The 227,493-nt window shown below is 59.6% G+C and carries 212 protein-coding genes and 10 pseudogenes (1 of these 222 running past the window's edge); 92 read left to right on the top strand and 130 right to left on the bottom strand.

The annotated features are described in order from the left end of the window. The 10 genes and pseudogenes from ISN39_RS26005 to ISN39_RS25960 form a co-directional block, all read right to left on the bottom strand. Window positions 1–710 carry the 5' portion of an NAD(P)/FAD-dependent oxidoreductase gene (locus ISN39_RS26005; RefSeq protein ID WP_083635983.1) on the bottom strand. 556 nt of this gene lie to the left of the window's left edge, so 710 of the gene's 1,266 nt are visible here — the first part of the coding sequence; the start codon lies at window positions 708–710; its stop codon lies off the left edge, out of view. Next, complete coding sequence (locus ISN39_RS26000) at window positions 707–1,078, bottom strand: c-type cytochrome (protein ID WP_194731034.1); 372 nt, start codon at window positions 1,076–1,078, stop codon at window positions 707–709. The genes ISN39_RS26005 and ISN39_RS26000 overlap by 4 nt, the downstream gene beginning before the upstream one ends. Window position 1,079: 1 nt before the next feature. Then, window positions 1,080–1,382, bottom strand: a complete 303-nt coding sequence (soxZ, locus tag ISN39_RS25995) for a thiosulfate oxidation carrier complex protein SoxZ (protein ID WP_074072079.1) — start codon at window positions 1,380–1,382, stop codon at window positions 1,080–1,082. 45 nt (window positions 1,383–1,427) lie between these two features. Further along, entirely contained in the window at window positions 1,428–1,877 is a 450-nt protein-coding gene (locus tag ISN39_RS25990; protein WP_194731033.1) for a thiosulfate oxidation carrier protein SoxY, read from the bottom strand. A 247-nt stretch (window positions 1,878–2,124) separates the two neighbouring features. Next, window positions 2,125–2,415, bottom strand: a pseudogene (locus tag ISN39_RS25985) (cytochrome c-type biogenesis protein); the annotation flags it as partial. Window positions 2,416–2,424: 9 nt separating this feature from the next. Then, entirely contained in the window at window positions 2,425–4,413 is a 1,989-nt protein-coding gene (locus ISN39_RS25980) for a heme lyase CcmF/NrfE family subunit (RefSeq protein ID WP_194731032.1), read from the bottom strand. After that, window positions 4,410–4,547 (bottom strand): annotated as a pseudogene (locus ISN39_RS25975) (cytochrome c maturation protein CcmE); the annotation flags it as partial. The pseudogene ISN39_RS25975 and the gene ISN39_RS25980, both read right to left, overlap by 4 nt. A gap of 2 nt (window positions 4,548–4,549) precedes the next feature. Next, window positions 4,550–5,332, bottom strand: coding sequence for an ATP-binding cassette domain-containing protein (locus tag ISN39_RS25970; RefSeq protein ID WP_074072082.1), 783 nt, complete (start codon window positions 5,330–5,332; stop codon window positions 4,550–4,552). After that, window positions 5,325–7,580, bottom strand: coding sequence for an ABC transporter permease (locus tag ISN39_RS25965; RefSeq protein WP_194731031.1), 2,256 nt, complete (start codon window positions 7,578–7,580; stop codon window positions 5,325–5,327). Before ISN39_RS25965 ends, ISN39_RS25970 begins: the two co-directional genes overlap by 8 nt. Before the next feature lie 79 nt (window positions 7,581–7,659). Further along, entirely contained in the window at window positions 7,660–8,742 is a 1,083-nt protein-coding gene (locus tag ISN39_RS25960; protein WP_194731030.1) for a substrate-binding domain-containing protein, read from the bottom strand. Window positions 8,743–9,100: 358 nt separating this feature from the next. Between ISN39_RS25960 and ISN39_RS25955 the strand changes: the two genes are divergently transcribed. Continuing rightward, entirely contained in the window at window positions 9,101–9,742 is a 642-nt protein-coding gene (locus ISN39_RS25955; RefSeq protein WP_194731029.1) for an alpha/beta family hydrolase, read from the top strand. 299 nt (window positions 9,743–10,041) lie between these two features. Here the strand turns inward: ISN39_RS25955 and ISN39_RS36780 are convergent, their stop codons facing one another. The 3 genes from ISN39_RS36780 to ISN39_RS25945 form a co-directional block, all read right to left on the bottom strand. Beyond that, the gene (locus ISN39_RS36780; RefSeq protein ID WP_246763431.1) at window positions 10,042–10,623 is read right to left on the bottom strand and encodes a helix-turn-helix transcriptional regulator; all 582 of its coding nucleotides are present in this window, start codon (window positions 10,621–10,623) and stop codon (window positions 10,042–10,044) included. Window positions 10,624–10,685: 62 nt separating this feature from the next. Then, entirely contained in the window at window positions 10,686–11,024 is a 339-nt protein-coding gene (locus ISN39_RS36775) for a hypothetical protein (protein ID WP_246763430.1), read from the bottom strand. A gap of 392 nt (window positions 11,025–11,416) precedes the next feature. Then, window positions 11,417–13,378 (bottom strand): methyl-accepting chemotaxis protein, encoded by a 1,962-nt coding sequence (locus ISN39_RS25945; RefSeq protein WP_194731028.1) that lies wholly within the window; start codon window positions 13,376–13,378, stop codon window positions 11,417–11,419. A gap of 307 nt (window positions 13,379–13,685) precedes the next feature. On the opposite strand from ISN39_RS25945, the gene ISN39_RS25940 reads away from it, so the two are divergent. Beyond that, window positions 13,686–14,426 (top strand): SDR family oxidoreductase, encoded by a 741-nt coding sequence (locus tag ISN39_RS25940; protein WP_194731027.1) that lies wholly within the window; start codon window positions 13,686–13,688, stop codon window positions 14,424–14,426. Here the strand turns inward: ISN39_RS25940 and ISN39_RS25935 are convergent. Both ISN39_RS25935 and ISN39_RS25930 read right to left on the bottom strand, forming a co-directional pair. Then, window positions 14,377–15,315 (bottom strand): LysR family transcriptional regulator, encoded by a 939-nt coding sequence (locus ISN39_RS25935; protein WP_194731026.1) that lies wholly within the window; start codon window positions 15,313–15,315, stop codon window positions 14,377–14,379. The two genes, ISN39_RS25940 and ISN39_RS25935, sit on opposite strands and share 50 nt — an antisense overlap. A 133-nt stretch (window positions 15,316–15,448) precedes the next feature. Continuing rightward, the gene (locus tag ISN39_RS25930) at window positions 15,449–16,264 is read right to left on the bottom strand and encodes a class I SAM-dependent methyltransferase (RefSeq protein ID WP_194731025.1); all 816 of its coding nucleotides are present in this window, start codon (window positions 16,262–16,264) and stop codon (window positions 15,449–15,451) included. Window positions 16,265–16,365: 101 nt separating this feature from the next. Between ISN39_RS25930 and ISN39_RS25925 the strand changes: the two genes are divergently transcribed. The 5 genes from ISN39_RS25925 (at window position 16,366) to ISN39_RS38005 (ending at window position 20,897) form a co-directional block, all read left to right on the top strand. Then, entirely contained in the window at window positions 16,366–17,496 is a 1,131-nt protein-coding gene (locus ISN39_RS25925) for an ABC transporter substrate-binding protein (protein WP_194731024.1), read from the top strand. Window positions 17,497–17,588: 92 nt separating this feature from the next. Further along, window positions 17,589–18,725, top strand: a complete 1,137-nt coding sequence (locus tag ISN39_RS25920) for an ABC transporter substrate-binding protein (protein WP_194731023.1) — start codon at window positions 17,589–17,591, stop codon at window positions 18,723–18,725. Continuing rightward, window positions 18,725–19,792 carry an iron ABC transporter permease gene (locus ISN39_RS25915; protein WP_074072092.1) on the top strand — a complete coding sequence of 356 codons (1,068 nt, stop codon included), beginning with the start codon at window positions 18,725–18,727 and terminating at the stop codon, window positions 19,790–19,792. Before ISN39_RS25920 ends, ISN39_RS25915 begins: the two co-directional genes overlap by 1 nt. Further along, the gene (locus ISN39_RS25910; RefSeq protein ID WP_194731022.1) at window positions 19,786–20,538 is read left to right on the top strand and encodes an ABC transporter ATP-binding protein; all 753 of its coding nucleotides are present in this window, start codon (window positions 19,786–19,788) and stop codon (window positions 20,536–20,538) included. Before ISN39_RS25915 ends, ISN39_RS25910 begins: the two co-directional genes overlap by 7 nt. 191 nt (window positions 20,539–20,729) lie before the next feature. After that, window positions 20,730–20,897, top strand: coding sequence for a Thivi_2564 family membrane protein (locus ISN39_RS38005; protein ID WP_022716243.1), 168 nt, complete (start codon window positions 20,730–20,732; stop codon window positions 20,895–20,897). 105 nt (window positions 20,898–21,002) lie between these two features. On the opposite strand, the gene ISN39_RS25905 is transcribed toward ISN39_RS38005, so the two are convergent. The 3 genes from ISN39_RS25905 to ISN39_RS25895 form a co-directional block, all read right to left on the bottom strand. Then, entirely contained in the window at window positions 21,003–21,173 is a 171-nt protein-coding gene (locus ISN39_RS25905) for a hypothetical protein (RefSeq protein ID WP_167378018.1), read from the bottom strand. Between the two features lie 111 nt (window positions 21,174–21,284). After that, on the bottom strand, window positions 21,285–21,494 hold the full coding sequence (locus ISN39_RS25900; protein ID WP_194731021.1) for a cold-shock protein: 210 nt from the start codon (window positions 21,492–21,494) through the stop codon (window positions 21,285–21,287). A 354-nt stretch (window positions 21,495–21,848) separates the two neighbouring features. Continuing rightward, a complete protein-coding gene (locus tag ISN39_RS25895) occupies window positions 21,849–22,154 on the bottom strand; it encodes a DUF982 domain-containing protein (protein WP_194731020.1) in 306 nt (101 codons plus the stop codon). A 237-nt stretch (window positions 22,155–22,391) separates the two neighbouring features. Between ISN39_RS25895 and ISN39_RS38000 the strand changes: the two are divergent. Then, window positions 22,392–22,598, top strand: a pseudogene (locus ISN39_RS38000) (helix-turn-helix transcriptional regulator); the annotation flags it as partial. 142 nt (window positions 22,599–22,740) lie between these two features. Continuing rightward, a complete protein-coding gene (locus ISN39_RS25885) occupies window positions 22,741–22,965 on the top strand; it encodes a hypothetical protein (RefSeq protein WP_194731019.1) in 225 nt (74 codons plus the stop codon). A 41-nt stretch (window positions 22,966–23,006) separates the two neighbouring features. On the opposite strand, the gene solA is transcribed toward ISN39_RS25885, so the two are convergent. The 6 genes from solA to ISN39_RS25855 form a co-directional block, all read right to left on the bottom strand. Beyond that, a complete protein-coding gene (solA, locus tag ISN39_RS25880) occupies window positions 23,007–24,173 on the bottom strand; it encodes an N-methyl-L-tryptophan oxidase (RefSeq protein WP_194731018.1) in 1,167 nt (388 codons plus the stop codon). A 10-nt stretch (window positions 24,174–24,183) separates the two neighbouring features. Next, complete coding sequence (gene hutH / locus ISN39_RS25875) at window positions 24,184–25,677, bottom strand: histidine ammonia-lyase (protein WP_194731017.1); 1,494 nt, start codon at window positions 25,675–25,677, stop codon at window positions 24,184–24,186. Continuing rightward, window positions 25,674–26,450, bottom strand: coding sequence for an ATP-binding cassette domain-containing protein (locus tag ISN39_RS25870; RefSeq protein ID WP_194731016.1), 777 nt, complete (start codon window positions 26,448–26,450; stop codon window positions 25,674–25,676). Before ISN39_RS25870 ends, hutH begins: the two co-directional genes overlap by 4 nt. Window positions 26,451–26,478: 28 nt before the next feature. Beyond that, window positions 26,479–27,183 (bottom strand): ABC transporter permease subunit, encoded by a 705-nt coding sequence (locus ISN39_RS25865; RefSeq protein WP_194731015.1) that lies wholly within the window; start codon window positions 27,181–27,183, stop codon window positions 26,479–26,481. 9 nt (window positions 27,184–27,192) lie between these two features. Further along, complete coding sequence (locus tag ISN39_RS25860; RefSeq protein WP_194731014.1) at window positions 27,193–27,918, bottom strand: ABC transporter permease subunit; 726 nt, start codon at window positions 27,916–27,918, stop codon at window positions 27,193–27,195. A 95-nt stretch (window positions 27,919–28,013) separates the two neighbouring features. Next, on the bottom strand, window positions 28,014–28,856 hold the full coding sequence (locus tag ISN39_RS25855) for a transporter substrate-binding domain-containing protein (protein ID WP_194731013.1): 843 nt from the start codon (window positions 28,854–28,856) through the stop codon (window positions 28,014–28,016). 197 nt (window positions 28,857–29,053) lie between these two features. Here ISN39_RS25855 and hutC point away from each other — a divergent pair, with 197 nt between their 5' ends. Then, complete coding sequence (hutC, locus tag ISN39_RS25850; protein WP_194731012.1) at window positions 29,054–29,818, top strand: histidine utilization repressor; 765 nt, start codon at window positions 29,054–29,056, stop codon at window positions 29,816–29,818. Between the two features lie 355 nt (window positions 29,819–30,173). Here hutC and ISN39_RS36765 read toward each other — a convergent pair. Beyond that, window positions 30,174–30,326: pseudogene (locus ISN39_RS36765) on the bottom strand (four-helix bundle copper-binding protein); the annotation flags it as partial. Window positions 30,327–30,550: 224 nt separating this feature from the next. Here ISN39_RS36765 and ISN39_RS25845 point away from each other — a divergent pair. The 7 genes from ISN39_RS25845 (at window position 30,551) to ISN39_RS25820 (ending at window position 35,442) form a co-directional block, all read left to right on the top strand. Then, complete coding sequence (locus ISN39_RS25845; protein ID WP_194731011.1) at window positions 30,551–30,958, top strand: hypothetical protein; 408 nt, start codon at window positions 30,551–30,553, stop codon at window positions 30,956–30,958. A gap of 92 nt (window positions 30,959–31,050) precedes the next feature. Then, window positions 31,051–31,278 carry a hypothetical protein gene (locus tag ISN39_RS36760; protein ID WP_074072099.1) on the top strand — a complete coding sequence of 76 codons (228 nt, stop codon included), beginning with the start codon at window positions 31,051–31,053 and terminating at the stop codon, window positions 31,276–31,278. Continuing rightward, window positions 31,275–32,741: a TolC family protein gene (locus tag ISN39_RS25840; protein WP_194731010.1), complete on the top strand. Its 1,467-nt coding sequence runs from the start codon at window positions 31,275–31,277 to the stop codon at window positions 32,739–32,741. The genes ISN39_RS36760 and ISN39_RS25840 overlap by 4 nt, the downstream gene beginning before the upstream one ends. A gap of 14 nt (window positions 32,742–32,755) precedes the next feature. Beyond that, the gene (locus tag ISN39_RS25835; protein ID WP_194731009.1) at window positions 32,756–34,102 is read left to right on the top strand and encodes a copper oxidase; all 1,347 of its coding nucleotides are present in this window, start codon (window positions 32,756–32,758) and stop codon (window positions 34,100–34,102) included. A gap of 33 nt (window positions 34,103–34,135) precedes the next feature. After that, on the top strand, window positions 34,136–34,615 hold the full coding sequence (locus ISN39_RS25830) for a plastocyanin/azurin family copper-binding protein (RefSeq protein WP_194731008.1): 480 nt from the start codon (window positions 34,136–34,138) through the stop codon (window positions 34,613–34,615). Between the two features lie 22 nt (window positions 34,616–34,637). Continuing rightward, complete coding sequence (locus ISN39_RS25825) at window positions 34,638–34,925, top strand: copper-binding protein (RefSeq protein ID WP_194731007.1); 288 nt, start codon at window positions 34,638–34,640, stop codon at window positions 34,923–34,925. A gap of 55 nt (window positions 34,926–34,980) precedes the next feature. Beyond that, window positions 34,981–35,442 carry a DUF411 domain-containing protein gene (locus tag ISN39_RS25820; RefSeq protein ID WP_194731006.1) on the top strand — a complete coding sequence of 154 codons (462 nt, stop codon included), beginning with the start codon at window positions 34,981–34,983 and terminating at the stop codon, window positions 35,440–35,442. Window positions 35,443–35,786: 344 nt separating this feature from the next. Here ISN39_RS25820 and ISN39_RS25815 read toward each other — a convergent pair whose 3' ends face one another. From ISN39_RS25815 to ISN39_RS25765, 11 genes are all read right to left on the bottom strand, one after another. After that, window positions 35,787–36,446 carry a peroxiredoxin gene (locus ISN39_RS25815; protein WP_194731005.1) on the bottom strand — a complete coding sequence of 220 codons (660 nt, stop codon included), beginning with the start codon at window positions 36,444–36,446 and terminating at the stop codon, window positions 35,787–35,789. A 98-nt stretch (window positions 36,447–36,544) separates the two neighbouring features. Further along, window positions 36,545–37,126: an alpha/beta fold hydrolase gene (locus tag ISN39_RS25810; protein ID WP_194731004.1), complete on the bottom strand. Its 582-nt coding sequence runs from the start codon at window positions 37,124–37,126 to the stop codon at window positions 36,545–36,547. A 118-nt stretch (window positions 37,127–37,244) separates the two neighbouring features. Then, complete coding sequence (gene msuE, locus ISN39_RS25805) at window positions 37,245–37,805, bottom strand: FMN reductase (RefSeq protein WP_194731003.1); 561 nt, start codon at window positions 37,803–37,805, stop codon at window positions 37,245–37,247. A gap of 294 nt (window positions 37,806–38,099) precedes the next feature. After that, entirely contained in the window at window positions 38,100–39,431 is a 1,332-nt protein-coding gene (locus ISN39_RS25800) for a hemolysin family protein (protein WP_194731002.1), read from the bottom strand. Window positions 39,432–39,598: 167 nt separating this feature from the next. Next, window positions 39,599–40,363 carry a FadR/GntR family transcriptional regulator gene (locus tag ISN39_RS25795; RefSeq protein ID WP_194731001.1) on the bottom strand — a complete coding sequence of 255 codons (765 nt, stop codon included), beginning with the start codon at window positions 40,361–40,363 and terminating at the stop codon, window positions 39,599–39,601. Between the two features lie 24 nt (window positions 40,364–40,387). Then, window positions 40,388–41,449, bottom strand: a complete 1,062-nt coding sequence (locus ISN39_RS25790; RefSeq protein ID WP_194731000.1) for a four-carbon acid sugar kinase family protein — start codon at window positions 41,447–41,449, stop codon at window positions 40,388–40,390. Further along, window positions 41,446–42,438: an oligopeptide/dipeptide ABC transporter ATP-binding protein gene (locus ISN39_RS25785; RefSeq protein ID WP_194730999.1), complete on the bottom strand. Its 993-nt coding sequence runs from the start codon at window positions 42,436–42,438 to the stop codon at window positions 41,446–41,448. The genes ISN39_RS25790 and ISN39_RS25785 overlap by 4 nt, the downstream gene beginning before the upstream one ends. After that, on the bottom strand, window positions 42,438–43,442 hold the full coding sequence (locus tag ISN39_RS25780) for an ABC transporter ATP-binding protein (RefSeq protein ID WP_194730998.1): 1,005 nt from the start codon (window positions 43,440–43,442) through the stop codon (window positions 42,438–42,440). The genes ISN39_RS25785 and ISN39_RS25780 overlap by 1 nt, the downstream gene beginning before the upstream one ends. After that, window positions 43,442–44,401 carry an ABC transporter permease gene (locus ISN39_RS25775; protein ID WP_074072113.1) on the bottom strand — a complete coding sequence of 320 codons (960 nt, stop codon included), beginning with the start codon at window positions 44,399–44,401 and terminating at the stop codon, window positions 43,442–43,444. The genes ISN39_RS25780 and ISN39_RS25775 overlap by 1 nt, the downstream gene beginning before the upstream one ends. Window positions 44,402–44,403: 2 nt before the next feature. Beyond that, complete coding sequence (locus tag ISN39_RS25770) at window positions 44,404–45,360, bottom strand: ABC transporter permease (protein ID WP_194730997.1); 957 nt, start codon at window positions 45,358–45,360, stop codon at window positions 44,404–44,406. Between the two features lie 133 nt (window positions 45,361–45,493). Further along, window positions 45,494–47,140, bottom strand: coding sequence for an ABC transporter substrate-binding protein (locus ISN39_RS25765; RefSeq protein ID WP_194730996.1), 1,647 nt, complete (start codon window positions 47,138–47,140; stop codon window positions 45,494–45,496). 282 nt (window positions 47,141–47,422) lie between these two features. On the opposite strand from ISN39_RS25765, the gene ISN39_RS25760 reads away from it, so the two are divergent. The 4 genes from ISN39_RS25760 to pdxA all read left to right on the top strand — a co-directional run bounded on the left by ISN39_RS25760 (window position 47,423) and on the right by pdxA (window position 51,953). Then, on the top strand, window positions 47,423–48,328 hold the full coding sequence (locus ISN39_RS25760) for a dihydrodipicolinate synthase family protein (RefSeq protein WP_194730995.1): 906 nt from the start codon (window positions 47,423–47,425) through the stop codon (window positions 48,326–48,328). A 10-nt stretch (window positions 48,329–48,338) separates the two neighbouring features. Then, window positions 48,339–49,526, top strand: coding sequence for an exo-alpha-sialidase (locus ISN39_RS25755; protein WP_194730994.1), 1,188 nt, complete (start codon window positions 48,339–48,341; stop codon window positions 49,524–49,526). Between the two features lie 278 nt (window positions 49,527–49,804). Next, window positions 49,805–50,938 carry an iron-containing alcohol dehydrogenase gene (locus tag ISN39_RS25750; RefSeq protein WP_194730993.1) on the top strand — a complete coding sequence of 378 codons (1,134 nt, stop codon included), beginning with the start codon at window positions 49,805–49,807 and terminating at the stop codon, window positions 50,936–50,938. A 28-nt stretch (window positions 50,939–50,966) separates the two neighbouring features. Further along, complete coding sequence (gene pdxA, locus ISN39_RS25745) at window positions 50,967–51,953, top strand: 4-hydroxythreonine-4-phosphate dehydrogenase PdxA (protein ID WP_074072118.1); 987 nt, start codon at window positions 50,967–50,969, stop codon at window positions 51,951–51,953. A gap of 8 nt (window positions 51,954–51,961) precedes the next feature. Here the strand turns inward: pdxA and ISN39_RS25740 are convergent. Beyond that, window positions 51,962–52,714 (bottom strand): annotated as a pseudogene (locus tag ISN39_RS25740) (Gfo/Idh/MocA family oxidoreductase); the annotation flags it as partial. Between the two features lie 130 nt (window positions 52,715–52,844). Between ISN39_RS25740 and ISN39_RS25735 the strand changes: the two are divergent. After that, complete coding sequence (locus ISN39_RS25735; protein ID WP_040115676.1) at window positions 52,845–53,432, top strand: ANTAR domain-containing response regulator; 588 nt, start codon at window positions 52,845–52,847, stop codon at window positions 53,430–53,432. Window positions 53,433–53,481: 49 nt separating this feature from the next. Continuing rightward, entirely contained in the window at window positions 53,482–54,756 is a 1,275-nt protein-coding gene (locus ISN39_RS25730) for a CmpA/NrtA family ABC transporter substrate-binding protein (protein ID WP_194730992.1), read from the top strand. Here the strand turns inward: ISN39_RS25730 and ISN39_RS25725 are convergent. Next, the gene (locus ISN39_RS25725) at window positions 54,713–55,117 is read right to left on the bottom strand and encodes a hypothetical protein (protein WP_194730991.1); all 405 of its coding nucleotides are present in this window, start codon (window positions 55,115–55,117) and stop codon (window positions 54,713–54,715) included. The genes ISN39_RS25730 and ISN39_RS25725 overlap by 44 nt on opposite strands. Here ISN39_RS25725 and ISN39_RS25720 point away from each other — a divergent pair. The 10 genes from ISN39_RS25720 to cysG all read left to right on the top strand — a co-directional run bounded on the left by ISN39_RS25720 (window position 55,116) and on the right by cysG (window position 68,690). Further along, window positions 55,116–56,414 carry a CmpA/NrtA family ABC transporter substrate-binding protein gene (locus tag ISN39_RS25720; protein WP_074073095.1) on the top strand — a complete coding sequence of 433 codons (1,299 nt, stop codon included), beginning with the start codon at window positions 55,116–55,118 and terminating at the stop codon, window positions 56,412–56,414. The genes ISN39_RS25725 and ISN39_RS25720 overlap by 2 nt on opposite strands. A 59-nt stretch (window positions 56,415–56,473) precedes the next feature. Further along, window positions 56,474–57,364, top strand: coding sequence for a nitrate ABC transporter permease (gene ntrB, locus ISN39_RS25715; RefSeq protein ID WP_074072121.1), 891 nt, complete (start codon window positions 56,474–56,476; stop codon window positions 57,362–57,364). An 11-nt stretch (window positions 57,365–57,375) separates the two neighbouring features. Continuing rightward, entirely contained in the window at window positions 57,376–58,173 is a 798-nt protein-coding gene (locus tag ISN39_RS25710; protein ID WP_074072122.1) for an ABC transporter ATP-binding protein, read from the top strand. 208 nt (window positions 58,174–58,381) lie between these two features. Next, window positions 58,382–58,984, top strand: coding sequence for an ANTAR domain-containing response regulator (locus ISN39_RS25705; RefSeq protein ID WP_022716198.1), 603 nt, complete (start codon window positions 58,382–58,384; stop codon window positions 58,982–58,984). Next, window positions 58,981–60,195 (top strand): CmpA/NrtA family ABC transporter substrate-binding protein, encoded by a 1,215-nt coding sequence (locus ISN39_RS25700; protein ID WP_194730990.1) that lies wholly within the window; start codon window positions 58,981–58,983, stop codon window positions 60,193–60,195. Before ISN39_RS25705 ends, ISN39_RS25700 begins: the two co-directional genes overlap by 4 nt. Before the next feature lie 316 nt (window positions 60,196–60,511). Continuing rightward, complete coding sequence (locus ISN39_RS25695) at window positions 60,512–61,783, top strand: nitrate/nitrite transporter (RefSeq protein ID WP_194730989.1); 1,272 nt, start codon at window positions 60,512–60,514, stop codon at window positions 61,781–61,783. 17 nt (window positions 61,784–61,800) lie between these two features. Then, window positions 61,801–64,251 carry a nitrite reductase large subunit NirB gene (gene nirB, locus ISN39_RS25690; RefSeq protein WP_194730988.1) on the top strand — a complete coding sequence of 817 codons (2,451 nt, stop codon included), beginning with the start codon at window positions 61,801–61,803 and terminating at the stop codon, window positions 64,249–64,251. A gap of 10 nt (window positions 64,252–64,261) precedes the next feature. Beyond that, the gene (nirD, locus tag ISN39_RS25685; protein ID WP_074072126.1) at window positions 64,262–64,591 is read left to right on the top strand and encodes a nitrite reductase small subunit NirD; all 330 of its coding nucleotides are present in this window, start codon (window positions 64,262–64,264) and stop codon (window positions 64,589–64,591) included. Next, window positions 64,592–67,249 carry a nitrate reductase gene (locus ISN39_RS25680; RefSeq protein WP_194730987.1) on the top strand — a complete coding sequence of 886 codons (2,658 nt, stop codon included), beginning with the start codon at window positions 64,592–64,594 and terminating at the stop codon, window positions 67,247–67,249. Further along, on the top strand, window positions 67,221–68,690 hold the full coding sequence (cysG, locus tag ISN39_RS25675) for a siroheme synthase CysG (RefSeq protein WP_194730986.1): 1,470 nt from the start codon (window positions 67,221–67,223) through the stop codon (window positions 68,688–68,690). Before ISN39_RS25680 ends, cysG begins: the two co-directional genes overlap by 29 nt. A gap of 217 nt (window positions 68,691–68,907) precedes the next feature. On the opposite strand, the gene ISN39_RS25670 is transcribed toward cysG, so the two are convergent. After that, window positions 68,908–69,951 (bottom strand): LacI family DNA-binding transcriptional regulator, encoded by a 1,044-nt coding sequence (locus ISN39_RS25670; RefSeq protein ID WP_194730985.1) that lies wholly within the window; start codon window positions 69,949–69,951, stop codon window positions 68,908–68,910. Between the two features lie 140 nt (window positions 69,952–70,091). On the opposite strand from ISN39_RS25670, the gene ISN39_RS25665 reads away from it, so the two are divergent. The 5 genes from ISN39_RS25665 (at window position 70,092) to ISN39_RS25645 (ending at window position 76,493) form a co-directional block, all read left to right on the top strand. Beyond that, window positions 70,092–72,413, top strand: coding sequence for an alpha-L-rhamnosidase (locus ISN39_RS25665; RefSeq protein WP_194730984.1), 2,322 nt, complete (start codon window positions 70,092–70,094; stop codon window positions 72,411–72,413). Between the two features lie 43 nt (window positions 72,414–72,456). Beyond that, window positions 72,457–73,737, top strand: a complete 1,281-nt coding sequence (locus ISN39_RS25660) for an extracellular solute-binding protein (protein WP_194730983.1) — start codon at window positions 72,457–72,459, stop codon at window positions 73,735–73,737. A 64-nt stretch (window positions 73,738–73,801) separates the two neighbouring features. Then, window positions 73,802–74,680, top strand: coding sequence for a sugar ABC transporter permease (locus tag ISN39_RS25655; protein WP_194730982.1), 879 nt, complete (start codon window positions 73,802–73,804; stop codon window positions 74,678–74,680). Continuing rightward, a complete protein-coding gene (locus tag ISN39_RS25650; protein ID WP_194730981.1) occupies window positions 74,677–75,504 on the top strand; it encodes a carbohydrate ABC transporter permease in 828 nt (275 codons plus the stop codon). The genes ISN39_RS25655 and ISN39_RS25650 overlap by 4 nt, the downstream gene beginning before the upstream one ends. Window positions 75,505–75,509: 5 nt before the next feature. Then, the gene (locus tag ISN39_RS25645) at window positions 75,510–76,493 is read left to right on the top strand and encodes an ABC transporter ATP-binding protein (RefSeq protein ID WP_194730980.1); all 984 of its coding nucleotides are present in this window, start codon (window positions 75,510–75,512) and stop codon (window positions 76,491–76,493) included. A 19-nt stretch (window positions 76,494–76,512) separates the two neighbouring features. On the opposite strand, the gene ISN39_RS25640 is transcribed toward ISN39_RS25645, so the two are convergent. Genes ISN39_RS25640 through ISN39_RS25620 form a run of 5 tightly spaced genes read right to left on the bottom strand, consistent with a single transcriptional unit; the run spans window position 76,513 to window position 81,621 of the window. After that, window positions 76,513–77,250 (bottom strand): ABC transporter ATP-binding protein, encoded by a 738-nt coding sequence (locus tag ISN39_RS25640; protein ID WP_194730979.1) that lies wholly within the window; start codon window positions 77,248–77,250, stop codon window positions 76,513–76,515. Further along, a complete protein-coding gene (locus ISN39_RS25635) occupies window positions 77,247–78,092 on the bottom strand; it encodes an ABC transporter ATP-binding protein (protein ID WP_194730978.1) in 846 nt (281 codons plus the stop codon). The genes ISN39_RS25640 and ISN39_RS25635 overlap by 4 nt, the downstream gene beginning before the upstream one ends. Next, window positions 78,079–78,981 carry an ABC transporter permease gene (locus ISN39_RS25630; RefSeq protein ID WP_194730977.1) on the bottom strand — a complete coding sequence of 301 codons (903 nt, stop codon included), beginning with the start codon at window positions 78,979–78,981 and terminating at the stop codon, window positions 78,079–78,081. The genes ISN39_RS25635 and ISN39_RS25630 overlap by 14 nt, the downstream gene beginning before the upstream one ends. Next, complete coding sequence (locus ISN39_RS25625) at window positions 78,978–80,006, bottom strand: ABC transporter permease (RefSeq protein ID WP_194730976.1); 1,029 nt, start codon at window positions 80,004–80,006, stop codon at window positions 78,978–78,980. Before ISN39_RS25625 ends, ISN39_RS25630 begins: the two co-directional genes overlap by 4 nt. A gap of 19 nt (window positions 80,007–80,025) precedes the next feature. Next, the gene (locus tag ISN39_RS25620; RefSeq protein ID WP_194730975.1) at window positions 80,026–81,621 is read right to left on the bottom strand and encodes an ABC transporter substrate-binding protein; all 1,596 of its coding nucleotides are present in this window, start codon (window positions 81,619–81,621) and stop codon (window positions 80,026–80,028) included. Window positions 81,622–81,761: 140 nt separating this feature from the next. On the opposite strand from ISN39_RS25620, the gene ISN39_RS25615 reads away from it, so the two are divergent. The 3 genes from ISN39_RS25615 to kdgD all read left to right on the top strand — a co-directional run bounded on the left by ISN39_RS25615 (window position 81,762) and on the right by kdgD (window position 84,484). Continuing rightward, window positions 81,762–82,463 (top strand): FadR/GntR family transcriptional regulator, encoded by a 702-nt coding sequence (locus tag ISN39_RS25615; protein ID WP_194730974.1) that lies wholly within the window; start codon window positions 81,762–81,764, stop codon window positions 82,461–82,463. Between the two features lie 69 nt (window positions 82,464–82,532). After that, window positions 82,533–83,513: a mannonate dehydratase gene (locus ISN39_RS25610; protein WP_194730973.1), complete on the top strand. Its 981-nt coding sequence runs from the start codon at window positions 82,533–82,535 to the stop codon at window positions 83,511–83,513. 47 nt (window positions 83,514–83,560) lie between these two features. Then, window positions 83,561–84,484: a 5-dehydro-4-deoxyglucarate dehydratase gene (gene kdgD / locus ISN39_RS25605; protein WP_194730972.1), complete on the top strand. Its 924-nt coding sequence runs from the start codon at window positions 83,561–83,563 to the stop codon at window positions 84,482–84,484. A 311-nt stretch (window positions 84,485–84,795) separates the two neighbouring features. Here the strand turns inward: kdgD and ISN39_RS25600 are convergent, their stop codons facing one another. After that, a complete protein-coding gene (locus ISN39_RS25600; protein ID WP_194730971.1) occupies window positions 84,796–86,130 on the bottom strand; it encodes a dicarboxylate/amino acid:cation symporter in 1,335 nt (444 codons plus the stop codon). Between the two features lie 247 nt (window positions 86,131–86,377). Here ISN39_RS25600 and ISN39_RS25595 point away from each other — a divergent pair, with 247 nt between their 5' ends. From ISN39_RS25595 to ISN39_RS25570, 6 genes are all read left to right on the top strand, one after another. Further along, the gene (locus ISN39_RS25595) at window positions 86,378–88,240 is read left to right on the top strand and encodes a sensor histidine kinase (RefSeq protein WP_194730970.1); all 1,863 of its coding nucleotides are present in this window, start codon (window positions 86,378–86,380) and stop codon (window positions 88,238–88,240) included. Continuing rightward, window positions 88,237–89,604 carry a sigma-54 dependent transcriptional regulator gene (locus tag ISN39_RS25590; protein WP_194730969.1) on the top strand — a complete coding sequence of 456 codons (1,368 nt, stop codon included), beginning with the start codon at window positions 88,237–88,239 and terminating at the stop codon, window positions 89,602–89,604. The genes ISN39_RS25595 and ISN39_RS25590 overlap by 4 nt, the downstream gene beginning before the upstream one ends. Before the next feature lie 611 nt (window positions 89,605–90,215). Further along, window positions 90,216–91,340 carry a sugar ABC transporter substrate-binding protein gene (locus ISN39_RS25585; RefSeq protein ID WP_194730968.1) on the top strand — a complete coding sequence of 375 codons (1,125 nt, stop codon included), beginning with the start codon at window positions 90,216–90,218 and terminating at the stop codon, window positions 91,338–91,340. Between the two features lie 79 nt (window positions 91,341–91,419). Then, window positions 91,420–92,973, top strand: coding sequence for a sugar ABC transporter ATP-binding protein (locus tag ISN39_RS25580; RefSeq protein ID WP_194730967.1), 1,554 nt, complete (start codon window positions 91,420–91,422; stop codon window positions 92,971–92,973). Further along, on the top strand, window positions 92,970–93,950 hold the full coding sequence (locus ISN39_RS25575; RefSeq protein ID WP_074072158.1) for an ABC transporter permease: 981 nt from the start codon (window positions 92,970–92,972) through the stop codon (window positions 93,948–93,950). The genes ISN39_RS25580 and ISN39_RS25575 overlap by 4 nt, the downstream gene beginning before the upstream one ends. Continuing rightward, window positions 93,947–94,933: an ABC transporter permease gene (locus ISN39_RS25570; protein ID WP_194730966.1), complete on the top strand. Its 987-nt coding sequence runs from the start codon at window positions 93,947–93,949 to the stop codon at window positions 94,931–94,933. Before ISN39_RS25575 ends, ISN39_RS25570 begins: the two co-directional genes overlap by 4 nt. Before the next feature lie 37 nt (window positions 94,934–94,970). Here ISN39_RS25570 and ISN39_RS25565 read toward each other — a convergent pair whose 3' ends face one another. The 7 genes from ISN39_RS25565 to ISN39_RS25535 all read right to left on the bottom strand — a co-directional run bounded on the left by ISN39_RS25565 (window position 94,971) and on the right by ISN39_RS25535 (window position 102,603). Continuing rightward, on the bottom strand, window positions 94,971–95,960 hold the full coding sequence (locus ISN39_RS25565; RefSeq protein ID WP_194730965.1) for a beta-ketoacyl-ACP synthase III: 990 nt from the start codon (window positions 95,958–95,960) through the stop codon (window positions 94,971–94,973). Continuing rightward, window positions 95,957–97,222 (bottom strand): adenosylmethionine--8-amino-7-oxononanoate transaminase, encoded by a 1,266-nt coding sequence (locus ISN39_RS25560; RefSeq protein ID WP_194730964.1) that lies wholly within the window; start codon window positions 97,220–97,222, stop codon window positions 95,957–95,959. Before ISN39_RS25560 ends, ISN39_RS25565 begins: the two co-directional genes overlap by 4 nt. Next, on the bottom strand, window positions 97,219–97,857 hold the full coding sequence (bioD, locus tag ISN39_RS25555) for a dethiobiotin synthase (protein ID WP_194730963.1): 639 nt from the start codon (window positions 97,855–97,857) through the stop codon (window positions 97,219–97,221). Before bioD ends, ISN39_RS25560 begins: the two co-directional genes overlap by 4 nt. Beyond that, window positions 97,854–99,002 (bottom strand): 8-amino-7-oxononanoate synthase, encoded by a 1,149-nt coding sequence (locus ISN39_RS25550; RefSeq protein WP_194730962.1) that lies wholly within the window; start codon window positions 99,000–99,002, stop codon window positions 97,854–97,856. The genes bioD and ISN39_RS25550 overlap by 4 nt, the downstream gene beginning before the upstream one ends. After that, window positions 98,999–99,991 carry a biotin synthase BioB gene (gene bioB / locus ISN39_RS25545; RefSeq protein ID WP_239603570.1) on the bottom strand — a complete coding sequence of 331 codons (993 nt, stop codon included), beginning with the start codon at window positions 99,989–99,991 and terminating at the stop codon, window positions 98,999–99,001. The genes ISN39_RS25550 and bioB overlap by 4 nt, the downstream gene beginning before the upstream one ends. A gap of 161 nt (window positions 99,992–100,152) precedes the next feature. Beyond that, window positions 100,153–100,821 (bottom strand): GntR family transcriptional regulator, encoded by a 669-nt coding sequence (locus ISN39_RS25540; RefSeq protein ID WP_194730960.1) that lies wholly within the window; start codon window positions 100,819–100,821, stop codon window positions 100,153–100,155. Between the two features lie 60 nt (window positions 100,822–100,881). Next, the gene (locus tag ISN39_RS25535; protein WP_194730959.1) at window positions 100,882–102,603 is read right to left on the bottom strand and encodes an ABC transporter ATP-binding protein; all 1,722 of its coding nucleotides are present in this window, start codon (window positions 102,601–102,603) and stop codon (window positions 100,882–100,884) included. Window positions 102,604–102,789: 186 nt separating this feature from the next. Between ISN39_RS25535 and ISN39_RS25530 the strand changes: the two genes are divergently transcribed. The 4 genes from ISN39_RS25530 to fhuB all read left to right on the top strand — a co-directional run bounded on the left by ISN39_RS25530 (window position 102,790) and on the right by fhuB (window position 108,680). Continuing rightward, on the top strand, window positions 102,790–103,554 hold the full coding sequence (locus ISN39_RS25530; protein WP_194731921.1) for an ATP-binding cassette domain-containing protein: 765 nt from the start codon (window positions 102,790–102,792) through the stop codon (window positions 103,552–103,554). Between the two features lie 151 nt (window positions 103,555–103,705). Beyond that, entirely contained in the window at window positions 103,706–105,826 is a 2,121-nt protein-coding gene (locus ISN39_RS25525) for a TonB-dependent siderophore receptor (RefSeq protein ID WP_194730958.1), read from the top strand. After that, on the top strand, window positions 105,826–106,683 hold the full coding sequence (locus ISN39_RS25520; RefSeq protein ID WP_194731920.1) for an ABC transporter substrate-binding protein: 858 nt from the start codon (window positions 105,826–105,828) through the stop codon (window positions 106,681–106,683). Before ISN39_RS25525 ends, ISN39_RS25520 begins: the two co-directional genes overlap by 1 nt. Next, entirely contained in the window at window positions 106,680–108,680 is a 2,001-nt protein-coding gene (gene fhuB, locus ISN39_RS25515) for a Fe(3+)-hydroxamate ABC transporter permease FhuB (protein WP_194730957.1), read from the top strand. The genes ISN39_RS25520 and fhuB overlap by 4 nt, the downstream gene beginning before the upstream one ends. Window positions 108,681–108,711: 31 nt before the next feature. On the opposite strand, the gene ISN39_RS25510 is transcribed toward fhuB, so the two are convergent. The 6 genes from ISN39_RS25510 to ISN39_RS25485 all read right to left on the bottom strand — a co-directional run bounded on the left by ISN39_RS25510 (window position 108,712) and on the right by ISN39_RS25485 (window position 115,431). Further along, entirely contained in the window at window positions 108,712–110,346 is a 1,635-nt protein-coding gene (locus tag ISN39_RS25510; protein ID WP_194730956.1) for an FGGY-family carbohydrate kinase, read from the bottom strand. Window positions 110,347–110,348: 2 nt separating this feature from the next. After that, on the bottom strand, window positions 110,349–111,077 hold the full coding sequence (locus ISN39_RS25505) for an SDR family oxidoreductase (protein ID WP_194730955.1): 729 nt from the start codon (window positions 111,075–111,077) through the stop codon (window positions 110,349–110,351). A gap of 25 nt (window positions 111,078–111,102) precedes the next feature. Beyond that, the gene (locus tag ISN39_RS25500; RefSeq protein WP_194730954.1) at window positions 111,103–112,353 is read right to left on the bottom strand and encodes a sugar ABC transporter permease; all 1,251 of its coding nucleotides are present in this window, start codon (window positions 112,351–112,353) and stop codon (window positions 111,103–111,105) included. Then, complete coding sequence (locus ISN39_RS25495) at window positions 112,350–113,171, bottom strand: ATP-binding cassette domain-containing protein (RefSeq protein WP_194730953.1); 822 nt, start codon at window positions 113,169–113,171, stop codon at window positions 112,350–112,352. Before ISN39_RS25495 ends, ISN39_RS25500 begins: the two co-directional genes overlap by 4 nt. A gap of 80 nt (window positions 113,172–113,251) precedes the next feature. Continuing rightward, window positions 113,252–114,337, bottom strand: coding sequence for a sugar ABC transporter substrate-binding protein (locus ISN39_RS25490; protein WP_194730952.1), 1,086 nt, complete (start codon window positions 114,335–114,337; stop codon window positions 113,252–113,254). A 209-nt stretch (window positions 114,338–114,546) separates the two neighbouring features. Then, complete coding sequence (locus ISN39_RS25485; RefSeq protein ID WP_194730951.1) at window positions 114,547–115,431, bottom strand: AraC family transcriptional regulator; 885 nt, start codon at window positions 115,429–115,431, stop codon at window positions 114,547–114,549. 477 nt (window positions 115,432–115,908) lie between these two features. Here ISN39_RS25485 and ISN39_RS25480 point away from each other — a divergent pair, with 477 nt between their 5' ends. The 5 genes from ISN39_RS25480 to ISN39_RS25460 all read left to right on the top strand — a co-directional run bounded on the left by ISN39_RS25480 (window position 115,909) and on the right by ISN39_RS25460 (window position 121,448). Further along, window positions 115,909–116,988 carry a hypothetical protein gene (locus ISN39_RS25480; RefSeq protein WP_194730950.1) on the top strand — a complete coding sequence of 360 codons (1,080 nt, stop codon included), beginning with the start codon at window positions 115,909–115,911 and terminating at the stop codon, window positions 116,986–116,988. A 268-nt stretch (window positions 116,989–117,256) separates the two neighbouring features. Next, window positions 117,257–117,844, top strand: a complete 588-nt coding sequence (locus ISN39_RS25475; RefSeq protein ID WP_194730949.1) for a PE-PGRS family protein — start codon at window positions 117,257–117,259, stop codon at window positions 117,842–117,844. Window positions 117,845–117,942: 98 nt separating this feature from the next. After that, window positions 117,943–119,658, top strand: a complete 1,716-nt coding sequence (locus ISN39_RS25470) for a type I secretion system permease/ATPase (protein WP_194730948.1) — start codon at window positions 117,943–117,945, stop codon at window positions 119,656–119,658. Window positions 119,659–119,674: 16 nt separating this feature from the next. Continuing rightward, window positions 119,675–121,111: an HlyD family type I secretion periplasmic adaptor subunit gene (locus tag ISN39_RS25465; protein ID WP_194730947.1), complete on the top strand. Its 1,437-nt coding sequence runs from the start codon at window positions 119,675–119,677 to the stop codon at window positions 121,109–121,111. 67 nt (window positions 121,112–121,178) lie between these two features. Continuing rightward, entirely contained in the window at window positions 121,179–121,448 is a 270-nt protein-coding gene (locus ISN39_RS25460) for a transposase (RefSeq protein WP_074073102.1), read from the top strand. On the opposite strand, the gene ISN39_RS25455 is transcribed toward ISN39_RS25460, so the two are convergent. From ISN39_RS25455 to otnK, 7 genes are all read right to left on the bottom strand, one after another. Continuing rightward, entirely contained in the window at window positions 121,417–122,190 is a 774-nt protein-coding gene (locus ISN39_RS25455) for a response regulator transcription factor (protein ID WP_194730946.1), read from the bottom strand. The two genes, ISN39_RS25460 and ISN39_RS25455, sit on opposite strands and share 32 nt — an antisense overlap. 861 nt (window positions 122,191–123,051) lie before the next feature. Next, the gene (locus ISN39_RS25450; RefSeq protein ID WP_194730945.1) at window positions 123,052–123,756 is read right to left on the bottom strand and encodes a DUF899 family protein; all 705 of its coding nucleotides are present in this window, start codon (window positions 123,754–123,756) and stop codon (window positions 123,052–123,054) included. A gap of 247 nt (window positions 123,757–124,003) precedes the next feature. Next, window positions 124,004–124,834 (bottom strand): 3-methyl-2-oxobutanoate hydroxymethyltransferase, encoded by an 831-nt coding sequence (gene panB, locus ISN39_RS25445; RefSeq protein WP_194730944.1) that lies wholly within the window; start codon window positions 124,832–124,834, stop codon window positions 124,004–124,006. Further along, window positions 124,834–125,709 (bottom strand): pantoate--beta-alanine ligase, encoded by an 876-nt coding sequence (panC, locus tag ISN39_RS25440; protein WP_194730943.1) that lies wholly within the window; start codon window positions 125,707–125,709, stop codon window positions 124,834–124,836. The genes panB and panC overlap by 1 nt, the downstream gene beginning before the upstream one ends. A gap of 131 nt (window positions 125,710–125,840) precedes the next feature. Continuing rightward, window positions 125,841–126,734 (bottom strand): NAD(P)-dependent oxidoreductase, encoded by an 894-nt coding sequence (locus tag ISN39_RS25435; protein WP_194730942.1) that lies wholly within the window; start codon window positions 126,732–126,734, stop codon window positions 125,841–125,843. Between the two features lie 46 nt (window positions 126,735–126,780). Beyond that, entirely contained in the window at window positions 126,781–127,422 is a 642-nt protein-coding gene (otnC, locus tag ISN39_RS25430; protein ID WP_194730941.1) for a 3-oxo-tetronate 4-phosphate decarboxylase, read from the bottom strand. Next, entirely contained in the window at window positions 127,409–128,698 is a 1,290-nt protein-coding gene (gene otnK / locus ISN39_RS25425; protein ID WP_246763429.1) for a 3-oxo-tetronate kinase, read from the bottom strand. The genes otnC and otnK overlap by 14 nt, the downstream gene beginning before the upstream one ends. A 189-nt stretch (window positions 128,699–128,887) precedes the next feature. Between otnK and ltnD the strand changes: the two genes are divergently transcribed. The 3 genes from ltnD (at window position 128,888) to ISN39_RS25410 (ending at window position 131,722) form a co-directional block, all read left to right on the top strand. Then, on the top strand, window positions 128,888–129,808 hold the full coding sequence (ltnD, locus tag ISN39_RS25420) for an L-threonate dehydrogenase (RefSeq protein WP_194730939.1): 921 nt from the start codon (window positions 128,888–128,890) through the stop codon (window positions 129,806–129,808). Beyond that, complete coding sequence (gene otnI, locus ISN39_RS25415; protein WP_194730938.1) at window positions 129,808–130,584, top strand: 2-oxo-tetronate isomerase; 777 nt, start codon at window positions 129,808–129,810, stop codon at window positions 130,582–130,584. The genes ltnD and otnI overlap by 1 nt, the downstream gene beginning before the upstream one ends. Before the next feature lie 112 nt (window positions 130,585–130,696). Beyond that, window positions 130,697–131,722 (top strand): LacI family DNA-binding transcriptional regulator, encoded by a 1,026-nt coding sequence (locus ISN39_RS25410; protein ID WP_194730937.1) that lies wholly within the window; start codon window positions 130,697–130,699, stop codon window positions 131,720–131,722. 23 nt (window positions 131,723–131,745) lie between these two features. Here ISN39_RS25410 and ISN39_RS25405 read toward each other — a convergent pair whose 3' ends face one another. The 9 genes from ISN39_RS25405 to ISN39_RS25365 all read right to left on the bottom strand — a co-directional run bounded on the left by ISN39_RS25405 (window position 131,746) and on the right by ISN39_RS25365 (window position 140,228). Beyond that, window positions 131,746–132,492, bottom strand: a complete 747-nt coding sequence (locus tag ISN39_RS25405) for an SDR family NAD(P)-dependent oxidoreductase (RefSeq protein WP_194730936.1) — start codon at window positions 132,490–132,492, stop codon at window positions 131,746–131,748. A gap of 39 nt (window positions 132,493–132,531) precedes the next feature. Continuing rightward, window positions 132,532–133,425: a carbohydrate ABC transporter permease gene (locus tag ISN39_RS25400; RefSeq protein ID WP_027510397.1), complete on the bottom strand. Its 894-nt coding sequence runs from the start codon at window positions 133,423–133,425 to the stop codon at window positions 132,532–132,534. A 16-nt stretch (window positions 133,426–133,441) separates the two neighbouring features. Continuing rightward, window positions 133,442–134,377, bottom strand: coding sequence for a sugar ABC transporter permease (locus ISN39_RS25395; protein ID WP_022716144.1), 936 nt, complete (start codon window positions 134,375–134,377; stop codon window positions 133,442–133,444). A gap of 66 nt (window positions 134,378–134,443) precedes the next feature. Beyond that, window positions 134,444–135,757, bottom strand: a complete 1,314-nt coding sequence (locus ISN39_RS25390) for an ABC transporter substrate-binding protein (RefSeq protein WP_194730935.1) — start codon at window positions 135,755–135,757, stop codon at window positions 134,444–134,446. A 128-nt stretch (window positions 135,758–135,885) separates the two neighbouring features. After that, complete coding sequence (ugpC, locus tag ISN39_RS25385) at window positions 135,886–136,953, bottom strand: sn-glycerol-3-phosphate ABC transporter ATP-binding protein UgpC (RefSeq protein ID WP_074072185.1); 1,068 nt, start codon at window positions 136,951–136,953, stop codon at window positions 135,886–135,888. Window positions 136,954–137,059: 106 nt separating this feature from the next. Further along, a complete protein-coding gene (locus ISN39_RS25380; RefSeq protein ID WP_194730934.1) occupies window positions 137,060–137,836 on the bottom strand; it encodes an SDR family oxidoreductase in 777 nt (258 codons plus the stop codon). 1 nt (window position 137,837) lies between these two features. Further along, a complete protein-coding gene (gene denD / locus ISN39_RS25375; RefSeq protein WP_194730933.1) occupies window positions 137,838–138,821 on the bottom strand; it encodes a D-erythronate dehydrogenase in 984 nt (327 codons plus the stop codon). A 29-nt stretch (window positions 138,822–138,850) separates the two neighbouring features. Then, a complete protein-coding gene (locus tag ISN39_RS25370) occupies window positions 138,851–139,594 on the bottom strand; it encodes a FadR/GntR family transcriptional regulator (RefSeq protein WP_194730932.1) in 744 nt (247 codons plus the stop codon). 190 nt (window positions 139,595–139,784) lie between these two features. Beyond that, window positions 139,785–140,228: a CBS domain-containing protein gene (locus ISN39_RS25365; RefSeq protein ID WP_194730931.1), complete on the bottom strand. Its 444-nt coding sequence runs from the start codon at window positions 140,226–140,228 to the stop codon at window positions 139,785–139,787. A 248-nt stretch (window positions 140,229–140,476) separates the two neighbouring features. Here ISN39_RS25365 and ISN39_RS25360 point away from each other — a divergent pair, with 248 nt between their 5' ends. Then, window positions 140,477–140,917, top strand: coding sequence for a DUF2267 domain-containing protein (locus tag ISN39_RS25360; RefSeq protein ID WP_194730930.1), 441 nt, complete (start codon window positions 140,477–140,479; stop codon window positions 140,915–140,917). A 100-nt stretch (window positions 140,918–141,017) separates the two neighbouring features. Here the strand turns inward: ISN39_RS25360 and ISN39_RS25355 are convergent, their stop codons facing one another. The 4 genes and pseudogenes from ISN39_RS25355 to ISN39_RS25340 all read right to left on the bottom strand — a co-directional run bounded on the left by ISN39_RS25355 (window position 141,018) and on the right by ISN39_RS25340 (window position 143,520). Next, on the bottom strand, window positions 141,018–141,479 hold the full coding sequence (locus tag ISN39_RS25355; RefSeq protein WP_194730929.1) for a YbhB/YbcL family Raf kinase inhibitor-like protein: 462 nt from the start codon (window positions 141,477–141,479) through the stop codon (window positions 141,018–141,020). A 115-nt stretch (window positions 141,480–141,594) separates the two neighbouring features. Further along, window positions 141,595–141,774 (bottom strand): annotated as a pseudogene (locus ISN39_RS25350) (hypothetical protein); the annotation flags it as partial. A gap of 253 nt (window positions 141,775–142,027) precedes the next feature. Continuing rightward, window positions 142,028–142,672 carry a TenA family protein gene (locus ISN39_RS25345; protein ID WP_194730928.1) on the bottom strand — a complete coding sequence of 215 codons (645 nt, stop codon included), beginning with the start codon at window positions 142,670–142,672 and terminating at the stop codon, window positions 142,028–142,030. Window positions 142,673–142,677: 5 nt separating this feature from the next. Then, on the bottom strand, window positions 142,678–143,520 hold the full coding sequence (locus ISN39_RS25340; protein WP_074072192.1) for a BtpA/SgcQ family protein: 843 nt from the start codon (window positions 143,518–143,520) through the stop codon (window positions 142,678–142,680). Between the two features lie 24 nt (window positions 143,521–143,544). On the opposite strand from ISN39_RS25340, the gene ISN39_RS25335 reads away from it, so the two are divergent. Beyond that, window positions 143,545–144,441: a ribokinase gene (locus tag ISN39_RS25335; protein ID WP_194730927.1), complete on the top strand. Its 897-nt coding sequence runs from the start codon at window positions 143,545–143,547 to the stop codon at window positions 144,439–144,441. A 3-nt stretch (window positions 144,442–144,444) separates the two neighbouring features. Here ISN39_RS25335 and ISN39_RS25330 read toward each other — a convergent pair whose 3' ends face one another. From ISN39_RS25330 to ISN39_RS25300, 7 genes are all read right to left on the bottom strand, one after another. After that, window positions 144,445–145,215 carry a glutamine amidotransferase gene (locus ISN39_RS25330; RefSeq protein WP_194730926.1) on the bottom strand — a complete coding sequence of 257 codons (771 nt, stop codon included), beginning with the start codon at window positions 145,213–145,215 and terminating at the stop codon, window positions 144,445–144,447. Window positions 145,216–145,248: 33 nt separating this feature from the next. Beyond that, window positions 145,249–146,316, bottom strand: a complete 1,068-nt coding sequence (locus tag ISN39_RS25325; RefSeq protein ID WP_194731919.1) for a phosphotriesterase — start codon at window positions 146,314–146,316, stop codon at window positions 145,249–145,251. Between the two features lie 3 nt (window positions 146,317–146,319). Beyond that, window positions 146,320–147,324 (bottom strand): ABC transporter permease, encoded by a 1,005-nt coding sequence (locus tag ISN39_RS25320; RefSeq protein WP_194730925.1) that lies wholly within the window; start codon window positions 147,322–147,324, stop codon window positions 146,320–146,322. Beyond that, the gene (locus ISN39_RS25315; protein WP_074072197.1) at window positions 147,321–148,133 is read right to left on the bottom strand and encodes an ATP-binding cassette domain-containing protein; all 813 of its coding nucleotides are present in this window, start codon (window positions 148,131–148,133) and stop codon (window positions 147,321–147,323) included. The genes ISN39_RS25320 and ISN39_RS25315 overlap by 4 nt, the downstream gene beginning before the upstream one ends. Beyond that, a complete protein-coding gene (locus ISN39_RS25310; RefSeq protein ID WP_194730924.1) occupies window positions 148,130–149,086 on the bottom strand; it encodes a substrate-binding domain-containing protein in 957 nt (318 codons plus the stop codon). The genes ISN39_RS25315 and ISN39_RS25310 overlap by 4 nt, the downstream gene beginning before the upstream one ends. A gap of 4 nt (window positions 149,087–149,090) precedes the next feature. Then, window positions 149,091–150,149, bottom strand: coding sequence for a LacI family DNA-binding transcriptional regulator (locus tag ISN39_RS25305; RefSeq protein WP_074072199.1), 1,059 nt, complete (start codon window positions 150,147–150,149; stop codon window positions 149,091–149,093). Between the two features lie 112 nt (window positions 150,150–150,261). Then, a complete protein-coding gene (locus ISN39_RS25300; protein ID WP_194730923.1) occupies window positions 150,262–151,167 on the bottom strand; it encodes a S1C family serine protease in 906 nt (301 codons plus the stop codon). Window positions 151,168–151,494: 327 nt separating this feature from the next. Between ISN39_RS25300 and ISN39_RS25295 the strand changes: the two genes are divergently transcribed. The 3 genes from ISN39_RS25295 (at window position 151,495) to ISN39_RS25285 (ending at window position 153,369) form a co-directional block, all read left to right on the top strand. Continuing rightward, a complete protein-coding gene (locus tag ISN39_RS25295; protein WP_348651989.1) occupies window positions 151,495–152,238 on the top strand; it encodes a metallophosphoesterase in 744 nt (247 codons plus the stop codon). 560 nt (window positions 152,239–152,798) lie between these two features. Beyond that, the gene (locus tag ISN39_RS25290) at window positions 152,799–153,065 is read left to right on the top strand and encodes a type II toxin-antitoxin system prevent-host-death family antitoxin (RefSeq protein WP_074072202.1); all 267 of its coding nucleotides are present in this window, start codon (window positions 152,799–152,801) and stop codon (window positions 153,063–153,065) included. Further along, window positions 153,058–153,369, top strand: a complete 312-nt coding sequence (locus ISN39_RS25285) for a hypothetical protein (RefSeq protein ID WP_194730921.1) — start codon at window positions 153,058–153,060, stop codon at window positions 153,367–153,369. Before ISN39_RS25290 ends, ISN39_RS25285 begins: the two co-directional genes overlap by 8 nt. 421 nt (window positions 153,370–153,790) lie before the next feature. Here the strand turns inward: ISN39_RS25285 and ISN39_RS36755 are convergent, their stop codons facing one another. From ISN39_RS36755 to ISN39_RS25275, 3 genes are all read right to left on the bottom strand, one after another. After that, a complete protein-coding gene (locus tag ISN39_RS36755; RefSeq protein ID WP_246763428.1) occupies window positions 153,791–153,994 on the bottom strand; it encodes a hypothetical protein in 204 nt (67 codons plus the stop codon). Window positions 153,995–154,408: 414 nt separating this feature from the next. Beyond that, window positions 154,409–155,407: an ABC transporter permease gene (locus ISN39_RS25280; RefSeq protein ID WP_074073105.1), complete on the bottom strand. Its 999-nt coding sequence runs from the start codon at window positions 155,405–155,407 to the stop codon at window positions 154,409–154,411. 38 nt (window positions 155,408–155,445) lie between these two features. Next, window positions 155,446–156,186, bottom strand: a complete 741-nt coding sequence (locus ISN39_RS25275) for an ATP-binding cassette domain-containing protein (RefSeq protein WP_239600427.1) — start codon at window positions 156,184–156,186, stop codon at window positions 155,446–155,448. Between the two features lie 254 nt (window positions 156,187–156,440). Here ISN39_RS25275 and ISN39_RS25270 point away from each other — a divergent pair, with 254 nt between their 5' ends. From ISN39_RS25270 to ISN39_RS25260, 3 genes are all read left to right on the top strand, one after another. Beyond that, window positions 156,441–157,421 carry an NAD(P)-dependent oxidoreductase gene (locus ISN39_RS25270; RefSeq protein WP_194730919.1) on the top strand — a complete coding sequence of 327 codons (981 nt, stop codon included), beginning with the start codon at window positions 156,441–156,443 and terminating at the stop codon, window positions 157,419–157,421. A gap of 48 nt (window positions 157,422–157,469) precedes the next feature. Continuing rightward, complete coding sequence (locus tag ISN39_RS25265; protein ID WP_040115745.1) at window positions 157,470–158,456, top strand: sugar-binding protein; 987 nt, start codon at window positions 157,470–157,472, stop codon at window positions 158,454–158,456. Between the two features lie 150 nt (window positions 158,457–158,606). Next, window positions 158,607–159,344 carry a FadR/GntR family transcriptional regulator gene (locus tag ISN39_RS25260; RefSeq protein WP_194730918.1) on the top strand — a complete coding sequence of 246 codons (738 nt, stop codon included), beginning with the start codon at window positions 158,607–158,609 and terminating at the stop codon, window positions 159,342–159,344. A gap of 161 nt (window positions 159,345–159,505) precedes the next feature. Here the strand turns inward: ISN39_RS25260 and ISN39_RS25255 are convergent, their stop codons facing one another. From ISN39_RS25255 to ISN39_RS25240, 4 genes are all read right to left on the bottom strand, one after another. Next, on the bottom strand, window positions 159,506–160,981 hold the full coding sequence (locus ISN39_RS25255; RefSeq protein ID WP_194730917.1) for a sodium:solute symporter family protein: 1,476 nt from the start codon (window positions 160,979–160,981) through the stop codon (window positions 159,506–159,508). After that, window positions 160,971–161,168: a DUF3311 domain-containing protein gene (locus ISN39_RS25250; protein ID WP_074072210.1), complete on the bottom strand. Its 198-nt coding sequence runs from the start codon at window positions 161,166–161,168 to the stop codon at window positions 160,971–160,973. The genes ISN39_RS25255 and ISN39_RS25250 overlap by 11 nt, the downstream gene beginning before the upstream one ends. A 688-nt stretch (window positions 161,169–161,856) precedes the next feature. After that, on the bottom strand, window positions 161,857–162,501 hold the full coding sequence (locus tag ISN39_RS25245; RefSeq protein ID WP_074072211.1) for a response regulator transcription factor: 645 nt from the start codon (window positions 162,499–162,501) through the stop codon (window positions 161,857–161,859). Continuing rightward, window positions 162,498–163,889, bottom strand: coding sequence for a cache domain-containing protein (locus ISN39_RS25240; RefSeq protein ID WP_194730916.1), 1,392 nt, complete (start codon window positions 163,887–163,889; stop codon window positions 162,498–162,500). The genes ISN39_RS25245 and ISN39_RS25240 overlap by 4 nt, the downstream gene beginning before the upstream one ends. Window positions 163,890–164,453: 564 nt before the next feature. Between ISN39_RS25240 and ISN39_RS25235 the strand changes: the two genes are divergently transcribed. Continuing rightward, window positions 164,454–165,518: a glycosyltransferase gene (locus ISN39_RS25235; RefSeq protein WP_194730915.1), complete on the top strand. Its 1,065-nt coding sequence runs from the start codon at window positions 164,454–164,456 to the stop codon at window positions 165,516–165,518. A 39-nt stretch (window positions 165,519–165,557) separates the two neighbouring features. Here the strand turns inward: ISN39_RS25235 and pqqE are convergent, their stop codons facing one another. From pqqE to ISN39_RS25200, 7 genes are all read right to left on the bottom strand, one after another. Then, window positions 165,558–166,664: a pyrroloquinoline quinone biosynthesis protein PqqE gene (gene pqqE / locus ISN39_RS25230; protein ID WP_194730914.1), complete on the bottom strand. Its 1,107-nt coding sequence runs from the start codon at window positions 166,662–166,664 to the stop codon at window positions 165,558–165,560. Continuing rightward, a complete protein-coding gene (gene pqqD / locus ISN39_RS25225) occupies window positions 166,661–166,957 on the bottom strand; it encodes a pyrroloquinoline quinone biosynthesis peptide chaperone PqqD (RefSeq protein WP_194730913.1) in 297 nt (98 codons plus the stop codon). Before pqqD ends, pqqE begins: the two co-directional genes overlap by 4 nt. Then, entirely contained in the window at window positions 166,957–167,712 is a 756-nt protein-coding gene (gene pqqC, locus ISN39_RS25220) for a pyrroloquinoline-quinone synthase PqqC (protein WP_194730912.1), read from the bottom strand. The genes pqqD and pqqC overlap by 1 nt, the downstream gene beginning before the upstream one ends. Next, window positions 167,709–168,647, bottom strand: coding sequence for a pyrroloquinoline quinone biosynthesis protein PqqB (gene pqqB, locus ISN39_RS25215; protein ID WP_194730911.1), 939 nt, complete (start codon window positions 168,645–168,647; stop codon window positions 167,709–167,711). The genes pqqC and pqqB overlap by 4 nt, the downstream gene beginning before the upstream one ends. 294 nt (window positions 168,648–168,941) lie before the next feature. Continuing rightward, window positions 168,942–169,799, bottom strand: a complete 858-nt coding sequence (locus tag ISN39_RS25210; RefSeq protein ID WP_194730910.1) for a substrate-binding domain-containing protein — start codon at window positions 169,797–169,799, stop codon at window positions 168,942–168,944. A 4-nt stretch (window positions 169,800–169,803) separates the two neighbouring features. Then, window positions 169,804–170,289 (bottom strand): c-type cytochrome, methanol metabolism-related, encoded by a 486-nt coding sequence (locus ISN39_RS25205; RefSeq protein WP_074073107.1) that lies wholly within the window; start codon window positions 170,287–170,289, stop codon window positions 169,804–169,806. 214 nt (window positions 170,290–170,503) lie between these two features. Beyond that, window positions 170,504–172,405, bottom strand: a complete 1,902-nt coding sequence (locus tag ISN39_RS25200) for a methanol/ethanol family PQQ-dependent dehydrogenase (RefSeq protein ID WP_074072217.1) — start codon at window positions 172,403–172,405, stop codon at window positions 170,504–170,506. 419 nt (window positions 172,406–172,824) lie between these two features. Here ISN39_RS25200 and ISN39_RS25195 point away from each other — a divergent pair, with 419 nt between their 5' ends. The 5 genes and pseudogenes from ISN39_RS25195 to ISN39_RS25175 all read left to right on the top strand — a co-directional run bounded on the left by ISN39_RS25195 (window position 172,825) and on the right by ISN39_RS25175 (window position 177,209). After that, a complete protein-coding gene (locus ISN39_RS25195; RefSeq protein ID WP_246763427.1) occupies window positions 172,825–173,175 on the top strand; it encodes a hypothetical protein in 351 nt (116 codons plus the stop codon). Between the two features lie 503 nt (window positions 173,176–173,678). Beyond that, complete coding sequence (locus ISN39_RS25190) at window positions 173,679–173,927, top strand: hypothetical protein (protein ID WP_074072219.1); 249 nt, start codon at window positions 173,679–173,681, stop codon at window positions 173,925–173,927. A gap of 133 nt (window positions 173,928–174,060) precedes the next feature. Continuing rightward, window positions 174,061–174,380, top strand: a pseudogene (locus ISN39_RS25185) (VOC family protein); the annotation flags it as partial. Between the two features lie 176 nt (window positions 174,381–174,556). Beyond that, a pseudogene (locus ISN39_RS25180) lies at window positions 174,557–175,336 on the top strand (IS5 family transposase). 1,480 nt (window positions 175,337–176,816) lie between these two features. Beyond that, on the top strand, window positions 176,817–177,209 hold the full coding sequence (locus tag ISN39_RS25175) for a cytochrome c family protein (protein WP_074072222.1): 393 nt from the start codon (window positions 176,817–176,819) through the stop codon (window positions 177,207–177,209). Window positions 177,210–177,265: 56 nt separating this feature from the next. On the opposite strand, the gene rpe is transcribed toward ISN39_RS25175, so the two are convergent. The 8 genes from rpe to ISN39_RS25135 are packed head-to-tail and all read right to left on the bottom strand — an operon-like array spanning window position 177,266 to window position 185,895. Continuing rightward, window positions 177,266–177,955: a ribulose-phosphate 3-epimerase gene (gene rpe / locus ISN39_RS25170; protein ID WP_194730908.1), complete on the bottom strand. Its 690-nt coding sequence runs from the start codon at window positions 177,953–177,955 to the stop codon at window positions 177,266–177,268. Next, window positions 177,952–178,890, bottom strand: coding sequence for a CbbX protein (gene cbbX, locus ISN39_RS25165; RefSeq protein WP_246763426.1), 939 nt, complete (start codon window positions 178,888–178,890; stop codon window positions 177,952–177,954). Before cbbX ends, rpe begins: the two co-directional genes overlap by 4 nt. Further along, window positions 178,883–179,302, bottom strand: a complete 420-nt coding sequence (locus ISN39_RS25160; RefSeq protein WP_194730907.1) for a ribulose bisphosphate carboxylase small subunit — start codon at window positions 179,300–179,302, stop codon at window positions 178,883–178,885. The genes cbbX and ISN39_RS25160 overlap by 8 nt, the downstream gene beginning before the upstream one ends. 10 nt (window positions 179,303–179,312) lie before the next feature. Beyond that, window positions 179,313–180,773, bottom strand: coding sequence for a form I ribulose bisphosphate carboxylase large subunit (locus ISN39_RS25155; RefSeq protein ID WP_022716099.1), 1,461 nt, complete (start codon window positions 180,771–180,773; stop codon window positions 179,313–179,315). Between the two features lie 34 nt (window positions 180,774–180,807). Next, window positions 180,808–181,887 (bottom strand): class II fructose-bisphosphate aldolase, encoded by a 1,080-nt coding sequence (gene fba, locus ISN39_RS25150; RefSeq protein ID WP_194730906.1) that lies wholly within the window; start codon window positions 181,885–181,887, stop codon window positions 180,808–180,810. A 47-nt stretch (window positions 181,888–181,934) separates the two neighbouring features. Further along, complete coding sequence (gene tkt / locus ISN39_RS25145; protein WP_194730905.1) at window positions 181,935–183,947, bottom strand: transketolase; 2,013 nt, start codon at window positions 183,945–183,947, stop codon at window positions 181,935–181,937. A gap of 11 nt (window positions 183,948–183,958) precedes the next feature. After that, a complete protein-coding gene (locus ISN39_RS25140; RefSeq protein ID WP_194730904.1) occupies window positions 183,959–184,831 on the bottom strand; it encodes a phosphoribulokinase in 873 nt (290 codons plus the stop codon). A 14-nt stretch (window positions 184,832–184,845) separates the two neighbouring features. Further along, entirely contained in the window at window positions 184,846–185,895 is a 1,050-nt protein-coding gene (locus ISN39_RS25135; RefSeq protein WP_194730903.1) for a class 1 fructose-bisphosphatase, read from the bottom strand. 117 nt (window positions 185,896–186,012) lie between these two features. Here ISN39_RS25135 and ISN39_RS25130 point away from each other — a divergent pair, with 117 nt between their 5' ends. Next, window positions 186,013–186,957, top strand: coding sequence for a LysR family transcriptional regulator (locus tag ISN39_RS25130; protein WP_194730902.1), 945 nt, complete (start codon window positions 186,013–186,015; stop codon window positions 186,955–186,957). 36 nt (window positions 186,958–186,993) lie between these two features. On the opposite strand, the gene ISN39_RS25125 is transcribed toward ISN39_RS25130, so the two are convergent. The 5 genes from ISN39_RS25125 to ISN39_RS25105 all read right to left on the bottom strand — a co-directional run bounded on the left by ISN39_RS25125 (window position 186,994) and on the right by ISN39_RS25105 (window position 191,886). Next, on the bottom strand, window positions 186,994–187,806 hold the full coding sequence (locus ISN39_RS25125; protein WP_194730901.1) for a formylmethanofuran dehydrogenase subunit C: 813 nt from the start codon (window positions 187,804–187,806) through the stop codon (window positions 186,994–186,996). Continuing rightward, window positions 187,803–188,711 (bottom strand): formylmethanofuran--tetrahydromethanopterin N-formyltransferase, encoded by a 909-nt coding sequence (gene fhcD, locus ISN39_RS25120; RefSeq protein ID WP_194730900.1) that lies wholly within the window; start codon window positions 188,709–188,711, stop codon window positions 187,803–187,805. The genes ISN39_RS25125 and fhcD overlap by 4 nt, the downstream gene beginning before the upstream one ends. Then, window positions 188,699–190,330, bottom strand: a complete 1,632-nt coding sequence (locus ISN39_RS25115; protein ID WP_194730899.1) for a formylmethanofuran dehydrogenase subunit A — start codon at window positions 190,328–190,330, stop codon at window positions 188,699–188,701. The genes fhcD and ISN39_RS25115 overlap by 13 nt, the downstream gene beginning before the upstream one ends. After that, window positions 190,327–191,412, bottom strand: coding sequence for a tungsten formylmethanofuran dehydrogenase (locus ISN39_RS25110; protein WP_194730898.1), 1,086 nt, complete (start codon window positions 191,410–191,412; stop codon window positions 190,327–190,329). The genes ISN39_RS25115 and ISN39_RS25110 overlap by 4 nt, the downstream gene beginning before the upstream one ends. 81 nt (window positions 191,413–191,493) lie before the next feature. After that, entirely contained in the window at window positions 191,494–191,886 is a 393-nt protein-coding gene (locus tag ISN39_RS25105) for a 4a-hydroxytetrahydrobiopterin dehydratase (RefSeq protein WP_194730897.1), read from the bottom strand. 114 nt (window positions 191,887–192,000) lie between these two features. On the opposite strand from ISN39_RS25105, the gene ISN39_RS25100 reads away from it, so the two are divergent. The 7 genes from ISN39_RS25100 (at window position 192,001) to fae (ending at window position 198,406) form a co-directional block, all read left to right on the top strand. Then, entirely contained in the window at window positions 192,001–192,984 is a 984-nt protein-coding gene (locus ISN39_RS25100) for a beta-ribofuranosylaminobenzene 5'-phosphate synthase family protein (RefSeq protein WP_074072235.1), read from the top strand. A 12-nt stretch (window positions 192,985–192,996) separates the two neighbouring features. Beyond that, entirely contained in the window at window positions 192,997–193,893 is an 897-nt protein-coding gene (locus ISN39_RS25095; RefSeq protein WP_194730896.1) for an NAD(P)-dependent methylenetetrahydromethanopterin dehydrogenase, read from the top strand. Then, entirely contained in the window at window positions 193,871–194,998 is a 1,128-nt protein-coding gene (locus tag ISN39_RS25090; protein WP_246763425.1) for an ATP-grasp domain-containing protein, read from the top strand. Before ISN39_RS25095 ends, ISN39_RS25090 begins: the two co-directional genes overlap by 23 nt. After that, a complete protein-coding gene (mch, locus tag ISN39_RS25085; protein WP_194730895.1) occupies window positions 194,995–195,954 on the top strand; it encodes a methenyltetrahydromethanopterin cyclohydrolase in 960 nt (319 codons plus the stop codon). The genes ISN39_RS25090 and mch overlap by 4 nt, the downstream gene beginning before the upstream one ends. Next, a complete protein-coding gene (locus ISN39_RS25080) occupies window positions 195,947–196,879 on the top strand; it encodes a RimK family alpha-L-glutamate ligase (RefSeq protein ID WP_246763424.1) in 933 nt (310 codons plus the stop codon). The genes mch and ISN39_RS25080 overlap by 8 nt, the downstream gene beginning before the upstream one ends. After that, window positions 196,876–197,739: a triphosphoribosyl-dephospho-CoA synthase gene (locus tag ISN39_RS25075; protein ID WP_194730894.1), complete on the top strand. Its 864-nt coding sequence runs from the start codon at window positions 196,876–196,878 to the stop codon at window positions 197,737–197,739. The genes ISN39_RS25080 and ISN39_RS25075 overlap by 4 nt, the downstream gene beginning before the upstream one ends. A 160-nt stretch (window positions 197,740–197,899) precedes the next feature. Then, window positions 197,900–198,406: a formaldehyde-activating enzyme gene (gene fae / locus ISN39_RS25070; RefSeq protein WP_074072240.1), complete on the top strand. Its 507-nt coding sequence runs from the start codon at window positions 197,900–197,902 to the stop codon at window positions 198,404–198,406. Between the two features lie 178 nt (window positions 198,407–198,584). Here the strand turns inward: fae and ISN39_RS25065 are convergent, their stop codons facing one another. After that, window positions 198,585–199,286 (bottom strand): HisA/HisF-related TIM barrel protein, encoded by a 702-nt coding sequence (locus ISN39_RS25065; protein WP_074072241.1) that lies wholly within the window; start codon window positions 199,284–199,286, stop codon window positions 198,585–198,587. Window positions 199,287–199,329: 43 nt separating this feature from the next. On the opposite strand from ISN39_RS25065, the gene ISN39_RS25060 reads away from it, so the two are divergent. Further along, window positions 199,330–200,376 (top strand): hydantoinase/oxoprolinase family protein, encoded by a 1,047-nt coding sequence (locus ISN39_RS25060; RefSeq protein ID WP_194730893.1) that lies wholly within the window; start codon window positions 199,330–199,332, stop codon window positions 200,374–200,376. Between the two features lie 33 nt (window positions 200,377–200,409). Here ISN39_RS25060 and ISN39_RS25055 read toward each other — a convergent pair whose 3' ends face one another. From ISN39_RS25055 to ISN39_RS25035, 5 genes are read right to left on the bottom strand one after another with little or no spacing between them, the layout of a single operon-like run. After that, entirely contained in the window at window positions 200,410–200,973 is a 564-nt protein-coding gene (locus tag ISN39_RS25055) for a DUF447 domain-containing protein (RefSeq protein ID WP_194730892.1), read from the bottom strand. After that, window positions 200,970–202,367, bottom strand: coding sequence for a DUF6513 domain-containing protein (locus ISN39_RS25050; protein WP_194730891.1), 1,398 nt, complete (start codon window positions 202,365–202,367; stop codon window positions 200,970–200,972). Before ISN39_RS25050 ends, ISN39_RS25055 begins: the two co-directional genes overlap by 4 nt. Continuing rightward, entirely contained in the window at window positions 202,360–202,911 is a 552-nt protein-coding gene (locus ISN39_RS25045) for a flavoprotein (RefSeq protein ID WP_040115778.1), read from the bottom strand. The genes ISN39_RS25050 and ISN39_RS25045 overlap by 8 nt, the downstream gene beginning before the upstream one ends. Further along, entirely contained in the window at window positions 202,908–203,546 is a 639-nt protein-coding gene (locus ISN39_RS25040; protein ID WP_194730890.1) for a dihydroneopterin aldolase, read from the bottom strand. Before ISN39_RS25040 ends, ISN39_RS25045 begins: the two co-directional genes overlap by 4 nt. Then, the gene (locus ISN39_RS25035) at window positions 203,543–204,715 is read right to left on the bottom strand and encodes a (5-formylfuran-3-yl)methyl phosphate synthase (protein WP_194730889.1); all 1,173 of its coding nucleotides are present in this window, start codon (window positions 204,713–204,715) and stop codon (window positions 203,543–203,545) included. Before ISN39_RS25035 ends, ISN39_RS25040 begins: the two co-directional genes overlap by 4 nt. A 232-nt stretch (window positions 204,716–204,947) precedes the next feature. Between ISN39_RS25035 and ISN39_RS25030 the strand changes: the two genes are divergently transcribed. From ISN39_RS25030 to ISN39_RS25005, 6 genes are read left to right on the top strand one after another with little or no spacing between them, the layout of a single operon-like run. Continuing rightward, window positions 204,948–206,096 (top strand): ABC transporter substrate-binding protein, encoded by a 1,149-nt coding sequence (locus ISN39_RS25030; RefSeq protein WP_194731915.1) that lies wholly within the window; start codon window positions 204,948–204,950, stop codon window positions 206,094–206,096. A 20-nt stretch (window positions 206,097–206,116) separates the two neighbouring features. After that, window positions 206,117–207,091: a YVTN family beta-propeller repeat protein gene (locus ISN39_RS25025; protein WP_194730888.1), complete on the top strand. Its 975-nt coding sequence runs from the start codon at window positions 206,117–206,119 to the stop codon at window positions 207,089–207,091. Window positions 207,092–207,122: 31 nt separating this feature from the next. Continuing rightward, complete coding sequence (locus ISN39_RS25020) at window positions 207,123–207,584, top strand: hypothetical protein (protein ID WP_074072247.1); 462 nt, start codon at window positions 207,123–207,125, stop codon at window positions 207,582–207,584. 55 nt (window positions 207,585–207,639) lie between these two features. Beyond that, the gene (locus ISN39_RS25015) at window positions 207,640–208,446 is read left to right on the top strand and encodes an ABC transporter ATP-binding protein (protein ID WP_074072248.1); all 807 of its coding nucleotides are present in this window, start codon (window positions 207,640–207,642) and stop codon (window positions 208,444–208,446) included. After that, on the top strand, window positions 208,443–209,312 hold the full coding sequence (locus tag ISN39_RS25010; RefSeq protein ID WP_194730887.1) for an ABC transporter permease: 870 nt from the start codon (window positions 208,443–208,445) through the stop codon (window positions 209,310–209,312). Before ISN39_RS25015 ends, ISN39_RS25010 begins: the two co-directional genes overlap by 4 nt. After that, window positions 209,309–209,932 carry a hypothetical protein gene (locus ISN39_RS25005; protein WP_194730886.1) on the top strand — a complete coding sequence of 208 codons (624 nt, stop codon included), beginning with the start codon at window positions 209,309–209,311 and terminating at the stop codon, window positions 209,930–209,932. The genes ISN39_RS25010 and ISN39_RS25005 overlap by 4 nt, the downstream gene beginning before the upstream one ends. A gap of 140 nt (window positions 209,933–210,072) precedes the next feature. On the opposite strand, the gene ISN39_RS25000 is transcribed toward ISN39_RS25005, so the two are convergent. From ISN39_RS25000 to ISN39_RS24970, 7 genes and pseudogenes are all read right to left on the bottom strand, one after another. Beyond that, a complete protein-coding gene (locus ISN39_RS25000; RefSeq protein ID WP_194730885.1) occupies window positions 210,073–210,222 on the bottom strand; it encodes a hypothetical protein in 150 nt (49 codons plus the stop codon). Between the two features lie 96 nt (window positions 210,223–210,318). Beyond that, complete coding sequence (locus tag ISN39_RS24995) at window positions 210,319–210,738, bottom strand: organic hydroperoxide resistance protein (RefSeq protein WP_194730884.1); 420 nt, start codon at window positions 210,736–210,738, stop codon at window positions 210,319–210,321. 290 nt (window positions 210,739–211,028) lie between these two features. Further along, complete coding sequence (locus tag ISN39_RS24990) at window positions 211,029–211,700, bottom strand: HAD family hydrolase (protein ID WP_246763502.1); 672 nt, start codon at window positions 211,698–211,700, stop codon at window positions 211,029–211,031. Window positions 211,701–211,769: 69 nt separating this feature from the next. Further along, a complete protein-coding gene (locus ISN39_RS24985; RefSeq protein ID WP_194730882.1) occupies window positions 211,770–212,501 on the bottom strand; it encodes a glycerophosphodiester phosphodiesterase family protein in 732 nt (243 codons plus the stop codon). Window positions 212,502–212,533: 32 nt separating this feature from the next. Next, window positions 212,534–213,454, bottom strand: coding sequence for an ABC transporter permease subunit (locus tag ISN39_RS24980; protein ID WP_194730881.1), 921 nt, complete (start codon window positions 213,452–213,454; stop codon window positions 212,534–212,536). A 2-nt stretch (window positions 213,455–213,456) separates the two neighbouring features. Further along, window positions 213,457–214,449 (bottom strand): ABC transporter permease subunit, encoded by a 993-nt coding sequence (locus ISN39_RS24975; RefSeq protein WP_074072254.1) that lies wholly within the window; start codon window positions 214,447–214,449, stop codon window positions 213,457–213,459. Beyond that, window positions 214,436–215,795: pseudogene (locus ISN39_RS24970) on the bottom strand (extracellular solute-binding protein). The gene ISN39_RS24975 and the pseudogene ISN39_RS24970 overlap by 14 nt, the downstream one beginning before the upstream one ends. 153 nt (window positions 215,796–215,948) lie before the next feature. Here ISN39_RS24970 and ISN39_RS24965 point away from each other — a divergent pair. The 4 genes from ISN39_RS24965 to ISN39_RS24950 all read left to right on the top strand — a co-directional run bounded on the left by ISN39_RS24965 (window position 215,949) and on the right by ISN39_RS24950 (window position 220,699). Next, window positions 215,949–216,995: a sn-glycerol-3-phosphate import ATP-binding protein UgpC gene (locus ISN39_RS24965; RefSeq protein WP_194730880.1), complete on the top strand. Its 1,047-nt coding sequence runs from the start codon at window positions 215,949–215,951 to the stop codon at window positions 216,993–216,995. Window positions 216,996–217,094: 99 nt separating this feature from the next. After that, complete coding sequence (locus ISN39_RS24960; protein WP_074072257.1) at window positions 217,095–218,099, top strand: sugar-binding transcriptional regulator; 1,005 nt, start codon at window positions 217,095–217,097, stop codon at window positions 218,097–218,099. Between the two features lie 465 nt (window positions 218,100–218,564). Continuing rightward, window positions 218,565–219,788: an ATP-binding protein gene (locus ISN39_RS24955; protein ID WP_194730879.1), complete on the top strand. Its 1,224-nt coding sequence runs from the start codon at window positions 218,565–218,567 to the stop codon at window positions 219,786–219,788. 671 nt (window positions 219,789–220,459) lie between these two features. Then, the gene (locus ISN39_RS24950; RefSeq protein WP_074073113.1) at window positions 220,460–220,699 is read left to right on the top strand and encodes a hypothetical protein; all 240 of its coding nucleotides are present in this window, start codon (window positions 220,460–220,462) and stop codon (window positions 220,697–220,699) included. Window positions 220,700–220,836: 137 nt separating this feature from the next. Here the strand turns inward: ISN39_RS24950 and ISN39_RS24945 are convergent. From ISN39_RS24945 to ISN39_RS24920, 5 genes and pseudogenes are all read right to left on the bottom strand, one after another. Further along, window positions 220,837–221,923: pseudogene (locus ISN39_RS24945) on the bottom strand (dienelactone hydrolase family protein). 1,378 nt (window positions 221,924–223,301) lie between these two features. After that, window positions 223,302–223,463 carry a hypothetical protein gene (locus ISN39_RS37995; protein ID WP_194730877.1) on the bottom strand — a complete coding sequence of 54 codons (162 nt, stop codon included), beginning with the start codon at window positions 223,461–223,463 and terminating at the stop codon, window positions 223,302–223,304. A gap of 319 nt (window positions 223,464–223,782) precedes the next feature. Beyond that, window positions 223,783–224,112, bottom strand: a complete 330-nt coding sequence (locus ISN39_RS24930; RefSeq protein WP_194730876.1) for a chaperone modulator CbpM — start codon at window positions 224,110–224,112, stop codon at window positions 223,783–223,785. Window positions 224,113–224,114: 2 nt separating this feature from the next. Continuing rightward, window positions 224,115–225,029, bottom strand: coding sequence for a J domain-containing protein (locus tag ISN39_RS24925; protein ID WP_194730875.1), 915 nt, complete (start codon window positions 225,027–225,029; stop codon window positions 224,115–224,117). A 339-nt stretch (window positions 225,030–225,368) separates the two neighbouring features. Then, entirely contained in the window at window positions 225,369–227,381 is a 2,013-nt protein-coding gene (locus tag ISN39_RS24920) for a BTAD domain-containing putative transcriptional regulator (RefSeq protein ID WP_194730874.1), read from the bottom strand. Window positions 227,382–227,493: the final 112 nt, after the last annotated feature.

Here is a 227,493-nt window from a genome sequence, read left to right as displayed (position 1 = left end):
TAGTGGCGTGACCAGGCGTCCTGGAACAGTTCCTGGCCCGAAAACTGGTCCTTCGCGTCGAGAATGAGTATCTTCGACTTCGGTTTGAACTGCTTGAAATAGTAGGCCACCAGCGAGGCTCGCTCATAGGGGGCCGGCGGGCAGCGGAAGGGATTTTGGGGCGCAGCGATAGCGAACACGCCGCCATCCTCCATGCTTTCGAGTTGCCGGCGCAGAACATCGCTCTGAGGTCCGGCATTCCAGGCATGCGGCATCACCTCGGCCGCTGCGTCGTCATAGCCGTCGATCTCGCCGAATTTGAAGGCGATCCCCGGGGCGAGCACGAGGCGGTCATAGGCGAGCCTTGACCCGCCCTGGAGGCTGACGACCCTCGCGGTGGCGTCGATCGCAGTCGCCGCGTTCCGGATGACAGTGATACCGTGGCGCTCGGCCAGCGCCTCGAAGCCGAAGGTCAGCGAGGCGAGCGAGCGAAGACCGGCGAGGTAAAGATTGCTGAAGAAGCAGGTGACATGGTTCGGCTTCGGCTCGATCAGGGTGACATCGAGCGTCTTCAGGTCGGCGAGGTATCGGGCGGCCGTCGCGCCGCCAATGCCGCCGCCGATCACGACGACCCTTGGCCGGCTCTGGCCGCGCGCAATATGCGGCGCAGCCGCGGCCATGAGTATCCCTCCCCCGAGGCAGCAGATCCGGCGCCGCGTCCAGTCTGTCATTGTTGCCCCCCGTCCTTTGCCTTTCCGGCAAGATAGCGCGCCACGGCCGCCAGTTCTCCATCGGTAAGCGACAGGGCGACCGCGTGCATCACAAGGCGTGGACTTGAGTTTGCGCGAAAGGCAAGCATGGCTTTTATTATGGTCTGCTCGTCAAGCGCCGTGATCGAGGGAATGGACTGCCCTCGCTTGTCCGGATGATGGCAGGATGCGCAGGTGGCGGCGATCTGAGCGCCTTCACTGACCTCAGCCGCAGCCTGGCCGGCAGGCACAAGGGGCGCGACTACAAGGAGCGACCTCAGAATATGACGGGTTTCGAAAGCGATGGCCTTCGCAAGGGGCGGTGCCGCGGTCGACGGTCCTTTCACCATCTCAGGTAACCACTATATCGTGGTTCAGAGAATAGACGGCGCCGCCGTCTTCCTTCCAGATGAACTCCATGCGTCCGCTTTCCGTCGCGAGCAGCGAGAATTCAAAAAAGGGATTGGCCGAAACCGCCTCGTGCAGGTCGACGCTGAACACTACAACGCCACCATAGCGACAGATGAATTTATTGATGATCTTGCGCGGGATCACCTCGCCCTCGCCGTCTGTCCGCAGCCCCGTTTCCATCTTGTGCTGAACGATGGTCTTGACCGGAATGACTTCGCCTTTGGCGGCGGTGCCGGGAACCATAACACGGGGTATCGGCGTCATTGCGCTTGCCCTCCTTCCATTCTGTCAACGGCAACCATTCGTGGCGACGCTGACCCAGCTCTTGGCCATGAGCAACCTACCGTCGCTCATTTCGGCGAGCGCCACGACGTGCTGCGGCCCCGCAAGGCGAATCCGGGTCGAAACGCGGGCAAGGCAGCGTCGGGGTGAGAAATGGAACTGGGCTACCTCGACGAACGGGTTCTCTGGCGCGAAGACGCGGATCGACTTTACGTGGTCGGTTTCCGTCATCGGACTCTCCACCTGGATATCCATAGGCACCGTATAGCCGGTCGAAAATACGGTGGGCATTAGTAGACGAAGCTGGGTCGATTCGGTCGCGGCTCGTCCCGTCATCCGCTCGACGAAATCGAGAGCATCATCACCTGCGCGCGCGCGCTTCGGCCACAGCGTAAGCGCCCAAGCGACGATTCCGATTGCGCCTGTTATCGACAACCGACGGCGCGTCAAGCTCATTGTCCGGTCTCCGCCACCGCTGGATTAGCGTTCGTCCAAAGCAGATGCAGTGTGTACCCAGCCTCTTGCGGGAACGCTTCGCTCCCGCCGCGAGGGGCTAATGAGGAGCCTCGGTCTCTTCGAGGTTCCGAAACCGTCACCTCCGCATGTTTCCTGGAAGAGTACACCTTGTCCTGTGGCGCGTAAATGTTTCATCGTGCTTGCTTTCGGTTGAACGAACGGGAACTCGGCATTGTCGTAAACCTGCTTAAACTCTGTCAGGATGTCCGATCGGACCCCGTTCCAAGCAATTCGTCAGCCGTGCCCGTTCTTCCACCGTCAACTGGCTTCCGGTCGGCTTGCCGGCCCGTCGCCTGGCGAAAATCAGCAGCGAGATGGCCCCGGCGACGATCAGCAAAATGGAGGCGCCCCAAAGCAGAACCGTTCGAACGCTCAACCGGGGCTTCAGAAGCACGAAATGGCCGTAGCGCGAAACGATGTAGTTCAAGACCTCTTCGTCCGGGTCGCCATCGGTCAGGCGCTCGCGCACCAGAAGCCGCTAGGCCGATCATTCTACCGGCCCCATCCCTGCGGGAACCGCTCTTGCCTTGCGGCGCGGGGCGCCGACGCGCAGCCGCCGGTCGGAGAGCGACACGAAGCCACCGACCGCCATCAGCAGCGTCCCGCCCCAGATCAACAGGATGAACGGCTTCCACCAGATGCGCACGACGATGCCGCCGTCCCTGGTCGGATCGCCGAGCGACACGTAGAGCTGGCTTGCCCCGAAGGTCAGGATGCCGGCTTCCGTCGTCGGCATCTGGCGGGCGGCATAGACGCGCTTTGCCGACCAGACATCCGCAACCTCGACGCCGCCGCGGCGGATACTGAAGTGTCCGCGATCTTCCTTGTAGTTTGGACCGGCCGCCGGCTGCATGCCGTCGAAATGGACGCTGTAGCCTCCCGCCTCCATGGTCTCGCCGGGCTTCATTTCAAGCACATGCTCGGTCGCAAATGTCGTAACGGCAACAATGCCGAGCACGGTGACGCCGAGCCCGGCATGCGCCAAGGCCGTGCCAAAAGCCGAACGCGGCAGGCCGGAAAGCCGCCGCCATGCGATCTCCGCCGCCATCTTGCCGAAGCCTGCGCGATACCAGAGGTCGGCAATGGCACCGAAGACGAGGAACAGCCCGGCCGCCAGCCCGAGAACCGCCAACACCGGTCCGCCATGCTCGATGTAGAAGACGGCGATCGCCGCGGCGAAGGCAACCCCTGCCACGACATAGAGCCGCTGCAGCACGCCCAAAAGGTCGCCGCGCTTCCAGGCAAGCAGCGGCCCGAACGGCACGGCGACGAGCAACGGTGCCATCAAGAGCCCGAAGGTCATGTTGAAGAACGGCGCGCCAACGGAGATCTTGTCGCCGGTGAGCGTCTCCAGAAGCAGCGGATAGAGCGTCCCGGTCAAGACGGTGCCGCAGGCAACCGTGAGGATCAGGTTGTTCAGCACCAAGGCGCCTTCGCGCGAGACCGGCGCAAACAGGCCGCCCGCACTCAAACGCGGTGCGCGAAACGCAAACAGCGACAGCGCCCCGCCGATGAAGAGCATGAGAATGCAGAGAATGAAGACGCCGCGGCTCGGGTCGCTGGCAAAGGCATGCACCGAGGTCAAGACGCCGGAGCGCACCAGGAAGGTGCCGAGCAGCGACAGCGAGAAGGTGAGGATTGCAAGCAGCACGGTCCAGATCTTCAGCGCCTCGCGCTTTTCCATCACCAGCGCCGAATGCAGCAGTGCGGTTCCGGCAAGCCACGGCATGAAGGAGGCGTTTTCGACCGGATCCCAGAACCACCAGCCGCCCCAGCCGAGTTCGTAGTAGGCCCAGTAGGAGCCCATGGCGATGCCGAGCGTCAGGAAGGTCCAGGCGGCAAGCGTCCAGGGCCTGACCCAGCGCGCCCAGGCGGCATCGATCCGGCCTTCCAGCAAGGCGGCGACGGCAAAGGAGAAGCACACCGAAAAGCCGACATAACCGAGATAAAGCAGCGGCGGATGGATGGCGAGCCCGATATCCTGCAGCACCGGATTGAGGTCGCGGCCCTCGGCCGGTGCCGGATTGAGGCGGACGAACGGGTTGGAGGTCAACAGGATGAAGAGGATGAAGGCGGCGGAGATCCAGGCCTGAACCGAAAGCACATTGGCCTTCAGCCTGTCCGGCAGATTGCGGCCGAAGAGCGCCACCAGGGCGCTGAACAGCGCAAGGATCAGCAGCCACAGCATCATCGAGCCTTCGTGATTGCCCCAGACGCCGGAATATTTGTAGATCAGCGGCACCAGCGAATGCGAGTTCTCCCAGACGTTCCTGACGGTAAAGTCGGAGACCACATGGGCATAGGTCAAAACGCCGAAGGAGAAGGTCACTAGCGCAAAGAGCACGACGGAGCCAAGCGGCGCGACATCCATCATCGCCTGGTCAAGCCTGCGCGCGCCGATTGCCGGCACCAGCGAAACAACGATCGCTGCCGCCAGCGCCAGGACAAGTGCGTAGTGACCGATCTCGATGATCATTGCGTACCCTCGCCTTCCTGCCACAGACCCTGCGCCTTCAGCCGGTCGGCAACGTCCTTCGGCATGTATTTCTCGTCGTGCTTGGCAAGCACCGTGTCGGCGAGGAACTCCCGGCTGCCGGCCGCAAACTTACCTCTCAGGTCCGCCTTGCTTCATCGGCTGTCAGCGCGTGCTCTCGCGTGCCAGACACGATAATCTCGAGAACTTCATGCTCGTCGGTATTCTTAATGTAGCGGTCGCCCACATACTCGCCGCGCTTCAGCACCATGACGCGGTCGCCCACGGCGAAAATGTCGACGAGGCGATGCGAAATGATGATCTGTGCAACCCCCTGCTTCTTTAGCTCCAGCATGGTTTCGAGCAGGCGCTCGGTCGCCATCACGGAAAGGTTAGCTGTCGGCTCGTCGAGGACCACGACGCGCGGGCCAAAAGAAATCGCGCGGGCAATCGCCACCGATTGCTGGCGGCCACCCGACAGGCTTTCGACCTTCTGATAGACGGAGTTGACGTCGACCTTGAGCCGTTTCAGCACTTTGTCAGCTTCCGCATACATCTTGCGGCGATTGACGAAAGGACCTTTGAGCGGCCAGCGGCCAAGGAAGATGTTCTGACCGACATCCATGTTGCCGCACAGCGCGAAGTCCTGGTAGATCATCTCGATGCCGACATCCCGGCTTTCGTGCGGGCTCTTGAAATGCACCGGTTGTCCGGCAACGAGGATCTCACCGGCATCGCGCTGATAAGCACCGGTCAGGATCTTCATGAGCGTCGACTTGCCAGCCGAGTTGTCGCCGACCAGGCCGAGTATCTCGCCGGGATATAGCACGAGATCCACCTTGCGGAGGGCCTGCACCGCACCGAAGGCTTTTTCGATACTCCGCATTTCCACGATCGGCTCGGATGGTGTTACGTCAACCATGAGCGATTTCCTTCCCCCTGCGCACTCTCGCGAGACCGGCTAGCAGGTGTCCGAAAATATTGGCTTGGCGCACCCATATGTCGATCAACACCGCGACGATCAAGATGAGGCCGATGAAGACGTTGATCCAATGCTGGGGCATGCTGAATCCCTGGACGTTGAGCTGCATGAGTGCCCGCACGAGCGTAATCACGGCCGCGCCTGCGAGGGCGCCGATCATCGTGCCGTAGCCACCGAAGATCGAGCCGCCGCCTATGATGACGGAAGCGATGGCATCAAGCTCGCGGAACTGCCCGGCAACCGGGTTGAAGCTTCGAAAATAGGCGGCGTTGATGATCCCGGCCATGGCCGCACAAAGTGCCGCCAGCATGAGGGCGATGAAACGCACCTGGTCGGTGTTGATGCCGGCATAGGCGGCGGCGCGGATGTTGCCGCCGGTGGCACGGATCTTGTGTCCGAACGGCATGTAAGCGAGTACGACGCCGGCCATCAGGGCGACGAAAAACATCCAGATCGTCTGGACGCTGACGACCTCGGCCACCGTGCGAAGGATGCCGGGCGGCAGCGAGATGCGGAAATGGAGGAGGATGTCATTCACCTTGCGGCCGAGCAGATTGTAGCCCTCCGGCCAGCCGGCCAGTTGCTGTCCGGCGACGAACCAGGCAGCCAGACCGCGGGCGATATAGTACATGCCGAGTGTGGCGATAAACGCCGGCAACTTGAACCCGACCGTCACGACGGCATTGACGAAACCTGCGGCCATTCCTGCAAGAAGGCCCATCGCAATCGCCGTGAATGGATCGGCGCCGAGGACTTTCAAAAAGTAGGCAGCCGTACTCCCGGCAAGGGCAAGGACCGATCCGACGGAGAGGTCGATATCGCCCGCGGCAATGACATAAGTGAGCCCGATCGCGATCAGCGCCAACTCGGTATAGTTGAGCAGGATCGCGAAGCTGTTCGACAGGTTCCACCAGTAATCGGGCCTAAGCGCGACACCCGTTAACCACAGCAAGACAGCCAGGATGATGGCAAGCGAATCACGCCGGCCAAGAAACCTGCCGAAGGTGGTCGTCGACATCGCCGTGTCCGTTGCCATGGCGCCTTTGGTCTGAACGCCCTCGAGCGCGACGCCGCCAATCTCATAGGCGGGCGGCGGCGGCTTGCCGCGGAGCCACGCCCAGAAGCGCGTTGCAACCTGGCGCCGAATGAGATGGGGTTCAATCAGCACCGCGATGACCAGAAGGAGACCGAGGAAGACCGGGACAGCACCGACCGGTAGCGAGAATATCGCGTTGACCGTGATTTCCTCGTCGCCGATCTTGACCGTGCGCGTGATCGGCCAGCCCTCGCGCAGCACCTTGTCGAGAAGGACAACCAGCAGTGCACCGAGGCATGACCCGGCCACGCGGCCACGGCCGCCGAGGATTGAAGCGCCGCCGATGATTACTGCGGCGATGACCGTCAGCTCGCCGCTCACACCGTAAAGCGGCGTCACGCCCTTATCCTGCGCGGCGGACATCAGGCCGGCGAGCGTCGCGCCAAGCGAGGAGATCAGGTAGGCCCGGATACGCACCCAGTTCGTCGGTATGCCGGCATAAACCGCTGCCTGCTCATTCCCGCCCGTGGCGAAAGTCTCGTAGCCCCACCGCGTCTTGCCCAACACAAGGGCGCCGATCACCGCGACAACGGCGAAGATCGCAATCTGGTTGTTGAAACCGAAAACATTTGTTTCACCGAGGTGGAAGAACAACGGATAGTCCTTCGCCTTGCCGGGATAATAGATCGCTTGGCCGTGCGTGAGTGCAAGGACGAAGCCGCGGCCTATAAACAGAACCGTCAGTGTGGCAATGAACGCGGGCACTTTCAGGACCGTGACAAGCAGGCCGTTCGCGAGCCCGATCACAACACCTAACGTCATACAGAGGATTATCGCTGTCAGGACGTTGAGGTCGAGAACGTTGGATGCGAACAGCCGGGCAAAGACGACCGCGACCAGGCCATAGGTTGAGCCGACCGAGAGATCGAGATCCTTGTTGACAATGACGAAGGTCATTCCGACTGCGATGATGGCCACCCGAGAGGTGTCGCGAAGAAGGGCATGGAACGCCTCCGCCGATCCGAAGAACGCGGGATTGACGATAGCGCCGCCGAGATAGAGGAGCACGAGCAGGCCCATAAGCCCCGCCTCCCAGCCGCCAATCAGTTGGGATGGTGCGCGCTCGTGCCGGGTCGTCGCGTGAGGCTCCATAAGCGTGTTCTATCCGGCTTTCGCATGCTGCGGGCAGAGCTCCCCTCTCCCGCAGCGATTGTGAGCGTTGCCTGCGACGTCAATTCTCGAAGCGCTTGCCAACATTTCCGACAGTCTCCTTGGTCACGAGCTGGGCGCGCGTGTCGAGATTGGCGGCCGCGATACCGCGATCGATCTGCAGATAGAGTTGCATGACCGGCCAGAAGCCTTGCAGGAATGGCTGCTGACCAAGCGCGCCGGTCAGGTCGCCGCTGTTCAACGCATCCTGCTGCGCGGGACCGAGGTCGAATCCATAAGCGCAGATCTTGCCGGTCATGCCGGTCTGGGCGACCGCCTTGGCAAGGGCCGGCGTGAATACGTTGTTCCCGGCAAAGGCGCCAACCACGTCGCCGCGCGATTCAAACAGCGTGACGATACCGTTCACCGGATCATTCGGGTTGGTGTCGATGCCGGTGTTCTCCGGTCCTGCATCGACCTTAAAGTTCTCCAGCTTGCCTGCATCCTTGAGTCCTTTGACGATCGCGTTGAAAGCCGATGTCACGCGATTGTTCACCTCGATGTTGCCCATCGCAGTCGACGAGGGCAGCACGATCGACCCCTTCTCAATGCCTTTATCCGCCAAGCACTTGACAAGTGCCTCGCCGGCAATTGCGGCAGCAGACGCGTCCTGGCCGGTATGGCTGAGCTTACTGCGGTTGAGAATGGTCCCGTCGAAGGAATTTGTGGTGGCAACCGGGATACCCTTCGTTTCGGCGGCTTTGACGATGTCGTTGTAGGCGCCAGCCTGCGGCGTTGTCATAATCAGCCCGTCGATCGTCGGGTCCTGCACGATCTGGTTCAGGATTTCAATCTCGCGGGCGGGGTCATCGGTCGGTGATTCAGAGCCGAGCAGCAGGACCTTGGCGCCGATCAGATTGCCGGCCACCGTCGCGCCGACATAGACCGGGTCGAAGAATCCATTGCCAGCCGTGTGAGTTACAATTGCAAAGGTCAGATGGCCGTCTGCCGAATGGAAATCCTTCGTGCCGGCAGCCTCCTTTGCGGCTTCATCGAAATTGTAGCCGCCAACCGCTTTCTCGACGCTGCCCGATTGTGCGAAGGCATACGAGACGCCAAGCGACACCGCCGCGGCCGATACCGCGAGCAACAAAATTCGCCTCATGATTGGTCCTCCCTTACCAGGATCGGAAGCCATTCGAGCGCACTTATCGAGTTGTTCGAATGCTCCTCTCTCCATATTTGCTAATATTCTAATATGCAGCGCAAATCCCGCGGAAGTAAATGGCGAACACATCGTATTGGCGAATTTATTCAATGGCGAAGCGATTCCGTTCACCGGAGAGAACGGGTGTGGTCGGGCCGGTTGCGAACAGTGCCAAGGGCCTGGGGTATCTTTAGCGACGTCGTCAGGATCTCCGGCTCATCGAGCAGATTCGGCGATTGGAAGAGGCAACCCGTCGGTAAGCCTAATTTGCCATCAGTGTGCTGACAAAGGCTGGACGACCCCTTATGAATTGCGCATGCAAAACGGCATTCTGATAAACGGCCCCGACGACGCCGAGTTTACGATCCTGCTTGCTCATGGCGCCGGCGGGGCGATGGATTCGCCGTCGATGACGGCTGCGGCCGAAGCTCTGGCAGCCATTGGCTTTCGCGTCGCCAGGTTCGAATTTGCCTATATGGCGGCAAGGCGAACCTCCGAAGGCCGCAAGCCGCCGCCGCGCGCTGACAAGCTCATTGCCGAATATGGTGCCGCAATCGAGCGGCTCGGCGTGCGCAGTCCTTTGCTCATCGGCGGAAAATCGATGGGCGGCCGCGTTGCCAGCATGATTGCCGACGACCTTTTCGCCAAAGGCAAGATCGCCGGTCTCATCTGCCTCGGCTATCCGTTCCACCCGCCGGGCAAGCCCGAAGAGCTCCGCACAAAGCATCTCGAAACGCTGAAGACGCCGGCGCTGATTGTCCAGGGAACGCGAGACGTGTTCGGCACTCGGCAGGAAGTCCAAAGCTACAAGATGTCCAACAAAATTGAACTCGTTTGGCTTGAAGACGGCGACCATGATCTGAGGCCGAGAAAGAAGATATCGGGCTTCTCACTGGCAGATCATCTGGCAAGCATGGCAGCGGCCGTCAAAACCTGGGCATCTCCGTTGGCACCATAGCCGCGATGTGCTTGAGCCGCGGCAGCTCACCGTCGCGGGCCTCAGGCGATATACGTATAGCGAATCCCCTATACGGAAGCCGCAGGAAAGTGGACATTGAATTGTCGACCATGGGCACAAAGCATTGATGTTCAGCATTCGGCCGAGCAGGTTTTGGAGGTGAATGCGGCGGTCCTGACGGCCGCCCGCTTGAGCATCGGCCGCCCATCGACCACCCCTATCTCGATGGGCGGTCCCCCCGCAGAACACCCGGTCAGATTTTTTCGATGGCGGTAAAGTGACCTGAGCCGTCGTTCGCTTTAGCTTCTTGTAAACCGGCGCGTCTCCGTCGGCATTTCGCCGAAGGTTTCCCGGTATAGGATGGAGAAGCGCCCGACATGCGTAAATCCCCATTGCCGGGCGATATCCGAGATGGAGACCCCATCCTGACGTCCGAGAAGGAGGTCTTTTCGGGCACCCTCCAAACGAAGTTGGCGGAGATAGTTCAAGGGTGTCGTATTCTTGAACTGCTTGAATGCTGCCTGAAGGGCACGGACGCTGACCCCCGCATCGCGCGCGATCTCATCGACGCTTACCGCCGTTGCAATGTTGGCCATCATATAGTCGATCGCGCGTTTCATCTGCCGCGGCATTGCGGGCGAGACGGGGCGTTCCAGCAAAGCCAAATAGCGATGCGGCACGTTTTCGAGGAGCGCGACCATGATCGTGCGGAAGAAGAACTCCGTGGAACGTGCTGAGATGGTACCCGCCGGTTCGCTGATCAGACTATCCCAGAGCAACTGGGCCATCGCGGCGAGTTTGGCACCCGCACCCGAACGTGCATCGTACTCGGCAAAGAGTTCGATATCATGAATGACCGGCGAACCGAGAAGTTCGCTCAACTGGCGGGTAACGGACTGGCGGCTGAAAGCGATACCGATATGGCTGCGTTCGCTATGCAGCCTCAGAAGATGGCCTTAGAGAGGTCAGCGGCCAGAAGCGTACCAGGCGCGGACGTCAACTGCTGCCCGCCTCCGCCCATTTCCATCGCACCCGTTATCGGCACATAAAGCGCGTAGGCGTCCGGCGGCTCCGAGAAATTGACCTCCATGCCGGATTGGCAAAGCCCCGACCAGATGTCGAATTCTCCAACGGAGAAATGGGTGTCTTCCACCGATATCGTGCTACTTCGGTCGATCGGGCTGACCCGAACCGGCTTCAACGTATTGGCGTAGTGTTCGCGCAATTCGTCAACATCGGCGTCGAAGATGCAAAAACGGGAAGCGTGCAGGTTGCCCGTCATGGCCTAAACTGCTCCGGAACAACGCAAGCCGTCACGCCACTGTTTAAGATGAGGCGACGCTTTGATCGAGGCAGCAGGACGGCCGCGCCGTGCAGAGATTCACGAAGAATGCGCCACTCTCCCCGTTTGACAAGTCCTCCTTCGACCTGTGCGGCTTCGCATGCATTAGTATTACTTTATGCACACATTAGTGTCTTCGTAAATGTCTGACGAGGTCAACGCATATCCAGAGAACGAACAGGATATCCGCTGCGCGTGGGGATTGTCGTTTCAGGAGGGGTTGAAGGATGGGCCGAAAGCGTGAGACCCATTTCGCAGACACGATTTGAACATGAAAAGGCCCGCAAAAGCGCGGGCCTTGAATGTCATCTCCGGCACGTGGCGAGGGATTGTCAAAATTCCTCCCAATCCGCCGACACCGCAGCCGCGGCTTGGGGCTTTCCACCAGTGAAAGCTGATGAAATTTTACGGATCATGGCAGCAGGCGCAGAGGGTCTCGGCAGGGGGGCGAGGCCCGCTTGACGGACGGCCACCGACTTTGCACCGTCGAAGCGGAACTTTGCCAGCTGTGCTGAAAGCGCTGCTGCTTCAGCTGCCAGTTTTTGTCCGGCGGCCGACGTCTCCTCGACCATCGCGGCGTTCTGCTGGGTCGATTGATCCATCGCATTGACGGCATTGTTGATTTCCCTCAGAGCCGTCGACTGCTCCTTTGCCGATTCAACGATCGAATCGACATGGCGGTTGATCTCCTGCACTTCCAGGACGATTTCCGTCAGTGCCTTGCCTGTTTCGTCAACGAGCGCCACGCCGGAGCGCACCTGTTCGGCGGATGTGTGGATCAATTGTTTGATTTCCTTGGCGGCCCTGGCGGAGCGCTGCGCCAATTCCCGCACTTCCTGTGCCACCACGGCAAAACCCTTGCCGGCCTCGCCCGCACGGGCCGCTTCAACGCCGGCATTGAGCGCCAGGAGATTCGTCTGGAAGGCGATTTCGTCGATGACGCTGATGATGTTGTTGATCTCGCTGGACGAACTTTCGATTTGCCCCATCGCAAGGACGGCGCGCTTGACGACGTCGCCCGACCGTTCGGCATTCTGCCGGGTTTTGGCAACAACAGTGCGCGCCTCTTCAGCGCGTGCGGTCGAGCCATTAACGGTTGCTGTAATCTCGTCGAGCGCGGCTGCAGTTTCTTCGAGGGAAGCAGCCTGCTGTTCCGTGCGGCGAGCAAGGTCGTTGGAGGCCGTGCTGATTTCGGCTGCACCAGCGTCGATCGAGGACGCGTTGCCGCCAATCGCCTTCAAGGACGACTGCAACTTGTCGGCGGAATTGTTGAAGTTTATGCGCAGCGTGTCGAGCGCCGGACCGAATGGCCGGACGAGGCGGAAGGCGAGATCGCCGTCGGCCATTGCCTCAAGTGCCTGACCCAATTGCGCAACGGCATCGTTGGTTTCTGTTGCGGCAGCCTCACGCTCCCTGGCGGCGCCTTCGAGCTGCTCGCGTTCTGCAGCGGCGCGTCTCGCGTCGTTCTCGGCCCGGTGCGTAGCCTGTGCACTGAGCGCGTCGCGCACGGCGCCGACGGCGCGCGCAAGATCACCGATCTCGTCGCGGCGTATATCGAGCGTGGAATCGGTTGCGACCCCTTCTCCGCCAGCCATGTGCTGCAGTGCCGATTGCAACTTTGCGATCGGTTTCGTAATCGAGCGGCTTGCAAAAAAGGCCACGACGATCGCCAATATGATGGCGCCGGCCAGTGAGCCGAACGCCAAAGTCTGGAAACCGCTGGCGGACTGACGAACGTCGCCGCCGACCTTCTGGTTCAGGGTCTCCTGGTAATCGATGAATTTGTTGATGGCGCCGAGCCAAGCGACGAACAGCGGACGGGCCTGTTCAAGCAGGATTTTCTTTGCCTGCGCTCCATCGCCTTTTACCTGCAGATCGATGATCTGGCCAACGAGCGGATTGGTTTTCGATTGGATGTCGGCAATCTCAGCAAGGATTGTCCTTTCCTCGGCCGAAGCGCCTGCCGGCGAAGACACCATCTCCGCCATTTTTTTCTCGTTGACGGCATAGGCCTCGGCCAGTTTCGCAATCAGTTCCACCGCTGCCTGCCGGTCTGCAGTTGCGTCGACCAGGGTAACATCCCGGATTGCAATAGCCCGGTCGTGCACGCTGCCGCGGTAATTGATGGCAAAGCGCTGCTTGACGCTGTTGACGTCGTTGATCTGGCTAAGATCGTTATTGATGATGTTGACCTCGGTCACCGAATACTGGGTCAGCGCCAGCATCAGGAGAAGGAGGAAACCGAAGCCGATCCCCAAGCGTGTTCCAATTCGAAAACGGGTCATTTTCCTCATCAGTATTTCCAGTCAAGTTTGGCCAGGCGAATGGCATTTGCTATATAAGTAAAATTCACTACAAATCTTAAATAACATTGAAGTATCCAAAATAACGAAATTCTATCCTTCAACCGACCAGTCATAGTATAGTATATGGCGATCAGGTCGTCACAAAATACAACGGCAAGTTATACATTCGGACCTAGACGCTCCCGCAGCGCCCCGGCGCTCCATCGGAGCTTTCGATAGTGCCATCGTTTTTCTCCGTTTTCTGTGTCTGGCCTTCTTTGCCAATTTCTCGGCTGCGGCAATCACCTGCAGGAGAATGGAAGACATGGCTATATTTTCGAATTCAAGGATCCTCGTTGCCGGGGGCGGTTCCGGAATGGGCCTGGCGCTGACGAGGCGCTCTCTCGCCGCCGGTGCGGAAGTCGTCATTGCCGGGCGGAACGCAGAAAAACTGAAACGCGTCAGACAGGAACTACACAACCCCGCGGCACTCCACACGGCCGCAATCGATATAACACAGGAGGATCAGGTCGCCGGCCTGCTTGGAAAGATCGGTCGGCTCGATCACATCGTCAGCACAGCCGCCGATATCGAAGGCGCTTATGAGCTTTTGCCATCGCTTGACCTTAAGGCAGCGCAACGGGTCGTGGAAAGCAAGATTTACGGACCGTTGCTGCTGGCAAAGTATGGCGCACCTTTGCTCCCGGCCGGCGGCTCCATTACCTTTACATCGGGTATCGCAGCCTACAGGCCATCGGCACGCGGGGCAGTTGTGGCCGCCGTCAATGCCGCGTTGGAGGGACTGGTGCGCGCCCTTGCGATCGAGTTGGCACCGATCCGTGTCAATGCCGTCTCGCCCGGCTGGGTCGACACCCCCATTTGGACCTTTGTGGCCGGCGACAAGAAGGACGACGCGCTGGGCGCAATGGCAGATAGGCTGCCGGTCGGACGCGTGGGACGTGCGGACGATATCGCCGACGCCATCAGCTTCCTGATAGGCAATACCTTCACGACGGGAACGGTATTGCACGTCGAGGGTGGGCATCGGCTGATCTAGCTGGCCCGAAGGCATCGCTTGCCGCCGCCAGCAGCAACTTCAGGGCTGGCGGTTGCACGCGCCTGCGCCGCCAGATCATTACAAGCAAAGCCGCCTGCGTGGCGTTTGGCCAAGACATCTCGCTGATTTCGCCGCGATCAAGGGCCTCGACGACCGCAAAACGCGGAACCAGACCTAAGCCTGCACCTTCGGCCACGAGCCGCCCAATTGTGCCGATGCTGTCAACTTCGGCGGCAAGCCTCGGTGCGGCAATGCCTGCTTCAGCAAACGCCTTGTCGAACAGATGCCGGTAGACGCACCCGACCTCGGTCACCACGAAGCGTGCCGAAGCAATCGCGCTCAAATCGAGTTTCGTTGATGCGAGTTCCCGTCCAGGAGGCGCAATCAGAACTAATGGCTCCGCGGCAATCGTGCGCTTGGCGAAACGTTCGCCGACGCCCTGCTGATCGAAGCAGAAGGCGACTTCGATTTCGTTTGCTTCGAGCTTTTGCAGCAGGCCGCCGCTGCCGGCGACCTTCAACTTGAGATCGATGCCGGGATGTTGGCTTTGAAAACCGGACAGCCATCTTGGAAGCTTGACGGAAGCAATCGTCTCCAGCGCACCAATCGTAACCGACCCGGCATTTTGCGCTGTGATTGCTGCCACGGCTGCGCGGGCCTCGTCTGCCAAGATCAGGATGGCTTGGGCATGGGACCTCAACACCTCGCCTGCTTGCGTCAGCTCCAGACCTGATCTCGATCGGATAAAGAGAGCCGTGCCAAGTTCGATTTCCAGGGCTTGGATCTGGTCGCTGACGCTCGATTGTGCGAGGTGAATTTCTGCCGCTGCCCGCGTGAAACTTCGGTGCCGGACAACCGCAAGGAATGTCTTGAGTAGTCTAGGATGCATCGAGAGGGGCCGCAGCGCCAAAATCAGCGCGATAGAATAGCGAGATGAGCGCCGACGCTGTCATGTCGCGCGCATGCCGTCAATGGATTGCAGAACGATTGCAGTGAGGAAGCGCCGAGATCCCATCAAAGCCTTAGCGAGGTTTGCACGCACTGATCGCGTAGCGATGCTGGAGGCCTCTGGAAAGCGCCTTGAAATAGTTCCAGTGGCGGGCCTGCGCTTTGTGCACTTCCCGCAGGTTTTCATCGATCTGGACGTGTTCGAAACCGGCATTCTTCAAAAGTGCGGCGATCTTGTCCGCCCGCGCTCCCTTTGAGAAATAGACCCGCGACAGGATACTGCTATGGATCTCTGCCATTCCGGGCGCATGCCCCGGATCCGCTTTCAAAAGTCCGCCACCTTCGAGCAATTTCATCACACGCTTCACCAGCCGCTCGGCAAAATTGGCACTGACGAAATCGCCATCGACGATCAGCAGCGTTCCGCCAGGCTTCAGCACACGCAGCCATTCCGCGAAGGCTTTTTCGGGATCAACCAGCGTCCACACCAGATGGCGGGTCACGATGACGTCGTAAGTGTCATCCAACTCCGTGGTGTTTTCGACATCAGCCATTCGGAAACTGATCATGCGGCCACGGCTCTTTGCTTTGGCACGGGCTCGTTCCAGCATCGGCTCGGCCCAGTCGAGGCCGGTCACCTCGAAACCGAGATCGTCCATGAGATGGGAAATGACCCCCGTGCCGCTCGCCAGGTCGAGCGCACGCCTGCCCTCTCCCGCCCCAAGATGCTTTACGATCAACCGATGCCAGGCGCTGCGCTCCGTCTCGGTGAAAATCTCGTGGCCCGGCGACTGGTCGAAGGACTCGGCTCTGGCCGACCAATAGGCCTTGATCTCGTCACGAAGCCCGTAATTCTCGCCGCCCGCCACTTGCCCGTCCATTACCGTCATGCCAGCCAGTCCCAGTTTGAAATTGTTCTAATAGATATAACTTGACGATTACTATCATAAAATAATAGACGGCATTTCAGTTTTCCACGGAGTGAATTTTAATGCGCATTACAGGCAAAGCGGCCGTTCTTGCAATGGGCCTTGTCGTCACCGCCGTCTGGCCGGCCCTTGCCGAAAAGATCACCGTGAAGGACGTGACCGGGCGCGAGGTTGAGGTGAACGCCCCGGTCAAGCATATGATCCTCGGCGAGGGCCGACAGATCTATTTTCTCGCAGCACTGGATAAGGAAGCCCCCTTCGAGCACGTCGTCGGGTGGCGCGACGACCTGCCGAAGGCAGACCCTGAATCCTACGACGCCTACCTTGCGACGTATCCCGAGATTGCCAAGCTGCCGACCTTTGGTGGCATGAAGGACGGCACCTTCGATATCGAACAGGCCGTCGCGCTGAAGCCCGACGTGATCTTGATGAACATCGACGCGAAGACCGCGACCGAAGAAGCCGGATACATCGAAAAGCTCGGCAAAGTCGGCATTCCGCTCGTCTATGTCGACTTTCGCGAAAAGCCGATGGAGAACACCGAGCCCAGCATGCGCATCATGGGCAAGCTGATGGCCAAGGAAGCGCTTGCGGAAGACTTCATCAAATTCCGCGCCGACAGTATCAAGCGCGTGACCGACGCGCTTCAAAAGGCCAACCCGCCGAAGCCTGTCGTCTTCGTCGAACGCGCGGGAGGCTATTCCGAGGATTGCTGCATGTCCTTCGGCAACGAAAATTTCGGCAAGATGGTCGAAATTGCCGGCGGTACCAACATGGCCAAGGACATCATCCCCGGCACGTTCGGAACGGTCAATCCCGAGCAGATCATTGCTTCCAATCCGGACCAGATCATCGTCACCGGCGGCAACTGGGACAAATATGTGCCCGGCGGCGCCTGGGTTGGCGTTGGCTATGGCGCAGATCTGAAGGAAGCCCATCGCAAACTCGAAGCCCTGACCAAGCGTCCGGCCTTTACTGGCGTCAAGGCGGTGGCCGATCATAATGTTCATGCCATCTGGCACCAGTTCTACAACAACCCTTACCAGTTCGTCGCCATCCAGGAGATCGCGAAGTGGCTCCATCCGGATCTGTTTGCCGATCTCGATCCTGAGGCAACCTTCAAGGAATTGCATGCCCGCTTCCTGCCGCTCGACTACAAGCCGGGATATTTCGTTTCCCTCAAGGACGAATGAGCATGACTAACCGGGCCGACCGCGCGGAAGCGTACCGTCGGCCCGACCATTTCTCACCGGCGCGCGAATTCCGCGTCGATAAGGAGCCTCCCATGCGGTTTTCTGCCATTCGACACATCGCCGCCATCCTGCTTGGCCTGGTTGCGTTACCCGCGACGGCAGCCGAGATCACCGATGTTGCGGGCCGCACACTCAAGATCGACCTGCCGGCAAAACGCGTCATCGTTGGCGAGGCACGGCAGATCCACGTCATCGCCGCCCTTAAGGGTGACAAGACTTTCGATCAGATTGTTGGCTGGCGCGATGATCTGATCAAGAAGGATCCAGACAGTTACACAGCCTATGTCGAGGCATTTCCCAAGATTGCCGACCTGCCATATTTCGGTTACCTGCCCCAAGGTGAGTTCAGCCTCGAAGCGGCAATTGCGCTCTCGCCTGATGTCATCACCCTCAATCTGGAAGCGCAAAAGTCAGCCACGGATAGCGGCTTTGAGGAAAAGGCCGCCGCCGCCGGCATAAGGATCGTCTATCTCGATTTTCGCCTCGATCCGGTTCGCAACACCGAGGCGTCGATCGAACTGCTCGGTCGCCTTTTCGGCGCCGAAGACCGAGCCAAGGAATTTATTGCCTATCGGCGCGCGCAAATCGCCCGCGTGACCGACAGGCTCGCAACGATCAAGGACCTGAAACGCCCGAAGGTCTTTGTCGAGCGGGCGCCGGGTATTTCCGGGGAAAACAACTGCTGCCGCACCTTCGGACCGGTCAATTTCGGCGCCATGGTGGAAGAAGCCGGTGGCCATAATGTCGCATCAGATGTTATTGCCACGACCTTCGGCGATCTCAACCCCGAACAGCTTGTCGTGTCCGATCCCGAACATGTGATTGTCACCGGCTCGAACTGGGCAGCCGAATCCGACATCAACCAGTTTGTGCCCGTGGGCCGCGACGCGGATATGTCGCTTGCCCGCGACAGGCTCGCAAAACTGATGACGCGCGCACCCTTTCCGGCGCTAAAGGCTGTTAGGAGCGGACAAGTTCACGCCGTATGGCATCAGTTTTATGGCGCGCCATACGAGTTCTATCCGATCCAGCAATTTGCCAAATGGCTTCACCCCGAGCTGTTTGCTGATGTCGATCCCGATCAAACATTCAAGGAATTCCATGAGAGGTTTCTTCCCGTGACCTTCAAGCCTGGCTATTTCGTATCGCTGGAACGGGGATCAAACTGATGGCTGAGGCAACCCAGACACTTGTTGCGCCGGCGGGACGCGTGCGATATCGCGCTCTAGCAACGCGCAGGATCCTGATCCTTACCGGGTTGGTTGGCGCGCTGTGCCTCAGTGTCGCGGCCGATATGGCGCTTGGCCCGGCGCGCTACAGCCTGACGGAGGTTATCTCGGCGATCTTCGGCCCCGGTGAAGTTGCAAACCAGCTGAGGGTCGTTATCTGGGATATCCGCATGCCGATCGCGCTGATGGCGATCACGGTCGGCGCATCGCTTTCGGTCGCCGGTGCCCAGATGCAGACGATCCTCTCCAATCCATTGGCGAGCCCTTTCACGCTTGGCATTTCGGCGGCCGCCAGCTTCGGCGCAGCACTCGCGCTGGTTGGCGGCGTCTCCCTGTTTCCCGGAGCCATCGAATACGTGGTGCCGCTGAACGCCTTTATCATGGCTATGGTCGCCGCACTCTTCATCCACTTCGCCTCCACAATGCGCGGTGTCAGCGTCGAAACCATCGTGCTGCTTGGCATTGCCCTGGTCTTCACGTTCAACGCAGCCCTCTCCCTCCTCGAATATCTGGCTTCCGAACAGGCGCTCGCGGCGGTCGTCTTTTGGACCATGGGCAGCCTGACGAAAGCCACCTGGGCCAAGGTCTATTTCACCGGGGCGGTGCTTCTCGTCACCGTGCCGCTGTTCATGAAGGATGCCTGGGCGCTGACCGCTCTTCGCCTCGGTGACGACAAGGCTGCCAGCATGGGTGTCAATGTCCGCCGCTTGCGGCTGCAGACAATGATGATCGTCAGCCTGCTTGCGGCAATCCCCGTCTCCTTCGTCGGCACCATCGGCTTCGTCGGGCTTGTTGGACCGCATATTGCCCGCATGCTGGTCGGCGAGGACCAGCGCTTCTTCCTGCCAGGAGCCGTCATCTGCGGCGCGCTTCTGTTGTCGACGACATCGGTCGTCAGCAAGATGCTCATTCCTGGCGCCATCCTTCCGATCGGGGTGATCACCGCGCTCGTCGGCGTTCCCTTCTTCTTCGTTCTCATATTCAGTAACCGGAGGCGTGCATGGTAGCTCTTGCGCTTCAGGACGTTGGAGCCGCTTACGGCCGCAGGACGGTGCTTTCCAGCGTCAGCACGGACATGCTCCAGAGCGGCAGTGTAACGGCGGTGATCGGCCCCAACGCGGCAGGCAAGTCGACATTGTTCAAACGCATCGCCTCATTGATCTCCGGGCCGGGGCTCGTTGAACTCTCCGGCACGGAGCGCGGGCCGAGAACGATCTGCTACATGCCGCAGGATACCGGCGCCAACGCCGTCCTGACGGTCTACGAATCGATCCTGCTGTCTGCCAAACAGGGCAGCGGCTGGCGCGTTCACGACGATGAGCTCGCCGAAATCGACACCGTTCTGAAGGCACTGCGGATTGAGGATCTCGCATTTCGAGAGCTCGGGGAGCTTTCCGGCGGGCAGCGCCAGCTGGTATCGCTGGCACAGGCGCTCGTGCGCCGACCCGAGGTCCTCCTCATGGACGAGCCGACTTCCGCGCTCGACCTGCATCGCCAGGTAGATGTCCTTACCTTCATTTCCGGCCTGGCAGCGCGCAAGGGCATGATCGTTCTGGTCGCGCTCCACGATCTCAACCACGCTCTTCGCTACTGTCAGAATACGATCGTCATTGCCGACGGTTCCATGGCGATCAGCGGCGATACATCGGCCGTCATCACCCCCGAAATGCTCCGCGACATCTATAAAGTCGCAGCCCGCATCGAGACCTGCTCGCAGGGACGCGCCCTGGTCATCGTCGATAACGCCATATAGGCGGCGAAGCTGCACAGATGCGGCATTCAGAGGGGAAAGACGAGTGCCGGGGCCTCATGGCCGCCCCGGCCGATACGTCGGTCGAATTAAAGAGCATTTGGAAACGTCAATTCCCGCTCTTTCCTTTACCCTGCCATCCGTTAGTTAAACGCCTGTTGTCCAAAGGCTTTCATCCACAGGAGTAAGGATAAATGGGTGCGTCAGTGATAATCGGAATCTTGATCACATTTCTCGTAATCATTCTCGTCTTATACTTGGTTCAGCGGCTGCCGATCGATGCCCGCATGCGCCAGATCGTGCAGATTATCGTGATAATCATCGGCATTGTATCGCTCCTGAAGTATCTGGCCGTTTGGTAATATCAGGCGGACTGCGCCTGGCCGACAACATGAGCCGTCGGCCCTTTCGAAGACAATGCCCGCTGCTTTAGAGCAACGGGCACTCTTGATCCGGTCGACGCCGGCTTATCGTCCGTTGGCATTCCTGCGAACCTTGTCGCTTTTCGCCTTCACTGATGACGTCTTAGCGTCATAGGCCTGTCCGAAATTGGTACCACCCAGATGCCCGCCGGCGCTCGTGTTGGCGACCTGGCGCTTGGCCCGCTGAAGAAGGTGATCTGCATTGGTTTTCTTCATCTCGTAGCTCCAAAATTGGAAATTAAAAAAGGCCGGGCAGTCCCGACCTCAATTCGTCGTAACAGACAGTGCCAGTAAATCCGTGGTCAGTGGCCGATCTGGTTGGATGGTTCACGCAGCGAGAAGATTCTCGGCGGCATTCTTTCCGCTTTTATTGTCGCGCACGATGTCAAAGGTGACCTTCTGGCCTTCCCTTAGATCAGACATGCCGGAGCGCTCTAGAGCAGAGATGTGAACGAAAACGTCCGTTGATCCATCGCTTGGCTGAATGAAGCCGAAGCCTTTGGCCGAGTTGAAAAATTTAACAGTTCCACTGTTCATGACGATTTCCTTTCAATTGCACAGGATTAATCGCTCGGCCGCATTGCCGACGACGGATGATCGATTTTGAGAGGAAAGACCGCCTTGAGCGCGAAGGGCGCCAAAACAAAGCTTAACAGGCAAGCTCGATGCCCGGCTTTTAGGCGACAACTGTGTTTACATAAAGGCTAGAGCGCACTACCTGGGCTGGCATGCGCGGCTGAAACGAAAGAGACCCACCGCTTGCCAAGTGACGGACCATTCCTAGGAGGATGAATGCAGTCGCTACGCATTACCTTCGCGACACCGCCAGAATGCGCGTCGACCATTAAAAAATCATAACAATGCCGTCGGCTTCGCGCCGACGGCCGTCAATTATGCACTTATTGCAAGGTTCGGCGATGATGCTTGTGCACGTGCGGCGAGCGTGCCTGCCAATGCCGGCATGCCAGCCTCCAGGCAGGCTGCGATAAATGCTTCGCGGGCAACCTCTGCGGGGACGACTCGGCTCAGTGCTCCCCGGCACTGGTTGACGGCTCGATGGTAGCGCTCGCCTCGCCGCTCGGGCCACTCGTTCTCAAGAAAATCAATGGTTTCAAAGGCTGAGTTAAATGTCCGCTCAAGTCCGCACTCCAAGCGGACCGTTACCGGAACCCGCCAAGGCACCTCACTGACAAGCATGGTGTTTTCTCCTCTCTAGATGCCGCTATTCGACCCAAGAAAATATTGGTTTTGAGAGGTTTTCGTTCAAGAGGTAATGGCCTAAACCAATCGGATGAGGTCCTGCAGCGATCGTGATCAGGACGCATTCGTTTTGAGAATACCGGGCGGGCGCTTCTGACATCTTGATTGATCAAAATCGCTCAGTGTGATAATTAATATCCTCACGAACAGAGGCGGCTAGCGGCTCAAATCACCATGCGTGAAATCAGTCACATCACCGGCAAACAGCTGGCAGCGGCGCGTGTGTTGGCGGGTCTTGGTCAAGTCGAACTTGCCAAGGACGCCAATGTTTCTGCTCCCACCTTACGCCGGATGGAAGCCAGCGATGGAGAGGTCAAGGGTATGGCTAACAACGTCGTCGCCGTAGTTCGTGCCCTCGAAGCGGCCGGCATTGCCTTCCTCGACGGCGACTATTCAGGCTCCGGCGGCCCAGGCGTTCGCCTTCTGGCACCTGCGCGCGGGTCGATCGACGTCGATGAGAAACAGACGATTCAATACCGCGAAGTTTTCGAAAACGATGCACCTCCTGGTGCAGGTGGCTGATATGGAAGAGCATTTCGGCAATCACCGCGACGAGCCGCTTACGTCTGAAGATCTGACCGTCTGCAATAACGTCCTTGATGATCTGTGTGCTCAGATGGACATCACCGATAATGAAACGGTCGCACGTCTGGCGTCGATCATCATAGAATTATATCGCCAAGGCGTGCATGAACCGGAGCAATTGAAGCTCTTGGCAGGCGCGACGCGTGATGACCCCGACGCGTGACGGACGGCATGGGTCATCGGTTGCCAGCAGCAGTCGCTTGGTTACTTGACGCCCAGAGATTGCGAATGGCGATGTCTTTCGAGGGCGTCAAAAGAAAAAGCCGCGATCTCCAACGCAGTGCCACCATCGAGTGCAAGGTCAGACAGAATCTCACCGACGATGCTCGCGAATTTGAAACCATGCCCGGAACAGGGCGATGCAACGACAATGTTTGGCTGTCCGGGCAAAAGGTCGAAGAGGAAATCCTCGCTCGGCAACATCGTATAGCGGCAGGAGGCCGCGCGAACACGAAGCCCGGCAGCCCCAGGCAGACGTCTGGACGCAAAGCCGTCGAGCAGTGCGGTATCCTGGTCGTTGATCGGCGGATTGGGTTCGTTGGGGTCGATCGGCTCGCGGAAATGCGCGTGGCGGCCAAGCTTGATGCCGTCGGTGCCGATCGCAGGGAAGCCAAAATAGGAACCTTCCGCACCTTCATCGCGCAGGAAACATGGCATGCGCTGCGGCTCTGTTACAAAACCGTCTTTTGGCTGATACCACGCCACGACCTGACGGATCGGGGTCGCGTGTGATTTCAGGTGCGGAACGAGTTCCGCAATCCAGGATCCCGTCGCGATGACGACCTTTCTGGCGTGGTAGCGGCCACTCGCTGACGAGATAGTGACACCGCCGTCACCCGGATCGAGCGCCATAACCTTCTCGCCAAAATGGAGCATCGCTCCGCTTTCGGCCGCAAGTTTGATGTAGCCCATGACGGCAGCTTCCGGGCGCAGATATCCGCCTTGCGGATCGAGGATCGCAACCTCATCGTCATCGAGCTGAAAAGCAGGAAAGCGGCGCGCCATTTCCGCCGCGTCGAGCTCTTCATGGGCAAGACCGTGTAGCCTGCACGAAGTGCGCGTGCCGCTCACAATCTTGCTGTCTGGCGGACCAATCTGCAACACGCCGGTGATGGTCAGGATATCGGTCCTTAGACAGGTTTCGAGCGCTCGCCAGTTGCGATAGGCACGTTGAAGAAGCGGCACATAGGACGGGTCCTCGAAATAGCCGAGCCGAATGAGCCGGCTGTCGCCATGCGACGAGCTCATTGCATGCGCGGGAAAATAAGCGTCGATACCAATCGCTTTGACGCCGCGGGCGGCGAGAAATGCAAGTGCTGCGCTTCCCATGGCTCCAAGGCCAATCACAGCGACGTCGAATCGAGCGATCATGGCAACCCCTTTAAGTATCCGCCGGTGGCGAGCGATCCCGAAGCAAAGTGCGCAACGCCTCCATGTCCCCACCAAGCGGGCGGTCATCGGCATAGTGCAGCACATGCGCACGCACGATAATATGGATTTCTTCCGTTCCTCTCGCCCTCGGCGCCGTCGCCTCGAGAAAATCATGGGCCTGGGCCGCAGCCATCAATTCGATCGCCAGGATGTATTCAGCGTTATCGATGACGGAAAGCAGCTTGTTTGCAGCAGCTGTCGGATGCGCGAGAAAATCCTCCTGCAGTCCCGATGTCAGGCCGCCATCCGTCGAGGCCGGAGCAGCAAGACGGCGGTTCTCATTGCTGAGCGCCGCAGCCGTGTACTGGGCGATCATGAAGCCGGAATTGCTGCCGGCATCACTGGCAAGGAAAGGCGGAAGACCGCTTACCAACGGATTGACAAGCCGATCAATTCGCCGCTCGCTCATTGCGCCGATTTGAGCGATTGCGATTGCAAGGCTGTCGGCCGCCTGCGCGAGTGCCGGAGCAACGGCATGCGCTTCTGACGAGACGATCGGATTGTCCGGCGTGCCCGAGATCGCCGGGTTGTCGGTGACGGATGCGAGCTCCCGGTCGACGGTCTCGGCTGACTGCTCGAATACGTCGCGCGCGCCGCCATGCGCATGCGGTATCGCACGCAAGCTGAGCGCATCCTGCGTACGTCTTGCGAGGGCGGCCGCAACAAGCCCGCTGCCCGAAAGCCGATTGCGGATGGACGCACCGACCGCAGCGATACCCCTCGAAGGGCGAAGCGCAAGCACCGCTTCGTCGAACGCTGCCAGCTGGCAGCCGGCAGCTTCCAGGGTAAGGGCGGCGATTGCATCGGCCCAATCGAGCAGGCGGGCGGCACGTGCGAGAGCGATGCTCGAAAGACCGGTCGCGCAAGCCGTGCCATTGACAAGGCTCAGCCCTTCTTTGGCCTTGAGGACGAGTGGCGCAAGCCCGATCGCCGTCAACGCGTCTCGCCCGTGCATCGGACGACCGGCAACGCGCGCAGATCCCTCCCCAATCAAGACGAGCGCACTATGGGCATTATGGGTGAGATAGCCGGCTGAGCCTTTCGACGGCACATCGGGAATGCAATCCCTCTCGAGAAAGGCAGCCAGGTTGCTGACGATTTCCGGCCGCACGCCTGAATGGCCGTGGGCAAAATTGGCGATCTGCGCGGCAATAATCGCCCGCACCTCGCGTGGTGCCAAGAGCGGGCCGACGCCGCATGCGTGACTAAGTACGATATTGCGCGAAAGTCGGCTTTGCGAGCTACGATCAACGACCGTATCCGACAGCGCGCCGACGCCGGTATTTATACCGTAGGCTCGCACCCCGCTTTCGACGATGCGCCCGACGATACGGGCAGCGTGGGCGATACGTTCCTCTGCAGCCGGCGACAGTGCAAGTGCCTCGCCTTCGCCGACCTGAGCGATGTCGCGCCAGCCAAGCCTGTCCCCGATCGTGACGGTCATTGTCCGCTTCCGAAATGGCCGATGAACTGGCGAAAGGCTGGCGATGCGCCGCCGCCGAACATTTCGTCCGGCGCGCCACTGCTTTCCACAAGACCTTCGCGCATGAAGATGACGCGATTAGAGACGTTGCTGGCAAAACTCATTTCATGGGTAACGACGAGCATGGTCATGCCCTCTTCAGCGAGCGCACGCATGACGCGGAGTACCTCACCGACGAGTTCTGGATCAAGTGCAGAGGTCGGCTCGTCGAAGAGCATCACCTTTGGCTTCATCGCAAGCGCGCGCGCGATCGCGGCGCGCTGCTGCTGGCCGCCGGAAAGATGCGCCGGATAGGCATGACGCTTGTCGGCGATGCCGACTTTTTCGAGCAGCGCCTCGGCTTCGGAAATGCATTCTGCACGCGGCCGTTTGAGGACATGCACGGGGCCTTCGATCACATTCTGCAGGATGGTCATATGTGACCAGAGGTTGAATTGCTGAAAAACCATGCCGAGTTCGGAGCGGATATGATCGACCTGCTTCTGGCTCGCGGGCCTGCTTCTTCCGTTCTTATGCACCATCTGGATCTCTTCACCATCGACCCAGATCTCGCCACTCGTCGCCGTCTCGAGAAGGTTGATGCAACGCAGGAACGTCGATTTGCCGGAGCCCGAGGCGCCGAGCAGCGAAATCACATCGCCATCCTGTGCGTCGAGGGAAATTCCGCGTAACACCTCGTGAGTTCCGAAGCTCTTGCGGATGTTGCGGACCGAAAGTCGGGTTAGACCGGGCATGAAGGCTCCAATCGGGTTCAGTCTGATCCTACGCCTTCAGCGCCGCCGGAACGGCGCGGCGATGTCGGGAGAGCGAATATTCAAGCAGGGTCATGCCCTGAAGGATGATGAAGTTCAAAACAAGGTAGATGAGGGCAGCACAGAGGAAGACCTCCATCGTGCGATAGGTCTGCGAGATCAGACGCTGGGCGACACCTGTGACCTCCCATACTGTGACGAGGCTTGCGAGAGCCGTCGACTTCATCATCAGCACGATCTCGGTCGAATAAGCAGGCAGGGCGTGCCGGAAAGCGATGGGCGCCAGGATGCGGCGCACAAGCAGCAAGCCCGACATGCCGATCGAGCGGGCGGCCTCGATCTCCCTTGGAGAGATTGCACGAATGCCGCCGCGGAAGATTTCAGCCGTGTAGCCGGCGGTGCAGAGCGCCAGCGACAGGACGGCACAGACGAAAGGCTCGCGCAGGAACGGCCAGAGGAAGGAATAGCGGATGAAACCGAATTGCCCGAGGCCGTAAAAGACGAGAAACATCTGGATCAGAAGCGGTGAGCCGCGGAAGATAAAGACGTAGCCCTTGGCAATCGCCGAAAGCACCCGATTGCCGCCAATGCGCATCCAGACGATCAAGAGCGCCAGAAGGAGGCCGAAGAAGATCGACGCGGAAAAGAGCGCCAGCGTCATCGGCACGGCCTTCAGCAGCGTGATCATGGTCTGCGACAGAAAGGTTAAATCCATGGTCGTTCCTCAGGCCTGGCCCATCGCAGCTGCCGGCATGCTGCGGTTTGTCCGCCGCTCGGCACCGTTGAATACCCGATCGGAAAGGCTCGTCAGGATCAGATAGAGCGCGCCACCGACGATGAAGAAGAGGAAATATTGCCGGGTAGAGCCGGCCGCGACCTGGCTGGTCCGCATCAATTCGGCGAGACCCGTCACCGAAACCAGCGCCGAGTCCTTGAGGCTCAATTGCCAGACATTGCCGAGACCGGGAATGGCAAAACGCAGGACCTGTGGCATGATAATGCGGCGGAAGCGCAAGCCACGGGGCATGCCGATTGCGGATGCCGCCTCAAGTTCACCCTTGGAAATCGCAAGGTAGGCGCCACGGAAGACCTCCGCCTGATATGCGCCTGAAATGATACCGACGGCCAGCGCACCGGCCGCGAAGGAAGGCAGTCCGAGGAAACCCTCGTAACCCATGGCCGTGCCGATCGCCGTCATCGCGGATGATCCGCCGAAATAGATCAGATAGATGATCAGCAGTTCGGGAACGCCGCGAAAAACGGTGGTGTAGAGACTGCCGATGGCAAAGAGCACCCAATTGCCGGATAGCTTGGCGCCGGCGACGATCGTTCCGAGCAGCGCCCCGATTGCGAGCGCTGTCGCCGTCACGGCGAGCGTCGTCGCCGCACCGAGCAGCAGCAGTGCCCCCCACCCGGTCGAGCCGAAGCCAATCAGTTCCAGTGTCGCCATATCCGTTCCCCGCGCTGCCCTTGAAGGGGCTGTCAGAATAACATGCGGTCCCCGTCAAAAAAGCGGGGGCCGGAAGTTTCGGCCGGAACCGGCGCTTACTGTTGCGGGCTGACGTCGACCTTGAACCACTTCATCGAGAGGTTTTTGACGGTGCCATCGGCAAGGGCCGACTTGATGGCCTGGTTGAACTTGTCGCGCAGATCCGTATCTGCCTTGCGCAGTCCAAGACCTTCGCCCTCGCCCCAGATGGAGCCGGCGATTTCGGGACCGGTAAAGGCAAGCGCACCGTTTGCGGCTTGGAACGCGTTGTTGAAATAGACCGCATCGTCGAAGCCGAGATCGATACGGCCGCTCTGCAAGTCAAGGTCGCGGTCTGCGCCGGTCTTGTATTCACGAATCTCGGCGATGCTGCCGAAGTTGTCGTAGACGAATTTGGCGTAGACAGTCGCCGCCTGAATGCCGATCGTCTTGTCCTTGAAGACTTCCTTGAGGCCTTCAATTTCCTTCACCCCGGTCTGGCCGGGGGTCATCTTGATGGTCGTGCCTGTGCCTGCGGCGTTGGCAAGCGGACTATCCTTTGCTGTCGCAAAGGCGGCGGGGGTCGCGGCATAGGGAACCGTAAAGTCGATGATCTTCTTGCGCTCCTCGGTGATCGACAAGGCGTCCATGATGACGTCGAACTTTCCGGCGTTGAGCGCTGGAATCATCCCGTCCCAGTCGGAGGCGACGAGCTTGCACTCGATCTTGGCACGTTCGCAAAGGATCTTGGCGAGTTCGGGTTCGAAACCGCCAAGCGAGCCGTCGGCATTCGTCAGATTCCACGGCGCGTAGGCGCCTTCGAGCGTTATCGTCGCGGTCTTCCAATCCTTGGCGGCGAGCGGGGCGGCGAAGGCTGCAAGCGTAAACCCGGTGGAAAGAAAAAGCGTCTTGAATCTCATTATCATCATTCTCCTCTGAAGTTGTCATTGACCTTGTGGCTGCATGAAACCGGTCTGCGCCGGCTTGCCTGTCGTCATCGATTTTACTCGAAGGCTCGATCAGGAGGTTGTATAGGGTACCATATGAGAGATTTCATGATATGCAAGAGAAAAGTCTGTTTATCGGGCAGATTCCATCGATGCAAAAGGAATGGGCAATGAAGCGTCCGGGCGAGATGAAGCGCGAGTTTTCGGAAAATGACACTGCACCGCTTTATGCCGGCGTCAAACAGATGATCCTCGATCGCATTCACAGCGGCGAATGGCCGCCGAAGCATCGCGTGCCTTCCGAGAATGAACTCGTCGTCGAGCTCGGCGTCAGCAAGATGACCGCCAATCGGGCGTTGCGCGAGCTTGCCAGCGAGGGTGAGCTGGTGCGCATCCAGGGCGTCGGTTCGTTTGTTGCGGAGCGCAAAGGCTATTCTGCGCTTTTTGAAGTGCGTAATATTGCTGATGAGATTGCCGAGCGCGGAAACGCGCATGAGGCAGCGGTCATTGTTCTTGCGAAAGAAACCGCCTCCCCGGAAGTGGCTGACGCGCTGGAGCTCGAAATCGGCGGCTTTGTCTTCCACTCGCTCATCGTTCACAGTGAAAACGGCGTTCCGGTGCAAATCGAAGACCGCTTCGTCAACCCGTCGGCGGCGCCGAATTACCTGGAGCAAGACTTCTCTTCAGTGACGCCGAATGCTTATCTCACGGCCGCAGCGCCATTGAGTGGATCCGAGCACGTCGTCGAGGCGGCAATGCCGAGAAGCTGGGAATGCAAGCTGCTGATGATCTTGAAAACGGAACCCTGCCTTGCGATCCGGCGACGGACCTGGTCGGGCAAGAAGATTGTCTCGACTGCCAGACTTGTCTATCCGGGGCACCGCTATCGGCTGGAAGCGCGCAGCGGCAGGATGGTTGACGAACAGGGTATCTGAGTTCCATATGGAAGTTAACGTGGGCAACTCGGAGGTGAAGGGTTCAGAGCGTCTCCGCCTTGGGGCCAATCAGCCATCAGTGCCTTGTAATGCCTTCAACGTCAGCCTGAGATGGTGTTCTGCGAAGGCATAGGTCACGTCGGGTGATATCGTCGAATTTGCTGATGGGCGGGAGCGGCATCGAAAACCGCTCCGCCCTCCCGGAAAATACATTTCTGCGCTGCGGAACATGCCTGCGCGACCCGACGTCGATCCTGAGCCCGCGGCCCTTCGCCCTGCCGATCACTCTCTCATGATAGGCTGCGAGGCGATTGTTGCGCATTGACAAGTCGTACACTGGCCCGTCGCAATCGCCTCAGGGGGCCATCTTCTCACGGCTCTCGGCGCACTTCCGGCAGGCGTCGACGCAGCTCTGCATGTCGCCGATCCGTTCGCAGTCTTCGGCGCACGGAACGCAGATTTCGGCACATTCCCGGCGGACATGCTTGTGGTGCTGAGAGCCTATTAAACACAGGCTCCGACTGCATTGGTAATATCGTTGCTGCGCCAAGAGCCGCGATGAATGGGCGCGAGATCAATCATGGTCAGAAAGAACGGCTCCCATTGACGTTACCGCCGTTGGAAGCACTAGCCTGTGCACAACGTGGTATTCGCGCCATATAAAGGACTCGAACATCGACAACAGATAGGTCCTAATTGAAATCGGGCTGCTTTGCATGTAGCTCGTTGGGAATGGGCAAGATGTACCGAATCACAATGAGCAGGCTGCTCGTGATGATGCGGCTGGTGGTCATCGTATCACTGGCGGGGTACTCGCTGTCGAACGCCAACGCGGCGATGCACGGCTCCTCGTTCCCCGAACTGGAAGCCGTCGCCTCGGACGTGACGCCGTCTCACGAGGGCCACGACGTGGCGGACATGGCCCATCATGACCACTCGCATGGCGACATCTCCGATAGAGCCGATGGTGTATCGAAGCTGGTCAAGCAGGAATGCTGCAGCGATTTCTGCGGCGGGCTTGGCATGATTTGTGAGGGCCCCGACGTCGGCGGACCCGTCGAGATTTCCATCCGGCAGTTCATCGACGACCGGACGACGCTTGGCCAACTGCCGCCCCTCCACCGTCCCCCGAATATCTGAATAGAGACGCGCCCGCTTGATCGGGTCCAGCCGGACACCTGCCTTCGTGCGGTGGGTGCCCCGTAGGCAATCTCTTATTCGGAAATTTCATAATGAAACCCTCGCTTTTCGTGGTGGGGCTGCCGCTTGTTATCGGCGGCTGCGCATCCACACTTCCTCCCGACGTGGTGGCGTCCTCCGCCGCAGTCGAACAGCCGTCCGCGCGCCCGGTCGCATACCGGTCGCCGATCTCGGCCTACGTCGCCAGGCAGCCCGTCGACCCCAAGCCGTGGCGCAGACAGAACGATCTGCAGTCTCCAGCCAATGGAGACGCCTCATGATCGAGCCTAGAAGAACGATGGTGGCGCTGGTATTCCCGCTGGTACTGAGCGGCTGCGTCACGGGCGCAGAGTATTCCAGCAAGGAAGCCGGCTTCACCTCCGTTTCAAACAAGACCGCCGCTGTCACGGCGAAGCAGACCGTCTGGATCCAGAACCAAAACCAGGCCCGGTCGGCAGCCGCGCAGGTAAGAAGCCTGCTCGCTCGAAAGAAGGCCCTCGACGTCGAGACGGCCGTCCAGGTCGCCCTGCTCAACAACAGGGGCCTCCAGGCGACCTACGCCGATCTTGGCGACAGCGCCGCCGACGCCTGGCAGTCGACGATGTTCATCAACCCGACCGTCTCCATCGGCACGACTGGCATGGGGACGCCGGAACTGGAGGCGTTCAAGACCATCGAAGGGATGATCACGACGAACATCCTGGCACTCGCGACGAGGAACCGGGACGTGGCGATCGCCGACACCCGCTTCCGGCAGGCGCAGTTGACCGCGGCCGTGAAAACGCTCCAGGTCGCCGCCGACACGCGGCGTGCCTGGATCGGCGCGGTGGCAGCCTGGGAGAACGTCGGGCAGCTCCAGCGCGCCCAGGCGACGGCGGACGCCGCTTCCGAGCTTGCGGAGAAGCTGGGCGAGACCGGCTCGATGACCAAGGGCGCCCAGGCCCGCGAACATGTGTTCGTCGCCGAACTCGCCGGAGAGACCGCGAAAGCCCGGCTGGCGGCCCGTCTCGCCAAGGAGGAGCTGACACGGCTCATGGGCCTTTGGGGCACGGACCTGGACTACCAGGTTCCAAACAGCCTGCCTCCCCTTCCAAAGTCCGTCGTCAGGGGCGACACCATCGAGGCCGAAGCACTCCGAAATCGGATAGACCTCCAGGTGGCGAAGCTCGAACTCGAGGCAACTGCCAGATCCTACGGCCTCACCGAGGCGACGCGCTACGTCACCGACCTCGAAATCCTGACCGGTTTCGAAACCGAACGGGAAATCGAGGACGACGAGAAGAAGACCAGGACGACCGCCCAGGTCGAACTGGAGTTCGCAATCCCGATCTTCGACACCGGCAAGGCCCGGATGCGCAAGGCCGAGGCGGCGTACATGCGGGCGGCGAACCAGCTCGCGGAGAAGGCCGTCAACGTCCGCTCGGAAGCGCGCTCCGCCTACGAGGCCTACCGCTCGAATTACGACATCGCGCGGCACTACCGCAACGCCGTCGTGCCGTTGCGCACCAAGGTCGAGGAGGAATCCCTGCTGACCTACAACGGCATGATCACCAACACCTTCGAGCTGCTCACCGACACCCGCGACAAGATCAACTCCATCCAGCTCTCCGTCAACGCGAAGCGAGACTTCTGGCTGGCCGAAGCCAACCTCGCGCCAGCCATCTACGGCGGCGGTGCGACGAACGCGTCGGCAGAGACCGAGGTCGCCGCTGCTTCCGAAAGCAGCGGTGGCGGCGGCCATTGAGAAAGGACATCACCATGTTCAACAGACGACAACTGTTCGGTGCGAGCGCGGCCCTGCTTGCGGCGGGAACCTGGACGAAGACGTCGGCGATGGGCCTTCCCGACGCCCCGACAATGGAATCGGCGGACATGCAGCCGCCGCTTCACCCGACCTCGGGTCCGGACTACCAGCCGGTCGTCACGCTCAACGGCTGGACCCTGCCCCACCGGATGAACAACGGCGTCAAGGAGTTCCACCTCGTTGCCGAACCGGTCGAACGCGAGATGGCCGACGGCATGACCGCCTACTTGTGGGGTTACAACGGCCAATCTCCGGGGCCAACCATCGAGGCCGTCGAAGGAGATCGCATCCGCATCTTCGTGACGAACAAGCTTCCGGAGCACACGACGATCCACTGGCACGGCATGATCGTGCCGTCGGGCATGGACGGCGTCGGCGGGCTGACGCAGCCGCACATTCCTGCCGGCAAGACCTTCGTCTACGAGTTCGACCTCGTGAAATCCGGCACCTTCATGTACCACCCGCATTCAGATGAGATGGTGCAGATGGCCATGGGCATGATGGGCTTCTTCGTCGTCCATCCCAAGGATCCGAAGTTCATGCGCGTCGACCGCGACTTCGTCTTTCTGCTCAACGCCTACGACATCGATCCTGGATCGTACGTGCCGCGCATCATGGAGATGACCGACTTCAACATGTGGTGCTGGAACAGCCGCGTGTTTCCGGACATCAGCCCGCTCGTCGTTTCGAAGAACGACAGGGTGCGGGTCCGCGTCGGGAACCTGACGATGACGAACCATCCAATCCACATGCATGGCTACGACTTCGAGGTGACGTGCACCGACGGCGGCTGGGTGCGGCCGGAAGCGCGGTGGCCGGAGGTGAGCATCGACATCCCTGTTGGTGCGATGCGTGCCTATGAGTTCGACGCCAAGTACCTCGGCGACTGGGCGATTCACTGCCACAAGTCGCACCACACGATGAACGCCATGGGTCACGACATCCCGACCTTCATCGGCGCGGACAAGTCGAAGGTCGCCGAGAAGATCAAGAAGCTGCAGCCGGAATACATGCCCATGGGCACCAAGGGCATGGCCGACATGGGCGAAATGGAAATGCCCATTCCCGAGAATACCATTCCCATGATGACCGGCTGGGGGCCGCACGGCCCCATCGAGATGGGCGGCATGTTCTCGGTCGTGAAGGTCCGCGAGGGCATCTCGGCGGACGATTACTCCGATCCGGGCTGGTACGAAAACCCGCCCGGGACCCAGGCTTGGGAGTGGAGCGGCGAACTGCCGGACGCGACCAAGGCCAAAGACGCGAAAACGCAAATCACACCCAAGCCGACAAACGGCTGAGGCTCATCTTCCACATAAAAAAAGGATTTACCCATGAAAAACTATGTATTGGCACTGGCGCTGGTCGCCCTCGCAACCCCAGCCCTGGCTACCGGCAATCACGCTGGCGGTCACGGTGAAAAAATGGCCATTGGCGAACCTGGCGATAAAGCCAAGGCAACACAAACGATCCGCGTCACGATGAAGGAAACCGACGACGGGAAGATGATATTCACTCCCGCCGTCTTCAACGTCCGCAAGGGGCAGACGGTCAAGATCGCGATCAAGAATGCCGGAACGCTCGACCACGAGTTCGTGCTCGATCAGGAAGACAAGATTCTTGAGCATAAGGCAGTCATGGAGAAGTTCCCGGAGATGGAACATGACGATCCGAATTCGATCCGACTTCCGGCCGGTCAATCCGGCGAGATCGTCTGGAAGTTCACCACCGACGGCCAGTTCAAGTTCGCCTGCCTGATCCCCGGCCACTATGAAGCCGGCATGCACGGCGACGTCACCGTCGCTGGCAAGTAATCTGTAAAAAGGAGTCACAAGCATGAAAACGGCAATGATCAAGATCGGCATCGCCGCCCTGCTCTCCGCCAGCGCGGCCTTCGGTGCGTTTGCCCAGGAATTCACCAAAGGCGTCGTCAACAAGATCGACGCCAAGGCGAAGAAGGTCACCATCAAGCATGAAGACCTGAAGAGCCTCGACATGCCGGCGATGACGATGGTCTTCCGCGTTGAAAACGCGGCTCTGCTCGAAAAGCTGAAGGAAGGTTCGAACATCGAGTTCGTTGCCGAACGCGTGAATGGCAAGCTGACCGTCACCGAGGTAAAATAGCGGATCCCTGCCGCCCGGATCCGCCCGGGCGGCAGGATATCGAGGAGTGGAGACGATGCACAGGAGAAGCTTCATAGCATTGGCGGCATCCGCCCTGGCGTTCGTTGTTGGAGGGGTCCGCGCCGCGGCCCCGTCGAAGATGACGGTCTACAAGGATCCGAACTGCGGCTGCTGTCATGAATGGTCGAAGGCGATGGCCGCGGCAGGATTTTCCGTCGACGCCCGCGACACCGACGACCTTGCCGCGGTCAAGGCGCGGCTTGGCGTGCCTGCCGCCGTGGAGGGATGCCACACTGCCATCGTCGAGGAATACTACCTTGAGGGGCATGTTCCGCTTGAGGCCGTTCAACGCCTGCTGCGGGAGCGGCCGCCGGTCCGAGGGCTGGCCGTGCCGGGCATGCCACCTGGCTCGTTGGGGATGGGAGACGACCCGCAGGCGTCCTATGACGTCTATGCGATCCCTTCGGGAACCGGCGCACCATACCTATTCATGGAAGTCCGCCCCCGGAAGGTCTGACGTCGCGATCGACCGGACCGCGCCGAGCGCTCAGGGCAGCGCAGAGCGCAACCGTGAGATCTTGCTTCCAGTCGATTATGCATGCATCCCGTCGGTTCGGGCACCGAAACATCGACCGCATGTCAGCGGAAATGATCCATAGCGCGCGAGCGGCGCATGCTTGCGTCCACCACCGTACCTCGCTAGAGCTTATCGAGCGGCTGCCGCCGAACGAAGCGATGTGGAAGACGCGGACGGACGACATGAGTGCGGATTGTGCAAAGGATCGGGGACAAAGGATCGGGCGTATCTCCCGCTTCCGTGGTCAATGCGCGCCGATCCTATCATGTCCGCGGAGGCCCCAATCAGCCGGTCGGCTGCTTGGTCTTCCTGAGATAAGGAAGGACGGTGTCGAAAGAGCCGAAGCGCGAGATCGCGTCATCGTTCGAAACCGCAGCCGTGATGATGACGTCTTCCCCTTGCTGCCAGTTAGCAGGTGTCGCTACCTGATGCTTGGCCGTCAACTGGATGGAGTCGATGGCACGCAGGATTTCATTGAAGTTGCGGCCCGTCGTCATCGGATAGGTGAGGATGAGCTTGATCTTCTTGTCGGGGCCGATGACGAAGACGGAGCGCACGGTGGCGTTGTCGGCCGGCGTGCGGCCTTCCGAGCTCTCGCCTGCGCCTGCCGGCAGCATGTCATAGAGCTTGGCGACCTTGAGATCCTTGTCGCCGATCAGTGGATAGCCGACATCGAAACCGGTAGCCGTCTTGATGTCGTTCTTCCACTTGCCGTGGCTTTCCACCGGATCGACGGATATGCCGATGATCTTGACACCACGTTTACTGAATTCCTGTTCGAGCCCGGCCATCGCGCCGAGTTCCGTCGTGCAGACCGGGGTGAAGTTCTTCGGATGCGAGAACAACACCGCCCAACCGTCTGCAATCCACTCATGAAAACGGATTGGTCCCTGCGTCGTCTCGGCGGAGAAATCTGGTGCAATATCGTTGATACGAAGGCTCATGGGTAGGTTCCTCTCTCCTGGATCACCGTTGAATTTCATCTTTCGCTAGCGATATACGCTCATCTTGGCCGACAGCAAGCGGCTTGCGGCAGCACGCTTCAAACATTGGTGAGCGATCGCGTGCCTTCAACCTGCCGCCGGTGGCGGGTTCGGCTCTTCAACGCTGTCAAAAGGCCATACCCGCTCGGCCAGCGCCCGAATCCGCTTGCAACATTGATATGTCCGGCCAATCCGATGTTCCTGAGGTCGGATTTCCAGAGGCGCGCAAACATCGTCAACCGGTCAAGGCTTATATGGATATCGTTGAGACTTCCGACGACGATGCTCGCAAATGGAAGCGCCTTGGTCGGCATCGTCCCAAAGTCGAGGTGGCCGGGGTGGAGTGCTTCTGTCGAAGGCAGATCGCATGGCGCAACAAGAAGGGCTCCTCTGACGCGCCGAGCCGATGGCCGACCTGCCAACTGAGCCGCCAAAAGGCAACCGAGACTGTGAGCGACAATATAGGCATCGTCCTCCTCGGCTAGTGTCTCCTCAAGTCTGAGCATCCAGTCGTGCAAGCGGGGCCGATCCCAATCGTCCTGTTCGACAAGCCGGCTGTCCGGATGCTCCCTCAACCAATGGTGCTGCCAGTGCCCCTCGCCTGAACCGAAGAGGCCGGGTAGAATGAGTATTCGGCTCATCGCGACACGCCTCTTCGTAAGTCAAACCTCGACATGCTGCGGCATATGATTGCGGCCGTGCACCGGGTTGTCTGCATCGGATCACTCTTTGTCCCGCGAGGATATCAAGCGTTAAACGTTATTCGGCGGCCGCGAGGATCGCGTCGTCTGCGGGAAAGAAAGCTGCAAGTTCGCTCACAACTTCGCCAATCCTCTTGGACAGTGGCTCCGAAGAAACCCTGTAGTCCGCGAAATCGCGGTCCGATCCATAGACGGCCGTCGGCAGAGTGTGGGACATGAAGAAACCGAAGAGCGGCCGCAGTTGATGCTCGACCATCAGAGCATGCCGGTCTCCGCCGCCAGTTGCCGTGATGATGATCGGCTTTGCGCGCAATTCATCGGGGTCGATAAGGTCGATCAAATGTTTGAACAGACCGGGATAGGATCCCTTATAAGTCGGTGAGCCGACGATCAAAACGTCAGCGCTGACGATCGCGTCGATGACGCCCCTCGCCTGATCGTCCAGGTCCTTTCGCCATAACGCACGGCCGAGCGATGGGCCAACATCGTGCAGATCATAAACGGTACGCTCGAAGCCATATCTTTGAGCCGCGCGATCCGCAACGTCTTCAACGAGTGCGTAGGTCTTCGAAGGACGATTGAAGCTGCCGGCAATTCCGACCAGTCGCAAAGCGGCCATCTGTTTTCCTTTCCGATTTGAATGGTGAAACAGACTATTGTCTATAAATTTAATAGATAAAAGGAATGAGGATTTCCCGTAATGGACGACAGGGAAATTTCTTTCTGCCCGGCGATTGATTGGCATCTATGAACCGCAGGTGCCGGAGCTCCAGATGCAGCGTCTAATCGCCGGGAATCGAGTTTATGAAACCTGATAATGGCAGGCATAATTGCAGTTGCGGTAGAGATTTCAAAAGTCGTTGGCGATCGGATACATCGGATCAGTCATCTGGCATCGGCAATGGCAGCCAGCCTAGATATCCGCTCCTTGCGTCGAACTGCGCGTCGCCAAGATCTTGTCGATGCGCATACCATCCATATCGATGACCTCGAATCGCCATCCGTCAAACTCGAAAACCTCACCGGTCTCCGGGATGTGCTGGAGCTGATGAAGGGCAAAGCCCGCAAGCGTATGGAAATCAGCATCCGGTTTATTGCGCAGGCCTAGTTTTTCGAAAGCGTCGAAGGCCGGCATCATTGCATCAACAAGCAGTGAGCCGTCTTCGCGAACGACGATAGCCGGTTCCTCGTCGGACCCCGGCAGTTCCCCGGCGATCGCCTCCAGCAAGTCCGTTTGCGTGACAATCCCCTCCAGACTGCCATATTCGTCGATGACGATAGCGAGGTGGACCGGTGACGCCTTGAAGCTGCTGAGCACGCGGACCACCGAGGTTCCTTCGTGAAGCACCAGCGGCTGCTTGATGACATCCATCGGCCGGATCTTGCCGCCGTCCAAAACTTGATCGAGCAGGTCCTTCTTAAGAACCATCCCGATCGGCTCGTCGATTGAGCCGCGAGCGACGAGAAGCTGTTCGTGCCTGCATTCCCTAATCGTCCTCAGGATTTCTGCCTCGCTGTCGTCGGCGTCGAACCACTCGACATCGAGACGCGGTGTCATGACGTCGGAGATTGGTCTCTCGCCGATATTGAGCACGCGCTCGACGAGCTGCTGCTGCACCTGGTTGAGAAGACCCGCCTCCTGGCTTTCGGCCACCAGCAACTTCAGCTCTTGCGGTGAATGGAAGGAGGATTCGCCAGTTCCGGCATGAAGGCCGAAAGCACGAAGCACGAGGTTACCCATACCATTGAGGGCAAATATCGCCGGCTTGAATATGATAAGAAAGAACCCAAGCGGCCGGACCACGGCCAATGACGTTCCCTCGCTACGCTGGAGAGCGAGGCTCTTCGGTGCCAGTTCGCCAAGCACGATGTGAAGCGCCGTTATGATCACGAACGCAATGACGACTGCGATGGCATGAGAGCCTGTCCTAGCCCAGTCACCGGGCAGCCATGTCAATAGCGGCTCGATCAGATGCGCCAGGGCCGGTTCGCCGACCCAGCCCAGAGCGAGCGAAGAGATCGTTATGCCGAGCTGTGTTGCCGCAAGGTTTGCATCGAGATTGTCCACGGCCCGCTGAAGCGCTGAAGCGTTCATACGTCCGGCGGTCACGAGCTCGGTCACGCGGCTGCGCCTGACGGAAACCAATGCGAATTCGGCAGCCACGAAGAAACCGTTGGCGCCTACGAGAAAAAACACGGCAAGAATCCCGACATAATCAAGAATACTGCCATCTTGGCCCGTCATGAGTTGATCGTCCCTAACTGTTGAAGGAAACAATATCGTAGCATGTGCAAGCGCAAACGGGCACGCGCCAATAGAGACTGTTTTGTCTTTTCCATGAGAGGAGCGCAGACGAAAGTGTCGATCGCAAACCGTGGCAGCGACCGACCTCCGTGCAGCGTCGCTGATGCCTAAAAGGAAAGGTCGAGAACCCGGCCCTCGAAGAGGCGATCTCTCGATCCTTCAAGATGGGCCTGCATCAGATCCCGGGCGTCGTCTGCCCGGCCGTCGGCAATTGCCTTGTAGATTTCATCGTGTTCCTGAAACACTTTCTGAAGCCCTTGTCGGGGGCCGAGAAGCGAGAGCCCATGCAGATGCATACCGACCGCGATATGCGGTTTGAGGGCGTCCATGGAGGCCGTGTAATAGTGATTGTTCGCAGCCTCAGTGACAGCCCGATGAAACAGGAAATCGGCGTCCGTTCGATGAAGCTGGTGATTCGTCGCCTCGCGAAGGTCCGCAAGCGCTGTTGCGATCTTCTCAAGCGCTGCACTGTCGCGGCGTTTGGCGGCGAAGTAGGCCGCCGCGGGCTCGATCGTCAGGCGGAATTCGTAGCAACGCTGAATGTCCGCGATCGTCTTGACAGGCGAGTAAGCCAGTTGCGCGGCAGGCGAACCGTGGGCGCTGACGAAGGTTCCTGCCCCCTGTCGGGCATAAACCATGCCCTGGTCGCGCAAGCGTGCGAGCGCGTCGCGAACGATCGGGCGCGATACGCCGAGCATCGAAGCCAGTTCATGCTCTCCCGGCAAGCGTGAATCAGGAGGATAGTTTCCGGCGCGAATACGCTCCAGAAGCTGGTCGAAGACGCGATCGACCAGCTTCACGGCCTTTCCGCGTTCTGGCTTTGCAGCTGGGCCGGTGCCCGCGTTCAAAGATGCGCCATTTGCTTCATCCACGTTCATTCTCCCCGCCGGCATCCGCTACGCCGCCTGATTCCGCACAATCAGTCTTAGCAAACTATCGGCGCTGCCGAAGCCCCCGGACTTTACCGCAGAACGGAGATGCCGCCCGTCTGCGGCTGTAACGTCGAACCACGGCACACCTGCCTCGATTTCACCTTTCGGGACAAGGATGCGGATACCAAGCTCGCGAAACACCGCAAGCGCAGTATCGCCACCGCCAACCATCAATATATCCGGCCGCGTATCGTCCATGGCCGATTTTACGCCTTTCGCAAAGCGATGGGCTACGGCTGCAGAATCATCTGCTATTTCGCCGCTACAGCGAAGCAGAGCCGGCAGCGCCAAGCCTTCGCCGCATTCCACAACCCCCATCGGTGCGTCGGCGACCGTGCGCAAGGCACCGGATGCCTCAAGGTGGTCCATCTGCTGGGCCGTAATCGGATCGCGGGAACCGAAGGCAAAGAGCGTCTTGCGGGCCGGCTCAAAGGTTTGGCTTTGCCCGCCTGCTTTACCCAGGCGTCGGGCCAGGGCCGCGCCAAGGCCACGCGCGCCGACGGCAAGAACCGAACGCCAATCATTTTCGCCGGCGATAGAGTCGAGGTCAATATCGTCCTCGGCATCTGCAACAGCAACTGTTTGCGAATGGTTGGCAAAAAGCTCGGCAACCGGGATCGGATTATCGACACCGCGCCCGACGACGCAGCCGCGATAGGTAAAGCGCTCCTGATCTGGAACCGCCGGCGCGACCAGAACCGACTTGAAGGCGAATACCTCGGCAAGGGCCGAGCTTTCGGCAGCGACGTTGCCTTTTAACCTGGAATCGATCTTCTTCATGACGATCGCAGGTTCGGCGGGCAGCAAGACCTCTGCTGCGAGCCGCACCCTGTGTGCGGCGGCATCCTCGGCAAGAGCACGCGAGGCTGTGTTGATCACGACGACATCGGCGCTCATCGCAATCGCCTCTTTTGTCGCCTCGACATCAATGGCAACCGCAACCGCAAGCCCTGCCTTCACGAACGGCGTGCCCGTATCGAGCGCCCCGGTCAGATCGTCGGCAATGATGGCGACTTTCAGCGTCATGTCGTCTGTCCCGTATTGACGGCGTGGCAGGCAACGAGATGGCCGGGTTTTGCTTCCTTCCATTCCGGAACGAGCCTGCTGCAGACATCGATTGCGATCGGGCAGCGGGTGTGGAAGCGGCAGCCGGGCGGCGGGTCGAGCGGACTTGGAACGTCACCCTGCAGGATCTGGCGCTTGCGGCTTCGCTCGTGAGAAGGATCGGTTTCCGGCACGGCCGAAAGTAGCGCCTTCGTATAGGGATGCAGCGGATTACCGAACAGCTCTTCGCGGCTGGCAAGCTCGGCAAGCCGGCCGAGATACATGACGCCGACGCGCGTGCTGATATGGCGGACGACCGCCAGGTCATGCGCGATGAAGAGATAGGTGAGGCTGTATTTTTCCTGCAGGTCGAGCAGCAGATTGATGATCTGTGCCTGGATCGACACGTCGAGCGCTGAGATTGCCTCGTCGCAGACGATGAATTTCGGCTGGCAGGCAAGCGCACGCGCGATGACGACGCGCTGGCGCTGGCCACCTGAAAGCTCATGCGGATAACGCTGCGCAAAGCGCGTCGGCAGCCCTACATCACTCAGGAGGGTTGCGACCCTGCCCTTGAGCTCGGCCTTGGCGCACAACTTGTGGAAGAGGATCGGTTCGCCGATCGCCTCGCCGATCGTCATACGCGGATTGAGCGTCGAATAGGGATCTTGAAAGACGATCTGCAGGTCGCGGCGGAATGGCCGCATTTCCCTTTCGCCAAGCCTCGACAGATCCTGACCCTTGTAGACAACCTTGCCGCTCGTCGCCTTGTAGAGATTGAGGATCGTGAATCCGGTCGTCGATTTGCCGCAACCAGATTCCCCGACAAGGCTCAAGGTCTCGCCTTCCATGATATCCAGATTGACGTTGTCGAGCGCATAGACGGTTGCCGAGCGCTCGCCGAAAGCGCCGAGCTTGACGTGGAAGTGCTTGACCAGGTTTTCGATCTTAAGAAGCGGTTCCGCGCCCATCACGCAGCCTCCTGCATTTTCTGGACCACAAAACATGCGGCGCGGTGGTTGGCGGCTCCAGCCAAAGGTTCAAGCTTCGGAACGCGCTCGTGGCAGATCGCCTCGACAAGCGGACAGCGCGGGGCAAACGGACACCCCGTCGGACGGCGGCCGGGCTCAGGCGGTGTTCCCCCAATCGAACTTAGACGGCTTGCAGGCGCATCCGAAAGCTTAGGGATCGACGCAAGCAGCCCCCGCGTATAAGGATGGCTCGGCCGGGCATAGAGCTCATCGACCGGCGCATCTTCGACGACAGTGCCGGCATAAAGCACGGCCACGCGATCGACGAGACCTGCAATCAGCGCCAGATCGTGCGTGATCCACACGACCGACATGCCAAGCTTGGCCCGCAGCTCCTTCACGAGATCGACGATCTGGGCCTGGATCGTGACGTCGAGCGCCGTGGTCGGTTCGTCGGCGATCAGAAGCTTCGGATTGCAGGCAAGGCCGATTGCGATCATCACGCGCTGGCGCATGCCGCCGGAAAGCTCATGCGGGTAGGCCATCAGGCGTTCCTCAGGGCCGGGAATACCGACCAGTCGCAGGAGTTCGACCGCCCGTACGCGGGCATCTGCCTTGCTCATCTTGCGATGATAGATCAGCGGTTCGCAGATCTGGTCGCCGACACGCATCACCGGATTGAGCGAGGTCATCGGATCCTGGAAGACGAAGCCGATTTCACCACCCCGCACCTTCCGCAAATCGGCGTTCGACATCGTCTGCAGATCGCGTCCGTCGAAATATGCCGTGCCCCTGGCGACCTTGATCTTGTTTGGCAGGAGCCGCATCAGGCTCAGCATCGTCAAGCTCTTGCCGCAGCCGGACTCGCCGACGACGCCGAGCGTTTCGCCTTTGTTGACGTAAAGATCGATGCCATCGACCACGACGGCGGTACCGCGGCGTGTCTCGATCTCGACGGTGAGGTCGCGCACATCCAGAAGGCGTTCAATGGTCGTCGTGTTCATTACTTGCTGCCCCGCGGATTGAGCGCGTCATTGAGACCGTCGCCCAGGAAGCTGAAAGCAACCGAGGCAAGGCCAAGCACAGCCGCCGGCGCGGCAAGTAGGTGCGGATAATGCTGCCAGACACGCAGGCCATCAGAGATCATGTTACCCCAGCTGGGCGTGGGCGGATTGACCCCGACACCGAGGAAACTGAAGGCGCTTTCAAGCACCATCGCCGTACCGAGACCGGCGCTGACGGAAACGATCAGCGGACCGAGCGCATTCGGAATGACGTAGCGCTTGATGACGATCCAGTTCGAAAGGCCGAGCGCCTGCGCCGCCGTGATATAGGGCCGGCTGCGGATCGACAGGACCTGGGCGCGGACGAGACGGGCGTAAGGCGGCCAGGCGATCAGGGCCATTGACCCGAAAACCAGGATGAAATCCACCCAAACCGTCTGACGATAAAAAGGATTGAGCGTCTCCAGGTAGCGGGCCTCCATCCAGTTGGTTATCGGCGATTTCAGCGAAGCGTTGATGACGACGACCAGGAGCAGGTTCGGCACGGACATGGTGACATCGGTCAGCCACATCAGGACGCGATCAAACGGATCACCGAAGAAGCCAGCGACAGCGCCGAGGGTCAGTCCGATCAGAACGGCGACGAGCGTGACGATCACGGCGACGAGAAAGGCAGTGCGTGTGCCGTAGACGACGCGGCTGAAGACATCCCGGCCAAGATCATCGGTGCCGAATAGATGTGTCAGCGAGGGCGCGGCGTTGCGGGCCCCAAGGTCCTGGCCCAGGTAGTCATAGGGCGTAAGGTATGGTCCCAAGACCGCTGCGAGGGCCAGCACAAGGACAACGGCGAGGCCGAAAAGGGCAAGTCTGTTGCGCTTCAGGCGGAACCAGGCATCGCGCCACAGGCTGACCGGCGGTTCTTCGGCGGTCTCGATCGTCGAGAGGGGGACGGCGGACATTGTCAGCGGCTCCTTCTTGCATCGTTGGCGCGTGGGTCAAGCAGCGGATAGAGAATATCGACCAGAAGGTTCGAGACCATGACTAGGAAGGATCCGATGAGCGTGATCGCCAGGATGACGGGATAATCGGAATTCGTGAGCGCCTGCACGGTCAGGCGGCCGAGGCCGGGTAGGCCGAAGACCAGTTCGACGAAGATCGCACCGTTGACGATGGTGATCATGATGAGCCCGAGCTGGGTGACGACCGGGGTCAGCACCGGGCGCAGGATATGCCTGAGAGCGACGACGATTTCCGGCACGCCCTTGGCGCGTGCCGTGCGTACAAAGTCCTCCGACAGCACTTCAATGACTGCCGCACGCGTCTGGCGTACGATAAGCGCGATCGGCTGAAAGGACAAAACAATCAGGGGCAGCAGAATGCGGACATCAAAGATACCGCCCCAGCCGTAGGGAACCTTGATCATCGGCAGGAAGACGATCAACCCGACCATGAGCAGCGGGCCGGCGACATAGGCAGGAATTGCCCATAAGAACAGGGCCGAGCCGAGGATCGTATAGTCGAGCTTGGAATTCTGATTGAGCGCTGCGATCATGCCGAGGGGGATGGCGACGACCGCTGTCAATATGATGGAACAGAGCGCCAGTTTGAAGGAAACGGGGGCGGCTGCCGAAACCATCGCCCAGACCGAGCGGCCCGAGGTCAGCGAATTGCCGAACTGGCCATGCAGCAGGTTCCAGATGTAAAAGCCGAACTGCTCGATGAATGGTTTGTTGAGGCCGGCGCTCTCTCGAATGGCTTCGATACGCTCCGGATTATAGGCGACGTCGCCCGGTGCACGAAGAAAGATCAGCTTGATCGGATCGCCGGCACCGTAAAATGCCATCGCATAAACCGCCATCATCACGACAAGGACGGACGGAATCCAGATGGCAAACCGCGTTAACACGTAGCGAAACAAAGCCACCTCCACCTGTTGTTCGGCGCAGTTTTCACAGGGGTCGCCGCGGACAACCGCGCCTTCTGCTTGAACATGCGCGAAGGCCTTATGGTCTTCGCGGTTGCTGTTCAGCTACAAAGATCGGCGAAAGCCGTCATGCTTGGCCGATGGAAATGTCCCATGGTGCAACGACTTGCCAGTCGAGGTTCTTCTCCATGCCCTTGACCTCCTTCGTCGCCCAGCGGGACATCGCCTGAGAATACCATGGAATGAAAACCCAATCGTCGCGGAACGCCTTTTGAGCCTCCTGCGCCAGTTTCACGCGCTGCGGGTCGTCGGCAGCCTTGGTCGCGGCTTCGGCAAGCAGGCTGTCCACCTTGTCGTTCTTGTAACCGCCGAGCTTGTTCTGGGCGTTCGAGGACGTGGAGGCGATGGAACCGGCAAGATAGGAAACGGCATCCGGGACGCGCGTGCCGACATCGTCGCGGAAAATCTGAACCGAGTTCTGGTCGGGCCCGGCATAGGCGTCCTGCTGCGGCTTCATGTCGACTGCGGTAATGCCGAGGTTCTGGCGCCACTGTTCCGCGATGAACTGGGCAGCTGCCTGGATCGCGGGCGCCGAGACGCCGACGAACATGATCTTCGGCAGCCGCTCGGGACCACCATAGCTCGATTCAGCAAGCAGCTTCTTTGCGCCTTCCGGATCAAAGGGATAGGGTTCGAATCCGGAGCCGTCCGCACCTGGCACGGAATTCAGGATCTGGTCTGCCTTCTTGTGCGGTCCATCCGGATAAGACGCCTTGAAAAGACCGTCGCGATCAACCGCCATGATCAGTGCCTGACGCACTTTCGGATCGTTCATCGGTGCACGCGAGGTGTTGAACCAGAAGTGCTGGCTCGTAGGAATGATCGGGCCTGCCGAAAACTCCGGGCCGAGATCCTGGATAATCGTCGAGGTGACGAGTTCCGTGTGGACGTTGTATTCACCGGAATTGATGAGCGAAGTCGCCGTCACGTTGTCTTCGATCGAGCTGATCTCGATGCGAGCAAGCTTCGGCTTCGCACCGAAGAAATTCTCGTTCGGCTCAAATGTCAGAGTCCCTGCGTCGATGTCGATGCTCGTGAGCTTGAAAGGACCCGAATAGACGGCATTGTTGTCCGGCTTATACCAGTCGGCAATCTCCTCGCCGTCGCTGCCTCTCGACTGCGACGCCTTGGTCACCGGAATAATATGGTTTGCCAGGCGCATGAAGAAAATCGGGTCAGCTTGCGTGAGCGTAACAGTGACCGTTCCTTCATCCGGCGTTGCAACCCCGGTAAGCTCAGTGCCGGAACCGGCTCCGATCTCTTTGTAGCCTTGCACCTTGCTCAGCACTTGGTCGGCGCGCTGGCTCTTGGTGTTCGGCATCGAGGCCACTTCCCATGAACCCTTCACATCCGCCGACGTGATCTTGCTGCCGTCGGAAAAAACAGCTTTCGGATCGATCTTGAAGGTCCAGACCTTGTTGTCGGACGATTCCCAGCTCGTGAATACATAAGGCTGCAACTTGCCTTCTGTGTCGAAATACATCGGCGATGCCCACCAGAAAGAATTCCAGCGGAAGGTTCTGCCGCCGCCGCGCAGCGGCGACCAATCCTGGTCGAAAGCCGGATTGATGGCTTTCAGAACCTGACCTTCCTCGGCCATGACAACACGTGCGCTCATGCCGAACATCGTCAGGCCGACGCCTGCCGCGAGGCCGAGTTTCAGCGCATCACGGCGCGAAATTTGTGAGACAGTCTGGTGCTCGCGAATTGTCATCTGCTCCTCCCATGAGCATTCAATGCGCCCTCGAAAGCCCTCCCCGAGCCAGCGCGATGGAATGAGCCGCAGAGTTGCGCGACAATGTAAATCTGTCAATTAAAAACTCGAATTTCAGGCTTCAAAATTCTTGATGTGAATTTTTATGACGTTATAACAGTCACTTATGCTTAATTCCGCAGCAACACAGAGCTTGTAAGATTGACAACAACTTATCCTATGAACGAAAACACTGGGGCAAAAAACGCATAAATGCGCTGTCGCTCTGACGAGGAGGAAGAGATGAGCAATCATAAAATTACAGGCGTCTTCAGCGCCGCAACCACGCCTCTCAACGCTGACAGCAGCCCAGATCTTGGCCTTTTCACCGAGCATTGCCAACGTCTGCTTTCCGAGGGATGTCACGGTGTGGCGCTTCTCGGCACGACGGGCGAAGCGAACTCATTCTCGATCGCTGAACGGCGCACCATTCTTGAAGCGGCCCTGAAAGCCGGCATTCCAGCCGAAAACCTTCTGCCGGGGACCGGCGTTGCCGCCATTCCCGAAACCATCGAGCTCACCAATCATGCGCTTTCACTCGGAGTGACGAAGGTCGTGATGTTGCCTCCCTTCTACTACAAGGGCGTATCGGACGATGGCCTCTTCAATGCTTATTTGCAGATTCTGAGCCGAGTGAACGACAGTCGCCTGCGCGTCATTCTCTATCATATCCCGCAGGTCTCCGGGATTCCGATCTCGATCCCATTGATCGGCAGACTGGTCGACGCCTTCCCCGAAACCGTGGTTGGCATCAAAGAATCGGCAGGCGATTTCAATAACATGCAGGCAATCATCGCCGCCCATCCCGGCTTTTCGGTGCTCTGCGGCGCAGACCCATTGCTGCTGCCTTTGTTGAAGGCAGGTGGTGCCGGCTGTATTACGGCCACGTCCAATTTGGTCGCCTCTTCGCTCCGCACCGTCTATGACCACGTTCACGACGCGACACGCGCCGCAGAGGTCCATGTGGCGCAAGACCGTATCAATGCCTATCGCACGCTTTCGAACTCCTATGTGCAGATCCCGGCGATCAAGGCGATGGTCGGCCTCAAGACGGGCGTCAGCGCGTGGAAGCGCACGCGTCCGCCACTGGTAGCGCTCAATGACGCCGAGTATGCGGCTTTGTCCGAAAACTACGCGCAGCTGCCATAAGGAGAACATCATGAGCCTGACAGCTTTGCCGCCACAACAGGTCCCCGCATTGATGACCGGCCTCATCAAGCCGAATTCCGCTCACGCTGGCCGCGCAGACGCCTACCTGCCCTCGCCGTGCATCCAAAATCATGCCGCCAACCTCGCCTTTCTCCCCGACGGGACCTTGAGCTGCGTCTGGTTCGGCGGCACGATGGAGGGCATGGGTGACATATCGGTTTACATGTCGAAGCTCGCCCCGGGCTCCACGCAATGGTCAGAGCCGCAGAAACTTTCAGACGATTCTTCAAAATCCGAGCAGAACCCTTTGATTTTCAAGGCCCCTGACAAGATCGTGTGGCTGCTTTACACATCGCAGACCTCCGGCGATCAGGATGGCGCGGTTGTCAAATGTCGAGTATCCGACGACGACGGAAAAACCTTCGGGCCGGTCCGGCTTCTTTGCGATCTGCCTGGAACCTTCGTCCGGCAACCGATCGTGGTCAACTCCAAAGGAGACTGGCTTTTGCCGGCATTCCGTTGCGTCAGTCTGCCGGGTCAACGCTGGAGTGGCGATGCAGACACCGCAGGCGTGCTGATTTCCCGCGATCAGGGGAAGTCCTGGATGATGACCGACGTTCCTGACAGCCTCGGCGCAGTCCATATGAACATTCTGGCACTTGGCAAAGGCAGGATGATAGCCTACTTCCGCAACCGCTTTTCGGAGAACGTCCTCTCGGCTGCGTCCGAAGACGACGGCGAAAGCTGGTCTCGTCCACGTCCGATCAACCTGCCGAACAACAACTCGTCCATCCAGGCTGTTTTGCTGAAGGACGGCAGGATTGCAATGGTTTACAACCACAGCAATGCCGAGACTTCCAACGCGCGACGCAGATCGCTTTACGACGAGATCGAAAGCGATCAGATGGAAACGGACGCCGCTGCGGCGGTGACATCGGGCCGCAAGGCAGTATGGGGCGTGCCGCGCGCGCCTCTCAGCCTTGCCGTATCGGACGATGGCGGTGCAAACTTCGATCGCCTTGCCGATCTCGATACCGGCGACGGCTATTGCCTGAGCAACAATTCCAAGGATTCGCTCAATCGCGAATTCTCCTATCCCTCAATCGTTGAAGGCCCGGACGGAACACTGCACATCGCCTATACCTATTATCGTCGGGCAATCAAATATGTCCGGCTTCCGGCTGAGGCACTCGGCTAGTCAAGTCACCGTCGATAATTGACAAATATACGTTCAAACCGCAGGGGTGCTTTTCCAATAGTGCCCGCACGGCACCGGCGCCGACGCCGTTTGTCATTACTAAACAAAATCAAATCGATATGTAGTTTGTGCGCGCTCCATTTTCGACGTCGCCCATCCAGACTTTTCATGATCTTTCGAGTGTCTGAGCATTTTTCTTGCCAGAAACGTACAGCTGATATAACAACTTTACATCACTGACGGCGATCGGCCGTTTCTGTTAGGGAGGAGCCGCTTTCATGGCCAGTCTGGGTTCGCCTATCACGACCATCAGGCCGAACATCATCGAGTTCGGCATCGGCACGGCTGGCAAACTCGGCAAATGGGCCGCAGAGAAAGGCTACCACCGCACGCTCGTGATTTCGGATGCCTTCAACGCTTCACGCATCGATGCTCTCGCGATCCAAGGCGAGGTCGCAGTGTTTGGCGATGTCACACCGGAACCCGACATCAGTAATCTCGACAGGGTGCTGAGTGCCGCCAACGCCGCCCGGGCGGAACTCATCGTCGGCTTCGGCGGCGGCAGCGCCATGGATCTTGCCAAGCTCGCCTCCGTACTCGCCGGTTCGCCGCAAAGCCTGCGCGAGGTCGTCGGACCGAACAAGGTTCAGGGGCCGCGCAAAGTGGCGCTCGCACAAGTGCCAACGACATCCGGAACCGGCAGCGAGGCGGGCATCCGCGCGCTGGTGACCGATCCTGAAACGATGGCGAAACTTGCCGTCGAAAGCGTCCACATGCTCGCCGATATCGCCGTCATCGACCCGGCGCTGACCTTTACCGTTCCGCCCCGCACGACGGCTGCGACCGGTGTGGATGCAATGGCGCATTGCGTGGAGGCGTTTACCAATCGCAAGGCGCATCCGATGATCGATATCTACGCGATCGAAGGCACGCGGCTCGTTGGCAAATATCTGGCACGTGCTGTCAGGGACGGTGCCGATGCAGAAGCGCGCGCTGGCTTGTCACTTGCCTCCCTTTATGGCGGTTTCTGCCTGGGACCGGTCAATACGGCGGGCGGTCACGCCCTCGCCTATCCGCTCGGCACTCGCTGGCATGTCGCGCATGGCGCTGCAAACGCACTGATCTTCCCGCATGTGCTGGCCTTCAACACACCGTCCGCTCCGACGAAGACGAAGGCGGTCATGGAAGCTCTCGGCCATCCCGCTTCGGAAGAGGTCAAATCCGTCTTCGCAGCCGCCTATGAGTTCTGCGCGGAACTCGGCATCGAGATGAAGCTGTCGGGTTTGGGTGTGCCGGAAAGCGGCCTCGACCAGATGGCCAACGATGCCTTTGCCATCCGCCGCCTGCTCGATAATAATCCGCGCGATCTGACACGCGACGACATCCGCTCGATCTATGAAGCCGCCTTCTAGGCCGGCCCTTTCAAAGGGAATTTGACTGATGGTCAAAAATGCAAAAGTCGCAGTCACGCTCGGCGATCCGGCAGGCGTTGGCCCGGAAGTCATCGTCAAGGCGCTTGCGGCAATGCCAAGACAAGAGCGCCGCGATTTCGTGATCGTCGGCAACAGCAAAGTACTGGAGCGCGCCTGCCGCACGACCGGCATCGACCTGCGCTTCGGGCCATCTGCATCGGAAGACGGATCAACCATTGCCGTCGAGGAGGTGGCGCTTGACGGCAGCCTTCCCGAAATCGGAAAGATCAGTCCCGTCGCAGGCGACGCTTCCGTTCGCTACATCAGCCGCGCCGTCGAGCTTGCGATGTCGGGCGATGCGGACGTCATCGTCACCGCGCCGATCAACAAGGAGGCAATGAACCTTGCCGGACATCACTTCGACGGCCACACGGGCCTGCTTGCGCATCTGACCGGCTCGAAGAGTTCGTTCATGCTGCTTGCCTCTGACCGCCTCAACACGATCCATGTTTCGACGCATGTCTCGCTGCGGGGTGCCATAGAGCGCGCCAAGACGGACCGCGTCATTGCAACGATCGAAGCTGGCCATAACCACTTTGTCCGCCTTGGCAAGAAACCGCGGATCGCCGTTGCCGGCATCAACCCGCATTGCGGCGAAAACGGCCTCTTCGGCACGGAGGACATGGAGTTTCTCACGCCTGCGGTCGAACTGGCTCAGGCCAAGGGCATTGACGTGGTTGGCCCGATTTCGGCCGATACCGTCTTTGCGCGTGCCTATAACGGCGCCTTCGATCTGGTGATTGCCCAGTATCACGACCAGGGCCACATTCCGATCAAGCTCGTTGCCTTCGAAACGGCCGTCAATGTGTCGCTCGGCCTTCCGATCGACCGCGTCTCCGTCGATCACGGCACTGCATTCGATATTGCTGGCACCGGAAAGGCAAACCACGCCAACATGCTTTCGGCGATTGCCTATGCGCAGCTGATGGCGCGTTCGCCCCGCCAGCGCGCATAGTCAAAACGTTACAGATAGTCTACCCACACGCCGCCGGCATCGGCAGAGCGCACGCAATTTTCCACCCAGCGCACGCCTTCGAGCCCCGCATCGATCCCCGGAAACGCCAGGCCTTCGATGCCCTCCGGTGCAAGACCGTGCTCCTTGTTAATGGCGAATCCGAAGCGCCGGTAGAGGTTTGCCCAGCCTCAAAGATGCCTTCTGGATGGCCGCCACCGATGCAGTCGTCGATCCTTGCTCCGGGGTAGATAGCCCATGCCACGTTCCAAAATGCGCGCCGGCTCTCCCTGGACCTCGTAGGAAAGCTGGTTCGGCCGCTCGTCCCACCATTCGATGCTCGCCTTTTCGCCGACGATGCGCACCTTCTGTCCGTGCATGGAGCCCGCATTGACGGCGCTCGACCAGACGGTGGCGATAGCACCGTTGTCGTATTCCATCAGCGTAACGGCATTGTCTTCAAGGGGCGCGCGGCTTTTGACAAAGCTCTGACGGGCGCACATCAACTGCTTGATCGTCAAATGCGGCAGGATCACTTCCGAGATATAGAGCGGGTGCGTTCCAACATCGCCGAGCACATAGCTCGGGCCTGCGGTTGTCGGATCGACGCGCCAACGCGTGGAAGGGTTCTGATCCTCGACCGGCGCACTGTGAAAACCATGGGCAAATTGCAGATTGACGATGCGAATCTCGCCGAGATCGCCATTCTTCACCATAGCCCGCGCCTGCTCGATCATCTGATGACCGGCATAACCATAGGTGAGCGCATGATTGAGAAGCTCCTGAAGAAGGTTGCGGATTTCTAGAAAGCGCATTTTTTGTGCATCCGTTTTTTATGCTTAATTTTGCGGCTTTTAACTTGCCTGTTTTATTGCGGTGCGTCATAAACGGCGCATGAGCCGTTTCGACCTGACAATTCTGGTCATAGATGAAAATGCGATCCGCGCCTCGATCATCGAGGAGGGGTTGCAGGAGGCCGGCCACACGCGCGTCACCGTCATTCACGAGGTCCAGGGCGTCGCGCGCATCATCGAAACGCTGAAACCGGACGTTATCATCATCGACATCGAGAACCCGAACCGCGACATGATGGAGCACCTATTCCAGCTGACACGAACGATCAGTCGGCCGATCGCGATGTTTGTCGATCGATCCGATACGGCTTCCATCGAAGCAGCCGTTGATGCCGGCGTCTCTGCCTATATCGTCGACGGGCTGAAGAAGGAGCGGGTCAAACCCATCCTCGATATGGCCGTCAGCCGGTTCAATGCCTTCAGCCGCCTGCAGCGGGAGCTCGCCGATGCAAAGTCGGCGCTCGAAGAGCGCAAGGTCGTCGAGCGGGCCAAAGGCATCTTGATGAAGATGCGCGGCCTTTCGGAGGAACAGGCATTCGCCCTGCTGCGCCAGACGGCGATGAACGAGAAGAAGAAGATGTCCGAAATCGCACAAAGCGTCGTGACGGCCGCAGGGTTGCTGATGTGACCCGCCGCCACGGCCAATCGATTGTCCGGAGGACTGCGGAGTGAATGCGGTGACGAGAATTGACACACAGCAAGGGCGTGTCTCAGCGCCTTCAAGGCTCAGCAGCGAAGGCCCGCGTGTTCTTCGCGCCGGCTTCATTCCCTTGGTCGACGCCTCGGTGCTGATTGCGGCCGCAGAATTCGGATTTGCCGAGAAGGAGGGCCTGACCCTCGATCTCGTCAGAGACGTTTCATGGGCGAATGTTCGCGACCGCCTGGCCTTTCGCCAATTCGATATAGCCCATATGCTCTCACCGATGCCTGTTGCGGCAGCGCTTGGACTGGGCTCGAACCCCTCGCCGACCATCACACCCTTTTCGCTCGGGCGCGGCGGCAACGCGATCACCCTTTCGACGCGCCTCTTCGAACGGATGCGCAAAACCGCAGGTCTTTCCGAGAAAGCCGGCGCCCTCGAAAGCGCGCGCGCCTTTGCATTGGTGCTGAACCAGATGCGGCTAACCGGCGAGCCGGTGCCGACACTCGGGATGACCTATCCCTTTTCCTCGCACAATTACGAATTCCGCTACTGGCTGGCCGCAGGCGGCATTGATCCCGACAAGGACGTGAAGCTCGTCGTCGTCCCCCCGCCGCTCACCTCCGACGCTCTGGCCGCCGGCGCGATCGACGGCTTCTGTGTCGGCGCGCCGTGGAACATGGTGGCGTCTGAGCGCGGCGTCGGGCGGATCGTTGCGACAAAACAGGACATCTGGCCGTCAGCCCCGGAAAAGGTCGTCGGCATGCGGCCGGATTGGGCACAGAGCCATCCGGAAACGGTCTCCCGGCTGATCGTGGCGCTCGATGCGGCAGCGCGCTGGTGCGACCATGCCGGCAACCACGATGCCTTGGCCGCGGTACTCGCCGATCAGCGCTACATTGCGGCACCCGTCGACATTATCCGATATGTGCTTGCCGGCGAGTTCAGCCTGGACGCCAAGGGCAACCGCCGCGTCATCGACAATTACTTCATGTTCCATGGCGGCTTTGCAAACTACCCGCGGCCGAGCCAGGCATTGTGGATCTATAGCCAGATGGTCCGCTGGGGACAGGCGTCAATCAGCCTGAATAGCGCGCGCGCGGCAGCTTCCGCCTATCGCCCCGACCTTTACAGGACGGCACTCGGCGAGGCGTGCACGCCTCAGGACGCCGATATCCGCATCGAAGGCGACAGCGACTACGACCGCTTCATGGACGGCCGCATTTTCGATCCGGCGCGGCTCGTGGAGTATGTCCGCGGATTTACGGTTAGGAGCACCCTGCCCTTTGCACCGGACGTGGCCGAAATCTAATTTCTCCTGCTTTGCACAAAAGGCTGGCAGCCATCTGCGCATGAGAAACATCATTTGCATAATATATAAGCATTTTCATCATAAGCTCAAAAATTATGCATATGAGCTTAAAGCGCGGATCTTGATTTAGTTTCAATGATCTATAGTTCACATCAAAAACTGGCACACGGCTTGCAAGGGTGATCTTGCCCGGATCAATGGCGATCTTGGCGAGAAAGCGCGCGATCAGCGCTTGCAAAAGACATCGACGTCGCACGGGCTTTGCTGTCCGGGAACTCTCCCTTCCCGCAGACGCAATCTCCGGGCGGCGTTTTTTTATTCCGAAAATTCCTGCGACGACCAACAAGGGGAACCAGCGCATGAACAAGATCCTTACGACCGGCATGAGCCGCCGAAGCCTCCTGAAAACGACCGCCGCGGCTGCCTTGATCGGCGCAGTCCGCACAGCTTTTCCGTCCGGCGCCTTTGCAGCAGCCGCAGCACCTGAAGTCACGGGCGCCAAACTCGGCTTCATCGCGCTGACCGACGCTGCCGCGTTGATCGTCGCCAAGGAGAAGGGGCTTTTCGAAAAACATGGCCTTCCCGATGTCGAGGTCGCCAAGCAGGCTTCCTGGGGGGCAACACGCGACAATCTGGTTCTCGGCGGGGCTTCGAACGGTATCGACGGCGCCCATATCCTTTCGCCGCTGCCCTATCTGATGCATACGGGCAAGGTGACCCAGAACAATCAGCCGGTACCGATGGCCCTGCTCGCCCGCCTGAATTACGACAGCCAGGGCATTTCCGTCGCCAAGGAATATGCCGATACCGGCGTCCAGCTCGACGCATCCAAGCTGAAGGCGGCCTTCGAAAAAAAGAAGGCCGAAGGCAAGGAAGTGAAGGCCGCAATGACCTTCCCGGGGGGCACCCATGACCTTTGGATCCGCTACTGGCTTGCCGCCGGCGGCATCGATCCGGACAAGGACGTCTCGACCATCGTCGTGCCGCCGCCGCAGATGGTGGCAAACATGAAGGTCGGCAACATGGACGTCTTCTGTGTCGGCGAGCCGTGGAACGAGCAGCTCGTCAATCAGGGCGTCGGCTTTACCGCAGCAACGACCGGCGAACTCTGGAAGGGACATCCGGAAAAGGCGCTCGGCATGCGCGCCGACTGGGTCGAGAAGAACCCGAATGCCACAAGAGCCCTGCTGATGGCCGTGATGGAAGCCCAACAATGGTGCGACAGCATGGACAACAAGGAGGAGATGGCGACAATCCTCGGCAAGCGCCAATGGTTCAACGTGCCGCCGAAGGACATCCTCGGCCGCCTCAAGGGTGACATCAACTACGGCAACGGCCGTGTCGCCCATGGCACCGATCTTTACATGAAATTCTGGGCAGGCGGCGCCTCCTACCCCTTCAAGAGCCACGACACCTGGTTCATGGCCGAGAACGTCCGCTGGGGCAAGTTCGCACCTGACACCGACATCAAGGCTCTCGTCGACCAGGTCAACCGGGAGGATCTCTGGCGCGATGCGGCCAAGGCGCTGGGTGTCGCCGCCGCCGACATTCCGTCTTCTCCGTCCCGGGGCAAGGAAACCTTCTTCGACGGCAAGGTCTTCGATCCGGAAAATCCGTCCGCCTATCTCGATAGCCTTGCCATCAAGGCCGCATCCTGATCCCCACCTCCGGCGCGTCACAGGCGCGCCGGCCTTTTGTTCACGACGAGGAGCGCCTCATGTCCGCCCTGGCAAAGAAAGAACCCATACCGGCAAAGACTGCGCCGAAGGCCGCAAATGTCGTCCGCCTTGCAAGACAACCGGCGCCCCGGATCAATGTCCGCGGCGTTGCGATGGTGGCGGCGCGCAGCATCGTGCCGCCGCTTGTCGTGCTTACGATCATTCTGACCATCTGGCAGGTGCTCTGTTCGTCGCCCGACGCCTCACTGCCCTCTCCGCACCGGGTCTGGCAGGAAAGCTTTGATCTGATCGCTTATCCGTTCTTCAACTACGGCTCCCAGGACATCGGGCTTGGCTGGCGCGTCATCATCTCGCTGCAGCGCGTCGCCTACGGCTTCGGCCTTGCCGCAATCTCGGGTGTCGTCATCGGCGCCGTCATTGGCCAATCGGTCTGGGCCATGCGCGGGCTCGACCCGATCTTTCAGGTATTGCGCACCGTCCCGCCACTTGCCTGGCTGCCGCTGTCGCTCGCTGCCTTCCAGGATTCCAATCCTTCAGCAATCTTCGTGATCTTCATCACCTCCATCTGGCCGGTGATCATCAACACGGCCGTTGGCGTGCGCAATATCCCCCAGGACTATCGCAACGTGGCACAGGTGCTGCGGCTCAACCATTTCGAATTCTTCTTCAAGATCATGCTACCATCGGCTGCGCCCTACATCTTTACCGGCCTTCGTATCGGCGTCGGTCTGTCGTGGCTCGCCATCGTCGCAGCCGAGATGCTGACCGGCGGCGTCGGTATCGGCTTCTTCATCTGGGATGCGTGGAACTCGTCGCGCCTGCCAGACATCATCGTCGCCCTGGCCTATATCGGCGTCGTCGGTTTCGCGCTCGACAAGCTGGTGGCCGCCGCAGGCCGACTGATCACCCGCGGCGCTTCGGCCAACTGAGAGGAACGATCATGACTGCCTATCTCAAGCTCGACCATATCGACAAGCATTTTGACCGGGCCGGAACGCGCGCCGAAGTGCTGAAGGGCATCAACCTGACGATTGCCAAGGGTGAGTTCGTATCGATCATCGGCCACTCCGGCTGCGGTAAATCCACGCTTTTGAACCTGATCGCCGGCTTAACGCCAGTTTCGGCCGGTGCAGTGCTTCTCGAAAACCGGGAAGTCAATGCGCCCGGTCCCGAACGCGCCGTCGTGTTCCAAAACCACAGCCTGCTTCCCTGGCTCACCGTCTATGAAAACGTCAACCTGGCCGTTTCCAAGGTCTTCAGCAGCTCAAAGAGCAGGGCGGAGCGTCACGAATGGGTCATGGCCAATCTTGATCTCGTCCAGATGGCCCACGCCAAGGACAAGCGGCCTTCTGAGATTTCCGGCGGCATGAAGCAGCGTGTCGGCATCGCCCGTGCGTTGTCGATGGAGCCGAAGATCCTCCTGCTCGACGAACCCTTCGGTGCGCTCGACGCGCTAACGCGTGCCCATCTGCAGGATGCGGTGATGGACATCCACGCACGTCTCGGCAACACGATGGTGATGATCACCCACGATGTCGACGAGGCCGTGCTGCTCTCTGACCGCATCGTGATGATGACCAACGGGCCAGCGGCCAAGATCGGTGAAATCCTCGATGTGCCGATCGAGAAGCCCCGCAACCGCATCGAACTCGCTTCGGACCGCACTTATCTCAAGTGCCGCGAGGCCGTTTTGAAGTTTCTTTACGAACGTCACCGCTTCGTTGAAGCCGCGGAGTAACTTACAACGATTACCGCTGTGCAGTGCCGTGTTCGACCACTCGGCTAGGGACGGACCCCGTTCGTGCGGGCAGAGCATGAGATCAGGCAGCCAAGATACTGCTTGATTTTGTGGCTGTATTCGCGCATCTGCGGCGTCGTGTCCGTTGGCTCCTGCACCATCGGCGCGCCTGTAGCGAATGAATGCCAGTAACCCGTGGCGCGGCCTCATGAAAGCTAACAGTCTGAATGTTCTGGTCATTGATGAGAACCGCATTCGTGCGTCCATCATCGAGGACGGTTTGCGCGAGGCCGGTTATGACAGGGTCACGATCATCGATGACATGAATGGTCTTGCCAGGCGCATCACCGAGATCAATCCCGATGTGATCGTCATCGATCTCGAAAACCCCAACCGCGACATGTTGGAGAGCATCTTCCAGATATCGCGTGCGGTGAAGAGGCCCATCGCCATGTTCGTGGACAAGTCCGATGAAGCCTCGATCGAAGCTGCGGTCGAGGCAGGGGTTTCCGCATACATCGTTGATGGCCTGAAGCAGGAACGGGTCCGACCCATCCTCAAGATGGCGATCAGTCGTTTCAATGCGTTTGCGCGATTGAGTCGAGAGCTGGAAGAAACTCGCGGCGAGTTGGAAAAACGCAAACTGATCGATCGCGCCAAGGGGTTGCTGATGCGCACCCGCGGGCTGTCGGAAGAGGAAGCTTACGCGCTATTGCGGCGCACGGCTATGAACCAGAACAGGAAAGTCGTCGAGATCGCTCAAAGCCTCGTCACCGCGGCAAACCTGCTTGATCCTGGAGCGGACGTATGAGGAACAGGCATGACATCACCGCGGGCTTCGTTCCGCTTCTCGACAGCGCGCTGCTCGTCGTCGCCAAAGAGAAGGGCTTTGCTGAAGCGCAGGAAGTGGCCCTCACGCTCGTGCGGGAGCGATCCTGGGCAACGATCAGGGACAGGCTGGCGGTCGGCCATTTCGAAGTCGCTCATATTCTTGCCCCCATGCCGATCGCCTGCAATCTCGGTCTCATGGCCCCCGCGCCGCGCATGATCGTACCCATGGCGCTTGGGCTTGGCGGAAATGCCGTCACCGTTTCGGGCGCCTTGTGGCGGGAAATGGCCGACGATGGCGCAGCCGATGCACTTGATGCGCGCTCAAGCGGTGCGGCACTGAAAAAAGTGATTTCGCAGCGGGCAGGCGACAGGCTTCGTTTCGGTATCGTACACCCCTACTCCGGACATAACTACGAATTGCGCTACTGGCTTTCTGGAAGCGGTATCGACCCAGACCACGAGATCGAGATCGTGACCCTTCCGCCGCAGGATATGGGTGACGCGCTGAGGTCCGGTCTGATCGACGGCTATTGTGCTGGAGAACCGTGGAATACCTTCGGCGTCCTCAAACGCGGCGCGCACCTTGCAACCGTCAAGGCGGCGATCTGGAAATCCAGTCCCGAAAAGGTGCTGGGCGTGAACAGTCGCTGGGGCGATAGCCATCCTGACGCACTCGTGGCCCTCCTGCGAGCGCTTTACAATGCCTCAGTCTGGTGCGCCGACCCCGCCAATCATGAAGAGCTTGCCCTATTGCTTTCGGGTCCGGCCTATATCAACAGCCCGGCAGAGTGGCTGCGTCCATCCGTCACCGGCGTGCTTAAAGTTGGCCGCAACGCAACGCAGACGGTCAGCGACTTCTTCGTCCCGCACGCCAAGGCGGCGACGTTTCCATGGAAGAGCCACGCCCTTTGGTTCTACACGCAGATGGTCCGCTGGGGCCACGTCGATCACACCGCGGCCCACCAGAACGTGGCCGGCAACACCTACCGGCCGGATATCTACCGCAATGCTCTAAAGGCGCTCGGCGTTGCAATGCCGGCTGCAAGTTCGAAGGTTGAGGGCGCCTTGCGCATGGAAACGCCAGTTGGCTCCAGCGGCACGATGACGCTTGGTCCGGATGGCTTTTTCGACGGCAATCTCTTTGATCCCGATTGCGTCGATGCGTATATTGCTGCTCAAAAGCAGGCATAGCATGACGCCTATTTTCTATGCATTGCATAATTTTTGGCCGAAGGAACCGGCGGTCTCGCCCTAGTCATCCTGACCAAAAAGGCTGACTTGCGGAGAGAAAAGACGAAATTCGCCTAGATTTCGAATTGGCACGCCTCTTGCATTGATAATCACGAGGCCGAAAGGTCGCATGTTTCGGCGTCCAAAGACGGGCGCCTCAGGCAAAGCCGCTGATCAGGATATCCCGCGCATTCGTGTGTGCGCGACCTGGCCAGCGGCTTTTTGTTTTAACTCTCAACGATGGATTGGCACGACATTGTCGGGCCCTGGAGAAGCCATGCCTTTTTCTGAGAAACCCCAGTCTATGTCTGCTGGCGAGCCAGCCAGAGCATTGTGGATTTCGACGGTCGCCTTCACCGTTTGCTTCGCCGTCTGGACGATCTTTGCGATTATAGGCGTTCGTATCAAACAGGAACTCGGCCTCAACGAGGCAGAATTCGGATTGCTGGTGGGCACCCCTGTGTTGACCGGCTCGCTCGTCCGGATCGTGCTTGGCATATGGACGAGCCGCTACGGCGGTCGTCTGGTCTACACGCTCACCATGGTGGCAGCGGCCATAGCGACTTTCCTGCTCTCCTACGCAACAAGCTACACAGAAATGCTGATCGCAGGACTCGGGATCGGCCTCGCCGGTGGTTCCTTCGCAGTTGGTGTCGCATATGTCTCGCCGTTCTTTCCGCCAGAAAAGCAGGGAACCGCGCTCGGGATTTTCGGCGCCGGCAATGTCGGAGCCGCGGTTACCAAGTTCGCGGCGCCCTTCGTGCTCATCGCCTGGGGATGGCAGGCGGTTGCTGAAATCTGGGCTCTCGTTCTTGTGGCGATGGCAATCGTCTTCTGGTTTTCGACCACCGACGACCCGGCCTTTCGCGACCGCCGCTGTCGCGGCGTCGCCTCCAAGAGCTTCCTCGAAGAATTCGCTCCTCTCAAGAACATCCAGGTCTGGCGTTTCTCGCTTTATTATTTTTTCGCCTTCGGCGGCTTTGTCGCCCTGTCTTTGTGGTTGCCGCGCTATCTGGTCGGTGTCTACGGATTCAATCTGGAAATCGCCGGCATGATTGCCGCGGCCTATTCCGTGCCAGGCAGCATCTTTAGAGCATTCGGCGGCGTCCTATCCGACAAGAAGGGCGCAAGAAGCGTGATGTACGCGATGCTGGCCGTTTCCGCCGCCGCCACCCTCATCCTGTCTCTACCGGCTGCATCTCCATCGGGAACCGGGCCTGCGCTTGGTATCACGCCAGCAATCTTCATCATCGTCATCTTCGTGCTCGGGTTCTTCATGAGCCTCGGCAAAGCAGCCGTCTACAAGCACATTCCGGCCTACTATCCAGAAAGCGTCGGCGCAGTCGGCGGCGTCGTCGGGATGATGGGCGGCCTTGGCGGTTTCATCCTTCCGATCGCTTTCGGCCTGCTCAAGGACATCACCGGCCTTTGGTCCAGCTGCTTCCTGCTGCTCTTTGCGATCGTCGTGACGTCGCTCATCTGGATGCACCTGTCCGTAAAGCACCTGTCACGCCAGGGGCACGCCGTGCCTGCAGTGGCGGCAACCTAATCTAAGGACTTGTAACTATGACAGAAAAACTCGTTATCATCGGCAACGGCATGGCGCCCGGGCGCATGCTCGAGCACCTCTTCGAAACGGCCCCAGGCCAATACGAGGTCACAATCTTCAACGCCGAGCCGCGCGTCAATTATGACCGCATCATGCTCTCTCCTGTTCTTTCCGGAGAAAAGGACTATGAGCAGATCATCATTCACGGCGACGGCTGGTACATCAAGCACGGCATCACGCTCTACAAGGGCCACAAGATCGTTGCGATCGATCGGCACGCGAAGACCGTGACCTCCGACCACGGCGTCACCGAAAGCTACGACAAGCTGGTGATCGCCACCGGCTCCGTGCCCTTCATCATTCCGGTTCCCGGCAAGGATCTACCTGGCGTCATCACCTACCGCGACCTCGACGACGTGCAGGCAATGCTGCTTGCTGCCCAGTCACGCGAAAAGGCGATCGTCATCGGCGGCGGCCTGCTCGGTCTTGAGGCGGCAGCCGGCCTTGCCCAGCGTGGCATGGACGTGACCGTGCTGCATGTCATGCCGACGCTGATGGAGCGTCAGCTCGATCCTGCGGCCGGCTATCTGCTGCAAAGGGCAGTCGAGGAGCGCGGCATCAAGGTCATCACCAAGGCCAATACCAAGGCAATCATCGGTGATGGCAGGGTCGAGGGCATCGAGCTCGACGACGGACGGATCATTCCGGCCACGCTCGTCGTCATGGCCGTCGGCATCCGTCCGAATGTCGGCCTGGCGAAAGAGGCTGGCATCGCGGTCAATCGCGGCATCGTCGTCGATAACGGCATGCAGACCTCGGACGGCAGCATCATGGCGCTCGGCGAATGCGCAGAAGTCGGTGGACAGGTCTACGGTCTCGTCGCTCCGCTCTACGAAATGGCCCGCGTTGCCGCCGCCCACCTCTGCGGCGACACCTCGGCGACCTTCGTTCACTCCGACACCCCGACCAAGCTCAAGGTCACCGGCATCGAGCTCTACTCGCTTGGCGATTTCGCCGACGGCGACGACCGCGAGGAGATCGTCCTTCGCGACGCTTCGGCTGGTGTCTACAAGCGCCTGGTGCTGAAGGATAACAAGATCATCGGAACTGTGCTCTACGGCGAAACCGCAGACGGCGCCTGGTTCAACGATCTCAAGAAGAAGCAGACCGATATTTCCGAGATGCGCGAGACGCTGATCTTCGGACAGGCCTACCAGGGAGGGTCCCCACTGGACCCTATGGCGGCCGTTGCAGCCTTGCCGGATGACGCGGAAATCTGTGGCTGCAACGGCGTATGCAAGGGCAAAATCACCTCGACGATCACGGCCAAGGGGCTGACCTCGCTGGACGACGTGCGCGCCCACACAAAGGCGTCGGCGTCCTGCGGCTCCTGTACCGGCCTCGTTGAGCAATTGATGGCGCTGACGCTCGGCGATAGCTATAACCCTGCCGCCGTACAGCCGATGTGCACCTGCACGGAACTTGGCCATGACGACGTCCGACGCCTGATCAAGGCCAAGGGGCTGAAGACCATTCCTGCCGTCATGCAGGAGCTGGAGTGGAAGACATCCTGCGGTTGCGCCAAGTGCCGTCCAGCGCTCAACTACTACCTCGTCTGCGACTGGCCGGACGAATATGCCGACGATTATCAGTCGCGCTTCATCAACGAGCGCGTCCACGCCAACATCCAGAAGGACGGCACTTATTCGGTGGTGCCGCGCATGTGGGGCGGTGTTACCAGCTCCAAGGAGCTGCGGGCCATCGCCGACGTGGTCGACAAGTTCGAAATCCCGATGGTGAAGGTCACCGGCGGCCAGCGCATCGACCTGCTCGGCGTCGAGAAAGAGGACCTTCCGGCCGTCTGGGCCGATCTCGGCAAGGCAGGCTTCGTCTCCGGTCAGGCCTATGCCAAGGGCCTGCGCACGGTAAAGACCTGTGTCGGCTCCGACTGGTGCCGCTTCGGCACGCAGGATTCAACCGGGCTCGGCATCCGCATTGAAAAGTTCATGTGGGGCTCCTGGACGCCGGCAAAGCTAAAGATGGCTGTCTCCGGATGTCCGCGCAACTGCGCGGAGGCGACCTGCAAGGATGTCGGCGTCATCTGCGTGGATTCCGGCTACGAAATTCACTTCGCCGGTGCGGCCGGTCTCGACATCAAGGGCACCGAGATCCTCGGTCTCGTCAAGACCGATGACGAAGCGTTGGAGCATATCGTTGCGCTGACGCAGATGTACCGGGAGCAGGCACGTTATCTCGAGCGCATTTACAAGTGGGCCAAGCGCATCGGCCTCGATGAGATTCGTCGCCAAATCATGGGCGATGCCGAAAAGCGCAAGGCCTATTTCGACCGCTTCGTGTTCAGCCAGAAATTCGCCCAGGTCGATCCCTGGTCGGAGCGTGTTTCCGGCAAGGATAAGCATGAATTCAAGCCGATGGCGACGATCGGCTATCCGCAGGCTGCAGAGTAAGGAGATCAACATGAACTGGATTGCGATCGGTGATATCTCCGACATCCCGCTGCGCGGAGCGCGCTGCGTGAAGACGCCGCAGGGCAAGATCGCCGTCTTCCGGACGGCTGAAAACGAAGTCTTCGCCATAGAAGATCACTGCCCCCACAAGGGCGGCCCTCTCAGCCAGGGTATCGTGCATGCCAAGGCGGTCACCTGCCCGCTGCACAACTGGGTCATCTCGCTCGAAACCGGCAAGGCGCTTGGCGCCGATGAGGGCGCGGTGCGGACCATTCCGGTCCGCAACCAGGACGGCGCGCTCTTCATTGCCCTCGAAAGCTTGATGATGGCGGCGGAATAGATGGCAGAAGAGATCAAGACAACCTGTCCCTACTGCGGCGTCGGCTGCGGGGTGATCGCCAAGATCGCAGATGACGGCAATGTGTCCGTCATGGGCGACCCGGACCATCCGGCCAATTTCGGGCGGCTGTGCTCGAAGGGCTCGGCGCTCGCCGAAACGATCGATCTCGACGGACGCGTATTGCATCCGGAGATCGCGGGACGGCGGGCCGGATGGAATGAGGCTCTTGATCTCGTGGCGCAGCGCTTTTCGGATGCCATTGCCGAGCACGGGCCTGACTCCGTCGCCTTTTATGTCTCCGGCCAGCTGCTGACCGAGGACTATTACGTCGCCAACAAGCTGATGAAGGGTTTCATCGGCTCGGCCAACATCGACACCAACTCGCGCCTGTGCATGTCATCTTCCGTCGCCGGCCACCGCCGCGCCTTCGGCGCCGATACCGTGCCCGGGACCTATGAGGATCTGGAACTGGCCGATCTGGTCATCCTTACCGGGTCCAACCTCGCCTGGTGCCATCCGGTCATCTATCAGCGGCTGGCGGCCGCCAAGGCGGCGCGTCCCGGCATGAAGGTCGTCGTCATCGATCCGCGCCGGACGATGACTGCCGACATCGCAGATCTGCACCTAGCGATCCGGCCAGACAGCGATGTCGCTCTTTTCCTCGGCCTCTTCGAGCACCTGATCGCAACCAATGCCATCGACCAGAATTATGTAGCCGAACACACGAACGGCTTTGCCGAGGCTTTTGCATCCGCCTCTGGTGTCTCCTTCAACGAGGTCCTGGAACTGACCGGCTTGCCGGCAATGCAGCTTCGCGAATTCTATCGCCTCTTCGCGGCGACCGAGAAGGCCGTCACCTGCTACAGCCAGGGCGTCAACCAATCCTCGTCAGGGACCGATAAGGTCAACGCCATCATCAACTGTCACCTCGCCACTGGACGCATCGGCAAGCCGGGCATGGGTCCCTTCTCGCTGACGGGCCAGCCGAACGCGATGGGCGGCCGTGAGGTTGGCGGCTTGGCAAACATGCTTGCCGCCCACATGGCGATTGAGAGCGCACAAGACCGCGATCGCGTGCAACGCTTCTGGCAGTCGCCGGCGATTGCCGAAAAGCCGGGTCTGAAGGCCGTCGACATGTTCAAGGCAGTCGGCGACGGCCGCATCAAGGCGCTCTGGATCATGGCGACGAACCCGGTGGTCTCGCTGCCGGATGCCGATGCCGTCGAGACGGCGATCAAGGCCTGCCCTTTCGTCGTCGTCTCGGATATCCTCAAGACGACCGACACCGCCCGCCATGCCCACGTATTGCTGCCTTCCCTTGGCTGGGGCGAAAAGAGCGGTACAGTCACCAATTCCGAACGCCGCATTTCGCGCCAGCGTTCCTTCATCGACGCCCCCGGCGATGCGCGCGCGGATTGGTGGCAATTGGCCGAGGTCGCACGCCGCATGGGTTTTGCCGATGCGTTCGCCTTTGCCTCTCCGTCAGACATTTTCGATGAGCATGCCGCGCTTTCGGCCTTCGAAAACAGTGGCAACCGCGATTTCGACATCGGCGCCTATGCCGGCATCGAGAAAGCTGCCTACGACGCGATGACACCCTTTCAGTGGCCGCAGCCCGTCGGCGACGAGAGGACTGTGACCCGCTTCTTTGCGAAGGGCAGCTTTTTTCATCCCGATCGCAAGGCACGCTTCGTGCCGGTCGAACCGCCCGCATCCGACCGCACCAGCGCCGACTACCCCTTCACGCTTAACACGGGACGTATCCGCGACCAGTGGCACACGATGACACGCACTGGCAAAAGTGCGCGCCTTTCCGCCCATATCGCCGAACCCTTTGCCGAACTACACCCCCGAGATGCGATGGAAATCGGTATCGGTAATGCCGGTCTGGTCGAAATTGAAAGCCCGCAGGGAAAGGCCGTCGTGCGCGCGCTGATCACCGAACGCCAGGCCCGCGGCAGCATTTTCGTGCCCATGCACTGGAACGATCAGTTTGCCGCCAAGGCTCGCATCGACGCAGTGGTTGCCCCGCTCACCGATCCGTTCTCCGGCCAGCCTGCCTCCAAGAACGTCGCCGTCGCCGCCCGGCCATTGAAGGCAGCCCGCTACGGCTTTGCAGTCTCGGCGGGCAAACCGCAAAACCTTGGCGCCGCCTATTGGGCCTTGGCGAAAGCAGATGGCGGCTGGCGACTGGAACTCGCCTTCGACCACGCGGTCGAAGACTGGTGCGGCTGGTGCCGCAGCACCTTTGGTATTCCTGCCGAGATCGAGCCGCTCGGCTACGCGGATCAGCAATCCGGCGATCTGCGGCTCGCCTTCTTCGACGGCACGCGCCTGCTTGCTGCGCTGTTCCTCGCCCGCGAACCGGTCGCCGTCGCTCGCAGCTGGGCGATCTCACAGCTTGCCGCCGACCATGGCGACTTGCGCAAGCGCTTTGCTCTTGTCGCCGGCCGGCCGGGCGCTGACAAGCCGGACCCAGGTGCCACAGTCTGTTCCTGCTTCGCCGTCGGCGTCAATCAGATCGTAGCGGCGGTCCGCGGCGGCTGCCGCAGCGTCGAGGCAGTCGGTAAAGAGCTCAACGCCGGCACCAACTGCGGCTCGTGCCGCGCCGAAATCAAGGGGATCATCGATGGATGTCTTGCAGCAGCCGCGGAATGACAATCCCGCCCGCATGGAGCCGCTTGCAAAGCTGCCCGTCTTCTGGGCGCTTGAAGGCAAGCGGTGCGTGGTGGCCGGCGGCTCCGACGCCTGCGCCTGGAAGGCGGAACTTCTTGCTGCCTGCGGCGCTCATGTCGAAATCTACGCCGAAACGCTGAGCGGCACCTTCAAGGCGCTTCTCGCCCGCAATCTCGAGCACGCCGCGGCCAGACTGATCCATCATCCGGGGCACTGGCAGATGGAAGGTCTGACCGGCGCTGCCATTGCAATTGCCGACTGCGACGACGAGCTTGAAGCCAGGCGCTTCTTCGACGCGGCATGCGCGACGGGCGTTCCGGTCAATGTCATCGACAAGCCGGATTTCTGCCAGTTCCAGTTCGGATCTATCGTCAACCGCTCCCCCGTCGTTGTTGCAATCTCGACGGATGGCGCAGCACCCATTCTTGCCCAGACCATCCGCCGCAAGATCGAGACCTTGCTCCCGCGCACGCTGAAATCCTGGGCTGGACTTGCCCAGTCGATACGCGGCAGGGTCAACGGGCTCCTTGAAACCGCTTCCGCGCGGCGACTTTTCTGGGAAAAATTCGCCGACATGGCTTTCGACGGTTCTGCTGTCAACCAGGCCGAGGCGCAGCTTTTGCTTGCTGCTCGGGGCTTGAAATCCACAACAAGTACAACCGGACGCGTCACGCTCGTCGGCGCGGGCCCTGGCGATGCCGAGCTTCTGACGCTGAAGGCGGTTCGAGCGCTGCAGGCCGCCGACGTTATCCTTTTCGATGATCTCGTTTCCACCGAGGTGCTGGAACTCGCGCGCCGCGAGGCCAAGCGCATGCTGGTCGGCAAGCGCGGCGGCCGCAGCAGCTGCCGCCAGGAAGACATCAACGCGATGATGGTAAAACTCGCAAAGGCGGGCAAGCGCGTCGTCCGCCTCAAGGCCGGCGATCCCATGATCTTCGGCCGCGCCGGCGAAGAGATCGCTCATCTTGATCGCGAAAACATTCCGGTCGACGTCATTCCCGGCATCACGGCCGCAAGCGCTATGGCCTCACGCCTCGGCATTTCGCTGACCCATCGCGAGCATGCCCAGTCTGTACGCTTCATCACCGGCCATTCCCGCCATGGCGGATTGCCGATGGATGTCGATTGGACCACCGCTGCCGATCCGCATACGACCACCGTCTTTTATATGGGCGGGAGAACAGCGCCGCTCATTGCCGACCGGCTGATCGCCGAAGGCCTGTCGCCCGAAACGCCAGCCGTCATCATGAGCGACGTGAGCCGCACGACGCAGCGTCAGTGGCACGGGAACCTTGCAGGTCTTGGCGAAGGCATCAGCGAGATCGGCTACGAAAACCCCGTCCTGATCGCAGTCGGTGACGTTTTCGCCGCCCGGCAACACGCCGTGCACGCAGCACCTTTGTCGGCCGCTGCGTCCTTATAGGTGCTTTTCAACTGCTGCGACCGCAAAGATCCATCATTGCGCATAAAGGAGAAACGGCCGAGGGGCAGCGAGATTCTGCGTTGGATTTCCTTCGAAGGAACCTCGGAAAATGGTTTACAAATAAGCGGTTCGGCAGACTTCTTAAACGAATGGTTCAGGCTGCAGCTCGCAACGGCCGCAGCATCGTCATTAACCCATTTGCGGGCAAGCGTCAGGGTTACCCAGAACTCATTAAGCTCTTCCTGTTGACCAACGAGGGCATCAGCAGAAGATGCTCCGGATCGCTACGACCCTCGATCCTTGACAAAAGCGTTCGCGTCGCTGCTTCACCGAGCTCCCTGCCCGACTGGTCGATGCTTGCCAGATTGACCAGGCTGAGTGCTGCGGTCGTCGAATTGTCATAGCCCACGACCGCCAGGTCTTCGGGTACCCGCACGCCCATTTCCGCGGCTGCGCTCAAAAGCGTAATCGCATCAAGATCGCTCCAGCAGAAGACGGCACGAGGCCGATCGCTTCGCGCCAGAAACACCCGCATTGCCTCCTCGCGTTTAGGGGAATGGACAGGAATGTGGCTGATCGGTGCTGAGGAGCTCAGTCCGGCACGCAGCATGGCGCGCCGATATCCGATTTCGCGCTGGCGCACGACGGAAACCTTGTGACCTTCGCGAGCTCCCAGGCTGAGCATTTCGATGTCGCGATAACCACACTTCAGCAATGCCTCTACCGCTATCTCTGCCCCTCGCTGGTCATCGGTGTTGACCGTGTCGAAGGTCTTTGCTTTCGGATCATGATAACCGACAGCCACGATCGGAACTTGTGCCGCAAATTCTGCAATGATTTCCGTAGGAAGGCGCGGAGCGACGAGGATGAGCCCATCCATCTTATAGTCGATCATAGATTCGATAAGAGAGGTCTCCAGTTGCATGCGGCCCTCGCCGACGCCGATCATTGCCTGGTAGTGCGACGGCGCCAGAACGCCGTTCACGCCGTCGATGACTTCGGGCAGGAAGGGATTGCGTATGTCGACAAGGAGCAACCCGATCGTGAACGTACGACCGCGCAGGCCGCGTGCGGTCCTTGACGGTCGATAACCCAGTTCTTCAATCGACCCGGTCACCTTGGCGCGAAGGTTCTCGCTCACACCATATGCATTTCGCATGACCTTCGAAACCGCCGCGACAGATACGCCTGCATGCGCAGCAACCGTCCGTATCGTCACACGATCGCGCTTTGCAGGCTTCGACTTCTCTTTGATTGGCATGAAATCCTCAGATTCGATCTGCAGGCCCTTAAGCCTCACCAAATCACCATGGCAGACCGGTCGCAAAATATCTATTGCGCTTCTGAAAGAAATGTAGAACGTTATACGAAGAACGTTCTACAAAAGATGTGGAGGATCTGATGAATTTTCAGCCGGTGGCGGCCAGCGACAATCTGGTTTCACGAGACTGGACCAGCGATATGATCGCGCCGCTGTCGGATCGCGGTCAGGGAACGGCCGCAAGTTTTGTCGCCAAGACCTTCAACTGCGATGGCGTCGACACGCCTGCTGAACTCTTCATTTCAGCATTCGGCCTTTATCGCTGCTTCATCAATGGCAAACGGGTCGGCAACGACCTTCTGACACCCGGCTGGACCAGCTACGATCATCGCCTGGCCTATCAGCGCTACGACGTCTCAGACCTCATCAAGCCTGGTCAGAATCGCATCGAGATCTGGCTTGCGGACGGATGGTACCGGTCTCCGCTCATGTGGGGTCAAAAGGCCATTCCCAATTGCTGGGGTGACCAAACGGCAGCCATTGCAGAGCTGATCGGGCCGAATGGCGTCATTGTCTCAACCGATACCACGTGGCAGAGCGGGCTACTGCCGATCCGCAAATCCGGCATCTATTTCGGTGAGACCTATGATGCGCGCGAAGAAAGGCTTGCCGACACTCACGGCACGGTGAGGCTGCCATTCGACAAGGCGTTGCTCGTCGCGCACGAAACAGCGCCGGTCCGTGAGTTGCCGCCGATCGCTCCGATTGACAGTTGGACCGACGCGGAAGGGCGAACGATCTACGACTTCGGCCAGAACATCGGCGGCTATGTGCGCTATACGGTCCGCGGGGCAGCAGGCGCCGAAATCCGCGTGGAACATTCGGAAGTCTTGGGGCCTGGCCGTCACTTCGACAACCGCAACTACCGCACCGCAGAAGCCCATACGATCTATACGCTGGGCGGAGACGGCGAACAGACCTACGCGCCACACTTCAGCTTTCAAGGCTTCCGCTATGCCAGAGTGACGGCTACGGGCGAGGCACGTATCTTGACAATCTCGTCGGTTCCGATCTCCTCCGTGCCCAATCCGACTGGCGGCTTCCAGTCGGGCAACGCGCTCGTCAACCGGCTTGTCCAGAACACGATCTGGTCACAGCGCGCCAATTTCATCGAGGTCCCGACCGATTGCCCCCAGCGCGACGAACGCCTCGGCTGGACAGGCGACGCTCAGGTGTTTGCTGCAACGGCCTGCTGGCTGACGGACAGCCAGACCTTCTTCCGGAAATATCTGCGCGATGTTATGGCCGATCAGCGTGAGGATGGTGCCATTTCCCACTTTTCGCCCGACCCGACACGCCTGCATCCGAAGAACTTTCCGGGATTTGCCGGTTCGACCGGCTGGGGCGACGCCATCGTCGTGATCCCCTGGGTTCTTTACACGCATTACGAGGATCGGGCAGTTCTTTGCGAATGCCTGAATGCGATGGTGCGCTGGGTCGACTTCGTCTGGTCGATATCGGACGGCCCGATCGTGCGCCCGCCGTCCCGCTGGGGCGAACGCGGCTTCACATTCGGAGACTGGCTGCAGCCGATCGGCGACAACCGGAAGCCGCGCCCGACAGTTGCCGACGATTGCGCTGCAACACTCTACCACTTCATCTCCACCGACTTGCTGGCGAAGATCGCAGCGATCCTCGGCAACCAGGCTCTGGAGGCGCGCATGAAGGGCCGTGCTGAAGAAATTCGACGTGCGTTTGCGCACGAGTTCATAGCACCATCCGGACGCATTGCACATAACGACCAGACGTCTTACGCGCTGGCGTTCCTATACGACCTGATCCCGGCTGCGCACCATGAGGCTGCCAAGCAGCACTTCAGACAGGTGATCATCGATGCGGACTACAAGATCGGCACGGGCTTCATAGGCACCCCCGCCCTGCTGCCGGCCTTGACGAAGCTCGGAATGGACGACCTTGCCGAAAAGGTGTTCCTGCAGGAGGAGGTCCCAGGCTGGCTCTATCAGGTGTCCAGGGGCGCAACCACGATCTGGGAGCGCTGGGATTCAATGGCGCCGGACGGCACCATCTACGAGCCTGACATGAACAGCTACAACCATTATGCCTATGGCGCCGTGTGCCAATGGCTGTTTGAGAGCGTCGCGGGCATCTCGCCAAGCCGAAGCGCACCTGGTTTTTCCGAGGTCATCGTCGATCCGGCGCCGATTGCCGCGCTCTCGCCCGTCACCGCCTATCATGACGTGCGTCAAGGTCGAATTGAAGCTCAATGGGAGTGCAGCGGCAACAGGGTCACCTATAAAGTGACGCTTCCAGAAGGCTGCGTCGGTCGATTCCGGCCCGGACGACGGCATCAGAACCCGGTGCTTAACGGCGAGCCTGTCACGGGGGAAGCCGTCCTTCGAGCGGGAACACATGAGCTGATCTTTTCTCTTCCCCATCTTTGAGGAGCATACCTGCCACCGTCAAACCGTTCAGAGGAGGAACGTCATGACAAACCGCATCAAAGTCATTCTTGCCGGTGCGTCGGCGCTCGTAGCGCTGATTGCCGCAGGGCCGTTGCACGCAGAAACGACGCTCTCGTTCCTGATCGATAACAGCCCCGATACCGTCGCAGCCGCCGAGGCGCTGGTTGCAGCTTACGAGACGATCGCACCGGATGTAACGATCGAAATCGAGCAGCGGCCGGGTGGTGGCGAGGGCGACAACATCGTCAAGACGCGGCTGGCGACAGGCGAGATGTCGGATGTCTTCCTGTACAATTCCGGCTCGCTGATGCAGGCGCTGAAACCTGCACAGACGCTGGCCGACCTCAGTGATCTTTCGTCGCAGGCAAAAGTAGACGAGAGCTTCAAGGCCGTGGTCCGCGCTGACGGCAAGCTATACGGCGTTCCCTTCGGAACGGCGATGGCTGGCGGGATCCTCTACAACAGAAAAATCTATCAGGACCTCGGCCTGCCCGTCCCGAAGAGATGGGCCGATTTCATGGCCAACAACGAAAAGGTGAAGGCGGCCGGCAAAGTCGCTGTTGCCCAGACCTATCGCGACACCTGGACCTCCCAGCTCTTCGTTCTGGCGGACTATTACAACCTGCATCAAGGCGCGCCGAACTTCGCAAACGACTATACGGCCAACAAGGCGAAATACGCGACGACGCCTGCGGCCATGAAAGGTTTCGAGCGCCTGAAGGAGGTTCATGACGCCGGCCTGATGAACGAGGATTTCGGTGCAGCAAGCTATGACGACGGCCTTAGGATGGTGGCGACAGGCGAAGCCGCCCATTATCCGATGCTCACCTTTGCCGTCGGCGCTTTGAAGCAGAACTATCCGGAAAATCTTGAGGGTGTCGGCTTCTTCGCGCAGCCGGGGGACGATGCGGCCAAGAACGGTCTAACGGTCTGGATGCCGCCTGCCCTTTATGTCCCGCTCGCCAGCCAGAACGCGGATGAAGCCCGGAAATTTGTGGATTTCGCCGGAAGCGTCGAAGGCTGCAAGATCATGGTTGAAACCAACACGGCCCAAGGTCCGTCCCTCGTCGACGGATGCGCGCTGCCGGCCGACGTCCCGCCCGCGGTGAAGGACATGCTCCCCTATTTCGAAGCGAAGGCGACTACGCCGGCGCTGGAATTCGTGTCGCCGATCAAGGGACCGGCCCTTGAACAGATAACCGTCGAGGTCGGGTCCGGCATCCGCCAGCCAGCCGAGGCGGCCGCGCTTTATGACGATGACGTGCGCAAGCAGGCAAAGCAGCTCGGTCTACCCAACTGGTAGTGGCCCTTCGGGAAAGCTGACCTCGCCCTTCACGGGCGAGGCCCACCCGATCGAAGAGGTAAACATGACCGAAACACGCCTCCGCTCACGCAAATCGCCCTATCCCTTGTGGTTTTTTCTTCCTGCCGCAGCCGTCTACGGCGTGCTGTTTGTCGTCCCTACGGTGTCTTCTCTCTGGTTCAGCCTCACACGTTGGGATCTTTCGAGCGCCGAGTTCATTGGATTGGAGAACTTCCGACAGTTCTTTTCCGAGCCGTTTCTGGTCAAGGGCCTCGTCAACACGCTGATCTATGCCTTAACGACATCCGGACTGAAGACGATATGCGGGCTCCTGCTCGCCGTGCTGCTGACCGGTAATATTTTCGCTCGAGGCTTCCTGCGCACGCTCGTTTTCTTTCCAGTTCTGGTATCGACAATCGGCATCGGCATTGCCTTTACCGTGATGATGCACCCGACAAAGGGCATCATCAATGCCATGCTTGAAACGCTCGGCATTCCCGGACCAGGCTGGCTGACCAATCCGGCGCTTGCTCTTTTTTCCGTGGCGCTCGTCGATCTCTGGAAGGGCGTGGGTCTTGCCACCTTGATTTTTATCGCCGGCCTGGCAGCAATCAGCCCCGATTACTACGAGGCTGCCAGAATTGACGGTGCCACACGTTTCCAGCAGTTCTGGCGCATCACTCTGCCTCTTGTGCGTCCGGCGACGATCACCGTCATCACGCTGTCGTTGATCGGTGGCCTCCGGTCGTTCGATCTCATTTGGGCGATGACACGCGGTGGGCCGGGCTTTTCCTCGGATGTGATCGCGTCGGTCATTTATAAGCAGTATCAGGCGGGATTCTACGGTTTGTCGACTGCGGGCAATGTCATCCTGTTTGCGCTGATCGCCATCATCATTCTACCGCTTACCGTGTGGCTCAACCGGCGCGAGGTCGAACAATGAGACAGATGCGGCCCTATACGAGCGGCGCGATCGCACTTGCTCTCGCCACGGTCATCTTCGTGCTGCCGTTCGTGTTCATTGCGCTCCAGGCGGTCAAGTCGAAATCCGAGGCATCCCGGCTCGACTTCACGCTCCCGGAACAGTGGCTGTTCTGGGACAATCTCGCAGCAGTGTTCCAGGCGCGCGACTATCAGCTCGTGCTGGCATATTTCAATTCGACGCTGATCACCGTCGTCTCGGTCACCATACTGATACTGTTTTCGGCGATGGTCGGCTATGTCATGCAGCGCCGCAGAACCCGCTGGAATGCCGTTGCCTCGGGTGCGCTCTTCATGGGACTGATGATGCCACCGGCTGTCGTTCCGACGATCGGACTGCTTCAGGAAATCGGCCTCTTCAAGACCATTACCGGAATGATCCTGATCCAGGTCGCCTATAATCTCTCGTTCTCGACCTTGCTCTACCGATCGTTCATTTCGACCATTCCCCGCGATCTCGATGAGGCGGCACTGATCGATGGGGCAAAGCCTTGGCAGATATTCTTCCGGGTGATCCTGCCTTTGCTCAAGCCGGTGACGGTGACCAATATTGTCGTGCAGTCGATCGCGATCTTCAATGATTTCACGAACCCGCTCTATTACCTGCCAGGCAAAGAGAACGTCACCGTGCAGCTGACGCTCTATAATTTCCAGAGCATGTACACGAGCCAGTACAACCTGCTCTTCATGAACATCCTGCTCGTTACGGTCCCTCCCCTCATCGTTTTCATCTTCTTCAACAGGCAGATCGTGGCAGGCATGACTGCCGGCGCAGTGAAAGGTTAGTGCAAATGGCCGAGCTCACCCTCACCCGGATTTGCAAGAGCTTTGGCGCCCTTGATGTCATCAAGGGCATCGATCTGGAGGTGCGTTCCGGTGAATTCGTCGTATTTGTCGGGCCGTCTGGATGCGGAAAATCCACGTTGCTGCGGATCATTGCCGGGCTGGAAGACTCGACGTCCGGCATGCTGACGATAGGCGGCCAGGATGTCACGGACGCCGAACCATCGAAGCGCGGTATCGCCATGGTGTTCCAAAGCTATGCGCTTTATCCGCATATGACGGTTGCGGAAAATATCGGCTTCGGGCTTTCGCTTGCCCGCCGCCCGAAATCCGAGATCGAGGCCAAGGTCCGCGCAGCAGCCGAGACCTTGCAGCTCATCCATTTGCTCGACCGCAAGCCGAAGGCGCTTTCCGGCGGGCAAAGGCAGCGCGTTGCCATCGGCCGCGCGATCGTTCGTGATCCGAAGGTCTTCCTGTTCGACGAGCCGCTCTCGAACCTCGACGCATCTTTGCGAGCCCAAATGCGGCTTGAGATTGCAGAACTCCATACCCGCCTGAAGACAACCATGATCTACGTTACCCACGACCAGGTCGAGGCGATGACGATGGCCGACAAGATCGTCGTCTTGAACGGTGGCAAGGTCGAGCAGGTGGGCAGCCCGATGGAACTCTACCGCAAGCCGGCGACGCCCTTCGTCGCGGGCTTTATCGGCAGCCCGAAGATGAACCTTTATACGGGCGAGATTGCGCAGCGCTTCGGGTGCCAGACCTACGGGATCCGACCCGAGCATATTCGCCTTTCCCAAGCTAAAGGCGCGTGGCAAGGCAGGGTTAGACATATCGAGCGCCTCGGCGCCGATGCCATCCTCTATCTGGATGTTCCGCAAATCGGCGAAATGGTGGTGCGCGCCGAAGGAGAGACCGCCTTTGCAACAGGTGCCACCGTTTGGGCAAGTCCGGTGGAAGGCGCGGCGCACAGATTCGGCGCATAGCCGGCTCGTCGAGCCGGAATCAGAGAAAACTTGCCTCGAAAAGTTCGCGTGAGTAATCGGCATGGGTGACGCCTGATTGAAGATCGGCTTTCGTCAGTTCATCGACGAAAGCACCATCTTTCATGATAAGCACCCTGTCGCACATGTGCGCGATCACTGCGAGATCGTGGCTCACGAGCACATAGGTCAGCCCATGCTCGTCGCGCTTGTCTGCAAGAAGATTGAGGATCTCGGCCTGAACGGAGACGTCGAGTGCCGAGGTTGGCTCATCGAGCAGCAGGATCGGCGGCGACAGGATAAGAGCCCGCGCAATGGCAACGCGCTGACGCTGGCCTCCCGACAATTCATGGGGAAACCGGTTGGCAAAGCTGTCGGGCAGTCCCACCTGCCGTAGCGCCTTTTGAACGGCAGACCAGCCATCACCGTGTCCCATCGAGCGGAGAGGCTCGGCCAGGGCCGTCCCGATGCGATGACGCGGATGAAGCGAACCATAGGGATCCTGAAACACCATTTGAGCGCACTTCAGCTCATTTCGCGACCGGATCTTTCCGATTGCCTTGCCGTCGAGTTCTATTGAACCCGTCCATCCCTGCTCGATACCGGCCAGAGCCCGCAGGACCGTTGATTTGCCGCAGCCGGATTCCCCGACGATGCCAAGCGTTTCGCCCTTGCCGACCTCAAAGCCTACCCCTCTTACGACGTGGTTGCGCGTTTTGCCCGCACCATAGACAACATCGAGATTGCTGATCCTGATCATTGCGCCGCCTCTGCTTCCAATGCCTTCCTGTCCAGTACTTTCAGTCTGCGGACCGGATGACGGGGGTCGGGAAGCGCCGCAATCAGGCCACGGGTATAGGGATGCCGGGCGTCATCGAGGCTCGTGAGCGTTTCAACGACACGACCCGCATACATGACCAGGATCCGCTGGCAGAAAGCCGCGACCATGCGGATATCGTGGCTGATGAGGATGAGGCCGGAATCATTTTCCCGCACCAGTTCGTCGAGCAGGACGAGGACGTCCTTCCTGACACTGACATCGAGTGCCGACGTAGGCTCGTCGGCAATGACCAGCTTCGGCTTGGCAAGCAGCATCATCGCAATCATCACGCGCTGACCCATGCCGCCGGATATCTGATGCGGGTAAAGTGCCATGACGCGGTCTGCATCACTGATCCTGACGCGTTGGAGCATGCTTCTTGCACTCTCCATCGCTTGAGCGCGACCAAGGCCAAGATGAAGCCTTGCCGCCTCCGCCACCTGCCTGCCGATGGTCAGCACCGGATTAAGCGAATAGCGTGGATCTTGCATGATAAGCGCCATCTCCTTGCCGCGCAGTGCACCCATCTGCCGTTCGGTCTTTTCAAGCAGCGGACTGCCGGCAAGATCGAAACGCTCCGCCGAGATCGCGGCGCTCGGCGAAAGAAGGCGCATGATCGCCCGTCCGGTAGTCGATTTTCCGGAACCGGATTCGCCCACAATTCCTAGCCTTTCCCGCCCCAGGTCGAAGCTGACTTCGCTTACGGCCGGTATTGAACTGCGCCCAAAGCGCACGTTCAAATTCCGGACGGAAAGGATTGTTGAGGTTTCACGATCTTGCATGGCGCGGATCCAGGATATCGCGCAGCGTATCGCCGGCGATGTTGAAGGCGAGGCTCGTGAGCAAGATGGCAATGCCCGGCATGACGGCAACCCACCAGTAATCGAGCATGAACTTGCGTCCGCTTGATATCATCGCGCCCCATTCGGGCGCCGGCGGCTGCGCGCCAAGCCCGAGGAAGCCGAGCGATGCCGCCGTCAGGATGATGCCGGCCATATTGAGCGTCAGGCGCACGATCACCGACGGGACGCACATGGGTGCGATGTAGAGAAGCAATATTCTCAAGGAAGACGCTCCATAAAGGCGGGCTGCGGCGACGTAATCGGCGTTGCGGACGACCAAGGCCTCGGCTCGGGCAAGCCGGGCAATCGGCGGCCAGGCCGTTAAGGAGATCGCGATGATCGCCGTGTTCAATCCCGCTCCCAGGGCGGCGGCAAATGCAAGGGCAAGGATCAGCGAGGGAAAGGACAGGACGATATCGGTTGCACGCATCAAGATTGCGTCTGTCCGACCGCCGAAAAAGCCGGATACGATGCCGATGAGCAAACCCACAGGGCCGACAATTATGGATATCGAGAGAACAGTCTGAATGGTGATCCTTGTCCCATAGACGAGGCGGCTGAAGATATCGCGTCCAAACTCATCTGTCCCTGCAAGATGTGCAAGGCTGGGCGGCTGCAGTGCATCACTCAGCATTTGGACATTTGGATCATAAGGCGCAAGCGCCGGCGCAATGATTGCGACGATGCAAAGCACGGCGAGGATGAGGAAGCCGGAGAGACCGAGCGGCTCGTCGGCAAGCTGGCGTCCGGCGCGAGCGAGCGAGGCGGCGATGCGGACCGGGATTGGCGGCCGCCTGATCTCGCTTTGAGAGTGAAGCGCGTCGGTCATTGCGTGGCCTCCCGGGTGCGCGGATCAAGCAGCGCATAGGCAATGTCTGCTACAAAGTTGAGGAACATGAAGATGAAGCCAACGATGATTGTTGCGGCCAGGATGGCGTTCATATCGCCGATCATCAACGCATTCGTCATGTATTGACCGATCCCCGGCCATGAAAAGACGATCTCGGTCACGACGGCGCCTTCCAGAAGATTTCCATAGGAAATCGCAAGGACGGTGATCAGCTGCACGGCAATGTTCGGCAGAACATGACCGATCACCGTATTCGCCGGCCCGACCCCTTTGGCTCGCGCTGCGATGACGTAGTCCTGATTGAGCTGCTCAAGTGTAAAGCTGCGGGTCATGCGGGTGATGTATGCCATCGCGGCGTAAGCAAGGATGATGGCTGGCAGAATGATGTGCGAGAGCGCATTCCAGAAAATTTCGGGCTCGCCTTCAAGCAGGCTGTCCAACAGCATCAGACCGGTCCTTGGGGTTACGATACCCTCGTAATAGACATCGACCCTGCCCGGACCGCCGACCCAGTTAAGCCCGGCATAGAAAATTACCAGCCCGACGATACCGAACCAGAAGACCGGTATCGAATGACCAACGAGAGCCACGACCCGCGCCGTCTTGTCGATCCAGCTGTCGCGGAAAAGTGCTGCCGCAAGTCCGAGCGGCACACCTATGAATGTCGATATGATGACCGCCAGGGTGGCAAGCTCAAACGTTGCCGGAAATGCCTGCGCCAGATCCTTCGAAACGGGATTGCCAGTCAGGATTGCCGTTCCGAAATCACCCTGCAGCAAGCCCGTCAGATAAATGAAGAACTGCTGATAAAGTGGCAGATCAAGCCCAAGGCGCGCGCGCATCGCCGCGTAGGCGGCAGGGTCGGCAAGCTCGCCGACCACTGCGCCGACGGGATCGGCGGGCATGACGCGGCCGATCACGAAGGTGACGCAAAGCAGTATGAACAGACTGACGATGAGTTGGAGGACGCGCCTTCCAAGCTCACTCGTGGACAATTCCTTCATGATCGGCTGCCTGCCTCGGTTATTCGGTTTCTGCCTTGGTCACGGCTTCAAGTCGCGTCGTCATGTTCGGGTGGCCGACATAGTCTTTAACGCGCGCATTAAGAACGATCGGCTCATAACGCTCGAAGAGCGGCAGCACTGCCGGTTTGAGGTCGACGAACATCTTTTGCATTTCGACATAAAGCTCGCCGCGTTTCTTGGCATCCGGCTCCAGCGAAGCCTTTGCGGTCAGCTTCGTCAGTTCGGGGATATCCCAGGCCGAGCGCCAGACGAAGTTGCCGGCGTTGTTTGCCTCCTTCGAATTGTCCGGATTGCTGGAGAACTGCTCCATCGAGCCAAGGACGTTCGGCATGTAGGCGCCTGTCTGCGGGATCAGGAGGTCGAAATCGCGGGCACGGTGGGCCGCGATGATCTCCGATCCATTACCCTGCTGGATATTGACCTTGATGCCGATCTGCGCAAGCGAGGCCTGGATAGCTGTAGCAAGATCGATACGCGGCGTCTGCGCGATCGTCTTCAAAGATAGCGAAAAGCCATCCTTGAACCCGGCCTCCGCCAGCAGCGACTTGGCCTTTTCGACATCGAGATGCCAGTCAGGGCTCGAAATGGCATATTCGTAATTCTGCGGCACCGGCACCGTCCGCACCCTGCCGTAAGGCCCCATGATCGTCTTTTCGATGCCGGCATAATCGATGCCGTAGGCAATCGCCTCGCGGACCTTTGGATGAGACAGATATTGGTTTCCGGCATTCATGGACAGCACATAGAACCCCCCGGTCGGCACGCGCTGAATTTGGAATCCCTGCTTATTTTGAAACGTCGCAAGATCAGATGCGCTCAATGCGCTTGCAATGTCGATGTCGCCGCGCTCCAGCATCAGGCGCTCGACCTGGCTTTCGGGAACATGCCGGATAACGACGCGCCGCATCTTCGGTTCGCCCCCGACATAATCCTTGTTGACGTCCAGGATGACGATCTCGTTGGGTGTCCAGCGATTGAGCGTGAAGGGCCCCGAACCGGCAGAGTTCGTGCGCAGCCACGCGTTTCCATAGTCGTTATCCTTGACGTGCTTCTCAACCTCGACGCTGTCGACAACGCTGGTAGTCACCATGGCGAGACGATAGAGAAGCAATTCCGGGGTAACCTCGCCCGAAAGATCAATGCGCACTGTACGCTCATCGGGTGCCGTCACCAGCTTTTCAACATTGTCAGCATTGTAGCCGACTCGCTTCAGGTTGGCCGCAGCCGCCTGGTTCATCTTGAGGAGACGCGTCAGCGAAAAAACAACATCCTTGGATGTCACGGGATTACCGGAGGCAAACGCCGCTTCCCTGAGCTTGAACGTGATCCCTTTGTCATCGATCGCCCAGCTCTCTGCCAGTTGCGGTGCGATCTTGCCCCCCGGCGTCGCCAGGACCAGACGGTCATAGAGATTGCACATGATTTCATTGGCCTTGCCTTCCGTCGCCTGCTGCGGATCAAGCGACAACACCTGGGCAAGCGACGTGCCGATGACGAGTTGGTCCTTCGGCGTTTCGGCTACGGCGGCAGAAGCAGTCAGCGCCAGCAAGCTGATGGCGGCTCCAACGAATAGCCCCTTACGAAAATGCTTCATTTCAATTCCTCCCTGGTCTACTATAGAAGACATATTATGTCATCGGTATGTCGTATTATGATTTACAGAACTTCCCGCGGGTTGGCAAGAGCCGCCCCTGGGCATTTGCGACAGGCGCTGTGAGGGGTTGGGATTTAAGAATGCGACGGAGCCGAGAAAGACTTGCACAGCAGTTGATCGATCAGATGCGTGCCCAGATCGAATCAGGAAAGCTCAAAGAGGGCGACCAGTTGCCCACCGAGCCGCAACTGGAGGCGACTTTCGGCGTGAGCCGCACCGTTGTTCGCGAAGCCATCGCGGATCTTCGCTCAGCGGGCTATGTCCGGCCGATCCAGGGAAAGGGAGTGTTCGTCAGCAATCCATCGGCACAAAAGGCGTTTTCGTTAACGCCGGTAGAAATCAAGAGCATCCCGGAAACCCTTGAATTGCTTGAATTTCGCATGGCCGCAGAGGGAGAAGCGGCAGCCATTGCGGCCTATCGAAGAACAGCTGAACAAGAGGCTGCGATCCGTACAGCCAACCGCAAGATGGCCCAGATGATCGAAGATGGCGCCCCCACTGTTGAAGCAGATTACGAGTTTCACATGGCGATCGCAGCGGCGACGAATAACCGCTTCTATGTCGACGTTTTGCGGCATTTCGGGCCTCGCGCCATCCCCAGAGGGCAGTTCCCGACGCTGCCCGAGGCTCATGATCGCGCCTACCTCGACAAGGTCCACGCAGAACACATCGAGATCCTTGAGGCCATTGCGGATCAGGAGCCCGAGCGGGCGCGGCAGGCCATGCGCGCGCATTTGCTTGCCAGCCAGCGGCGCTACCGGATGCTGGCCGAACAGCAATAAGATACTCGACACCTCTCAAAATTCATATTATGTCATACGACATTACTGAATTGGAGAGGATTTCAAAACATGTATGTTGGAACCCAGGTCGCGGTTCGGGACGACGACGATTTCCGTGTTTTCGCACAGCTCGGGCTGAAGCATATCTGCGCCGACCCACCCGGACCGCCTGCGAGCTGGACCCTTGACGATTTGGAACGCCACCGCGACAAGGTCGAGAGCTTCGGATTGATTCTCGATATGGTCCAGCTGCCCCTTCCCTCGCGGCCGATCGAGAACGCCTCTTATCCAGATATTCTTCTTGCTGGTCCTAAGCGTGATCGTCAGATCGATGCCGTCTGCAGACTGATCGAGGATATTGCCGCCGCAGGCATTCCAGCGGCGAAGTACAACCTCAATCTGATCGGCATCCCCCGCACGCCGATGGAACCGGGCCGCGGCGGCTCGATGAACGAGGCCTTTCGCTGGGAGAAAGTCGATCAGGCGGCGGCGCCGGGCCTAGCCGGGGAGCTTTGCGAGGACGAAAACTGGGAAAGAATCGATTATTTCCTCAAGCGTGTCGTGCCGGTTGCCGAAACCAATCGCGTGCGGCTCGCCTGCCATCCGCATGATCCCTACACGCCCCCCGGCTATCGCGGCGTCACCCGCGTCCTTGGGACGGTCGACGGTCTGAAGAAATTCGTGACCATGCACGAAAGCCCCTATCACGGACTGAATTTCTGCCAGGGGTCGATCGGCGAGATGCTTGAGAACCCGCGTGAAGAAATCGATGACATCATCCGCTGGTTCGGAACGCGCGGAAAAATTTTCAATGTCCACTTCCGCAACATCAGAGGCGGAAAACTGTCCTTCATGGAAACCTTTCCCGACGAGGGCGACATGGACATGGTCCGCTCTGCACGGGTCTACAAGGAGGTCGGCTACAAATACATGCTGATGCCCGACCACGTCCCGACGATCAGCGGCAAGGATCCTTCCGGCGTCGCCTTTGCCTTTTGCTACGGCTACATCGCAGCGCTCATCGAAGCGCTTGAGACAGCGTCTGTTTAAGCCGATCCCGCATCCCTTCATCAATGAACATCGAACAGGAATGAACAATGGATCCAATTGAACTCAAGCGAGCGGTGGGCAGCGGGCTCCTCTCCTTCCCGGTCACACATTTCCAGCAAGATCTCAAATTCGACGAGGATGCTTACCGCAAACACATCGAATGGCTGGCCGGCTATGACGCAGCCGCTTTGTTCGCCGCGGGCGGTACAGGCGAATTCTTTTCGCTCAATCCGCAGGAAATTCCCTCGGTCGTGGCGGCGGCAAAAGGATCGGCTGGGAAAACACCGATCATCTCCGGCGCCGGATACGGCACCTCGCTTGCAATCGACATCGCGAAATCCGCCGAAAAAGCCGGCGCAGACGGTCTATTGCTTTTGCCGCCCTATCTGATGTTCAGCGAACAAGCCGGCCTCATCAACCATGTGAGGGCCGTCTGCAAATCGGTCGGCATCGGTGTCATCGTCTATAACCGTGATAATGCGGTCTTGACGGCGGACAGCATTGCAAGGCTTTGCGATGAGTGCCCGAACCTCATCGGCTTTAAAGACGGCGTAGGTGATGTCGACAAGGTGATCGAGATCACAACCAAGCTTCAGGACCGTCTGGTCTATGTCGGCGGCATGCCGACGCATGAGGTGTATGCGCAGGCCTATTTTGCAGCCGGCGTCACCACTTACTCCTCGGCCGTGTTCAATTTCGTGCCGGCGCTCGCCCACCGTTTCTATCAGGCGCTTCGCTCAGGCAATCAGCCTGTTGTCGACGAGATCCTGAAGAATTTCTTCTTTCCCTTTGTGGCGTTGCGCAATCGCAAGAAAGGTTACGCGGTCTCGATCATCAAGGCGGGGCTGCGGGTGCTTGACCGGGACCCCGGCCCCGTCCGCCCGCCGCTTATTGATCTCAGCCCGGAAGAGACGGCGCTGCTTGAGCGTATCGTTCAGGCAAACGACATCGACAAAATCGCAGCGGAATGAAGAGGCAGCAGGCTATACGGTGCCCTCCCAGCCGTCCTGAACAACCTCTTCAAGAACGGGCGCGCGGCATTTATTGGACCCGCGCGGTCGTCTGCTGACCAGGCTTTTAGCCTAACGGCAGGATCAGCACATCGCGCGGCGAAATTTCGATCTAAACGCTCCCTTCCCTCGGCAAGCTCCACCCTGGTCGCCTGCGCGTTGCGCATCCGATTGACGAACCAGAGAATGCTGCCTTTTTCGCCTTTGTGGAGGCGGGAAAGCCGCGCCCTCTTCAGAGCGCGGCGACTTCTCGATCAGTGACACCTCAGTCCTTATTCGGCAGCCTGCAGTGCCGGCACGCTCACGTCACCATTCTCCGGCAACTCACCGGCCATTGCCGCAGCAAACTTCGTCTGGTCCAGTTCGTTCTCCCAGCGCGCGACGACAACGGTGGCGACTGCGTTTCCGACGAAATTCGTCAACGCGCGGCATTCCGACATGAAGCGGTCGATGCCGAGGATGAGCGCCATGCCGGCGACGGGAACCGACGGAACGACCGAGAGCGTGGCAGCGAGCGTGATGAAGCCCGCGCCGGTGATGCCTGCAGCACCCTTCGAACTCAGCATGGCGACCAGCAAGAGCAGGATCTGGTCGGCGAAGGACAGCGGCGTGTCTGTCGCCTGGGCGATGAACAGGGCTGCAAGCGTCATATAGATGTTGGTTCCGTCGAGATTGAAGGAATAGCCGGTCGGGATCACCAGCCCGACGACGGAGCGTTTGCAGCCGGCTTGTTCCATCTTCGCCATGAGGCCGGGAAGGGCTGCTTCCGACGACGACGTACCCAGAACAAGCAGCAGTTCTTCCTTGATGTAGCGGATCAGCGCCAGGATCGAGAAGCCGTTGTAGCGGGCAACCCCGCCAAGCACGACGAGCACGAAAAGCAGCGATGTCAGATAGAAGGTGCCGATGAGCATGGCAAGGTTGGCGATCGAACCGATGCCATATTTGCCGATCGTAAAGGCCATCGCACCGAAGGCTCCGATGGGGGCCGCCTTCATCAGGATCGCCACGAGGCGGAAGATCGGCGTCGTCAAAGCCTGCAGGAAATCCACCACCGGCCGGCCGCGGTCGCCGACCATGGCGAGCGCAATACCGAACAGCACCGAGAAGAACAGCACCTGCAGGATGTCGCCGTCGGCAAAAGCACCGACGATGGTCGTCGGGATGATGTTCATCAAGAAGCCGGTAATGGTCGAGTCATGGGCTTTTTCGGCATAGGTCGCAACCGCCTTGGCGTCGAGCGTGGCCGGATCGATATGCATGCCCGCACCCGGCTGGATGACGTTGGAAACGACAAGACCGACGGCAAGTGCGAGCGTCGAAAAGACGAGGAAGTAGATCATCGCCTTGCCGGCGACGCGCCCGACCTTGTGCAGATCGGACATGCCGGCGATACCGGTTGCCACCGTCAGGAAAATGACCGGTGCGATGATCATCTTGACGAGCTTGATAAAGGCATCGCCAAGCGGTTTCAGCGCCGTGCCGACCTCGGGGTAGAAGTGCCCGAGCAGCATGCCTGCACAGATGGCGAAAACGACCTGCACATAGAGATGCCGGTAGAATGGAACTTTGCCGCGCGCCGGCGCGGCTGGAATTGCTACACCCATAGTGTCCTCCATAAAGCCCCAAACCGACAATGGCCTCCCGGGGCGGATGATGCGGATATCTGGTAATTCAACAGCCACCCGGCTGTTTGCAGACACTTTGCAACGGGCGTGCCAGTTTGCTTTTATGCCTCTAAAGCGCTGTTTTTTCGTATCTTCTTGAAAAGCCGCTCAGGAAAGCGAGCTCGCTTGGGCGTCTTTTCGCACAAAGTGATTTGACCATTGTGCGAGATTGCGCACATTCTCCGTCATGCTTCAGCGATCAACCACAGACAACGTTCGAACCCCGCCGGACGTCATTCCCCAGGCGCGCCGTGCCTGGATCCTGTTCTTAGCTGCATCTGCGATCCTGATTGCGGCAGCGCTCGTAGGCGCCGAACTTTACGGGCGCCGGTCGGCGATCGAAGGGCTGGAAAGCCAGGCCCGCACCGACGCCAATCTCAAGGTCGCTTTGCTGACGGCCGTTCTGGAGCGCCCTCGCGCCCTGCCGCTTCTTCTTTCGGAGGATCAACAGGTTCTCGACGCCCTTTCGTCTGCAAAGAGCGGCACGACCGATCTCTTGAACCGCAAGCTGGAGCGGCTCGTCACCGGCACGCAAGCCGCCGTGCTTTATGTCATCGGTCCGGACGGGATAGCCGTCTCCTCAAGCAACTGGCGCGAGCCGATCAGTTTCGTCGGAAACGACTACGCGTTCCGTGACTATTTCCGTCGCGCGATGGAGCAAGGCACGGCTGAGCACTTCGCGCTTGGCAGCGTCAGCAAACGTCCCGGCCTTTACATCTCCCGCAGGGTCGGCAGCGCGGCTGCTCCGCTCGGCGTCGTGGTCGTCAAAATGGAATTCGACCGCCTGGAAAACGACTGGCGTGACGCAAGCAGGCCCGTTTACGTGACGGACAACCACGGGGTCGTTCTGATCACGAGCATTCCTTCCTGGCGTTTCATGACCACCGGGCCGGTACCGCAGCAGGATCTTGCATCCATTCGAAGCAGTCTGCAGTTCGGAGATGCACCGCTGGCAGAGCTTCCCATCATGCATCCGTCAACCATCGGCCCGGACGCATCCATTGTTTCTGCCGTCCTGCCCGGCGGCGGAGAGGCCCAGTATCTGCGCCTCTTTGCGGCCGTTCCGACGACGCCATGGCGGCTGGAATATTTAGTTCCAACCGAAATGCCGGTCGCGTCGGCCGTGCGGGAGATGCGGCTTCTCGCACTGGCGTTTTTGCTGCCCATTCTCGCAATCGCGGCCTTTTTGCTGAGACGGCGGCAGGTCTCCGTGATGAGGATCGCCAGCGAACAGGCCATGCGCGAGGAACTGGAGCGCCGGGTCGTTGCCAGGACAGATGAACTGAGTCGCGCTCGCGATCGCTTGCAGGCGGAAATTTCCGATCATCGCGATACGGAGGCGAAGCTGCAAATCGTGCAACAGGAGCTCGTGCAGGCGAACCGGCTCGCCATCCTCGGGCAGGTTGCAGCCGGCGTCGCCCATGAGATCAATCAGCCGGTTGCCACGATCCGCGCTTACGCAGATAACGCCCGCGTCTTCCTCCAGCGGAAAGAGCCAAGTTCGGCCGAGGAGAATTTAGGCGCCATTGCTCAGCTCACCGAAAGAATCGGCACGATTACCGAGGAATTGAAAGCCTTTGCGCGCAAGGGGAGAACGGCTGCCGAACCCGTTGAGCTTAGCACCATCATCGAAGGCGCCGTCGTCTTGCTGAAGAGCCGGTTTGCCGGGCAGTTGAACGCACTCGACATCCGAATGCCGCCACCGGGTCTCTTCGTCATGGGCAATCGGATCCGGCTGGAGCAAATCCTGATCAATCTCTTCCAGAACGCCCTTGAGGCGCTCGAAGGCCGCGACGACGCGAAGGTGGAGATATCCGTTGCAGAAACGCCCGAGCAGGTCGCCATCGCCGTTTCGGATAATGGACCCGGCATTCCACCGGCAATTCTCGACACTCTTTTTACGCCGTTCCATACATCCAAGGAAAAAGGCTTGGGCCTCGGGCTTGTCATTTCAAAGGACATTGTTGCCGACTACGGCGGCCGGATCGATGTTACAAGCAGCGGCAACGGCACATGTTTTACAGTCCACCTTATGAGGGCAACGGCATGAGGGATGCGTTATCGATCTTTCTCATCGACGATGACAAGGACCTTCTTCGGGCCACCAAGCAAACCTTGGAGCTTGCGGGCTTTAAAGTTTCAGCCTTTTCGGTGGCAAGTGAAGCGCTCGGTGCCCTTAACGCCGATTTTGCAGGCGCGGTCGTTTCCGATATCCGCATGCCGCAGATTGACGGCCTGCAGCTTTTCGATCGCGTGCGGAAGGAAGATGAGGACCTGCCGGTCATCCTGATCACCGGCCACGGCGATATTCCAATGGCGGTGAAGGCCATTCAGGACGGCGCCTACGACTTCATCACCAAACCGTTTGCAACCGACAGGCTGGTGCAAGCAGTCAAGAGGGCGGTGGAAAAACGCAGCCTCGTTCTGGAGAATAGGGCGCTGCGCCGGGCCGCCGACCAAGCTCGGGACGACCTGCCGCTGATCGGCCAGACACCGACCATGGAGCGGCTGCGCCGGACCTTGCGCCAGATCGCCGATACCGAGGTCGATGTGCTCGTCACGGGCGAGACCGGCAGCGGCAAGGAGGTGGTCGCCAGCCTGCTGCATCGATGGAGCCGCAGAGCGTCGGGCAACTTCGTTGCGCTCAACTGCGGGGCGCTACCCGAGACGGTCATAGAGAGCGAGCTCTTCGGCCATGAGCCAGGCGCCTTTACCGGAGCGCAAAAGAAGCGCGTCGGGCGCATCGAGCATGCAAGCGGCGGCACGCTTTTTCTCGACGAGATCGAGAGCATGCCTCCATCGACCCAGGTGCACATGCTGCGCGTTCTCGAGATGCGGGAAGTGACGCCGCTCGGCACCAATGAGGTCAGGCCCGTCGACCTGCGCGTCGTCGCCGCCGCAAAGGTGGATCTTGGAGACCCGGAACAGCGTGGGGGTTTTCGTGAGGATCTCTATTATCGGCTCAATGTGGTCACGATCTCGATCCCGCCGCTTAGAGAACGCCGAGACGACATCCCCCTCCTCTTTGGCCATTTTGCCGAACGCGCGGCGTCCCGGTTCAAACGCGAAGTTCCGGCGATCTCGTCAGCCGTTCAACGTCATTTGCAGGGTCACGGCTGGCCAGGCAACGTGCGCGAGCTGTCGCACTTTGCCGAACGCTTCGTCCTCGGCGTTGAGCAGTTACCGGCAAGTACACGGCCGTCGGCACCTGAGACGGGCGAAGTGCTTCCGCTGCCCGATAGACTGGACCGCTATGAAGCCAGCATCATCCGTGAGGCGCTCGATGCCAATGGCGGCGACGTCCGCCGCACGATTGCGGAGCTCGGCATACCGCGCAAGACTTTTTACGACAAGCTCCAGCGCCACGGCATCGTCCGCAGTCAATTCGCAGCATCCAAATCCGGGCAGATTTAAACGGAGCTAGCAAATTCCACCGGAGCGGCTGCGTCCGGCCCGTTTAGGCAATAGCAATGCCTCAACACTGGCCGGCCAGAGTTTGCCGCGCAACGCTTCTGCAAGCTCTTCGTGTTTGGCAAGATTGAAAACCAATATGGCTGCACCGCGTTTTGCCTGATGCGCGATGCCTCCAAATAGGCCTCGAACCCCGCGGAGGGCTTGGCCGTGGCTCCACAACGGCCGCATGGGCACAGACGGCCTTCATCCGCGCCGCTAGGTTGTGGCATATCCAGTGCCGGTTTAAAGGTCCGCGCCACGGAAAGGCCGCAGCAGAAAGACCCGCCATCAATCTCGGTTTGGACATCGATTGCTCAAAAATGCAATGCTTCTGAATCGCAAGAATCCCTGACAGAGCAGGTCATTCCAGGCCGCTTTACAATCATGGTTGGCAGCGCTAGCATCGCCCGCATGACGCAGGGGAGAGGAGCCCGTCTGACGTCATCTGGATAGCGTATCGACATGCCTTGCCGGACCGGCACCCGACTGCAGAAAACAATCCGCAGCGGAACGTCGATGATGCCGACACCCATTCGATGCCAGTCCAAGCACGGCAACAATGGGAGGATTCGATGTATAAGACATTGGTCGGCGGCATCCTGGCCGCGGCTGCATTCACGCTTTCCCACTCCACGGCCCTTGCAGAGCCGGAAATCGTCAGCGGGCCTGCGGCCGAAGCTGACTGCTTCGTGCCGTGGGCGGCAGAAACCAAGTTCTTCAAGTTTCCAAAGAAGGACGGCCCCTACCGCATAGCGCTCGCCAACGGCTATATCGCCAATACCTGGCGCATCCAGATGATCCAGACGGCGAAAGCCTATGCCGCGCAGCCGGATGTCGCCTCAAAACTCAAGGAGTTCAAGGTCGTTTCGACCGGCGAGGACGTGCCTGCGCAAATTTCGGCAATCAACAACTTCATCGATTCAGGCTATGACGCCATCGTCGTCAATGCGCAGAACCCGACGGCATTCGGACCGGTCATCAAGCGCGCCAAGCAGGCCGGCGTCATCCTGGTCGCCTTCGACAACATCCTTGACACCGAAGACGCAATCAACGTCAACGTCGATCAGAAGGGCCTCGGCGTATTGTGGGCAAACTGGCTGGCAAAGCACCTGCCTGACGGCGGCAAGGTTCTCGAAGTGCGCGGCGTTGCCGGCACCTCGGTCGATACCGATCGTCACAACGGTATTCACGAAACCTTTGCTGCGACCGGCAAGAAATGGGATGTCGTCGAAGTGCTCGGAAAATGGGACGATCCGACAGCACAAAAGGCGACCGCTGACGCAATTGCCGTGCACAAGAAATTTGACGGCATCACCGCGCAGGGCGGCGATACCGGCGTCGTACAGGCGATGATCGATGCCGGACATCCGTTTGTGCCTTTCGGGGGAGAGACCGAAAACGGCTTTCGCAAGTTCTGCGCCAAGCATGCCGCCGAGGGCCTGAAATGCTCCTCGGCCGGTACGGGACCCGCACAGGTGGCGGTTGCCATCAAGACGGCGATTGCTGCGCTTGAAGGAAAGGTCGTGCCGCAATCCATCAAGCTGCCGCTGGCAATTGTTGAAGACCCGAATTTCAAGGAAGGCCAGGACTTTTATCCCGATCAATCCGACAACTTCTTCGTCGGCAATGCCTTCCCGACCTGCGGCATCAACTTCACCGCGCAGGAGATCATGGGGCAGTCGAAGGAAAACCAGTAGACCGGGTCCAAGCCGCTCGCTTGAACGGCGCGTCGCGGGTGCCCGCGACGCGCCAGAAAAACCGGTTTCGAGGAACCTTATGATCACATCAGAATTACCGGCGGCAACGCCCCTCTTCCAGATGAGCGGTGTTTCGAAGCGTTACGGCGGCGTTCACGCACTGGAAAATGCCGAACTTGCCGTCAAACCCGGGCGGATTCACGCTATTCTCGGCGAGAATGGCGCGGGAAAATCGACCCTTATCAAGATCATGGCAGGTGTCGTCGCGCCCGATGAAGGCCAAATGTTGCTGAACGGACGCCCGGTCAGCTTCAGGTCCCCCGCCGAAGCCTCCGCTGCCGGGGTCACCTGTGTGTTCCAGGAGCTTTCGCTCATCCCCGACCTGAGCGTTGCCGACAACATCTGCATCGCCGCGCCGCCGCGCCATTTCGGCCTGATCAACCGCAGGGCCCAGCGTGCGATCGCCGAGGAGATGCTGGCCCGGGCAGGCGCCGAAGACATCCATCCGCGGGCGCTGGTCAAGGATCTGTCATTGTCGCGTCGGCAACTGGTCGAGATCGCCAAGGCGCTCGCATGGAAGCCGCGCATTCTTATTCTCGACGAGGGAACGTCGGCGCTGACGGCAGCTGACGTCGCCAAGGTTTTTTCCGTCCTGAGGCGACTACGATCCGAGGGCTTGGCGCTGCTTTACATTTCACACCGCATGCAAGAGATCGCCGAACTGGCCGATGAATGCACGGTTTTGCGCAATGGCCGCAATGTCATGAGCTTTGCGGCCGGAACGCGCAGCGGCAGCGAGATCGTCGAAATGATGATCGGCCGTGAATATTCCAGCGCCTTCCCGCCGAAGCCGGCGCGAGCGGCAACCGATACGGCTCCTCCCCCTCTTGAGTGCCGCAAGCTCTGCTGGGGGGACAGCCTGCGCGACATTTCTCTTACCGTCGGCAGAGGCGAGGTGGTCGGCCTTGGCGGTCTGGACGGGCAAGGACAGCGCGAAATGCTGCTTGCCCTTTTCGGCGTGCTTCGCGGCACCATCGGCTCCGTCCTTGTCGATGGCAAGCCCGTCGCACTCACCAGTCCGGCAGTCGCACGCTCAAAGCATATAGGCATGGCTCTGATCCCCGAGGACCGCAAGACCGAAGGATTGATGCTGCCGATGACGGTTCGGGAAAATCTCTCCTTCGCGGTGCTGGACCGGGTATCCAAGGGTGGCGTCATAGATCGGCAAAAGGAAGAACAGCTGATCGACGAGATGGTGCAGTTGCTGGCGATCAAGACGGCAGGCCTCGACATTCCGGTCGGCGCGCTTTCTGGCGGCAATCAGCAAAAGGTCGTCATTGCCAAGTGGCTGATGCGCCGGCCTCGGATCGTGCTGCTCAACGACCCCACACGCGGCATCGATGTCGGCACCAAACAGGAAATTTACCAGTTGCTGCGGCGGCTTGCCGAGGCAGGCGCGGCCATTCTTTTTTATTCGACGGATTACGATGAACTGATCGGCTGCTGCGATCGCGTTCTCGTGTTTTATAACGGCAGCATCGTGCGCGAACTGAGGGACGACGGCATTACACAGCATGCTTTGGTCGCAAGCGCGCTCAATGTCGAGGGCGAGAAGGCGGAGAGCGCGGCATGAAGGAATGGCGTTACCGGTTGAACGAACGGCGCAGCACGCTGATGGCAGCCGGTATTTTCCTCGTCATGTTTGCCATCTATGTCTCCAACCATCCGGCCGGTTTAACGGCCAACGTCGTGCAGACCGCCGCCAACAAGGGTGTTCTGCTTGCCTTTGTCGCGATGGCGCAGACGCTGGTCGTGATCACGGCGGGCATCGACCTATCCGTCGGCATGATCTTCATCCTTACCAATGCGCTGGCCTCCTGGATCGTTCTTGGAACGGCGATCGAAACGGCCTTCGGCGTGATCGCCGTTCTGGCCACCGGTCTTTTCTGCGGGGCATTGAACGGCCTGATCGTCATTTATGGGAGATTGCAGCCGATTGTCGCCACCATCGCGACGGGCGCGGTCTTCTTCGGGATCGCCTTGCTGCTGCGGCCCTTTCCCGGCGGCTCGGTCAATGAGGAACTGGCAGATATCATGACCGGAAAGATATTCGGCACTGTGCCCGCCAGCCTGGTTGCCCTGGCTGCCATCGTTCTCATCATTTGGGTGCCGTTCAGCCGGTCTGTCATCGGACGGACGGCTTATGCATCCGGCTCGTCGGAGACCGCAGCCTATATGTCCGGACTACCGATCCGCCGCGCCAAGTTTACTGCCTATGCGCTGGCCGGCCTTCTTGCCTCGATCGGCGGTCTGTTTCTCACATTCTTCACTTTCACAGGCGAGGCAGCCCTTGCAAGCGGCAATGCCTACACGCTTTTCTCGATCGCCTCGGTCGTCCTTGGCGGCGTATCCCTTTTTGGCGGCAAGGGCAGCGCGATCGGTGCGATATTCGGAGCGCTCGCCTTCCGCACCATCGGCGACCTGCTTTTCGTCTTCGATTTCGATCCGCTGTGGCAGCCTCTGTTCCAGGGTGTGGTGCTGCTCGTCGCCGTCAGCCTCGGAGCCTTCGGATTGTTCCGCGTCCGCAATCGCCTGGAGTGGTTCGGATGAGCAACGCAGCGCGAGAAGAGCCGGTGAGCTCTCTGCCTAAATTCGTGCGGCGGCTCGATCCGGCGATCGCGACGGCCTTCGGCTGCATCATCCTTTTGCTGATCATCGGCAGTTTTTATTCGACGAGTTTCCTGTCGCCCGAATATCTCCTGCAGCAGTTGAAAGTGGCATCCTTCCTTGGCGTCATTGCCACCGGCATGATGATCGTCATCTTGCTCGGCCAGATCGATCTTTCCGTTCCCTGGTCGGTCGCCGTTGGCGGAATGATGGCTTGTGCTGCGGCCGCATATGGTCCTGCAGGCGAGATGCTTGCTATTCCCTTCGGAATTGTCTGCGGCATGGCAATCGGCCTCGCCAACGGGATCGGCGTCGCTTATCTGCGCATTCCCTCGATGATCATCACGCTTGCGACCAACGCCGTCGCTCAGGGGTTGATGGTCCTTTATACTGGTGGCTTCTCACCACAGGATTCGGCTACATTTGCCATGCGTTATCTGGCAACCGGCTTTCTTCTCCCCGGCATACCCAATGCCGTGCTCATCTGGGCCGTGATCGGTGCCGGCACGGTCTTTGCCCTCACGCGCACGACATTCGGCCGCTCCGTCTACGGCATCGGCAACCGCGAGAGCGCGGCCTATCTATCCGGCATCAACACCCGCCGGATCGTCCTGATCGCCTTCATCGCCTCCGGTGCCCTTAGCGCCTTTGGCGGCGGCCTGCTTGCCGGCTATGCGTCGAAGGCGGCCCAATCGATGGGCGATGCTTATCTTTTGCCCTCGATCGCCGCCGTCGTCCTCGGCGGAACATCCATTCTCGGCGGCAGGGGCTCCTACCTCGGCACAGTCGCCGGCGTGATCTTAATCACCCTCCTGCAATCGATCCTCTCGGTCATGCAGATGCCGGAGGCAGGACGGCAGATCATCTACGGCGTAGTCATCATCGCCATGCTGCTGCTTTACGGCCGCGGCCCTGCCAACCGGTGACCCGCGGCCCTACCGGATTTATCCGCTGGCAAACCTCTCAAAATCCCAAAACCAAGGCACCACCGGTCAATCCGGCACCCGCAGCCGTTAGAAGCACCGCCTCGCCCGAGGCAAACGGCCGTTTCTCCTTGGCAATCGACAGCGACAGGGCAATGGTCGCGGCAGATGAATTGCCGTAGTCGGCAATTGTGCTGACGGTTTTGACGTCCGAAATACCCAGTTTCTCGCCCACGGCGCTGAAGATTCGCGTATTGGCCTGGTGCGGCACGAACCGGCTGACATTCGACGTGACCATGCCCGCGCGCTCGAGCGCCCGCAGCGAAGAAGCCGTCATCATCTCGACAGCACGCGAAAACACCTCACGTCCGTCGCGCATCGTCATGAGAAAGTCCTCGGCCCTCATCCCCGGCGCAAACGGGCGGTTGCTGCCGCCGGCAGCGATCGAGATCAGGTCGTAACCGCTTCCATCGGACGTAAGATCGACGCCGAGGAGACCGGTGCCGGGCTCGACCGATGGCGAAAGCACGACCGCACCAGCTGCGTCGGCAAACAGAACCGAGCTCGCGCGCTCGGCCGGGTTGATCCGCCGGCTTAAGATGTTTGCGGCAACGACGAGTACCGGTCTTGCTTGGCTTCGAACAAAGCCGTCGGCAAGTGTCAGCGCATAAAGAAAGCCCGAGCAGGCGCCTGCAAGATCGATCGCTCCGGAATTTGCAAGACCGAGGCGATGGGCAAGCAGGGGCGCTGACGGCGGCAGCAATTGGTCAGGGGTCGAGGTTGCAAGCAGCGTCAAGGCGATTTCGGCCCGGTCGACGCCGGCATCGCTAAGGGCCATGGCCCCGGCGCGGGCCGCAAGCCCGCTCAAGGTGTCGCCCTCTTGCGCCCAGTGCCTGGCACGAATGCCTGTACGGCGTTCGATCCAGCCGGGTTCCAGCCCAAGCGCCCTCTCAATCTCGCCGTTTTCGACCCGTCGCGCCGGCACGCTGTGCCCGAAGCCCGCCAGCCGCGAAGCCCTCGCCGCGGTCATGCCGACACCCTGAAGTGAAAGGCGGCTTCTTCGATCGCTTCATAGGCGCATTCGAGCTCCTTGGCCGTGATGCAATAGGGCGGCATCAGGTAGATGACGTTGCCGAGCGGCCGGATGAGCAGGTGACGCTCGCGGAAGAAAGCGCGCAGCCTCGGCCCGACCTCTGCCAAGTATCCGCCCGCCACGACATCGAGATCAAGAGCCGCGATCGTTCCGATTTGCCGAACATTGCGGAAACGCACGTCGTTCGAAAAGCGGGTCAGATGCGCCCGATGCACGTCCGCGAGAGCCTTAAGCCGTGCCTGCACCGGCTCATCCCGCCAGACGGAAAGATTGGCAACCGCTGCTGCGCAGGCGATCGGATTGGCTGTGTAGGAACTCGAATGAAAGAAGGTTCTGCGGCGGTCAGTGGAAAGGTGCGCGTCGAAGATTTCCGCCGTGCACAACGTTGCCGCCAGCGGTAGAGCACCTCCCGTCAGGCCTTTCGACGTACAGAGGATGTCCGGGGTGATCGCTGCCTGCTCACAGCCAAAAAGCGTTCCGGTGCGCCCCCAACCGGTCATCACTTCATCGGCAATGAGAAGCGTCCCGCAACGCTCGGCAACCTCCTTGAGGCTCGCAAGAAGCCACGGCGCATAGATCTTCATGCCGCCCGCCCCGAGGACGAGCGGCTCGATGAGAAGAGCTGCGACTTCGCCTGACCGGCAGTAGCTTTCGAAGGCATCGAGAGTTTCTTGCTCGCGGCCGGCCTCTGGGAAAGGCAGCCGGTCGACGGCAAAGAGCAGCGGTTCGTAGGCAGCATTGAACACGCCGCGCTCACCGGCCGACATCGTGCCGATCGTATCGCCGTGATAGGCATGTTCCATGACGACGATGCGATTGCGCCGCTCGCCTTTGTTATGGAAAAAACCGAGCGCCATCTTCAGTGCGACCTCGACGGCGGTCGATCCGCTGTCGGAATAAAAGACATGGGCCAGTCCGGGCGGTGCAACGGCGATCAGCCCTTCAGCCAGCTCTTCGGCCGGCGCATGCGTATATTCGGCGAAGATGAGCTGGTCATAGCGTCCAGCGGCGGCGCCAATTGCGCTCATGATGGCAGGGTGCCGATGGCCGTGGGTGATCACCCACCATGATGAGATCGCGTCAAGAACATGATTGCCGTCCTCATCGATAAGGTAGGCGCCTGCCGTCTCAACGATCGGCTTCATGCGCGGTTCGAGCGCGTGCTGGGTGAAGGGATGCCATACACGAGAATGCGTCATGCCAGGGCTGCCTTGATGCGTCCAATATCGATGTTTTCGGCGAAAGCCTTCTGCAGTGTCTTGGGCGTTGGACCAGACAACCACGGCAGGCGGCCAAGCGACCGAATGCCTCCGATCTCGGCGATGACCCGCTGCGTTTCGGCGTTCTCGTCACCGATGAAAGCAACACCGAGGATCGGCATGGCACGGTGCTTCAGCGCCTCTAGCGACAGCAGCGTATGATTGATCGTTCCAAGCGTGGTCCTCGCGCACAAAATGACAGGGACCTGCCAATGGGCAAAAACATCCGCGAACAACAGCCGGTCCGTAAGCGGCACCAAAAGGCCGCCGGCCCCTTCCACGACCAGAGGGTGGTCGGTTTCAGGAAGGCTCAGTCGCTCGGGCTCGACCGACACGCGATCGAGCCTGGCGGAGAGATGCGGAGATGCTGGTGTCTTCAGCCTGTAAGCCTCCGGGATGATCCGTGCCGGAGAAATGCCGCCCAGCCGTGCGACAGCTTGGCTGTCTGTCTCTTCCTCAAGACCCGCCTGCACCGGCTTCCAGTAATAGCCATCCAGTGCCTGCGTCAGGGCAGCGGCGAACCACGTCTTGCCGATGCCGGTATCCGTCCCGGTGACGACGCAAGCCTGCGTCATGACCGATCCTCCTCCGCCAGGACGGCTGCAAGCTGCTCGAACATGCTGGAAATCATGCTGGAATCCACGTTAAGCGTGATTGCGATTCTCAGCCGCGCTGTCCCCTCCGGCACGGTCGGCGGGCGGATTGCCCTGATGTCGAATCCTTGGTCGCGCATATGCGCGGCAATTGCGACGGCGCGCGCATTGTCGCCGATCATCACCGGCAGGATCTGGGAACCGCTGCCTTTGGCACCGGTCGCAGCCGCAAGTGCGGAGTTTGCAAAAGCCCGCAGCTTGTCGAGCTCGGCGCGCCGCTGCGGCTCGTCCTCGAGAACGCGCAACGCTTCGCCAACAGCAGCCGCCATCAACGGCGAAGGCGCCGTCGCATAGATGAAACCGCGGGCGCGGTTGACGAGGTAGTCGCAAATGACAGCGCTTGCAGAAAGCAGCGCTCCGGCAACACCGAGCGCCTTGCCGCAGGTGTGAAGGACGATGAGGTTGTCTTGCGCTTCCAGACCTGCCGAAAAACCGCGTCCCCCCGGCCCGAAGACACCGGTTGCATGCGCTTCGTCCACGACCAGGAAGGCGTCATGCGCATTCGCAATGCTTGCAAGTTGAGCAAGCGGTGCGCGATCGCCGTCCATGGAATAGAGGCTCTCGACGGCAATCCACGCCCTGCCAGTGCCGCCTGAGCGGCGCCATCTCCTGATCGCCTCATCGAAGGCGGCAACATCGTTGTGAGCGACCGACATCGCCCGTGCCTTGCTCGCCGCGATCCCCTCATGCGCGCTTGCATGGACCAGGGCATCGTGGATGATGATGTCCTCGCGCTGCGGAAGGGTCGAGAAGACAGCGACGTTGGCCGCGTAGCCGCTGCCGAAATAGACGACCCTTTCGGTTCCGAAATATGCGGCTGCCTGCTCCTCGAGCGCTTCGTGCTCGGGATGATTGCCCCGCAGCAGCCTCGATCCCCCTGCCCCGACCGCAACGCCGCGCCCGATCGCTTCGGCAATCGCGTTCTTAAGGCGCTCCGATTGAGCAAGCCCCAGATAGTCGTTCGACGTAAAATCGATGCCGCTCTGGCCGATCAGCGCCCGGGCGCGGCCCTTCCGTTCAAGGCCGGCCAGTGTCCGCTCGTAGCGGGCAAGGCCCGCAAAGCTCATGGGGCCGTCTCCCCGCCGTCCAGTTCCATCGGCTTCAGACCGAGGCGGCGAAACAGTGCGCTGTCATCGTCCTCGCCTGGATTGTCGGCTGTCAAAAGGGTATCGCCGACGAAGATGGAATTGGCACCGGCGAAGAAACAGAGGGCTTGCATCTCATCGCTCATATCGGAGCGTCCCGCCGAAAGCCGCAGGTGCGAGGTCGGCATCAAAATGCGGGCCAGAGCGATCGTTCGCACGAACTCGATCGGATCGACGGGTTCGGCGTCGGCAAGCTTCGAACCCGGGATCGGGATCAGCATGTTGATCGGCACGCTCTCGGGAGGCACGGCCAGATTGGCAAGCGTCACCAGCATCGCGATGCGGTCGGCGGCCGTCTCTCCCATCCCGAGGATGCCGCCCGCACAGACCTTGATGCCGGCGTCACGAACATTCGACAGTGTCTCCAAACGGTCGGCAAATGTCCGCGTGGTTATAATCTCGCCGTAGAAGCGTTCGGAGGTGTCGATATTGTGGTTGTAATAGTCAAGCCCCGCTTGCGCGAGCGCAGCGCTCTGTGCCGGCGTCAGCATGCCGAGCGTCATGCAGGTTTCCATGCCCAGCGCCTTGACGCCCTTAACCATGGCAGCGATCGCATCCATGTCGCGATCCTTCGGGCTGCGCCATGCCGCGCCCATGCAATAGCGGGTCGCGCCGCCCTCCTTTGCCCTGCGCGCTTCAGCAAGGACACGCTCGACCTCCATCAGCTTCGAGGCCTTGAGCCCGGTCGGATAATGGGCTGACTGGCTGCAATAGCCGCAGTCCTCGGCGCAGCCGCCGGTCTTGATGGACAGCAGACGGCTCATCTGGACAGCGTTCGGATCAAAGTTTTCGCGATGAACGCCGTGAGCACGAAAAAGAAGATCGTTGAATGGCAAATTATAGATAATTTCTGCTTCATCAGCCCGATGCCGAGGGGCGAGAGGCTCCGCAATCTCGTATGCACCATTCAAATCAGCCGTTTCAGCCTGCATCGAACGAGGTCCTCCCTTTTGGATGCGTTGCCATATAGATATCTTCCAGCTTTATCTATAATAATGCAGCGCAACATAAGGCAAGGGCAGAGGTGAATTTTCCGCTAGCGACAGATTGCAGCGATGGGTAAACGGCCTGCTCAGCCGACGATCGCGAAACGCTCGGCGTCGGGAGCAGCGCCGCTTCTTGCCGGCCGCCGGCCGATCCATTGGACATGCCGCTCCAGGACAGTGGCCGCGTGTTCGGTTTCTCCTTCGCGAAGAAAACCGAGGATCGCTCGATGATCGCGGTCCTTGGGTGTCATCCAGCCCGAGTTCCACGTTGAAAAAAGAAACCGCGCGCTCGCAGCGTGCAGATCATCGATTGCCGCCAAGAGGCGCGGCATCCCGCAAGGCGAAAGCACCAGCCGGTGAAAGCGCCTGTTTGCCGCTTCCCAGCCGCGAACATCAACGGCCTGGTCGCCTTCAAGGGTGGCGCGTTCGGCATGATCGAGGATGGACGGCGTCAGGTGGGGAGCAGCATGGCGAAGCGCCAGAACTTCGAGCGCAGCGCGCATGCGCGCTACTTCCTGCACTTCTGCAAGATCGAATGACGCAACGCGGACGCCTCGCCTCGGCTCGCTGATCGCAAGCCCCTGCGCCTCCAGCCGCCGAAGTGCCTCGCGCACCGGTACATGGCTGGAGCCGAATTCCTCGGCGATATGATCCTGCTTGAGTTTGGAGCCGGGTGCGAGCTGTCCTGTCACGATCCGGTCAGCAAGTACGCGGCTTATCCGCGCGGCAATTGTCTCGTCACTGTGATCGGTCATTTTTTATAGATAATTCGCTTCGCCACGACTGTCGAGACGGCAACCGCCTCATGGCCGTGGTTAAGAACTGGTGGCAAGTTGGGCATCGTATAGGCGCCTGTAATGGCCGCGCCGCTTTAGCAACTCGGCATGCGAACCCTCTTCCACGACACGTGAGCCGTCGACGACAACGATCCGGTCCGCGTCGCGTATTGTTGCCAGCCGGTGCGCGATAATCAGCGTCGTCCTGCCTTCGGCAAGCTTGGCCAGCGATTGTTGTATCTGACGTTCGGTCTCTGTGTCGAGCGCCGACGTCGCCTCGTCGAGGATGAGGATCGGCGGGTTCTTCAGGAACATGCGGGCAATTGCCAGGCGCTGTTTCTGGCCACCCGACAATTTGACGCCGCGTTCGCCGATCATCGTATCCAGCCCGTCTGGCAGCGACGCAATCATGCCGTCAAGCTTGGCGCGCATAGCGGCCTCGACAATATCGGCTTCGCCGGCGTCCAGCCTCCCATAGGCGATGTTTTCGCGAATCGTTCCTGCGAACAGAAAGACATCCTGCTGCACGACACCGATCTGACGTCTGAGCGAGGCGAGCTTCATATGGCGGATGTCGATGCCGTCCACCGAGATGGCGCCGTCGCCGACTTCATAAAAGCGTGGCAGCAGCGAGCATATCGTCGTCTTTCCCGCGCCAGAGGGGCCGACGAACGCAACCGTCTCGCCTGCCCTGATCGTCAGATTGACATGCTTAAGCGCCGGCTTTCCGCTGCTATAGGCGAAAGACACGTCGCGATAGGCGATTTCGCCCCTCAAATGATCGACTTCGATCGCGTCGGGCGCATCCTCGATATCGGGTTCTGTGTCGATCAGTTCGGTAAACCGCCGGAAACCGGCAATGCCTTTCGGGTAGGTCTCGATCACCGAGTTGATCTTCTCGACGGGCCGGAAGAAGACGCCGACGAGAAGCAGGAAACCAATGAAGCCACCGGCCGTCAGCTCGCCCGCCAGAACGAAATAGCTGCCGGCGATCATCACGATCATCTGCGTCAGCCGCATGCTCATGTAACTCAGCGACGTGCTGGCAGCCATGATGCGGTAGGCTTGGAGTTTCGTCTTCCGGTAGCTTTGATTGTCATTTTCGAAGAGAGCCCGTTCATGGTCCTCGTTGCCGAAGGCCTGCACGACCCTGACGCCGCCGACGCTCTCTTCGATCCGGGCATTGAAATCGCCGACGCGCCCGAAGAGCGCCCGCGAATTCCTCGTCATCCGGGTTCCGTAACGGCTGGTCACCCACGCCGTCAGCGGCACGATGATGGCGGTGATGAGCGCGAGCTGCCAATTGACAGTCAGCATCAAGATGAGTGCGCCTGCAAAAGTCATCACCGCAATGAAAAGATCCTCGGGACCGTGATGGGCCACCTCGCCGATCTCTTCGAGATCCTTCGTTAGACGGCCGACCAGATGTCCGGTCTTCTGATTGTCGTAATAGCTGAAGGAAAGCTTCTGAAGATGGTCGAAGGCCGCTCGGCGCATGTCGGTCTCGATGTTGATGCCGAGCATGTGGCCCCAATAGGTGACGATCGCCATCAGGCCGGTGTTGATCGCATAAACCACCAGAAGACCGGCAGATGCCAATAAAATGAGCAGCCAGTCCTGGCCGATCAGAAGCCGATCGACGAACAGCTTCACAGCCATCGGAAAGCCGAGCTCGAGCAGGCCGGAGATGATCGCGCAGCTGAAATCCAGCACGAAGAGGCCGCGATAGGGCCTGTAATAGGAAAAGAAGCGGCGGAGCATTTCGACCTTTAAAGGGAGTAAGCTTAAACGGCGGCATTGACGATAAGCGCGCATTGATGCGAAACATGATCCGCATTCTCATATTTTTTGACGAGAGCCAATAGGGCGCTGTGCATGACATTGCATGTTGATAAGAAACCGGCAACTGCCGCTAAGGCGAAAGGTTCCGACGCGGGCACCGCTTCCATGCTCTCTCTTCAAGGCGTCAGCTTCGTCATCGAGGGCCGTACCCTGCTGCACCCGCTGACGCTGGATTTTGAAGCCGGCAAAACGGTCGGGCTGATCGGCCATAACGGTTCCGGAAAATCGACGCTGCTGAAGCTTCTCGCCCGCCAGCAACAGCCTTCTTCCGGCACGATACGCTTCGAAGGCAAGGCGCTTGGCGAATGGCCGGGCCGCGCCTTTGCCCGCCGCCTCGGCTACCTGCCGCAGCAGACGCCGGCAGCGCCGGGGATGCTTGTCAAGGAGCTTGTCGCGCTCGGCCGCTACCCCTGGCATGGTGCGCTCGGCCGCTTCGCAGAAGCGGATCGCACCAAGGTTTCCGAGGCGCTTGAACTGACAGGCACCGCCTCATTGGCCCGCAGGCTTGTCGATACGCTGTCGGGCGGAGAACGCCAACGCGTTTGGCTGGCCATGCTTGTAGCCCAAGATGCCGATTGCCTACTGCTTGACGAACCCATCTCGGCACTCGACATCGGCCATCAACTCGAAGTGCTGGCGCTCACCCAGACACTTTCGCGCGAGAAGGGCCTCAGCGTCATCGCCGTGCTTCACGACGTCAACATGGCGGCGAGATTCTGCGACGAAATCGTCGCGCTGCATTCCGGGCGCTTGATCTCACGGGGGTCACCGGCGGAAATCATGAGACCTGCCGAACTCGATAAGATCTACAATGTCCGGATGGATGTGATGCAGCAACGATCCGGTCGGCTTGTGGCGGTGGCCCAATAATCCCTGGATTGCAAGTTCGAAGGCGGAAACTTCCCGCCTGAAAGTTGACAGTTATTGGCAACTTTAATAGGTGTCGGGCACGGAAGCCACGGCCCTGCGCCCCAGCCACCAGCATTTCATTTCGATATCGAATTTTGCCTGGGGAGCAGCGATGTCCTTTCGTTCCGCGCTTGGCCGCACCATTCTTTCACTTTCATGCAGCGCAGGCTTTTTTCTACCAGCGCTTGCGCAGGATCAGGCAGCGACGGTGCTGCAGCCTGTCGTCATCCAAGGGGATGGCGGTGCACACAGCAGCGGCATATTCGAAGAGGAAGGTTACGTTGCCAAAGCCGGGCGCGCAGCCGGCAAGAGCGATACCCCGCTGATCGAAACGCCGCAGTCCGTGTCGGTGATCACGGCGGACCAGATCGACGCGCAAGGTGCCGAAACTCTGAATGCGGCCCTGCGTTACAGCGCAGGCGTCGCCGGCGAGAATAATGGATCGGATACTCGCGGCTATGGGCTGCAAATCCGCGGCTTCAACGTCTCCGACGAAATCTTCTATGTCGATGGCCTGCATTCGAAGGGAACGGAATTCGCCTCCTTCCTGTCGCTGGAGACTTACGGCGCCGAAGCCATCGAGCTTGTGCGCGGTCCGGCTTCCGTACTTTACGGGCAGAACAGCCCCGGTGGCATCATCAATTACTCCAGCAAACGCCCGACTGCCGAAGCGTTCGGCGAAGTGGGCCTCAGCGTCGGCAGCTTCGACCGCTACGAAGCACAATTCGATATTGGTGGTCCGATCACCGAAGACGGCGTATTCAGCTACCGCCTGACGGGTCTTAGCCGCAAGGGCGACACACACGTGGACTTCGTCAACGACGATCGCGTCTACCTCGCACCCTCCGTCAAATGGGCGCCGGACGACGAAACGAGCCTGACGGTCTTTGCAAAATACCAGAAGGACTTCACCGGCTGGGGCATCCAGTTTCTGCCTGCATCCGGAACCGTCCTGCCGAACGCGAATGGCGAAATTCCACGCGACAGGTTTGTCGGCGAACCGGATTTTGACCGCTACGACCTGACGATTGCGACGATCGGCTACGCGTTCGAGCACCAGATCGACGAGACGTGGGCTTTCCGGCAGAACGCGCGCTTTTCCTATCTGAAAAACGTACAGGAAGGCGTTTTTGGCAACGGACTCGCCGCCGACGGACGCACACTCATGCGCTATGCCGACGAAGGCCGATCGCAGCTGGCAAGCTTTGCGATCGACAATCAGGCGGAGGCAATGTTCGACACCGGTCCGCTTGCGCATAAGATGCTTTTCGGGCTGGATTATCAGTATACGCATTTCAAAGACTGGGGCACCTATGCCGATGTCGATCCCATAGATGTCTTCAATCCGGTCTACGGCTCGTCGCTGCCAGCACTTGATGTCTATACAGACGCGAAGACGACACAGCATCAGCTCGGCCTTTACGTGAACGACCAGGTCAAGTTCGACAAATTCGTGCTGACGGGCGGCCTCCGTCACGACTGGGCGCGAACGGAAACGCTCGAGCAGTTTGACGGAAGCCGCACGGACAAATCCGATAGTGCCTTTACCGGCCGCCTCGGCCTTGTCTATCTGGCCGATAACGGTCTTGCGCCCTACGCCAGCTATTCGACCTCGTTCATGCCGGTGCTTGACGATCCGAGCTTTGATCCCGAAACCGGGCGGCAATACGAGGTCGGCGTGAAGTATCAGCCGGAAGGCTATAACAGCTTCGTGACGCTTTCGGCCTTTGATCTGACGAAAGACAATGCAGTTCGCTATCAAGGAAGTACTGCGGTGCAGACCGGAGAAATCCGCTCCCGCGGCATCGAACTCGAAGGCGTCGCAAGCCTCGATGAGGGCTGGGATATCAGGCTCGCTTATGCCTATCTCGATACCGAGATCATGGACGATACCGAAGGAACCGGCGGCAACACGCCCTACGGCGTGCCGCGCCATCGCGCGTCGTTGTGGGCAAAGTACACGGTCCAGCGCGGCACGTTGGAGGGTCTCGGCCTAGCGGCAGGCATCCGCTACATCGGATCGACCTATGGCGACGATGCGAATTCCTTCAAGGTTCCGAGCGTCACGCTTGTCGACCTTGCCGCAAATTACCAGTGGAAAGACTACGAGTTCCAGCTGAACGTCAGTAATCTCTTCGACAAGCGCTATGTGGCTACGTGCTTTTCGCAAACGGCCGGATGCTTTTTCGCCGAGGGCCGCAAGATCGTCGGCTCGGTGAAATACCGTTGGTAATGTTTACCCGGCGGACATTACTCGGCGGGCTTGCCGCATCGGCTTTCGCACCGGCGGCCTTCGCAGCCCCGCCGCGACGCATCGTCTGCCTCGAATGGACATCGGCCGAAATGTTCATGTCGCTCGGCGTGCAGCCATTGGCGGTTGCCGATCTCAAAGGCTATCGGGACTGGGTCGCTGCGCCCGCCCTGCCCTTGTCGACATTTGATCTCGGCGCCCGCGGTGAACCGAACCTCGAAGTGATCAGCGCGCTTCGTCCCGATCTGATCGCAGGCGCCTATGGCTACGGGATCGATGAAACAATGTTTGCGCGCTTTGCGCCGATTTTCAGCGTTCCGTTCTATGACGGAAAGAGCACGCCGCTTGCTCAGGCGGCAGCCGAAACCGTAAAACTCGGCGCTCTTCTCCGACGGGAGGAGGAAGCGCGGGAGCATGTCAGCCAAGCCATGCGCACGATCAATGATACCAGGGATGCTCTTCGCACCCGCCCGGCCGGTCCGATCGTGATCGTCAGCATGTTCGACGACCGCCACGTGCGGGTCTATGGAAGAGGCAGCCTGTTTCAAGACGTGTTTGACCGCATCGGGCTGGTCAACGCGTGGACCGGAGGGACATCGGACTGGGGATTTTCAACCGTTGGCATCGATGCGCTTACGGCAATCGGTAATGCCCGTCTGGTTTCGCTCGATCCGATCCCGGCGCATATCCGCATCCGCATTGAGCAGAGTTCGCTCTGGACCAGCCTGCCCTGTGTCAGAGCTGGAAATGTTGCAACGATTCCGCCGGTCTGGCCCTTCGGCGGGTTGGCCGCTGCCGCCCGTTTCGCCAACTTGATCGAAAACGTCGTGCAGGCATGATGGCAATCGATCAGCCGATATCGGCGGAACCCAGCGGCTTTTGGAAACTCATCCTGCTCGTCGCCATTCCCGCGATCACCGCGATGGCCCTGACCGTTGCCGGAGCCGAACGGCTGTTGCCGCCTTCCTCCTGGTGGTCCGCGCTTGTCGATACCGACAATGCGAAATCGCAGGAACTGCTTTTCCGCCATGCCTTCATGCCGCGTGTCGCGGTCAGCATCCTCGCCGGCCTGGGCCTCGGGCTCTCCGGCATCCTGATCCAGCATCTGCTTCGCAACCCGCTGGCAGAGCCAACGACCATCGGCACGAATGCCGGTGCCGGGCTCGCCTTGACCATCGCAACGCTTTACGCCCCCGTCGCGCTCGAAAACGGACGCGGTGTCATCGCGCTTCTGGGCGGTGCGTTGACGACGTTCCTCGTCTTTTTGCTCGCACAGCGCCGGCAATTTTCGCCAGTCGCCGTCATTGTCTCAGGGCTTGTCGTCAGTTTGACCTGCGGCTCGGCGAGCGCCCTGCTCATGGCCATCAATCGCGAGTACACCGAGGAGCTTTTCATCTGGCAGAGCGGATCGTTGATCCAGAACGGCGACGCCGTCATCCGAGCGCTCCTTCCGCAGATTACTGTTTGCAGTGTCCTTACATTCATGTTCCTGCGGCCCTTGCGGCTGCTGGAAGCGGGTGATGAAAGTGCCGGTAGCCTTGGCATGAGGCCGGCAGCCATCAGGCTGATCGGTCTTTCGATCGCAGTAGCAATGAGCGCATTCGTCGTTGCGGCAGCCGGCGTCATAAGCTTCATTGCACTCGCAGCCCCGGCCTTCGCGCGCATAGCCGGCGCAAGGACGCTGCTGCAGCGCATGGTCTGGTCACCACTGATTGCCGCCTCGCAGCTTTGGCTGGTCGATCAACTGATCCAGTTCCACTTCAGGGAGGTGGCATTTCCCGCAGGCGCTGCGACAGCACTTCTCGGAGCGCCCTTGCTGTTCTTCTTCCTGCTTCGTTTGAAGACCGTGTCCCTCGACAGCCGAGACGGCACATTCGCTGCCGTCACTCCTCACGGAATGCCGGCTCTTCTTCTGCTTGCCGTGGCACTTGTTGTTGCGACAGGCCTTGCTTTTTTCTTTGGAAAGGGCGCAAACGGCTGGGGCTCCATCGCGGCAGCAGAGATCGGTCAATTGGCCGAATTGCGGTTGCCACGGATCGGCGTGGCGCTTGCAGCGGGAGCCATGTTTGGCGTTTGCGGCACATTGCTTCAGCGGATGACCACAAACAGCATGGCTGCTCCCGAAGTGATCGGTGTCTCAGGTGGGGCAAGCCTCGGCGTACTTGCGCTTTTTGTCGTCACGTCCAGCATCGATGGGCTTTCACTGGCAACGGCCGCAAGCGTCGGCGCCTTGGCAACACTCGCGCTCGTCATGTTTGTCGCTGGCCGGCAGCGCCTTTCGCCGGAGAAGCTTCTGCTCGCGGGGACATCTGTGACGACGCTTGCCTCGGCGCTCGCAGCTCTCGCTCTTGCAAGCGGCGATCCGAGGACGGACTTCCTGCTCGCCTGGCTCTCGGGATCCACCTACCGGGCAACTCCAACTCAGGCGACAGCAGCAGCCGCTGTCGCGATCCTTCTTCTATCCGTCGCGCCTTTGACGATCCGCTGGCTCGCCGTCTTGCCGCTTGGCGAAACCGTGTCGCGCTCGCTGGGCCTCGGTGTCGTTGCCGTTCGCGCCATCCTCCTTTGCCTCATCGCGATCCCGACAGCCGTCGCCACGCTGCTGATCGGACCGCTCAGTTTCGTCGGGCTGATGGCGCCGCACTTTGCGAGAATGACGGGGTTCCGAAGACCGGCCGGCGAAATATTCGCATCCGCTTTTTACGGTGCACTCATATTGATCGCGGCCGACTGGACGGGAAGAACCATCCTTTTTCCGTGGCAGATACCGGCAGGTCTGCTGACAGCTCTCGCCGGCGGCCCGTTTTTTCTGATCGCAATGAGCCGCTCCCGATAGACCTCGCCTTCTGCCTTTAGCAGCGAAGCGATCAATCGCCGGTCAATGAGAGCGAACGGACATTCCGGTCTGCGGACTGCAGCAGTTCGAAAGCCCAGTACCTGTTTTTGTGCAGAGCCGCAATCGCGCCACCGGTCGGACGGAAAGTTTTGGAGAGACGCGACATCGCCTTCATCGCTTCCGGCAGGGAATGATGATGTCCGCCAGCGACGGCCCCGAGCATTGCCGCACCGAGCAGCACAGGCTCCTCGGTGTCGGCGATCGCCACGGGCAGATTCGTCGTATCGGCCAGAAGCTGCCGCACGAGATTGCTTTGCGCCGCGCCACCGCTGGCAACGATCAGGTCAAGCGTAATGCCGTCCTGCGCCAGTTTTTCCAAGAGCTGCTTGAGGCCGTAGCCGATGCCGCAGAGGCCGGCGATGTAGAGGGAAATCAGGTCGGAAATGTCTGTATCAAGTCCGATGCCGGCGACGACTGCCCGCGCGTCGGGGTCGGCATGCGGTGACCGGTTTCCGAGAAACTCCGGCACGACGTGAAGAGACTTGGCAAGCTCGACGGCGCGCCCAAGGTCCGGGCACATCTCGGTGGCTTGCCCGTCAAGCCATGTAACAAGAGACACGCCCGCGGCGGCAGCGTTCGCCTGTGCTTCACCGGACGCGGGATGCATCGTTACAAGATGGTCTATGGCAGCACCTGCCGCTGACTGCCCGCCTTCCGTCAGCCAGAGCCCTGGCACCATGGCCGAGAAGTACGGTCCCCAGACGCCATCGACGAATACCGGGTTGTCGCTTGAGGCCATCGAGCAGGCGGATGTACCGAAGATGTAGGCAAGCCTGTTTCTGACATCCGAATCGCCGCTTGCCTCGGCCCCGCCAAGCGTGCCGACACCGCCCGCATGCGCATCGATCAGCGCAGCTCCGACCGGCGTTGCGACCGTCAATCCGAGATCGGCGGCGGCTTGTTCGGTGAGCCCATTTGCCAGCGCCGTGCCGGGATCGACGATGTCCGTGCCTATCCTGGAAAAGCCTTCGGCTGCCAATTCTTCGAGCCCGATCGCCTCGAAGTACCGTGCATCCCAACGGTTCTCGTGGGCAAGAAAGGTCCATTTGCAGGTGACCGTGCAGACCGACCGGCTGAGCGAGCCTGTTGCGCGCCAGGTCAGATAGTCCGCAAGGTCGAAGAAGTGACCGGCAGCGGCAAAGGAGGCCGGCAGATTGCGCTTCAGCCAGAGAAGCTTCGGCGTTTCCATTTCCGGGGAGATCCGCCCGCCGACATAACGCAGGACCTTATGGTCTCCAAGATTGATTTCCGCAGCTTCACCGGCGGCACGGTGATCCATCCAGACGATGATATTGCGGTTGGGGTCGCCGGAGGGACCAACGGCGACCGGGGCGCCGTCGGCCGTCACTGAAACGAGAGAACAGGTGGCATCAAAACCCAGACCGGCAACAGCTGCAGGTGGAATTCCCGCCGCTGCGACAGCTTCCTTGACGCTGTCGCAGACCGCTTTCCATATCTGCTCGCTCGATTGCTCGACGATGCTGCCTGCCTCATACCAGATCGTGATGGGGCGTTTTGCAGCCGCCCGCAGAATGCCGTACTCGTCGAAGACCCCTGCGCGCGCGCTGCCTGTACCCACATCGACGCCGATAAAGAACTGCGCCATGGTCAAAGGTCCGTGCTGTGCGGCAAGATGACGAGGTCGCGGATCGTCACGTTGCGTGGTCGCGTCAGCATGAAGAGCACGGCGTCTGCGACCTCCCTGGCTTCCATCAATCCTCCTGCGGCAATCGTCTCATCGAGTTTTTCCTGCGGCCAGTCGCTGATCAGCGCCGTCACCACCGGGCCGGGTGCGACCGCGCCGACGCGAATGCCATGCTTTATGACCTGGCGCCTGACCGTATGGACGAAGGCCTGCACGGCATGTTTGGACGCAGTATAGATCGGCTCCCACACCACGGGAACCAGGCCGGCGATCGAACTGGTCATGATGATGTCGCCGGTCTTTCTCTCCACCATATGAGGCAAGACCGCCTGAACCGATCGGAAGGCTGCATTGATATTCAAGTTCAGCATTCGGTCCCAGGCATCCGGATCGCCGTCCACGACCTGCCCGCCGATGTAGGAGCCCGCATTGGCGTGAAAGATATCGAGCTTTCCGAACCGCTCCAAAATCTGCGGCATCATCATTGAGACGCTGGCAGGATTGGTCAGATCGGCGGCCAGCGGGAAAGCGTTCGCACCCAGCTCGGAGCATATGCTCCTCAGTGAATCTTCGGCCTTGTCGATGAGAGCGACGCTCGCACCCTCCCGCAATAAAGACTTGGCGCATTCAAGACCGATCCCCGAGGCAGCCCCGGTAATCGCTGCGACCTTTCCAGAAAGTTCCTGTCCCATATCAATCCTTGCTTTCGTAGTTGTATCAGGCGCGGCCGTGCGAGACTCTCGACCGGCGTGCCAGCGAGTCGACGATGACTGCGATGGCAAGAACTGCGCCGGTGATCATGTAGCGAAGGGCCGAAGACAGATCGAGCATCGTCAGACCGCTTGCGATCGACTGGATAACGATGATGCCGAGAAGTGCCGAGTAAGCGCTGCCGCGGCCACCGAAGAGGCTTGTTCCGCCGATGACGGCTGCTGCGATCGCATTCAGGTTGACGTCGCCCGTGCCGGCCTGCTGGCTTGCCGATGCCAGGCGCGCCGCCGCAAGCACGCCGCCGAGTGCGGCAAACATGGCGCAGAGAACGAAGGCGCTGGTGTAGATGAGCCGGACATTGATGCCTGCACGGCGTGCCGCCTCGCGATTGCCGCCGACGGCCGCCATCGAGCGGCCCCATTGAGTCCGCGTGAGCGCGTAGTTCATCACGATCGCAAGCGCGACGAAGAGCGCGAACATCCACGGGATGCCGCGATCCTGATTGAGATAAAAGACGACGAATTCGAGAAGGATCGTGATTGCAGCGACACGCACGACGAGAGCACCGATCGAGCGCGACGAGAGATTGGCTTGTCTGCGGCGTTGCGCAGCCCGATAGCCTGAAATCAGCATCACGACGCCCGGCAGCAGCGCAAACAAGTATGCGAGTGGACGCGGAATGACGAGCAGCTGGCCGAAATTCACCAAAGACGAGCCGTAAGGCAGGTTGATCGAGCCTGTTGCGCCAAGCAGATAGAGCTGCATTCCGAGCACCGCCAGCAGGCCGGCAAGCGTCGAAACGAAACTTGGCATTCCAAGGCGATTGAAAAGCAGAGCATAGAGCGAGCCGATCAATCCGCCGACAAGGATGGCGGCAATGATCGCAACCGCTACGGGCCAACCCTGATTGACCCACAGCATGCCGACCATGGCGGAAGCAAAGCCACTGATTGAACCAACGGATAGGTCGATCTCGCCGACCATCAGCACGCAAACGATTCCAAGCGAAATCACCCCGACCGTTGAGGCGTCGAAAAGCAAGTTTGCAAGGTTGTTGCTTGAAAGAAATGTCGGGTTGAGGGTGCCGAAGACTGTCCAGATGATCACCAGGCCGACGACCACGGGAAGCGAGCCGAGATCGCCCGAGCGCACCTTATCGATCGAAGAGCGGATCGTCGCGCCAATGCCCGCATCGTGGCTGACGCGAACATCGCCGCGATCCAGAAGCGTTGCCGTTTGTTTCACATCGCTGGTCATATCTGACCCTCCTGCATCATATCCTGCTGCGCCTGACGACGGCCGGCGCGGCGCGAGACTGCATTTTCGGTCGCCCCGGTAATGGCGGTGACGAGTTCCTGGTTGGACGCATCGGGATAGAAAACTCCGTTGTTCCGCCCGAGCCTCAAGACGACGATGCGATCGGCTACTGCACGCACGTCCTCCATATTATGGCTGATCATTACGACCCCGAGGCCGCGGTCGCGCACCCGCTCGATCAGGTTCAGCACCTCTGCCGTCTGGGCAACGCCAAGGGCGGCCGTCGGTTCGTCGAGCAGGATGAGCTTCGGCTCCAGAAGCAGGGACCGGGCAATCGCCACCGTCTGTCGCTGTCCACCCGACAGCGATGCGATCGGAATGCGGACACTTGGAATGCGGGCCGAAAGCTCGTTCAACAGCGTCCAGGCACGAACCTCCATCGCGGTCTCGTCAAGCTTTAGCGGACTGAGCTCCCGGCCGAGGAAGATGTTGGCAACGACATCAAGGTTCTCGCAAAGCGCAAGATCCTGAAACACGGTCGCAATCCCCAAGGAGAGCGCCGCACTCGGGTCGGCCAGCGTCACCTTGCTGCCGCGGAAAGTGATCTCGCCCGAACTCGGCTGGTGGACGCCGGCAAGGATCTTCACGAGCGTCGATTTGCCGGCGCCGTTGTCGCCGACGAGCGCCACGACTTCGCCTGCGTGAACGTCAAGATCGATATCGGTGAGCGCCGAGACGGCACCGAAATGTTTCGAGATACCTTTTAGGCTGAGCACCACTTCGCCGGCCGGGGCTGCTTGGTTGGAAGCGTCAGTCATCTGTCGCGAGCCTTTCATCATGAATTTCAGGCCCTTCGACCGCTCGCAAGAGCGGTCGAAGGGCCTTCTGGGAGGACAGGTCAGCTGCCGATGCCGAGCTTTTTGCAGCCTTCGGCGTAGCGATCCGTGCAGAGCTGCTCCGGGGTCTGGATCGGTTTGCCATTGACGGTTTTGTCGATGATCTCGGCCTTCAGATTTTCGGCGGTAACGAGCGCCGGCGTGAAGAGTTGCGTCGGCGTGTCGAAGAGCGTGGTATCGGCCTTCGGCGTTTCGCCCGACAGCAGCTGGATGGCGACATTCGCCGCAGCCGCGGCCACGATCTCGCTTGGCTTGGAGATGGTGTTGTACTGATCGCCTGCGATGATGAGCTGCAGGCCAGCGATCGTCGCATCGTTGCCGGTGACCGGCGGCACAGGATCGATGCCGGCAGCCTTGAAGGCTGCAACGGCAGCACCTCCCGTGCCGTCATTGGCGGCCACAACACCGATGATCTTCTTGCCGAAACGGGTGATCTGTCCGCTCGCCCACTGCTGCGCCTTCGGCGGAGCCCATTCCGGCGTATCGAATTCGGCAAGGATGGGATAGCCGCCTTCGGCGAGACCGGCATGGATACCCTTCTTGATGAGGCCCGCGGCAGCATCCGTCGGCGAGCCGTTGATCTCAAGAAGACCGCCGTCGCCAGCTTGGACGTTCTTTTCCTTCAGATGATCGACAAGCGATTTGGCGATCATCTTGCCGATTTCCTCATTGTTGAAGGAGACGTAATAGTCTGCAGCGGCAGAGGGAATCGGCCGGTCATAGGCGATCACCTTGACGCCCTGGCTCTGCGCCATTTTGACCAGCGATGCGGCAGCCGTGGAATCGACCGGGTCGAGCACGATCGCCTTGGCGCCTTGCGAGATCGCCGAGTTGAACTGCTGCTGCTGGCGCGAAGCGTCGCCGTTTGCGTTCTGGTAAATCACCTTGCAACCGGCGCAGAGCTTTTTCATTTCCGCTTCAAAGCCCGGATAGTCGTGCTCCTCATAGCGTGTGGAGCTCTGGTCGGGCATCAGAAAGGCGACCGTTGCATCGGTTACCTTTGCAGACTGCGCAAAGGCGGACGTGCCGCTGAGAAGACCGAGGGCGAGCGCTGCTGCGCCTGCCAATTTCCATGCGAAGTGGGTCATTGGAATTTCTCCGTACCAAATGGTAACTGTTTCAACGAAGTCTCAAGCTCGCGCGAACTCGACACTCTTTGTGCGATCCGGCCGTCCAAGGCGCCTTCTTGACCGGCGCTTCTCAGGCTGGTTTGCGGACAAGCAATCCCGTTCGGGCCACTTGTGTGCCCGTTCGCCTTGCCCTGGTTGTTCGTTTTCTCCTCCCCGATCCTCCCTTTTTAGGCGGCCTCCACCGCTCTTGCATTTTGTGCCAGCAATGTTCTGAAACGCGAGGGCGCCATGCCCTTCTGATCCAGAAAACGGCGATTGAAATTCGAGATATTATTGAAGCCGGCCGCAAAGCAGATGTCGGTTATCGACATGGCGGTTTCGCTCATCAGCAGATGGCAGGCGAAGTTGATCCGCAGCCGGTTCACATATTGAACGAGCGCCATGCCGGTATGCCGACGGAAGCTGCGGGAGAACGCACTTGGGCTTTGTCCGGTCAACTCGGCAAGGTCACCTTCGCTGAAAGGTTCGGTCAGATGCGTGTTGATAAAGGCCAGCGCCTGGTTCACCCCGGCTGACATGAAGCCCGAGGGATCCGGATGATAAAGCGCGCTTGCGAGGGTGCGCGTGCCCTGCGCAGAACTCAGCGCGTCGAGCACGTTCATGAAAAGCTCGATGCGGCGAATTCCCTTGGCTTCGACCAGCTCCCCAAGCAGCGGGCCGACGAGCGACGCCGTTTCCGGTGTGAACAGCGCACCCCGACGGCTCATTTCCAAAATGCCGGCACAAGCCGAGAGTTCGGGAAAAATCCGACTGGCATCTGCAAGGAAGGACTCGCTGAATTGAAGCACCCGGCAGCGCAGCGGCAGGCATGTGCCCGGCGGCACGTCGCTCACCCAATTGTGCGGCAGGTTCGGTCCGGTGAGCACAAGGTTGTCGGGCTCGAATTCGCCGATGAAATCGCCGACGAAATACTGTCCCGTCGTCGCGACGACATGGTGGATTTCATATTCGGGATGGAAGTGCCAGCGGACCGTACGGTAGGGATAACCATGCTCCCAGGCCTTGAAGGACTCGCCGCTGCCGATCGCGACCACTTCCAAATCTGGATTCATGGAACCTTCCTCCCTGCGCTTCAGCCGGAATTTCTCCGGCAATGGCGCCTCCTCCCAGAGGTCATCATCTGAAGGGACTTTACGCGCAGGCATCAGCGATCGCTACTACGCCATCGACCTCTCGCTGATACTTTTTTGACAATTCTGTCGGGATTTGTAGGCCGATCGCGCAAGTTCCTGTCTGTCATGTCTCTGATTTAGCGCAGATTGCGTGTCCGATCCTCGAATGAATCCCAAACACCAGCCTTATCTAAGCCTACGGGCCTGAAGTCGCGCAATCTCCGCACACGAGGACATCCGGGACGCGCGGTTTGCGTTCAAATTGCGAACTACACCCGATTGGCTATCGGCCTCCCCAAACGGACGTAGACGAATTGCCGGCTCACCTTTTTGCGCGACAGGCTTCAAAATAAGCATCCGATACGCGCCCGTGCGCGCTGCAAATGACTGCGGCCCAGGTCGCTGGGAGATACGACGATGGCGGAATCACGACTTTTGTCGGAAGACGCACAGGACACGAACACCAATCAGGGTGCAATTGCCACCGGACATCTCGCACTGGTCCCGACGTGGCTGCCGCTCGATATTGCGGCCAATGCCGGCTACAACGCTGCAGGAAACGGCGGCGACGGCACAAGTGTCGGGACGATCAGCAGCAATACACTCGCTGTCTTCATGCCCTCAAATTCGGCCATCGCCGGTCCACAGACCGACTCAGACGCCCAACAAGGCAACAACGCCCTGATCAATCAGGACTCCACCGAAATGGCTGGTCTTGGCGGGCACGGTGGGAGCGGCAACCTGGCGATCGGCAGCGCTGACAACGCCAATCTTGCCGGCAACGGCGGCAACGGAACCTTTCTCGGCGCCCTCGTCAGCACCGACACCGCAGTGTTCGCCCCAGTAAATACGGCGGTCGCAGCAGGGCCGGGCGCGACGGCCTCCGCCGAGCAAACCAACAACGCCGCCATTTTCCAAGGCGGGACCCAGATCGGCGGCGTGGGCGGCTCGGGCGGGGGTCATAACGTTGCAGGCGGCGCGGCATCGGGCTCCCATGGCGCGACGTTCATCTACAACGGCGACAGCTACGCGGGCCATGGCGGCGACGGCACGTTCATCGGCAGCATGATCGACGTGAACGTAGCCGTTTTTTCGCCAATCAACATTGCCGTCGGTGCTGCGGGCGGCGATGCCGCCGCCGCTCAGACGAACAATGCGATCTTCGATCAGGGCGGCGTGCAGGTTGCGGGGATCGGCGGCAGTGGCGGCGGTTTCAACCTGTCCTCCGACACGATCTTCACCGGCAACGCGGTCGGCGGTGACGGCGGGACCGGCTATTCGAACGGCAGCCTGGTCGATGTCAGTATAGGTTATTTCCACCCCGTCAACATCGCGGTGCCCGCCGGCGGCACGGCCGAGGCCGACCAGCTCAATCACGTGCTCTACGACCAACATACGCTGCAGATAGGCGGCATCGGCGGCGCCGGTGGCGAGGGCAATATCGCGAATGCCCATTCTGCGCTCGTCGACGATATCCTCAACGTCCTCGACGGCTGATCTCATAAGTTGAGACAGAAGATGCCGGCGGAAAACCGCATACACTTTTCCTCATCCCACGCTGATCCACCCTCCCCCGCATGAGGGGCCGCGCCGGGCGCAGGACCTGATGTCGCCAGGAGAATCCCTTAAATCTGGACCCTACCCAAAAGGACGTCCCCGAATGTCCAGCTGGCCCCCATTGGAGATCGCGCGCACCATGCTTTGACGTGTCCTGTGGCATCGAACCGTTCAAGTCTACGGGGCAAACAAGTAGAGGAGAGACGCAATGCCTATTACCCAAGTGACATCAGACACGATCAACCTCACCAATCCCAACGGGGGCGATGCGAACGCTGGCAATGGGGGCGATGGCACCAACTATGCTGATATCTACTACACCCCGGTCGCCTATGTCGCCAACACGCAATTCGTCGATGGGGCCGACCCCAATGTCTATAATGGCGACATCGTTGGGCAGACCGCTGGCTGGGGAACTGGCAATGCTGACGGTGGCGGCCTACTACAGATACCAATCGCTGTCTTTGCAGCCCAAACCAATAGCGGTACCGCCGGCGCCGGCGGGAACCCCACCTCAAGTGGCTCCCAGAGCAACGCGAGTGGCGGCAATGTCGTAGGCCTTTCGGCAGACACCACCGCCACGCAGAACACGACGCTCGTCGCCGATCAAAGTGCGACGATCCTTGCTGGCGTGGGCGGTGCCGGCGGCAGCGGTAATGCGGCCTTAGGTGGTGATGTTTCGGCCGCTCTGGTTCACTCGAACCCGATCTCGGAAACCACGACCACGACGACGACCAACACGCTCTCGAGTATTCTCGACAACTTCAACAACCTCGGCATCATCGATGTCGCCTGAACCCCTTGATGAGGATCGCCGGCCGTGGCCGGCGATCCTCCCATTCGCCTGTCCTGACCGAGCCGACGTGTCAGTATCGATTGTGCCGAGATCTGATAATGACAACGAATATTACAGCGTCGCAGCCTTCTCCGACGCATCTGATCATAGCCCTCAAAGCCTGTGCGGGAGCCTTCTGCCTGGTTTTCCTGTATAGCTGCGGCTATAACCTGTTTCTACTCGCCCCTTCCATATACCTCCTGCAGATCTACGATCGCGTACTGTCGAGCCGCAGTACCGATACGCTCGTCATGCTGACGCTGATCATCGCAGTGGCCGTCGTGGTCGGTTCGATCCTTGACATCATAAGGCGTGCCGCCCTTTCGCGCATTGGCAGCTGGCTGGATCACAGGTTGCGCCCGGTCGTGCTCACCGCGTGCTTCGAATACGGAGCCCGTAGCGACGCGAACCTTGCCAATGACTGCTACAAGGACCTGTCGACCTTGCGCCAGTTCCTCGATTCGCCGGCCAGCTCATTGCTCTTTGATATCCCTTGGGCGCCTGTGTTCCTGGTTCTTCTGTTTCTGGTTCATCCGGTGCTTGGAACCATTGGCCTGATGAGCGCGGGAGCCCTGCTCGTGCTCGCGATCCTGACCGAGTTGGCAACACGGGAGCCACTGACGCAAGCGAATTTGGCGCTGGCGCGCAGCCATATGCGTTTCGCTACCGCCTTGCGCTATATCCAGGTGATCCGCGCGATGAACATGCAAAGCGGCGCCGCTCAGCTCGTTTACCGTGACGCGGAGACGGCGAGGCGTGCGCAGGACGACGCCATGCAACGGACCGAGATCATTCTTGGGCTATCCAAGTCCGCTCGCATGCTCTCGCAAATCCTGATCATGGGAGTGGCGACCTGGTTGGTCCTCGATGAGAGCGGAAACCCGGGGATCATCTTCGTTTCCAGCCTGCTTCTCGGCCGCGGGCTCGCGCCGATCGAAGGCGCCATCGGCGCGTGGCGCGCCGTCGCCTTTGCCCACGCTGCCTTCAATCGCATCAACCGTATGCTGATCGCGATCGCATCGCAGAACGACACACGAACCATGTTGATACCCGAGCGAGGCGGACTCGTTCTCGACGGTGTTGGCTATGTGCTTCCCTCGGCCAATCGCCAAATACTAAGCGATGTCACCTTGCGCCTGGCACCTGGAGACTGTGTTGCGCTGATCGGGCCTTCAGGATCCGGCAAGTCGACGCTTGGCCGGATCATCGCGGGGGTCCAGCCGGCGACCTGGGGCTGCGCGCTGCTCGGCGGCGTCGATATCTCGGCCTTACGGCTCTACGGCGGTATGCGCCATATCGGCTACCTGCCGCAGGAAATCGAGCTGTTCGGCGGCGCGGTCAAGGATGTCATCGGCCGACTTGACGGCACTGACGTCGGCAAGGTCATCGAAGCGGCCAAGCTCGTTGGACTGCATGAGACCATCACGCGACTGCCGCAAGGCTACGACACCGATATCGGCGACGGTGGCGCATTACTGCTGCGCGCTCAACGCCAGCAACTGGGACTGGCACGAGCAGTCTATGGCAACCCCGCGCTCGTGGTCCTCGACGACCCGAACTCGAGCCTCGACTATGACGGCGAGCGCAAGTTGTTTACGGCGATCGCCCGTATGCGCGCCACGCAAATGATGGTCGTCATCATCACCCACCGCATGGGCATCCTCCCCGTCACCAACAAGATCGCGATCATGCGCAATGGCACGATCGACGCGTTCGGAGATAGCGACCACATCTTCGACAGCTACCTTCAACCGCCCGCACGGACGTCCACCTAGGAGGAGGTGACAGACCATGCAACTCGTCAAGATCGACCCTCCTTTCGACCGGGTCCCGCGACGACCGGACGTCGACTACAGTCGCGATACCGGGCGGACGGCCGATCCGGCAATTCCGTCCTCCCTCTTTGCCAATCCTCCATTGACGCTTGCCGATGCCTCCCCGATATCGAGACTGCGCCGGATCGTCTGGACGGGAAACCTGCTGATCGGCGTTTTCATCATCGGCTTGGGCACCTGGTCGGCACTTGCGCCGCTCAGCAGCGCGGCGATTGCGTCAGGTGTCGTCGAGACAGAATCCAACCGCAAGACCATCCAGCACCTCGAGGGCGGGATCGTTAGGCAGATTTTCGTCAGGAACGGCAATGCCGTGGCCGCAGGCCAAGTGCTGATCGAACTCGACGACACAAAATCGCGTTCGGAACGCGACAGCCTGCGAGGACAGCTATGGGATGCGGAGGCACGACGCGCACGGCTGATCGCCGAAGAGAGCGGCACGGATCGCATCGGCTTTCCGCCCGAACTCACCGAACACATGGCGAGGAACCATTCGATCAGGGACATCGTTACGGGACAGCAGCGGATATTTGATGCGCGGCGGCAGGTCATGCAATCGGAGATTGCTATCACGCAGCAGAGGATAAAGCAGGTGCTGGAGGAAGTGGCGGGCTTGAGCGCCCAGAAAGCCGCCTTGATCCAGAGGCGTAATATTTCCCATGGGGAGCTTGAAACCGTCTCGATGCTTACCGCCAAGGGCTTGGAAAGGAAGAGCCGGGTTCTTATCCTGGAGCGGGAAAAGGCAGATATCGGCGGCCAAATCGGTGATGTCACTGCGCGCATTTCGCGCGCGCACCAGGTCATAAGCGAGGCTCATTCCTACCTTGTGAAACTGCGCAGCGACCGGTTGAACGAAGTCGCGCTCAACCTTCGCGACACGGAGAACCAGCTTCTGCAGCTGCGCGAGCGATTGCGCGCGATCGATGACCAATTGGCGAGAACCGAGATCCGGGCGCCCGAGGACGGGGTGATCATGGATCTGCGCATCCATACGACAGGCGGTGTGATCGGTGCCGGCGAACCGTTGGCTGAGCTTGTCCCGCGCACGAGCAATCTTGTGATCGCAGCGCGCGTGAAGCCGGAAGACATCAATGAGGTGCATCCGGGGCTCGAGGCACATGTGCATCTTATCCCGTACAATCAGAGGCGGGTCCCTCTTCTCAGGGGCAAGGTCGAGTATGTGTCCGCGGATCATTTGGTCGATCAGAAGGCTGGCCATTCCTATTATGCAGTGACGATTCGTGTGACGGACGAACGTCTTGCGAGGATGACCGATGTGGAGATGGTTCCCGGAATGCCGGCGCAGATAATGATAAGGACAGGCACGAGCAGCGTGGCGCTCTATGCATTGCGACCGCTCCTAGACAGCTTCAACAGGGCGTTTCGTGAGAACTGAGGCATCCCGTCACTGGAAAAACCTGTGGACTTGCATGCCTCATTCGGTTCCTCCAAGGACGGCCGCGATGGGCAAGCGAAAATTCAACGATGAAGAAGTCACGGATATCCTCAAGGAACATCAGGCCGGCGCGACCGTCTCTGATGTCTGCCAGCGATATGGCATCAGCCAACCGACTTTCTACCGCTGGCAATCATTGCAGCTCAAGGATGCTAGCCTCGACGCCAAGCGAATGCGGGCGCTCGAGCAGGAAAATCAGAAGCTCAAGAAACTGCTTGCGAAAGCCATGCTGACGGCAGTCACTCTCAGTGAAATGCTCGAAAAGATGTCGCGCTGACGACTGCGCCGTCGGTCGCGGCCGCATCCCTGCCGCCATTTGCTCGACCCCCAAGCATCGCGACCACCTCTGTTCGATTCTGCACCTGCAGCTTGCGCATGATGTGCTGCAGATGCATCTTCACCGTATGATCCGATAGGTTGAGCTTGCCCGCAATCACCTTGTTCGACGAACCGCATCGCAGCTCGGCAAGAACGTCCGCCTCACGCGGCGTAAAGCTGGCCAATGCATACTCGCTTTGGTAGGCGCCCATTGACACTCTTTCCCCGCCCTCTTGATCACTGGCGGCCGCGCCTTCCTTAAGCGTAGCAAGCGGATCGGGACAAAACACACCACCAGCAAGAACCAGGCGCAAACCAGCAAGCGCAAGTTCGATCCGAAGAGAAGTGGTGAAGAAGCCGCGAACTCCCAGCTTCAGCACCTCGGCGGCGCTCATCATATCGTCTGAGTCCGACAGCACCGCGACTGGTGCTTCGGAAAAGTACCTTCGGATTTCCGCGAGTTCGGTCAGCAGACTGCGGCTTCCGATTCTTCGGCCCGCCAGGTCCAGCGTGATTAGACGCACATCACAGCCGAGTGCCGTGTCGAGACTCTCGGTTGAGACCATGTCGATAAAATTCCAGCCGGTGAGTTCACGCTGGAGAAGTGTCACGATGGCGGTACGCGCCAGTGTGTGATGCTCGATCACGATCCCGGTCGGCGTATGGCTCTTGCGGCTTAGCGTTCCTGAACTGATGGACACGAGTCAACCCCAGGATTATTTGCAACCAGCTAGCGGCGAATAAAGTATGTTCTTTATTGCATCATGTCATGAGAAATTCGGGATTAACCCGATTGGGATTACACCTATAAGTGTTTGAAAATCCTGTGCCTTGCACCAAATAAGTTACGGCCCTGTAACATATTTTGAGCAGGAGCTGCGAGAGGGTCTTAGCATAGGGCCAAGCGCAACCTAAAGCGGATGCTCCGATCATTGTCCAACGGCAAGCTTCGCGTGTCTCCGTCTGCCACCATCTTCCCGAGATTCGCATGGTCCGCAATTGCGATTTGCGGGGTACAGGTCCGCGCCGGCGCTGACGTGTGTCCGGGCCTCCGTGGCGACTTCAACACGTCGCGGCCTCTTAATTGAATAAGTGGATCGGATTCGACGAGGCGTGCGCAAGGCGCTCATCGACTAAATCATTCTTCCGATCCCGTTTCTGACCGAATGCCCATAATCCTCGGTTCGACCTCACGACATTCCCGTCGTCTCGCGATCCCCGGTCTTCGTTACGCAGCGTAAGGGATCGGAGCTTCATGGACGCCACTGCGACCCATCAAGGCCCAGGGGAGGCGTGACAATTTGCTTGCCAAGCCACTGATATTAACTTCGGCGGTTTCTTCAAAAGCAATCTCGCCAGCCGCGGCCCGCCGGGGTGCTCCATACCCGTCTGGCCCGGCGGCCAAAGGCGGTAGCAGCCAAGGACAAGGACCCGTGGTCGTGCCAATGCGTCGATAGACTTGGCGCAAATCGCACAGACCCCTGGAATGGTCATTATTCGCGAGGCGGCATCGTCCTGGCGGGCGCGGGGGCGTATCTGCGCTTCAGATCTCCGAACCTAAATTAGTAGGAGAGCTTGGGATACCAGTCCGGCGCACGTCCTTCCGGCGTGGAATCCAGCACCGTCCAGATGGGCATAGGGTCGGGCGCACCGCGCGGATCCTGTCCCGGGTCGGCTGTCGCCGGTCCCATTTCCTCGCTCCAGAAATGCCGGATCGTACCGTCGCGTCGCGTGAAGACGTTAAACGCCGCATCATCGCTGCCGCCCTTACCGAGCGCGCGATAGTCCCGGCTATAGTCGCCATCAATGTCCGAATAAAGCGGCAGATAGCGCCAACCGCGCTCCTTCTTGAACGACAGCAGCCTTTCGAGGGGCGAACGGGCAACGACTGCGAGCGCTACGCGCTGCTGCATGTCGGGCACCTCCCCGTCCCAGGCGGACAATAAGGATGTGCACATAGGACAAGGACGTTCACGTTCGGGACCGAACATGTAGCTGTAGACAACCAGCGTGTCCTTGTCGGCGAACAGGTCTTTCAATGACACGAAACCGGTACTTCCCTCAAACCTGTATTCCTTCGTCACTTCGCCCCCAGGCGGAAGAGCGCGCCTTTGCTCGGCGACGCGTTCTATGTGGCGGCGTAGCTCGATCTCTTCGGCAAGCAGCGCATCGCGCGCACGCCGATAGTCTTCACTCTCATTCGGAAATCGGGCACCGTTTCTGCGGGCGAGTTCGATTGCGGGTGTCAGGTGCTGATGATCAGCCATAATATCCTCCATCGATCTGATCGTGAGAGAGGAGCCGTGTGCCGTCTCTCCCAGGCTTTTGAACGCGAGGCGCCGGCCGTCATTCCGGAACTGAAGCGCTCGCCTGTTCAAGGACGATTGACGGCCGCCGAAATCGACAGCGCTGCTGATAAATGTCTTTTGGTGCATGCCAAGAAAGATCGGCCGACCCGCGTCGACGACTTGGCCGAGGCGAGCTTATTGGAACATGGCTTGCAGAACCTGCGGATCAAGGCGGTGGAGGTCGAACGTCGAAGGTGTGTTCTTTGGCCGGGAACCGTCGATTCCGGACATCGTCAGCATAGGCGCTTGCCGCCTCCTCGATTGTCTGTGCAAGACCGGCATAGCGTTTGACAAATTTGGGCTTGAAATCGGTGAAGACGCCCAGCATGTCCTCGGCAACCAGGATCTGGCCGTCGCAGGCCGGCGAAGCGCCGATGCCGATCGTCGCGGCGTGGATCGAGGCGGTCACCTCGCGCGCCAGGGGCTCCACCATTCCCTCGATCACGACTGCAAAAGCGCCGGATCCGCCGACTGCTCGGGCATCGCGCCTGATCCTGGCGATCTCGCTTTCGTTGTGGCCGAGCGAGCGATAACCGCCGGCGGTGTGCACCTGTTGCGGCATCAGTCCGATATGTCCGCATACCGGCACGCCGCGCGCGGTCAAAAAGGCGATGGTCTCGACCATCTCCTCGCCCCCCTCCAGCTTGACGCCGTCGCAGCCGGTTTCCTGCATGATCCGCACGGCACTGCGAAAAGCCTGTTCCTTCGATTCCTGGTAGCTGCCGAAGGGCAGATCGACGATGACGCAGGCCCGCAAGACCCCCCGCATGACCGCCTGACCGTGGGCGATCATCATGTCGAGCGTAACCGAAGTCGTGCTCGGCAGGCCGTAGAGCACCATGCCGACGGAATCGCCGACCAAAAGCAGATCGCAATGGGCATCAAGGGCGCGCGCCATCGGTGTCGTATAAGCGGTCAGGCAAACGATCGGCGCTGAGCCCTTCATGGACTGGATGCGAAATGGTGTCAGCCGCTTTTGACTGGAAGGCTTGCTCATCACGCAGCCCTCGACTGGGTTTGGCGCCGGTGGCCGATGATCCTGTTGTCAAGAAGCCTGGTCGAACCGATCCGTACGAAGAGGGCGACAAGGGCTTGCCGATCGCGCAAGGTTTCAAGCCGTGTCAGGGTCTGCGGATCGCGAACGGCGACGACTTCAGCCACGGCGAGCGGCTCGCGTGCAATGAACGCGGCCAATGCCGCCTCCAGAGCCTGCGGCTCGTCGATTCCGTCGCGGTAAAGTCGTTCGGCTTCGTCAAGTGCCTTTGGAACGATCACCGCAGCGGCACGTTCGTCCGCCGTCAGGTAACTGTTTCGCGATGAAAACGCCAGCCCGTCGGCCTCCCGGACAGTCTCGACGGCGACAATGCGGACCGGCAGGGCAAGATCCTCGACCATCCGTTTGATGATTACGACCTGCTGGTAGTCCTTTTTGCCAAAATAGGCCGCATGCGGCTGAACGATATTGAAAAGCTTGGTCACGACGGTCGCAACGCCGGCAAAATGTCCGGGCCGCACGGCACCCTCCAACTCGCTGCCAAGCGCCGGCACGTCCACGATCGTCTGCATCGGCTGCGGATACATCTCCTGAACGCTTGGGGAAAAAAGGATATCGACGCCGGCGGCAGAGAGCATGGCGCTGTCCCTTTCGAAGTCTCTCGGATAGCGCGTAAGGTCTTCGTTCTTTCCGAACTGCAGCGGATTGACGAAAATAGAGACGACGACGGCATCGTTGTCACTGCGTGCACGCGCGACCAGTTCCATATGCCCGGCGTGAAGGTACCCCATCGTCGGGACGAACCCAAGGGTCCGGCCTTCATTCTTGATCGCCGCGATGTGCTCCCGCAGTTCGGCAATCCTTGTTACGACACGCATCCTTCAACCTCCCCAAAAAGCGGTGGCGGATAGAAGTTGATTTCGCGCGAAGCGTCAACTTACCTGCTAAGATAATATCGATTAGAAGCTGCTGAAACTGCTTTCACACCGCCGCTTGCTTTGATCTTCGGTCAACCGACATTGTTTTTCCGGGCAACGAAGTCTGCAAGATGCGGCACGTAATCCTCAGGACCGTTGCCGCCGCCTGCCACTGCCGCGGCATAGGAATTCTTCACCGCACTTGCAAGCGGCGTAGCAACCGTCGCGTCATTTGCCATGGATTCCAGATATTTCAGATCCTTATACGCGTTCGAAAGCGTGAAGCGATGCGCATTTCGGTTACCTTCCAGAGCATAACCCATGAAGGTCTGGTAAAATCCGCTGTCCATGCGCCCGCCCCGGATGACGCTGTCGAAGCGTTCCACGGAGATTCCGACCTTCCGGGAGAGTGCCAGAGCCTCGGCAAAGAGAGCTCCCATGCCCAACGAAATGAAATTGTTGAGCAGCTTCATGCGATGACCGTCGCCGACCCCGCCGATATGGACGATCTTCGCCGCCCAGGTCGATATCACCGGCTGGATCCGCTGGAATGTCGCATCATCGGCACCGACCATGCAGTCCAAGGTCCCCTCCCACGCTTCCTTCGGCGTCCGGCTAAGCGGTGCGTCGGCAAAATAGACTTTCTGCGCCGCAAGCGTTTCGGCAAGATGCATTGTCACCGTTGGATCCCCGGTCGAGCAGTCGACAATCACCGTTTCCGGGGCAAGGGACGGCCGCATTTCCTCGATAACGCAGGACACTTCCTTCGAGCTTGTGAGGCACAGAAAGATCATGGTCGAATTTTTCGCAAGCTCCGTAAGCGAATGGGCCTCGCGGGCGCCGCGGCCGAGCAGGTCTTCGACGGGTTTGCGATTGCGGTGCGCGATCACCGTCAGCGGGAAGCCTTTTTCGACGATGTTCTTCGCAATACCGTGTCCCATCAGTCCAACACCGACAAATCCGACTCTTTCCTCGATTTCAGCCATTTTTCTCTCCCGTCCAATCGTTTTGAAGTTGCGCCGCCGACGCGGCCTAAGGAAGGTTGAAGCGTTTGCGCAAGTCATCGACCTGTTCTGCGGTCAGCATCCTTTTGGCGTGATGCTGCAGCATGAGAAAAAGCTTTGCAGTTTCTTCAAGCTCTTCGGTGGCGAACTGGGCGTTTGCAAGCGTCGTGCCGGCGACGACCGGCCCATGATTGGCAAGCAGCATCGCGTGATGACGCCCGGCGAGCGACCGGACCGCGTCTGCAAGCGCCATGTCCCCGGGCGCGAAATAGGGGACAAGCGGCAAGCGTCCGACACGCATGACGTAATAGGCGGTCAAGGGCGGCAGGACATCCTCAGGATCGATATCGCGCAGAATGCTGACTGCTGTTGCATGGCTCGAATGGAGATGGACGACGGCGCCGGCATCACCGCGCTCGCCATACATCGAAAAATGCAGAAATGCTTCCTTGGTCGGCGCGTCGCCGGACAGGAGTTTGCCCGAGGCGTCGAAGAGGGAAAGCCGGGCCGGGTCAAGAGAGCCCATCGATGCATTGGTCGGCGTCATCAGCCAACCTCCATCGGAAAGGCGAACCGAAATATTGCCGGTCGAGCCGGAGGTCAGCCCGCGCTCGAACAGCGACTGCCCCCTACGGCATATCTCTTCACGCAGGCGGTTAATCTCGTGCATCCGACCCCTCCGTTTCAAGCTGCGCCCATGCTTTCAGGAAGAAATCCGGAGCGCCGAAATTGCCGGATTTCAAAGCCAGCACAATGTCCGGACCGCTTAGGCTGCGGGTCCATGGGACGCCTGGATCGATTTCAGGGCCGATGGAAAGCGTCTTGACGCCGAGCGCATTGATCACCGCGCCTGAAGTTTCTCCGCCGGCAATGAGAAAGCGGGTAAAGCCCTTCTGCTTCAGTCGCTCGGCAACCTCGGCCAGCGTCTGTTCGACAAGCGCTCCGGACTCGTGCCGTCCCATGGCCGCCTGGATGCTCTGAAGCTCCTCCGGACTGGCGCTGGAATAAACGAGGGGCAGACGGTCCTTGTCTTGCGAAATCACCCAGTCGGCGATGTCTGCAGCGCTCTGGCTTCCATCGGCAACCGCCGAAATATCAAGCCTCAGAAGCGCGGCAGCGTCATTGCGGGCAACCTCGATCTGGACACGGGTTGCAAGCGAGCAGGATCCGGCAAGGACGACCCGGCGCCCTGCCGGCGCCATCATGCGGGTCATGGCCTTGCGGACTGGCAATTTTTTGCGTTTTCTGAAATTTTCGGGCAACCCCATGGCAATGCCGGAGCCGCCCGTGACAAGCTTCATGCCGTCGCAGGCCGCCCCGATGGTGCGCAGATCGGCATCCGACAATGTATCGACAACGAGGATGCGCTTTCCTGCCGCCTTCTGCTGCGCAAAAGCCGCCCGGATGGCGTCTTCGCCCCTGGCGATCACCGGCCAATCGATAAGACCGACCGGACGTCTTGTCTGCCGTTGCAGGACGCGGACGAGATCGGAATCGTGCATCGGCGTTAAGGGATGGTCCTTCAGAGAGCTTTCCGACAGGAGCCGGTCGCCGACAAAAAGATGCCCCTTATAGACGGTGCGGCCGGTTGCAGGAAAGGATGGACAGGCAATCGTCAGCTCGCCTCCGGTCAGATCCTGAAGCGCGTCGGCGACCGGCCCGATATTGCCGTCATCGGTGGAATCGAACGTCGAGCAATATTTGAACAGCAGCTGCTCTGCGCCGGCGGCAATGAGCTTGCCGGCCGCCGCCGTCGATGCCCTGACGGCTTCTTCTGCAGGGATCGTTCTCGATTTGAGCGCAACGACCACCGCATCCGCATCGCCAAAATCAGCCCCCTCCTCGGGCACGCCGATCACTTGCAGGGTCTTCATGCCTTCACGCGACAGCATGAGGCAAAGATCGGTGGCTCCGGTGATGTCGTCGGCTACTGCACCGATTAGCACATCGTTTCTCCTGCCTGTTTGCGTTGAATGCCCGGGCTGACGAAGGGTCCAATTCCCCGATGAGAAATAGAACTTGCAATCCATTCCGCCGATAAGCTAACCATAGAGTGGCAGCGCTGTCATTAGTTTTTCGCGGATCACAATTCAAGCCAATTCCGCACCGGATGAAAGCAACAATGGATTTCGAACATGAGCGAAGCGGTTGACCTGAAGGTCTGTGTCATCGGTCTCGGATCGATGGGTTTTGGCGTCGCGACATCACTGCTGAAAAAAGGATTTAAGACCGGCGGCTACGACATCAGCCCCGAGACGACAGCACGCTTCGTCGCGGCAGGCGGCAAAGGGGCTGCAAGTCCAGCCGAAGCAGCTGCCGGCGCCGATGTTGTCGTGACCGTGGTCGTCAATGGCGCCCAGACAGAACAGGTTCTATTTGGTAAGGGCGGTGCGGCGCAGAGCATGTCGAAGGGCGGCACGATCCTTTCCTTTGCAACGATGCCGCCGCAGACGGCCGAAGATCTGGCACAGCGCGCTGGCGCGCTTGGTCTGAACTATATTGACGGGCCCATCAGCGGCGGCGCAAAGCGCGCCGCTGCCGGGGAACTCACGATCATGGCATCGGGACGACCCGAAGCTTTCAACCATGTGCGCCCCGTGCTCGATGCGATCGCCATGACGGTCTACGAACTCGGAGACCAGGCCGGCATCGGATCATCCTTCAAGATCGTCAACCAGCTCCTTGCCGGCGTTCATATCGCGGCCGCCTGTGAAGCGATAACCTTTGCCAAGGCGATCGGCCTTGATATCGACAAGGTCTATGAGGTCATCACAGCGTCGGCGGGCAATTCCTGGATGTTCGAAAACCGCGTTCCACACATCCTTCAAGGCGATTACTCCCCAAAGAGCGCCGTCGATATTTTCACGAAGGACCTTGGCATCGTATCGGACCTTGGGCGCGGGATGAAGTTTCCGCTGCCGATCACGTCCACGGCACTTCAGATGTTCATCATGACGGCTGCAGCCGGCATGGGCCGGGACGATGATGCCTCCGTCGCAAGGCTGATCGCAAAGGTGACGGGCATTGAGCTTCCCGGCGGGCCGGAGGCTGCGTGATGCCGCAATTTGCCGCAAATCTTACGATGATGTTCAACGAGGTGGCGTTTTTGGAACGGTTTGCGGCAGCCGCAATGGTCGGCTTTTCCGCCGTCGAGTTCCTGTTTCCCTATGACCACCCGCCGGAGGTCATCAGCGAGCGCCTGCGCGAAAACGGACTGACAGTTGCACTCTTCAATTTGCCGCCAGGAAACTGGCAGGCCGGCGAACGCGGCCTTGCTGCGCTCGACGGTCGGCAGAGCGAATTTCGTACCTCGGTGGATACCGCCTTGCGATACGCCCGAAGCGCAGGCGCCCGCACGCTGCATGTCATGAGCGGTCTGGCCTCGCGCAGGGATCCAGCCGCGATTGCGATCTACCGCGACTCTCTGGCATTCGCCTGCGATCGGGCAGGCGAACGCGGCATCAACATCGTCATCGAGCCGATCAACCCACGGGACATGCCGGGATATTTTCTCAACAACTTCGACTTTGCTGCCGACATTATCAGTGCATTGAAGAGGCCAAACCTGAAGCTGCAATTCGACATCTATCATCGTCAGATCATTCACGGCGACGTGCTCACGGGGCTCCGGCGGCTGATGCCGCTCATCGGCCACGTACAGATTGCTTCGGTGCCGCTGCGCAACGAGCCCGCAACCGGCGAACTTGACGATTTTCGTCTGCTCACAGAGCTGGATGTTCTCGGCTACAAAGGCTTCGTGGGCTGCGAGTATCGTCCTGCAGGCAAGACGGTGGCAGGTCTTAGCTGGCTTGATGCGTTTGCAAGCCGCTGAGAACAAGCGCTGCGGCAATCGATCGTGTGGGTCTCGTTGAGCTGGCCCTTGATGTATGGGCCAGTGAACGTCTGGAGATGATGCCGCCTGCGGGCTGAAGCAGGAGGACTTAATGCAGCAAAAACAGCGTCTGCCGGCAAGGAAAAGCAAGGTGACCGTCAGGGATATCGCCCTTCGAGCCGGCGTGGGCGAATCGACGGTCTCGCGGATCATGCGCAACAAGGGGCCAGTCGCAGAGGAAACGCGCCGGCGGGTGATGGAGGCCGTTCGGGCGACGGGTTATGTCCCCAACCGGATTGCCGGTTCGCTTGCCTCGCTCGATTCCCATCTGGTTGGCGTCGTCGTTCCCTCACTGTCCAACATCGTCTTTCCCGAAGTTCTGCAAGGCGTCCATGCCGCTTTGCGCGGCAGCGACTACCAGCCCGTCATCAGCATTACAGGCTACGACATTGCTCTGGAGGAAACGATCGTTCGCGGACTGCTGTCATGGAAGCCCGCAGCCATCCTGATTGCCGGCTTCGATCATACCCCGGCAACCCACCGCATGCTTTCTGAAAGCGGCATCCGCATTGTCGAGATGATGGACATCGATTCGACGCCGATCGACATCGCCGTCGGCATGTCGCATCGGCGTGCTGGCTACGCTACCGGCCAATACCTCATCGAGCGCGGATACCGCCAGTTCGGATATGTCGGTCATGACTGGAACGCCGACAGGCGGGCGCGGCTGCGCTACGACGGGATTTGTGACGCCTTGGGCGACGCGGGATTGCGAATTGCCGCCCACGCGATCGCCGATGCGCCGAGTTCCGTCGGTGTCGGACGGGAGATGACCGCACGTCTTTTCGCCGAGCCGGTGAAGGTCGATGTGATCATCTATTCCAACGACGACATGGCGGTCGGGGGAGTCTTCCAGTGCCTTGGTGCCGGCGTGCGCATGCCCGACGATCTCGCCATTTTTGGCTTCAATGGCCTGGATATTGGCCGCGAACTGCCCCAGCCCCTTGCAACGGTGCGCTCCAACCGCTTCTTAATTGGACGCACATCAGTGGAAAAGGCCTTCGAAACGCCGGAGCGGCCGCAAACGAAATCAATCGTCGATACAGGCTTCGAGATTTTTCCAGGCGCCACGGCTTAAGGCGCTGAAGCGCGCCATGTTCTTCAATAGGTGGCACGCCCGCCCGACAGGTCGAATGTCGAGGCTGTGGTAAAGCTGTTTTCCTTAGACACCAGCCAGGCGACCATGGACGCGGCCTCCTCCACCTTCAAAAAGCGGCCGCGCGGGATGCGCGAGCGCATGTATTCGATGAACTCCGGCGTCAGCTGTTCCAGAATCCGCGTCTGAGCGGTTGCCGGCGTAATGCAATTGACGGCGATGTCGTAGCCAGCAAGCTCCTTGCCCAGCGATTTGGTAAGCCCGATGACGCCGGCCTTCGAGGCGGAATAAGCTGCAGCGTTCGGATTGCCCTCCTTGCCTGCGATCGAGGCGATATTGACGATGCGGCCATAGTTGCGCGCCTTCATATCCGGGACCACTGCGCGGTTGACATAGAAGGTGCCGGTGAGATTGATATCGATGATCTTCTTCCACATGGCGATGTCATAGGTATCAACCGGCGCTGCATCTCCGGCGATGCCGGCGGAATTGACGACGATCGATACCGGTGGGCCGTCGGCGGTGGTGGCGGCATAGGCAGCCTCGACCTGGTCCCAGCGTGAGATATCGGCGACGGCGCTGCGAGTTCCTGCGCCAAGCGCAGCCTCCGCCTTTTTGAGCAACGGCCCATCCATGTCCCAAAGTGTGACCGCCGCACCGGAGGCAATGAGACGGCTGGCGATTGCAAAACCAATGCCCTGTGCACCTCCTGTGACGATCGCATGCTGGCCTTCCAGATCAATCCTGTTCATCCGCCCCTCTCCCTCACGAACGCTGGCAGTCAAATTTCGTCATTCCTTCACCGCGCCGGTCATCGACGAAACATAGTAGTCGACGAAGAACGAATAGAGGATCACGACGGGCAGCGAGCCGAACAAAGCCCCGGCCATCAGCGATCCCCATTCGAACACGTCGCCGCGCACCAGCTCGGTCAAAACACCGACGGGAATGGTCTTGTTTTCCGACGACTGAATGAATGTGAGCGCATAGATGAACTCGTTCCACGAGAGCGTGAAGGCGAAAATGCCGGCCGATATCAACCCGGGCACGGCAAGCGGCAGGATGATCTTCACCAGGATCTGCCAGCGGTTGGCGCCGTCGACCAAGGCACTTTCCTCGAGCTCAAAAGGGATCGACCGGAAATAGCCCATCAGCAACCAGGTGCAGAACGGGATCAGGAAGGTCGGATAGGTAAAGATCAGCGCCAGCCTGGAATCATAGATGCCGAGCTTGAAGACGATGAAGGCCAGCGGGATGAAGAGGATCGATGGCGGCACGAGATAGGCGAGAAAAATAAGGAGCCCGACCGGGCGCGATCCGGTAAAGCGCACGCGCTCGATTGCGTAAGCGCCGAAAACGGATGCTGCAAGCGACAGCACCGTCGATCCGACCGCAACCAGCATCGTGTTCCAGAGCCAGCCCGGATAGGAGGTTTCAAGGAACAGATATTTAATGTGGTCTAGCGTCGGCTCGACCACCCAGAAGGGGCTGTAGTTGTTGTAATCGGTCAGCTGCGAGTTCGGTTTGACGGCGGTGATCGCCATCCAATAGAACGGAAAGAGCAGCACGAAGACGAAGACCGCCATCGGCAGATAGAGCATGACGATGCGCCGTGGCAGGCGATTGAGATAACTCATCCCCTGGACGTTGTCGGTCAGAACCTGATCGGTAGTGTTGGCGTTCATGATTGTCTCCCGACCGTTAATCCTGGCCGCCCTGCTGCCATTTGCGGCGCTGTAGACCGAAGAAGCTGAACATGATGGCGGCAAGCAGGAAGGGGATCATCGCGACCGCAATGGCAGCTCCCTCGCCCAACTGGCCGCCCGGAATGCCGCGCTGGAAGGACAGCGTCGCCATCAGGTGCGTGGCATTGACCGGCCCGCCTTTGGTCAGGACGTAGATCAGTTGGAAATCGGTGAAGGTAAAAAGCACCGAAAACGTCATCACGACGGCGATGATCGGCGTCAGCATCGGCAGCGTCACATAGCGGAACCGCTGCCAGCTGGTTGCACCGTCGAGCGAGGCGGCTTCCTGGAGCGAGGCGGGAATGGTCTGCAGGCCGGCGAGCAGCGAGATGGCAACGAACGGTATGCCGCGCCAGACATTGGCGATAATCACCGAGATCCGCGCATTGGTGGGATCGCCGAGAAAATTGATCGGTCCATCAATCAGCCCCATCTGCATCAGCGACCAGGAAAGGATCGAGAATTGGGAATCGTAGATCCACCAGAAAGCCAGCCCCGATAGCACCGTCGGAACGACCCATGGAAGCAGGACGATAGCGCGGAAGAAAGACTTGAACGGCAGGTGCTGATTGAGAAGCAGCGCCAGCCAGAGGCCAAGCACGAATTTTAAGACGGAGGCAACGAACGTATAAAGCAGGGTGTTGAAGACCGAGAGCCAGAAAACGGAATCGCTGGCAAGGAACTGATAGTTCTCAAGCCCGATGAAGATACCGTCGCGACCGATCCGGGTGTCGGTGAAGCCGAGCCAGACACCCAGTCCGAGCGGGTAGGTGAGGAAACATACGAGAAAGATTGCCGCCGGCAGCATGAACAAGAAGCCGAGCATGTTGTTGTTCTGCATGAGCGATGCGACCCGGCCGCGCGTCGTATCCCCGGATGTCACGGTCGACATGGTTCTATCTCCTGATGGACAATCGCAGCATGCCGTCGCCGGCATGCTGCAGACCTTTAAACGGGCTTAAACCCGGTAGTAGCGGTTTGCCCGGCGCTCTGCTTCTTTGATCGCGTCTTCCGGCGTCATCTGGCCGGTTACAGCAGCGGCGAACATGTCGACGAGCACGTAGTCGGCCATGGTGCCTGCCGAAGCATAGCCGAGGGGGCCCGCATAACCGTTCGGCCGCAGCGTCTCCGAAGCACGCGCATAGGGCGCATGGATCGGATCGGACGTCCAGACGGGATTGTCGGAAAAGGCCTTCAGCGGCTGGCAGCAATAGGCGCTGGAACCTGTAATCCAAGCATTCATCTGGTCGGCTTCCATCATGAACTTGATGTAGGCTTTTGCAGCTTCCGGGTACTCGGTATGGCTGAAGAGAAGCAGCGAGCTCGTCTGGTGCAGCTCGACGCTCTTGCCGACCGGACCAATCGGGAAGTTCGTGGTTCTCATGTCTGCGGCGATTTCGGCAAGCTTTGGATCCTTTTTCGCCGCATAGTAGACCGACACACCGTTTGCGATCAGCGAAACCTGCCCGGCGAGGAATGCCCGGTTGTTGTTGATGTCCTGCCAGCTTTCCGTGCCCGGGATGAAGGTTGCATAGAGTTCCTTCGCATAGTTGATGGCAGCCAGCGTTTCGGGGCTGTTGATGGTCACCTTGCCGCTTTCGTCCACCATCTTGCCGCCATGACTCCAAAGCAGCCAATGGGCATAGTTGTTGCCGTCGCCGACCGCCTTGCCATGCGGGAAGCCGGCGGGCGTGCCCTTGGCCTTCATTGCCTTGCAAAGTTCAAGAAAGCCTGCCGTATCCTTCGGGAACTCGCTGAAGCCGGCCGCCTTCACATGGCTGTCGCGGTAGACGACGGCATTGCCAATCGCCGTGAGCGGCATAGCGATGAACTTGTCGTCGCGGGTTGCATAGCCGCGGACACCGTCATACCAGCCGCCGTACTTGTTGCCGAGATAGGTCGCAAGTTCGGTCAGGTCGACGAGTTTGTCGGGATACTGATGGGCGTCGTCGAACCAGCACATCACCATGTCCGGACCGGAGCCGACATTGGCGGCAACGGCAGCCTTCGGACGGATATCTTCCCAGCTTTCCTTGTCGACGCGAACGTCGACGCCGGTCGCCTCGGTAAACTTCTTGGTGTTGGCAAGCCAGGCATCCTCGTCTCCCTTGACGAAGGGCGTCCAGCGAAGAAGCCTGAGGCTTGCGCCTTCTTCCGGCTTGTAGCTCGGTTCGGCCTGGGCGAAAGACGGTCGAACCCCGAACGGCGAAAGGCCCGCGATACCGGCCGCGGCCGCCGACGCGGCAAGAAAATCACGTCTTTTGATTGTCATAATACTCCTCCTTGAAAAGCGGGAGCGAATTCTCCGGCGTTCACCTTCCCGCTTGGCGAACGACGGTCATCGCATCGGCGGATGAGCAGGGAAGGCTCCTCTTCTTCCCTGTCTCCACTGAAGCGTTATCAGGCACTCAATCTCTGTCCGCTTTCGGCATCGAAGAGATGCACATGCGGCGCGTCGATCGAGACGCGCAGCGTCTCGCCGGGACGCGCGTTGACGCGTTCGCGGAAGACGCAACTTACGTCAGCGCCCGCGAACCTCACGATCAGCTGCGTTTCGTAGCCGGTCGGCTCGATGACGACGATCTCAGCCGGCAGACCATTGGCATCGAGCGCGATATATTCCGGGCGCAACCCATAGATCAGATCGCGTCCCTTTGCCCCGGCAGGCGGATTTGCAACCGGCAGGGCCGTTCCGTCCGACGCAATGAACTGGTTGGCGTTGTCCGGATTGAGGCGGCCCTTGAACATGTTCATCGCCGGCGAGCCTATGAAGCCTGCGACAAAGAGGTTCGCCGGATTGTCGTAAAGATCGAGCGGCGCTCCAACCTGTTCCACGACGCCGTCATGCATGACGACGATCTTGTCGGCCATCGTCATTGCCTCGATCTGATCGTGGGTGACATAGACGGTCGTGGTGCTAAGGCGCTGGTGGAGCTCCTTGATCTCGGCGCGCATGGCGACGCGGAGCTTGGCGTCGAGGTTGGAGAGTGGTTCGTCGAAGAGGAAGACCTGCGGATCGCGCACGATCGCCCGGCCCATGGCGACGCGCTGTCGCTGGCCACCGGAAAGCTGGCGTGGATAGCGGTCGAGAAGTTTGGTGAGGCCGAGGATGCCGGCGGCCTTGTTCACGCGCTGATCCATGTCCGCCTTCGGCGCACGTTTGAGCATCAGCGAAAACGCCATGTTCTGGGCGACCGTCATGTGCGGATAAAGCGCATAGTTCTGAAAGACCATGGCGATGTCGCGTTCTCCAGGCGCCAGCCCGTTGACGACGCGGCTGCCGATGCGGATTTCCCCGGCGGATATGTTTTCGAGGCCGGCGAGCATTCTCAAAAGCGTGGATTTTCCGCATCCGGACGGCCCGACCAGGATCACGAACTCCCCGTCGGCAATCTCGATGTTCACACCCTTGATGACGGGGAACGCCCCGAATGATTTCCTGACATCGACGAACTCGACAGCTGCCATAAAAGTCCCTCCCAGACCTTGTCTTCGCCTTCGGCCTTCATCTGCCCGGCCATCCCTCCTCCAGGATAACACCGCCAGGGCGCAGGCCAATTCAACTTCGTTATGCCTATCCCCTTCCCACGAGGGGCATCTGTGTCGCCATCACAGTCATCGTCAGCACGTTTGCCTCCAACGGCAGGCTTGCCATATAGACGACGGCGCGGGCGATATGCTCGGACGGGATCGTCGGCTCGCTCGCAATCTCTCCATTCGCCTGCAGCACTCCCGAGCTCATCTTCGACGTCATATCCGTTGCGGCATTGCCGATATCGATCTGGCCGCAGGCGATATCGTATGGCCGTCCGTCGAGTGCGGCCGATTTCGTCAGGCCGGTGATCGCATGCTTTGTCGCCGTATAAGGAGCGGAATTCGGCCTCGGCGTCGTGGCGGAAATCGATCCGTTGTTGATGATGCGGCCGCCGCGCGGCTCCTGCGATTTCATCAACCTGAAAGCCTGCTGCGTGCATATAAAGGCGCCGGTGAGGTTGGCCGCAACCACCCCACTCCACTGATCGAAGCTGACGTCCTCCAGCGGGATCGCCGGAATATTGCTGCCGGCATTGTTGACGAGAAGGTCGAGCCTGCCGAACTCGGCCTTGATCTGACCAAAAAGGTCTGCCACCTGCTCGGCAAGGCTGATATCGCAGGTCATCGCCCGGACCGTCCCGCCGGTTTCGGCAGCAAGCTCGGCGGCGGCTTTTTCCAGAACATCGCTCCGGCGGCCGGTAATGACGACGACATAGCCTTCAGCGCTCAAGGCGCCGGCGATGCTGCGGCCGATGCCGGTGCCTCCGCCGGTGACGAGCGCGATCTTGCCTTTCTGCAGGGTTGCGGATTGCGGCATCTTAGATTTTACCCCCGAGTTCGTCGTCTATGTGGATCTTGATGATCTCGTCGAAATTGGCTTCGGCCTTGAAACCGAGCGCGGTGGCGCGCTGCGCGTCGAAATCCGTCGCCCAGCCGGAAACAATCGAACGAACGGCCGGGTCGGCCTCGCGGCGGATGAGCTTGACCGCCTTGTCTCCGGCAACGCGGCGCAGCGCCTCGATCTCTTCGCCGACGAGCGCGGAAAGGCCGGGCATGGTCAGATTGCGGCGCGGCCCGATCTTACTGGTGTCGATCCGCGCGGCATGGACGAAGAAGCCGACCGCCGAACGGGGGCTTGCAAACCAGTGGCGGACGTTCTCGTCGACGGGGAGCACGGCCTCCTGGCCGACCAGCGGCTCGCGCAGGATATTGGAAAAAAAGCCGGAGGCGGCCTTGTTGGGTTTGCCGGGACGAATGCAGATCGTCGGAAGGCGGATGCCGATGCCGTCGAAAATGCCACGCCGTGAATAATCGGCCAACAGGAGCTCGCAGATTGCCTTCTGCGTCCCATAGCTCGTCAGCGGCGTCGTGAAGAAATCATCTCTGATCTTCTCCGGGAAAGGCTGGCCGAAGACGGCGATGGATGACGCAAAGATCAGGCGCGGGGTGTAAGGCTCTTTCTGGCCTTCAAACCGGATCGCCTCAAAGAGCGAGCGCGTGCCGTCGAGATTGACGCGGTAGCCTTTGTCGAAATCCGCCTCGGCCTCGCCGGAAACGATCGCCGCGAGATGGAAGATCAGATCCGGTCGCAAGGAGGCAAGCGTGCCTGCGGCGCCGGCATCCGAGAGATCAAGCGCCAGCGCGTTAGAAACGGAGGCAAGTGCGGCAGGCACCGGCGGAGCAACGACATCGACGAGCGTGAGCCTGTCGACGCTGCGGCCGAGCTCTTCGGCGTTGGAGCCGAGCTTTTCCACCAGTTTGCGTCCGATCATGCCGGCTGCGCCGATAACCATCACATGCATATCAGGCAAGTCTCCTCATGCTGTCCGGCTCACGCCGGACCGCCGGCGCTCAAAAGAGCCCTGGTCGTTTCGTAAATGCGCGTCAGATGATGGCGAAACGCGGCGATCACGGCGTCCCGGTCATGCCGTTCAAGGGCCTCGGCGATCGCAACGTGGTCGGCGTAGCTGGCCTCAATGGCGCCCGGCTGGGACATGGCGTTGCGTCGGTAGTCCATCATGTAGGTGTATAGATCGGTGACGAAGTCGGCGAGCAGCGGATTTCCGCAGGCGCGATAGATTGCGACGTGGAATTCACGGTCACAGATGAGAAAGCGCATTGCATCGTCTCCACCCAGACGCTGCGCTTCGATGAGGCCCTGCACCTTTTTCAGCGTTTCGGCGTCTATCCTTTCGGCGGCATCTCCGACGATCTTGAGTTCGATATGCAGGCGCGCCGCATGGACCGATTCCAAATCGTAGCTGTCGATGGCGTTTGGGGATGCGATGGTGACGGTGATGTGGCTGAGGTCGACCTTGCCGACGCGGCTGCGGCTGCCGTGCGAGACTTCGATGATGCCTTGGGCGGCAAGCATCTGGATTGCGCCGCGCACCGTTTCCCGGCTAACGTGAAGAACATTGGCAAGCTCGCGCTCGCCCGGCAGCTCGTCGCCCGGCCGCAGCATGTTCGTGGCAATCAGGACCATCAGCTTTTCAGCGATGACGTCGCGCGCCGTCTGGCGGGCAAGGCTTCGCCCGACATTCGGCACTTGCGTCAAGATTGGGCTCTCGTCCATGGTCCCCGTCGTCACTGATCCACTGGTTGGTCCACCAGATCAGTTGAGTAAAGGTTACAGCAGGACGGCCGTCAAGAGATATTCGTCGCCGCATTGCAGCATTTGGGGGTGCGCGCCGCGTAACGGCGCGCACCCGGGTACGGCGGGAACGGGTGGCGCCACCCGGTTTTCCGCCTCATCGCGCGGCCGCTTAGTGAAGGCCGCTCGACTGCGAATGGTGGCCTCCGTGCCGCGATATCCCCGCAAGAGCTGCGCCGGCCGACGCTTTTTCGGCGACAGTAGCCAGATCGCCAAGCGACAATATGCCGACCAGCCGTTTGTCCCGATTAACCACCGGAATGCGCCTGATCTGTTGATCGGCAAGGTTCTTGCAGACTTCGTCGGTGTCCTGATCATCAAAGCAGTATCTGACTTCGGACGTCATGATATCGCCGACCTTCGCCTCAGGTCCCTGCCCCTGGGCAATGGCGCGAACCGCGATGTCGCGATCCGTCAGCATGCCAACGAGCCGGTCATTATCCTCGACCGGCACGACGCCGGCGTCGAGTTCGGCCATGATCCTTGCCGCTTCCTCAATCGTGTCACCCGGCCTGACGAGCCGGACGTCGCGCGTCATCACTTCGCTCACTTTCATGATTTTTATCCTCCGCCTTGTATGGATTTCTACAAAAGTCCAACGTATCTGGCTCGGCAATGTTCCAAGCGTCATCGATTAACGTCCCTGTCAGCAATTTGGACGCTCACGCCAGGCAATTGCCCGCATATAGACGCTCCACGGCCGTTTTCTTTGCGAATGACGAAACAATTGTGGCCAATTGCAGTTGTGCTCTTTGAGAAGGATGTTCGGGCTTCGACCGGCCCCTTGCAAAGGAGGGTCTCAATATGAGCACAACCGGTCTCGATGTCTTCGACAAGACACTGCAAACCACCAATATCTGGCTGAACGAAATCATGGCCGACCATGGTCCCGACCGGCACGTCGCATGGCATATTCTGGGCGCCGTCCTTAAGGCCTTGCGCGACAAGCTTTCGCCGGACCTTGCGGCCCATCTCGGCGCAGAACTGCCGCTCATCGTTCGCGGCATCTACTATGATCAGTATCGACCTTCCCAGATGCCGGAAAAGACGCGTTCACGCGATGAATTCCTCGAGCGTGTCGCCGAAGGGCTAAAATCCATTCGTCCGGTCGATCCCGCCGATGCGGCGAAATCGGTTTTCCACGTTCTTGCCCGTCATGTCGATCTCGGCCAATCGGCGAAGGTGCGCGACGCACTGCCCAAGGAGATTCAGGCTTTGTGGCCCGACAGCGTCGGCGTAAGATAGCGGCGGAACAGCGGGCCGCCGCCCTTTTCGCCGGAACCTTGGGCGCATTGCGCTGCCCGATCAGCACTTGCCAAGTCGGATCAAATGAAATCAGCTCATCCTAGGTCTGATAGGTCCCGGTAATGCTTGCCTCGGCGAGCATATGTTTCCTTGCTTCGTTCCACATCGAAGCGATACCGGCGTCGCCGGGAACCGAAAGCCTCGGGACGTCGAGCGCGGCAAGGCGAAAGATATAGTGATGCGCCTTGTCGCCCCGTGGTGGCTGCGGACCATCATAGCGCGCATTGCCGAAATCATTCGTGTAAAAGCGTGGCGCGTTTTCCGGTGCGGTATCGGCGCTTTCGGCCAGAGCATCCCAATCGGATGGGATATTGGCAATGCCACAATGGCGGAAGGTGCCGCGCGGCGCGTCCGGGTCTTCGACGATCAAGGCAAAGCTTCTCGTTCCTTGCGGAGCCCCGCCCCACTTGAGAGGCGGGAACAGATTTTCGCCGGAGCGCGCATATTTCTTGGGAATGGGATTATCCTGTGTGAATGCCGGGCTCATCAGGGTCAGTGCCATTGCGCTTCTCCTTTCATCCTGCTGCCTCACGCGCAGCCTCTGGGGCTTTTGTGTTGAAGCAAGATCAACCTGAAGACAGCGGTATTGTTCCCGAATTGATGGCTTTTCGGCAGCTTTATCTTGAGGATCGTCGGTAGCCATTGGCAGTCAGCGCCTCGAGATACGGCCCGACGGTGAAGACACCGCCACGCTCGGCCTGTCTAGCAATTTCGCCTGCCGCCACCTTAGGCTGGCGAAGCGCTTTTTGGAGGCCTTCGATCGCCACCGACAGACCGATCTTGTTGCGATATCGGAAGCCCAGCATGGCGCGACTAAGCCCGCCAGCTGCTTCCGGAAGGCTTAGTAGCTTTCGAAGAGCGCCCCATCTGTGGCTCGACTGCTATCCCAGTTCGCGGGATCGCGCCCAGCAAAGACGCCATCGAGCCTACGCAGCCCGGAGCAAACCGGCACCCCCCTTGTTTTTGTCCGGGCGACCGCCTCGACGCCATGAGCCGTCTCACGGGTCCCTCGCCAGCGATGCCAACCGCCTGTGTCATGGGCATTCTCCGCTATCGATAGGGCGCGCCGTGAAAACCGATCTCCAGCTGCTGGACCCGGCCGAAGATGCTGCTGAGCCGCGACCGCTCGACGGGCTCGAGGGGATCGGCTGCAAGGTCGAGCTCTGCCTTAAGCCAGCGCGCCTGGGCGGCAAAATCCTCATGGGCGTGGAGGTCCACCCATTCCTTGAGCAATGGATCGTCGATCCGGCATTCGGCCGCCTGTCTCGACCAGGTCCAATACATCCATTCAGCAGCAAACATGGCGGCGATCGTGTCGAGGAAGCCTCCGGATCTTGCGATCTCCAGCATGCCGTTGCGGAAGTCCGCCACCTCCGGGCGATCGACATCGAAGGCTGTGGGATCGATCCCGCGTGCGGCGAAGGTCTTCTCGAAATAGGCAATCTGCTGATTGGCGAGCGTGTCAAGCACACCGATCAGCCATCGCTTCTGCGCAATGGTCTCTGCCTTGGCCGTTGCATAGGCGAACATGGAGATGGCAGTTTCGACAAAGGCACCCTCGTAAACGAGGTATCTGTCGAAGACTTCCTTCGACAGGCGACCCGCCTTGATGTCCTCGACAAAGCGATGACTGACCATCGCCTCGAAGACGGACCGGTTTTCCCGGATGACCTGATCCGACATACTCTCCCGCATGCCGTTCATCCCTTCAAAGCCGGTCTGGCGGCTGCAACGAAGGCCTTGACGCGCTCGATGTCGACCGGGTTCCACCACACGCCGCCGTGCTTCAGCGAGGAGGCGACGATGACGCCGTTGGTGCGCCTCAGGATTTTGACGATATTCTCCTTGCTGACGCCGGAACCGACCAGCAACGGCAGGTGGGTCGCTGCGCCGATTTCCTCAATCTCCTCGATGCTCGCCGTGTTGCCTGTGCGCTGTCCCGTGGCGATCACGGCATCGGCGTCGAAGAAAGCAAGGTCGCGGGTCAGTTCCTTGATCGTGCGGTCGGCGGTGATGGCGTGTGCGCCATGCTTGACGTGGCTGTCGGCGAAAACCCTAATGTGCTCGGCTCTCAGCATCGACCGGTAGCGCATCGCCTGCGCCGCGCGGCCTTCAATGAAGCCCTCATTCGCGACATAGGCGTTGGCCCACTGGTTGACCCGGATGAACTTCGCGCCGCCGGCCATGGCGATGGCGAATGATGGGATCGGCGCATTCGCAAGGACGTTAATCCCGAGGGGGACATCAACGGCCCGTGCGATGCGATCGGTGACGACCGACATGAAAGCCGCGGTCTCCGGGCCGATATCCTCCGGCTTCGAGAAAGGGATGTCGCCGTGATTTTCGATAATCAGCCCGTGCATACCGCCCTCTATCAGGGCCTCGGCGTCGCGCAGGCAGGCGTCATAGATGGCGTTCATCTCTTTGCCGCGGTAACGCGGCGCGCCGGGAAAGGCGGGGCAATGGATCATGCCGATCAGCGCCTTGTCAGTCCCGAATATTTCCCGTATGGCGCTTGAGGTCTTGTCGGATATTTCCTGCATCTGTTTCCCTTTCGAAAGCCAGTCATGCGCGCTTATGTCATCGGCAACGTCACAGTGGACGAAACCATTTCCGTATCGGCCATGCCCGAGGCAGGCGCCTCGATTCTCGGTCACGAGGAAACCCGTGACCTTGGCGGCAAAGGCGCGAACCAGGCCGTGGTGATGGGCCGTGCTGGTCTTGCCTCCATCCTTGTTGCAGCCGTCGGCGATGATTTTCGCGCTGAGATCATTCGCAGCCAGTTGGCCGAAGAACCGGTCGACGCGCGACTGGTCCGACTCGCCGGAAAAGCCAGCGATTTCTCCATCATCTTCACCACCCCCGATGGCGAGAATGCCATCGTCACGACCACGGATTCTGCCGGTTCGCTGACCCTTTCGGAAGCAATTCGGCCGCTTGCCGAAAGTACCGCTGGCGATCTCGTTGTCCTGCAGGGCAACCTTTCCGATGACGTTACCCGCGGCATCCTTGAAGAAGCCAGGCGCCGACAGCTGGTCACCGCCTTCAATCCCTCACCCCTTCGTCGCTTTTTCGCCGATCTCTGGCCGCTCATCGACATCGCCTTTCTGAATAAAGGCGAAGCCGAGAGCTTGACTGGAACCGGCGGCCAAGCTGCCGCGTCGACCCTGATCTCTGCGGGGGTCAAATATGCTGTCCTGACACTCGGCGGCGAAGGCGCAATGCTCGCAAGCCGGGCAGGCACCCTTAAGATCCCGGCAGCCCCCGTCACCGCCATCGATACGACGGGCGCCGGTGACACCTTCATGGGCACGGCACTCGCCTCTTGTGCCTTGCGCGGCGTGCCGCTCGATGCCCGCGCCATACGCCACGCGACCACTGCTGCTGCCTTAACTGTCAGCCGGCGGGGCACCCGATCTGCGTTTCCCACCAATGCCGAACTCCATGCCATCCTCGCCGCCTGAGCTTCAGCGCGCCTCGGTCATCCAGGCAAGGAGATTGGTCCACAAGCGTCCATACCCTTCCCACTCGCAAAAAGCCGGCGACAGCCAGTGAGGACCGATATCGGAGGTCCAGGCGGCCGTGCGGCCCTTGCCATGCGAACCCAGCACCAGCAAGGGATGGCTCCCCTGATCCTCCGGCAGGCGGGCAAGCACCTCAATATCGGCACGGTCGCGCAGTTCCACTTCGTTGACGCCGAGAAGCAGCGGCCATTCGCCGTCAAGCCCGGCCATGACCGGATGTTCCGGCTTCAGGACAACGGCCGTCGATCCTTCCGGCATTTCAACGCGGTCGTCATAGGGAAGGCAGGTGACGGGCAAGACGTCTTCGACCGGCGTGCGGCGCCAGCGCGCCTTGCCGTCGATCCCCTGAAACGAGAAGTAGCCGCCGACCATCAACAGCGCGCCGCCCTTCTCGACCCAGGCCTTGATGAGTTTCAGCCGGTTCGGCACCGTCTTCGACTGCAGCCAGACCGCCGGCGGCAGGAGCAGCGAGTTCGCGCCGATGTCTGACAGGATGACCGCGTCATAGGCGTCAAGCCCGGCCATGCCGAAGGGAAATTTTTCCACCGCCTCGTGCGCCGGCATGTAGGTCAGTTCGAATTCGCTACCCTGAAGCGCCTTGACCAGCGGCTCGGCGCCCAAATGGAAAGTTACGCTGCCGAACTGGTCGAAGCCCTTGTAGTGGGTGGCCGAACTGACCCAGCTTTCACCGACGAGGAGTACTTTCTTTGTCATTGTCCTTACCGTTTCTTTGATGGAATCCAGCCGTCAGGCAGCAGCCTGGAAGACCGACCGTGGATTGTCGCGCATCATTTGGCCGATGATCCGGTCATTGAGGCCGTGGCGTTTGAGGCGCGGGAGGAAATGCCTGAGGGCGTAGGCATAGCCGTTGCCGCCGTATTTCGTCAGCATCATCTTCAGGAAAACGTCGTGCGACAGCAGGATACGGCCGGCGTGTCCCATCTCGACGAGCTTGACGATGGCCCGTGCAGCCTCCTCGTCGCTCGGGCATTGCACCTGCTGGTCGGCATAGAAGAAATCCATGCCGATCATGTCGTATTCGAGGAACGCGCCGCGCGAAGCGATCTCGCCCTGATAGCCGAGATCGTCATGCGAGGGATTCATGTGGCAGAGAACGGTGTGGCGGAGATCGCCACCCTCCTTGGCCACGATGTCGAGCACCTTGTGGCCGAGCCGGAACCAGCCGGGCAAATGGACCATCAGCGGCAGACCTGTGCGGCAGTGTGCTTGGGTTGCGCCGCGTAGGGATTTTTCCTCCTGCGCGGTGAAGTCGGAAGAGACGCCAATCTCGCCGATGAGACCGATCTTCACATCCGTGCCTTGAGCACCCTCAAGAGCCTCACAGACGATCTCATCGGCAATCTCTGCGACACTCATGCCAGCAACCTTGGCTGGATGCGACGAGGCCAGGTAATAGCCCGCACCCATCACGATATTGAGTCCCGTGGCCTTGGCAATGCGCCTGAGCGCCAGCGGGTTGCGGCCGATGCCCTGGCATGTCGGCTCGACGACCGTCCTGCCGCCTTCCTTCGCGAAATCCTCAAGCTCGGCAATGGCCAGCGGCTCGTCGTCCAACGTTATGTTGTGCTTATTGACGAACGGGTCCTGGCGGAGCTCACCGAGAATCTCCATGCAAACGAAACCTTCGGCAAGATATTGCCGCTCCGGCGTCTTTGGTGGATGCCACCAGCAACGGCAGTCGTTGAGGACGTGCTCGTGCATCAGCGTAACGCCGAGCGCATCAGCTGCAATCGGCCCGGCAACGGTCATCACCTTGCCGGATCGGATATGGCCTTCGGAGAGTTCACCTTTCATCACTCAGCCCTTCTTCTTGCCGCCGAAACGGAAACTGGTGGTGAAGATGCGGGTATTGAGCCAGATCGCCAGAAGGATGATTGCACCGGTCACGATCTGGGTGAAGAACGGCGAGATGTGCATCAGGATGAGGCCATTGCCGATCACCGCGATGGTCAGCGTTCCGAGTACCGTGCCGAGGATCGTGCCGCGGCCACCCATCAGCGACGTACCGCCGAGCACCACGGCCGCGACGACCTGCAGTTCGAAACCGACGGCTGCGTTTGATGAGCCGGAGCCAAGACGCGCCGCAATCAACAGCCCGGCCAGCGCCGAGGCCGCGCCGGAAACGAGATAGACCGAGGCAATGATCCACTGCGCCGGCATGCCGACGCGGCGTGCTGCTTCCATGTTGGAGCCGACGGCCACGACCTGGCGTCCATATTTGGTCGAGGAGATCACGACATAGCCGATGGCGGCAACGAGAATGGCGATCAGCGCAGGGACCGGCAAGCCGATAAACTGGCCGCGTCCCAGCCAGAAGAAACCCGGCACGTCCTTGATCGGGATCGAATAGCCCTGCGTCAGATAAAGCGCCAGGCCGCGCAGGATCGAAAGTCCCGCCAGCGTGACGATGAAGGCCGGGATTCCCTGATAGGCAACGAACCATCCCTGCGCTATGCCCATCAGCGCCCCGAAGGTCAGCATACCCGCGACAACGAGCGGCCAAGGGTAACCCATGGCGAGAATGATCGCCGCCACGGCGTTGACGAGCGCCACCTGCGACCCGACCGACAGATCGATACCGCCGGTGACGATGACCAGGGTCATCGCGACGGCCACAATCAGAATCGGCGCCGCCTGCCGTACGACATTCAGGAGATTTCCAACGGTCATGAACGTATCGGTCGTGACTGCAAAGAAGGCCACACAGGCGAGGAAGAAAAAGGCAATCGACAGGACCTGCGCGTGCTCGGCAAAGAAGTCGGCAAGCGGCGAGCCTTTGGCGCGTTCGGTATAGACGGTCACTGCCTTTCTCCTCCGACGATGAGCTTCACGAGATCCTCCAGATCGGTCTTGCCGATCTCGCGCTCGGCGACTTTGGTGCCTTCGTACATGACGGCAATCCGGTCGCAGACCCGGAAGAGGTCCTGCAGGCGATGGGTGATGAGGACGACGGAAACGCCCTTCGCCTTGACGCGGTTGATCAGCGAGAGCACGGCTTCCACCTCGGCAACGGCAAGTGCCGATGTCGGCTCGTCCATGATCAGAACCTTGGGATTGAAGGAGGCGGCCCGGGCAATTGCAATGGCCTGGCGCTGGCCACCGGAAAGCTTTTCGACCTTTGCAGTCAGCCGCGGGATGCGAATTTCCAGCGCATCGAGCATTTTGCGCGCCTCGGAAAGCATGGTCGCACGATCGAGAAAAGGTCCCTTGGTGATTTCGCGGCCGAGAAAGAGATTGCCGACCACATCGATATGATCGCAGAGGCTCAAGTCCTGGAAGACCATCTCTATATTGCGCGAGCGGGCCTCGGCCGGACCGGAAAAACGCACCTCTTCTCCATCGATCGAGATCGTTCCACCGTCGGGGATATAGGTGCCGGAGATAATTTTAGTAAGCGTTGACTTACCTGCCGCATTGTCGCCTACAAGGCCGAGGCATTCCCCGGGGTAAAGGTCGAGGTCGACGCCGCGCAGCGCCTGGTGCGAGCCGAAGGTCTTGCGGATATCGCGGAGCGATATGCGCGGCCGTTTTGTCGCCGCCCCGGATTGCCGGGAGAGCATGGCTCCCCCGGTTCCGGAGACCGCGCTTGGGTGCTGTCCGTGGCTGATCATTTAAAAACGGCCCTGTATGGTTCCACGTTCTCCTTGGTGACGATGGTCACGGGAACCGCGATGTTCTTATCGACCGAACCGCCATCCGAGACCTTCTTCAGCGCGTCGACGGCCGCAGCACCCATGGCTGCCGGATCCTGCTGTATCACGGCGGCAACGTAACCGGCGTCGATGCCGGCGATCGCCTGGGCAGTGAGATCCCAGCCGAACACCTTGATGGCATCCTGCTTGCCCTGGCTTTCGACAGCGGCGATGGCTCCCATCAGCGCCGGTTCGCCGGTCGCATAGACGGCGGTCATATCCGGATTGCCGGTGATCAGGTTCTCGGCGGCGGCAAGCGCATTGTCCTGAATGTTCTGACCATCGACGACGCCAGCCTTTTCGATGCCGGAGACACCTTCGAGCGTCTTTTCAAAGCCCTCCTGGCGGACGTTCTGGATGAACGAATTCAGCGCACCGACGACACCGACCTTTGCCTTGCCGTCCATGTTCGCCTTGACATAGTCGAGGAAGAATTTGCCCATATCAGCGCCGGCCTTGGCGTTGTCGACGCCGATCTGCGCCTTCTGGGGGCCTTCAGGGAGGATTGCATCGATCGCGACCACGGAGATACCGGCGTCTGCCGCCTGCTTGACGGCCGGCATGATGCCGTTGACATCGATGGCAACGACGGCAAGACCGGCGACTTTCTGCTGGATGTAAGTCTCGATTGCGCTGTTTTGGGCAGCCGGATCGTTGTTGGCATTGAAGATCACGAGTTTTACGCCTGCTGCATCGGCCGCCTTCTGGGCACCCTCGTTCATCTGGTTGAAAAACAATGCCTGCTGGTTGATCTGCACCAGCGCAAAGGTCTTTTCCTGCGCACTTGCGCCCAAGCCTGCGAGCGAGGCGGTTGCCAATGCGGTGAAGCCGAGAGCGGCTGTAAATGTTCTGCGTTTGATAGTCCGGGTCATGTTCTCATCCTCTGGTTCTTTTTTTGTCCATTGCGGTTTTTGGATTCGCCGGCGGCGCAACGGAATTCCGCACGACGATTTCGACCGGCAGGAGCTCTTCCACAGCGGATGGGGCACGCTCCTGCCAGTTTGTCTCAAGAAGCAACGACAGCGCGCGCTGGCCGATCTGCCGAACGGGCTGGCGGATGGCCGTCAGCGGCGGCGCAAAAAGATGCAGCGGCCCGACGTCGTCGAAGCCAACGACCGACACATCCTGCGGGATCGAAATGCCTTGGCTGCGCAAGACTTCAATGAGACCGATGGCGATTTCATCCGAACTCGCGAAGATCGCGCTGGCGGGCATGCCCTCGGCTATGAAGCGCTTGGCGGCTTCCCGCCCGAAGGCGACGGTGTATTCGCCCTTGTAGTTGAGCAGCACGGCATCAGCACCCCACAGTTCGTACATCGCCCTTTCGAGCCCTTGGAAACGGCGCTGTGCGCTGATCATCCGTTCGGGCCCGCCGATGAAAAGGACGCGGCGATGCCCCATCTCCGCAAGGTGCGTTCCTGCCAGATAGCCGCCCCTGTCGTTGTCGCAGAAGAGCTTCGGTGCCAGCGCATCCGGGACGTCTTCGTCTACGACGACAACCTTGCCGGTGCGGTTGATGAGCGCCCCGAGTTGCCCGTCATCCGGATGGTTGGTGACGAAGATCAATCCATCGACGTGGTTGCGCTCGATAAGCTGAAGATAGGCAACCTCGCGGCCAGAGCGGTTCAGCGTCGCGTAGAGCGAGACGGCAAGCCCGCGGCGGTCCGCCTCCTCCTCCACCGCCGCGACAAGCGTTGCGAAGAACGGATTGGCGATGTCGGGCACCACGAGACCGATTGTATCCGAGCGCCCGCGGCTTAGGCGCCGGGCATGCGGATTGGGCTGATAGTTGAGATCACGGATCGCATCCTCGATCCTCTTCTTCGTCTCGTGGGGAAGCTCGAGCGATCCGTTCAGCAGTCGCGAGACCGTCGTCACGGAAACGCCGGCAGCACCGGCGACATCCTTCAGACTGGTGACACGCTCATTCGCCATCGCCTTGTAAACCGCTTTAGTAAACCGATTTACCATTTGGTCACCGATCCCTTTATGAGTCAAGCGGACTTTGTGCGCGTTATTGCGGTTGCCAAACACGAGTGCAGCTTCATTACTGCAGCTGCGGCTTTCGAAGAAAACTGTTGCGGTCGGCCGACTTGATACGCAGCCATGCCTCGCGGCCGTCGCGCAATATCCTCATGGGGATCTCCACGCCGGCGGGGCCGCTCCTCCATAGCTTGCGGTAAAAGTCGGCAAGACCGGCGACCTCCCCATCCCGTATCTCCGAGATGATATCTCCCTCACGCAAGCCCGCTTGAGCCGCCGGACCTCCTTCAGCCACGCTCATGACCACCACGTCGCCATTACTTTCGGCAGAGAAGGCCCCGAGCCAGGGACGCGGCGGCTTGTTCACTTGGCCGCGCGTGAGCAGATCATCAAGAATGGGTGGCAGCAGGCTGATCGGCACGACCATGTTGATGTCCGCGCTCTGTCCCCTTTGGCTCATTTGCAGGCGCAGCGAGCCAATGCCAAGAAGTTTGCCGTCGGAGCCGATGAGTGCCGCACCTCCCCAGGAAGGGTGTGCAGGCGCGATGAAAATTGCCTCTTCGAGCAGGTATTCCCAATAGCCGGCGAATTCCTGCTTGGCGACAATCGTAGCCTGCACGAACTGACCAATACCGTCAGCAAGCATGACCGGATCGCCGACCTCCGCTTCGGCAGCATCCCCAAGATCCAATGCGGGAACGTCAAGCGACCCAAGCGCCTGCACCAGACCGAAGCCGGTTTCCTGATCATAGGCAAGCGCATGCGCAGGAACGACATACCCGTCATTGCGCGTCAGCCAAACTTCCTCGGCCTCGGTGATCAGGTAGCCGATCGTGACCACCAGCCCATTTTCCCGGATCACCACGCCGCTTCCCTCCCTTTGGGTACCGAGCGTCATCGCCGTGAAGGCATCTTCCGGAATTGAAGAACGTACGGCCACAACGGACCGCAAAATTCTGTCGATGTTCATGCTTTCGTTCCTGATGAGCAAGATTTACGCACGGTAAAGCGTCACCCCTTTCATGCGGCGCCTGGCATTCCTCTAAAATATGGCTCGTCACGGGGCAGGACAAGCCGGAAGAGCCGAATCTGCTTTCAGGCCGATGCAGCAGTCGAAGAGTAACCGGATCAATTGAGCGCCCGTATGAAACTGTCCTTCGATGCGACGTATAGCAGACAGCGGGCAAAGGATTGACGTTTCATACACCACAACAAGCACTTGCCGAGCTCCCTCCCTTGTCAGCAGAGCTGCATCATCTCAGATGAAGGAAGAGTAGTGCTTGTATTGCGTCTGAGTATGCCAATGAAAATCGTCGAGTTAGCCAGTTCTGTGTCTCGCCCCGTTTATGCCATTGGCGATGTTCATGGGATGGCCAGCTTGCTTGAGGTTCTGTTAGCGACAATTGACGAAGATGCCGACAGATGCGGCGCGGAGCCGCGGGTCGTATTCCTTGGCGATATCGTCGACAGAGGGCCGGACAGTCGGCGAGCGATGGAAATGGTGCATGCGACGCTTCAGGAACGTGAGGGATCGCAATTCATTCTCGGAAATCACGACTACCTGTTTCGCGAGGCGTTGAATAACCATCTCGGCGATCCGGCGCTTGATCATTGGCTGTCAGGCCTAGGCGGAAAGTCGACCCTTCGGTCTTACAGTCACCGCATGCCGGGCTGGGCAGGAGAGCTGCCGGACCTGCTGCTTCCCCGATATGCGCATCATCTGGCACTGCTCAATCGAGCCGCAGACATGGTCATCGTGAATGGCTACTGCCTCGTCCATGCCGGGATCGACCCGAAGAAGCCCCTTGCGGACCAGGACGAGCGGGATCTTCGCGAAATACGCGAACGCTTCCTCGATGTCTCAGACCCACTCGAAAAGGTCGTAGTGCATGGTCACACGATCACGGGCTCAGAACTTCCGGAGATCCATTCGAACCGCATAGCGATCGATACGGGGGCCTATCGCACAGGACGCCTGTCAGCCGTCGTGATTGCTGGCAATAGCGAGCCGCGCTTCCTTTATGTCTCCCACTCCGACTAGCCCACCACTTCACGCTTTACTCCTCGCAGAACGGAAAGCGCAGTGCGTTCGTTGGTCTATATGAATGCCTCTGCCGGCCTTCCGCGAACGAGAACAAGAGATCCGAGGCATGAAAGTTCGTGCGATGAAACGTTAGACGAACAGGATGGTGGGATGCGCCCGGTACTTTGATCTTCGATCAGGTCGGCTGCGATACGGGGTGTCGTACGCTGGTTGAACGCCGACATGCCCGTGACGGCACTTTGACCAAGCCGGATCTGATTGCCCTGCCAGATTTGGGAGGCGTAGGACTTATCAGCCCATCACAGCGCAGAGACTGCCGCAGTTTATGTAGATATTTGCGTGAAGCGCCTCCTAAAATGCCTTGACAGCCTGGTACTCACCCGCTTCCCAGGCTCGGAGTTCGCCGGCTTCGCAAGTGTAGTTCTCGTCCGTTTTCACCGGCCTGAATAGGGATGTTATCATAGAGCTAGTCAAAGTCATCCGGTCAGGAAACCGCAAGTGCCTTGCGGTTTCCTGTCTTTTCTGTATTATTCAGACAACACAGGAAGGGCAGGTTCATGACCAACAAGACCGTTTCGACAGCCGAATTTATGCGGCACTTCGGACGTTATCACGACGAAGCCAAACGACACCCCATCACTTTGACCAAACATGGCCGCGCATCCGTAGTGGTCGTTCCAATCGATCTTTACGAGCGCATGACCGGCAATGAAGACCCACGCCGCGCCTATGGTCCGGGCGAGATGCCCCGCGACCTGGCCGACATGTTCATGGAACAGCTAGATAAGGATTCCGCCGAGCATCAGGCGTCCAAGGATGACTGAGCATTTCGTCAAGGGCGATATCGTCACCTACCCCTATCTCTGGCGCTGGCAGGATGACAAGGGGCAGGAACACGGCGAAAAAGACCGCCCGGTTTGCCTGCTGCTTGCCATGCGGGACGACAAGGATAATACCCACATCCTGTTGCTGCCCATTTCCTCGGCACCCCCATATTCGGGGCAAACTGCCCTCGAAATTCCGGCACTTGAACTCAAGAGAGCCAAGCTTCGGACCTCAAACGCGGCTGGATTACAGTCAGCGAGTGCAATTACGATATCCTTGGCAAATCCTACCATTTCGACATGACACAGACGCCGCGAGGAAAATTCAGTGGCATTTGAGGAAGTGCGCAAGGCCTTCGCGCCTTTCCTCGCTGCAGGACGCGCCCGCGTCGATCGGACGAGATAGGGCAGGTCGCCAATCTGTAGTTCCTGATTTCCTGCCTCGCATACGTAGAGATGATGGGCCGGTAGCTTCCTCGGGGCGAAATCGTATCGCCCGGCGATGCATTCTTTTTTCAATCATGTAGGACATTCGGAGCCAACCGGTCACGGCGCCAACTTGGCATCTAAAGTCACCTTCCTCGAATTCGCCACTCTTCCCGAAAAACAAATCGATGCAGCTCGCAGTCAGCTGAGCCCAGCTGTTTTGAGACAAGCAAGCGTCAAATCGACGCCAACCGGCGGTAGTTGCCGTTCTACCTCCCTTCCCCCTTGTCCGGGCAGCGCTATCGACGCTTCTTTAGGTTAGGATATGGGTCTCGCCCCAACGCTTTGGCGACCTTTTGCCAATCCCGTCCGCCCATTCCTGGTATCCGCAGCGCCTCTGCTGGTGACAGGTGTCGTATATCTCCGGCCACTTGATATCCGCGCTGGTTAAGCTCGGCGAGGAGCCAGGGCTTGAGTTTCAAGTCTGCAAGTTTCGTGTCCATGTCGAGATAGGATCAGGCCAACTTGCGTCGTGCAACTGCATGATTATGCAGCATTACTCCGCCCAGACAGGAACGTCCTTACAAAGGTCTCTCTGAAGACCTCAGTGTTTCTCCCTTTGGGCCTTTCGACGAAAACGGACATGGCATCGTACAACTCACCGTAACCGCAGCCATATCCCCACGTGATCAGCCGGCACGAAAGCTCGTTTGCGCACCTCTCCCGCTCCGAGCGGCTTCTGATACAGGCAGCGCCAGAATGAAGATCGTCGTCAAAGGCAATCTCATCATCTCCGAATCTGTCGTTTGTAAGCGACTTTCGGATTTGCACCATGGAAAGCCCGGCATCGATCTCTATCCACTGGCATTGCGTGTCCACAGTCGTCGAACTCTCGCGGACGGATCCAAGCAAGACCCCTATTCGCTCTGCCGGAAGTTGCGGATCCGGTCGAAAAGCACAGCAAGCACGATGGCGCCGCCAATGAAGGTCCCCTGCCAAAAAGCGTTGATGCCGAGCAGGCCGAGACTGTTGCGGATCACTTCGATCAGGGCGGCTCCGACCAACGCGCCGAGAGCGGTACCGACGCCGCCTGCCAGGTTGGCGCCGCCAATGACGGCGGCCGCGATGACCTGAAGTTCCATTCCGGCACCTATATTGGTGGTAACGGCGCCGAGCCAGCCGGTTTGAACAATGCCGGCAACCCCCGCCGACAGGGCGGAAATCATATAAACTGCCACCTTGATCCTGCGTACCGGAACCCCGGTCAATGTTGCGGCATGCTCATTGCCGCCGATGGCAAAAACATAACGTCCGAACCTCGTCCAGCGCAGCACGAAACCGGTCAGCAGCGCCAGAATGATCATGTAGAGCACCGGGTTGGCGATGCCGAGAAACCACGCGCCGCCACCGAGTGCCAGAAGCGTGTCGTGATCCGGCCCGAATTGGAAGACCACGGTATTGTTTGATGCGACCATCGCAAGACTGCGCGCAATCGACAGCATACCGAGCGTCACGACGAAAGGCGGGAAGTCGAGATAGGCGATCAACAGTCCGTTGAAGGCCCCGATGACCAGGGCGGTGCCGATCGACGCGGCAATACCGACTTCGATGCTGTAGCCGGCATGCATGACCACCGCCAGGACCATGCTGCACAGGCAGAGCACCGATCCCACGGACAAATCGATGCCGCCGGTGATGATCACCAGCGTCATGCCGAGCGCAATGATCGCAACGAAAGTGACGTTGCGGGTGATATTGTAGAGGTTCTTCGCCGTGGCGAAGGAGTCGGTTGCAGCAGACAGGAAAAGACAGGCGAGGATGACTGCGATCAGGACCCAGAAGGTTTGCCCGCCCACGATTGATGCAAGCCAGTTCCGCTGCTTCTGTGCAATTGTCTGGTCAAGAGTAACAGCCATCATCGACCTTCATTTCTTCCACTATCCAAGCAGCGCGATCACACCTGTTCGATCGCGCCGGTGATAAGACCTGTGACTTCTTCTGGCGAACTTGCCGCAATCGGCTTGTCGGCAACTTTTCTGCCTCGCCGCAACACGATGACGCGGTCGGCAACCGTAAAGACGTCCGGCATGCGATGGCTGATCAGGACAACGGCAATGCCGCGGTCACGCAGTTCGCGGATCAGATTGAGCACCTCCGCCACCTGGCGAACGGAAATTGCCGCAGTCGGCTCGTCCATCAGCACGATCTTTGCCTCCGACAGCATGGTGCGCGCAATCGCCACCGCCTGCCGCTGGCCGCCTGACATCTGCCTTACAAGGTCCCGGGGACGCGTCTCCGACTTCAGCTCCCTGAAAATCTCGCCGGCACGCCTATACATGGTCTTGTAGTCCAGGACTTTCAGCGGACCGACGCCGCGCCGCAACTCGCGTCCGAGGAACACGTTCGCCGCTGCCGTCAGATTGTTGCAGAGTGCCAGATCCTGGTGAACGATCTCGATGCCGTGCTGGCGCGCCTCCACCGGCCGGTGCATGACGATATCCGCGCCGTCGAGGCGTATGGTGCCCTCGCTCGGCCGGAAATTGCCGGCAATCATCTTGACCAGTGTCGACTTTCCGGCGCCGTTATCGCCCATGAGGCCGACGACCTGGCCCGCCTCCAGCGAAAGCGAAACGTCATTGACTGCCTGGATGGCACCGAAATGTTTGGAGATGTTGGTGAGTTCGAGAACCGCCACCAGCCTGCTAACCTCCCAAAACCTCTCAGGCTTCCTCATTGCCCTTAGATGTCGTCCAAGGGATAGATGCCCGCAATCTCGCCTTGCCGATGTCCTCCCAGAAAAGCGATTCCATCGCATTTACGCAAAACCTTGCGAAAGCGTCAATCAATTGTCCGGCGAATCAAGCAGACATCACAAAAATCTGTTTTGTATGACAAATACCCGTTGACGTGCGAAGCAGGCGGATATTAGCTGTTTGTGGGAGAGAGAGCATGCTGATCCTTGTTACCGGTGCGACGGGCAAGGTCGGGCGGCGCTTCATTGCTGGGCTGCTTGACGATCCGAGATTTTCGAAAGCACGCATCCGCGCGCTTTGCCATAATCGTTTGCTTCCTGAGACCGGCCGTGTCGAAGTCACAAAGGGCTCGATCGCCGACCCGCATGTCGCGGCCGCCGCAATGAAAGACGTTACCCACGTTCTGCATCTTGCCACTTGCAAGGAAACGCCTGCCGCCGTCATGGACGTATCGGTCAAGGGTCTTTTCTGGTTACTCGAAGCCTTCCGTACTAGCGCTACCGCACAGCAGTTCATCCTCATCGGCGGTGATGCCGGTATCGGCCATTTCTACTACCGCCACGACGGACCGATCACCGAGGATACGCCGCATTGCGCCTATCCTGGCAGTTACGCGCTTTCCAAGGTTCTCGAGGAGGTGATGCTTGACCAGTTCGCCATCCAGTACGGCATCAACAGCTGCTGCCTTCGCGCACCGTGGATCATGGAAAAGGATGATTTCAGATACACGCTGTCCTTCGGCGATGATGTTTTCGGCGGCCCCGACTGGAAGGCGCTCGTCCCGCAAGGCGATGCGAGACGTTATGTGGAAGCCAGCACAGTGCCGCTGCTGCGCGACGCCGACGGACGTCCGCTAAAGCGTAATTTCGTACATGTCGACGATCTGGTATCGGCCATTCTGGCCGCGATCGACAATCCCCGCGCAAAGCGCCAGCTCTTCAATATCTGTATGGACCGGCCGGTCGACTACGGCGAGGTCGCAGCCTATCTGGCGCACACGCGAAACCTTGAGGCTGTCGACATCCCAAGCCAATATCATTCGAATTGGATGGACAATAGCAAAGCCAAATACCTGCTGGACTGGCAGCCCAGCTACGATCTGGAAAGGCTTATCGACTCGGCCTGGCAGTACGAGCGTTCGCAGGATGACCCTCGCATTGTCTGGTACCCGGGTTGATTTCGTATGGCGGTCGCGTCGCGCCCGTCTGTTTCAAGGGAGGAAACCATGAGGAAGGCATTACTACTTGCATTCACGGCCTTGGCACTCACCGCCGGCCCGGCGCTTGCCAAGAAGCAGCTCGTCATCGTCGTGAAAGGACTCGACAACCCGTTCTTCGAAGCGATCAACCAGGGTTGCCAGAAATGGAACAAGGAAAATCCAGACTCGGAATATGAGTGCTTCTACACGGGCCCGGCATCGACATCCGATGAAGCCGGCGAGGCCCAGATCGTCCAGGACATGCTGGGCAAGGCCGACACGGCTGCGATCGCCATCTCGCCGTCGAACGCCAAGCTTATCGCTCAGACACTCAAGACAGCCAATCCGAGCGTTCCGGTGATGACGCTCGACGCCGACCTCGCCCAGGAAGACGCCGCTCTGCGAAAGACCTATCTCGGCACCGACAACTATCTGATGGGCAAGCGCATCGGCGATTACATGAAAGAGGCCAAGCCCGATGGTGGCAAGGTCTGCTCGATCCAGGGCAATCCCGGCGCCGACAACATTCTGCGTCGCGCACAGGGCTGGCGCGATTCGCTGTCGGGCAAGGAAGGGCTGACCGAGCTCAAGGGTGAAGGCGGCTGGACCGAGGTCGCCGGCTGCCCAGTGTTCACAAATGACGACGGCGCCAAGGGCGTGCAGGCGATGACTGACATCCTCGCCGCCAATCCCGACCTCGCCGGCTTCGGCATCATGGGCGGCTGGCCGCTCTTCGGCGCCCCCCAACCCTACCGCGACCTGTTCAAGCCGATGGCCGACAAGATCGCCAAGAACGAGTTCGTCATCGGCGCCGCCGACACGATCGGCGACGAAGTGGCGATAGCCAAGGAGGGCCTTGTCACCGCGCTGGTCGGCCAGCGTCCCTTCGAAATGGGCTACAAGGCACCCTCCGTGATGATGGACCTGATCGCCGGAAAGCCGGTTGAGGATCCGGTGTTCACCGGGCTCGACGAATGCACCAAGGACACAGTCGACACCTGCATCCAGAAATAACGCGTGGTTCGGAGCGCCCAAAACCACTGGGCGCTCCGGTTCTCCCGATCATCTCAAGGTGATAAAGGCTCGCTGACGTCTCTTGTCATTGCGGCAACTTTTGACCTAGTCCGTGCTGGGGATCACAAAGTGCTGAGGCGATTGAATCAGATGCCGGACAGGAAAACAACAAAGCGCTCTGACCCGACCGTCCCCCGCATGGCCGGCGGAAGCGTGCATGTTTCGGTGGCCGGCGAGATCGGGCTTCGCATCGTGCGTGGCGACTATCCGCCCGGAACCATTCTGCCGAATGAGGCGAAATGGTCCGAAATGTTCAATGTCAGCCGATCGGCCGTGCGCGAGGCGATCAAGATGCTGATGGCAAAGGGCCTGCTCGCCTCGCGCCCGAAAATCGGTAGCTGGGTGGAGCCCAAAGAGCGCTGGAACCTCTTGGACCGCGACGTCTTGGGCTGGTATGCGGCATCACCCGACCGCGAGCCCTTTTTAAGGGCAGTGCAGGAGCTTCGCCACATGATCGAGCCGGAGGCGACGGCGCTGGCCGCCGAGCGGCGAACCGAAGAGCAGATGATTGAGATCAGCCGGGCCCTTCATGAAATGGCTCGGGCGACATCGCCCCAGCAACGAAGTGAGTCCGACGCTCGGTTTCATATCGCGATCTTGCGCGCCTCCGGCAACGACCTGCTCGTACCCTTGGGCGTTCTGATCGAATCCGCCCTCAATCATCTTCTTGCCCATGTCGTGCGGGAGGGCAGCAGCCTGCGGCATACGCAGATGCTTCATGAACGCATCGAGAGAAGCATTCGATTGCAACAGCCGCACACGGCCCGCAGTGCGGTTCGAAAGGCCTTGGCAAACACTGATGAAATCATCGCCGGGCGCTCGCGATAGGCGGCGCTTCGCACCGATCCGGCGCGATACTCGGGCTTCGTGGCCGGCCTGCCCGAGACGATCGCACCTTTCCGCTGCTCCTGCATTTCAACCACAAGAGAACCACACCAGGATGTCTCGTCCGGAGGACCGCATTGCCGCAGTCCTCCGCTCTCCTTGTTTCAAGCCCGCGCCGGGGTCCTTGCCGGCACGACTGCATTGACAGCCACCGCGACGGCGATGTTTGCCGCAAGGGCAAGAAGACCGGTATAGATGGTGAACGGTTCTCCACCGAGGCTAATCAGGTGCAACGGCTTCCAGCCGGCATCCCACACGAGGAAGGTGCCGCCGATGAAGCCGACGAACCAGCCGGCGAGTAGGCCCGGTGCACGGAACCAGTTGGTATAGAGGCCGAAGACCAGGGCCGGCAGCGTCTGCAGGATCCAGATGCCGCCAAGCAATTGCAGGTCGAGTGCAAACTGCGTCGGCAGGAAGATGATGACCAGCAGTGCGCCGACCTTGACGACGAGCGAGGTCAGTTTGGCGACCTTGGCTTCACCCGCATCGCTGACATGCGGGTTGACATAAGCCTTCCAGAAATTGCGGGTGAAGAGGTTGGCGGCGCCGATGCTCATCACCGCCGCCGGCACGAGGGCACCGATCGCGATCGCTGCGAAGGCGAAGCCGGAGAACCATCCCGAGAACAGCGTCTTGAACAAGGCCGGCACGACGTCATTGGCGTTTTCGAGCTTCAGCCCGGCGGCATGGCCCATATATCCGAGCAGGGCGAGAAGACCGAGCAGTAGCGTATAGGCCGGCAGCAAGACGGCATTCTTGCGGATCGTCTTGCCGCTGTTCGAGGCGAAGATACCCGTCAGCGTATGCGGATACATGAAGGCGGCGAGCGCCGAGCCAAAGGCTAGCGTCGCATAGGCGACATACTGGTTGCCGGCGAGCAGGAGATCTCCCTTTCCCTTGACCTGGAAAGCCGCATCAGCCGAGGCAAATACGTTGGCATAGCCGCCGAGCTTCGAGGGAATGAGCGCCACGGCTGCGATGACCACGATATAGATCATGATGTCCTTGACGAAGGCGATCAGCGCCGGGGCACGCAAGCCGGCGGAATAGGTGTAAAGGGCAAGCACGATGAAGGCGATCGCCAGCGGCAGTTCGCCATGCAGGCCGAGCGCCTTGAGCACCGCTGTCATGCCGACGAGCTGGAGCGCAATATAGGGCATGGTGGCGATGACGCCGGTTGCGGCGACGGCGAGCTCGAGGCCGCGCGAACCGTATTGACCGTGCACGACGTCGCCGGCCGTCACATAGCCGAAATCCCTGGCGCGTTTCCAGAGGATGGGCATGACCATGAAGACGAAGGGATAGACGACGATGGTATAGGGCAGTGCGAAGAAGCCGTAGGCACCGACCGTGTAAACGAGTGCCGGAACGGCGATCACCGTATAGGCCGTGTAGAAGTCGCCGCCGACCAGGAACCAGGTGATCCATGTGCCGAAGCTGCGACCACCCAGGCCCCACTCGTCGATATGGGCAAGCGTTTCAGGCTTACGCCAGCGGGAGGCGACGAAGCCCAGGATCGTGACGAGTGCGAAGAAGAAGAGGAAGACGCCGAGCGCCGTTCCGTCGATATCAGTCGTCATGGCGCGTGCTCCGATAGGCGATCCAGGTCAGCGTGGCGGTGATCGGCACCCAGAGAAGCTGGTACCAATAGAAGAAGGGAAATCCGAAGAGTGCCGGCTCGCGGATATTGTAGAGGGGCGGCCAGAGCAGGCCGATATAGGGAATGACGAGCAGCCAGAGCGCTGCTTTGTTCCGTGATTTTTCCATGTCGGATACCTCTCGGGCGCCAGATGTGGCGCCAAGTTGCAGTTGTCGGCGTGGAAGGCGGGCTTGTCAGTCGATCGCTGGGGCGAACCTGGCTCAGGCTGTCGCGACGGCTTTTCCGACTGAACGGAAGCAGGCGTAATGCAATTGAGATCCTCCCAACGGCTCGCTTTGGGCCAGCCGTGGTGAAGTCCTATGGCGACGGTTTTCGTCTGGCAAGATGGCAGGAAGCGTAAAATACTCGCGTCTACCCAGAAGTGGGTAGATGCGATTTATTCTGCTTTGACGCTTAATCCGTGATCGAGCACACAGCAATCAATCATGCATCGAATTTCGCTGGACGTGAGCATTCCCCGCCAGCCTGCCTTGGCTGACCGCTAAGCGCGCCACGCGCTTGCTGTGTCGCCAGGGTGTCGTAGCCGCTTAAGTTGAAGTCTAGGCGAGCCCTCAAAGGCAGCTATTTCTTCAAACCGGTCAATGTTTCACTTTTTATGGGCATGCCCCTTCGAAGGGCTTGCAATGTGGGAGCGAAGGCGAGCCCTTTCAACCGACGGGTCACTGCGGTAGCCCTCCCAGTCGTCAGCCCGCTTTGCGCAGCGCGACCACCGGATGACTGGTATTGCGCGGAAATTTTGGCAACAAGAGCGAAAACCGGCAAAATACGCGGGCCTACCCAGTACGCGTAGGCCGCTTAACTGTCGCCCCAGGTCAATCCGTTCTCGATAGCATAGCGGGTCAATCCGGCCGTCGTCGTAATGTTGAGCTTCTTCTTGATGTTCTTGCGATGCGTCTCGACTGTTGCAGCCGAGATACCGAGTGTCTGGGCAATATCACGGTTGCTCTTTCCTGCCGCCAGCAACAATAAAACATCATGCTCGCGCGTCGTCAGAGGAAGCGCATCCGGCGTCTCCTTTCGCTCGAGCAGAACTTCCGAGACGCCGGAAGAGAAGTAGGTTTTGCCGTTTGCCACGGCTTCGATTGCAGCGATGATCTCGTCGGTGGAGACATCCTTGAGAATGTAACCGGAGGCTCCGTGCAACACCGAGGTGGAAATATATTCGCGACTGTCGTGCATCGACAGCATCAGGATCCGTGTTTCCGGCAGTTGTTCCTTGAAGAGCTCGATGGCATCGATTCCGCTGAGCTGCGGCATATTGATATCCATCAACACGACAGCTGGCCTTTCCCTCAGCGCAATCTCGAGCCCTGCGCGTGCCAATCCGGCGGTACCGACAATCTCGAGGTGTTCATAGGTTTCCAGCACCGCCCCTAACCCGTCCAGAACCAGGGGATGATTGTCGATCAAAAGAACCTTGATACTTTTCCTGCCGCTCATGCTGCTTCCTTGCCTTGCGCGCGGTTCACCGTTGCCGACCTTGGAAGCATCGCTGTCAGGATCGTGCCTGCTGGTGTCGTCTTGATCAGCAGCAGGCCGCCGAAATGGGCCAGGCGTTCCTGCATATTGCGCAGTCCGAGCCCGCCGCCGAGCGCTTTCTTCCCTTCGGCGATGTTTTCATCGAAACCGTTTCCGTTGTCGGAGATCGTCATGCGGACGCGGCCCCCAACGCTCCAAATCCTGATGTCGACACGCGTTGCTCCGGAATGCCGCTCCACATTGTTCAACGCCTCCTGCGCTACGCGATAGAGCGCCGTGCTCGCCTCAGGCTTCAGCATATTCTTGAAGGTCAGCGCCTCAAGATGTGTATCGATGGCCGTACGCTCCGAGAAATTATCGCAAAGCGCCTTGAGCGCCGGTCTCAGGCCAAGATCGTCAAGCGCTCGCGGACGCAGGTCATGGGACAGGCGCCGTACCTCCTTGATCGCCCCGTTCAGCGCCTCCGCCCCGCGATCGATTGCACGGGCGGCATCTTCGGCCTGGCTTGCGACCTTGCGGCTCGCCAGATCGATCGCATAGCGGACGCCGATGAGGTTCTGCGATATCCCGTCATGCAGTTCACGGGCAAGGCGGGCCCTTTCCTCTTCCTGCGTGTCGATGATGCGCTGTGCGAGCTGTTTAAGCTTGCTATCGGCAAGGCGGCGCTCCCTCAACGTCAGCAGCATGCCGGTGGCAAAGACGATGAGAACCGCTGGCACGGCAATCAGGGCAACGATCAGAAATGTCTTGCGGACATTGGCGCGAAAATCGGCATTTGCGGCGGCGGTCTGTGCAAAGACGTCATCAAGATAGACGCCCGTTCCAAGCGTCCACTTCCATTTGTCGAGGCCGACGGCGAAGGACAGTTTGTCGGCCACCTCTCCGGAGGAGGGTTTCTGCCACTTGTATTGGTGAAGGCCGCCGCCCTCCTTGGCCTTCTCGATGAGATTGGCAACAACCTTGTCGCCATCGGAATCCGTCAGGTTGAGCCAATTGTGCCCCGGCCGGAACGCCTGGCGCGGATGCACGACATTGTTGCCGTCGTAGTCATAGACAAAGAAGTAGCCATCCTTGCCGTAGTCGAGAGCGGTCAGGATGGCGCGAACCTTCTCCTTTGCGACTTCGTCGTCCGGACCGGCGGCTTCGTAGATGTCATGAATGGCAGAGAGCGCAAGATTAGTCAGATTAAGGAGTTCCGTTTCCTTGGCCTTGAGCATGTTTCGCTCGAACGTGTCGATGCTGCTTCGCACAAGCGTCGCCGATTGCCAGGTGATGAACGCTGTGACGATCAGGATGGCCAGGATCAATGGGATGATGGCCAACGCCACAATCTGATGTCTAAGATTCATAGGCCGCCTCCCTGCCGCCTTGGTCACGCGGGCAAGGTTATATATGAAACGACATCGACGGATAGCTCAAGCTTCGCCCGATCTGCAAACGTCCGGGCGTTTCGGCAAACGGCATCACGCGCGCGGCGGCTTTGCCGGAGGTGGTCTCCCGGAACTTTGCCAAATTTCAGTTATTGCTTGCGAAAGTTACAGGCTGCGTCACGCGGACTGAAAACGACAAAGCGGCCGGCCGCGCATTCTAATTGGCGGTCGACCCATTCCGCAAAGCGTTGACGCAGCACCACGCGCCGGTGCAGTGACCTATCCCAACGCCAGCCAGGGCAGTCGCTCTTCTCCTGCCTGACGGAGCTTTCATCGCTATGGTCTTTCAAAAGCCACAAAGCTGCGCAGGCTGGGGAGCGCACAGACCGATCAAACAAGATCTTCGCCGACCGCGTGGCCGGCGTGTCAGTGCAGCGGCTTTTTTCAGCTTTGAAAAGCCGTTCTTGCCCAGACGGACATTACCATCAGGACCTGAATGAGAAGGTTCGCCGCGACCAAAGCAGAAGTGCGAGGTTCAATGCGATGCATTCCATCCAAGAAGACGTTTCAGTTTCGATCATCATTGCGAACTACAACTACGCGCGCTTCTTAAAGCGCTGCATCGATAGCGCGCTGGAACAAAGCCATGACAACGTAGAAGTCATCGTTGTCGACGACGCATCGGCTGACGACAGCGCTTGTGTGATTGCGGCATATGGCTCCAGGATCACAGCTCTATTAAGGGAGAGCAATGGCGGTCATGCGGCTGCGTTCAACACAGGATTTGCGGTCAGCCGAGGCCAGATCGTTCTGTTTCTCGACGCCGACGACTATCTTTATCCGAACGCCGTATCGGAGATAATCGAGGCATGCGACGGCGATACCGCCCAGGCGCAATTCAGATTGCACATTGTCGACGAACGCCAACGCGTCAAGGATGTGTTTCCACCTCAGGAGTTCCCCTTCGATTCAGGTGATGTCACCCCCCAGCTGTTGCAGAAGGGACGCTATCAAACCACCGTGACAAGCGGGCTGGCCTTCAGGCGTTCGGCTTTGGAGGCGATCATGCCTATCCCCGAGACGGACTTTCGCCAGGGGGCGGACGGATATCTGGTCACTGTCGCGCCTCTCCATGGAAAGGTGACGTCGATCGATTCTTGCCTTGGCGCCTACCGCATGCATGGCGCCAATCATTCCGTCTTTGCAGAAAGACTTGGCCAGCGGGCACGCTGGCGGGTGGAGCACGACTTCCGCCGGATGGAAGCCTTGTCCGATCAGGCCGCCGATGTCGGCTTGACGGTGCCGCCGGACGTCAGTCTTCACGATACGGTGCATCTCGAAGAGCGCTTGGCATCGCTTTGCATAGACCGCCAACGGCATCCCGTTCCCGATGATTCAAGGCTCACTCTCGGCGCTGCAGGTGCCGTGGCGAGCCTGGAAATGAATGTCTCGCTCAGACGCCGTGCCGTCCTGGCGGCCTGGTTTCTCTCCGTCGGCCTACTTCCCCGGCGCATGGCAAAGGCGCTCTTGTCGTGGAAGCTTGTCGCCTCTTCGAGACCTGCCTTCCTGCTGCGACTGTCGAAAACCATTCGCCATGCCATGGGCTAGCTCCAGGACGACCAGCAGCCAAACCCTCACGGAACTGGCCTACCAAGTCCGTCCGATGCGGCGATACTGGAAATTGTCGGCGCTGGACGAAGGAGCGGAATTGGCTTGACTGATCAGCATTGCCATACGGCTATGAAGGGGCGACTTGACGCAAGCGGGATCCGTCGCTGCGGCATCGCCCGCTATTGCCATTGCCTGGCATCTGCATCCGCCCCAATCGATGTCACGTCGCTCGCAGCTCCTGCAAGGTTCCAGCATCCACTCGTCGCCGCGAAATGCATTGAAAGCCGGAGAATTAAGCCAGATATCCGTCAGGCTCGATTCTCCGAACCGTTCGAATCGCAAGGACGAGATGGTTGCAGCCGCGTGGCAGGGAAGTGCCGTGCCGTCCGGGGCGACCATGAACGCATCACGCGCCCAGCCGCCCATACAGGGCTTCGGATAGACCGCGAAATAATCGGGAGCGACGAAGTCGATCGCGAGAACTCCCTGCAGCCGCGACTGGGCTTCTTCGACAATCTCCACCTGGCGCTCCACCGCGGCGCGATCGGGCATAAGGGCATTGCGGTTAAGAAGAGCCCAGCCTCCATACTGCACATTGGCGATCTCCAATCTCTCTGCCCCAAGCGAAAGGGCAAGATCGATGAAAGCCGGCACTTCCTCTATGTTGTGGCGATGGATCGGAGCATTGATCGTCAGCGGCAGGCCGAGCTCCACGACCCGCCTTGCAGTCTCAAGCTTCTTCTCGTGCGCGCCACGGTGATTGCCGATTTTCTCGGTCGTCGGCGCGTTTGCACCCTGAATGCTTAACTGCACATGATCGAGACCCGCCCCCTGCAGCGCCTCGAGCCGCCCTTCCGGTATCCCGACCCCAGCCGTGATGAGATTGGTGTAGACGCCGCGTCTAGTCAGACAGCCTACAAGCTGCTCGAGATCCGGCCTAACGGTCGGCTCTCCACCGGACAGATGAACCTGTAGGACCCCAAGATCGGCTGCCTCTTCGAAGAGAGCCAGCCATGCGTCTGTCGAAAGCTCCCTGTCCGCCTTCAACAACTCGAGCGGGTTGGAGCAGTAGACGCATTGCAGGGGACAGCGATGCGTAAGCTCGGCCAGCATGCTGATTGGCGGAAGAAGTCTTTCATTCATAGCGTCACCAGAAATCTGTCGGACCATTCCTGCAGGAATTCTTCGACATCGGGAGCAATGTCCTGGCGAGGCGCATCGTATTGTCCGGCAAGCTCGTCGACGATTTGCGGCACCGTGTGCTGGCCATCACACAGTCTCAGGATATCAAGACTGACCTCATCCGGCCAGAAAACCTTTTCCGGCGACAGGACCGCCCAGGCGCTGCGCACCGGATCAAACTGCAGCCGGACGTGACGCTTCAGATGTGGCCTCGACTGTGAGGACAAAACGGCCCGCTGGCGGCGGGTCTGCATCAACTTGCCTCCGGCACGAAAGCGCCCGGCGGAATGTTGCCGCCGTCTCGATAGGCATAGTCGAGTGCATCCAGCATTGCCCACAAGATATCGCATTTGAAAATGAGGGCATTTATCACGTCCTGCTGCTTTTCCGGCTCCGTCGCATGCGCAAGGACATAGGCGAGCGCAAAGTCAGAATCGCGGGGCGCCTGCTTCAGCCTCGGCGTGAAATAGGCCAGGATATCTTCGCTCACAAAGCTGTATTTTGCCAGCATGGCCGGAACGCGCTCGCCGATGATCACAGCGGCGAACAACTCCGTCAGGGACGAGGCGATGGCTTCCAAAAGGCTGCGATTGGTGCAGAAAGACAGATAAGCTCCTACGGCAAAGCGGGTCGCGGGCAGAGCGCGGCGCTCGCACTTCACCAGCTCCTCGTTAAGCCCCAGCCCGCTTGCCAGCTTGAGCCAGCGAGCGATGCCGCCGTCCCAACCCGTTACCCCATCATGATCTTCGATCCTTCGGCGCCATTCCGCGCGCAATTCCGGGTCCTCCGCGCGGCTGACGATCATCGCGTCCTTGCGCGGGATCATCGCCTGGTAACAGTACCGGTTGAGCGCCCATGCCTGAAGCTCGGCCTTGGTCAATGCGCCTGCCATCATTCGGTGATGGAAGGGATGCTTGTTGTGGTATCGCTCCTCTCCCACCTGACGCAGGGTTGCTTCGAGTGCGGCGGGCGTCAATCCATTTCGCGCCGCGTCTGCAAATTCGCTCATATGCCGATCTCCATCCCGTCATAGCCGATCTCCCATCCCCCTGCCCTCACCGCTGCTGCTTCGGCAGAGCGCTCATCGAGGATCGGATTGGTATTATTGATATGAACATAGACGCGGCGCGCTGGCGCGATATCGGCAAGCAGGGCCATGGAGCCGTCAGAGCCGGCGATGTGCATGTGTCCCATGCGCCGGCCGGTCTTGGTCCCGACGCCGGCACTCAGCATCTCGTCATCCGTGTAGACCGTCCCGTCGAACAGCAGACACGACGCCGCGGCAATCTTCTTTTTCAGGTCGGCGTCGATGCTCGCACAACCAGGAATATAAAGCGTCGAGGAATGACAGCCCTCCTGAACAATACGCACCCCTACTGTATCGCCCTCTTCCGTGCCGAACCCCTCCTGCGCCCGGCCCGCATCTTCAAGAAACAGCGCAATCTTGCCCGGAACCGGAAAGGCTTCGACCACGATGGATGTCGGCTTGCCCCGCCAGTCCGCAATGGGGGTCGGCACGTTGAGCAAAAGTTCCCGGCGCTCGACCAGTTGCCTGTCGAGAACCTTGAAAATGCTGTTTTCCTCGATCACTCGAAGCACCCGGGCGGTTGCATAAATGACAAAACGATGCCGCTCGCGCAGGCTCAATAGTCCGGCTATATGGTCGACATCGGCATTGGTCAGGACAACAGCCTGGATGGGCGAGGCCCGCAAGGGACCCTCCTCCAACGGCTGCAGCTCCGGAGCGGCGGCAATCTGTTCGCGAATGTCCGGGGATGCGTTGAAGAGAATCCAGTCCTTGCCGTCGGCGGATACGCCAAGACTCGATTGGGTCCGTCGCCGAAAGCCGCTTTCACCGTTGCGGACGGCGCGGCTCAGCCGATAGTTGCAGTTCCATTGTGGGAATCCGCCTCCTGCCGCGGAGCCGAGGATCTTCAGCCGCATGTGATGGTGCTTCCTTCCGACGGCAGCCGCCCCACGCGGACAAGCCGCATGGAGCGGTAGATGCGCTTATTTCTTAGCCTTGAGTTCGGCGGAACGGTAACGTGACATTTCCATTCCGACGCACACGACGCATGTCGTCGGCTTCTTCCAACTTTTCTTCATAAGCTTCTCCTCTTTACTCTGCCCGAGATCAACCATTGATCTCCTCCCGGCATCGTGCGCCTTCGGCGCAAGCTCTGAATCTCAACAACATTCGCATCTGCCATTGTGGAGAAAATCCGAATGCCGTCGCTGCTAGCCCTTGATCTGGTTACCGGCTTCGTCGATGAGCGGGACCTGATATTGCAGCAGAATCCGGTTTATTTCCGATTGGTTCTCCCGGATCACCTTGTTCAGCGTCCGTTTCCACTCCTGATCGGACGGACGCACGCCCATGGTGATGCGATAGGACATACGACCGGCCTTTTCTTTGAGAAGCGGCACCACGACAAGGTCCGGATTAATCTCCTTGACGTAATAGCCGGCCATCGGTCCCCAGAGGATAGCGACGTCGATGACGTCCTTTTCGAGGTCCTTCAACATGACCTCGGCCATGGACGGCGTCGAGCGCGTATCCACCATCAACGGGTAGGGCTTCGCGTTGCGCATCAGCTTGGCCCTCGCCAGGTTGGCGCTCGGCGGCGTTCCCGCGACGATCCCGATCCGCTTGTCGGCGATTTTGGGATCCTCGAGGCTTTCCAAGCCTTCCAGACCGCTACTCTTCTTGAAGATCATGACATAGGTGGATCGGTAATAGGCGTTGGTGTTCTGCACCAGTTCGTCGCCTTGGGCATAACCCATGATGACATCGCACCGGTTGGCTCTCAGCGTATTGCGGACAAAGCCGGTCGCCATCGGATACCAGGTATAGGAGACCGATTTGCGTTGGGTTTTGGCAGCCACCAGTTCAGCCAGCTTGTTTTCGAAGCCTTCGCCGCTTTCATCCGTAAACGGCATGTTTGAGGGATCGGCACAAACGCGCAGCACGTCCGGATCGACCAGTTCGCCCGCCGCGCCGATCCCGGCACCTTGCGCAAATACCGCCGTCGGGATCGCGGCAATCACCGCGACCACAAACAGAACATGACGACCGCACAATTTGCCTGGCGACATTAGATCAGCTCCCCATACAGGATTTTTCGTGGTCCTTCGCCGCTTGCGGCTTGTCAGCCTTCTTGGGCGGACGACCGCGCGGCGCGTCGCCGACGGCCCGCGCGCGCAGATAGACGTAGATGTCGTCGAGGTAGCAGTAGACGTTCTTGTTTTCGCCGAACGCCGGCATGACGTTTTCCTTGCCGCCGCCGACATTCTTGCGGCCTTCCGCGACGATCGACAGGAAGGTTCCGTAGTCCATGTCTTTCATGGTGTTGGCGAGCGCAGGCGCATAGCTCGAGCCGACGCCGTCCGGTCCATGGCAGACATGACAGTCGGAATGATAGCGCCGGTAGCCGCTGAAGGTATACCAGTCGACCGTCCCGTCATCCTGGATCTTGAATGTTGGATTGCCTTCCGCATCGACATATTTGCCATCCTGTTCGCTGACGGCTGCGGCTTTCTGCTTGTCGTCGGCGGCAAGGATGACGCTGGAACCAATAATAGACATCGCAAGCACTAACACTGTTTTGCGCACTGACATTCGGACCTCTTTCTCATTCGCCATCAATACAGCCTTGCTGTCGCGATGCGGCGTTGACAGGAGAGTTGTGGTTTGCGTGGCGAATTCGAGGGCCCGCCGGGGGAAATCCCGGTCTTCCGGGCCCTCGCTTCTCTACCAGCCGCCTCGACCAAGAGGTCGGCGTGCTATGGGTTCCCGCAGATCAATCCGGGAGACCGAAGACGGTGAGCTGACCGCCCAGCGTCGTGTAGTCGGCAAGAGCGGCATAGCCGCCGACAGCGCCGAGACCTGCCGTCGAGATCGACTTTTCTTCCTCGGCCGGAGCCTTCTGACCGGCAACGGCCTGCTGCCAGGCTGCAGCACCTTCCGCACCCAAAAGACCACCGGCAAGTCCGATGCCGGCCCATCCGCCAATACCCGACAGCACGGCAACATACTGCTTGCCCTTGTGCTCGAAGGTGTTGATGTTGCCGATAATGCCGGACGGGGTCTTGAACTTGTAGAGTTCCTTACCGTCCTTATCGACAGCCTTGATGTAGCCTTCCAGCGTGCCGTAGAAGATGACGTCGCCATCGGTCGACAATGCACCCGACCACACAGAGAACTGCTCGGGCTTCGACCAGACGATCTCACCCTTGGCCGCATCCCAGGCGATGAAGTTGCCCATGCCGCCATGACTGTTGGGAGCCGGGTACATCGATACCGTTGCCCCCACATAGGGCTGACCGGCGGTATAGCTGACCTGGTAAGGCTCGTAGTCCATGCAGACATGGTTGGTCGGCACGTAGAACAACCCGGTCTTCGGCGAGTAAGTGGCCGGCTGCTGGTCTTTTGTTCCAAGAGCGGCCGGGCAGACGCCCGTCGTGTTGGTGTCCTCGCCGTTCTGCTGCGTCGAGTATTGGGCAACCACCTGCGGGCGGCCATACTCCTTGCTCTTCGGATCCATGACGACTTCCGTCGCCCAGTTGACGGCCGGATCGTATTTCTTGGCAACGAGCAACTCGCCGTTTCCGCGATCCATCGTATAGGCGAAGCCGTTGCGATCGAAGTGCACCAGCACGTCGCGTTTCTGGCCGCTGATGTCCATGCCGTCGACGAGGATCATCTCGTTGACGCCATCGAAGTCCCATTCGTCATGCGGGGTCATCTGGTAGACCCACTTGGCCATGCCTGTATCCGCATCACGTGCGAATATGGTCATCGACCATTTATTGTCGCCCGGTCGCTGAACCGGGTTCCAGGTCGACGGGTTGCCGGTCCCGTAGTAGACCAGGTTGAGCTTCGGATCGAAGGCATACCAGCCCCAGGTCGTTCCGCCACCCTGCTTCCACTGCTCGCCTTCCCAGCTGCTGACGCCCGAATCCTTGCCGACCGGCTTGCCGAGATGAGTGGTCTTTTCCCCATCCATCAAGGTTTCCGCGTCAGGACCGGTCGAATATGCCTTCCAGGCAACCGAACCGTCTTTCAGATTATAGGCGGTCACATGGCCACGCACACCGAACTCGCCGCCCGATATGCCGATCAGCACCTTGTCGTTGAAGACCATGGGTGCGGCCGTTCCGCTCTCTCCCTTGCCGCCGGCCGTATCCTCGCCGTTCTTCACCGACCACACGACCTTGCCGGTCTTGGCGTCGAGCGCAACGACTGTCGTGTCGGCCTGGTTGAGGATGACCTTGCCATCGCCATAGGCAACGCCACGATTGACCGTGTCGCAGCACATGATCGGGATGACGTTCGGATCCTGCTTGGGCTCATACTTCCAGAGGATCTTGCCGTCATTATTGAGATCGAGAGCATAAACGGTATTTGGGAACGGCGCATGGACATACATCACGTCGCCGATCACCAGAGGTCCACCTTCATGACCGCGTAGCACGCCGGTCGAGAATGTCCATTTGACCTGGAGGTTCTTCACATTGTCCTTGTTGATCTGGTTCAATTTCGAAAACCGGGTATTGGCATAGTCACCCGTCGGAATCGCCCAGTTTTTGGAATCGGAGATCAATTTTTGGACCTCGTCGTTGGCAGTTACTCCTCCCGCCAATGACAAAGATACCGCAGTCGTCACCAATGCCGATTTTATGAAGTTTGCACGTACACGCATTTAGTCCTCCCTAAGTTCGCAAGGATGACGAGTTAAAACGGCGCCTGTTCAGCGACCCGCGTCATCGGTTCAGCGTGTGGGAAGTATTTCCGGCAGCGTGTCACGACCTAAGCCAGGCGCGCGGAGGGCACCGTTACCGCCCACCCGCTTGGCCTACGAAGACAGTCACCACTCCCTTGACGGTAACGTCCTTGAAGCCGGAAACAAATAGACCATAAGAGATAGATTTGCTTTCTGCAAGCGTGTTTGTTCAGCAATGTTCGCTGCGTTGCAGCATTAGTTTTGTGCGACGCAATATTAATATCGTCAGGTTACTGTAAAACTACTGCCAATGTATCGACGTCATTGAATTTATGCTATAATAACACTGCACATCATCTTTGTCAGGCAGAAAACTGCGCTGCATGAAAGGAACCACCATGATTGCGCTTAAGACACTTGGGATCGCGACCTTCGCAATTGCAGCAATCAGCTTCACGCATCCGGTGGCGGCGGGAACACGTTATCCGACCAACGTCATTGCAGAATATGTCTATGCCTGCATGAAGGCGAACGGAGAAAATCGGGCGATCCTCGACCGTTGCTCGTGTTCGATCGACGTCATCGAATCCATCCTACCCTATGAACGCTACGAGACGGCCTCCACCTTTAAGCAACTGGGGCTCCTCACCGGTGAAAACGGCGCGTTGTTCCGCGAAAGTGCCCCCGCAAAGGCTGCGACGGCGGAGCTGAAAAGAGCCCAGGCCGAAGCAGACATACGATGCTTCTGAATCGGGTTTCGGTTCCTGGACCGAGCCGGGAACCTTTCGCGGTCCGAGTGCAAGATATCGCCGCACACGCATATGTTTTTGAACTGCTGTGTGGGCGGTTCTGACGAACCACGATAGCTGCTCGCTTTATTGATCTATCGGTAGCGTTCAAAGACGCCTAGCCGGAGACCCAAAGACACTGCCGCTCAAAAACCGCCGGAGCTCTAGCTGCCGCTGGGTGATGGTGTAGCGGCAAGTCAAACCACCTCGAGTTTGCTGAACACTGCCCCGAGCGAAAACTTCAAGGGCGGGCTGCGTTAAGCCGCCTAAGAACCTTCGGGCTTGGAAAAAGTTTCGAGCCCCTTCTTCTGCACAAACAATGCCGGACGGGTCGGTAGCTCCATCTCGGGCAAGCATGACCATCGAAGGAGAGCAGATTGATGCGGCTCCTGCATCCTGTGGACTTTATCAGCAATTGTTAAAATGCCGTAGTCTCGCCAAAGGGAATCGGACACTGTCGGTCTATGCGCGATATTTCACGGCCCTTCGCTACCGACGACAATCTCGAAAGGCACATACGCTGCCAGGAGGCCTTGCAGTTCGCCTTCCTCGACCTGATAGCGGCGGCCGTTGCCGTCGGCTGGAACGAGCGTGAGGCGATTGTCGCCGTCTTGGATCTTGCCGACAATCATATGCTGGCACTGGCGGCAAACGATGGCATGTCCGCCTTGCTCGATGCCTTGAAGAAGGCGCCTCGACGCTCATCTCCATAAGAACATATGGTCAGCGATGGAGTGGAAAACATCGCGTCCTTCTTTGTTGGGGCCAGAGTTTTAATGCCCAATTGGCTTTGCCCGCATCGCGCCACCCTATCACGACCGCGGATTGATGAGAAACAGAGGGTAGGCCGGACGTGTCACTGGACTGGGCGATCAGCGTGTGGAGATTGCCATGATGCGCACACCGGACGGCCACAGCCGGCTCGAGCTCTCCCGCTTCCTCACGCCGCCTGTCGTCGCAGATCACCGAAACGCCCCGGTCAACGCCCTAGAGGCTACCTCCGCGTCATGTTCGCCGTGGACGACATTGACGAGACGCTTGAAAGGCTCCGCACGCGCGGCGCGCAGCTCGTAGGCGAAGTAGTCCAGTATAAAGACGCGTATCGGCTCTGCTACATCCGTGGGCCTGAAGGGCTTCTCATCGGACTCGCCCAAGAACTCAGCTGAGCGCAATACGAAGACAAATGGCGAAGAGTGATCAATGTCAGCGAGCGCGTCCGAGGCCGACCCGCCTGTTCGAGGTCCATCCCTCCACAGTCGGCCGCGTTCCCGCTAAGCACGATTAGGTCGTCAACCCGGGCCGGTCGCCCGCGAAAGCGGCCGTCAGCAGCCTAAGAGACCGTTTGAACACCCGTTACCCGACGGATCTGACAGACGAGGAATGGTCGCAGGTTGAAGGGCTTCTGCCGAAGCCCCGGAAGACCGGCCGTCGCCGGGGTGTTGATTTGCGCGAGGTGTTGAATGGCATCCGATATCTGGCACGGACGGGGTTGGCTGGCGGATGCTGCCGGTGAACTTTCCCCCGTGGCAGACCGTGTATCGGTGGTTTCGCCGTTTCGTCCGATTGTTCCTGTTCCGCACGATCCACGATCTTGCCCTCATGGTCGATCGCGAGCGCGCCGGACGGGAAGCGAGCCCGAGCGGCGGTATTCTCGATAGCCAGTCGGTCAAGGCACCGGCCCCTGGCGCCGAGCGGGCCTTTCGATGGCGCCAAGAAGATTGTCGGCCGAAAGCGCCATATCGCCGTCGACACCGACGGCCGCTTGTTGGCCGTTAACCTGACCACCGGCGATATCTCGGACAGCGCCGGGGCTCAGATGATCCTCACCGCCATTCGTAAGCGCTGGCCTTGGATCAAGCATCTGTACGCCGACAGCGCCTACGACCGGGGCAAGCTCATGGACAAGGCCGCCTATCTTGATTTCGTCATCGAAGTCGTCCGACGCATCGAAGGCCAGCCTGGGTTCAATGTTCTGCCGCGACGCTGGGTCGTCGAGCGGACCTTCGGCTGGATGACACGATGGCGGCGCCTTGTCCGCGACTACGGGGCCCGCATCGACGTGTCAGAAGCCATGATCCATGTCGCCATGGGCGGTCTTCTGCTCCGACGTATCAGCCACTGACGTTCCCAAACGGACTCTCAGTGGAAGACTGGCGTCCGGGCGCTCATTCTCCTATCGCGTTCAGCTCTTATGTTTGCCGCCCTGTGGGTTGCTTTTCGTTGCGGCCTTGATCTGATTGGCGAACGTACTCTCCACCTTTATCGGAGACTTCTCCTGTTTCGGTTTCCGCGCTTCGCGGTTGCCTCTTACTTGTCCTTTAGCCATTGGTGCGATCCTTTTTGAAGTTAGAATTGATGTGTGAGGACAGATTCACAACATTCCGATACGACGATTTCGATGTCCTCGTTGAACGATCCCGCGACAAGTATTTGGAGGTCCCGCGTAGGAGCTACATGGCCGGCCAGCTTATTGGAGTGGTGCCCGAAGCATGTTGAGCTCGGACGAAGACATGTATGAAAGATCGAACACGGAAGACATTCTGTCCTCCTTTGAGAAGGCTAGGGTGTGGCGGCCTTCGATCAGCAGCCCCCTAATAAAGACCGCTGAAGAACGGACCATGCGCTCTTCCCTTTCTCAATACAACTGAATTCGGTGAAGGCGCGATGGCGAAGCGGGGACATGAAACTGGCGGCGAGAAAACGTCGATCCGATCGGTCAGCATCACTGCCTCGTGAAAACCTCGCTATCAGCACACGCGTCGGGAGCGACGGGTGAGGAAGTCGCTGTTCGCTCGCCTCAAGGGAGACGAGGCGAACAACTGATCGAGGATCTAGCATGCGAGGTTTTGAGTGAGGCCAGGCTCACATATTCTCAGCCGTCCTCCAGGAAGAGCCGAAAAACCACCGATGCGCAACCCTTCTCCTCCCGCAGCTGCAGGCTTCTATGCATGATCCAGGCCCGAAAGGAGCCCTCCTCTGCGCGGCGTTTGTTGCGCCTTTCCAGCGGATGCCCGCATCGCGGCCGATCGTCGGATTTCCCTCTTAGATCTCTGTACCCTTCGGTGGATATTCGCACCGCCATCGCACGACGCGCAAGTTCGGATGCTCCTCCGACCACCTGGCAATCTGAGGAGGCGCCTGGGCCATGCAGGCCATCAAGCTTCCCCTGTTTTCGAAATGAAGATGTTCATCCCGGCAGATCGAAGGCCTGTCCGCAATACAAATTGTCAAGACGAGTTCGATAAATAACATGTCGCACCTTTCGACCAACGAGGCCGCGCCGCAGCAATTTTTTCTCTCAGGCGCAGCAGCCGCGACCGCCAACCAGCCGCGCCCCGCGGTGCTGGAAGAGGTAAGGGCATGAAGAGGCTAAGAGCTTCGCCCCGGCCCGTCAATCGCGACGTTCGTCCCGCGCGATCGATGAGGGTTCAATGGCCAATCAAAGGGTTGACTTACATTCCCTGGCGGGTAACTTTTTTGCCGGATCGCAAGTCTGCCGTCACCGTACGGAAGGCCATACGATCCAAAATGGCTGGCGCCGGTGGAGGAACAGCAGCGCCTGCCTTCGTCAAAGGGCACCCTTGGCGAAATGAGGAAATATCATGAACTATCATATCCTTCTGATCGGTGTATCAGTTGCGATCTTTTCTGCCTGCGGGGTCAATGCTCAAGACGGAGATGCCAACGCAGGCGCAACGGTGTTCAACAAGTGCAAGATCTGTCACAGTGCCGACACTGACCAGAACAAGGTAGGCCCGTCTTTGAACGGAGTGATCGGCAGGGCTGCCGGCTCGCATCCCGGGTTCTCTTATTCCAAGGCAATGACCGATGCGGGCAAGGCCGGCCTGAAGTGGGACGAGGCATCGTTGCGCGACTACCTCCACAATCCGAAGGCGAAGGTGAAGGGCACCAAGATGGCTTTTGCTGGCCTGAAGGACGATGCCGACATCGCCAATCTCCTCGCCTATCTCGTGCAATTCCAGAAGAAGCAATAAAGGAGAAGACCGCCGGCAGTCGCCGGCGGTCTCATCATCCCCTTGGCTTGCTCGGCTTACGCTGCCTGCTGCGCTAGCGCCTTGTCTGCCTGTCGGCGGATCGCTTGGATATTGCCCGCATAGGCCGACGCGTCATTGCCTGCGAATATGGCCGAGCCCGAAACCAGGACGTCGGCACCGGCAGCAGCGATCAGCGGCGCGGTTTCGGCCGTAATGCCGCCATCGACTTCGACATGGATCGGACGATAACCGATCAACGCGGCCACGCGGCGCACCTTTTCGGCGACCGCCGGAATGAAGGCCTGACCGCCGAAGCCGGGATTGACGGTCATCAGCAGGACGAGGTCCAGCCGGTCGAGCACGTATTCGATCACGCTTTCGGGCGTCGACGGATTGAGCGCGACGCCTGCCTTCTTGCCGAGATTGCGGATCGCCTGAAGCGTTCGGTCGAGGTGGGGCCCGGCCTCCGCATGGACCGTAATGTAATCGCAGCCGGCATCGGCGAAGGCGGCGAGATAGGGATCGACCGGCGCAATCATGAGATGACAGTCGAACACTGCGTCCGTCCGGTTGCGGATCGATTTGACGACCGGCGGCCCGAAGGTGATGTTGGGCACGAAATGACCATCCATGACATCGAGATGGATCCAGTCTGCGCCCGCCTTGACGACCTCCTCCACCTCATCACCCAACCGGGAAAAATCTGCCGAAAGGATGGAGGGGGCAATGATCGATTTGCGGCTCATGACCTGGCCTCCTCTTGTCTTGCTGCGCTATTGAAGACGCGACTGGCCTGGATGTCTTCGGCAACGATGGTGGACAGCACCTTGGCATCAATCGGGCCGGCGGAAGTCTCGAACAGCCGGTTTGCCTGACGCAGGCGCGCGCGATCGAGGGCGTTGCGGATGGAGCGCGCATTGGCAAAATGCGGTTGGCGGCGCCGAAGGGCGATATATTCTTCCATGGCGGCCCGGGCCTTGACGTCGAAGCGGTAGTTCTGCTTGGTAAGCGTCGCCTCGGCGATCCGCAGGAGTTCGTCGTCGGTGTAATCCGGAAAGTCTATATGATGAGCGATACGCGAACGAAAGCCTGGATTGCTTTCGAAGAAGCGCTCCATCCGGTCGGCATAACCGGCCAGTATGACGACGAAATCCTCACGCTGGTGCTCCATGACCTGCAGGAGGATCTCGATCGCTTCCTGGCCGTAGTCGCGCTCGTTTTCCTGCCTGTAGAGATAATAGGCCTCGTCGATGAAGAGGACACCACCCATCGCCTTTTTCAGGATCTCCTTCGTCTTCGGCGCCGTGTGGCCGATATATTGCCCCACCAAGTCGTCGCGCGTCACCGATACCAGATGCCCCTTTCGGATATAGCCGAGGCGATGGAGCAGATCGGCCATGCGCAATGCGACAGTCGTTTTCCCAGTCCCGGGATTGCCGCTGAAGCTCATGTGCAACGTTGGCGTTTCATGAGCGAGTCCGAGACGCTTGCGCGCGCGTTCGACCAATAGCAGGGCCGCGGTCTCCTTGATTCGCTGCTTGACCGGTGCAAGGCCGATGAGGGAATTGTCCAGCTCGTCGAGGAGCTCCTTGACGCCGGACTCGACATATTCCGCCCGCAGATCGATGGCTGATGGCTCCTCGCCATCGATCTTAGGCCTCATGGGGACCGCATCAGCCATAACGTTCTCCCGCCGGCCGGTCTGCCGCATAAGAACGTGTGGTGTATTGGAGCCGTCTGCCGGCCGCCTCCTGCCGCTCAAGCCGGAATCCCGGCTCTTCCGGGGGACGATTGACGATGAAGGAGAGGCGAACGGACTCCCATCCGTGGCTACTGTCGAAGGCGACGAGCCGGATATAGCGGTCGCCATAGACCTTCCGGCACTCGTTCAGCTCCATTATCAGCGCGGCTGCGTCCGCATTGTCGAACATCGGATGACCCCACATGTCCCAATAGGTATTGCGGGGATGGGGATCATCGGTGAACTCGAGGCTCGTCGCCCAGCCCTTGTCGATGCAGTATTGCGCCTGCCGGGCGATCTGCTCGTCCGTCAGCGGCGGCAGGAACGAGAATGCTCCCTGGGTGATATGCATGTGAGGTCTCCTATTCTGCTGCTGTGGCCGTCGGCACGAAATCCGGCGTGTCGGTCGAGGTGTAGTTGAAGGTCACGTCCTTCCAGACGTCGAGGGCCTGCTGCAATGGCTGGCAGTGGCGCGCCGCCTCGCGCAGGATCTCCGGTCCCTCGTGCACGATGTCCCTCCCCTCGTTGCGGGCGAGCACCATGCATTCGAGCGCAACGCGGTTGGCCGTGGCGCCGGCGGCAATGCCCATCGGATGCCCAATGGTGCCGCCGCCGAACTGCAGCACGACATCTTCACCAAGAAGGTCCAGGAGCTGATGCATCTGCCCTGCGTGGATGCCGCCGGAAGCAACGGGCATCATGCGGTTGAGAGAGGCCCAATCCTGGTCGAAGAAGATGCCGTTCTCCAAACGCATCGGATTGAAGCCTTCGCGGCAGACGTCGTAGTAGCCGCGTGTCGTTGCGGGATCGCCTTCCAGCTTGCCGACAACGGTTCCGGCGTGAATGTGGTCGACGCCTGCAAGCCGCATCCACTTGGCGATCACCCGAAAGGACACGCCATGTGTCTTCTGGCGCGTATAGGTCGAGTGCCCGGCGCGATGAAGATGCAAGATCATGTCATTGCGACGCGCCCATTTTGCCATGGATTGGATCGCCGTGTAGCCGATGACGAGGTCGATCATGACGATGACCGATCCAAGCTCCCTGGCAAATTCAGCCCGCTCGTACATGTCCTCCATGGTGGCTGCCGTGACGTTCAAATATGTTCCCTTGATTTCGCCGGTCTCGGCCTGGGCCTTGTTGACCGCCTCCATGCAGTAGAGGAAACGTTCGCGCCAATGCATGAAAGGCTGCGAATTGATGTTCTCGTCATCCTTTGTGAAGTCCAACCCGCCCTTCAGCGCTTCATAGACCACGCGACCGTAGTTGCGCCCCGAAAGGCCAAGCTTCGGTTTCACGGTCGCGCCAAGCAGCGGGCGACCGAACTTGTCCAAGCGCTCGCGCTCGACGACGATGCCGGTCGCAGGCCCCTGGAAAGTCTTCACATAGGCGACCGGAAACCGCATGTCCTCCAATCGCAATGCTTTCAGCGGCTTGAAGCCGAAGACGTTGCCGATGATCGATGCGCTCATGTTGGCAATCGAGCCTGGCTCGAACAGGTCGAGGTCATAGGCGATATAGGCGAAATACTGGCCTTGCGCATTCGGCACCGGATCGAGCCTGTAGGCCTTTGCGCGATATTTCTCGGTTGCCGTCAGCCGGTCGGTCCACACGACCGTCCAGGTGGCGGTGGAGGATTCGCCCGCGACGGCCGCGGCAGCCTCGACTGGATCGACGCCGTCCTGCGGCGTGATGCGGAAGAGCGCGATGATGTCGGTATCCTTCGGCTCGTAATCAGGCTCCCAGTAGCCCATTTTCTTGTATTCCATCACGCCAGCTCTGTAGCGTTCCGCACCTGTGACGGTTTGCGATTTATTGGCCATGACTTGGTCCTCTCGTTGTCTTCTGTATCGCCGATCAGGCGGCTTTGGCTGCTGTGGTTTTCGGATCGAGTTCGCCCGCGGCATAGCGTCTCGCCATCTCATCTAAGGCAATGACCTTGATCCTTGAGGCGTTGCCCGCCGTGCCGAAACGTTCGAAGCGGTCAAGGCAGAGATTGCGCAAGGCATCCATTGCAGGTTTCAGGAATTTTCGCGGATCGAATTCCTCCGGATGCTCTGCGGCGATCTTACGAAACTGCCCCGCCATCGCCATGCGACAGTCGGTATCGATGTTGACCTTGCGGACCCCATGGCGAATGCCGCGCTCGATCTCCTCGACGGGCACGCCGTAGGTCTGCGGCATTCGTCCTCCGAAGCGGTTGATGACGTCCTGCATTTCCTGCGGGACCGAGGATGAGCCGTGCATGACGAGATGCGTGTTCGGCAGCTTGAGGTGAATTGCCCGGATGACGCTCATCGCCAGAATATCGCCGTCCGGCGCCCGGGTGAACTTGTAGGCGCCATGAGACGTGCCGCAGGCGATCGCCAGCGCATCGACACCGGTGCGCGCGACGAAATCGACGGCCTGGTCAGGGTCCGTCAGAAGCTGCTCATGTGATAGAGCACCTTCAGCGCCATGACCGTCCTCGGCAGCTCCGGTGCCGCTCTCCAGCGAACCGAGAACACCCAGCTCCCCTTCGACCGACACGCCCAGCCAATGGGCAATGCGCGTGACCCGTTCGGTGATTGCGACATTATACTCATAAGACGAAGGTGTTTTGGCATCCGCTTCGAGAGAGCCATCCATCATCACCGAGGTGAAGCCGTGGCGTATCGCCGTCATGCAGGTCGCTTCGTCGCTGCCATGGTCCTGATGGACGCAGATGGGAATGGCCGGATAAATCTCCGAAAGCGCCTCGATCATGCGCGCCAGCATGATGTCCTTTGCATAGGCACGGGCACCCTTGGAGGCCTGAAGAATAACGGGAGCGTCACAGGCGGCAGCAGCCTCCATAACCGCAAGGCCCTGCTCCATATTGTTGATATTGAAGGCGGGAACGCCATAACCGTATTCCGCTGCATGATCGAGCAGCTGGCGTAATGCGATGCGGGCCATCAGCCTGCTCCTTTCACGTTGAACTGTCCGGCCGGCCTGATCAGACCTCAGGCCGCAAGTCTCAGCGCCGCCTCCACGACGGCCCCGGGGGTGATGCCGAAATGGTCATAGAGTGCGGCGGCAGGAGCGCTGGCACCGAAGCCCTCCATGCCGATGAAAATGCCACCGTCTCCAAGGTATCGGTCCCAACCGAGACGCGCCGCCGCTTCGATGCCGATCCGCGGACGAGTTCCGAGCACTGCCTCGCGGTATTCGGACGGTTGTTGTTCGAATAGCTCCCAGCACGGCATGGACACCACCCTCGCCCCGATGCCGTGTGCAGCTGAAAGCATATCGGCAGCAACGCAGGCAATTTCGACCTCGGAACCGGTCGCGAGGAGCGTGACGGGTGATGGTTCCGAGGTCGCGCGCAGGATGTAGGCTCCGCGCGCAGAACGGTTTTCTTCGCTATTGGCCGGGCGACACATCGGCAGGTTCTGCCGCGACAGCACAATCAGGCTCGGACGATTGCGGTCCTTGAGGGCCTGTTCCCAGCATTCGGCCGTCTCGACGATGTCGCACGGACGATAGACGTTCAGGTTGGGTGTCGCGCGCAGCATTGCCAGATGCTCGATCGGCTGATGGGTCGGCCCGTCTTCTCCAAGGCCGATCGAGTCATGCGTCATGACGTAGATAACCTGCTGCCCCATGAGTGCCGAGAGGCGGATGGCGCCGCGCGCGTAGTCGGAGAAGGCGAGAAAGGTGCCGCCATAGGGAATGAACCCGCCATGCAGGGCAAGGCCGTTCATCGCAGCCGCCATTGCGTGTTCGCGGATGCCATAATGGATATAGCGGCCGGCGTAGCTTCCCGGCTTGATCGGCTCCATTCCCGCGGTCAGTGTCAGGTTGGAATGGGTCAGGTCCGCCGAGCCGCCGATCGTCAAATCCGTCGCGGCGTTGATGATGCCAAGAACCATTTCGGAGGCCTTGCGCGTGGCGACCTTGGTCGCCTTGGCCTGATGCGTTCGACGAAACTCGGCAAGATCATCGAAGAGTGATGTGTCGATCTCACGGTCTACGGTTCTCAGGAAGGCGGCGCCTTCGGGAGCTGAAGCAACGCGGTTGAGCCACTTGACCCGCTCGGCTGCCCCGCGTGCGGCAGCATCGCTCCAGCGCTCCAAAATAGCCTCAGGAACCTCAAAGGGCGCCGCTCTCCATTTCAAGGCGTGTCTTGCCGCGGCGACTTCGGCTTCGCCGAGCGGCGCGCCATGCGTCTTCTCCGACCCCTGAAGATTTGGCGCGCCCTTGCCGATGATGGTACGGCAGGAAATGAGCGACGGCTTGTTCGAAACCCTTGCCCGGGAAATCGCCCGGCCGATCGCATCGAAATCGTGCCCGTCGATCTCCTGAACGTCGAAGCCCGCCGCGTGGAAGCGTGCGAGCTGGTTCATCGAGGTCGAGAGGCTGGTGGGACCGTCGATCGAGATGGAATTGTTGTCCCAGAACACGATCAGCCGCGACAGCTTCAAATGGCCGGCAAGGTCGATCGCTTCATGGCTGATGCCCTCCTGCAGGCATCCGTCACCGGCAATGACATAGGTATAGTGATCAACGAGCCCGTCGCCATAGCGTGCATTGGTCACGCGCTCGGCAAGCGCCATGCCGACCGCCGTTGCGATACCCTGGCCCAATGGACCCGTGGTCGTCTCGATGCCCAGGGCGTGACCGTACTCGGGATGCCCGGCAGTCCTGGCGCCAAGCTGGCGGAACCGCTGCAGCTCCTCAACCGTCATATCCTCATAGCCGATCAGGTAGTGAAGCGCATATTGCAGCATCGAACCGTGGCCGGCCGAAAGAACGAAGCGATCACGATCGGGCCAATCGGGGTGCGAGGGATCGATCTTGATGAAGCGGTTGAACAGCACCGTTGCGACGTCGGCCATGCCCATCGGCATGCCAGGATGGCCGGAATTGGCCTTTTGAACGCCATCCATGGCAAGCGCCCTGATGGCATCGGCCATGTCTTGTTCCGTTACGATAGCGGGTTCGATAATGCCCTGCGGCTGGAGTTGCGTGTTCATCGCTTTCATCCTCATGAGGCGCGGTTTTTGCGTTCGATCAGTTGCATGATCAGGGGTGTCAGGATCAGCTGCATGGCGAGATCGAGCTTGTTTCCCGGCACCACGATGGAATTGGCGCGCGACATGAACGAGTCGTGGATCATCGACAGCAGATAGGGGAAATCGATGCCGCGCGGTCTCGCGAAGCGGATGACGAGCATCGATTCGTCAGGCGTCGGGATCCAGCGCGCGATGAACGGGTTGGAGGTGTCGACGATCGGCACCCGCTGGAAGTTGATATCGGTCAGTGTGAACTGCGGCGTGATGTAGCGTACATAGTCGGGCATGCGCCGCAAGATGACGTCCATGACCGCTTCCGTGGAATAGCCGCGCGCTTCGCGATCACGGTGGATCTTCTGGATCCATTCGAGATTGATGACGGGCACGACGCCGATCTTCAGGTCGGCGTGACGGGCGAGATTGACCTTGTCCGTCACCGCGCAGCCGTGCAGCCCTTCATAAAAGAGCAGGTCGCTTTTCGGAAAATCGCGCCATGGCGTGAAGCTGCCCGGCGGGACGTCAAAGCGCGCGGCCTCCTGTTCATCGTGGATATAGGTCCTTGTGTGGCCCGTGCCGCTGCGACCATATTCGTCGAAAACGGCTTCGAGCGTCTCTAGTTCGTTGGCATCTGCGTTGAAATGGGTGAAGTTTGGATTGCCGTTCCGTTCCTCCTCGGCCACCTTTTCCTTCATGGCCTGCCGGTCGTAGCGGTGAAATGCGTCTCCCTCGATGAAGGCCGCTTCGATTTTCTCGCGCCTGAAGATCTGCTCGAAAATCCGCTTGACCGACGTGGTTCCGGCGCCCGACGATCCGGTAATCGAAATGATGGGATGCCTTGCCGACATGTCTTGTTCTCCGATCAGGCCCTGAAGAGACCGCGATTGCTGAAGAGCGGCGCTCGCTCGGCAATATTGCTCGGCTCGGTGTGGTAGCGCCCAATGCGCATGACCTCCCGCGCCGAGCCGAAGACCAGCGGAACGCGCTGGTGCAGTGACGTGGGCGTGAGGTCCAGAATACGGCTGATCGTGTCGGTGGCGGCTCCGCCGGCCTGCTCAATAAGGAAAGCGATGGGATTGGCCTCGTAGACCAGCCGCAGCCGGCCCTCGCCATAGCCCCTGCGCGTGTCGCCGGGATAGAGATAAACGCCGCCGCGCATAAGGATGCGATAGGCATCGGCGGCAACGGCCGCGATCCACCGCATGTTGAATTCCTTTTCACGCGGCCCTTCCGTCCCCTTCAGGCAATCATCGACATAAAGTCTGACGGCCTCGTCCCAATGACGATAGTTGGAGGCATTGATCGCGAATTCCTGGGTCCGCGGTGGAACGACCACGCTTTCGTGGGCTTGTATGAATACGCCGCCACCCGAGGAAAAGACGAAGACGTGGGTGCCGCTGCCGAGGCTGAGAACCAGCGCAAGCTGCGGGCCGTAGATGAAAAAGCCGGCGGCGAGCTGGGCGTCTCCTCGTTGGAAGAAGGAGGCGTTAGGCTCGCCGACCGGATCACCAGCCGCTGGGAGGATGGAGAAGATCGTCCCGATGCAGACGTTTATGTCGATGTTCGAGGAGCCGTCCAACGGATCGATGGCGACTGCAAGCGGAGCTTTCGGATCGAGGAGCGCTGCGTCTTCGAGTTCCTCGGAGGCGTAGAGGCAGACAGGCGCCTCTCGCATCGCGTCGATGAAGAGGGCATCGGCCAGGACGTCGAGATCCTTTGTTATGTCGCCGCCTGGACCAACATGGCCGCGTTCTCTGGAAAAGGCCTTGCCGGGCGCACCCTGATTGATCGTGCTGTAGAGCGTGACCGCAGCGGCAGCCAGCTGCCGGATCGTGACGGCGGCAGCTTCGCAATGCGGGCGACCACTGCCGATATGGGAATTCAAAAAGGCGTCTAGCGTCGACGAAGTCATAGCCTACCTCCCCGCCCGCTCCTCACTGCCCGGGCATGGCAACATCGAAACAGGAATTTCGAGTTAAGTAAAATTTATTGTATTTACTAGTTAGCTAAAAAAAATTAAGCTAACCTGATGAAGAACCTGACGCTTCGACATTTGCGTGCAACGCAGGAGATCGCGCGGCACGGAACGATCGTGCGGGCCGCCAATGCGCTCGGCCTCACCCCCTCGGCCGTCACCATCCAGCTCAAGCAGATTGAGGAGGATGCCGGCATCATCCTTTTCGACCGGACAAATGACGGAATCCGCCCAACGGCGGCGGGCCTTGCTTTCATCGATGCCGCCCAGATGATCGAGGAAAGGCTGCGCCAGCTGGACGACGAAGTCGATGCAATCAAGGGCGTGCGCACCGGCACCCTCGCCCTCGGCGTCGTCTCGACCGCAAAATACTTCGCGCCGAACATGATGGCGACCTTCCGCAAGAGCCATCCCGGGATCGCCGTTTCGCTCGCCATCGGCAACCGGGCAGAAATCATTACAAAGCTTAAAAACCATGACGTCGACATCGCCCTGATGGGCCGTCCGCCCAAGGACATGCCGTTGCACTCGGTGGGATTCGGCGACCATCCGCTGGTGATGGTCGCACCGCCCGACCATCCCTTGGCAGGGAAACGGGACATCACCAAAGAGGAGATCGCAAAGGAACGTTTTCTCGTCCGAGAACCCGGTTCGGGCACGCGCATATCGCTGGAAATCTTCCTCGGCGAGATTCCTGGCAGGCTCGATGATCTGGGAACCGAGATGTCGTCGAACGAGACGATCAAACAGGCCGTCATGGCGGGCCTTGGCATCGCTTTCATTTCGGCCCATACCATCGCCATGGAACTGGAGTTCGGCAAACTCGTCACCCTCGACGTCATCGGCATGCCGATCCGCAGGCAATGGTTTTCGGTAACACGGACGGACAGAACCGTCTCCCCGGCGATGAGTGCCTTTCAGGTGTTCCTGCGTGAGCGGGGAGCCCAATGCCTGCCCTTCTTCGACAAGCTTTATCCGATGTTGCAGCAATCCGATTGAAGATCTTCGGCCGATCTTAAACCGGACGGCCACGGCTCAACCTCGCGGAAACATGATTTCGCCCTTGCCCAAGACCGCATTGTCGCCGCCGAAACGGAAAGGTTTTGCGCCGAGCAGCGGCCGGTCAAGGATCTTGTCTTCCATCAGATAGCGGTCGAACAGTGCCGGAAAGACGATTTCGACGCGGCCGCAATCGATGAACGTCGGCGAAAGCGCCGCTGGTCGCCGGTCGAACAGAAGCGAGCCGCGCTTCATCAAGTGGCCGGGATAAAGACCGACGCGTCCGATCGCAACGATCGTCCCGGCGGTCATGCCGAGACCGGCGTAATCGCCGCATCCTTTCAAAAGCGCGATGATGCCTCGCCGCATCTTCTCGCCGGGGCGATGGCCGGCCTTGCCGCCAACAATCACGAGGCCGCCCGTCATGCCGTGGATCTCTCCCGCCATCGGCCCGCCAAGGCCATCGCCTGCATCACCGGCGATCTCGATGCGCCCGTTCCTCATCCCCGATCCCGCCTGCAAACCGGCCTTTCCTTCGATGTTCAGGAGGCCGCCAGCCATGCGGCGACCGGCGCGGGCGCCGACATCGCCCTCGACGCGGATCTGTCCCGTCGTCATCTCCGCTCCGACGAGGTCGAAGCGCCCGCTGCCGCCTGAAAACACGATGTTCGAGATATCCCTGCCCGCCACCTTGAAAACATCGCCCACCGTGGCGGGACGCCGGCTCGTTCCAATCGGCAATCTGGCGATGTCGGCAGGCTGCATGCCGTTGAGCTTTTGGGGCGTCAAGCCGGATAGATCGAGCCTTTCATCCGGTTCGGAGCGAAGGGTGAAGGTCAGCGGCTTCATGGCAGGAGATCCCTCAGATGATAATGGAACTTGCCGAGTTTGCCGCCATAGTTTCCCGCGCTGATGCGCAAAGCGCCGCGCCTCGGCCCGAAATTGATGACCGCCTTCAGCCCGGCTCGCATCGCCGCAGCCACCGCCTCGCTCGTCTCCCCGTCGATGACGATTTCAAGGATTGCATTGATGTCGGGACCGAGCGCACTCTTGGTCACCCCCCGTAGTGTGGGCGCATAGGCATCGTTGGTCGAAGCCATCATGCCCTTGTACTTGCCGCCGATTTTCGAGCCGGAGCGCACGATGCCGCCGGGGAAAGGCATGATTGCGCCGGGAACCTTCTCAATCGCCGCCACGGCGCGCTCGGCGGCCGCCAGCGCCTTTCCGCCGTCTGTGGCGAGCAGGAAGAGGTTTCCGCCGCCAACCGCCTCTTTCGTCAAACCGGCCTTCGCCTCGCACAGAAATTCGCCATCCATGACCGGCACCCGCCAATAATGCTTGCCGCCGAACTTCTTGGAGATCTGCCATCCGTCGCCGAAATAGCGCAGGGATGATCCGAGATCGAGCCAGGCGCTGCCTTCGAGCCCGGAAAAACAGGCGCTGCCGGGCGAGGTCAGAACACATTGACCGAGCCTGGTTTTCAACTGCTTCTGCAGCTCGTCCGTCCCCATCGCAAAGATCATCACGCGGCAGCCCGGACGCCCATCCGGCGTCTCGGACGCCGGAATATCGATGTCGATCGCCGCCTCGCAACCACAGCCGATGACGGAGGTCGCAAAGCCCGTCATGGTGGTCGCCGCCTGCCGCGCCCACTTCAGGCTCGGCGCGGTGATGATGATTGCGGTCGCACGCATGCCGAATGCCTCGGCAAACGTGTCGTCGATCTCAATGCCGTTGCGGATCAGCTCTTGCATGCGACCTCCGCAAAAGGGTTTTCGCGACAAATCGCTGAATCCGGAAAGGTGAACCAGTCGAGCGACAGCCCGTAGCGATCTTCGTGATAGGCTTGCATGCGCTTGGTGATGCTCTTGTCGGGCGGCAAATTGAGGTGCACCGTCTTTCCCCAACGATAGTGCGTGACGACGCCGTCCTCGACGACCAGGTCGCCGTTCTTGAACACCAGAGCCGCATCGCGGTACATCCTTTGGACATCCTGCCCTTTCCGGTAGACGGCGATATCCGCGATTGCACCGGGGCCGAGGTGCCCACGGTCATCGAGGCCAAGCAGCCTCGCCGGCGCTGCTCGCGTCATGACCGCAACCTCCTCAAGCGTATATTCGCGGGAGATCGAGGCGAGTGTGGTAAGCTCCAGCGCGGAGCGGTCGAGCTCGTCCATCTTGGCATTGCGGACATCGCGGCGCATCAGCAACTCGAACAATTCGGGATAGGCCGTGAAGGGGGCGCCGTTCGGATGGTCGGTGGTGAAGAAAACCCGCCATGGGTCGTTGATCAGCAAGAACAGCTCGAGCCCCACCGCCCATTGCAGCGAACCATAGTAGTCCTTGCGATAGCGATAGGGGACAATGCCGCCGCCGTTTCCGTCGCCGTCGAAGAGAATGGACTTTTTCGGACTTGCCGTTCGCATTCCGGAATACTGCCTTATGACGTCGGATGAGATTGTCACCGTCTGGCCGAACATCACCTGGCCGACGTCGATCGTCACGTTTTCCGTGCTGTTGACCAGATCGGCAAGACGGGCAGCCTCGGAGGAAAAGCCGCGTTTGCCTTCGGTGCCGTAACCATAAAACTGCAGGTGCGCGAGATGGATTGGTTGGCCTTGCGCCGCGCGAATTGTCTCAGCAGCCGTTGCGGCGTTTCCGGCGATGCCAAGGTTATTGGCGTGGACATGGAGAGGGTGAGGAATTCCCAGACGGCCGACGGCCGACTGCAGCGTCTCGACGATCTTGCGGGAAGTGACGCCGTAGGATGGCACGACGTCGTCGAAGGCGAAGCTGCGGATGTTTTCCTTGAAGGCGGCTGCTGCGCCTGCATTGATCACCTTCACGCCGAGCGATCTTGCCGTCGACACGGTCCAACCCACGTAATCGTCGATCATCGTCGAGGAGGCGTTGTCCCTGATCATCGACAGAAGGAAATCGTCATTGCCGAGGATTGCAAGCGTTGCCTTGTCGATGATCGGGATGTCGGCAAGCTCCATATGGGTATGAAGCGCGTTCGAAGGCGACATGGCGGGCTCCACCACGGTGGTAAAACCCATCTGAGCGTAAAGGCATCCCGTGTTGAAGGTAGACCACCCGGCGTTTGCAAGCGGCGTGTGCAACGGCCGTTTGAGGTGCGCGGCATGTTGTTCGGGCAACAGAAGTCGGGCCGTATTGACGTTTCCCCCGCCGATATGCGAGTGGATGTCTATTGCACCGGCCATGACGAGGCAGCCGGAAACGTCATAGGTTTTGTCGGCCCTCTTTGAGACCGGCTTTTCGATGATGACGCCATCCTTGATCCAGACGTCGCGATTGCCGGTCGGACCATTGACCGGATCCACCACTTCCCCACCTGCAAGACGGATCATCATGATGGCAAACCCTCTTCCTGCAGGGCATGCTCGAGTTGCCCGACGATTGCATAAACGCTGGGGAGAGCGGAAGGCGCCGTTGCGGCAACGGATCTTAGGGTTCCGATGCGGCTCGAATAGACCACGCCGTCATGGTCAAGACCAGCCTTGCCGATACGAATGGTGACCAACGCGCCGGCGGCGGGCCGTTCACTCCTCACCAGCGCGACCGTGGGCACTTGGCTGCGTTTCGGCGGACGCGCCTCGTCACGCTCCGATACCCACAAATGCAGATCCGCCTCCTTATCTGCAATCATCCGCTCGATGTCGCAAAGCCACGGGTCATGGATGGGTGAGCCGGTCGAAAAGCCTGTACGCGGCGGAAAGCCCGTCATCCAGGTCGATGCCAAGACCATGCCCCAGGCGTCGTCGTCGGACGGCAGGAAAAGAGCCGTCGCCCGCCGGGCTCTGTTGATGTCTGCCAGCATGCCTTGCAGCATCGCCAGACTGGCCGGGTCGTTGAGATGGGAGAAGACGAAGACGGGAAAACGCGCGCTCGCCATTTCGCTTAAGAAAGTATCGATATTGGCGAGAGGGGCGGATGTTTTTCTTCCAGCCAGCATCGCCCTGAGGCTTCCGAGCACGGCATCGATGGGAAAATCGGACGAGCCCACTTCGATCGCCTTCAAACGCCGCAGAGGCTCGCTGGCGGCGGCCGGCGCCTTGCCTTTGATCTGAAGCCAACGCCTTCGGCTTGACGACGAAAGATCCGCCGCCGTTGACGCAAGCGATAAAAGCAGATCGTGATGAGCCGCTGCAATGTCGCCCACGATGATGATGAGGTCGGCGCGGCGCCGCACTTCCGTCGCCGTTGCAAAGAAACCGCCGATATCCGTGTGAAGTGCCACTTCCTGAAGAAGGTTTCGGCCATTCACGTGGTCATAGGTCGCCCCGACCCGCTCCGCCAGCGCAATCAGGCTGCGGGAGCCATGGACATCCGATTCAATGGAAAATACCGGGCAGCGGCTCTTTGCCAGAAGCTTTGCCACCTGCTCAATTGCATCTGGCAAAGGAACTGTTTGGCTGCCGATCCATGCAACCATCACACTCCGAAACTTTCTGGTGCCCCCGTGAATTTATCTGTTCTTCGTCAAATGTGAAGTCCATCCGACGAAAAATGCAGCTCAGCTATCATATTTCAGGTAAGCAAATCGCTGATCGGCATTGGGCGTGCCTTCGAGAGCACCGTCCGCCTTGCCCGGCTGCCATTGGACGACGTCCTCAATTTTTTTGGCGAGTTCGAAATCCTTGTCGGTCACGCCTTTGGCGGCATGGTTCATCAACAACACCTCCACCCACGCATAGGATGCCTTGAGATCGGGATGGTGCCAGGCCGCCTCTGCCAGGTGTCCAACCGTGTTGATGACCATCAGGGTGGATTTCCAATTGTGCGTTTTGTATCTGCGGCGAATCCAGCCGTTTTCGTAGCGCCAATGCGGAAGCTCCGCCTGCAGCTTCGAAACGATTTCGTCCTCGGAATAAACGCGCTCCCGTTTCCGTTCCGTCTCCTCGCTCATCGCGGCTGCTCCTTTGGTTCTTTTCTCCCGGTTTGTCACCCAGACTTGCGCTGGTAGTAAAATACGATAACATAACTCAGGGCCCGATTATCAAAAAGTTCAGAAATAGAACCGATGTCGGACTCCGTCTCCATTCAAGTTCCTGGACGCTTGCACCTCGGATTCCTGGACATCCCTGGCAAGGACAGCTCGCGTTTCGGCAGTATCGGTTTGCCGCTGGACGGCATATCGACGCGGCTGGAGGTCTCGCGGGCAGCCGAGACCAGCGTCCATGGACCCGAGAGTGCCCGGCTTTTTGCTCACCTTACGGCCCTGCGGTCTCGTCTCAAGCTTTCAGGCCATCACCGGGTGATGGTTCGAGAGACAATCCCGGCCCATGCCGGGTTGGGGTCTGGAACCCAGCTGGCGCTCGCCGTTTCCGCAGCGCTTCGAAGCTTGCATGATTTGCCGTTCCACATCCGCGAAGATGCGGCCTTCCTGGGGCGCGGCGCACGATCGGGAATCGGCATTGCGGCCTTCGAGGAAGGCGGTCTTATCTTCGATGCGGGCAAGGCCAGGGACGATCTGACCCCGACCGTCATTTCCCGCATTCCGTTTCCGAGCGAGTGGCGCATCATTCTCGTTCTGGACAGCCTTGCCCACGGAATTCACGGGGACGCTGAAATCAAGGCATTCCGCGCGCTGGCGCCGTTTCCTGCAGCCGGCTCGGCTTCGATCTGCCGCCATGCGCTGATGGAGATCATGCCCGCCGCGTTCGAAAAGGACATTGCCACTTTCGGCAATGCGGTGACGGCAATCCAGCAAACGCTGGGCGATTATTTTGCACCGGCGCAAGGCGGCCGTTTTACCAGTCCGGCGGTCGAAAGGACGCTCGCAAGGCTTGCCGAATGCGGAGCCGTCGGCATCGGGCAAAGTTCCTGGGGACCGACCGGATTTGCCTTTGCTCCATCTCAGGCGGCTGCCGAGCGGATTGTCGCTTCTGCCGCGCTAATGGACACACAAACGACAATCCGCATCGTCGCCGGCAGAAATGAGGGGGCGCAGATCGCGCGAACGAGGGCACCGCAGCAATTCGAACTGGGTCGGGAAACATACTAGAAGGCGAGCCAAATGAGCCGGAAAACCATTCTCCATATGCTTACGCCATTGAGGCAGATGAGCCCGTTCGACGTCAATATGGCCCTTGATGCGGGCTATGACCATGTCGTTCCTTACACGGACGTGGCGCTCGCCGACATAGCCGGCCTTGTCCAGGATGCGGTCTTCTCACGTCCCCCGGATGCAGGCGTTGCCACCGGCATTTTTATTGCCGGGCGTGATACGATCCTGGCACTCGACATGATCGATGCCGCAAAGCAGGCAATGGTGCCCCCTTTTGAGGTTTCTGTCTTCGCCGATCCTGCCGGCTCGTTTACCACCGCCGCAGCGATGGTCGCCAGAGTCGAGAAAACACTTGGAAAACTGCACAATCGTGAGCTGGCGGGAACGAAAGTGAGCATTTTCGGCGCGACCGGCGTCGTCGGCTACTGCACCGCCGTGATCTCAGCCAAGGAGGGCGCAGACGTCACGCTGGTCGGTCACGACGGAATTGCGCGTGTCGAAGCCATCGCCGAGGCCATCAAGGCCCGCTTCGGCGTCACTGTGACAGCGGCGGACGGTTCGACGGAAGAAAGGAAGACGGAATTGTTGCGCCAGGCCGAAGTGGTGCTGGCCGCGGCCAAGGCTGGCGTCAAGGTGATCTCTGCCGAACAACTGCGCCAGGCGGCAAATCTGCTTGTTGCGGCAGATGTCAACGCCGTGCCGCCGGCAGGCATCGAGGGCCTGGCCGTCCATGCGAAAGCCGATACGCTCGGGGAAACCGCCGCAGTCGGCATCGGTCCGCTTTCTATCGGCAATGTCAAGTACAAGACCCAATCGGGGCTGTTCAAACAGATGATCGGCGCTGAAAAACCGGTAATTTATGATTTTCAGGATGCTTTTACCCTTGCCCGCAGCATCGAAAAATAGTCCTGCGATTCTGATCGCGGCCATTTCCGGCCGGTCACTTGCCGCAGCAGCGCGCCGTGCCGGCTATCGGCCGTTGGTGGCCGATCTGTTCTGCGATTGCGATACGGTCGCCCTTTCGGAGAGGACGGCGCGCCTGTCGGGCAGTATAAGCGAGGGAATAGACCGCGAGAAAATCATCGGCATATTGTCACGCCTTATGGGCGACGAGAAACCGGCCGCATTGGTCTACGGCTCCGGCTTCGAACGTCAGCCCGACGTCATCGACGCACTCGGTCGAGTGTTTCCGCTTGCCGGCAACAGCGCCGAAACCGTGCGGGCGATCAAGGACCCCGCCAACCTGTCCCAACTTTGTCGAAGCTTGGACATCCCGCATCCGGCGATCCAGTTCTCGTCACCAGAAAAACCGGAGGGCTGGCTCACGAAGCTTGGCGGCGGCTCGGGCGGGTCGCATGTCAGACCGGTCGCAACGATGCCTGCCGAGCCAGGCTACTATTATCAGCAGCGCATGTCCGGCCGCAGCATCTCGGCTCTTTTCCTGGCCCAAAATGGTGCCGCCCGCATCATCGGCGTCAGCCGGCAATGGTCTTCGCCTTCGCCAACGTCACCATTTCGTTATGGCGGGGCCGTCCGTCTCATGCGATTTGACCGGCAAAAGAAAATGCAAATCGGTTGCTGGCTCGACAAGCTGACGCGCCACTGCGGCCTTGTGGGTCTTTGCAGCGCCGATTTCATCGATGGGCCGGAGGGGCTTCATCTCATCGAAATCAACCCACGACCTGGCGCAACGCTGGATATCTTCGACACCGACAGCGCACCCCTCCTCATTGAGCATTTGCGCGCCGTGCGCGGGGAAAGGATCGACGTGCCAGTCTATCGCGGGGCTGCGGCCGCGGCGATTGCATACACGTCTCGTTCCATCTCCTGTTTCCCCGATGTCAAATGGCCGAACCTGACGGCCGACCATCAAAGGCCGGGTTCGGCGCTCAGCCCCGGCGATCCGGTTTGCACTGTCTTGGCGCATGCCCGATCCGCCTCCGCAGCAGAGCGCGCTGTCAAGCGCCGTGTCAACCAAGTAGCGCAGCATTGGAAGGAGGAATTCCAATGAAGAACGGAATGGCCCATCTCAACAGGAATGCGCAACGGATCATCGATCAGATCATTGCCGACGACGAAAGATTTGGCGTCGCATATGGCCGCGGCTCTCTTGGAGAACATCTCATCGACGCCGGCGCGGCAAGCCCCGGAGGCCTCGAAGTGGGTCTGCGGATGGCGGAAATCTGCATGGGTGGCCTGGGAACGGTCTCGATGGTGCTCGATCGTCATAACGAAAAGTGGCCGTTGAGCGTTACCGTCCATTCCTCCCAACCGGTTCTTGCCTGCCTCGGCAGCCAGTATGCGGGTTGGCGGCTTTCGCATGAGAAATATTTCGCCATGGGCTCGGGCCCTGCGCGTCTGCTGGCGCGCGTGGAGCCCCTTTTCGAGGAAATTACCTATAGCGAAACCGATGCTTCGACGTCAGTTCTTCTTCTTGAAACGGACAAGGCCCCGCCGCCAGCCGTTGTCGAAAGGGTATCAAAGGCGACAGGACTGGGCCCTGACGCTTTGACCTTCATCTACGCGCCAACGCAAAGTCTTGCAGGCTCCGTTCAGATTATCGGGCGCTCACTGGAGGTCGCTCTTCACAAGGCCCACAGCCTCAATTTTCCGTTGGACGCGATTGTCGACGGAACGGGATGCGCGCCGGTTCCAGCGCCTCATCCGGACTTCCTGCAGGCTATGGGGCGGACGAACGATGCCATCATCTATGGCGGATTGGTGCAGCTGTTCGTTCTAGGCAGCGCGGCAGACGCGCGCGCGCTCGCCGAAGAGCTGCCGAGCTGCAGGTCGCGCGACTACGGGCAGCCTTTTGCGGAAATCTTCGAGAAATTCAACGGCGACTTCTACGCGATTGATCCGCATCTCTTCAGCCCGGCCGAAGTGATCGTTACTGCTGTCGAGACAGGCGACACCTTCCGCGCCGGTGAATGGAACAGAGAGATGCTGGAGCAATCCCTTGGTTGAACAGACGGTGATTTCAGACAAAATTCTCATTCTTTCCGACAAACCAGACCGCCAGGTGAGACAGTTGCGTCGCGCCTTCGGAAAACTCGGCGCGGAGACGATCTTCTGCCCGCTTGCCGATATCGCGTTCGATACCCGGTATCCATCAGGCATTGCCATCCCGACGCTTGATGGAGCCCTTCCGGCCGGTGTGATCGTCCGCTCCATCTCCGGCGGCAGCTTCGAAGCGATCACACGCCGTCTCGGCATCTTGCACGCGCTGACCCAGCTTGGCGTGCCGGTCTGGAACTCCGCCAAAGCAATCGAGCGTTGTGTCGACAAATCGACGACGACGTTTCTTCTTGCGGCTGCCGGAGTGCCAACGCCGGAAACGTTCGCAGTGGAAGGTCCCGCCAATGCCAGGACCGTCGTTAAGCGCGAGGTGCCGCATGGCCTCCTGGTGCTGAAACCGCTCTTTGGATCGCAGGGACGCGGAATAAGGCTCATTCGTTCGATCGACGATCTGCCCGACCCGGACGAGGTCGACAATGTCTATTACCTGCAGCGCCTTGTACTGCGTGCCGGACCGCCCTATCGGGATTACCGGATATTCGTCAGCAATGGTGAAATTCTCGGCATGATGGGTCGTTGCGCCGACGGCTGGATCACCAATATCGCCCGCGGCGCGAAAGCCGAGCCGGTCGTCGGGCCGCTGCGCCCGAAGCTTGCCGAACTTGCGCTTGCCGCCGCCGCCGCTGTTGGAACCGACTTTGCGGGCATCGATATCGTACAGGGATGCGAAGGCAATCTTCTCGTACTGGAAGTCAACAGCATGCCGGCCTGGACCGGCTTGCAATCCGTTGTCCCCGTCCGCGTCGCCGATTGCATCGCTCAGGCAATGGTCGCGCTTCTCAGTCCGGACGTAAAGGAAAGGCCCGCAGCATGACGCTGACGCGGCAAGAGATCATGGCAGCCTACCTCGACGCCTGCCGTGCCGAGATCGATGCCTTGAAGCCGGGCAACGTGCACCGCTTCGCAGACGGCCACCGGATGACGGCGGATCAATTCCTCCAAAGTGCGGCCGTCAGTTCGCTATCGGTCACCGAACCGCTTCAATCGGTGGGTCAGCGTGTTCTTCGTGCGGTAACCGCCACCCGCGAAAGCGTGGGAACGAACACCAATCTCGGCATCCTCCTGCTTTGCGCGCCGCTTGCCAAGGCGGCCGAGAGCACGTCTTGGGATTTCCGCAAGGACCTCACGCAGACATTGGATGAAATGGATGCGGGCGATGCCCGCGACGTCTTCGCCGCAATCCGCCTCACCAACCCGGGAGGGCTCGGCAGCGCCGAAGAACATGACGTCAGAGACGAGCCGACGGTGTCTCTCGTCAACGCCATGGCCATGGCGGCCGACCGCGACATGATCGCCCGACAATATACGAACGGCTTTGACGACATCTTCAACGGCGGCCTGTCGGCGTGGAGAGAAGCGGCCGCCCGCGGCGAAGAGGACATGTGGCCGACAATCTTCGTCTATCTTTACTTCCTGTCCTCGTTTCCCGACAGTCATATCGGGCGCAAACACGGGACCGATCTCTCTGCCGAAATTGCGCAAGAGGCAGACACAATACGCCGTGTGGTGATGGACGAGACGCGCTTGCCGAGACGGGAAGAGATTCTGCTGGACTTCGACAGGCGGCTGAAGGACAGGGATATCAACCCCGGGACCTCCGCCGATCTCACGGTTGCGACGCTTTTTGTCTGCAACATGAAGTTCGGCTTGCATAATCGTAGCTTAGATGTTTGAATTTGGCCGGCGAATAAATCTTACTCGCTGCTATCTGGCCAACCGACCCAGTCAAGGGTGCTGCGAACAAGGATAGCTGTCCATCGAGCGTCGTGTCTCGTGTGGTACGGCTTCTTTGGACGAAACTTTTTGACCATACGGTACAAGGGAGGAATTGGCCGTGGCAAAGATTAGCAAGGTAATGGTTGGTGAGTCACTCGTTGGCGAGGGAAATGAAGTCGCGCATATCGATCTTCTGATCGGACCGCGTGGAAGCGCAGTGGAAACGGCATTTTGCAATGCGCTCACGAACAACAAGGACGGGTTTACGTCACTTCTGGCGGTCATCGCCCCGAACCTGGCCTGCAAGCCGAATACGATATTGTTTAACAAGGTTACGATTAAGGGTGCCAAGCAAGCCGTGCAGATGTTCGGCCCGGCACAGCATGCGGTGGCAAAGGCAGTCCAAGACAGCGTAGCCGAAGGCATCATTCCCGCCGACGAAGCCGATGACGTCTTCATCTGCGTCGGCGTCTTCATCCACTGGGAAGCAGAAGACGACGCCAAGATCCAAGATTATAACTACAGGGCAACGAAGGAAGCGATTGAGCGCGCAGTCACCGGCAAGCCGACCGCGGCGGAGGCAACTGCTCAGCGGGACACCGTCAAGCATCCTTTCAGCGCCTAGACACGAAACAACCCCGCACAGGGCGAGCCCGCCGTAGAAACAGGCGGCCTGTTGCGCCGGTTGTCGAAGCTTTTAGGCTTCAGCGGTACGCCATCTTCAAGCGCCAATGGTTGAAATGGCAGTGCTTCGGCTAAAGGATTGAGAGAAGAGGCAAAGCGGCCTCTTCTCTTAAATTTCCCTAGCTCCCATAAAAGGCGGAGACGTCGGTTCCGGTTAGTTCGCCGCTATGCAGCGATGTTGCGACCAGTGCACCAGCAATGCCCATGTCGCTCAGCCGTTCCAGGTCGTTGACGTTGCGGATCCCGCCTGCGGCGATGATGTCGCGGTTTCCGGCGATGTCCTTGATTGATCGCAAGCGATCGAAGTCGGGTCCGCAGCGCGCACCCACCTTGTCGAGTGTCATCACGATCACCCGTCTCGGCCACAGGTCAGGCGTTGACATGATGGCGGGCGGCCCGAGGAAGGCATCACCGCGAAAGTCGAGGGAAAGGATCAGTCTCTGATGCGCACCGAACGCGCTGAGAACGTCGGTACCGGCCTGGCTTTCGGAACCCAGGACGGCATAGATCTGCGCGTTGGCAAGCGCCTGCCCGACGTCCGTTGCACTTCGAAACCCTGCATCGAGCCAGACGTCCGGCCTCGGCTGCAAAAGAGATAGAGGCCCGGCGGCAGAACAATGGCTCGAACCGCTCTCGATGGCATCGAGGTCGGCCACATAAAAGATCGAAAACGGATGGATTCGGCGCAAGCCGTCGGCGACACTGCTGATCGCCGGTATCGCGCTGAGCGGCGTCTCGATGGGTCTATAGGTATCGCGCATGCCCATCTGCGCGCGTACCACCTGGCCGTCTTTGACGTCGAGAACGGGAATGATAAGCAATGGTCAAACCTCGGCAGAAACGATCACTCACATGAAAGCCGGAATGGTAGCAGAAGAAAAGCAAACAGTTATCGGCTGGGACATCGGTGGCGCGCATTTGAAGATGGCGCGGACCGAGAATGGCCAAATTACCCATGCCAGGACCGTCAGGGCGCCGATGTGGCTCGGACTCGATCAGGTGCGCGATGCGCTGGATCAGTTCCGCCCGCTTTTTCAAGGCAATCCCATCCATGTCTTCACGATGACGGGAGAGCTGTCGGATGGCTTCCCGTCACGAGACGCCGGCGTTCGCCATATCCTGGATTTCATCAAAGCGGAATTCGGCGGCGACGACCTGCAGGTTTATGGTGGCCGTGCCGGCTTCGTCGATCTTTCAGACGCCTACGATCTCGGCCCCGATATCGCCTCGGCCAATTGGCATGCCACGGCTGCGTTGAGCGCCAGGATCAAGGGAGAAGGTCTCTTCGTCGATATGGGTTCGACGACCACCGACATCCTCGCGTTTCAGAACGGACGGCTCTGCAACAATGGCTATTCCGATGCGGAGCGTCTGTTGACCGGCGAACTCGTCTACACGGGCTTTACGCGCTCGGCGCTGATCGGAATTGCCGAAAGAGTTCCGGTGCGCGGCACGATGACGCCGCTGATGAATGAGTATTTTGCCAATACCGCCGATCTCGGGCGCATTCTCGGAACATTGGACGAGGCCGACGACCAATACCCCGCCGCCGACCGAAGAGCCAAGTCGCGCGATGGATCGATCGGCCGTATCGCTCGCATGGTCGGACGTGACGGCACCGATCTTAGCGAAGGCGAATGGATCGATGTCGCCCGCTGGTTCAGCGAGCACCAATTGCGCATGATCCACGACGGTGCGTTCAGGGTTTCCGGCAATGCCGCACTAAGCCCGGTCGCACCGGTGGTGGGCGCGGGGATCGGTCGCCCGCAGATCATGCAGCTCGCCAAACGCCTGGAGCGGCCCTACGTCGACTTCGGCATGCTCATTCCAGCAGCATCGAACGAAATCCGCGATCAGGCAAGCAAGGCCGCGCCGGCCGCTGCCGTCGCGCTACTGTGGTCGAAATCGTAAAACCCCCTACGGACGAAATGCCGGACGGATCCGTCAGTCTCCGGCCGAATGGGCGTTCACGCGGTCCATCAGCCAATCCCAGGCCTGCCGCTCGTCAGCACCGGCCGTCTTGTCGATGGCAATCGACAGATACGCAATCTCGGAATCGACCTTTTGCTTGGGCAGCATATGCAGTCTGCTCACCAGGATCGCGAGCTCGAGAACGGCTGCCTTGGCCCGGTTCATGCCTGTGAACGGGGCATGCGTGGCCTCAGCTGCGATCCGGCAGAAATAGCGGGGGCGGATCTCGTCCTGCGTGACGGAAACGACCTGCAAAACGGAATGACTGAGCGCTGCCTCCAGACGCGGGACCGGGCAATCTTGCACCGCAACCAGCGGCCATTCCCGCCGTCCGGTGAGACAGCCCGCGAAAATCCGCATGTCGTCCGTATAATTGGCAATGGCAAACGGCACGGCGGTAAGATTTTCGAGGGTTGTGGAGGGTCGGAACGGCGCAATGACCCAGCCGTCATCCTCAGCGATGATACCGAGGGGCGCGATATGCACCCGGCCCTTGGCATTCACCGTCGTTACGATCGTTTCGCGAATGAAGCTCATGGGCCGTCCTTCTTTGCGCGCAGCGTATGCCCGGCCCCGGCAAGCCGTGTGCGGTCCTCGCCTGCGCCCGGGCTCGCCACGCCCCAGGTAAGCGGCTCGTCCTGCGAATAGCGTTTGCCGAGCTTCCAGGCGATTTCCGCCTTCATCAATTCCGCTCCCAGATAAAAGGCATGCGGGCCATCCTGTTCGACATTGAGCACAGGAAAGAGGTCGAAGGCGTTGTCGCTCTTCCAGTGGCCGGCTTTGCTGAAGACATGGATGCCGTCAGGAGCGGTCATGATGCGGAAATTGGCGTCGCGCACGTCTTGCGCAAGCGCCTCGATATCGGCAATGGAGCTCGCAAAGGGCGCACGGTCGTGTATTTGCAGGAGGGCTGCGTCATAGCCGCGGGGCAGCGCATGATCGTGCTTGGCGGCATACATGATGCGTCGCGCCCGGTCATGTTCCTCCACCGTGCGCACGGTATGCGGACTGACGTTGACGACCAGCACGTTGGCGATGGAAAGCTCCGAGCAAAGGCCCGCGAGGATGGCTGTTATTCCCGACGTGTCGGCGTCGGTCAGTTCGGTCAGGTTGCCGGTGCCCATCATCATCTCGACGTCCGGCCAGCGGCGGCGAGCCTCGATGAAGCGTCCAAGCGAGGCGGCGAAGCCGAAATGGATTGGGTCGAGGACCGGATCGGCGATGAAGGATATCCCGGCGTTCTGCGCCGCCTCGATGGCACGGCCGAGAGAGAAGAGGTCGCCCGGCACGGCTGGAATGAGAACCGGTTTGACCTTGTGGCGCGCGGCAATTCCGATTGTCTTTTCGTTGAGGCTCAGAAGATAATCGGCGCCGGAGCGGGCGGCGAGTTCCAGTTCATCGGCGTTTGCTGAGTCCACGCTGACGCAGAGCCCCTCGGCCTTGATCCGCCCGATGGCTTCTTCCAGATGGGCAAAGGGCGTATCTGGAAGGCACCCCAGGTCGATCACATCGGCGCCGCCGTTTGCGAGCGCTCGCGCTCTCTTTAGCAGCGCCTCCAACGACAGGGTCGATGCGTCGACGATTTCGGCGAAGATGCGCATCTCGTGGCGCGACAGATCCGGCGGCTTTCCCGCCCGGCCAAGGTAGACGGGCAGATCCGCCACCTCGTCAGGTCCGCGCACGAAAGGGATGCCGAATTCGTCGCTTAACCGTTCCAGATGGCCTCTGAACCGACCGGGCAAGACAACTCGGTCCGCCTTCAACGGCCGAGGCAAGCGACGGCTGACGATTTCTTCCGTCATCAGGGCGGCAACCTTCACACCGATGTCGATGATTTCGTAGGTGAAGGGGGTTGTTCCCAGTCCGGTGAGAATGTTTTCAAGCCTGGCCTTTGCCAGGTGCCCGGTCAGGAAGACGAGATGCTCAGCCACGACCGTCGATCTCTCCTTTCCGCCGCGCCACCGCCAGCTCCAGATCAGCAAAGGATTCCACGACCTGCGTGCGTTCAAAGGTCTTAAGACGGGCCGTGTTCTCAAGATCGATCGGCCGCGGATAGACCTTCACCATTCCGTGGGGGGCCATTGTCTCCAGCTCGGGCGCGGTGTCGCAAGCAAAGACGATTGATGGAAGGCGGCATTTGCCGGCTTGTGCGTAGACATTCGTGGCGATCGTGTCGGAGATTCCCGCCACGCATTTGGCAACGGTATTGGACGTGGCAGGCGCAATCACGACGCTATGATAGACGCCGTGATAGAATTCGCCGACAGGGACTGCGCTTGCCGTCTTGTCGTGAAGCACGCGTGTCGTGTCCGAAAAATCGAGCTTCAGCCCATACATCCTGAGAACTTCGTCTGCGGCCTTCGTCACGAAGACGTCGCAATGGTCGAGTGAGCGGATTAATTCGAAGCATTCGACGAAGAAATGGCCTGACCCGGTCAGCACCCAGGCCCATCGCGGCGTTCGAAGCCGCGTCATCGGCACGTCTCTGTGCGGGCTTCATCGGGCAATCCCACGCGGCGCCCGGGTATGCGGGTCATGGGCAGCGCGAGCAGCTGCGAACGCAGCGACGATGGTCCGGCAACGTACAAGACTGTCTCCTTCCCGAGCAATTGCGGCAGCATGGCATCGACGACGCCATTGTCAACGAGCGCTTCCAGATCGTTCGGAAGGGATTCCGGATCGACCTGCTTGCACAACAGCAAGTGGCCGCTTCCGATCTGCCTGCACAGCCAGGCCGCAAGAGCATCCGACGTCACATCCCACGACTGTGCGATGTCGGCGTTGCGGGTCATCTGGGACGGCAGCCATACCGGTATCCCGTCTTCCGCAAGAATTGCGTCGAGCTCGCGCAGCGACCGGGCCGGTTGAAAACGCGGATGCCGCTCGGCGATCACGATGCCGAACTGATCCATCGCGAGAATGGCCATCTCATGTGCCGCGGCATTTGAGAAGTGCATGTTATTTTGCGAAACGCGCACCTGGTCGGCAAACGGTCCGCCGCCGGGAACGATCACCAATGGCAAGCGCGCCGATGTCAGCACCGCAATCCATTGGTCCATCTCGATACGGCCGGCCGTGCTTCCTCCAAGCTTGACGACCAGCGGCTTCATACCACTTTCCTTCCTCCATCGGCCTTTGCCGCTACGACGCGAAGCGGCTTTGACAATCGGGCGCTTTCCCTCTTGCGCTCGATCTGCACGCCGACGCCGCCCGGACCCAGTTCCAGTTTTTCTACTCGCACGACGACACGAGCCACACGCGGGTTCTCAAGGATGAACGCTGCAGCCTGCTCGGCAAGCGTTTCAACCAGATCGACATGACCACGGCTGACGATCGCGCGGATGCCGTCCATGATGAGGTCATAAGAAACGATATGATGCATGTCCTTCGGATCGCGGGTGAGACGAAGGACATCCGCCGTCACATCGAACCGGACCTTCTGCTTTTTGCCATGTTCAAAGCTGTAAGCGCCGATGTCGACCGGCAGGACGAAATCCCGCACGAAAATCTGGTCGGTGCCGAGATTGTCCTCAGCCGGATCGGGGAAATATCCCCGTGCCGCCAGGAGTTCGAGGTCAACGCTCGGCGTTTTTTCAGCCGGCCGCTCCCCGGGTATTAGAGCACGGATCTTTGCCGTGGCTTCAGCGTCCAGATCGGCGTTCCTGGACAGGCCCTCGCACAGCGATCCCCGGAAGCCCAAAAAATCCGGCTTGCCCGGCAGCAAGCGTGGGATGTCGGGTGCTTCCAGTGAGCCGGCAAGGCCCGTCATCAATCCGTGCCGTTGCCCCTGCGCCACAAAATCCGAAATACGATCTGGAGGAATGTGATCCAGCAACCTTCCCTTCGATTTGTCATCCGTATCCAGCATGACGCCGTAAAAGCCTGCTTTTGCAAACGATGTCATGACGTTCTCCTCGTATCGATGGTCGGCAAAAACAACGGCGATCAACCTCTTGCGGCCGGCAATATCGGCCAAGGCTTGCGCATCCGCCCCGATGGGGGACGACGGCAGAAACCCGATCTTGATGAAATCAACACCGGTCGCGGCCACCTCCTCGACCCTTGCCCTGAGGGCCTGCAGATCGCCGCCAAGTTCGCCGCAGGCGGCACTGACGGGCCGTCTGCCGGACACGAAATCGACAACGTCGATGATTTGCGGGATGTCTGCCGCCCCGAGCGCGCCGCGCAAAGGGTCCTTGAGATCGATAATGTCCGCACCTGCCTGCAGAACGATCTCCGCCTCCTTGCGATTTTGAACACTGGCCAACATCAATGTCATGGCATGTCTCCGCAGGCGCCGCATTTTTCCCAACCGTGGCGGGAAAAGTTGAGTGCAAGTATTGAGTTTATCGGGGATTGGACTACAAACATAGTGGGCACCTTATCGAGACAGCGCGTCCGCCTTCGTTGAAGCCGGCGCGGAGCGTGGTATGACCATGAAGAGTATGGTGCCGAATACTCTTATCTTTTTATTCGCTTGTTTTTCGCTGCTCGTCAATGCGCCGCATCTGATGGCGCAGCAAAATCCCGCCGCCGAGCCTGCAACGGAAATCCGCATAGGATATCTGCGCGCCTATGAGCCGCAACTTGCGCTGTCGGTCCTGGATGTTCCCCCGCGCGATGAAGGCGTTGCCGGTGCCAACATCGCCATCAACGACAACAACACGACCGGCAGATTTCTCGGCCAGTCGTACAGCCTGGACGTGGTGGAGACGAAACGGGAGGCGGATGTCGTCCCGGTTTTCAGGCAGATGCTGGCGCGCGGCGAGAAATATGTGCTGACCGACATATCGGCCAAGCAGTTGCTCTCCATTGCCGATCTCGCCAAGGAGAACGGTGTGCTTCTCTTCAATGTCGGCTCGACGGATGACATTTTGCGCGAGCACGAATGCCGCTCCAACGTCTTCCACACCGCTCCGACGCGCACCATGCTTGCCGATGGCCTGGCGCAATATCTGATCTGGAAGCAGTGGCGCAATTGGGTGCTGCTTTACGGTTCCCACGAACCGGACCAGCTTTTTGCGGATGCGATCCGGCGCTCTGCCAAGCGTTTCGGCGCGACGATCGTCGAGGAGCGGCTCTACAAGGATACAGGCACGGCCCGCAGAACCGACAGCGGCGTCGTTCAGGTGCAGCGACAGATGCCGGTCTTCACCCAGGGACTGCCCGACCATGATGTCGTCATCGTTGCGGACGAGAGCGAGGTCTTTGGAAGCTATGTTCCTTTCCGGACCTGGGACCCGCGGCCCGTCGCCGGCACGGCGGGCCTCATTGCCTCGTCCTGGCATCCGGCCAGCGAACAATGGGGCGGCTCTCAGATCCAGAACCGCTTCGTGAAGGCGACCGGACGGCGCATGCTCGGCAAGGACATGCAGGCATGGACGGCAGCCCGCATCCTCGGCGAGGCCGCAACGCGGACCAACGGCAACGATCCTGCTCAGATCGAAGCCTTCATAAAAGACGAAAATTTCTCACTGGCGGCCTTCAAGGGACAGAAGGTGAGCTTCCGTCGCTGGAACTGGCAGCTCCGCCAGCCAATTCTGCTCGGCGATGGGCGCGGTGTGATCTCCACCTCGCCCCAGGAGGGTTTTCTTCACCAGTTTTCCGAACTCGACACATTGGGGATCGATCAACCGGAGACAGCCTGCAAATTGAACTGAATACGCAATGGGAGGAGAGAATGCGCAGACATGTTTATCTGCTTGCGGGAATGATCGCCGCCGTCTTGTATGCGGGACCGTCTCTGGCCAACACCGTCTATGTTTCGAACGAGAAGGACAACACCGTCACCGTCGTCGACTCCAAGAGGATGGAAGTCACCCAGACAATCAATGTTGGACAAAGGCCGCGCGGCATTACGATTTCCCATGACGGAAAGCACCTTTATGTCTGCGCAAGCGACGACGACACCGTCGAGATCATCGATACGGCAACGCATCAGATCATCGGGACACTGCCTTCCGGTCCGGATCCGGAGCTCTTCGTGCTCTCGCCTGACGGCAAGACGCTCTACGTCGCAAATGAGGACGACAATCTGGTCACCGTCATCGACGTCGACAAGAAAACCGTGATCACCGAAATACCGGTCGGCGTGGAGCCAGAAGGCATGGGCGTCAGCCCCGACGGAAAGACGATGGTGAACACCTCCGAAACGACGAACATGGCGCATTTTATCGATACCTCGACCCATGAGATCGTCGCCAACGTGCTCGTTGACTCGCGGCCGCGCTTTGCCGAATTCAAGCCGGACGGTTCACAGGTCTGGGTCTCTTCGGAGATCGGCGGAACCGTCTCCGTCATAGACAATGCCTCCAGACAAATCGTCAAAAAGATCACGTTTGAGATCCAGGGCTTGCGCTCGGAGGCGATTCAGCCCGTTGGCGTGCGGATTTCGGCCGACGGCAAGAAAGCCTATGTCGCCCTCGGCCCGGCCAACCGCGTGGCGGTCGTAGACACGCAAACCTATGAGGTCGAGAAATATATCCTTGTCGGTCAGCGTGTCTGGCAGTTGGCTTTCACGCCCGACGGCCAGCACCTGATCAGCACGAACGGTCTTTCCAACGATATCACCTTCATCGACACGGCGAGCGACGAGCCGGTCAAATCCGTCACCGTCGGAGCCATGCCGTGGGGAGTGACCGTAGCACCCAACTGATAGGCGTTCCGATTTCCAAAAGGAGGACAACATGAAACTCGCAGTCATTGCTTTTGCAAGTCTTATTGGCGCTCTTTCTACGCAACAACCGGCCCTTGCCCAGTCCGGTGATGACGACGACGGCGATCCCGCGCCCAAGGTTACGCGCGCAAGCCAAAACGTGCCGGAATTGATCCTCGGATCGAAGGACAACAGCTACGCAGTGAACCGGAAGGACTTCGAACTCGTTTCAGGACAGGGCTACCGGTGGAAGATCACGTCGGCGGCCGGCCTTGAATACAAGTTCGTGACCGATCTGTTTCGCAACGTGTGGATGAACCAGATCGTCATCAACGATCTCGAGGTTCACATGAATGGAGCCCCGGCATGGCTCGAATTCGATTCAGAAGGAACGATCAACGTGCAGTTTTCGACAGTGCGGCCGGGAGAATACACATGGTCGGTTCCCGACCTTGCCGACAAGGGCATGACAGGCAAGATCATCATCAAGTAGGCATCCCGGGCGTCTTGCTCGCCTGCGGCAACGCCGCTTGTGAAAGGCATATCCAATGAAGCTTGAATCCCGCTTGGACGAGACATCCAATAGGCAAGAGAGTGCGGCGGTCGCTGCACTCGAACTTACCTCCGTCAGTTATAGCTATGGGCAGCGAAAGGCGCTCGACAATGTGTCGTTTTCCATAGAGCCCTCGCGCTTCACCGTTCTTCTGGGGCTTAACGGTGCCGGCAAGACGACGCTCTTTTCACTCGTCAGCCATCTTTTTTCGCCGCCGGCGGGCCGCATTCGCGTTTTCGGCCAGGACATAGATCGCAATCCCGGCGCCGCACTCAGACATCTCGGCATCGTGTTTCAGGCCCGTACCCTCGATCTCGATTTGAGTGTCCGACAAAATCTCCTCTATCACGCCTCCCTGCACGGCATCGGATCGCGTGTGGCGCGGCAACGGATCGACGAGCTTCTTCGGTCCATCGACATGAGCGACCGCATCGAGGAAAAGGTCCGCGGTCTGTCCGGCGGACAGATCAGGCGTGTCGAGATCGTTCGGGCCCTACTGCACCGGCCTTCCCTGCTGCTGCTCGACGAGGCGACGGTCGGGCTCGATATCAAGTCGCGTGCGACCATTGTGAAGGATATTCGTGCTCTCGTGGAACACGCCGGCATCAGCGTGCTGTGGGCAACCCACCTGATCGACGAGGTTGGCCAGGCGGATCAGATCCTGGTCCTGGACCAGGGAAAGCTCGTCGCCGATGGCCAGGTTTCGACCATTCTTTCCCACACCGGCACGGAGACCATCAATCAGGCATTCTCGAAGCTTACCGGTATCACAGACATGAATATCCGGGGAGGAAAGCCATGACCGGCGCGACCGGAACGTTGGGCGGTGCGACCGCCGAGAAATGGAAAGGCTTCACGGCGATCCAGTACCTCGTCTGCCTGAGGGGTATTCTGTTGCGCGAATGGCTGCGCTACCTCTCGCAGAAGGAACGCTTCATCTCCTCGTTGGTGCGGCCCCTGCTCTGGCTCTTCATATTCGCAGCCGGTTTCCGGCAGGTGCTGGGCGTTTCGATCATACCGCCGTATGAGACCTATGTTCTCTACGAGGTCTACATCACGCCTGGATTGTGCGGGATGATCCTCCTCTTCAGCGGCATGCAGTCCTCCCTGTCGATGGTCTATGACCGGGAGATGGGCAATATGCGTATCCTGCTCGTCAGTCCATTTCCGCGCTGGTATCTTCTCGTATCCAAGCTTTTGGCCGGCGTTGCCGTTTCCCTTCTCCAGGTCTATGCATTCCTGGCGATTGCCTGGTTTTGGGATGTCAAGGCGCCAATCGCCGGCTATTTCATGATCCTGCCTGCCCTGTTTTTCTCAGGGCTGATGCTTGGAGCGTTAGGGATGCTCTTGTCATCGCTTGTCAAGCAATTGGAGAATTTTGCAGGGATCATGAATTTCGTGATCTTTCCCATGTATTTCGCCTCCTCGGCGCTTTACCCGCTCTGGCGGGTTCAAGAAGCAAGCCCCCTGCTCTACAAGATATGCCTCCTCAACCCGTTCACCTATGCGGTCGAACTCATCCGCTTCGCCTTTTACGCGCGTATCGAATGGACATCGCTTGCCGTCGTTGTGGCCGTCACGCTTGCCCTGTTGGGGGGAGCCATCCTGGCCTATAATCCCGCACGTGGCCTGACCATCCGCAAGCAGGAGATGGGAGCAAGCCAGTGAGCCGACGCTTTTTCGTTTTCGTAATCCTTGCCGCGCTGTCTGCGGCACCGGCGGCACACCCCGCAACAAACACCGATCCCGACTGGCCTTGCGTTCAACGCAAGGTGCCTGAACTTTCGATCGGCCAGGTGTGGAACGCCGGCGAGCTTCCCGAAACGGCCAAGCAATGGGACAAGGACCCTCGATTGTCCGACCTCGCCGCCGAACTCGTCAAGCGCAGCAATCCGATCGATGATGCCCGCAAGCAAATTTCGGATTACATCGCATCGCTGCCCAAGGATCAGGCCCATGAAAAACTGGAGCAGCTTTTCATGGGCGTGTTCGACAAGATCAACATAGAACGCGGCCTGATCATCTCCGGCATTTCGCGCTATGCCGAAAGTCAAAGGCAGCTTGCCGCCGATCTCAGAAAAAAGGCCGCAGAGGTCGACAAGATGCGCACGGCATCTGATGCCGACCAGACCGAGCTTGCCAGGCAGACGGCGCAACTGACATGGGAGACGCGCATCTTCGAAGAGCGTGTCCAGTCGCTTTCTTATGTCTGCGAGGTTCCGACAATGATCGAGCAGCGCCTTTACAGCCTCTCGAAAATCATCAGCGAGATGATGCAAAGGAACTGATCTTGCCGCCGGCAGCGCCAGATTGGCTGCGAATGGCCCAGCTCTCGCGCCGTCGCGATCGAGCCGCCGGCGCGACCTCGACGCGTCGACGTTCGTTCGCGTATCCGGATGCTCAACGCTGCGGGGCAAGCGGTTTCTAGCTAGCGCGACCGCCGGGGCGCTTCGGCGGCGAGCGCAGATGCCGCCGTGCGCAGGCCACCCAGCGGCGAGGGTTCCTGCGAGGCGAAATCGTAGAGCCAGGGCGTTGCGAAGATTGCCCCGCTCAGAATAGAGATGATCAGCAGTCTCATTCGTCCTCCGCAGACATGGGGGACCCATGTCTTCTTCCGTTCGCGTTGCGCCTTATGCGGCCGCCGCAGACCCTTGGGCTGCGGCGGCCGCTTGCATTACTCGACGATCTGCAGTTCCACATGGATGTTGTCGCGCGTCGCCTTGGAATACGGGCATGTCTGATGCGCTTCCTCGACGAGGGCCGTTGCCAATGCCGGCTCGATACCCGGCAGGCGAACGTTAAGGCGGGCCTGCAGAAAATAGGCGCCGTCGCTGATTCCAAGATCGACCTCGGCATCAACGGAAAGATCCTGAGGCAGCTTCACCTTTCGCTTGCCCGCGGCAATGCCGATTGCGCCGATGAAGCAGGCCGACCATCCGGCGGCAAAGAGCTGCTCGGGATTGGTGCCGTCCCGATTGCTGCCGGGAGGCGAGAGCTTTATGTCCAACTGACCATCGTCACTGCGAGACGCCCCCTCGCGGCCGCCGGTGGTCCGGGTCTTGCCAGTATAAAGAACCTTATCGATCTTCGTCATCTCCAAACACTCCTTTGCTTCGTCGCTGGCGACGTCGTTTTGGGAAGTGTCATTTGCCCGATTGACGTATCGGTCATGTTTTCAAAACGATCCGAAGTGTAACGAAACGTCGCGACTCCCTGGTCAGACATCTTGTTGTACAGTTAAGGTAGGCTGAGGCTCGGGCGCGTTAGAACGTTTGCTTCCAGTTCCACGAACCGGCGCGAGCAGAGCCCCATAAAACCGCCGTCAGAGGGATGGCGGAGTTTCAAGAGATAAGTCGGCCCGCGCATCTCGGGAAGGATGGAGACCTAGGCCTTGATCGAATGGCTCGCTGCCAACAGCATTGACGTTAATTCCCCGGCTCCGGTTGCCACGCCAAAGGCGCCCGAAGAGGCAAGCAATGCCTTCCTTGCCGGCCTCGGGTCGGCAGGATCAACGAAGCCTATGGCGATCATGCCGGCGGAGACGGCTGCCGCAACGCCGTGCGGGCTGTCGTCGACCATGACACAGCGTGCCGGTCTTGCCGCGAATTTCTCGGCGCAATGCAATAAAAGGTCCGGCGCAGGCTTTGGCCGCGCCACAGCCTCGGCGCTGAAGACCCCCGGGTGGAAGCACTGCCAGAGATCGAGCCTGCCGAGGCTCGCGCGAAGCCGGTGCATTGTACTGTTCGACGCAACACATTTCGGCCGGGATAGGCTGGCGACGATGTCGCCGATGCCAGCCATTGGCGTCAAGGACCGTGCGAATTCGGCGTAAAGCCGCCGATGCCAGGCTTGGAAGACGTTTGCAATGTCACCCAAGCCGTAGTCGCGGGCGCACATGTCGCGGATCACCGTTTCGGAATTGCCCGTGAATTTTTCGTGGGCTTCGGAAGGGGTGATTGCCACACCCGCCTCCTGCAGGGCTTCCGCAAGTGTGCGGCTTGCGATCGGCTCACTGTCGATGAGCACGCCGTCGCAGTCGAAAATGACCAGGTCAATGTTCTGAAGGGGATCGAGGTTGGAGTGATTGGAGGAGCGCGTTTGGTCTGTCGCAGATAAGGACACGGTTTACGAACCCCGTATGCTAAGGGCAAGATCCGGCCTGTCGGTGGTGATCTGCCGGACGGGTTTGGCCAACCAATAGGCAAGGTCGGCACTGTGATTTGGCACCCATGCGCCGAGCCGGTCAAAGGGAATGAAGGACGTGATTTCGTCCCAATGCGTCGCAAGCAGAGACTTTTCGACGGCAATGATGTCGGCGAGCTCCTCCATTTTCTCAAGGCCGGATCTGAGCCCAAGTCGCTCGGCGGCTGCGCGGTCAAATGACGACAGCGTCCGGATATGCGGCGCAACCTCACGGACAGTTTGAAGAACGCTGGCGTGAAAGCTCGTCAGGAAAGAACGGTCGGCAAGCTTGAGGCCATCGACGAGGTTTGCAGCCCTCCTCTCAAGGCCCGGATAGGCATCCCCCTTCGCATCCGCCTTCAGCTCGATATGCAGCTCAAGGGCGCTGTCCTTGAATATCTCGAGAACCTCTTCAAGCGTCGGTATCGCCTCTCCGTCGCTGTCTTTCAGCGTGACGCTTCGGTGCTCGCCTGGAGCAAGGTCGAAGACCGGTCCGGAGTAATCGGTCGTGCGATCAAGCGTTGCGTCGTGAATGACGAGCAGTTCGCCTGAACGGGTCAAATGCACGTCGAATTCGACGCCTTCGACTGGCATTTCAGCCAGTTTGCGGAAGCCAGAAAGGCTGTTTTCGGGCCAAAGATTGCGGCCACCGCGATGGCCGATGATGTAAACCATTTCGAAATTGTCCTTATTGTCTGGGCAAAGGCTTACTTGCCGGAATCTACCAGCCCCTTGGTGAACCAGCGTTGCATGAGGAGAATGATGACTGCCGGAGGCAACATGACGAAGAGAGCGGCGCTCATGGCAATGTTCCACGCAGGCACGGAATCCGAGACCGGAACCAGCTCCTTAAGACCCAGAATTGCGGTAGCCATCGTCTTGTCGGTGGTAAAGAGCAGCGGCCAGAGATACTGGTTCCAGCCATAGAGAAAGAGGATGATTGCAAGTGCCGCGATATTGGCGGTGGAAAGCGGCAGCAGCACATCCTTGAAGAATTTAAGGGGGCCGGCGCCATCGAGTTTCGCCGCCTCGCATAGCTCCTCAGGCACGGTCAGGAAGAACTGGCGGAAGAGAAATGTCGCCGACGCGGAGGCAATCAGCGGCAGGATCAGACCGCCATAGGTGTTCACCATGTTCCACTTCAGGGATGTTTCTATGCTGTAGCCCGTCAAGTTTTCCACAACGCCGGCAAATCCGGTGATGCCGGAAAGCCAGCGGATCGGGCCTGCAGCGTCGGCCACGGCCTCGTAAGTGGGGATAATGCGGACTTCCACGGGCAGCATCAAGGAAACGAAAATCAGCCAGAATGCGGTCATGCGGAACGGGAAGCGAAAATAGGTTACGGCAAAAGCCGCAATGAGCGAAATGGCGAGCTTGCCGATGACGATCCCACCCGTCACGATGATCGAGTTGAGGAAAAGCTGCGCGAAATCGCCTTGCCTCCAGGCGATTGCGACATTCTCGATAAAATGCGAGCCGGGCACGAGCGGGAAAGGAGCCTGCTGCACCTCTTCCAGCGTGAGCGAACCTGCCACGAAGGCAAAGTAAAGCGGCAAGCATACGAAAGCTGCGCCAACCAGCAGAACGGCGTGACAGAAGATCGAAAGGCCGAGATTGCGTTCACCCATGGCTACACCTGATAATTGACCTTGCGCTCAAGCGCACGGAACTGGAGGACGGTGAAAAGGACCGCGACGATCATCAAGATCACCGACTGGGCAGCTGACGACCCCAGATCGAGCTGCACGAAGCCGTCCTGATAGACCTTGTAGACTAGGCTGTTTGTGGCGCCTGCAGGCCCGCCACGTGTGACGGCATCGATGATGCCGAACGTTTCGAAGAGGCCGTAGACGAAGTTCATGACGACGAGGAAGAACACCGTCGGTGAGACGAGCGGCAGGGAAATCGTGAAGAACCGCCGAACGGGGCCCGCCCCATCAAGCTTGGCAGCTTCCAGCAGCGAGGCCGGAACCGCAAGCAATGCGGCAACCAGGAAGATGTAGTCATAGCAGACGTTCTTCCAGATGGAGGCAATCGTCACCAGAAGCTGTGCATCGAATGGCCGTCTGTTCGGATCCCAGGCGATGCCCAGCGAATGCAGGAACTGCGCGATCGGACCGACGGCCGGATTGAACAGAAAGGCCCAAAGCACGCCTGATATGACAGGCGCAATCGCATAGGGCATCAGGATGATGCTCTTGTAGATGCCGCGGCCGCGGATGACGAAATCCGTGGCGAATGCAAAGAGCCCCGCAAGGCCAAGCGTTGCAATGTTCTGGAGCAGCGTGAACCAGAGCGTAAAGAGGGCGCTGCTTCTATATTCAGGGCTTGCCAGCAGCGTCTGAAAATTCTTCAGGCCGACGAAGATCTGCAGGCCACCGAATGGGTCGACCTGTACGAAGGCGAGCGACAGTGCCTTGTAGGAAGGGATGAAGAAAAAAAACAGCAGGATTAGCAACTGAGGCGCAACGAGCAGGGCAGCGAGCCACGGCTTGTTGAAATGCGCAGCCTTGAGACCCGCCTGGGGGGAGCGCGCTGTTGCCAGGCCGGACAATGGCCTTCCCAGGATGCGGAGGCGCCGTGGAGCGCCTCCGATGACCTGCACTGGGCTATTTCCCTGCATGGAGCTGCTCATATTGGCGAAGGATCTGGTTTCCGCGGGCAGCCGCTGAATCAAGCGCCTCTTGGGGGGTCTTCTGACTGGTCCAGACCCCTTGGATCTCTTCGACAAGAAGCGCCATCGACTGATTGTGGTTGCCGAAACGGAAGCCGCGGGAATTATCGTCCGGCGTACCGCGGGAAAGCTGCAGAATGGCGATCTCACGCGTCGGATGCTCCTTGTAGTAGCCTTCCGCCTTGGCCTGCTCGTAGGCTGCGTTGGTGACCGGCACATATCCCGTCTGCTTGCTCCACCAGACCTGTGTCTTCGGCGAAGCGACGAAATTCAAAAAGGCGGCCGCGCCCTTGTATTCGTCCTCGGATTTCCCCTTGAGCAACCCAGAGCGCACCGCCGCCGATCGTGCTGTTCTTCGGTTCGATGCCCTCCTCGTGCGGCAGGAAGGTCGCGCTCCATTTAAACTTTGCGCCCGCCTCCACAGCAGCATGGGCAGCCGTCGAGGCGACATAGGTCGAGCAGGTGCCCGAGATGAAGAGCTGATCGGGAGAAAGCCCCTGGCCGGCGATCTGCAAGACGCCGTCATCCATCCACTTTTTCAAGCGCTCCACCTGACCGACGATCAGCGGGCTCTTGTTGAAGACGAATTCGGTATCCAGCCCGCCAAAACCATTGGCTTTGGTGCCATAAGGCTGGTCCTGTATGGCCGCATAATTTTCGATCAGGCTCCAGTAGAAGTCGTTGGCGAGCGCCATCTGGCATTTCGAGATGCCTTTTTCCTTGATCGCATAAAGCTGCTTTTCGACTTCCTGCCAGGTTTCACCAGGCTTTTCGAAGCCGGCCGCCTTGAACTGTTCGGCATTGTACCAGAAGATTGGAGTCGAGCTGTTGAACGGCATCGCGGCGGGCTTGCCGTCGATGAGATAAAAGCCCGCAACGGGTGCAACAAAATCGTTCCAGTTGATTTTGTAGCCTTCCCGCTCCATGAGTTCAGGAACCGGAATGATCGCACCGGACCGGTGCATGGTCAGGAAGCCGCGTTCGGCAGCCTGAATCAAAACAGGCTGTTGGCCAACGCGATAGGCCGCAACCATTGCAGCCATCGTTTCCTCATAATTGCCCTTGCTGATACCGACGATCTCATACTTGTCCTGAGATGCGTTGAAATCGGAAATCAGCTGCTTGGTGATCTCGGCAAGCCGGCCGCTGGCGGCATTCCACCATTCGACCTTGACCCGGTCTTCGGCGAGCGCATTCCCTGCGATGTGTAAGCTTAAGACGAGTGCGGCGGCGCCAGCCGCAACGCTCTTGAAGACCCGCCCGAACGGGCCGTTTTCTGAAGCCTTGTCTATCATCTCGTTTTCCTCTCCATCGCCTGCTGTTTGTGCGTCGGCTTTGCCGGCTGCGGCTGACCCCTCCCAAGGTGGCGATGAAAACAGGTTAGGGGTGACTTGTTACAAATGTCAATAGCGTGTTACAAATGTATGACGGGCGCACGGGAGGAACGAATGGCAGCCATAGAACTAATCCACCTGAAGAAGAATTACGGTCAGGTTCCAGCGGTGAAGGGCGTCAACCTGACCGTCGCCGACGGCGAGATGATCGTGCTTGTCGGGCCTTCGGGCTGTGGCAAGTCGACGCTTCTAAGAATGATTGCCGGCCTTGAGAGCATCAGTTCAGGGCATCTGCATATTGCGGGAGCCGATGTGAGCAACGTCGAGCCCGCAAAGCGCGATATCGCGATGGTGTTCCAGAACTACGCGCTTTACCCACATATGACGGTTCGTCAGAACCTCGAATATGGACTGAAAAATCGCCGCGTCGCGCGCCCCGAAATCGACCGGCGCATTGCCGAAACCGCAGCCATTCTGGAAATCGGCCCATTCCTCGAGCGCCGTCCACGGCAGCTATCGGGCGGGCAGCGCCAGCGCGTCGCAATGGGCCGGGCAATCGTTCGCAATCCCGCCGCTTTCCTCTTTGACGAGCCGCTTTCGAACCTCGACGCCAAACTGCGCGTCCAGATGCGGGTGGAAATCCGGCGCCTGCAGCGGCGGCTGAAGACGACAAGCCTTTACGTGACGCATGACCAACTGGAAGCCATGACACTTGCTGATCGTCTTGTTGTCATGAATGGCGGACGGATTGAACAGATCGGCACACCCCTCGAAGTCTATCAGCGCCCGGAAACGATCTTCGTCGCTGGCTTCATCGGATCGCCGCCCATGAACTTCGTTGATCTTAAAACGAACGGCACCATTGCGGCGGAAGAACTAACTATGTCCGCGGACGCCGATATGATCGGCATTCGTCCAAATGCCATCAGGCTCGGCGAGACCACCTCGCCTGCCCTTCGTTTCAAGGGCAAAGTCGAGCTCGTCGAAACCGTGGGCGACGAAAACCATGTCCATCTGCGCCTTAACGATGCGAAGAACGAACTGATTGTGGCAAGCATTGCGGGCGACCAGAGACTTTCGGACGGTGAGACGGTCTCATGCTTTGCCCTGGCAGACAGTCTTCACTTCTTCAACAGCGCGACGGGCCGGCGGGTCAACTAGCAAAAATGCATGCAAAAAACCCACCGGACCACGGCAATTGACAAAGGCGGCCGATCTGGTGCCCATAGCGGCGAAAGCAGAGGTTGCGAGAGCGGTCCAATGACACAGGCAAAGACGGCCGGCGCGCCAGTTGCACTTCCCGACGAGCAGATGCAGGTTCGTGTGGTATGGCTCTACTTCATGGAAGGCCGTACGCAAGGCGAGATTGCCGACGCGCTTTCGACCAACCGGCTTCGTGTCAACAAAATCATCGCCGAAGCCCGCCGATCCGGCCTTGTGACGATTACCTTGAATTCCAGGCTTACGTCCTGTGTCGAGCTTGAGCAGACGCTGGTCGCGGAGTTCTCGCTGAGCCGGGCGATCATCGTGCCAACACCTTCAGATCCCGATCTCATACCTGTTCTGCTCGGCCAAGCGACGGCGGACTACATCGCCCAGCTGCTCAGCAACGGCAAGCTGTCGGGAATTGGCGTCGGCTGGGGAGCCACGCTGCGCGAAATGGTACGTCATATGCCATCCATGCGCCGGCCCGACATTTGCGTGAATTCGGTGATGGGTGGACTGACGCATGGCATCGAGATCAACACATTCGACATCGCAAGCGACCTCGCCCGCCATTTGAATGCGGAGTGCGCCTATCTTGCAGCTCCCATTTATGCCGGCAGCCCGGAATCCAAAACGGCAATCGTAACGCAGGACGTATTCCAGGCGGCTTTCCGGCAGATTGCCTCAAACGATCTTGTCGTGCTCAGTATCGGCGATATGACCGAGCGATCGCTTCTGATGCGCTACGGGCTGCCGCAGGACGTCACGATCGACGAGCTTGTCGCTACTGGCGCTTGCGGCGATGTTCTGGCGCAATTCATTGACAGGAACGGAACCCCCATCGACCACCCGCTCAATCTACGGGCAATCGCGCCGCCGCTGGAAGCGTTGCGCAAGATCCCGAACGTCGTCTTCGCGTCAGGCGGGATCAACAAAGTCGAGGCCATTGCCGCGGTCCTCTTGTCGGGGCTTGGAACTGTCCTCGTCTGCGATGAAGACACGGCGCGCGCAGCTCTGTCGGTGGCAGCCCGCGCGCGATCGCCCGCGGAGTTGTCCTGAAATGCATCGGCCCTAAGGACCGCGGAGCCGAAGAGGCTGTTGCGATCCCAGCGCGCAGTTTGACAGGTCAGGCCTGTCACGCCTGCATCCGGCATGCCCTCGGCGGCCCATCGCAAGCAAAGCGCCTCCCGGTCTGAAAGGATAAAGTCGGGTTTATGGGTCGGTGCGGTCGTGCTTTGGAGGCGCGCATGGATAAGTGCCGCCGCGGCGGCTGCGCCCACCGCGTCGATGTCGCCGCTTCCCGATGCATCGTAGGATGGACAAAACTTAATAAAGTGACCGAACAGGCATGCGTTGTCCGCGGTAACGACATCGAGATGAAAATCACGGCCTTGGGCAGCAAATGAGACATGCGGTAGAACGGAGATTGCTTTCAATTGGTCAACGCGGGAATTTCAAATGGTCGCAACTTGACTTTCAATTGGTCACGCCCTTATTTTCAAACGGTCACCAGGGAGCGAAGCTGTGGCGATTTATCCAAGGCTCGTTGAGCAGCGCGTCAACGACGCTGTGTCAGACACCCGTGTCGTATTGATCATTGGCCCCCGGCAATCCGGGAAAACAACACTTGCCAAGAAGATGGCCAGTGCGGAGATGGCGTACTACACGCTTGATAACGCAACGACCCTGGGAGCAGCTCAGCAAGACCCTGTGGGGTTTGTACGAGGTATGGATCGCGCCATCATAGATGAGGTTCAGCGCGCTCCCGAACTGCTGTTGGCGATCAAGGAAAATGTTGATACCGACCAACGGCCCGGACGTTTCCTTCTTACGGGATCAGCTAATCTTATGACGCTGCCACGCGTGGCGGACTCGCTCGCCGGACGCATGGAAGTCGTTCGATTGCTTCCGCTTGCCCAAAGCGAAATCAGATCGGCGGAGGGTAACTTCCTTCTCGATGCCTTTCGAAACGAAGTCAAAACCGGCGATTCTGTCATCGGGGACGACTTAGTGATTACGGTTCTTGCAGGGGGATATCCCGAAGCATTGGGACGGAAAACTTGGTCCCGTCGGCAGGATTGGTACATGGACTACATCCAGGCGATCGTGCAACGGGATGTTCGTGATGTCGCGCAAATCGAGCAGATTGCTCAAATGCCGCGGCTACTACGCATTCTGGCGGAGCATTCGGGTCAGCTGGTGAACTATTCCGGGATTGGTGCCGCAATTGGGATGAACCACATCACAACGCAGAAATACGTTCGCATATTCGAGAACCTATTCCTCGCCCGGACTTTGCAACCTTGGTTCTCCAACAAGCTAAAACGTCTTACAAAGACACCCAAAGTACATTTCCTTGATTCTGGCCTCCTCGCGTCCCTTCGTGACCTCTCTCTCGACCGACTAAAGGCCGAACGCGGGCAATTTGGACCATTGCTGGAGACTTTTGTTTTTGCCGAAATCCTTAAACTGGCAAGTGGCATGGAAGAACGCTTCGAGTTTTCGCACTTTCGCGACAAACAGCAAAATGAAGTCGATATCGTCATCGAAGACAGAAGGGGACGAATAGTCGGTATCGAGGTAAAGGCGGCAGCGACCGTCTCGAACTCCGATTTTTCGGGATTGCGAATGTTGGCAGAAGCATCCGGAGATCGGTTTGTTTCAGGGTTTGTCTTGTATGACCATCAAAACGTGATCCCGTTCGGAGAACGTCTATATGCCGTGCCTTTTTCGGCACTTTGGCGCTAGCTTTGCCAAATCGCTTTTGGAGTTCAGGCTCACGTCAGCGCCGGACAATCCTCAGATCGTGAATTGCACGGTTTCGCGGCGATGACGGAAATCGCTTCGGCATTTCTTCGCGGGAATGGATATCGCGGGCTGATGGCGCTCCGCAAGTCGCTCGAACTCCAGCTTCGCGCGCGACGGGAGGCCTCAAGGCGCCTTTCCCAAGCCGGATGCTGGAGCGCCTCCACCCTCAGCTCATCGACCGAGGGGTGTCGCAGTGGCTCTATGTAATGGATGGGCTTGCTACGATCGGCGAAGACAAACTCGGCAAAGGTGATGCAGCGGCGGATGCCGAGTTACCCCTACCTAAGATCAGAGCCGAAGCATCGACTACGCTGGTTCTCTTTCCCGTTGACCGCCACGCTCACTCGTCTCTTGCGGGCACGATTAGCGGGCGTTGAACGGACAGACAAAAAGTATGCAGCGGGCTTCGCCTGAACTACGCTGATGGGGCAATGGCGATCCTGGCTGTGCGCTGCGCTCACGCCGAAAAGAAGGAGCGCGGTAACGCGTTCGAACTCTAGGGCCGCGAGCGCTTGGCGGGATGTTTGGCTCGCTACGGTCAGACGGCAAATGAATCGCTTGACTCGCTTCCCCAATAGGAACATTTAAAGAACAAAATGAAAGGCAAAGCCATGTCAATCGCCGAGAAGTTCATCGTCCTGCCCTATAAGAAGAACCGCGGAAATCTTGTGCCGGGGGAGATGCGCCAGGCTTCAAACGGTCCATCGGCTGAGAAGATTGCTGCCTCGATGGCTGCTCGCTTCGTCGGGGTCGCTGCCTATGCCGTGATGGTCGACGATGAGACCGGCGACATGACGTCGCCCCGCTTACTTGCAAGGCATGGCGAAATCGCTGATCTAAACATTGGTTAGAGGCAGTGGATCCAGAATATCTTGCTGGGTTGCGAAAAATGCCCTTCGAAGACGATTGGTAGCGCCGAGCTCCAAGTTGCCGTGCGAGAGATGTGCCGCCTGTGCTCGCCGCGCGCTACCATTCGATGTCACTGGATCTATTTTCTCCAATCGCGGGTTTTCGCATCGAGCTGAGCAGCGTGCCGTTCAAAGCCCTGCCTGATAAGGATGGCGAGTTCTTCGTGAATATCGGCCCGCGATCTTCTTACACCCTGTTCGCAAATGGGATCGGGATCGCCTACCGACTTCAGGAAATTCGCTGCGCCTTGCTTGCAAATGGGCAGAAAACTGAAATGGTCGGAATCGTCGACCTGCGCATAAGCGGCATTCGGGACCTGTTTCGCCAACCGATTAGAAAGCACCGCAACCGGGATTTTGCCGATGCTGCCGAGATTGATGAAGGCCAGCGGGATATCAATGCTTTTCACGCTTTCGATGTTGAAGGCAGTCGCAAGGCCGGGATCGACCAGCACCGCGGAGGCGATGCGCGGATCGCGGTTCGATTGTTCGAAGCGCGCCCGATCGATGCTGCGCAGATCGAATTTTTCGACCGTGACCTGCTTGTTGTTGACGAAGCCGCGCCCGCCTTCGAACCAGCGGCAATCCATCATGGCCGGATAGTCGTCGCAATAGCGCACATAGGCATCAAGGTCGGCTTGAGCGCCGGCAAGCTCCATCGCCGTGCTGCCGCCGAGGGAAAAACCGAGAACGCCGATGCGATCCGTGTCGATCGACGCCTGCCATCGGGCATCGCTGACGAGTGCCGTGATAATTGTCGAAATATCCTGGGTGCGCTCCCAGATTTTTGGCGTGGCAGCCGGCGTGGAATCGCCGCTCGTTGTGCCGGGATGGTTGGGGCCGGCCACGATGAACCCTGCCTCCGCCAATACCTTAGCGATCCACGCCATGCCTTCCACCCTCGAACCGGAGCCATGCGAAAGTAGCACCAGCGGGAAACGACCCACTTTGATTCTTCGAGGCTGGCGTACCTTCGAAAATTTTGCTCTCGCCGGTCAATGCGGGTTCACCATCGCCCTTCGATGGATACCAGATCGTCACGGCAAGTGCGCTGCCGCGTTCATGCGAGAAGATGCGGATATCCTGCAGGCCGACTTCACCTGCGAAAACGGATGCGGTTGAAGTGACGACAAAGAAAAAAGCTGTCAATGCTGTGGTCAGTCGCATGAGAACCTCGTTCGGTTTGAGAAACGATGACTGACCTTCGGTGGAAACACGGTCTTTTCGACCTCGATCAGGTTCAAGGACGTTCTCGAACATGATGCGGTTCTACTTCTTCGAAGAGACGATAATGGTCGACCGGCATCAGCTGCAATGGTGATGAAGCGGTAGCTGCTTCCCCAAAAACGGGAAAGATACGCGTCATTCATTTGAGGCCTGGGGAACGATTATTACTGAGGCCTGCATCTAGATTAAAGTCCGAAAAGCGTCATCATTGCTTGATTCTTCTTCGTAACTGCCATGTCTGCCGAGGATCGTCCGGCTGTATTTTTGCGATGGGGGTCTGCACCTTTTATTACAAGCAGATCAATCAGTGGCAGACTCGGGCGCGGGTTGAGCACCGCCGTCCAAAGCGCGTCATTCCCATACTTATCGAGACGACGCAGATCAGCACCCTTGTTCACGATGTCCGTCGCGAGATCGTACATACCCCGTGAGATCGCATATTGAAGCGCTGTTTGGCCATTGCCGTCCTGATGATCGAGAGGTACGTCAGCCTGCAGGATCGATTCCGCATGTTCAGGTCTCTAAGCAATCGCTTCCTGAAGGTAGCTGCGATTGTCTTCACTTATCTCGGCAAAGTCCGGGATCATGTGAGGATCAAAATTCGGATTTGTTCGTAACTCTGCGAAGAAATTTGCCATTCTTTCTACTCCGCTTCGTAGCGATGACTGCGATTTGCGTTTATGGACTCTGGTTGATAATTATTCGGATCTCGATACTGGCGCACGAACTCGTCCTTCGATAGCCGTCCCTCCATATAATCCTGGTGCAATGTCCGATACTCGTGGCCTGGCTTGTGCTGTTCCACACAGACACAATTTGCGTGCCAACGGTGGCGATCGCCCTTTGCGCCACCGTTTCACCGCATATGGTCGCATTTGGGCCATTGCCTTGTGTGCTATCGACGGCGCAGGCCACGAAGCTTGCGCTCCTCTGGGTTGCAATGATATGAAGCACTCGGGTTTCGCCGAGCCGGGCAAAGACTCGGGCGCGCTGTTCACCTTGGAACTCCGAGAGGCGCTAAGAGGGTTCTCCCGCGACCAGCGCCACGATCAGCTGGCGGGCGAATAAATACGGATGCAAATGGAAACGCGCCATGGGACGGCCGGTACGAATCGTACTTAAGATAACGCGTGGCACTTGTCATTGCGGCGCTGTGCGTTGGGAGTATCGAGGAGACATACCCGATGCCACGATCTGCAATTGCACGGTCTGCCGCCGCTATGGAGTGCTCTGGACCTACGGATACGATGGTCAGGAAATCGCCGTGGAAGACCCAGGGAATGCTATGGCAGCGTATATTTGCGGGTCTCGCAGGATCTCATTCAATTTCTGCAAACTCTGCGGCAACCTTATCAGCTGGCGCAGCTTGAGGCCAAACGACGACGGCCGAACAAGAATAGCTGTCAATCTTCGCCTCGCTGATCCGCAGCAGGTGGCGGAAGTTCCACTGCGCCGCTTTGACGGCCTCCACAGCTTTCACGACCTGCCGCTTGATGGACGCACGGTCGCTGACGTCTGGTTCTGAAGACGTAATCGACGCTGTAACTTTTCACTGGTGCAGCAGCACCGAACGATCTCCGAATGGGCGAACGTCTTAGCTGCCTTGCTTCTTTCAGAGTGCGGAACCAATCAAACCAAATCCCGAAAGACGCCTTGGAAGGCCAGGATTCGCGCCAATATCCCTGTCGTCACCGGGATCAACGCCACCGACTGCCATCTCTTCGGCGAGCCTGAAATTGCCTTCGAGCGCCCGCATGGAACTAACGGAGGCCGAAATGACGTGCTCGTCCGGCAGAGGCCTAGTCGCGATAGCGTTCGAGATCGGCGAGAGCGCTCAGCAGCCGTTGCTGCACCTCCTGCTCCTGTTGACTAATCGCGGTCAATAGCCGGCGCATGGTTCCGCGCAGCCCGTGAAGCTGGTCTACCAGGTCCATAACGACATCGACGCCAGCCTCGTTAAGTCCCATCTTCCGGGTAAGATCGAGGATCAATTGCGCGCGGGCGACGTCGCTGTCGTGAAACTGCAGCCGTTCCTCCACGGCATCAGGCACCAGCCAGCCCTCCTCGATCCAAAAATTCAACTCGGTGACGTCGATCCTCAGGAACCGCCGGAATTCAACATCATCCATGCTCAGACCTCCATACTCCTTCTTGGATCCTGCGCGCTCGTTTCGGCCCAATCCTTGACGAATGCGGTCAACCGGTCATCCGGCTTGTCGGGCAGGACGATCTTGAGAGTGACATAGACATCGCCCTGTTTACCGCCGCGCCTTACAACGCCTTTGCCCTTGAGGCGCAGCACCTTGCCTGTATTCGAATACGGCGGCAGCGTCAGATTGACGGGACCCGAGGGTGTCGGCACGCGCACCTTGCCGCCGAGCACGGCTTCGCTGAGCGAGACCGGCAGTTCCAGGCGAATATCGTCACCATCACGGGTGAAGAAGCGATGCGGACGTACGCGGATATCGATCAGCGCATCGCCCGCCGGTCCGCCGCCAATTCCCGGCTCGCCCTTACCGCGCAGTCGCAACATCTGTCCGTCTCGGGTGCCTGCCGGAATCTGCACGTCGAGGGGCGGGCCATCCGGCAATCTGACCTGCTTTTTGGCGCCGTTGACTGCATCGAGGAAGTCGACCTCCATCGAGAACTGACGATCCATGCCCTGGGCGCGAAATTGCGCGCCACCGCTGCGGCGCGAAAAGAAACTGGCAAAAGGATCGTCGGCGTCGCCGAAATCGGCAAAGCCGGAGGTATTCTGGTAGGGGCCGCCAGGACTGCTCGCCGAGGCGTAGTCGCGATAATAGTTGCGCGGCGCCTGCTCGGCGCCTGTCATATCGATCTCGCCGCGATCGAAGCGGGCACGCTTTTCCTCATCGCTCAGAAGTTCGTAGGCAGCGGAAATATCCTTGAACCGCGTCTCGGCTCTCTTGTCACGCGGATTGAGATCGGGATGGAACTTCTTGGCGAGCTTGCGGAAAGCGCTTTGAATTTCCTTTTGGGTCGCATCCGGCTTCACGCCCAAAAGCTCATATGGGTTCTGGTTCATACATGTCTCCTGTCGAGGCACGAATACTGCAAAGTGAATTCAGGCTGATATAGGTTGCCGCCGTCTGCTAGAGGAGAGGTGAGCAGAGCATTCAGCCTAAGGAGCGGTTGTTTCAGGGGCTGCAACACGACTCCATAAAAAGGCTCGATGCGGACGAGCTGGTCCTTCACTGACAATACGCCGGCGTGTCCTCATCCGCGACCTTGGCTGCCAGACGCTCGCGTCATCAAAGATGGTGCCCGCAAGTGCCGCGACGCCATCGAGGAGATCGACGTGGATAATGCCGTTCTTGCTCCAGCTTTGCTTTCTACGTCCGACCCAGCTTTGCGCAGATCGAGGTTACTCCGGCAGTCCCGCTTTCCGAAGAGCCTCTATATACCGAGTACGATCGTCCAGTCGTCGGAACGGTGGGAGTATATCGGCAAGATTCGAAAGGCGCAGCGCAGGGTCGAAGTCGCATAGGCGAGCGATCATTTCCTGGGCTTCCACAAACCGCCCCGCCATGGCATGACCCGCCGCCACGACACGCATCGCACTCGGGTAGTTCGGCTGGTGGCGCAACGACTTTCCCGCCCAAGCGACGGCGTCATCGTAGCGGCCAGCACAAAAATGAGCGAGCCCGGAGTTGAACTGCCAAGCAAACAGGCGCGGATCAAATGGGCTCAGGCGCATGGCAAGCGCGGCGTGTTCGACGGCCTTGTCCGGTTCGCCCAAGCAAGCTTTCACCCAGCTGCTGACGCCCAAAGCAGCGGCCAGATTCGGGTTGAGAGCAAGCGCGCGATCGATGCAAGCCGCACTGTCATCGAGGTCACCACCAACGTAGCCGAGGACGTATCCGCCGTAGGAGAGCGCAATGGCATCGTCCCTTCCAAGTTCGACCGCTCTCCTGGCCAGTCGGGTAGCTTCGGCGATCTCTTGCGCGCGGTCGATCATCCAACCGTTGCTCTTTCGGGTCGCGTAACACCGCGCCGCCCGTGCATGGGCCATAGCAAACTCCGGGTCACGGTCGATCGCCTTCATGAACAGCCCCAAGGCATCGTCGATGGTGGATCTAACGGTGATCGTCCGGTCAAAGACCGCCAGCCCGCGGAGATAGTAGTCGTAAGCGTCGAGGCTCTCTGTCGGCTTGCGTTTGGCACGCTCGATCTCAGCCTCCTCCACTTTCGGTGTTATCGCGCCCACGATGCTTGAGGCGACCTGATCTTGAAGATCGAATACATCCGCCAGAGTTCCGTCAAAACGATCTGCCCAGAGGTGGGCACCCGTCGAAGTGTCGATGAGCTGCCCGGCAATGCGCAGGCGGTCACCCGTCCGCCGCACGCTTCCCTCGACCACATAGCGTACGTCCAATTCGCGTCCGACCTGCTTTATGTCTACGGCCTGACCCTTGTAGGTAAAGCTCGAATTCCGCGCGATGACGTACAGGTGACGGAAGTGAGCCAGGGCGATGATGATTTCCTCCACTATGCCGTCGGCAAAATATTCCTGCTCTGTATCGCCGCTTAGATTCTGAAATGGCAACACCGCCACCGATGCCCGATCGTGATGCTTCGTCGGGACTGAGAGGACCTGCGGCTGCGACACGACGTCAAGGCTCGGTGCGGTCCGCTGATATTCGGTTTCCTCCAGCGATCGCAGCGAAGCCGCCAGGAAGGCCGTCTGTGCCTCGGGCTCCGCGCGCAGATGCTTCTTCAAGAGAGCTCGACAGGACTCGAACTGGCGCAAGACCGCGTTTTCGTGCCCCCTGAGAGCGTGGATCCGCATCAACGCTCGATGGGCGGCCTCCACAGTCGGGTCCGAAGCAAGCAGCCTCTCCGCGAGCCCTTCGCAGGCTGTTTCTTCTGCGGAGCCGGGCCCAGAGAGCGCCAGGCTCAGCCGCTCCACCAGCTGCTGCGCCTTGCGTTGATATTTACTCTGATGAGGTCTGAACCATTCATCCAGTCCGTCCGGAATGGCGTCGCCTGCAAGCACCTCACCGCGATAGAGATCCGCAGCAAACGCGAGATCAGTGGTCCGGCCGCCTTCCAGTTTCAGGTCGAAGATCGAAATGTCCGCGTCATCCGGTCCGGCAACCAGCGCGACGGCCTCCTGGTCCCCATCGATGTAGACGGTGGCATCTTTGCTAGCCGGGAACGACCGCCTGATGTCGACCAGCGCCTGCCGCAAGCTATTGCGGGCCTGCCCATTCCTTCGTCCCGGCCAAAAGGCTTCAGAAAGCTGTTCCCGACGATAGCCGCGGCTGCCTCCGAGAACCAAGGCAGCAAAAAGAAGCGAAGTCTTGCGCGTGGTGAAGCGGACTTGCCGGTGTTCCGGAGAAGTAACTTCGAGGCCACCTAGCAACCTGATGCGCACAGATCGTCTCCAGATTTTGACCGCTGCCGCAGAGTAGCATTTCGGCAGATAGATTTAACATCGATTTAGCGGCGGCTTGTCGAACTTTTGCTTTTTCTTCACGCACAGCCGA

Origin of the sequence: Rhizobium sp. 007 (genome assembly GCF_015353075.1) — a bacterium.
In the GTDB taxonomy this organism is placed as follows: domain Bacteria; phylum Pseudomonadota; class Alphaproteobacteria; order Rhizobiales; family Rhizobiaceae; genus Rhizobium.
Note: the sequence above shows the minus strand (reverse complement) of the source record. Positions and strands in the feature narration are given on the sequence as shown.

Coding starts and splice junctions, on each gene's coding strand:
- ISN39_RS25105 (WP_194730897.1), bottom strand. CDS start 191,886: ATGAGCGAGGAGACGGAACGGAAACGGGAGCGCGTTTATTCCGAGGAC.
- ISN39_RS25790 (WP_194731000.1), bottom strand. CDS start 41,449: ATGACGCTGAAAGTCGCCATCATTGCCGACGATCTGACCGGGGCGCTC.
- cysG (WP_194730986.1), top strand. CDS start 67,221: ATGGATGTCTTGCAGCAGCCGCGGAATGACAATCCCGCCCGCATGGAG.
- ISN39_RS25885 (WP_194731019.1), top strand. CDS start 22,741: ATGGAAGAGCATTTCGGCAATCACCGCGACGAGCCGCTTACGTCTGAA.
- cbbX (WP_246763426.1), bottom strand. CDS start 178,890: ATGGCTGATGCGGTCCCCATGAGGCCTAAGATCGATGGCGAGGAGCCA.
- ISN39_RS25635 (WP_194730978.1), bottom strand. CDS start 78,092: ATGCAAGATCGTGAAACCTCAACAATCCTTTCCGTCCGGAATTTGAAC.
- ISN39_RS25610 (WP_194730973.1), top strand. CDS start 82,533: ATGTATGTTGGAACCCAGGTCGCGGTTCGGGACGACGACGATTTCCGT.
- ISN39_RS25395 (WP_022716144.1), bottom strand. CDS start 134,377: ATGTCGACCGTGACATCCGGGGATACGACGCGCGGCCGGGTCGCATCG.
- ISN39_RS25735 (WP_040115676.1), top strand. CDS start 52,845: ATGAGCCGTTTCGACCTGACAATTCTGGTCATAGATGAAAATGCGATC.
- ISN39_RS25300 (WP_194730923.1), bottom strand. CDS start 151,167: ATGAACATCGACAGAATTTTGCGGTCCGTTGTGGCCGTACGTTCTTCA.
- ISN39_RS25025 (WP_194730888.1), top strand. CDS start 206,117: ATGCGCAGACATGTTTATCTGCTTGCGGGAATGATCGCCGCCGTCTTG.
- ISN39_RS24975 (WP_074072254.1), bottom strand. CDS start 214,449: ATGCAGGGAAATAGCCCAGTGCAGGTCATCGGAGGCGCTCCACGGCGC.
- ISN39_RS25680 (WP_194730987.1), top strand. CDS start 64,592: ATGGCAGAAGAGATCAAGACAACCTGTCCCTACTGCGGCGTCGGCTGC.
- ISN39_RS36755 (WP_246763428.1), bottom strand. CDS start 153,994: ATGGACACGAAACTTGCAGACTTGAAACTCAAGCCCTGGCTCCTCGCC.
- ISN39_RS25195 (WP_246763427.1), top strand. CDS start 172,825: ATGATTGCGCTTAAGACACTTGGGATCGCGACCTTCGCAATTGCAGCA.
- ISN39_RS25140 (WP_194730904.1), bottom strand. CDS start 184,831: ATGTCGGCAAGGCATCCCATCATTTCGATTACCGGATCGTCGGGCGCC.
- ISN39_RS25235 (WP_194730915.1), top strand. CDS start 164,454: ATGCATTCCATCCAAGAAGACGTTTCAGTTTCGATCATCATTGCGAAC.
- ISN39_RS25325 (WP_194731919.1), bottom strand. CDS start 146,316: ATGAAAGGTGAACTCTCCGAAGGCCATATCCGATCCGGCAAGGTGATG.
- ISN39_RS25940 (WP_194731027.1), top strand. CDS start 13,686: ATGGAAGACATGGCTATATTTTCGAATTCAAGGATCCTCGTTGCCGGG.
- ISN39_RS25155 (WP_022716099.1), bottom strand. CDS start 180,773: ATGGCCAATAAATCGCAAACCGTCACAGGTGCGGAACGCTACAGAGCT.
- ISN39_RS25175 (WP_074072222.1), top strand. CDS start 176,817: ATGAACTATCATATCCTTCTGATCGGTGTATCAGTTGCGATCTTTTCT.
- fhcD (WP_194730900.1), bottom strand. CDS start 188,711: ATGCAAGAGCTGATCCGCAACGGCATTGAGATCGACGACACGTTTGCC.
- ISN39_RS25055 (WP_194730892.1), bottom strand. CDS start 200,973: ATGAGCTTCATTCGCGAAACGATCGTAACGACGGTGAATGCCAAGGGC.
- ltnD (WP_194730939.1), top strand. CDS start 128,888: ATGAGCGAAGCGGTTGACCTGAAGGTCTGTGTCATCGGTCTCGGATCG.
- ISN39_RS25550 (WP_194730962.1), bottom strand. CDS start 99,002: ATGAGCTTTGCGGGCCTTGCCCGCTACGAGCGGACACTGGCCGGCCTT.
- ISN39_RS25495 (WP_194730953.1), bottom strand. CDS start 113,171: ATGACTGACGCTTCCAACCAAGCAGCCCCGGCCGGCGAAGTGGTGCTC.
- ISN39_RS25115 (WP_194730899.1), bottom strand. CDS start 190,330: ATGATGATCCGTCTTGCAGGTGGGGAAGTGGTGGATCCGGTCAATGGT.
- ISN39_RS25345 (WP_194730928.1), bottom strand. CDS start 142,672: ATGCGGGAGAGTATGTCGGATCAGGTCATCCGGGAAAACCGGTCCGTC.
- ISN39_RS25315 (WP_074072197.1), bottom strand. CDS start 148,133: ATGATCAGCCACGGACAGCACCCAAGCGCGGTCTCCGGAACCGGGGGA.
- bioD (WP_194730963.1), bottom strand. CDS start 97,857: ATGACGCAGGCTTGCGTCGTCACCGGGACGGATACCGGCATCGGCAAG.
- msuE (WP_194731003.1), bottom strand. CDS start 37,805: ATGGCCGCTTTGCGACTGGTCGGAATTGCCGGCAGCTTCAATCGTCCT.
- ISN39_RS25670 (WP_194730985.1), bottom strand. CDS start 69,951: ATGCCAATCAAAGAGAAGTCGAAGCCTGCAAAGCGCGATCGTGTGACG.
- ISN39_RS25835 (WP_194731009.1), top strand. CDS start 32,756: ATGTTCAACAGACGACAACTGTTCGGTGCGAGCGCGGCCCTGCTTGCG.
- ISN39_RS25355 (WP_194730929.1), bottom strand. CDS start 141,479: ATGGCACTGACCCTGATGAGCCCGGCATTCACACAGGATAATCCCATT.
- ISN39_RS25800 (WP_194731002.1), bottom strand. CDS start 39,431: ATGACGGGCCAAGATGGCAGTATTCTTGATTATGTCGGGATTCTTGCC.
- ISN39_RS25955 (WP_194731029.1), top strand. CDS start 9,101: ATGCAAAACGGCATTCTGATAAACGGCCCCGACGACGCCGAGTTTACG.
- ISN39_RS25660 (WP_194730983.1), top strand. CDS start 72,457: ATGACAAACCGCATCAAAGTCATTCTTGCCGGTGCGTCGGCGCTCGTA.
- ISN39_RS24965 (WP_194730880.1), top strand. CDS start 215,949: ATGGCAGCCATAGAACTAATCCACCTGAAGAAGAATTACGGTCAGGTT.
- ISN39_RS25540 (WP_194730960.1), bottom strand. CDS start 100,821: ATGACCGATCACAGTGACGAGACAATTGCCGCGCGGATAAGCCGCGTA.
- ISN39_RS25125 (WP_194730901.1), bottom strand. CDS start 187,806: ATGAAGCCGCTGACCTTCACCCTTCGCTCCGAACCGGATGAAAGGCTC.
- ISN39_RS25725 (WP_194730991.1), bottom strand. CDS start 55,117: ATGCGCTGGTTCCCCTTGTTGGTCGTCGCAGGAATTTTCGGAATAAAA.
- ISN39_RS25900 (WP_194731021.1), bottom strand. CDS start 21,494: ATGAACAGTGGAACTGTTAAATTTTTCAACTCGGCCAAAGGCTTCGGC.
- ISN39_RS25565 (WP_194730965.1), bottom strand. CDS start 95,960: ATGACCGCGGCGAGGGCTTCGCGGCTGGCGGGCTTCGGGCACAGCGTG.
- ISN39_RS25915 (WP_074072092.1), top strand. CDS start 18,725: ATGGCTGAGGCAACCCAGACACTTGTTGCGCCGGCGGGACGCGTGCGA.
- ISN39_RS25965 (WP_194731031.1), bottom strand. CDS start 7,580: ATGGAGCCTCACGCGACGACCCGGCACGAGCGCGCACCATCCCAACTG.
- ISN39_RS38005 (WP_022716243.1), top strand. CDS start 20,730: ATGGGTGCGTCAGTGATAATCGGAATCTTGATCACATTTCTCGTAATC.
- ISN39_RS25695 (WP_194730989.1), top strand. CDS start 60,512: ATGCCTTTTTCTGAGAAACCCCAGTCTATGTCTGCTGGCGAGCCAGCC.
- hutH (WP_194731017.1), bottom strand. CDS start 25,677: ATGACCGTCACGATCGGGGACAGGCTTGGCTGGCGCGACATCGCTCAG.
- ISN39_RS25365 (WP_194730931.1), bottom strand. CDS start 140,228: ATGAAAGTGAGCGAAGTGATGACGCGCGACGTCCGGCTCGTCAGGCCG.
- ISN39_RS24950 (WP_074073113.1), top strand. CDS start 220,460: ATGTCAATCGCCGAGAAGTTCATCGTCCTGCCCTATAAGAAGAACCGC.
- ISN39_RS25130 (WP_194730902.1), top strand. CDS start 186,013: ATGAAGAACCTGACGCTTCGACATTTGCGTGCAACGCAGGAGATCGCG.
- ISN39_RS25920 (WP_194731023.1), top strand. CDS start 17,589: ATGCGGTTTTCTGCCATTCGACACATCGCCGCCATCCTGCTTGGCCTG.
- ISN39_RS25825 (WP_194731007.1), top strand. CDS start 34,638: ATGAAAACGGCAATGATCAAGATCGGCATCGCCGCCCTGCTCTCCGCC.
- ISN39_RS25260 (WP_194730918.1), top strand. CDS start 158,607: ATGCCGGACAGGAAAACAACAAAGCGCTCTGACCCGACCGTCCCCCGC.
- ISN39_RS25500 (WP_194730954.1), bottom strand. CDS start 112,353: ATGACCAGCGATGTGAAACAAACGGCAACGCTTCTGGATCGCGGCGAT.
- soxZ (WP_074072079.1), bottom strand. CDS start 1,382: ATGGTTCCCGGCACCGCCGCCAAAGGCGAAGTCATTCCGGTCAAGACC.
- ISN39_RS25020 (WP_074072247.1), top strand. CDS start 207,123: ATGAAACTCGCAGTCATTGCTTTTGCAAGTCTTATTGGCGCTCTTTCT.
- ISN39_RS25410 (WP_194730937.1), top strand. CDS start 130,697: ATGCAGCAAAAACAGCGTCTGCCGGCAAGGAAAAGCAAGGTGACCGTC.
- panB (WP_194730944.1), bottom strand. CDS start 124,834: ATGAGCAAGCCTTCCAGTCAAAAGCGGCTGACACCATTTCGCATCCAG.
- ISN39_RS25475 (WP_194730949.1), top strand. CDS start 117,257: ATGCCTATTACCCAAGTGACATCAGACACGATCAACCTCACCAATCCC.
- rpe (WP_194730908.1), bottom strand. CDS start 177,955: ATGAGCCGCAAATCGATCATTGCCCCCTCCATCCTTTCGGCAGATTTT.
- ISN39_RS25600 (WP_194730971.1), bottom strand. CDS start 86,130: ATGGGTGTAGCAATTCCAGCCGCGCCGGCGCGCGGCAAAGTTCCATTC.
- ISN39_RS25210 (WP_194730910.1), bottom strand. CDS start 169,799: ATGTCGCCAGGCAAATTGTGCGGTCGTCATGTTCTGTTTGTGGTCGCG.
- ISN39_RS25720 (WP_074073095.1), top strand. CDS start 55,116: ATGAACAAGATCCTTACGACCGGCATGAGCCGCCGAAGCCTCCTGAAA.
- ISN39_RS25855 (WP_194731013.1), bottom strand. CDS start 28,856: ATGAGATTCAAGACGCTTTTTCTTTCCACCGGGTTTACGCTTGCAGCC.
- ISN39_RS25290 (WP_074072202.1), top strand. CDS start 152,799: ATGACCAACAAGACCGTTTCGACAGCCGAATTTATGCGGCACTTCGGA.
- ISN39_RS25640 (WP_194730979.1), bottom strand. CDS start 77,250: ATGATCAGGATCAGCAATCTCGATGTTGTCTATGGTGCGGGCAAAACG.
- ISN39_RS25340 (WP_074072192.1), bottom strand. CDS start 143,520: ATGCAGGAAATATCCGACAAGACCTCAAGCGCCATACGGGAAATATTC.
- pqqB (WP_194730911.1), bottom strand. CDS start 168,647: ATGCGGCTGAAGATCCTCGGCTCCGCGGCAGGAGGCGGATTCCCACAA.
- ISN39_RS25470 (WP_194730948.1), top strand. CDS start 117,943: ATGACAACGAATATTACAGCGTCGCAGCCTTCTCCGACGCATCTGATC.
- pqqD (WP_194730913.1), bottom strand. CDS start 166,957: ATGCAGACCCGCCGCCAGCGGGCCGTTTTGTCCTCACAGTCGAGGCCA.
- ISN39_RS25285 (WP_194730921.1), top strand. CDS start 153,058: ATGACTGAGCATTTCGTCAAGGGCGATATCGTCACCTACCCCTATCTC.
- ISN39_RS25905 (WP_167378018.1), bottom strand. CDS start 21,173: ATGAAGAAAACCAATGCAGATCACCTTCTTCAGCGGGCCAAGCGCCAG.
- ISN39_RS25505 (WP_194730955.1), bottom strand. CDS start 111,077: ATGGGACAGGAACTTTCTGGAAAGGTCGCAGCGATTACCGGGGCTGCC.
- ISN39_RS25930 (WP_194731025.1), bottom strand. CDS start 16,264: ATGACGGTAATGGACGGGCAAGTGGCGGGCGGCGAGAATTACGGGCTT.
- ISN39_RS25030 (WP_194731915.1), top strand. CDS start 204,948: ATGGCGCAGCAAAATCCCGCCGCCGAGCCTGCAACGGAAATCCGCATA.
- nirD (WP_074072126.1), top strand. CDS start 64,262: ATGAACTGGATTGCGATCGGTGATATCTCCGACATCCCGCTGCGCGGA.
- pqqC (WP_194730912.1), bottom strand. CDS start 167,712: ATGAGCGAATTTGCAGACGCGGCGCGAAATGGATTGACGCCCGCCGCA.
- ISN39_RS25280 (WP_074073105.1), bottom strand. CDS start 155,407: ATGGCTGTTACTCTTGACCAGACAATTGCACAGAAGCAGCGGAACTGG.
- ISN39_RS25595 (WP_194730970.1), top strand. CDS start 86,378: ATGCTTCAGCGATCAACCACAGACAACGTTCGAACCCCGCCGGACGTC.
- ISN39_RS25910 (WP_194731022.1), top strand. CDS start 19,786: ATGGTAGCTCTTGCGCTTCAGGACGTTGGAGCCGCTTACGGCCGCAGG.
- ISN39_RS25510 (WP_194730956.1), bottom strand. CDS start 110,346: ATGGCGCAGTTCTTTATCGGCGTCGATGTGGGTACAGGCAGCGCGCGC.
- hutC (WP_194731012.1), top strand. CDS start 29,054: ATGAAGCGTCCGGGCGAGATGAAGCGCGAGTTTTCGGAAAATGACACT.
- ISN39_RS25590 (WP_194730969.1), top strand. CDS start 88,237: ATGAGGGATGCGTTATCGATCTTTCTCATCGACGATGACAAGGACCTT.
- ISN39_RS25265 (WP_040115745.1), top strand. CDS start 157,470: ATGAGGAAGGCATTACTACTTGCATTCACGGCCTTGGCACTCACCGCC.
- ISN39_RS25870 (WP_194731016.1), bottom strand. CDS start 26,450: ATGCCCGGTCTAACCCGACTTTCGGTCCGCAACATCCGCAAGAGCTTC.
- ISN39_RS25075 (WP_194730894.1), top strand. CDS start 196,876: ATGACGCTGACGCGGCAAGAGATCATGGCAGCCTACCTCGACGCCTGC.
- ISN39_RS25390 (WP_194730935.1), bottom strand. CDS start 135,757: ATGACAATCAAAAGACGTGATTTTCTTGCCGCGTCGGCGGCCGCGGCC.
- ISN39_RS25620 (WP_194730975.1), bottom strand. CDS start 81,621: ATGAAGCATTTTCGTAAGGGGCTATTCGTTGGAGCCGCCATCAGCTTG.
- denD (WP_194730933.1), bottom strand. CDS start 138,821: ATGCATGTGATGGTTATCGGCGCAGCCGGCATGATCGGACGCAAACTG.
- ISN39_RS25560 (WP_194730964.1), bottom strand. CDS start 97,222: ATGACGCATTCTCGTGTATGGCATCCCTTCACCCAGCACGCGCTCGAA.
- ISN39_RS25535 (WP_194730959.1), bottom strand. CDS start 102,603: ATGCTCCGCCGCTTCTTTTCCTATTACAGGCCCTATCGCGGCCTCTTC.
- ISN39_RS25015 (WP_074072248.1), top strand. CDS start 207,640: ATGAAGCTTGAATCCCGCTTGGACGAGACATCCAATAGGCAAGAGAGT.
- ISN39_RS25035 (WP_194730889.1), bottom strand. CDS start 204,715: ATGACATTGATGTTGGCCAGTGTTCAAAATCGCAAGGAGGCGGAGATC.
- ISN39_RS25305 (WP_074072199.1), bottom strand. CDS start 150,149: ATGGCGAATGAGCGTGTCACCAGTCTGAAGGATGTCGCCGGTGCTGCC.
- ISN39_RS25615 (WP_194730974.1), top strand. CDS start 81,762: ATGCGACGGAGCCGAGAAAGACTTGCACAGCAGTTGATCGATCAGATG.
- ISN39_RS25710 (WP_074072122.1), top strand. CDS start 57,376: ATGACTGCCTATCTCAAGCTCGACCATATCGACAAGCATTTTGACCGG.
- ISN39_RS25360 (WP_194730930.1), top strand. CDS start 140,477: ATGAGCACAACCGGTCTCGATGTCTTCGACAAGACACTGCAAACCACC.
- ISN39_RS25000 (WP_194730885.1), bottom strand. CDS start 210,222: ATGAGACTGCTGATCATCTCTATTCTGAGCGGGGCAATCTTCGCAACG.
- ISN39_RS25245 (WP_074072211.1), bottom strand. CDS start 162,501: ATGAGCGGCAGGAAAAGTATCAAGGTTCTTTTGATCGACAATCATCCC.
- ISN39_RS25630 (WP_194730977.1), bottom strand. CDS start 78,981: ATGACCGACGCGCTTCACTCTCAAAGCGAGATCAGGCGGCCGCCAATC.
- ISN39_RS25135 (WP_194730903.1), bottom strand. CDS start 185,895: ATGACTTCGTCGACGCTAGACGCCTTTTTGAATTCCCATATCGGCAGT.
- ISN39_RS25400 (WP_027510397.1), bottom strand. CDS start 133,425: ATGAACGCCAACACTACCGATCAGGTTCTGACCGACAACGTCCAGGGG.
- ISN39_RS25010 (WP_194730887.1), top strand. CDS start 208,443: ATGACCGGCGCGACCGGAACGTTGGGCGGTGCGACCGCCGAGAAATGG.
- ISN39_RS25060 (WP_194730893.1), top strand. CDS start 199,330: ATGGTAGCAGAAGAAAAGCAAACAGTTATCGGCTGGGACATCGGTGGC.
- panC (WP_194730943.1), bottom strand. CDS start 125,709: ATGCGTGTCGTAACAAGGATTGCCGAACTGCGGGAGCACATCGCGGCG.
- ISN39_RS25160 (WP_194730907.1), bottom strand. CDS start 179,302: ATGCATATCACCCAGGGAGCATTCTCGTTCCTGCCGCCGCTGACGGAC.
- ISN39_RS25255 (WP_194730917.1), bottom strand. CDS start 160,981: ATGACGACTGATATCGACGGAACGGCGCTCGGCGTCTTCCTCTTCTTC.
- ISN39_RS25665 (WP_194730984.1), top strand. CDS start 70,092: ATGAATTTTCAGCCGGTGGCGGCCAGCGACAATCTGGTTTCACGAGAC.
- fhuB (WP_194730957.1), top strand. CDS start 106,680: ATGATGGCAATCGATCAGCCGATATCGGCGGAACCCAGCGGCTTTTGG.
- ISN39_RS25190 (WP_074072219.1), top strand. CDS start 173,679: ATGCGCGATATTTCACGGCCCTTCGCTACCGACGACAATCTCGAAAGG.
- ISN39_RS25405 (WP_194730936.1), bottom strand. CDS start 132,492: ATGAACAGGATTGATCTGGAAGGCCAGCATGCGATCGTCACAGGAGGT.
- ISN39_RS25645 (WP_194730980.1), top strand. CDS start 75,510: ATGGCCGAGCTCACCCTCACCCGGATTTGCAAGAGCTTTGGCGCCCTT.
- ISN39_RS25935 (WP_194731026.1), bottom strand. CDS start 15,315: ATGCATCCTAGACTACTCAAGACATTCCTTGCGGTTGTCCGGCACCGA.
- ISN39_RS25460 (WP_074073102.1), top strand. CDS start 121,179: ATGGGCAAGCGAAAATTCAACGATGAAGAAGTCACGGATATCCTCAAG.
- ISN39_RS25925 (WP_194731024.1), top strand. CDS start 16,366: ATGCGCATTACAGGCAAAGCGGCCGTTCTTGCAATGGGCCTTGTCGTC.
- ISN39_RS25655 (WP_194730982.1), top strand. CDS start 73,802: ATGACCGAAACACGCCTCCGCTCACGCAAATCGCCCTATCCCTTGTGG.
- kdgD (WP_194730972.1), top strand. CDS start 83,561: ATGGATCCAATTGAACTCAAGCGAGCGGTGGGCAGCGGGCTCCTCTCC.
- ISN39_RS25040 (WP_194730890.1), bottom strand. CDS start 203,546: ATGAAGCCGCTGGTCGTCAAGCTTGGAGGAAGCACGGCCGGCCGTATC.
- ISN39_RS25895 (WP_194731020.1), bottom strand. CDS start 22,154: ATGCTTGTCAGTGAGGTGCCTTGGCGGGTTCCGGTAACGGTCCGCTTG.
- ISN39_RS25980 (WP_194731032.1), bottom strand. CDS start 4,413: ATGATCATCGAGATCGGTCACTACGCACTTGTCCTGGCGCTGGCGGCA.
- ISN39_RS25270 (WP_194730919.1), top strand. CDS start 156,441: ATGCTGATCCTTGTTACCGGTGCGACGGGCAAGGTCGGGCGGCGCTTC.
- otnC (WP_194730941.1), bottom strand. CDS start 127,422: ATGCACGAGATTAACCGCCTGCGTGAAGAGATATGCCGTAGGGGGCAG.
- ISN39_RS25990 (WP_194731033.1), bottom strand. CDS start 1,877: ATGAGCTTGACGCGCCGTCGGTTGTCGATAACAGGCGCAATCGGAATC.
- ISN39_RS25775 (WP_074072113.1), bottom strand. CDS start 44,401: ATGTCCGCCGTCCCCCTCTCGACGATCGAGACCGCCGAAGAACCGCCG.
- ISN39_RS25820 (WP_194731006.1), top strand. CDS start 34,981: ATGCACAGGAGAAGCTTCATAGCATTGGCGGCATCCGCCCTGGCGTTC.
- ISN39_RS25485 (WP_194730951.1), bottom strand. CDS start 115,431: ATGAATCCAGATTTGGAAGTGGTCGCGATCGGCAGCGGCGAGTCCTTC.
- ISN39_RS25580 (WP_194730967.1), top strand. CDS start 91,420: ATGATCACATCAGAATTACCGGCGGCAACGCCCCTCTTCCAGATGAGC.
- ISN39_RS25435 (WP_194730942.1), bottom strand. CDS start 126,734: ATGGCTGAAATCGAGGAAAGAGTCGGATTTGTCGGTGTTGGACTGATG.
- ISN39_RS25110 (WP_194730898.1), bottom strand. CDS start 191,412: ATGGTTGCATGGATCGGCAGCCAAACAGTTCCTTTGCCAGATGCAATT.
- ISN39_RS25570 (WP_194730966.1), top strand. CDS start 93,947: ATGAGCAACGCAGCGCGAGAAGAGCCGGTGAGCTCTCTGCCTAAATTC.
- ISN39_RS25815 (WP_194731005.1), bottom strand. CDS start 36,446: ATGAGCCTTCGTATCAACGATATTGCACCAGATTTCTCCGCCGAGACG.
- ISN39_RS25295 (WP_348651989.1), top strand. CDS start 151,495: ATGCCAATGAAAATCGTCGAGTTAGCCAGTTCTGTGTCTCGCCCCGTT.
- ISN39_RS25625 (WP_194730976.1), bottom strand. CDS start 80,006: ATGAAGGAATTGTCCACGAGTGAGCTTGGAAGGCGCGTCCTCCAACTC.
- ISN39_RS25760 (WP_194730995.1), top strand. CDS start 47,423: ATGAGCAATCATAAAATTACAGGCGTCTTCAGCGCCGCAACCACGCCT.
- ISN39_RS25330 (WP_194730926.1), bottom strand. CDS start 145,215: ATGACAAAGAAAGTACTCCTCGTCGGTGAAAGCTGGGTCAGTTCGGCC.
- ISN39_RS25520 (WP_194731920.1), top strand. CDS start 105,826: ATGTTTACCCGGCGGACATTACTCGGCGGGCTTGCCGCATCGGCTTTC.
- ISN39_RS24930 (WP_194730876.1), bottom strand. CDS start 224,112: ATGGATGATGTTGAATTCCGGCGGTTCCTGAGGATCGACGTCACCGAG.
- ISN39_RS25780 (WP_194730998.1), bottom strand. CDS start 43,442: ATGAACACGACGACCATTGAACGCCTTCTGGATGTGCGCGACCTCACC.
- ISN39_RS25785 (WP_194730999.1), bottom strand. CDS start 42,438: ATGGGCGCGGAACCGCTTCTTAAGATCGAAAACCTGGTCAAGCACTTC.
- ISN39_RS25240 (WP_194730916.1), bottom strand. CDS start 163,889: ATGAATCTTAGACATCAGATTGTGGCGTTGGCCATCATCCCATTGATC.
- ISN39_RS25530 (WP_194731921.1), top strand. CDS start 102,790: ATGCTCTCTCTTCAAGGCGTCAGCTTCGTCATCGAGGGCCGTACCCTG.
- ISN39_RS25045 (WP_040115778.1), bottom strand. CDS start 202,911: ATGACGCGGCTTCGAACGCCGCGATGGGCCTGGGTGCTGACCGGGTCA.
- ISN39_RS25970 (WP_074072082.1), bottom strand. CDS start 5,332: ATGGTTGACGTAACACCATCCGAGCCGATCGTGGAAATGCGGAGTATC.
- tkt (WP_194730905.1), bottom strand. CDS start 183,947: ATGAACACGCAACTCCAGCCGCAGGGCATTATCGAACCCGCTATCGTA.
- ISN39_RS25705 (WP_022716198.1), top strand. CDS start 58,382: ATGAAAGCTAACAGTCTGAATGTTCTGGTCATTGATGAGAACCGCATT.
- ISN39_RS25830 (WP_194731008.1), top strand. CDS start 34,136: ATGAAAAACTATGTATTGGCACTGGCGCTGGTCGCCCTCGCAACCCCA.
- ISN39_RS25765 (WP_194730996.1), bottom strand. CDS start 47,140: ATGACAATTCGCGAGCACCAGACTGTCTCACAAATTTCGCGCCGTGAT.
- ISN39_RS25945 (WP_194731028.1), bottom strand. CDS start 13,378: ATGAGGAAAATGACCCGTTTTCGAATTGGAACACGCTTGGGGATCGGC.
- ISN39_RS25845 (WP_194731011.1), top strand. CDS start 30,551: ATGGGCAAGATGTACCGAATCACAATGAGCAGGCTGCTCGTGATGATG.
- ISN39_RS25575 (WP_074072158.1), top strand. CDS start 92,970: ATGAAGGAATGGCGTTACCGGTTGAACGAACGGCGCAGCACGCTGATG.
- mch (WP_194730895.1), top strand. CDS start 194,995: ATGAAGAACGGAATGGCCCATCTCAACAGGAATGCGCAACGGATCATC.
- ISN39_RS25205 (WP_074073107.1), bottom strand. CDS start 170,289: ATGTCTATTATTGGTTCCAGCGTCATCCTTGCCGCCGACGACAAGCAG.
- ISN39_RS25585 (WP_194730968.1), top strand. CDS start 90,216: ATGTATAAGACATTGGTCGGCGGCATCCTGGCCGCGGCTGCATTCACG.
- ISN39_RS25450 (WP_194730945.1), bottom strand. CDS start 123,756: ATGGCTGATCATCAGCACCTGACACCCGCAATCGAACTCGCCCGCAGA.
- ISN39_RS25370 (WP_194730932.1), bottom strand. CDS start 139,594: ATGGACGAGAGCCCAATCTTGACGCAAGTGCCGAATGTCGGGCGAAGC.
- ISN39_RS25335 (WP_194730927.1), top strand. CDS start 143,545: ATGCGCGCTTATGTCATCGGCAACGTCACAGTGGACGAAACCATTTCC.
- ISN39_RS25840 (WP_194731010.1), top strand. CDS start 31,275: ATGATCGAGCCTAGAAGAACGATGGTGGCGCTGGTATTCCCGCTGGTA.
- ISN39_RS25380 (WP_194730934.1), bottom strand. CDS start 137,836: ATGCCGCAATCCGCAACCCTGCAGAAAGGCAAGATCGCGCTCGTCACC.
- ISN39_RS36775 (WP_246763430.1), bottom strand. CDS start 11,024: ATGACGGGCAACCTGCACGCTTCCCGTTTTTGCATCTTCGACGCCGAT.
- ISN39_RS24980 (WP_194730881.1), bottom strand. CDS start 213,454: ATGGGTGAACGCAATCTCGGCCTTTCGATCTTCTGTCACGCCGTTCTG.
- ISN39_RS25860 (WP_194731014.1), bottom strand. CDS start 27,918: ATGGCGACACTGGAACTGATTGGCTTCGGCTCGACCGGGTGGGGGGCA.
- ISN39_RS25480 (WP_194730950.1), top strand. CDS start 115,909: ATGGCGGAATCACGACTTTTGTCGGAAGACGCACAGGACACGAACACC.
- ISN39_RS25465 (WP_194730947.1), top strand. CDS start 119,675: ATGCAACTCGTCAAGATCGACCCTCCTTTCGACCGGGTCCCGCGACGA.
- ISN39_RS25525 (WP_194730958.1), top strand. CDS start 103,706: ATGTCCTTTCGTTCCGCGCTTGGCCGCACCATTCTTTCACTTTCATGC.
- pdxA (WP_074072118.1), top strand. CDS start 50,967: ATGGTCAAAAATGCAAAAGTCGCAGTCACGCTCGGCGATCCGGCAGGC.
- ISN39_RS26000 (WP_194731034.1), bottom strand. CDS start 1,078: ATGGTGAAAGGACCGTCGACCGCGGCACCGCCCCTTGCGAAGGCCATC.
- ugpC (WP_074072185.1), bottom strand. CDS start 136,953: ATGGCAGCTGTCGAGTTCGTCGATGTCAGGAAATCATTCGGGGCGTTC.
- fba (WP_194730906.1), bottom strand. CDS start 181,887: ATGGCCCGCATCGCATTACGCCAGCTGCTCGATCATGCAGCGGAATAC.
- ISN39_RS25750 (WP_194730993.1), top strand. CDS start 49,805: ATGGCCAGTCTGGGTTCGCCTATCACGACCATCAGGCCGAACATCATC.
- ISN39_RS24925 (WP_194730875.1), bottom strand. CDS start 225,029: ATGAACCAGAACCCATATGAGCTTTTGGGCGTGAAGCCGGATGCGACC.
- ISN39_RS25650 (WP_194730981.1), top strand. CDS start 74,677: ATGAGACAGATGCGGCCCTATACGAGCGGCGCGATCGCACTTGCTCTC.
- ISN39_RS25250 (WP_074072210.1), bottom strand. CDS start 161,168: ATGGAAAAATCACGGAACAAAGCAGCGCTCTGGCTGCTCGTCATTCCC.
- ISN39_RS25960 (WP_194731030.1), bottom strand. CDS start 8,742: ATGAGGCGAATTTTGTTGCTCGCGGTATCGGCCGCGGCGGTGTCGCTT.
- solA (WP_194731018.1), bottom strand. CDS start 24,173: ATGATCGCTCGATTCGACGTCGCTGTGATTGGCCTTGGAGCCATGGGA.
- pqqE (WP_194730914.1), bottom strand. CDS start 166,664: ATGAATGAAAGACTTCTTCCGCCAATCAGCATGCTGGCCGAGCTTACG.
- ISN39_RS25755 (WP_194730994.1), top strand. CDS start 48,339: ATGAGCCTGACAGCTTTGCCGCCACAACAGGTCCCCGCATTGATGACC.
- ntrB (WP_074072121.1), top strand. CDS start 56,474: ATGTCCGCCCTGGCAAAGAAAGAACCCATACCGGCAAAGACTGCGCCG.
- ISN39_RS24995 (WP_194730884.1), bottom strand. CDS start 210,738: ATGACGAAGATCGATAAGGTTCTTTATACTGGCAAGACCCGGACCACC.
- ISN39_RS25310 (WP_194730924.1), bottom strand. CDS start 149,086: ATGACCCGGACTATCAAACGCAGAACATTTACAGCCGCTCTCGGCTTC.
- ISN39_RS25200 (WP_074072217.1), bottom strand. CDS start 172,405: ATGCGTGTACGTGCAAACTTCATAAAATCGGCATTGGTGACGACTGCG.
- ISN39_RS36760 (WP_074072099.1), top strand. CDS start 31,051: ATGAAACCCTCGCTTTTCGTGGTGGGGCTGCCGCTTGTTATCGGCGGC.
- otnI (WP_194730938.1), top strand. CDS start 129,808: ATGCCGCAATTTGCCGCAAATCTTACGATGATGTTCAACGAGGTGGCG.
- ISN39_RS25700 (WP_194730990.1), top strand. CDS start 58,981: ATGAGGAACAGGCATGACATCACCGCGGGCTTCGTTCCGCTTCTCGAC.
- ISN39_RS25095 (WP_194730896.1), top strand. CDS start 192,997: ATGAGCCGGAAAACCATTCTCCATATGCTTACGCCATTGAGGCAGATG.
- ISN39_RS24960 (WP_074072257.1), top strand. CDS start 217,095: ATGACACAGGCAAAGACGGCCGGCGCGCCAGTTGCACTTCCCGACGAG.
- ISN39_RS25100 (WP_074072235.1), top strand. CDS start 192,001: ATGTCGGACTCCGTCTCCATTCAAGTTCCTGGACGCTTGCACCTCGGA.
- ISN39_RS24985 (WP_194730882.1), bottom strand. CDS start 212,501: ATGGTTTACATCATCGGCCATCGCGGTGGCCGCAATCTTTGGCCCGAA.
- ISN39_RS25490 (WP_194730952.1), bottom strand. CDS start 114,337: ATGACCCACTTCGCATGGAAATTGGCAGGCGCAGCAGCGCTCGCCCTC.
- ISN39_RS25865 (WP_194731015.1), bottom strand. CDS start 27,183: ATGGATTTAACCTTTCTGTCGCAGACCATGATCACGCTGCTGAAGGCC.
- ISN39_RS25810 (WP_194731004.1), bottom strand. CDS start 37,126: ATGAGCCGAATACTCATTCTACCCGGCCTCTTCGGTTCAGGCGAGGGG.
- nirB (WP_194730988.1), top strand. CDS start 61,801: ATGACAGAAAAACTCGTTATCATCGGCAACGGCATGGCGCCCGGGCGC.